The following is a 230,686-nucleotide window of genomic DNA, read 5'->3' as shown; positions in this document are numbered from 1 at the left end:
GATCACGAAGGAATTGCGATTTACAAAAAAACAGATTCTACAGGATATCTTTTAGTATCAAATCAGCAAGCAAATTCTTTTATGGTTTATCCGAGAGAAGGTGCAAAAGGAAATCCGAACAATCATCCATTATTAGCTGAAGTTCCAACTTCTACAATTGAATGTGACGGTGCTGATGTTACAAGTGTCAACTTAGGTCCAAAATATAAAAACGGGCTATTTGTAGCGATGAGCAACGGAATGACGTTTCACTATTATGCTTGGGATTTAATCCAAAAACGTATAGACGAAGCTAAAAAATAAAGTTTCAAGGTTTTCAGTCGCAGTTCCGTGTTCAGTGTCTATTTTTTTTACTGCGATTGGAAACCAACTAAAAAAAGCTGTTCATTTCTGAACAGCTTTTTTATTTGAATTAAATAATTCCTTTTATTCTGTAATCGGTGCTCCTGCCAAGATTTCAGCATTTGCAAACTCTTCAAATTTGGCAAAATTAGCTTTGAATTTCTGAGCTAATTCTAACGCTTTTTTATCGTATAAATCTTTGTCTTCCCAAGTATTTCTAGGATTTAAAATTTCGCTTGGAACATTCGGACAAGATTGAGGTTTTGCAATTCCAAATACTTTGTGATCTACATACTCTACATTGTCTAGTTCTCCTTTTAAAGCAGCTGTAATCATTGCGCGAGTATATTTCAGTTTCATACGGCTTCCAATTCCGTAAGGTCCACCTGTCCAACCCGTGTTGATCAACCAAACTTTTACTCCCGCATCTTTCATTTTTTTGCTTAACATTTCTGCGTAGCGTGTTGGATGCAAAGGCATAAATGGCGCTCCAAAACATGCAGAGAAATTAGGCTGAGGCTCAGTCACACCAGCTTCTGTACCCGCAACTTTTGCCGTATATCCAGAAATAAAGTGGTAAGCAGCCTGACCTGGAGTTAATCTTGAGATTGGAGGTAAAATTCCGAAAGAATCAGCCGTTAAGAAAAATATATTTTTTGGATTGTGTCCAACCAAACCTGGCTGTACATTATCAATATGTGTAATTGGATAACTTACACGAGTGTTTTGAGTAATTGAAACATCATCAAAATCAACTTCGTTTGTTCCAGCCTTGAAAACCACATTTTCTAAAAGCGCTCCTTTTTTGATCGCTCTAAAAATGTCTGGTTCATTTTCTTCTGTTAAATTGATCACTTTTGCATAACAGCCTCCTTCGAAGTTGAAAACTGTATTTTCGTTTGTCCATCCGTGTTCATCGTCTCCGATTAATTTACGCTCTGGATCTGCTGATAAAGTTGTTTTTCCTGTTCCAGATAATCCGAAGAAAATTGCAGTATCTCCGTCTTCTCCAACATTTGCACTACAGTGCATTGGAAGTGTATTTTTGAAAACTGGAAGAATAAAATTCAAAGCAGAGAAAATTCCTTTTTTCATTTCTCCTGTATATCCAGTTCCTCCAATTAAAGCAATTTTTTTAGTAAAATCTAAAATAGCAAAATTAGACTGGCGCGTTCCATCTACAGCAGGATCTGCCATAAAACTTGGTGCACAAACAACTGTCCATTCTGGAGTAAAATTAGCTAGTTCCGACTCTTCAGGACGTAAGAACATATTATAGCAAAACAAATTAGACCAAGCCGTTTCTGTTACAACACGAACATTCAATCTATAATTTGAATCAGAACACACATAAGAATCACGAACAAAAACTTCTTTGTCTGATAAAAATGCTGTTACCTTTTTATAAAGCTTTTCAAAAGCCTGAGGTTCAAACGGAATATTCACATTTCCCCACCAAACTTGATCTTTAGTAATATCATCTTTTACGATAAAACGATCTTGTGGAGAACGACCTGTAAATTCACCTGTATTAATTGCTAACGCCCCAGTAGAATTCTCAACACCTTGCCCTGCTTGCAAAGTAATAGCATGTAGTTCATCTGCAGATAGTTGATAGCGAACTTTTGCATTTTCAATTCCTAATTCCTTTAACGAAATCGATTTCGAGAAAACTGTATTAGTGTCCATAAATTTTAAGTTGTGTGTGATATTTTATTACAGAAGCAAAATTACAGATTAATTTTTATTTCTTTTAAAATACTTAAATTTCACTTTGATTTATACGAAAAAAAGAGAAATTTCACTTTAAAAATTACAAAAAGAAAAAAATAATCGCTTCTATTTTGTTTTATTACAACCTTATGAGCGATTTTGTTATATTATTTTTGTTTAATAACAGAAAATACAAAAAAGTCACACAAATAAAGTTATATGTTATTTATGTGACAAAATTAAAGATTAATTCTTAGACAGAATTTTTTTTTCGGGATTTTATGATTTTCTCTTCAAAATCGCAAAGAATAATAGCGCCCAACCAATAATTAATAGAAAACCACCCACTGGAGTTGCGAATACGATAATTTTAGATTCAAACAAAGTGTAGTCTTTTGTTGCCAATACATAAATTGAACCACTGAAAAGAACAACACCTGCCACTACAAAATTATAGATCGTTTTTAAGGTCTTTTCGGCTATATCTTTTTGGGTAGATAAAAAGAGAAGAAATAAGGCATGATACATTTGGTAACGAACACCAACTTCAAAAGTATTTAATTGATCAACTGAAAGATATTTTTTCAATAAATGAGCACCAAAAGCACCCAAAATAATAGCTAACATACCTATAAAAGCTCCAGTTAGAACGAATCTTCTTTTCATAATATATCTCTTTTGAAATTTGACACAAAAATACTTCAAACGAACCGAAAAACCGCTTTAGTTTCAACATTATTTAGAACAAAATCAGATTATTTTTTATCCGATTCCAAAAAATAAATTCAATTTTATTTAATTTAGATTGTTATATTTATAACATTTAAATATATTTGTGTTAAATATTTGAAGCATGAGAAACGTTTTAATAATTGGAGCAGGTAGATCTGCATCTTCGCTTATTCGCTATTTATTATCAAAATCCAATGAGGAAAAGCTGCATTTAACCGTGGCCGATCTTTCATTGAATCTTGCGAAAGCAAAGACTCAGAATCATCCAAATGCGACTCCGTTTGCCTTAGATATTTTTAATGCCGACGAAAGAAGAAAGGCTATCGAAAATGCTGCTATAGTAATTTCGATGCTTCCAGCGCATTTGCATATCGAAATTGCAAAAGATTGTTTAGAATTCAAAAAACATCTTGTTACCGCTTCCTATATAAGTGATGCTATGCAAGCTTTAAACGAAGAAGCAATAAAAAACAATCTGATTTTCATGAACGAAATTGGTCTCGATCCTGGAATCGACCATATGAGCGCCATGAAAGTTATTGACGAAATAAGATCAAAAGGTGGTAAAATGCTTTTGTTTGAATCTTTCTGTGGCGGACTTGTAGCTCCTGAATCTGACAATAATTTATGGAATTACAAATTTACATGGGCTCCAAGAAACGTAGTTTTGGCAGGACAAGGTGGCGCTGCTAAATTTATTCAGGAAGGCACTTATAAATATATTCCGTACAGTGCTTTATTTAGAAGGACCGAATTTCTAGAAGTAGAAGGTTACGGAAAGTTTGAAGCTTATTCGAATCGGGATTCTCTTAAATACCGCTCTGTTTATGGTTTAGATGATATTCTGACTTTGTATAGAGGAACTATTCGAAGGGTTGGTTTTTCACGGGCTTGGAATATGTTTGTACAACTCGGAATGACTGATGATAGCTATATTATAGAAGATTCTGAAAACATGAGTTATCGTCAGTTTATCAATTCTTTTCTTCCGTATCATCCAACAGATTCTGCTGAAATTAAAACCCGATTGATCTTAAAAATCGATCAGGACGATATTATGTGGGATAAACTTTTGGAACTGGATTTATTTAACCCTAACAAAAAAGTAAATCTGCCAAATGCAACTCCTGCACAAATCTTAGAAAAAATCTTAACCGATAGCTGGGCTCTTGAACCAGATGACAAAGACATGATTGTGATGTATCACAAATTTGGTTATGAATTGAATGGAGAAAAGAAACAAATCGATTCTAAAATGGTTTGTATTGGCGAAGACCAAACTTACACCGCAATGGCAAAAACAGTTGGACTTCCGGTCGCGATTGCAACATTGTTGATATTAAACGGAAAAATTACAACTCCAGGCGTACAACTTCCAATTAAAAAAGAAGTTTATGAGCCTATTTTGAAAGAGTTAGAAGAATATGGGGTTATTTTTAATGAGCAAAAAGTGCCTTATTTTGGTTATAATCCAGACTTGTTTTAGTCTGGATCTGCATGTTTATTTTTAGAATTTTTTTTAAATTAGTTTTTAATTTTATCCGCTTCTCTAAACAGAAGCGGATTTTTTTTGAAAGATACAAAGTTGCAAAGGTTCAGAGGAACAAAGATTTTTTTAAGACTAAAAAAACTAACTCTGAACCTTTGCAACTTTGAACCTAAAAAAAACTTATTTAGCCGCCTGAACTTTGATTGGCAGACTATACATTACACGAACTGGTTTTCCCTGATCATAAGCCGGAGTCCATTTTGGAGAAAGTTTCAAAACACGAACAGCCTCTTCTCCCGAGCCATAACCCAATTTGTCTCTTAACACTTTAATACCTGTTAAAGAACCATCTGTCTCAATCATAAATTGAACATAGACTTTTCCATTTAGTTTTTGTTTAATAACCTCTTCAGGCATTTTATAATTTTGACCTACGAATTTATAAAACTCAACTATTCCTCCAGGAAAAGAAGGCTGTACGCCTACATCTGTCACGTTCTTAAAATCTTTTTCTTTGGCCACTTCTTGTGCTACAGTCTCAGTACTGAAAGCAAACAATAATACGATACAAACTGCAAAAACAGCCAAAACTTTAAATGCAGATTTTATAGTAGATTCTTTTTTAGTCATCATAATTAAACGCTTTTTAGTTATTAAATAATTAATATTACTTGCCAATGCAACAGTATTTTTCTGTGAAACGAAATCCAGCAATAAATTCTGGTAATTTTTTATTTCTCCAAATTGTTTATTTACTGCTTCATCAGCCAAAAATTCGTGATTGAGTTTGATTGCTTTTTCAAACAAAACAAATAAAGGATTGAACCAAAACACAATTTGCAAAACCTCAACAAAAAGAATATCCAAAGTATGTTTTTGATTTAAATGTGCTTTTTCGTGAGCAATTAATTCTGATGGGATTTTTCCGTTTTTAAAGTCTTTTTCATTAATAAAAATAGCGTTCCAAAAAGAATGTGGCAGAATCGATTCTTTCATCAAAACAACTCTTTCGCCTTTTATAAACTCAATTTTATTCTTCTTCATTTTTCTATAAAAAGAAGAGACATTAATAGCAAATCGAACAAACAAAATCAAAACAATAACACCATAAACAACGCTTAATAAAAACGTTAGAATTCCACTTAATGAGATTTCATTTAGCATTGTTTTATTGGTTACAATCATAATTTCATCCAATTGAACTGCTTTGATTTTCGTTGAGAAAAGCGGTTCAATAGAAAACAATTGCAACGGAATAATCAAACTAAAAATCAAACTCGCAAGAAGATAGACACGATTAAAGCGAAACATTTTTTCGTTTTCCAACAGTAATTTATACACCGCAAAAAACACAATAAGCAGTAAACCTGATTTTAAAAGATATGTTATCATTTTTTATTTTTTTGATATTTCGGAATCGATTATTTACGTTTTTAAGAATGTTTTATTCTCAAGGATTTTGTGGTCTTCTAAACATTGTAGTATCAAACTTCATATCTTGATAACCATAAGATTTTCTTCGTTCTTTTGCTCTTTCTTCACTTTCACTAATTATAGTACTAACCTCAGAACCAGATTCTTGTTTAATGCTTAAAGTTTCATTCTCTTTTAAATCCTGCGTTTTTTTTGAAGCAACTGCTGGCTGAGGCAAAACTTTGGTTTTCTTCTCGTCTATTGACTTAGTAGATTTTTCCTTTACAACCACGTCTTGTTTTTTATCTTTTGAAATAACTGTTTTCTCATCAAAAGAGTTTTTAGTTGTGCTGTTTTTCACTTCGTTTTTCACTTCTTGAGCAACTGTTTTTATACATAACAGCAACATTAAAATCGTGACTAGAGGCACTACAGCAATTTTCTTCAAAAACGCTGTAGTTTTTGATGTTCTTTTTTTCATCATTTTTAATCGTTTTTTTGTTACTAAATAATTCAAATTACTGGCCAAGTAAATCGTTTGGTTCTCGCTTCCTTTTGTTAAAAGTAAATTTTGGTAAAACGGAACATTATTATAAGTTTTCACAATTTCCTGATCGGCAAGAAATTCGTGGTTGAGCTGTATTGCTTTTTTATAAAACAAAAAAATCGGGTTAAACCAAAAAACAACTTTTAAAAGCTCTATAAAAAGAATATCCAAAGTATGCTTTTGATGCACATGAACCAATTCGTGCGTGTACAATTCGGCTTCAATATTTTGGTTTTTATAATCTTCTAAATTGATAAAAATGTAATGCAAAAAGGTATGTGGCAATATTTTTTCTTTTAACAAAACCAATTTTGAATTCTTAAATTCTACATTTGGAGAATTGCCAATTCTGGAATAAATTTTCCAAATGTTTCTTCCAAATCTTACTGCCATCAACAGCGTTACGATTGCATATAGAGTCCATAAAAGAATGAATTTATAATCTACTTTTTCTGCTGTTTGATGAATCGACGTATTTAGTTCATGCTGACTAATAGCAATTTGCCTTGAAAAATCTACAGGAATTTCTTTGATAATTTCAAATGAGATAAACGAAATTGCGACGGAAATCAAAATTGAAAAAAGCAAAAAGAATCTATTAAATTGATGCATTTTTTCTCGTTCTAATATCAAATGATAAAAAGCTAGAAAAACACATAAAGCGACTGCTGATTTTACAATAAAAGCTATCATTTTTTCTTTTTTTGAATTTCTGAATCGATTATTTTTTTAAGATCTTCCAATTCCGAAGCCGACAAATTGGTTTCGGTAGTAAAAAACGAAGCAAATTGTGATGCCGAATTATTAAAGAAATTGCTAATAAGCCCTTTAACGTGTTTCGAGAAATAATCTGTTTTTTTCACCAAAGGATAATATTCTCTAGAATTTCCAAACTCATTATAAGCTACGAATTTCTTGTCGATCATTCGTTTTAAAAGCGTTGCAACAGTAGTTGTCGCGGGTTTTGGTTCTGGATAAGCTTCAAGCAAATCCTTCATGAAAGCTTTTTCAAGATTCCATAAATACTCCATTAACTGTTCTTCTGCGTTTGATAATTGTGTCATTGTTTTATATTTTCGAGTTTTTCCATTTCTGGTAATTCTTTTTTATAAGCCTCCAAATCCCATTTAATATTCAGTTTAGCCGCATATTCCGCGATCGTACCAAGTCCAACCTCCGCACGCCTTTTATCTACATTATCTGGATCTATCATTGGCGATATGTACATTTTACCAGTCTTTTTATTCTTTGCAGCCTGACTGCCATAAATTTGCTTTCTTCCTTCTCTCAAAGCTACCCTATCTTCCAAGTACGCCAAATTTCCTGGATCTGCATTTCCATTTTTAGCCGCTTCTCTCATCATAGGTAAATACTTTTGCTGGTATTCTAAATCAGCATGCTGAATAACCAAAAACAAAGTCTTATTTCCTTGACCACCAACAACATTTTTTCCTAACCAACCTCTTTCATCCAGTATTTTCATAACCTTAATTAGGTTAATACTGTCTTTTACACCCATAATTTTACCAATGCTGTCCATTTTCTTCTTATCAGGATTGGGAGCCTTATAAATATTCATAAATTCGCCACGAATTTCCTGATCATCTGCATAAATCTGTGCAAGTTCTTTTTCTAGCACCTTATCGTAATTTGCTCCAATAATATCCAGTTTCTTTTGTAATTTATTAATTGTCTTTTTCCATTGTTTTTCTGAATGAAGAGATTTCAAATCACCATCAATTTGAATATGTGCAATGTTTTCGTAACCATTATCAATTGCGAGATTCAACCACTTAAATGCTTTTTTGTTTTCTTTTGCCAAAGACGCAGAACAACCCGCATTGTATAAATCACCATAATCTTTCTGTTCTATTTTAAAAGCTTTTTCATAATTGGCAACAGACAACTTATAATTTTGTGCATTGTAGCAAGAATCGGCTTTTTGAACCCATTCTTTATACGTTTGTGCTTGCGCTAAAGTAAAGTTGATTACAATAAAAAAGAAAGCAAGTAATTTTTTCATGGATTTAATAGTTATGGTTTATTGTATTTTTTGTTCTGAGATTAATTCTCCATTTTCGTAGTTTTTGATGCTTTTTAGCTTTCCGTTATCTGAATAGAATTTCCATTCTCCAAAATAAAACCAATGTGTTTCAACCGAATTCATTTCTAATTTTGTTTTTCCTTTCGATTCTAATTTTCCGTTTTCGTAATAGCTTTTTACGACACAAATTCCGTTTTTATATTTTTCTGTTTTGTAGATTTTACCATTAATGTAAGTTTTCCACTTTTTTACAGGAAGATCGTTTTTATAATGCTCATACGATTTATAATTTGTACCATCCTGCGTATAGTCGTCGATCCAAACGCCTTCTTTTTTCCTGTCAATTTTCTGATTGATCGGTTTGCTTTTACAACCAAACAGCATTAATCCGCAAAACAATAGTAAAATAAGGTTTCTCAAATTCATTTGCTCTACAATTATAGATTCGTTTCTACAAATGTAGAGTTAAATTTTAAATATGCAAGAAAAAGAAGTCTTTTTTTAGATACAAAGGTTTAGAGAGACAAAGTGACAAAGGTTTTTCTGCTCTGAACCTCAACAAAAAAGTACTAAAACAAAAAAAATCCGCTCGTTTCTGAACGGATTTATATTTTAAAAATACTGTTGGAAAATTTAAACGCAAAGAACGCAAGGTTTTTATTTAAGGTTACGTTTATAAACGCAAAGTTCGCAAAGCTATATGATTAAGCTTTGCGAACTTTTATAAATCTTATTCAAAAAATCTTAGCGAACTTTGCGTAAACCTTTGCGTTCTTTGCGGTTAAAAAACTACTTAGAAAGCTCCACAAAATATTTATAAAACAACGGAATAGTCTCAATACCTTTCAAGTAATTAAAGATTCCGAAATGTTCATTTGGCGAGTGAATAGCATCGCTATCCAAACCAAATCCCATTAAGATGGTTTTGCTTTTTAATTCTTTTTCAAACAAAGCCACAATCGGAATACTTCCGCCAGAACGAACCGGAATTGCAGGAACTCCAAACGTTTCTGTATACGCTTTATTTGCTGCCTGATAACCAATGCTGTCAATTGGCGTAACATAACCTTGACCACCGTGGTGAGGTGTAACTTTTACTGTAACTCCAGCTGGCGCAATGCTTGTAAAATGTTTCGTGAAAAGTTCTGTAATCTCCTCCCATTCCTGATTTGGAACCAAACGCATCGAGATTTTAGCGAATGCTTTACTCGCAATAACCGTTTTAGCACCTTCGCCAGTATAACCGCCCCAGATTCCGTTTACGTCTAAAGTCGGACGGATTGAGTTTCTTTCGTTCGTTACGTAACCTTTTTCACCATAAACATCAGCAATGTTTAAAGCATTTTTATATTTTTCTAAGCTGAAAGGCGCTTTTGCCATTTCGGCTCTTTCTTCTGCAGATAATTCCTGAACTTTATCGTAGAAACCTGGAATTGTAATATGATTGTTTTCGTCGTGAAGCGAAGCAATCATTTTTGCCAAAATATTAATTGGATTCGCCACAGCTCCACCGTATAAACCTGAATGCAAATCGCGGTTTGGACCTGTAACTTCTACCTCAACATAACTCAAACCTCTTAAACCTGTCGTGATCGATGGCTGTTGGTTTGAGATCATTCCTGTATCTGAAATCAAGATTACGTCGTTTTTCAGTTTTTCTTGATTGCGTTCTACGAACCAAGCCAAACTTGCAGAACCTACTTCTTCTTCACCTTCGATCATGAATTTTACGTTACAAGGCAAAGTATTGCTTTGTACCATTAATTCAAGCGCTTTTACGTGCATGTACATCTGACCTTTGTCGTCACACGCTCCACGCGCGAAGATTGCGCCTTCTGGGTGAATATCTGTAGTTTTAATAACCGGTTCAAAAGGTGGTGAAGTCCATAATTCTAATGGATCTGGCGGTTGTACGTCGTAGTGGCCGTAAACTAAAACCGTTGGAAGATTTGGATCTATAATTTTCTCTCCGTAGATAATTGGGTAACCTGGAGTGTCGCAAGTTTCGACATAATCGCACCCTGCTTTTGATAAACTTTCTTTTACAGCCTCTGCTGTGTCAATAACATCTTGAGAATATGCAGTGTCGGCACTAACCGACGGAATCTTTAATAATTCGATCAATTCATTGATAAACCGATCTTTATGTTGTTGAACGTAGGACTTAATATTTTCCATTTAAATTATTTTTATAGAAACCCAAATGTACAAAAAAGAGAATTAAAAAAAATTTTCAAAAAAGTCTTTGATAATTCAAAAGTATGCCTATCTTTGCACCCACAATTACCGCGGATATGGCGAAATTGGTAGACGTGCCAGACTTAGGATCTGGTGCCGCAAGGCGTGTAGGTTCGAGTCCTATTATCCGCACTTTTAAGAAGCTTCTGAAAATTTTCAGAAGCTTTTTTGTTTTTAGTGCATTTGATTTTCAACTCGATAACAAAATTTTCAAAACCTCGCTATGAAAAAATTCTTACTCCTTTTTTTTATTCTATTTCAATTTATTTCTAATGCTCAAGAAATTAAAATAATTACAGTTAAAGAATATTTTCACAATAATCAAAAACAGTTTATTTTATCATGCGAATTAAAAAACAATTCAAAAAAAGATAAAATAATACTACCAATGCCAATCGAAACAATTGAAGGCAATAATGTAAATTATTATAATTACTTTTTTGAAATTGAAACAAATCCAAAAAATGGAAAAGTACTAGAAGAGGCGCCTCCTGCACAAATGACCCAAACAACTAAATTAACTTTCAAAAACATCATTGTTTGCGAACCAAACTCTGCAATAAAGTTCAACATAGACAGTAAAAATTTTATGGATTCTGATAGATACTTTGATCTCAAAGTTTTAATCAAACAAATATCATTAGTATACAAACCATTTGAAATTAACGAATACGATAAGAAAACAGAAATTAGCCAGGAATTATCAAATGTTACGTTTTATTCAAAAACTATAAAATCGAAGCCATTTAAGATATAATAGCAAATATATTTCAAATATAGCCCGAGGTTTCAACCTCGGAGACAAAGATTGGCGACAATGAATGCGTTTCAATGGTTGAAACCATTTGCTATGTTTTATAATTGAAAGCGTCCCTAGTTTTGTCATTCCGAGGAACGAGAAATCACACGCGTATATCAACAAAGATTGGCGATTTTCTTTGCAGAGTTTCTAGTGTGATTTCTCGTTCCTCGAAATGACAAACTACGCGGTAACTCATCTTTATCAATCCATCTTGACGAAAGGAGCTTTTCAGCATAACCAACAGGTTGTACACTATGAAAAAAATTGCGGAAATCACTCTGGAATTTTTTGTCGGTTTTGCTTTTTATTTCTCCTTTCGTCAAAATGAACTTTTATAGTTTTCTCACTTACTCCACTTCCAAATACGGATCTAAAACCTCTGCTAATTCATTTACCCAATAAAAGAAATTTTCAAGGTTTATTTTTCCCATTGCATCTCTTTCTCTTATTACGCTTAACGTTAATAGATAATTCGTTGTTCGTAATGCTTTCGCCATGTCTTTTGGATCGATGACATCAGTAAAAAAAACTTTTAGTCTAGCTTCAACTTCTTCTGAAAAATGATTTGTACTCATAATTTTAGATTTAAAATATTGCAAAAATCATTAGAAATTTATTTCATTTGAACCCATATATGCGTTCAACTCTATTTTATTTTTTCGTATGCCAAACGGTCGCTCTAAAAACAAAAATCTTTTCCACTTTCACGCAACCAATCTGATATTCAAACATCTAAATACAAAAAGATCGTTATGAAAAAATTGATTTGCTTTTTGATTCTTACTTCAGGAATTCTTGCTTGTTCTTCGGCTGAAGAAAAGGCTTCTAAAAATTATGAATTTACTAAAGAATACACCGTTCAAATAACTGTAGGAGGTTTTATTGGCGTAATTGACCGAACTTTTAAGGTTGGAGAAACTTTTAAAGGAAAAGACAACGGAGAATCCATCGAAATCAGAATAGCCGAACATACTAAACGAAATGAAAATTGTCCAAACAGCTGGTGTTATCAGGAATTATTAAGTGTTCCTAAAGAATATTTGAAGTTGAAAGAATGAAAAACCTCCAGCTAAAGCAGGAGGCAATTCATCCAGTTTTGTCATTTCGAGGAACGAGACCCAAGCGATAGCGAACTGGCGAAGCAAATCTCACGCGAGATTCACGCGCTGTTGCGAAAGTTTCTAGTGTGATTTCTCGTTCCTCGAAATGACAAACTTTGTGGTTATAATACGGGAAAACTTTGCGGAGTTACTTACGAAGATTTCTCCTTTCATCGAAATGACAAAATGTGAGAAAATTAAAATCAGAAACAATTCAGAAATTTCTTTAATTATTTTACATTTTAGTCTTCAAATATTCTTATTTTTAAAACACCAAAAACCTAATTCTCAAAATTTTGCTTGTTTTTAAATCTCAAAAAACATTTAGAACACATGAGAAAATACAGATTATTAGTTATCCTTTTAGCAATTATTGCTATTTTTTATTTTGCGAGAACAGTTCGAAGCTTTACCGTTCAACACGAAACCCGAACTCTTAAATCGGAGCATTTTATTGTTTCCTATAACGGAATTTATAAAAGCGAGGCCGAAAAAGTCAGCAAACATCTGGAGGAAAATTATTCTCGAATAAGAGAAAATCTAAAAGATATAGAACACGACCCGATAAAGGTTTTTGTCTACGGTTCGCAATTCAAGTTTAATGAAGCGACAGGTTTAGCAGAGAATACAAAAGGCACAAGTCGCGGTCCAAACGAATTTCATTTTGTATGGACGAATTGGTTTAATTCTATTTTTCCAGACGATCCGCTAAAAACGGCTCTGCATGAATTTACGCATTGCGTTCAGCTAAACATATTAATATACAAAGCAAAAGATACAATCATCACCCAAGACCGACTGACTTTTGATAAGGAATTTGATAAAAAGTTTAAAGCCGAATATCCGCGCTGGCTTTGGGAATCGATTAGTATTTTTGAAGCAAAAGAAGTAAATAAGTTAAGCGTGAAATACGCCAAAAGCAAAAACCTGACTTTAGAAGATCTTAATCACAGCAATCAGATTTATAATATTGGCTACACGATAATCGAATACATGGCCAAAAAATGGGGAAAAGACATTCTTCCCAAACTGATTGCATCTTTCGGCAACATTGAAAAAACATTGAACGTTACGCAAGAGGAATTTGAAAAAGGCTGGATGGCTTTTTTGGAGGAGAATTATTAGGTTTACAATTTCAAACATCTAGTTTGTCATTCTGAGGAACGAAGAATCTCACGCGGGACTCGACACAGATTAGAAATTCTCTTTACGGAATTTCTAGTGTGATTGCTTCGCCAGTTCGCTATCGCTCGTGTCTTCGTTCCTCAGAATGACAATTACTTTGTGGTAACTAAATTACACTAAAAAAACCTTTGTCAAAGTTTAAAACTTTGACAAAGGTCTCGTATCACTTGGAATTTGGGATTTAAAAAATTGGAATTTATCTACCCAATATCTCAAGGATTTTATCCACATTCACCTCACTATAATCATTGATATAAAAATCACATGGCGGAAGTTGTTCTTTAGTATGCGTACTCAAAACGCCAACGACCTTCATTCCTGCATTTAATCCTGCTGTAATACCCGAAAAAGAATCTTCGAAAACCACACAATCAGAAGGAGAAACTCCAACTCTTTCTGCCGATTTTAGATATACTTCTGGATTTGGTTTGTGAAATTTAACGTCTTCGCTTGACATCATCGAATCCATTTTTTCGCCGAGTTTTAGGAAGTTGGCAATTAAATCCAAGTTTGCACGAGGTGCTGATGTGGCAACTGCCGTTTTAAAACCACGAGATTTTAATTCGTTTAAAAAATCCATATAATGCGGAATCGTTTCGACTTTGTCTTTGTAAATCTCACGAAACATTCCTTCTTTTTCGTCTTCAAGCTTAATCAATTCTTCTCCCGTAATTGGACGTTTGAAGAAATGCGTCATGATATAACTGTTGTGTTTTCCGTACATATGCTCTTCAAACTCTTCCTGAGTGTACGGAATATTATATTTATCGAAAAACTTTTCAAAAGCGATTACATGATGCGGATTTGTGTGTGAAATCACGCCGTCCATATCAAAAATTACACATTGCTGGCTCATAATTTTATTTGTTGTTTTTAACGGTTGCAAGATACTCAATTCCGCAATCCCGATAGCTATCGGGATCGCTAAGATTTTTTTTGAATCTCGCGTGAGATTCCTCGTTCCTCGGAATGACAAACTACACGGAATAACTTTGAACTTGAAACTTTAAACCTGAAACAAAACTATCCGATCCAAATTTTACTTTTTACCAAAGTCATCGTCTGTCTCAAATGCTGATTGCAGGCAATTAGAATAATCAAAACCACTAAACCGTAACCTACAATAGTATAAATTTCCATATCGGCCAATAAAGTCGATTGCTTGGAAATGGTGCTGAAAACCTTTTTCATAGCTAAAACATTTGCATTATCTGCCGAATATCCTTTGGCAATAAAACTTTGTGTTGCGCTTGCAATTGTTTGCTGTGCTTCGGGATTTTCTCCAGTTACAAATTGGCTTAGTTTCAAGAAGTGCTTTTTATTTAAGAAAACCATTGCATTCTGCATAACGCAAAAGCCAATTGTACTTCCCCAGAAACGTCCTGAGACCCCAACAATTCCTGAGGAAACCGCCATATTTGCTGGAACCGATGATGTGGTAAATAAGATGAGCGGAACAAATAAAAACCCAACACCGATTCCTTGCAAAATATAGGGAATGATAATATCGCTCAATGCAATATCTGGCACAAAAAGAAACGTAAACCAGAAATGGAAAATAGCAATAAGCGTAAAACCAATCATAAAAATGATTTTAGTCGAAACAGATTTCATCAAGAAAAAAGCAGCTAGAACAAGTCCGATTACATTTCCTAATCCGTTTATATACTGAACGCCCGCAACACGAGAAGGATCCCAATTCCAGATTGAAAACATTGCCGAATGACATAAACTCAGTGTTGCTCTGCTGATATAGAAAAGGAAAAACAATAAAAATCCTATTCGCAGATTGGCGTATTTTATGACTTCAAAATCGAAACTTGGCCTTTTTACCAGACGTTCTTTAAAGATGAATAATCCGCCTGTAATGAGCGAAATCATCAATATTAAAACCATTTCTGAAGACTGCAACCAATATTTTTTCTCAGCATAAACAAAAAAGTAGGCACCGCAAAGAATCGAAATTAAAACCAAAAAATAACTCATCCAGTCGATTTGATACAACGGAATCTTCTTTGTAATTCGGTGCCCCCTGAAAGTAACTAAGATTAAAAAAACGTTTAAGACCTGTAGTCCGCCCGAAACATACAACATATATTTCCAGTCGTAATGATCAAGAAACCACACGGCGATATTCATGATAAAAGGCGTAGACAACAACAGCGCGCCGTAGTAAAATGAAAACCCAATAATAATGGCATTTTTTGTATTGAACTGCTCAATAAGCAATTGTCTGATCGTAATTACTGGAAGCGCCATCAAGATTCCTTCAGCAATTCTCATCACTAAAAAGACCGAAAAATTGGTAATATAAGCCGATGAAACAATCGTAATCCCGATTAAGGAATAAACTGCCATCAGGTAATTTTTTGCAGGGAAAAAACTCGAAAATCGGCTTTCTATTAAAATGGTTGCCAGCAGAGTTCCATACGTAACGCACATTGCAAACTGCAAATCTTCAGGCTCAATGTCCAGAAAACTTGCCGCATACGTGACGTTTGACGTATAAACTCCCAATAAAATCATAGAATGCAGCAAACAAACGAACAAAATAATAATGATCGCCCATTTTGGAACCCATGATTTAAATATACTTTTATCTTCCATTTTATTTGTGCGCAGCAACAACCGTAATGTTCATTCCTGCTCTTAAAAAATCGGTTTGTTTGTCTTGTTCTTGTAATTGAATTCTAACCGGAATTCTCTGTTCTATTTTTACGAAGTTTCCAGTCGCATTATCTGGAGGAAGCAATGAAAATCTTGCACCACTCGCAGGCGATAACGAAGCAATTGTTCCCACAAAAACTTTGTCATTTATAGCATCTGCTTTAATTTCAACTTCTTGCCCAACAGTTAAATATTGTAATTGCGTTTCTTTAAAATTGGCTGTAATCCATTTTTCTTTACTTACGATAGAAAGCAAAGACTGCCCTTCTTTTACCATTTGTCCGGGCTGTAAAGTTCTTTTTCCAACCCAACCGTCATAAGGCGCTGTGATTATAGTGTACGAAAGAAATAATGCTGCATTATCTGCAACAGCTTGTTTTGAAGCGATATTAGTCTGCGTTGTCGGAACATTCGCCTCAGCAACAGAAGTGCTTAAAGTAGCCGAATGGATTCTATTTTTCATTTCCTGAAAATGTGCTTGCGCCAACTCGTAATCTGCTTTTACTTTTTCTAATTGCTGAGAAGTCGCTGCTTCTTCGCTTACCAAAGCTTTATATCTTTCGTATTCTAATTTTGTTTTCCAAAGATTTGATTTGGCAGCTTCTAATTGCGATTCATTAATTGCCGTTGCACTTGCTGTATTAATGGCGTTTTTTTGAGCCACAACACTATTTTGCTGTGCATTTTGAACATCGGCAAGAGCCACATTCAATTTCGATTTATACTCTCTATTATCAATCACCACCAAAGTATCACCTTTATGTACAAACTGGTTTTCTTCAAAACGAACTTCCTGCACATAACCCGTAATTCTCGACATAATTGGCGTTACGTATTGTTCGACCTGTGCGTCATTGGTTTCTTCGTGATTTCTATTAAACACATAAAACCAAATTCCCAAAATAACCCCGCTTACAACCAGAGTACACGCAATAATTGTTATTAGTATATGAAACGTTTTATTTCTTTTAGTTTCATTTTTTATCTTAACCATCTTTTATCTCTTTATCTTAGTTTTTTTAAGTCTTTTCTCTTGCTTCTTTTTTCTATTAAGTCTAACATTTAACTTCCCGCATTAGGCATAATTCCAGCCGTGTGCATCATTTGGTAATGCTTCAATACAGCATCCAATCGGGTAGAGATTTTATTGTATTTCGCCTGAAGCAAAGCATTATCGGCATCGACCATTTCGGTAATTAAAACCAATTGGTTTAAGTATTTCAGCTTTACAATTCGGTAGTTTTCTTCAGCTAAATCTAAAGCCTTATCAACCACGACAAATTTTTCAAGGATTTCCTGATACTGTGTATGCTCTTTGTATAACTGATCTTGAATTTCATCTTTTAAAATTTCAGTCTGCATTTTCTGCATATCGATTTTAGTACTCGCTTTTGCCAATTTCGTTTTGTTTTTATACAAAGCCGAAAGATCAAAACGTGCCTCGATTCCCACTTGACCTAAAGTGTACAAATACGGATTTGGCGGAAAGAATTTGTAATTTGGATAATAAAAACCATAATTCCCGAAGAAATCTACAGTTGGCAGATAGTTCCCTTTTACCAATTTCAATTCGTTTTTACTAATGTCTAATTCCTGACTTGCCATTCGCATTTCTTCGTTCTGCATTGCTTTATTCAGATAAAAATCATACGGATCTAAACCGTTCATTTCATCCAAACTTGCAGTTGTGTCGATTGCAATTTCTTCGTTTTCCGGAATCTGAATTAAAGTCTTCAGATCGTGAAGCGCTATTTGAATGTTTTTGGAGTTTGTAAGCGCGTTCAACTCACGATCTGAGAGCTGTAATTCGGCACGTATAACCTCATTTTTGGTTACCGTTCCGTGTTTTTGAAGCGATTGCACTTCTTTTAATCGGCTTTTTTCTTCTTTGATGTTTTCCTCAAATATTTTTTGAAGTTCCATCATTTTATAAATCGCCAGATAGTTTGCTACAACTTCCAGTTCAATATCATTTTCTGTTTTTTCCGATTTTATTTTCGCAATTTCGTTTTCCTGATTCGCAATTTTAATCGCGTTATTAATCTTGTTTCCAACGTAAATTGGCATTTTAAAAGTTGAATTTACCTCGTAGATTTCAGGAATTGCTTTCGTAACTTCTTTTCCGTTTAAGAAACCATCTCCTTTAAATTCTGTAATGTTGGTAATTCTGGAGTACATTCCGTTTAGTTGTACATCCGGTAATCTAAGTTCTTTTCTTTCTTTGATGTTTTGCTCAGCGAGCGTAATCTCCAATTGAGATTTAAGGACTTTTTTGTTGTTTTCCTTCGCCAGTTTCATCGCTTCTTGTAAAGAAACCGTATGAACTTCCTGAGCTTGTAAACTATTGAATACTAATACAATTAGTAAAATCAATAAGCTTCTGGGAAAACAATCTTCTTTAGAGTTTGTTTTTTTAAGGAACATGAATATTTGAATATTTTATGCTGCAAAGTTCCTTCATTTTTTCCTTGGCGGAAGATTATAAAAAGTCAATAACATATTCATTTCGGACAAATGTTAAAATTCCATTTTCCGAAAACGTTATATTAAAATATTGAAAAACAATTTGTTACAAAATATATTTGAATTGTTACATTTTACGCAGATTTGAAAGGATTTAGGCAGATAAGCGCAGATTTCTATTTTTTGTTCTCGCGCATTTGGCAGATTGTGAAGATTTTAAAGCATTTAAAAAATCTCTCAAATCTGCGGAATCTGCGAGAGATTTTTTTTTAACGCATGAAACAAAAAGAATCTCCAAAATCAGCTAAAATCTATTAAAATCTGCGTGAAACAAAATTTTACTTTCGTCCTAAAATCTCTTCTCTGTTTAAGTAATCAGAAGGTCTTTGTCCCAAAATCTTAAAAAAAGTGTTACTGAAAGTCGGGACACTATTATACCCAACTTCTAGAGCTACCTCTTTCACCGAAAGTTTTCTTTCTAATAAAAGTTCGATTGCTTTAAGAATTCTTCGAATGGTATAATATTGAATAAAAGACATTTTGAGATCTTTTTGAAATAAACGATACAGAGAGCGTTCGCTAAAACCAAATTCATGCGCCACATCAGCAAAGAGAATCGTTTCTCCAAGATTATTTTCAATATGTCGAAGTATTTTTCCTAGCCGCTTATCTTTGGGCTGAGGAAGTTCTAAAGGTAAATTGGTGTGACATATTTGCGGAAGAATCGCTTTTATGGCTTTTGCAATGACAAAACTCGGACTTCCCTTTTTCAAATCACCGTTCCACTTATTGGTAAACATCATCATTTGAAGCAGTAAATTGTTTACCGGATAAATGCCTTCGCTTTTATAGAAATCATCTTCATCTTTTTCAACCGGAAAATACAAATTTCGCATCATCACATGTTCCGACTTGGGTTCGATACTATGTTCTACTCCCGCGGGAATCCATATAAAATGTCTTGCAGGCAAAAAGTATGATTTCGTTTCAGTTGTCACAAAAACTACGTCGCCTTCTGCGTATAGCATTTGCGCTTTATTGTGCTTGTGTGTTGGAACAAGCAATTCCCCCATTATATTATGATGACAGTAAATGCTTTTTTTATCGGCATCTACTTTATGGAGATAATATTTATCGACTTTGAATGTTTCTTGTTCCATAATATAAAGATAGGAAAGAAATAAATTCCAAATTTTATTTATCACACAGTTTGTCATTCCGAGGAACGAGGAATCTCACTAGAAATTCCGCAACGTAATTCTCCAATCTGTGTCGAACCCCGCGTGAGATTCCTCGTTCCTCGGAATGACAAAACAAACCGAGTAAACTTTGCGTAAATCTTTGCGCTCTTTGCGGTTAAATTTCATATACGTATAAAAACAAAAAAGCTTCTCTTAATGAGAAGCTTTTTTCAAACTTAGGCGGTCTGGACGGGACTCGAACCCGCGACCCCATGCGTGACAGGCATGTATTCTAACCAACTGAACTACCAAACCCTGCGTTATTGTGGGTGCAAAAATACAACAGAATTTCATTTCTGCAAGCGTTTTTTCAAATAAAATTTGAGAAATTTTTAATTGACTAAATTCCAATATTTTAAAAATTGACTTTGAAATCAAAAAAGAAGAAGTTTCTTTCTTTTTCTTAAACGAGAAGTTTTTTTTACATAGAAATATTTATCATTCTGCTAAACATACCCCGTGGTTTCAACCACGGGATACGTATTTATATACATTGTGTTCCCATGGTTGAAACCACGCGCTATGTTTTAATATATAAATAGAAAATCTTTGTAGAGTTACTCGCGGAGATTTCTCCTTCGTCGAAATGACAAACTGTTACATTAGTTGGGATTAAGCAAAAAATCGCAAAGATTTCTCAATTATAAGCTTTGCGAACTTTGCATTCTTTAGAAAATATCTTTGTGAACTTTGCGTAAACCTTTGCGCTCTTTGCGTTAAAATTTTCATCGTCTTTAAACAAAAACAAAAGTGTTATAAATCAAAAAAGCCATCCACAAAAGTGGAAAGCTTTTCATTGGTCTAACTACTAAACCAGCTACGAGTTACAAAGTCGTAGCAAAACAACACAACTAATCTTAGATACCGTTTTTGGGCAAAAAAGCCTTTCTATAAAGAAAGGCTTTTCCCAATATTGCGGTCTGGACGGGACTCGAACCCGCGACCCCATGCGTGACAGGCATGTATTCTAACCAACTGAACTACCAAACCTCTGCGTTATTGCGGTTGCAAAGATATAACAGAATTTCGTTTCTGCAAGTGTTTTTGTAAAAAAAATGAAATAAATTTTCAAATACTTATCCAAAGTTTTGTTTTTCAACCAAATATGTAGTCAATATTTTTTCAAAATTATCGCCCACATTTACCGAAACGTACTTAATTTGGTTCTTCGCACAGGTTAAAGCCAAGTTTTTAAAGTAAGCTTCTACCCTTTTTTCATATTCTTCTTTTACATTGTCAGCAAAAATCGAAACTTCTTCACCCGATTCTAAGTCAATGAATTTTCTTGGTGCATTATCAAAATCGAACTTTAATTCAGTTTGATTATCAACCACATGAAACAAAACCACTTTATGTTTATTATGCTTCAAATGCTGTAATGCGTTGAATAATTTCTCGTTATCTTGCGTCTGGAACATATCTGTAAACAAAATAATCATCGAACGACGGTGCATTTTCTCTGCAATTTGGTGCAAATAGGTAATCGTATCTGTGGTTTTCTTTGCTTTTGGCTGTTCTAACAATTGTTCCAATTTATTCAAAAGCATTCTATGATGGCGATCACTTCCTTTTTCTGGAGCATAATATTCGTAATGATCCGAGAAAACACTTAAACCAACGGCATCGCGCTGTTTCTTTAGAATATTCATCAAAACTGCCGAAGCCAAAACTGCAAAACCAATCTTCTTTTCATAAAAAGGCTGATTCGATTTCAGTTCTGGATAATGCATTGACGACGAATTATCGATAATCAAATGGCAGCGCAAATTCGTTTCTTCCTCAAAACGTTTCGTGTACAAACGATCGGTTTTGGCAAATAATTTCCAGTCGATATGTTTAGTGCTTTCGCCTGCATTATAAACTTTATGTTCGGCAAATTCGGCCGAAAATCCATGAAACGGACTCTTGTGCATTCCAGATATAAAGCCTTCCACAACCTGATTTGCCAGCATTTCTAGATGCTGAAAACTCGAGACTTTCTCTATTTCCGATTCAATTTTCATTCGGTTTCTTTTTTAATATTTTGTGCTTTAAAAAGCAAATCTGTCGCCTGAAACAATTTACGCTTCAAGATCGGACTAAAATTAGGGTTTTCTTTTAAGAATCGCTGCACTTCATCAAAAGCATATTTCGACGAATACTTCCCAACGGTATTATCGAGCCAATCTTTCGGAAAGAAAATATCTCCCGTGCGCTGGATTTCATCTACCAAATCTAATGAAAATCTAATATACTTTTGCGCACTTTCCTGACGAAGCGGATGATTTACATTAGACAGAGCCACAGAAACCCAAGATTCTTTTTCACGATTCGCATCATCTTTTAATGATTCTATAAAAGCATTTCGAACTGATTCGTCTTTAGATAAAGATGGAAGCAAAAATTCAAATCGCTTCTTTTTGTCTGGATTTGAAATTGAATTTATAGTTGTTTCCAAAATTTCATCAGCTTTTTGATGTTTGAAAATCGCCAAATTCATTGCCATATTCGTGTAATCGTCTTCATTTAATTTCAAACCTGCAATTGAGATTTCTCTATTCCAAACCTTGTACAAACTTGCTTTTCCTGACTCAGAATAAGCAACTGAAGTAAATAAGCCAAACAATGTCTTTTTGATATTCGAAGATAAATTAGCCTGTAAACGTTCGTACAAAATACCTACAAGCTGCTTTTGAACTTTATTTTGCTGTTTTTCGGTGAAAAATCTCCAATAAATTGTGTTCAAATTATTAGAAACAATTCGCAAAACCAATTCATTTTCTTCTGTTTGAATTCCCTTTAAAAAACATTCATAAGCTTGATTTAGAGAAACGTTTCCAACTAAAGTATTTTCATAAAGATTGCTGTACGCCGAAGCTCTTGCAACCTCATCTTTTAGGGCTGCAATATAATTTAAATTATTTCCGTCAAGCGGAAAAACACCGTATCCAAAACCATTATAATTGTAAATGATCGCGAGCGGTTTTTCAAGTCCGATAGCTTCTTTTAGAATCAAACTTTTATCTGTGATATTTGCCGTCAGTACTTTTATATCATTTGAATAAATTAAACCAATCTGAAAAACCTGAGGCCAAACATTCCCTGATTTATCTTCAGCTTGCTGTGTAATTTCAAGCTTCTTAATTTTGTTTTGCGCATCGTATTCTAGTTTATCTGAAAAAATTGCTCTTCCAGATTTGTTTACCCAAACTTCGCTCCATTTCTTCATATCCAAAGGCGTTTCTGCATCTAGAATTTCTACAAGATTATTCCAGTCGGCATTGTCGTTGGCATATTTCTGAATGTATTTTTGAATTCCTTTCTGGAAAGCTTCTTTTCCCATCGAAGCTTCTAACTGACGCATCATAATCGGCGCTTTATTATAAATCATCGCACCATAAAGCGAACCTGCATCTTTTAAATTAGCCAAATGCTGTCTTATTGGATGCGTTCCCAGAGATCGATCTTCCGCGTAAGCGCTAGCATAATGCGCCGTGAAAAACTGCAGATTATGATTGACTTTCGGGAAAATCGGATTCATGATTTTATCTGCCATGAAGTTGGCGAAAACCTCTTTCATCCAAACGTCGTCGAACCATTTCATTGTTACCAAATCGCCAAACCACATGTGTGAAGTTTCGTGTGCAATCAATTTTGCCCGATTTAATTTCTCGCTATCCGTTGCGCTATTGTCCAAAAACAAAGTCGATTCTCTGTACTGAATTGCGCCAACATGTTCCATTCCGCCATACTGAAAAACGGGAATTGAAGCAAAATCCAGTTTTTGAAACGGAAATTTATAATTGGTATATTTTTCTAAAAAGTCTAAAGATTGCTGATGTAAATTGAAAATTGTATCGACACTTGCTTTTATTTTATCAGCGCCATTTTCACGATAAAGCATTGTCATTTCCATATTTCCTGGCTTTTGCGTCACTTCGTTGAATTTTCCCGCTACAAACGAAAACAAATAGGTGCTCATTTTGTCCGATTCTCCGAAAGTGTACAACGTAAAATCTCCTTTTTCAATTTTCTCTTTCACATTGGCTCCAGCCAAAACTTTCCAATCTTTTGGAACAGAAAGACTCAGTTTATAAGTTGCTTTTAAATCAGGCTGGTCGAAACACGGAAATAAAGTACTCGCACGATCTGGAACTAATAAAGTGTATAGAAAATCATCATTTCTATTTAAAGATAAATTTCCTGCGATAAACGAAATCTTAATTGTATTTTTCCCTGAAATCAAATTTCCAATAGGAATTACAATATGCCCTTTTTCGTGAACAATTGCAATCATTTTCCCGTTTGCTTCAACTGTTTTAATATTTTGAGATTTCTCTTTAAAATCCAAATACAAAGGCTCGCTCACATCTGACAAAGTCGCTTCTAAAGCCAATTTTGAAACAATATCTTCACTTTTCTGCTGCGGAATTTCAAATGAAAGTTCGTAAGTGATATTGGAAATTTGATGCTTTCTAAATTGAGCCAATTGCTCTGAAACACCATTTTCTAAAACAAGATTTCCTTTTGTTTTTGATTGGGAAAATCCAATCATAATTGTCATAAAAAAAGCAAAAAGGCTGTAGAAAATTTTCATTTTTAAGGGATATAAGATTTGCTAAAATTAGCAAAAGCATTGATTTTTTACAAACAATTACTGCAACAATATTGCATTTAAAAATAAGATTTCTATATTTGCAACACTATTGCATTAAATAACATAAAAACTCATCTAGAAGTTAATCTTCACGAATGAAAAAGAAACTTAAATTTATAAATCTCTTGATGCCTTTGATCGTATTGTTCGCAATACTTTTTCCGGCTGTCCATTCTTATGAGCATATTTTGGACACGCATTCGCAGAAAGAGAAAATAGAATTTTCAGTTTCAGAAAAACCACAATTTAAGGCAAAACTGCATTCGTTTCATAAATGTTCGATTTGCGATTTTAAATTCAGCGCGGTTGGTACGTTTGAATTTAGTGTTTTTCAGTTTTTCAAGAATAATCCTGTTGTAAAACACCTTACTTTTTACAACAAACCGCATTTTGCATTTTTTAAAGGCTCCTTATTTTCCCTTCGAGCCCCGCCTTTTACATTTTAGTATTTTTTTGTGCACCCGATTTGCTTTCGCAGTTCGGCTATTGAGCTGTTTTTAATGATTTATAATCTTAAAAACTTCCAATAGTTATTTCATTCATTTTAAGCAGTTAATATATCATATTGATAATTTTTATCTGCTTTTTACGCACAAGAAAACCTCACTTTTTATCGATTAACACATTCAAACTAAATCCTAATTCAGGTTTTAGTTACCGCTGTGCCTTTTAAACATTTGTTTGTTCTCGCAAAGTCGCGAAGACGCAAAGTTTAAAGCAATTTTCTTTGCGTCTTCGCGACTTTGCGAGAGCTAAATCAAAGAAAACCTTAAAGAAAAAATCTTAACCTAATGTCTTTAGCCATAAAAGCTTAAAGCATTTACAACCTCTTTTGTAACCCAAATACCCTTTATAAAATGATCAAAATCAAATCAGAAAAAATGAAAACAACAAAACTCATTCTGGCTTCGCTTTTTGCCGCAATTGCTTTTACAAGCTGTAGCAACGACGATTCAGAACCAGCCATTCCGTCGATTGACAAAATCGAACTAGGTCTTAACAACAGCGAAACAGCAACTATTGGTGCAGATTTCCATTTTAACGCTGAAGTTACTGCTGCAGACAAAATCAAAAATGTACAAGTGAAAATTGTGCAAAAAAGCACTGAAACGTATTCTAAAACTTGGTCTCACGAAATTACTTGGACGCAATATGCGGACTCAAAAAACGCAACAGTTCACAAGCATTTTGACATTCCTGAAGATGCTGCAGAAGGGAAATATGATTTCATCATTATCGTAAACGATCAAAATGGAAGTAAACTAGAAGTGACAAGAAACCTAACGATTGTAAATTAAAAAATATGAAAAGTTTAAAATTCTTATTAGGCATTTTTGCTCTTGCCTTTATTTCTTCCTGCTCAAGCGATAACGCAGAAATCGACACTGAATATCCTGCAATTGACATTTCAGCAACAGATGCTTTTCCTATTCAATGCAGCACAATCGAACGCGGAAAGACCTTCACTTTCAAAGCAACTTTCAATGACAATGTCGAATTGGGTTCTTATAGCTTAGATATTCATCACAATTTTGATCATCATACACACAGTACAGAAGTAACAACTTGCGAAACTGATGCTGTGAAAACTCCAGTAAAACCAATGCTTTTCATAAACAATTACACTATTCCAAATGGTGTAAAAAGTTACGAAGCAACGGCGCAAATCTCAATTCCTGCAGATGTTGATCCTGGAGATTATCATTTTATGATTCGCTTGACAGACAAGGAAGGCTGGCAGACGCTGAAAGGATTAAGTATTAAAATTTTATAAGATCAGATTAATGAAGAATGCCCTGTCCATGTATTGGAAATATTGTTTTTTACTTATCAGTTTATCGATTTCAACCGAAGCTTTTTCGCAAAATCAGTCTTCCGAAAAGAAACCAGAAATCAAAGAGCTTGACGAGGTTTTAATTAACGGAAATTCTATCGGAAAAAGGAAAAAAGAAGAATCGCTGAATGTTGAAACCGTCAGTAGCAGCTTTATTCAGCGTAATCTTGGCGGAAGTTTGATGCAGTCTTTACAGAAATTGCCTGGCGTTAAAACTATTTCGATTGGTTCTGGAGGTTCAAAACCGCTTATTCGAGGTCTGAGTTTTAATCAGGTAATTGTGGTTGAAAACGGTTTGAAACATGAAGGCCAACAATGGGGCGCCGATCATGGTTTGGAAATCGATCAATATGCGGTAAACCGAGTAGAAATTATAAAAGGACCTTCTTCATTTATCTATGGATCTGATGCTGTGGGCGGTGCGGTGAATATTAAACCTTTGCCTCTTCCATTACAAAACACTTTTGGCGGAAGCGTAGATCTTACTGGAAAAAGCAACAATGCGTTATTTGGAAGTTCTATTAATTTATTCGGAAGAAACAAAAACTGGTTTTTCGATTCGCGTTTAACCACAATGGATTACGGAGATTATCGCGTTCCAACCGATGTGGTTCATGTGTATAGTTACGCTGTTCCGTTGTACAAAAATCATTTGCGAAATACGGCTGGGCGAGAACTTGATTTCCATTTGAGTACAGGTTATTCTGGAGAACATTTTAAATCGGTTTTCTATTTCAGTAATGTGCATACCAAAAGCGGATTTTTCGCGAATGCGCACGGACTCGAACCTCGAAATGTAGATCTGGAATTACACGACAAATCGAACCGAGATATTTTGATGCCGTATCAGCAAGTCAATCATTTGAAAGTTAGCAATACGACTTCTTTTCAATTGGGAAATCATGCCTTTGAGACGCAGATTGGTTTTCAAAACAACTTTAGAAGAGAATATAGCCATTATGTCAATCACGGCTATATGCCACCAATTTATCCTGAAGACATGTATGCTCCAAAAGATTTGGAACGCCAATATGATAAAGATGTTTGGTCTTTTTCTGCGAAAGATGAATTCCGATTGAATCGCCATCAGATTACTGTCGGAACCAATATTGTTGGACAAGAAAATGCTATTGGCGGATGGAGTTTTTTGATTCCGGCTTTCACGCAATTTAATGCAGGTTTGTTTGCTTATGACAAAATGGAACTGAACGAAAAATGGTTTCTGCACGGCGCCGTTCGTTACGATTATGGAAAAATCAAAATGAAATCGTATTACGATTGGTTTCAAAGTGAGATTTCAGAAAACAATCAAACTGAATTGGAATATTTACAGCGTTCTGAAGATTTGACTAAAACGTTCAACAGTTTTACATGGTCGGTTGGGGTAAATTATAATCCTGGAAATTTGACTTTGAAAGCTAATTTGGGTTCGAGTTTTAGAATGCCGATTGCGAAAGAATTGGCGTCAAACGGCGTAAATTATCATTATTTCCGATTTGAAAAAGGAAATCCGAATTTGAATGCTGAGCGTTCATATCAATTGGATTTAGGAATGGAATGGAATCAGCAAAACTGGTCTTTTCAGCTGACTCCGTTTGTGAACTATTTTCCGAATTTCATTTATTTGAATCCGACTTCGGCTCACGATATTTATTATGGAGCAGGAAATCAAGTTTTTGAATATGAACAAAGTAAAGTCTTTCGGTATGGCGCCGAATTGCAAACACGTTATTATTTCCTGAAATCTTTAAGTGCAGAAATCGCAGCAGAATATCTTTATTCAGAACAAAAATCGGGCAGTAAAAAAGGCTATACGCTTCCGTTTTCTCCGCCGCCTTCTATTTTGTTCGGATTGAATTATGAACCTCAAATTCATTTTTTAAAAGAACCTTATTTCGCTGTTGATTATCGTTTTACAGCAGAACAAAATAATATTGTTCCGCCTGAGAAAAAAACGGCTGAAAGTCATGTGTTTAATGTGGCTTTAGGCTCAAAAATAAAAATAGGAAAACAGGATATCAGCATCAATATTCAGATTCAGAATTTATTCAATACAAGATATTTAAATCACACCAGCTTTTACCGACTTATCGAGCTTCCTGAAGCGGGAAGAAATATTATTGTTTCTATGAAAATTCCGTTTTCGTTTTCGCGATAAGCAAACCATTCAAAAATCAATTATTTACAAATTTTAAATCCTTTATTACAATGAAAAACAAGTTTTACAAACTACTATTTTTATTTGCTTTATCGCTTTTTGCATTTTCGTGCAGCAACGACGATGATAACCACGACGATCACGATCACGAGCATGATTCTGAAGAACATACATTTGTTCGAATTTTACTTTCTGACGAAAAAACAACAGAAATAACGCTTTTTGATCCGTCAGAAGATAAAATCAGTTCTTTTACGGCAAAATTTGCGAAATCGTCTTTGTACACTACTGAATCGGGACGTTTTGCTGGAATTGTACACCGAGACAATAATTTCGTAGAAACTTTCGACAGCGGACTAGAAATGCATGGCGATCATGTTGATGTTGATGATGTTGCAAAATTTGGAGTTTTGGCAACAAGCGCATTAAAACCAACACATTTTAAAAGTAAAATTGGAGAAATCCTGACTTTCAATGACGGAGACGGAACACTTTCTGTTGGTAAAGAAACAGATGTAAATACAGCTGGAGCAACATTCAAAACTATAAATGCAGGTTTATTGGCACATCACGGTGCAATGGCAACTTTTGCGAACGGAACTTATGCCATTACAGAAAAAGATAATTCAGTAACAGGAACGCTTCCTGAAAAAGTAAAAATCATTGACAACACTGGAAAAACGCTTTTTGATGCTAAAATTCAAACAAAAGGAATTCACGGAAATGCGTCAGATGGTGTTTATGCTGTTTTTGGTTCTTCTAGCGGAATTTTAGTTGTAGAAAGTAACGGAGACCAAAAACTAATCGCTCATCCAGAAGATTTTGGAACGGCTTGGTTTGGAAGTATTTTAGAAACGGCTTCTGCTGGAAAATTCATTGGTTATACTGCTGCAAAAGGTGCTTATTTAATTGATGTTGTAAATAGCACAGTGAAACCAATTATTCAAAATACAACGATTATGCAATGCAAAGTAAGTTACGATCATACAAAACTGGCTGTTTTATTGCATTCAGGAGATTTTAAACTTTATGATATCAGCAGTTTGCAAGTTTCAAAAGAAGTTAAAGCAACTTCAGAAACAGCTACAGATGCAACATTAAAACCTCAAATGGCGGTTACAGATCGTTTTGCTTACGTCACTTCGCCAACAACTGGAGAATTATTGCAAGTAAACCTTTCTACATTAGCAATCAAAAAGACTAAGGTTTCTAGCACACCTTATATGATTACGATTTTAGGTTATGAAAACAGTGAAACTCATAGTCACTAATTGATTATTTAAAAAAACGAAAAAGGTTTGACAATCGTCAAACCTTTTCCTTTACTAATTCAAAGCTATCCAAAATAAGAATTATTCAGTTTGTTGAAAATCAAAGCTTAAATCTCCTGCGTTGTAATTTGCCGAAACATTTGTTGGGAAAATTTGTGCAGTTCCAGAAACCCATCTGTATTCGTTGAATGTGATGTTTCCAGCAACAATTGGATACGTAACGTTCGAATTGTCGGCTTTGTTCTTTTTATACCAATCGTTAGAATTCATGGTAATCATGTATTTTTTGTCTTTTTCTAAAGCCAATTCGCTGATTTCTTTAGAAACTTGTACGTCTGCCGTTTCAACATTTAAAGTCTCAGAACGCAAAACAGTTTTTGCTGTAAAGTCCCAAATCGTTACCCGCACAGACGGGTTCGTCGACGGGAGCTTGAGCGTAATGGCTTTGATTTTTCCTTTGACAGTTGGCGTAAATACCAATCCGAATTCATAATCTCCAGAATTAATGAAGTTCGATACTGTACTAAAACCTGTTGCAGTATAATAAGCATCAAGCGGATTCTCTTTTTCAAATTTTGGTGTATTGTCATTGTCGTCGCCACTACAAGAAATGGCCAAAGCGGCAGTTAGTAAAATGGTAAAAATGGTTTTGAATGCTCTCATAATAATCTAGTCTTAAAAAAATGGTTAAATGGTTCTTATTTAATTCAATAACATTATTTTTGTAAAACTCAAAAGTTCGTTTTTTCAGTTTCCTAATGATTTACAGGACAAATTTGAATCAATAAAACCATTGGAAAAACCACCAATAGACGAACAGCATTTTAAATAGACAGACAACATAAATCTAGGTTCGAATAATGAAAAAATACAGCTGTATTATTGTTGATGATGACGAAATTGATAGGTTAACTGTATTGTCATTTGCCAAAAAGTTTCCTGTTCTGGATATTTTGGGTGTTTTTGAATCTGCCGAAGAAGCGCTTCCATTTATAGAAAAAGAAAAAATAGAAATCTTGTTTTTAGATATTGATATGCCTAGCTTAAGCGGAATTGAATTTAGAAAACAAGCGCTCGAAGTTCCTGTTTGCGTTTTTATAACGGCTCATCCTGAACATGCTGTAGAAAGTTTCCAGATCGAAACTCTTGATTTTATTGTAAAACCTTTAAAACTAGATCGCTTTACTCAAACCATAAATCGTATTGAGGAATTTATGGAAATCAAACTGAAAGCTTCTCTCTTTGAAGCGAGTATTGGTGGCGATACTATTTATATTAAAGAAGGACATGAGCAAACCAAAGTAAAACTTCACGAAATTTTATATCTCGAAGCGCTAAAAGATTATACTTTGGTAGTTACAGACCGAAAGAGGCATTGCGTGCTTTCGAGTATTGGAAATTTACTGAAAGAAGATCATTTTCAGTCTTTTGTCCGAATTCATAGAAGTTATGCCGTGCAGAAACAATATGTTCAAAAAATAAATTCGAATGAAATTGTTTTGAATAATAATGCCATTATCCCAATTGGAAGAAGTTATAAGGAAAACTTAAATCTAATGGCATGAAAAACTTAAAGTTCCTGCTTTTATTTTTTATAAGTTTTAATGCTTTTGCTCAGCGGGAACCTAATTTGGCACGTTATAAAACTATTGACGAAAAACTTAAAGTATGGCTGAAATACTCCACATCGCTTTTAGATGCCGAAGATTATTCGAGACTTATCCCTACCGCAGATAAAGGAATATTGCTTTCTAAAAATAACAATGCTTATTTAAGCCGTTTTTATCTTCAGAAAGGCCTTGCTTACGAATTCACTAACAATCAATATCAAAAAGCATTAATAAATTATGAGCAGGCTTGGAAATATGCTCATAAAGTCAAGCATCTAAAAAATGAAACGACTATTTTGATGCGTCTTAATTACGTTTATTATTCGGTTCAGGATACCGTAAAAAGTAAATCTTTGGCAACTTATATTGAACAAGTTTTAGATACTACAAAAAGCAATTATACCAAAGCCATTTTAAACGGAAGTTTAGCCGAATATTATCAGAATAATGCGCAATATGAAACTTTTATTGGTTATCAGTTAAAAGCGATTTCATACAAAAAACTGCTTAAAAAAGACAAAGTCAACGAAGAGAATATTGGAATATCTTATCTTCAAATTGGGAGTGCTTACACTAAAATGAAGCAGTATAATAAGGCGATAGAATATTTGAATGAAGCAAAGCCGTATGTAAAAAATTCTCCCTATGTAAGTGCTTTTTTATGCAATTATTACTTGCAGAGTTTTGTTCCTTTAAAAAACATTGACAGTATTACAAAGTATTACAAACTCATACACATTTACCCTTCTAAAAAAGATTCTCTATTTCTTAATTTAAGCTTTGCAAACCGCAGTATGTCTGAATATTATGCAAACGAACGCAAGCCTGACATCGCTTATTTTTATGCAGAAAAAGCCATTCGATTTGGGCAAAAATCCAATGACGGAGATATGATAATGGAGGCTAATACAATAATGGGAAGGGTTTTATATGAAAAAGGAGAATACAAAAAAGCGATCGAAACACTGAAAAAAGCTTCAAAAAATGCACTGCATTATGATAAAGAATCTTTTGTCATGATCAATAAAAAACTATCTCAAAGTTATGCCGCGCTCGGACAATGGAAAGAAGCTTATTATTATAACGAAATCTACAGTAAAAACAATGATGAAATGATGGCACAGTCTGCTAAACAAAGCATTGCAACTGCTGAAGCTCGCTATCAAAATCAGACCAAACAGCAAAAAATCAAGAATCTTTCGACAGAAAATGATATTAAAAACATTCAAATTAAAGAAGTAAAACAACAGCGTATATTTCTAATTTCGGGAATTGCTTTGGTTTGTATAATTGGGTTATTGTTAATGAAACAAAGTCAAAATCGAAAAAAAACCAATTTGAAACTTCAGGCTTTAAATCAGGAATTGGACGAAGCTAATAAGATTAAAACCAGATTCTTTAGTATTCTAAATCATGATTTACGAAGCCCGATTTCGAATCTGATTCATTTTCTTCATCTTCAAAAAGAAAATCCTGAATTGATTGATGAAGAAACAGCATCGAGAATGCAGCATAAAATTACAACTGGAGCCGAAAATTTATTGTCATCGATGGAAGATATTCTACTTTGGAGTAAAGGACAAATGGAAAATTTCAAACCTCAGCCTAAAAAAACTACTGTTAACGATCTATTCGATGAAACCGAAAAACATTTTTCGAATATAGAAAACATTGAAATCTTGTTTGAAAACCCTGAAAACATAATTTTAGAAACCGACGAAAATTACCTAAAAACCATTATCCGAAATCTTACAGGAAACGCCATAAAAGCTTTAGACAAAACTCCGAATGCAAAAATTGTTTGGAAAGCTTGGAACGAAAATCAAAAAAACTATCTTTCTATTACAGATAATGGTCCAGGCGGAACTCAAGAAAAATTCAAGGCTTTGTACAACGATTCAGAAGTAATTGGAATCAAATCGGGTTTAGGATTGCACTTAATTCGGGACTTGGCTGCAGCCATAAATTGCAAAATCGAAGTTTGCTCGAAGCCAAATGCAGGAGCAACTTTTACCATTATTTTTAACGCATAAAGTTATTTTTTTAACACATAGAAACATAGAATTTTCTGAGTGTTAAAAGGCGTTTCACTTATTTAAATTCACAAGCTATTTGTCGAAACTAGTTCTCTTTAATCTTCTTATAAGTTAAAAACAAAATCTATGTTTCTATGTGTTAGAAAAAACTCACTTCAATCCAATAAAAAAGATCCAACTTTCGTCGGACCTTTTTTATATTAATCGTAATCTGAGATTACAATAAAGCGTCTAAACTATCTGCGTAGGCTTGTTTCGGAGCTACTCCTACTTGTTTTCCTACTACTTCACCATTTTGAAACACCAAAACGGTTGGTATGTTACGCACACCATATTTTGCAGCGAATTCTTGGTTAGCATCTACATCTACTTTACCAACAACTACTTTACCAGCGTACTCTTCGCTTAATTGGTCAATGATTGGACCAACCATTCTACAAGGACCACACCATGCTGCCCAAAAATCTACCATTACTGGTTTATCTGATTTTAAAACTACTTCATCAAAAGTAGCATCTGTTATTGCTAATGCCATAATATATTAAGATTAAAATTAGGTCTGAAATATTAACTTTCAAACTACAGTACAAATTTAAAAATTTAAAATAAATCAAACACCATTACTAAATTAGTTTTCATTATAAATGTATTGTCATTAATTATGAACTGCATAAAACTAAATTTACAATTTATTTACCTGAAAATCAAACTAATAAAAAGTTAAAGTTTTTTGTAGTATCTTTAATACATCCTAAAATTTGATTAACATGAAAGAAACTTTACTTAAAATAAAATCCTTTCTGCAATCTCATTCTTTTAAAAAGTATGCCAAACGATTTGGCTATTTTGTACTTGGTTTAATCGTAATTCTTTTACTTGCTTGTGGAGGTTTGTCAATTTATTTCAATCGGCATAAGACTGAAATAATTGCAAAAGTTAATACCAAAATCAACGAAAATATAAATGGTAAATTTCATATTACCGATTTCCATTATAAGTTTCTAACGGGTTTTCCTTACTTCACATTGGCTTTAAATGATGTCGAAATAAAAGACAATAAATGGCCAACTCACAAACATACTCTACTGAGAGCGAAAGAAATCGAAGCTCGATTAAATATTTGGAGCTTATTGCATCATGAAATCAACATTCATAAGATCTTGATCAATGACGCTGATATTTACATTTACAAAGCCGAAGATGGTTATTCTAATGCTAATATTTTTAAGCCAAAAAAGAAAAAACCTAAAACCGATAAAGAAAAACCTGAAACTACAATTGATCAGGTTAGCTTGAGCGAAGTTCATGTAATTATCGACAATCATTTAGGGCATAAATTATTTGATTTTGATGTGGCGAGTTTGGAGTCTAAAGTAAATTATGATGACAACAGCTGGCAGACTAATCTGTATTTGAAAACAAAAATCAACAGTCTGGCTTTCAATACTGTTCACGGAAGTTTTGCCAAAGAAAAAGTACTAGAAGGCAATTTTGATATTTCATATGCTGAAGCCACTCAAAAAATAGATATCAAAACACAGAAACTCAAAATTGGATCTGATGCTTTTGATATTGTGGCTTTCTTTAATATTGGGAAAAACAACTCGCTGTTCGGAATCAATATTGGAACCGATATTTTATGGGCTAATGCTTCTAATTTATTGTCTGGAAATATTAGTTCGAAGCTGAATAAATTCGATATAAAAAAAACAATTAAAGTAAACTGCGACATCAAAGGCGATTTGAATGTAGAAGGCGATCCGAAAATTGTTGTTCAAGCAGACGTTAGAGACAACGAATTGAGCATTCCGGATGGTTTGTTTACCAATTGTTCTTTCAAAGGAATTTTCACCAACACTTTTAAACCCGAAAAGGAACCCAGCGATCCGAATTCAGCTATTATTTTGACCAATTTTAAAGCTGAATATGAAAGTATTCCATTAAAAATTGCGCAAGCAGTTATCAATGATTTAGAAAAACCAATTGCAACTGGAGTTGTAAATTCTGATTTTGATATTTCAAAATTGAACGGAATGACGAACGAAAAAATCCTTCATTTTGAAAGCGGTCATGCCAAAGCCAATTTGAAATTTCAGTTTGATATTGTCGATCTGTACATCAATAAACCCAAATTTACCGGCGATGTAGATATTGCTGATGCCACATTTGATTATCTTCCGAAAAACATTCACGCCGAAAAAACGGCAGTGCAATTATCCTTTACGCAAGAGGCACTTTATATTAAAAAAATTGCCTACAAACACAAAAAGAACATTATTCGCATTGACGGAAAAATCGATAATTTCTTAAATCTCTATTACGATGCGCCCGAAAAAATGGTCGTAAATTGGAATATTTACTGCCCAAATATTGATGTGAAACAGTTTTTAGGCGTTTTAAAAAATTCTCCAAAAAAGAAAGTAGCAGAGAAAAAACCAGTTAAAAACAATGTGAATTTTACAAATCAATTAAGATCGGTTATCGAAAAATGTACAGCTGTAATTAATCTAAAGGCCGATAAAATCACATATGGCGCGCTTACTGCAACCAATACGCAAGCTACGTTACAAATGCTCAATTCTAAAGTTCTGCTCAAAAACGGAAAACTACAAACCTCTGGCGGAAGTATTAATTTTAGCGGTTCTGTCCAGCCAAGCGGAAACCATTATGTTTTTACCTCAAACGCGCAGGTAAACCGAGTTGATATTGCGAGTTTTTTAAGGTCTTTCAACAATTTCGGAATCAAATCTTTTAGTCCAAAAAACATTCGTGGCCGATTAACCAGCAATGCCAATGTTGCAGGTTTAATGAGCAGCACAGGCGATTTGATTATGAATTCTATGAAAGGAAAACTCGATTTTAATGTCAACCAAGGCGCCTTAATCAATTTTGAACCAATTATGAAAGTGGGCAAATTTGCGTTTCCGTTTCGCGATGTAGAAAATATTACTTTCAGCGATTTATCGGGTTCGCTTAATCTTCGTGGCGAGCAAATCGATATCCATAAATTGACCATAAGTTCCAGCGTTCTCAACCTTGACGCAGAAGGCGTTTATTCTTTCGGACGAGGCACCAATCTTGCGCTTACAGTTCCGCTAAGAAATTCTAAAAACGACGCCAAACTCGCCACCAAAGAAGAACGAAAAGCCGTTCGCGAAAAGGGTATTGTCCTGCATTTGATCGCTTATGATAATGAAGGGAAAATGAAGGTTAAGTGGGGGAAGAAGGATAAGGGGTGATGAAAATCTATTTCCAAAAATATCAAATCTCATAGTTGATATTAAGTTGAAAACTAAATAATTTTGAGGCCAATTGTACGCGGGTCAATTGTACGCACAAAACTACTTTTATAAACTATGAATATCAAAGAAAAATTCGGATTCAAAGTAAAAGAACTTCGAGAACAAAAAGGATACTCAATCGAGTATTTAGCCAATATTTCCAACGTTGATAGAAATTATATTTCAGACATTGAAAAAGGTCAACGAAATGTTTCCATAGAAATAATAGAAAAAATAATAACAGCTCTCGATACTGATTTTGGAGCTTTTTTTAATGATAAGGGTTTTAAAAAATGAAGAAAGTAAAAAAATATTCAGAAATCAGGCAAAAACTTCAAATTGATGTTGACAAAAAAACAGATAATGGTTTAGCTAAATTTACTCATTATCTACAAAATCATAAAAATGGTGTTTCGGAATATTTCAAAAATGATGCAGAAAAATATCTTACAACGATACATGAAAAATTAAATATTTTAGAAGAACCAAACTTCCAATATTATTTACCTATAAAATGGGATATCCCTTTTCCTTCGCCGGAAGAACCTAAATTTAAATTTATAGATTTATTTGCTGGTATTGGAGGAATAAGACTTGCTTATCAAAATCTGGGAGGTAAGTGTGTATTTACAAGTGAATGGGACACTTATTCAAAAAAAACTTATGAGGCAAATTTTGGCAAAGTACCATTTGGAGATATAACTCAAATTAATGAAACGGAAATTCCTGATCATGATGTTTTACTTGCAGGATTTCCATGCCAACCTTTTTCTATCGCTGGTGTTTCAAAAAAGAATGCATTAGGTAGAAATCATGGTTTTTTAGACGAAACTCAAGGAACGTTGTTTTTTGATATTGCTAGAATTCTTAAACATAAAAGGCCGAAAACTTTTATGTTAGAAAATGTTAAAAATTTAGTATCTCACGATAAAGGAAACACTTTTAAAGTCATTAAAAAAACCTTGGAGGAATTAAATTACACCATTTACTATAAAGTTTTAGATGGGAAATATTTTGTTCCTCAACACAGGGAAAGAATTATTATTGTTGGTTTTGATAACGAATATTTTGAAGGAAAAGAGAATTTCAAATTTCCTGAGATGACCGAAGCAAAATTTGCATTAAAAGATATTCTTTTACCTAATGTAGACCCTAAATACACATTGTCAGACAAGCTTTGGAATTATCTTCAAGAATATGCAAAAAAGCACAAAGCTAAAGGAAATGGATTTGGATTCGGTTTAGCTGATTTAAATGGAATTTCTAGAACTATGAGCGCTAGATATTACAAAGATGGAGCAGAAATATTAATACCCCAGAAAGGCAAAAACCCAAGAAGATTAGTCCCTCGCGAATGTGCAAGACTTCAAGGATTTCCTGATAATTTTATTATTCCCGTATCTGACAACCAAGCTTACAAGCAATTTGGAAATTCAGTAGTCTCTCCTTTAATGCAGGCAGTTGGAAAAAACATATTACAAGAATTAATTCGAATCAATGAATTTAAACAATCTTAAGTCGATCTTTTCAGCGAATGGATGTAATAAGATTTATATAAAAAATCTAGCACCCAACGATAACTCTAAAAATCAAGTATATTTTGGAGGAAACTTTGAGGTATTAAATATTTTGCCTATTTCTGAAATTACTACTGAAGCGGCTGGAGAATGGAAAAAAGAACGATTTAAGGCTAAAATAAATTTTTCATGGATTCTGGAAGATGGCACCTTAACCTTGGCTCCAAAGTCACAACTTATTTTATATCCAAAATATCCTGAAGTGAGATTTTCAGGATTTTTAATTGGAAGTAAAAATGCTCCTTCTCATTTAATGACGCAACGACTCCAAAACAGGTTGCTTTTTTTAGGAGTTTCTGACCTTGGTCAAATTTTAGGATATGTAGCTGCTCCTGATTCTGAAATTGCTAGTGAACTGAATAATTTACCTTCATTAAATAATTATGGAATATTCAAAATAATAGAGCTTCCAATTTTTCAAAACAATAAACAAAAACTAATTACAGAATTATTACGTATCCATAATCTTGGCTGGATTAAATCTAAGCGTTTGGATGCTTTGGGAAATATTTTACCTTGTGAGTCGTCTAATTGCGGAGGTTACACACTAGAAGCAGAATTAGGAATAACTCCAAATGGATATTCCGAGCCTGATTATCTTGGATGGGAAGTAAAACAATTTGGAGTTGCAAATTTTGCAAGAATTAATTCAAGAGTAATAACATTAATGACACCTGAACCCACCGATGGTTTTTACAAATTAGCTGGCGCAGAAGCTTTTTTAAGAAAATATGGTTATCCTGATGTTAGCGGAAAGCCAGATAGATTAAACTTTGGAGGAGTACATAAATCTGATTTACTTCATCCTCGCACAAACCTTACATTAAAATTAATAGGATATGATCAAACCGAGGGAAAAATCAGAAATGCTAATGGTCGAATTGCTTTAATCGATGTTAACAACAACGAAACAGCCTCATGGAGTTTTTCGTCAATGCTTTTACATTGGAATAGAAAACATAATCAGGCTTGCTATGTTCCTTCCTTATCAGAAACGGGCACAGGTAGAAATTATAAATATGGCAATAAAATAATTCTAGGAACTGGTACAGATTTTTTAATGTTTTTGAAAGAAATGGCAAATGGGAATATCTATTACGATCCGGGAATTAAAATAGAAAATATGTCTTCTAAGCCTTCAATAAAAAAAAGAAGCCAATTTCGAATTAAGTCTGGATATTTATCCAACTTATATAAAGAAAATGAAATTATAGATATTACCATTTAAATAATTCAATAACTAATAGCATTCATTTGATGATAGAATATTCTATTTTACCTATTCCAACTTCATTAATTCCACCAATCATACTTAATGATATTATTTACAATTGTCCCGTTTGTGATAATGAAATTGAAATAGATATGCTTGTAGATAATGATAGCTTTGTAAAATGCAATTTATGCGAACACATAATTAAATTTGAAATCAAACAAGTTTAAAAAAATCTAAATATAAAAAGCCACTCTACCAAGTGGCTTTTTCTCATTTCTTACTCAATCCCCAAATAAGGATCAAGAATTTCTGCTAATTCATTTAACCAAAAGAAACCATCTTCAATATTTACGGTTTCAGTTTTCATAAATCCATCTTCTCGTATTGCATTTAAAGCAATTAGGAAATTTACTTGCCTAATGGTTTTTGCCATACTTTTAGAATCAATTGAATTGTTGAAGAATTCTGTTAACCTCAATTCGGTTTCTTTGGAAAAGGTGTTTGTACTCATTTTTTTTGCATTTAGGAATTATAAAACCCGCATAACTTAGGTGTCCTACGCTGCAAAGAGCGTTGCGGTTGTTTCCAATACCGCCACCATATCATACGGGCAAGAAGTTTTTTTGTGTTCATATATTTTTGCATTTAGGAACTTCAAATATATGAAAAACAAAAACAAATTGTAAGTTTTTTCCTTAATCAAAAATTAAAGTACTGTAAGTATATTTTCTCCAAATCGAAATTACAAAATTGAAAAACAAATCATTTTAAAATTTCATAATATTTCCTTAACCAACTTGTCTTTTATCTTTAAAATCGATAAGTTTGAGAATGAATCATTAAATTTTATTTGTTATGAAAGTACAAATCAACACCGACAAAAACATTGAAGGAAGTGCAAGATTAGAAAGTTATTTTTCTGGAGAAGTAGAAAAAAGCTTAGACCGTTTTCAAGATAAAATTACTCGCGTAGAAATTCATTTTGGAGATGAAAATGGAGAAAAATTCAGCTTGCATGACAAAAAGTGTGTGATTGAAGTTCGTCCCGTAAAACTACAGCCAATTACAGTTACAGAACACGCCGAAAGTCTTGAAAAAGCTTTTAGCGGTGCATTGGCAAAAGCTAAAAAAACATTGACGAGCACTTTCGAAAAAATAAAAGAACATTAATTTTTTTAAACCATATAAGTGAAATAAGTTCATTTTAGAATTTACCTCACAAAGCAACGAAGCCGTAAAGAATACTTTACTGCTTCGTTTTTTTATGGATTAGATCAAGTGAAAATCTTAAATTCCCTTAAATCATTTATATATTTTTATTTCCTTACGATTTTGGCAATGGTGCGCCAACAGCAATATCACAACGGTGACCTGGTTTTCCGTGTGGCGGATTCATTCCGTCTGCTACTTTCACTTCATTACCTTCTGTGCTTAACAAAGCAGGAACTGGGTTTGATGCTGGCGGAGTAACAGTAAAGTTTTGCGTAACTGTTCCGCTTTGAGCTGTGTTTGAAGCTGTTGTTGTCGCTGTCGCTTTAGGTGAATTTAAAGGAGCTCCAACAGGAATATCACATCTGTGTCCTGGCTGTCCGTGTGGAGGATTCATTCCTTTTGCCACTTTAACTGGCGCCGTTGTTGTCGTAGTCACTACTTGAGGCTGGCTTACCTGCACTGTTTGTCCAGCTTGCGCAGTAACTTGTCCTTGCTGTGGTGGTGCCGAATTTAACGGAGCTCCAACAGCAATATCGCAACGGTGTCCTGGCTGACCATGAGCAGGATTAATTCCTTTTGTGTCACTTAAAACAGTATTTGGGTTTGCTGCAGGATTTTGCACCACTGGAGCAGCTTTTGTAGTATCTTTTGCTAGTCCTAACCTTACTAATTCAGAGGTTGCTGTGGTTTCTTGCGGTTCTAATTCCTTTTTGCAGGAAATAAAAAGTAAAGAAGTAACAGCTAGTGAGCTTAGAAGTATTTTTGCATTCATGACTGGGGTATTTTTATTGAAAATCAAATATAGTGGTTTTTGAGATATTACACCATATAAGTAATGTAAGATAATTTAGTAAAGAATAAAGAAACAAAGTTGCAAAGTTACAGAGTCATTAGAAAATCTTAAAACAAACTTTGCATTCTTTCTATCGACGATTATCTATATTGTAAGAAATTTTCCTTGTTTTTTTCTTATGTAATTTTATATGGTTCAAAAAAATTAATATCTTTAAACTCAAATAATAGTACTCATGAAAAAAACACTTTTACTTATTTTATTCATTGCTTCTTTTGCAAATGCTCAAGCTGACAAAAACAAAATCAACCAGACTCTTGATGCGTGGCATAAAGCTGCGGGTGAAGTAAAATATGACGCTTACTTTAATGTATTGGCAGACGATGCGATTTACATCGGAACTGATGCTACAGAAAATTGGACCAAAAAAGAATTTTCAGTTTGGGCAAAACCTTATTTCGATAAAGGAACAACGTGGAATTTTAAAGCTTTAGAACGTCATATCTTTTTTGATAAAAGCGGAAAGATTGCTTGGTTTGATGAATTGTTAGACACACAAATGAAAATCTGCCGCGGTTCTGGAGTTTTGGTAAAAGTAGGTAACGAATGGAAAATTCAGCATTATGTTCTATCTATGACTGTTCCAAATGATGAGGTTGATGCCGTAACCAAAATAAAAGCTCCAATTGAAGACGCTTTGATTGCAAAACTTCAAAAAAAATAAAACATTTTACATATTTCTTATTATAAACGTAACTTTTCTAGCACTTTAGAAGCGCTGTTGCTAAATTAATTTTAATAAATTCGTTAAAAACAGCGCTTTTTTGTAACTTTAGAATAAGATACTGTCAAAAAAACGACCTGTATTTTACAAAATCAATCAAAATAAAACCTACACCTCTATTTTAACAGCCTTTAAAACAAGAATATTTATTTTTTTCTAACTTTGACCCCAAAAAAAATAGGGTTAAACAAAGTATTTTAAAAATGAAAATAGAAAAACGCTGGATTATCTCCTTTATCATGATAAGCGTCGTATGTACGATAGGGGCATTTTGGCCAACAGTTACAGAAAATAATTATGTTTTATCAGAATTTGGAACTACAGATCATATCGTTCCTGCCGATGTTGCTTGGATGCTTACTTCTAGCTGTCTGGTTTTAATCATGACGCCAGGATTGTCTTTCTTTTATGGCGGAATGGTAGGAAAGAAAAACGTTATTTCGACCATGCTTCAAAGTTTTATCTGTTTAGGAGTTGTAACGCTTTTATGGGTAGTGGTTGCTTTTAGTTTGGCATTTGGAGAACCCGTTGGATTTGGTTCTGGAGATCATTTTTACAGCTTTTTCGGTAATCCGACTACTTTTGCTTTTATGGATTATGTAGGCGTTCTGCCTCATAAACAATTGGCAAGCACGATTCCGTTTATGCTTTTTGCTTTGTTTCAGATGAAATTTGCCATCATTTGTCCTGCAATTATTACGGGTTCGTTTGCAGAGCGCGTTCGTTTTATCTCTTATTTAGTTTTCATTAGTTTATTTACCATTTTTATATATGCTCCTTTATGTCACGCCGTTTGGTATCCAACTGGAGTTTTAGGAAGTTATTTTGGCGTTAAAGATTTTGCAGGAGGAACTGTGGTACACATGAGTTCTGGTTTTGCAGCTTTGGCTGGAGTTATTGTTTTAGGAAAAAGAAAAAACAGCCAACATATTCCAACCAATATTCCGTTTGTATTATTAGGAACAGGAATGCTTTGGTTTGGCTGGTTCGGATTCAACGCTGGATCTGCTCTTGCTGCCAACGGAACTGCGGCTATGGCTTTTGCTACAACCACAACTTCATCGGCTGCAGCCATGTTAACTTGGATTTTCTTTGACAGAATGAACGGAAGAAAAGTTTCTGCTTTAGGTGCTTGTATTGGTGCTGTTGTAGGTTTAGTTGCTATTACACCTGCCGCAGGATTTGTTTCCGTTCCAGAAAGTATGTTCTTCGGATTCGTTACTGCCTTGGTTTCTAACACAGCTGTAAATTGTAAATATTCTAAAAAATTCGACGATACTCTTGACGTTTTTGCTTGTCACGGTGTTGGTGGAATTATGGGAATGATTTTGACTGCTATTTTCGCTCACGGCGAAGATGCAAGTTTACTTCACGGCGGATGGAACGTTTTTGGACACCACATGATGGCGTTGGTTTTAGTGTCAATTTTTACTTTCTTCGGAGCTTATTTCTTATTTAAAGTAACCAATTTCATTATTCCGCTAAGAGTTTCAGAAGAATCAGAACACATAGGATTGGATTTATCTCAGCATGATGAAACATTAGATCCGAAATCAAAACCAATTACAGAACCACATTACGGTTAAAAATATTTTTTTCAGCCACGAATTCACGAATTATTTTAAAAATAAAATTAGTGAATTCGTGGCTGAAAACTTTTTAAACCTAATTACGCTATTTTCATTCGTTTATATTCCTTAATTTTGCCGAAAATTTTTGTAAAAGTGGGAAGTAAAAATAAACTAAAAAGATTCAGAGAAAACGAAACATTTCAAAACGTTTTTCAGCCAACCAGAGAAGAAGTTGTAGGCGATTTAATGCCTTTAAAAGGAAAATGGAATTCTGATTTCTTTAAAAATGATAATCCATTAGTTTTAGAATTAGGATGTGGAAAGGGAGAATATTCTGTTGGATTAGCAGAGAAATACCCAAACAAAAATTTTATCGGAATTGACATTAAAGGCGCTCGTTTCTGGCGTGGTGCTAAAACTGCTGTAGAAAACGGTCTTCATAATGTTGCTTTTGTTCGTACACAAATTGAATTGATCAATCATATTTTTGCTGAAGGCGAAGTTGACGAAATCTGGATTACTTTCCCAGATCCACAGATCAAATACAAAAGAACGAAACACAGAATGACCAATTCTGAGTTCTTGAAATTGTACAAAAAAATCCTGAAAAAAGACGGTGTTGTAAATCTTAAGACCGATAGTGAATTTATGCACGGTTATACTCTTGGATTGCTTCACGGTGAAGGTCACGAAGTTTTGTATGCAAATCATAATGTTTACAAAAACGAAGGAAGTCCTGAAGTTGTAACTTCTATTCAAACTTTCTACGAAAAACAATATTTAGAAATTAATAAGGCAATTACGTATATTCGTTTCAAAATTAAAGACTAACTTTAATTTTGAAACCTTTATCTAACCGATTTAATAACTAAATGACCTACCTTACTCCATTAATTTCAGGTTTTATTGCCGCTGCCATTGGAACTATTCCGCCCGGATTGCTCAATATGACGGCTGCCAAAATAAAAATGAAAGAAGGAAAAAAGAATGCGTTATCGTTTGTGATCGGTGCTGTTTTGGTTATTTTCTTTCAGGCTTATGTAGCAGTGCTATTTGCACGTGTTATAGACAATAGACCAGATGTTGTAACCTTATTGCGTGAAGTTGGTTTTGTTATTTTTTCAATCTTAACTATTTACTTTTTATTTTTTGCGAAAAATCCATTAGCAAAGAAAAAAACGAAAATAAAGAAGAGCAGCAAAAAAAGCAGTTTCTTTCTCGGAATGCTGCTTTCTGGATTGAATTTCTTTCCAATTCCGTATTATGTTGTCGTAAGTGTTACACTGGCTTCATACAATCTTTTTACTTTTCAAAACCCGATTATACTAACATTTGTATTAGGTTCTGTTCTTGGGGCGTTTGGAGTTTTATACAGCTATATTGCTTTCTTCGGAAGAATAGAAAAGAAAACCGATTACTTCATGCGAAACATGAATACCATCATCGGAACAATTACCGGATTAGTGGCTCTTGCAACACTTTTTAATATTCTGAATTACTACTTCGGATAAATAAAACTAACCATTAAGAGATTAAGAAAAATTAAGTTTTTATCTTTATTAACTTCATATCTTAATGGTAAAAATATTTTAAAATGGCAGAAGAGAATTTTTTCGAAAGAGTATATGTAATCGCCAGACAAATTCCGTTTGGAAAAGTTACTTCTTACGGAGCTATTGCAAAAGCATTAGGCACAGCTCGTTCTGCAAGAATGGTCGGCTGGGCAATGAATGCCTGTCATAATATGGACGATGTTCCTGCGCATAGAGTCGTAAACCAAAAAGGACTTCTAACAGGAAAACATCACTTTGATGGAACTAATTTAATGCAGCAGCTTTTAGAAAATGAAGGCATAAAAGTAGTCAACAATCAGATTGTAGATTTTGAGAAACATTTCTGGAAACCGGAAGTTGAGATTTAAAAAACAGTCATACCTCATCTGTCAGGCTGAGCGGAGTCGAAGCCCACTCATGTAATAAGCCCTCCGACTTCGCTCAGGATGACAAAGGTAGTTTCACATCAGTATTTTCAGATCAAGCAAATCACAAAACTCGTTTGATCTTCATCGGTTTGATAGCTTAGATAACCTCCGTGCGCTTCTATAATATTTTTAGAAAGCGTCAAACCAATTCCAGCTCCATCTTTTCTGGTGGTGAAAAACGGAAGAAAAACTTTATCTCTAATTTCTGCGTCTACTCCTTTTCCGTTGTCTGAAATCACAATAAAAAAGCGATTATTTTCAGTATAACTGGAAATTATTAATTTCTTTTCTGATTTCTCTTTTAAAGCATGAATACTATTGGTAATCAAATTGATAATCACTTGTTCCATCTGATTTTTATCAATCATAATAGAACGGGAACTATGAATGTCATTAATCAATTCGATTCCTTCGTCTTTCAAAATCGGACTCATAATTCGTAAACAATCTTCAAACAAAGCATTAATGGGCGTCATTTGTTTATTCGGCGTTGGAAGCATTGCCAGTTTACGATAATTCTCAACAAAAAACTGTAAATGATCACTCCTATTTATAATTGTCGAAATACTGCTTTTGATATCTTCAAAATCATCTTCTTCCAACTCTTCCTGATCTACAATATGTAGCAGATTCTGCGAAAGCGCACGAATTGGCGTTAGTGAATTCATTAATTCATGCGAAATAATCTTCATCAAATTAATCCATGCTTCTTTTTCTTTTTTCTCAATGACGCGTTGAATACTGTCTAACAAAATAATGAAATACTCTTTATTATACGTTTGTGTATGCGAAGTCTGAAGCATAAAAGTCTGCAGATCATGATCTTCAATTTTTATGGAAATGGCTGTTTTGAGTTCACTAAAACCAACATTTTCAATTTCGTTACAAAGCGCTGGAAGATAATTTTTAAGATACTTCCAATGGCTTACTTTTGGCACTTTGAAGAGATTAGAAAAACAATCGTTCATTATAAAAATAGACCAATCTTCATCTTCTTTTTCTAAGATTAAAGCTGCAGTATCAATACTGTTCAAAATCGAACGATAGATTAACTCTTTGGAAATCTGCTCTTGTTTCTGAACCTTTAAAGTGTCATACAAAAGATACAGACTATTAAAATTGCCTTTTTTATGCTCTTCTGGAAAATGGGCAGAAAAGTCGTCGTGTAGAATTGAGTTTATCGTTTTATCATAAAACAGCAGCTGGTTTTTGACAAAAAAATACATTTCGAATAAGAAAATCAAAACGAAAACACCAACCAATAAAGCGTTGTATTGAAATCCTTTATAGAATAATAATGCACTGGCAAGGAAGAGCGCCATTACAAATAGAACTCTCACGAACAATGCATTATAAAATTTCCAGTTCTTCATTTATTATTTTTTTTTGCCTCTGATTGTTTTTTTTCTAGCCACAGATTAAAAAGATTAAAGGGATTTTTTATCTGCTAAATTTGCAAAATCTGCGTGAAACTAAAATTTAAGACAAAGCAAAAATCTTGATTCTTGACTCTTGCTTCTTTCTCTTTAATTTTTTAAATCGTATTTTTCTATTCTTCTATACAAAGCGGCACGCGATAAACCCAATTCTTCGGCAGTTTTACTTATATTTCCGTTGTGTTTGAATAATGCTTTTTCGATTGCGCCTTTTTCCATTTCCGATAGCGGATTTTCATCATTTTCCTGAATTTCTTCAAAATCTAAAATATCTAGATCCATTACAGAAATGGTATTGTTTTCAGCCAAAATCAAAGCGCGTTCGATTTTGTTTTCCATTTCGCGAACATTTCCTTTCCACGGATATTTTTCTAGATATAAGGCAACATTATCTTCAAAATGCCATCCCGAAGCTTCGTGACCATGATTGTACTTTTCAGCAATCTGTTCCAAAATAAAGTTCGCCATTGGCACAATATCATCTTTTCTTTCTCGCAAAGAAGGCAGATTAATTTCCATCGTATTAATTCTGTACAGCAAATCTTCACGGAACGTTTTATTTTTTACTTCTGTTTTAATATCGCTGTTTGTTGCCGCAATAACACGAACATTTAAAGGACGAGGTTTGCTTTCGCCCAAACGTGTTACGGTTTTGGTTTGCAAAACATGAAGCAGTTTTGCTTGAAGATGAAGCGGAATATTTCCAATTTCATCTAAGAAAATAGTTCCGTTCGATGCATTTTCAAAACGTCCTGGCGTATCGATTTTGGCATCGGTAAAAGCACCTTTGGCGTAACCAAAAAGTTCACTTTCGAACAGATTATCGCTTAGTGAACCCAAATCTACATGTACAAACGGCTGGTTTTTTCTTTCAGAATGCTGATGGATATATTCGGCAAAAACATATTTTCCTGTTCCGTTTTCACCTAAAATCAAAACATTGGCATCTGTTCTAGCGACTTTTTCTGCAATAGAATAAGCTTGTTTGATTTTGGCCGAAGTGCCAACAAAATATCTCTTTTCGTTTTTTTCTTCTTTTTCTGCAGAGGCTTTTTTACTGTTTTTTCTGCTTTCAGCAACAGCTTTATCAATAACTTCTAATAGTTTTTCGTTGTTCCACGGTTTTAGAACATAATCAAAAGCACCAATTTTAATGCCTTCTACAGCAGTTTCAATTTTACCAAAAGCAGTCATTAAAATCACAATAGTTTGCGGAGAAAGCGTTTTAACTTCTTTCAGCCAATGAATTCCTTCTCGCCCATCTTCAAAACCAATTCGGTAATTCATATCTAACAAAACCACATTTATTTCATTTTCGCTTAAGATCGAAATGATTTTTTTGGGACTATTGGTTGTGAAAATGGTCTCGAAATGTTTTTTAAGAATCATTTTTGCAGAAAAAAGAATTTCTTCCTGATCGTCAACAACTAATATTTGGGCAAGTTTTTTTCTCATGTGGTCTTTTTTCTGTCCGCTTCTGAACGGTCAACTGTTCATTATCGGACACTGCTTTTTTGACGTGTTTTTTAAAGCCTCTTTAAAATCAATGCTTTACAGATAATAAATTTTATGGCACAGTATTTACCTATTGATTATCAGTAAAATAAATTAAAAAATGGACACGATAATTCCTCGTAAAAATAAAAAATTTAGATATCTCGCAATAGCAATTGCTGTTTTTTTAGTTTTGCTAGCCATTACGATTTTTGCTTTTAATACCAAAAGGACTTTAAATGTAAAAGCAGACGAATTGGTAGTTCAAAAAGCAGAAAAAGCTTTTTTTGAAGATTTCGTAGTTTTTCAGGCAAAAGTAGAACCTTTGAATATGATGCTGGTAAACGTTACAGAAGGCGGTTCTGTAAAAGAAATTTTTGTAGAAAATGGTGCAATGGTTACCAAAGGGCAATCACTGGCTCGTTTGTACAATCCGAATACAGAATTGAATTATCTTACTCAGGAAACAGCTATTATTGAGCAAATCAACAATTTAAATACAGGAAAATTAAATATCCGAAATCAGGAATTGAACTTGACCAAAGATTTAGTTTTAATAGAACACGATTACAATGATGCTAAAAGATTGTATGAAATGAATGCTAAACTTTATGAGAAAGACGTAATTTCTAGAAATGACTGGAATACTTTTAAGGAAAGTCTTCGTTTTCAGGAAGAACGCAAAAAAACAATCCAGCAGAGCATTCAAAAAGAAAAACAAAGCAATCAGGTTCAGATTTCTCAAATAAATCGTTCTATCCAAACCATGGAAAAGAGTTTGGATATTCTTAGAAACAATAAAAAGAACTTTTTGATCACAGCGCCAGAAACAGGACGATTGACTTCTTTTGAACCTGTTTTAGGAAAAACTTTTCAGGCTGGGGCGAGCATCGGAAAAATTGATTCTAATAAGGGCTATAAACTTACAGCTGAAGTAGATGAGTTTTACTTAGAAAAAATTAGAGAAGGTTTAAAAGGCCAAGTAGAATTTAAAGGAAAAAATCTTGAAGTTCTGGTTACTAAAGTAATTCCCGAAGTAAAAGGCGGTCGATTTACAGTTGAGTTAGCTTTTGTTTCAAAAGAAAACATCGTTTTACAAGACGGACTTAGTTTTGGTGTGAAATTGATTCTTTCTGAAAGAAACAAAATATTAGTAATTCCGAGAGGAACTTTTAATCAGGAAGCGGCTGGCAAATGGATTTTTGTAATAAAAGGAAACAAAGCCGAAAGAAGAAACATCAAATTAGGACGCGAAAATCCTTCTTATTATGAAGTCTTAGAAGGTTTAAAAGAAGGCGAATCTGTCATTACTTCTTCTTACACTGATTATAAAGATATTGAAGAGCTTTCGCTTGAAAATTAATTTTTGTTTCAAGTTTCAAGTTTCAGGTTTCATGTTAACGCTGCAACCAACTTGAAAGCTGAAACTTGAAACAAAAAAACAAATAAAAACAATCATCGTTTCAATCATCAATCAAAAAACGCATTTAATAACATTTCAAAACCTTAAAAAATTATGATTACAATTCAGAATTTAACCAAAGTTTTCAGAACAGAAGAAATAGAAACTGCTGCTTTAAGCGGTATCAACTTAGAAATAAAAAAAGGAGATTTTTTAACCATTATGGGACCTTCGGGCTGTGGAAAATCGACTTTATTGAACATTATTGGACTTTTGGATAGTGCAAATGATGGAAGCTATAAATTATTGGATCAAGAAATGATCAGCCTAAAAGAAAAAGGAAGATCAAAAGTTAGAAAAGAAAATATTGGTTTTATTTTCCAAAACTTCAACTTAATCGATGAGCTTTCTGTTTACGATAATATCGAATTGCCTTTGCTTTACAATAATGTAAAAGCTTCTGAAAGAAAACAGAAAATTGAAGCTATTGCAGAGAAATTAAATATTTCTCATCGTTTAAAACATTTTCCGCAACAGCTTTCTGGAGGACAGCAGCAGAGAGTTGCCGTTGCAAGAGCTTTGGTAAACGATCCCAAAATTATTCTTGCCGATGAGCCTACAGGAAACTTAGACAGTAAAAATGGTAATGAGGTAATGGAACTTTTAACCGATTTACATGCTAAGGGCGCCACCATTTTGATGGTTACCCACTCTGATTATGATGCTTCTTTTTCGCAAAGAACCATTCACATGAAAGACGGAGTTATATTTTCTGAAAAGTTAAATCAACGTAATGTTGATGTTTTTATGGACGCTAAATAATAAAGTGATGATTAAAATTATTGTTACTGCACTTGTGGTTCTGGTAGAATTAGTGTGCAAAATATTTACTATGATTTAAAACCGAAAGGTTTACCAAAAACAACCATATCAACTATAAAAAATATACATCAAAATGATTTTTAACTGGTTTAAAATATTTATCTATCATTTAAGACAAAGCAAACTGTTTTCGTTTTTAAATGTTTTAGGATTAAGCATCGGGATTGCTGCGGTGATTTTTGCTATTCTTTATTGGAACAATGAACATTCTTACGACCAATGGAATCCTGAAAAAGAAAGCTCTTATTTGGTTCTTAATAAAATTGGCTCGGGAGATATTTGGGCTTCCAATTCGATTCCGTTTGGAGAAACTTGCAAAGCTAGCATTCCAGAAATTGAGAAAGTTTGCTTTATGAACAATTGGTATGACGAGGAAATTATCAAATATAAAGATCAAAAACTATTGACTAAAAATATCATGGTTTCTGATGAAAATTTCTTTGACTTTTTCCCTTTCGAAATTATCCAAGGTGCTAAACAGAATATTCTAAAAGAAAAAAACAGCGTTGCTATTTCGACAGAACAAGCTCAATTGCTTTTTAAGAATGAAGATCCTATCGGAAAATCTATTTCATACAAAAACATCAATTACACTGTCAAGTCGGTTTATAGATTAATTAAACCTTCATCTATTGAACCAACTTACGTTTTCAGCGGTGTAAAAAGAGAAGGAGATTTAAACAGCTGGGGGAATTTTAATTATGGCTTAATGGTCAAAATTAAAGATGGAGTAGATCCTGCTCTTGTTTTAAAGAAAATGCAGAATGTTGTCTTTGTAAATAGAACTGTAAAAGATGCCAAAGAAAGCGGACAAACTGTTGAACAGTATATTAAAGAGAATGGCGAAGTAAAAGTGATTATAGATCAGCTCAAAACCTCTCGTTTACATGGAACAAAAAGTTCTGGGGGAAGAAACTTCCCTGAGGGTTATGGTAATTTAAAATTACTTTATATCATGGTGGGTTTATCTATTTTGATTTTAGTTTTATCATTGGTAAATTATATCAATTTAGCAACTGCATCGGCAATAAAACGTGCAAAAGAAGTTGGAGTTCGTAAGATTGTAGGCGCTTCAAAAAACCAGATTATTACTCAGTTTATTTTTGAAACCGCTATAATTGTAACGCTTGCCATTTTATTTGCTTTGGCAATTGTTGAACTTGCCTTACCATATTATAATAATTTCCTAAACAAAACGCTGACTATGAATGGCAGCGAATTTTACCTGCAGCTTGTTTTAATATTTGGATTAGTAATCATTTTTGCTGGTATTTTCCCTGCCATTTATATCTCAAATTTTGAAACTCTAAAAGTTTTGAAAGGGAATTTTTCAAGGAGCAAAAGCGGAATCTGGATTCGGAATTCGATGCTTATTTTTCAATTCGGAATTGCGGCATTCTTTATAATTGGCGCATTGATTGTGAATTCTCAAGTCAATTATATGATGGATAAAGATTTAGGTTTCAGCGGAGATCAAGTAATTTCAATTCCATTTAACACTCTTGATAGATTTAAACGAACAGACGATTATTTAACTGCCAAACAGGAAATTAAAAAAATCCCTGGAGTTTTAGATGTTTCTACTTTTGCAGGATCTTTTGGAGGAAGCACCAATTCTAGTTCTGGTTTTAAACACAACGGTATTTTTGTACAGCCAAGAAATGTCGAAATGGATTTTGGTTTCTTGAATATGATGAAAATCAAGATCGTAAAAGGACGTGATTTATCCCCTCAATACGCTTCAGATACTATAAGTAGTATGCTTATGAATGAAACTTTGGTAAAAACTCTTAATATTAAAGATCCAATAAACACAATTATAACATCTGGATGGGGAAATGAAAAAGGCAGTTTGAAATTTAAAATTGTAGGAGTTGTAAAAGACTTCAACATCACCGGCCTTCAGGATAAAGTTCCGCCAATGGTTTTTATTAACTTGCAAACTTTAAAATGGAATAACTTTAATAACGTGCTTGTGAAAGTTTCTCCAAACAATTTAACAGAAACGTTAGAAAAATTGAAATTATACTGGGAGAAAAATGTAAATCCAGACTATCCTTTTGACTACCAATTTGTTGATAAAGGATTTGCAAAAACTTATGCAGAGCAAGTAAAGCAAAAAGACCTGTTTTTTATTCTAAATTTGGTTGTAATTATAATTGCTGTGTTCGGATTATTTGCTTTGGCATCATTTTCGATGGAGAGAAGATTGAAAGAAATCGCCATTCGAAAAACATTAGGAGCAGAAACAGATATTCTCCTAAAAGAATTATCGAAACAATATATTGTTTTCTGTTTAATAGGATTTGGAATAGGGATTGTTCCTGCTTATATATTATTACAGAAATGGCTTGAAGATTTCGCTTTTAGAATTGGAATTTCATCCGTTCCTTTTATAATTGCACTGATTTCTCTTTTGATTTTAACTTTAATAATTGTTTTAACAAAAGCGTTTCAGGTAACCAAGATAGATGTTTTAAAATATCTAAAATACGAATAAGCTTGTAGACCATTTTTTTTAAAGAAGCCCGACAGATTTTTTTAAATCCGCCGGGCTTCTATTTTAGTCTTTCATTGTTATCGCATCATTATAAATCAGCTTGTCCAAACTTTGGTCTCGATCGTAAACATCTGGAAAAAAATTGACTTCGCCATTATCCTGAACCCAGCAAGTAAAATAACCTATATAAACTGGAATTTTACGTTTGAGCATACAGGTTGTTTCTTTTTCGCCGCTCATAGCGCTTTCAATTTTATCTACTGGCCAATCAGGATCGTCTTTCAAAATATGCAATGCAAGCTGTTTGGCTTCTTTTACATTTATGCAACCGTGGCTAAAAGTACGTTTTTCAAATTCAAATAAGCTTTTTGCAGGCGTATCATGCATATAAATATCATTCGGATTCGGGAACATAAATTTTACTAATCCCAGAGAATTCTTTGGTCCTGGTTTTTGTCGTACTTTCCCACCATTCCATTCCATATTATGATCTGCCAAATAATTTTTATCATTTGCGATCTGGAGTTTTAATTCATTTTGAATAATACTTGTTGGCACGTACCAATACGGACTAAACACAATCCGATCCATATTTCCGCTAAAAATTACTGTTTCGCTAAGCCTATTACCCACAAAAATATCCGAAACCAGATCATACTTTCCGTTCTTGACATAAAACAATCTAAACGAAGGGATATTGACCATAACATACTCATCTGCTTTTGCCAATTTGGTCGGAATCCATCTACATCTTTCCATATTTAGCATAATCGTTCTGATTCTTTTACCAATTGGCTCGTTCATCTGATTGATAACATCTCTGGTTAGGGCATAATTTATCTTTAAATTATATCTTTTTTTATAATTTAAAACTCCCGCCATCAATTCTTCATCATAAATATCACTTCCTGAATCTTGTTTTAAATCTCCAACTACAAAAAGACGGTTTCTAATTTGCTTTATGGCAATAGCTGTATCGTCTGGTCTTAAATCTTTGAAAGCAGCACTGTCAATTGTAATTTTCTGCCATAGATTATCGGTTTCAATTTTACGGTATTTTTTAAGCGCTTCTTTCAATCTGTAATATTGGCTGAATAAAAGATTATCATCTTCATTTAATCGGTCTGAATCTACCATCAATGAATCTAGAATGTGAGTATACGAAATGGATTTTGCAGGCAGGTACCAACCTATTTTTTTCAATGTCGCAGGATCAACTCCAGAATACACATTGCTGGCATAAAAGACATACATGCTTGTTAGCAATAATTCAGTATCAAGCTGTGTTGGTTTGTTTGAAGAACTTTCATTAAAAGCCTCATCGATTTCTTCTTTGTAAGGCATTTTTTCTTCAATTCCCTGATCTTTCAGAACATTTACTTTCTGGTATAATAACGATCCAAATTCAGTGATACTTTTATCATCATACCAAATAGATTTATAGTCTTTGGCTTTATAAATACCCTCAACATCTTTCTGATATTTTTTAAGCTTAGGATATTTTTTAAAAAAAGCATTAATTGAAGCAGCATCGATAGTAATAATCGAAACCGCTTTTCGATTTGTTAAATCAGCCTTGTTTTTGGCATTGTTGGACAGTGAATTAAATGAAAATGCAAAAAAACTGACTGTAACAATAATTAAAGAAAAAGTAAAATTTCGCATATTTTTAAAGTTTTAAATTAGTAGAAACAACTTTAAAAAAATACCGAAAACCCTTTAAACAGTTCTAAAAAAATAAGTTCTCAGATACTTTTTAACAAATTGATAATCATCGGTTTGGGGTACTCAAATATAACGAAGTTTTGTGAGAACTAGCTCTTAAAAAGCAGAAAATTTATACAAAAAGACATCTTGTTTAGATTGCTAATTAATTTGTTGTAAGCCAAAACAATAATTTATTTTAAAATCTTTATTCAAAATCAAGTTCAAAAAGTAATCGAGAATAATTTTGAATAATCTCTCTATCAATAATTACAATTCAAAAAAAGCTTAATTCCGAACTTAATCTGTTATCTTTGCACCCTGAAATCAGTTTAAATAAATATAATCTTATAAGACTGCTTTCTAAGAATAAAAAATAGCCCATTTACAATGAAACTAGATAGAAAAGAAATTCTAAAAGCCTTAGAGACAATCACTATTGCTGGAGAAGGAAAAAATATGGTTGAAAGCGGCGCTGTAACCAATGTTATTACTTTTGGTGATGAAGCTGTTGTAGACTTAGTATTGCATACACCTGCTATGCATATCAAGAAAAGAGCAGAAGATGATATTAAAAAAACAATTCATGATTTAATATCGCCTGATGCTAAAGTTAAAGTAAATATTAAAGTAGAAACTCTAGAGAAACCTGAAATTAAAGGTCGCGCTATTCCTGGAATCAAAAATATTATTGCAGTTGCTTCTGGAAAAGGAGGAGTAGGAAAATCTACTGTTACTGCAAATTTAGCTGTTACATTAGCTAAAATGGGTTTTAAGGTTGGAGTTTTGGATGCCGATATTTACGGACCATCTATGCCAATTATGTTTGATGTTGAAAATGCAAAACCAGTTTCTGTAACAGTTGATGGAAAATCAAAAATGAAACCAATTGAAAGTTATGAAATCAAAATGCTTTCAATCGGATTCTTTACTGCACCAAGTCAGGCTGTAATTTGGAGAGGGCCAATGGCGGCAAAAGCATTAAACCAAATGATTTTTGACGCAGATTGGGGAGAATTAGATTTCATGCTTCTTGACTTACCTCCTGGAACTGGAGACATTCACTTATCTATTATGCAATCGCTTCCTATTACTGGAGCTGTTGTAGTAAGTACTCCACAAGCAGTAGCACTTGCAGATGCTAAAAAAGGAGTTGCAATGTTTATGCAAGATAACATCAATGTTCCTGTTTTAGGAATTATTGAAAATATGGCGTACTTTACACCAGAAGAATTGCCCGAAAACAAATACTATATCTTTGGACAAGAAGGTGCAAAAAACCTTGCTGAAGATTTAGGCGTGCCATTTTTAGGTGAAGTTCCAATTGTACAATCTATTCGTGAAGCAGGAGATTACGGTCGTCCAGCAGCATTGCAGACAGCTTCTCCAATAGAAAAAGTTTTTGAAGAAATCACTAGAAATGTGGTACAAGAAACAGTAAACAGAAACGAAAGTTTACCAGCAACAGAAGCCATCAAAATTACAACAATGGCAGGTTGCTCTGCAGTGAAAAAATAATTAGATAATTGAGATAATGAGATAATGAGATAATTTTAAAGAATTTTCTAATTGACACATTTTCTAATTGACACATTAATATTATGACAACAGAAGAATTAACAAATAATGTTTTATTGGCCTTAGACGAAATTAGGCCTTTCCTAAAATCAGACGGAGGAGACATTTCATTAATTTCCATTGAAGATGATAAACATGTAAAAGTTCGTTTAGAAGGCGCATGTATAAGCTGCAGTGTAAATCAAATGACGCTGAAAGCTGGAGTTGAAACAACAATAAAAAAATACGCCCCACAAATTGAAACAGTGGTAAATATAATGTAACAAACTCTGTATTGTTTTTTGAAAGTATTTTACTAGACTTTAACAAGAATAATAAGCCTTATTATGATTTGTTTAAATAAATCGTAAAAATATCTTCAAAAAACGATCATTTTTGCGACATTCATAAAAAACTGCTCAAAGTTTTAAGAGTTTTGGTTACATAATTATTACATTTTTAACTTAAATTTGTAAACGTAACCCTAAATCTTAAACTTATGAGAAACTTTTACGCTCTTTTTTTATTATTCTTTATAAGCGCTGTAAATGCACAACAGGGCCAAACACTTTTTGCTGACAAAGCTTGGGTAAATGAATCTGAAGAATGGTCAGATTTTCAATATTCGGGACAGATTATTTTTTCTACGAATGGGAAAACTGAAGAAGGCGCTTTAAGAATTGGCAATTATGATTTTTTATATGACCTTTGCGACGGAAAAGCAAAGTTCACAAATAAAGCAACTTATAGTTCTGCCGATTTCTCGCACCCACGAAAAGTAAGTGCCCAAACAGACAAACAAGGAATCTTAAATTCGACTTACGAAGGAACTTTAATTTTCCAGTCTGATAAAGATTATTACTCTGTTATCTCTCTTGTGACTATATTAGAAAAAGGAGGTAATATTATTGGTGTAAAAATGCGCCTTAAAGATGGTAATCCAAAAGAATATGCTTTTAGCTTAAAAGAAAAAAGTTAAAATTAATAAAGAGTTTGAACACGTTTTCAAATTCTCCAATAAAATTCCAATAATCAAAAATGGATGTATTAATAAAGATTAAAGATCGAGAAGGAGTTATACACGAATTACAGGCTCCAACTGATATGGCAATGAATATAATGGAGTTATGCAAAGCATACGAACTTCCTGTTGAAGGAACCTGCGGAGGAATGGCAATGTGCGCTTCTTGCCAGTGTTATGTTCTAAATGATGTTGCATTACCAGAAATGGGTGACGATGAAGAAGCCATGCTTTCGGAAGCATTTTATGTAAAATCTAATAGTCGTTTAGGCTGCCAGATTCCAATTACTGAAGACTTAGAAGGCTTGGAATTAGAATTGGCTCCAGAATACTAAATAATAGAAAAGCGAGAATTTTTTGGTTCTCGCTTTTTTTGTTTATGAATATTCTTTAATCAAATTATCCAAAGAAAACTCTTTTAATAATTTATCTAAATATTTACCTCTACTGCTTGTTTCACGTTGATAGGGCGCAAACAAACTTGTTGATTTGTTGAATTCTTCATTAAGCTCTTGTAATTCTATTTTTTCATCGTTTGTTAAAAAATTAGATTTCTTTTCTATGAAATTTAAAATTCTTTTTATTGCTATTTCTTTATCGATAATTGCTTCTTCATTATTATTTAAAGTACATATTCCGTAAACGCCTTTCAAAAAATAATTCCATTCTTCTTCTAATGCATTTTCTATTTTTTCATTGTCGATGTTATCATTTCCATCAAAAACATTTCCGTATGCAAAGGCTTTGTAAGCATGATTTTTCAGATTTGACAGTAAATTTTCTATAAATTCAGATTTGAATTTTTCAGGATTTATATTCTTGGCATTATTTTCAATAAGCTGTAAAACACTTGGGTGAAAATACCTCCTTTCAATACTAACTTTATGAGTATCACTTAAGGAAGAACTGATTGTAATATCTGAATTTATAACATAAGAAGGCTCGGGAACAAGTTTATTTTCAATTAATTCATTCAGCTTGTCTGAAGAGATATTTGCCATTTTAGTTACTTCTTCAAACACTATATAATTTTCTACGATGTATTTTAGATTTTGATCCATTTTTAATTTTTTGTTTGATGAAATTAGGGTTTTATTTCCATTTCCAATCTAACTCTGATATAAAATCAATTTTCAAGTTTTCAGCAATTGATTTTAGTTTATTTCGCAATTTTTCAGCATCTTCTATTTTATCTTTTGGAATCATTAAACTTTCACCCGTTTTAAAAGCAATGAAAAAATAATCTTTGATTTCGCTTATATTTTTGAAATTAGAAAAGTTAACGCTTGAAATTCCTACTCCCCCTGTTAATATATCCAAAACTTCTTCATTAAATAATACTTTTATATTAATACCTATTCTATTTTTAAAATTTTCGTTTACATATTTCTTTAAAAAAAATTGATGCCTTTTTTTAAAATATAATGGGAAAAAGAAAAAAAATACAACACTAGCACTTCCAAAGCAATACCCTTCAAATTTATTTTTATTAATATAAAGCCCTAATCCTATCATAAACAATGATAAAATTATAAGTAGTTTAGTTTTCTTCCTTTGTTTCTTGACGAATTCACTTTTTGAAGCAAGATATAATTGTTGCTGTAAATAATCGTTTTCTGTTAGGCTGTATATTAATTCCATGAATTTAATTTAAATTGTGCTAAAATTTCTATTATCCTTTATACTTAAAATATACAACAGCATTCTTCTGTTCATCTGAGGTTATTTTAATTTCATACTTTTTATCTCCAGCTTTTATTTTCATAAGTGATGTATTTGGCGGAATATCTCCTAAATTTTCTGCGACTAGGATTACTTCATGAAAATTGTTATAATCATCCATTTCTAGATTTATAAGTAAAGGCTTCTTTGTAAGCTCTTCTTTCACAAGGACTGGCTCTTTATCTACATAAACTGAAACAATATCGTGATCAATCTGTCCATAATCGTAAATGCTTATTTCAACTTGTTTGCTATTTACTTTGATAGTTTTAAGTGTCTCGTTTTTTCTTGTTTTTATGTCAATTGGAACTGCTTTACTATCTGATATAAAAATGGGTCTTAATGAAGCAATTCCAGATTTTTCAAAATTCAAAAAAAACGGAGCAGATGCACTTGAAACTTGTGAAAGTGAATTTTTGTTTATAAAAAAAGATTGTGAAGGAGTAAGAGTCTCACTTTCTCTTGTTAATCTTATAGACATAATATTTTCATAACCATCATTGCAACCGTTGCTCGTTGTATCGAAGTCATCCATTTTTCCTTTAAATATAATTCCTGAAATACTTTCTTTTTTATTGTGATATGGCGTATTATAATAAAGCACATAACGAACTGGTAGGCATACTTTTTCCCTATCTAGTATCGTACAGGAAATTTGTTTACAATCTGCAATTTTTATAGCTCCGCTAATATCATTGTAACCTATTCTAAACTTTTTTTCCAGTGAATTAAATTCCTGATCCGAAATATCGAAACTATTACATTCAGAAGATGCTATACTTTTTTTTGTCAATTCTGATCCATAATCGCATCCTGTAGCGAACAAGCTGTAAGTTACTAAAGCCTTTATCGATAAATCCGTTTGAATAATCTGCATCTCAAACTGATTTGTTATAAGTTTTCGCTCAACTGTATGCTCATTAATAGTACCTTTCCAGACACCTGTTAAATTCTGTGCATTGCTACTGATACACAATAATACCATAAGAATAAGTGTGTGAAAAAAATTCATAATTATAACATTTCTAGTTCTTCAAAAAATAATTTACTTTACAATCAAGAATACACTTTCTTAATCCACATACTTAAATATAAATACTGCTTTTTTCTTTATTCTTTCAGAAGTTAAGTCGATCTTTTCATTTAACTTCCCAGCTTTTATATCCATTTCTGCTGTATTAGGTAGAACGGTACCAAGATTTTCCGTTACAAAAATTACCTCACAATTAACCGTTTTATCCATTTCTAATACAATTTCAAATGGATCATCCAAAAGTTCTTTATTAAGAAAGACAGGTTTTCTATCAACATAAATTGAAACTCTATCACGATCTACCCTACTGTAATCAGAAAAATTTAATTTTACTTCCTTCGTATTAACAATTACTTTTTTCACCATTTCATAGTCTTCATCTAGTAAAGTATTAATAATCAATTTTTCTACTTCTTTTTTTCTTTTTTTTATACCTGTTGCAGTAATTCTTGCCTTTATTAAAGAAGATTCAGAAGGAATAATTTTATCAACTTTCTCTAATTTTATATATGCATCAGTATATTTATTTTGATAATCATAATAATTACTGAAATTTTTACGAAAAGTCCTGCCTAATAAATACTGTTTACCTTTATTTTTATACCATTTCAGACTGCATCCAAAACCGTTTTCTGAAAATTGTATTCGGCTTAAATGTTCGCTATTATCTTTTGATTCTGGTATTAAATCACAATCACAATTTACACCATCAATAAAATCATCAAAATCTTGTAATGCTATTATTTTTTCTTTTAAACCTCCTTGATAATCAAAATTCAAAGCCGCTCCAATAGCAGAATCATTTTGAATAATTTGCATTTCGAAAAAGTTTGTTAAAGATCTGCCACGTGAATCTTTTATAGTTCCTCTCCAAACACCAGTGAGGTTTTGCGCCGATATAATATTGAAGAAAAAAATACAGACTGAAATAGATAAAAGCCTCATAATAAATTGAATAATTTTCAAAATTAAATTGAAAAAGAAACTCAAGTAGCCCTTATAAGTTTTAAAAACAACATATTAAGTTATTTCATAAATCTAATACTCGTTCAATTATTATTCTTTATACTTAAAATTAATCACAGCATTCTTCTGTTCATCTGAGGTTATTTTAATTTCATACTTTTCTCCAGCTTTTATTTTCATAAGTGCTGTATTTGGCGGAATATCTCCTAAATTTTCTGCGACTAGGATTACTTCATGAAAATTGTTATAATCATCCATTTCTAGATTTATAAGTAAAGGCTTCTTTGTAAGCTCTTCTTTTACAAGGACTGGCTCTTTATCTACATAAACCGAAATAATATCGTGATCTATCTGACCATAATCGTAAATACTTATTTCAACTTGTTTACTATTGACTTTAATAGTTTTTAATTTTTCATTTTTTCTGGTTTTAATAACAACCGGAATTTCTTTTTTATCTTGGAGATATACATTTCGCAATGCCAAATCTGATCTTTCATATTTTACAATTTGTGGCTTAGCTACTATAGATGGAATCTTCTGTAATGTGTTTCTCTTTATAAAAAAACTTTGAGAGGAATTAATTGCACCTATTTTTTTAAGTTTAACAATACCTTCAATTCTTTGATAATTAGTAATTGGAAAAAACTTACCTGTTAGAAATTCGTCATTTCCTTTTTTCGACCATTTAAGATTATAATTTATGTAGTTGCAATACTTATGGTTCTCTGACATATTACACCATATATGTTTGTTTTCTGTAAATCGTATATCTTTTGAAGAATACTTTATATTTTCGAAAATCGTACCTGGCATAATAACACATCCACAATCAGAATTATGTGCAAAATTATCGCTTTGAACGGCTATTCTTTTGGCTGTCTTTATTACTCCATCACTTTTATACTTATATACAACCAAAGCGTTTAAAGATGATTTTGTTTGCAAAATTTGCATTTCAAAATCATCAATCCATACATTGCCTCTAGAATCAGATAATTCGCCTTTCCAAACTCCACTCAAATTTTGCGAATTGGTTAAGTTGAAAAACATAACAAAAATTGAAATATAAAACTTCATATCAAAGATTTTGAATAATGCATCAAAACTAATTCAACATAAAAATTCAAATAGCCATTATAAGACTTAAAACTATCACATTAAGTCAATTTTAAAAATGTCTTATCATGATATTCTAATATCTTTTAGAGAGCATTAAATAAAAGTCCTAAAATTAATTTTGTCTAATAAATTTTGAATTAAAATGAATAAGACAAAATACTGCTTTAGTTTACTATTTTTATTTACAATATTCGCTTGTGGAAATAAAGACAACACAGTCTATGATAAAGAAACTCAATCAAAAATTGCGAAACCTACCAAATCTGAAAATCAAGTTACAGACAACGAAAGTGTTCCTACAGAAGATTTATGGGAAAACTGGAATCCAAAAATCGAAGCTTATTTCATGAAAAATTTGAAAAACAGTTTAACGCAAAAAGGAATTAAAGACGAAGATGCTTTAAAATTTGCAGAATGTTCAATTTCAAAAATGAAAGAACAAAATCTAAAACCTAAAGCTGTTCGAGATTCTAAAAATGCTGGAAAATTATTATCAATATCGGTTAGCTGTTCACAAAAAATCGAGAAAAAATAGTTTTAAAACCTCTAATAAAAATCTTATCGTATTAGTAATTTGACTTTTACTGGTAATTTAAAAAAAGACTTCAAAATACATTTGCAAAAAAATTAAAAGCCCGGATTTCTAATTTCAAATCTAGGAAAATTAATAAAATTATAAAAAATGAACAAATTTTTAAATTACATCACTATTGCATTAATTGCCGTTTCATTATTTTCATGTAAAAAGAAAAATGAATGGACACCAGAATTTGAAAAAGAGTACAAAGAGGGTTTAAAAGAAGGGATGATGAGACAAGGAAAAGGAATATTATCAGACGAACAGGTAGATTATATTTCAGAATGCACTGTTGAAAAAATGAAAACAAAAGGAATTAATCCTTTAGATTCTAAAAAGCCTGGAATTGTCATAATGATAAAACAACTTGGTAAAGAATGTAGCATAGAATGGATGTCAAAAAATAATTCAAGTTCTGCAACTCGAAAAAGAGAAACTTCTTGGAACCCAAAAAATGAAGAAACGTATAAAGTAATCCTAAAACAATTTTTTATAAAAAATGGAGTAAAAAGCGATGCTGCTACTTATATCGCAGATTGTGCTATTACAAAATTTAAGGAAAAAAATATTAGTCCTGCCGATCTTGAAAAACCTGAAAATGGAGATTTAGTTCAAAAAATTGGAACTATTTGTGGACAAGAATGGACAAAAAAGAAATAATTTTCTTCTTCTAAAATCAAAAAAACCGTAATTACATTCCTGTAATTACGGTTTTCTCTTTATAACAATTTTAATTAATCTCTCAATTATACCAAACCTGCTTTAATTAAGTATTCAGCGATTTGGATTGTGTTTGTTGCCGCTCCTTTTCTTAAGTTATCAGCAACAATCCACATGTTTAATGTATTTGGCTGGCTTTCGTCACGACGAATTCTTCCTACAAAAACATCATTTTTACCTTCTGCATACAATGGCATTGGGTAAGTAAATGTATCTAAATTATCTTGTACCACTACTCCATCAGTATTATGTAAGATTTCACGAACTTCATTTACATTAAAATCATTTGTAAACTCAACATTTACTGCTTCACTGTGTCCGCCTACAACTGGTACACGAACAGCAGTAGCTGTAACTCTAATAGTATTATCGCCTAAGATTTTTTGAGTTTCGCGAACTAATTTCATTTCTTCTTTAGTGTACCCGTTTTCTTCAAAACTATCACAATGTGGAATTGCATTTCTATGAATTGGATATTTGTAAGCCATATCACCTTGAATTCCTGCGTATTCGTTTTCTAATTGTTTTACCGCTTTAACACCAGTTCCTGTGATAGATTGGTAAGTAGAAACAATGATTCTTTTAATGTTATATTTTTTATGCAAAGGAGCCAAAGTCATTACCATTTGAATAGTAGAACAGTTTGGGTTTGCAATAATTTTATCTTCTTTAGTCAAAACATCAGCATTGATTTCTGGAACTACCAATTTTTTAGTAGGATCCATTCTCCATGCAGAAGAGTTGTCGATAACAGTTGTTCCAGCAGCAGCAAATTTTGGCGCCCATTCTAATGAAGTATCTCCTCCAGCAGAGAAAACAGCGATATCTGCTTTCATATCAACAGCTGTTTGCAATCCTACTACTTTATATTTCGTTCCTTTATATTCGATTTCTTTTCCAACTGATCTTTCTGATGCAACAGGAATTAATTCTGTAACAGGAAAATTTCTTTCTGCTAATACTTTAAGCATTACTTCGCCTACCATTCCGGTAGCGCCTACAACTGCAATTCTCATTTTTATATTTTTAAATAATCAATTAATCTAATTTGTAACGCAAAAGTAAGTATAATAAAAGTCTCTGCAAGGTGATTCACAAAAAATAACAAAATGTTATAAAACAAACATTTTGTAAAAAAACCGCCTCTTCAAAAGGCGGTTAAGTTAGACTTAGTGTAGCGGTATTATATTTTATTGTTTGTTTTTCAACAAATCTCTAATTTGAGTAAGCAATTCTTCCTGAGTTGGTACTGCCGGTTGATTTGGCGCGGGCTCTTCTTTCTTTTTTAAACTGTTTATTCCTTTAATAATCAAGAACAAAACAAAAGCAACAATTATAAAGTTTAAAACAGCCGACAAAAACAATCCATATTTAACTCCACCAAAAGCTGTCAATTCTTCAATAGTAGATAAATGTGCAGCGTCTAAAGCAGGTTTCAATAACAATGGTGTAATTACATTTTCGATAAATGAGCTTACAATTTTACCAAAAGCAGCTCCAATGATCACACCGACAGCCAAATCGACTACGTTGCCTTTCATTGCAAATTCCTTAAATTCTGAAAAAAATCCCATATTTGATCTGTTTAGTTGAATAATAAATGAATATCGAAAATAAGCAATTTTATTGGAATTTCTTAAAATTATCTGAAAAATACCCTCTTGACGCGCTGCGAAATACTCGTCATTATCTCATACGGAATCGTTTTTAGTGCCTCAGCCATTTCAATAACAGTTGGGCTTTCGCCAAAAATAATTACAGAATCGCCTTCTTTGCAATCTATATCGGTTACATTGACCATCAGCATATCCATGCAGACGCTTCCAACGATTTTGGCTTTTTGATTTTTGATGGTAACAAAACCAACTTCATTTCCCCATAATCTCGCAATTCCATCAGCATAACCAATCGGAATTGTGGCAATTTTAGTTGCTGCATCTGCCATAAAACGGCGTCCGTAACCAACGCTATCGCCTGAAGGAATTGTTCTAACTTGAGAAATAATGGATTTTAAAGTCCCTACGTTTTCCAGATATTTTTGTTCCAAAGGATCATTTGAAACTCCGTATAAACCAATTCCTAAACGCACCATATTATATTGCGCATTTGGAAAATTGCTAATTCCAGAAGTATTCAAAATATGTCGAATTGGATTGATATTTAATTCACTGATTAATCTTGAAGATAATTTCTCAAACAATGCAATCTGCTGACTCACAAAACCGTAATGTTTTGGATCATCGCTTGTCGCTAAATGCGAAAGAATACTTTGAACGCGAACAGTTGCATTTCCTCTTAACGTTTCGATCAATTCTTCGAGTGTATTTTCTTCAAAGCCTAAACGATGCATTCCAGTATCGATTTTGATATGAATCGGGAAATCTTTTAGATTCTTTTCACGTGCAATTTTCAAAAAGGCATTTAAGCCTTTTATACTATAAATTTCAGGTTCTAACTGATATTGAATAATGGATGGAAAACTTGTCGATTCAGGATTTAAAACCATAATTGGAAGTTTTATTCCGCCGTTTTTCAGCGCAATTCCTTCATCGGCGAAAGCCACACCCAAATAATCAACTTTATGATGTTCTAATAATTTAGCGATTTCTAAACCTCCATTTCCGTAACCAAATGCTTTTACCATTACCATCATTTTGACATTAGGAGCCAATTTGGATTTGAAGTAATTAAAGTTGTGGCTAATGGCATCAAGATTGATTTCTAGAACCGTTTCATGTGTTTTTTCTTCAAGAAGCGAAACAATTTCTTCAAACTTAAATGACCTTGCTCCTTTTATTAAAATGGTTTCGTTATTGAAATTCAGATTATCGATTTCTGCAATAAAATCAGCTGTGTTTTGAAACATTATGCTGTTTGGAAATTTAGTACCAAAAGATGAAATCGTTGAACCAATGCCAATTATTCGGTTTATTTTATTATCTGAAATTAATTGAGCTACTTTAGAATACAATTCTTCATTTGCGAATCCGCTCTGGAAGATATCAGATAAAATAACGGTTTTTGATGCACCTTTTTTCTTTTGGCTTTCTAAAAAATCCAAAGCAATTTTAAGCGACTGAAAATCGGAACTATAACTATCATCAATAATACTGCAATTATTGATTCCGTTTTTTACTTCCAAACGCATTCGAACAGGATAAAGCATCTCAATTCGATTCTGAATCGTTTCTTGATCGTAATCAAAATGCAATAAAACCAATAAACAAGAAATCGCATTTTCTATAGAAGCCGAATCATTAAATGGAATTTCTAAATTGAATTTTTCGTTTTTGTATTGATATTGAATAAAGGTATGATCGTTTCTATGTTCTCTTTTTTCAATAAAAACATCAGCAGTTTTATCTGTAAAACTCCAAGAAAAAAGTTTTCTCGGATGATGCATATATTCGGCAACAAATTGAGACAAACAAGAATCTACCACTTCATTTTTTTGATAAATAATGATTGGACAGTCTTTAAACAAAAGCAGTTTTTCATCAATTTTCTGCACTAAATTTAAAAAACCTTCATCGTGTGCAGAACCAATGCTGGTTAAAACTCCAATATTTGGTTTGATGATTTTCTCCAGTTTAACCATTTCGTTAACTGTTGAAATTCCAGCTTCGAAAATTCCTAAATTATGTTTTCCATTAATCGCAATTACCGAAAGCGGAACCCCAACTTGAGAATTGTAACTTTTTGGGCTTCTAATAATATTATAATCAGGGCTTAATAAGAAATTAAGCCATTCTTTTACGATCGTTTTACCGTTGCTTCCCGTTAATCCGATAACTGGAAAATGAAACAGATTTCTGTAATAAGCCGCAAATTCCTGAAGCGCCTGACGTGTGTTTTCAACAACCAAAAAATTAGCTTTATCTGCATAACCTTCTGGTATATGATGAACTACAAAATTATGCACGCCATTTTCGATTAAATCGGGAATAAATAAATGGGCATTGTTGTTAACGCCGGCCAGAGCAAAAAATAAAGTCTGTGATCCGTTTTGAAGAGAACGGCTGTCAATTGAGATATGATCGATTAAAACATCAGCATCTGAGCCAATCCATTTGGCATTTAGAACTGAAACCAGGCTTTTTAAATTTAGGCTCATTTAGAAATTTCTTTTTTTCAAAATTAAAACATTAAAGATAGAAAAGAGTTGTGATTTTCTTAAAAAATGAAGCCTCTGCACTTCATTATCTATATTTCTGTATATTTGTTTTTATACCACAAATTTGAGCATTTTGAAAAAGTTACTTCCTGTTTTCTCTTATATATTACATCCCATTTTTATATCGGTGTACGCCACTTTATTTTATCTTTTTTATAAAGAAGATGTGTTTAGTGTAAATGAGAAATATTATGTTTTAATTCAGATTTTGGTAATCAATGTGATTGTTCCAGTCTTGTTTTATTTATTGCTGAAATCGACTGGGCATGTAAAATCGATTATGTTGAGCCAAACTACAGAACGTACAATTCCGCTAATTCTACAGTGCTTTTTGTATATTTTGTTGGTTAAAAGAAGCATTGTAATTACTCGTTATCCTGAGCTTCATTTCTTTTTTCTTGGAGCATTATTTAGCTCGATTTTGGCTTTGGTATGCGTATTGTTTAAAACCAAAGCCAGCTTGCATATGGTTGCCATAAGCGGCTTTACCATTTTTGTAATTGGCTTAAATATTCATCTCCAACTGCATAATCCATATTGGCCTGCGCTACTGATTTTATTGTCAGGAATTGTAGCTTCATCTCGCTTAGAAATGAACGCGCATACTTCGAGAGAAATATTAATTGGATTGTTTGTTGGAATAATGCCGCAGCTTTTATTTTTATATCTGTGGTTATAAAATATAAAAGATCAATCCCGCATTTAAGGTTTTCATATTGATTTTTTCACCAGACAAAGTTGTAGCCGAGTTAAACAACGGACTTAAACCATAATATATATAAACATTCCATGTATTATAACCTGCCGAAAGATAAGGACCATACTGAAATTTATTGATATCCTTATTATTATTGATTTTGTATGTGTTTTCGCCATCATCTAAAAGTGATGTGCTTGAAAAGATATAACTAAATTTTACCCCGCCATAAATACGCCAAAATTTGGTGCTTTCGTAAGTCGAATTTCGCCATCTAAATTCTATTGGAAGATCTATAGAATATTGTCTATAGCGATTAGATACATACTCACTGGAATTATTTACACCATATATAATCTCTCCCCCTCCATCTTGGGAAATCGTTAAGTTTTGATTGTAATTTTGATAACTTAAGCCTAAACCTGTAGCAATTGCAATTGTTCTAGTTTTATTAATCGGCATATCGCGCAAGAAACCTCCCGAAAGTCCAAGAGAAAATTTATTCTGTTTGAAATCGATTGGAATATCGGTAAACATGTTATAGGTAACCGAAAAATAAAACTGATCTTCGCGATACAAAGAATCTATTTTTATAACTGGTTTTATCTCAGGCTTAACATCTTCTTGTGCAAAAGAGTTAAAGAAAGTGAGTAAAAATAAGCAGCTAAAAATAATTCGCATATCGTCGTTTTGGTTTTAAAGAGATGATTTTAAACAAACGCTTTTCTTCGCTTATTTATTTCACATACAAATATAATATAATGGTTTCTGTAGTTGCGACAAGAAGTCGAAATATTCTCTTTTTGATCGCGAATAAAATTAATTGCTGCATTTTCTTTAATAAATCGATTTGAAGAAGTAAAAAATCAACGAATTTTCTTTTATCTTTTATACCTTTGCAAATCATGAAAAGAAAGCAGCTCATATTAAGTTTATCTTTTGCTGTAACAATATTGTTCTCGATATTGTTTCAGTCGATACACAGCTATGAGCATATTGTAAAACAGCTTTCAGAAAAACAATGTCATCATAATTACAATGATCCGAGTGGCGAAATAACACACCAACATCATGATTATGACGTTTGTTTCGTTTGCCATTTTGCTTTTGAATCTTTTATTGTTCCTCAAAATTTCTCTTTTGAATTTCATTCATTTGATAGAGAAACACCTTATTTCTTCCCATTTTCAGAGAAGATTTTTTCAGTTTCAAAAACTTCGTATTACTTACGAGGTCCTCCTGGTGTTATAGTTTCTTAAGTTTCGATTATTCGAAAAAACATCACATTTCTTTTAATTTAAAATTCAAAAAACATTGAGTTTCCTAATCCTATTTTTATTAATCAGGATCAGAATGCTTTACTGTTAGTTTTTGATTTTCATTCGAAGAAAAAATCAATTTAACTATAGCATCATTTTCAAATGAAAAAATTTATAATTGCCCTTATTTTAGGGTTTTCGGGCATGCTTTCTGCTCAAAATTCGGTTTCAGGAACCGTAACCGATAATCAGAATAATCCATTGCCAGGAGTTTCTGTTTACGCTCCAGAATTACACAAAGGAACAACAACAGATGCAAACGGAAAATACGAATTGAACAATCTTCCAAACGGAAGCCTTCGTGTTGCATTTACTTATGTTGGTTATGCCAATCAGAATAAAACGATTGCAAAATTACTAAAGCAAAATACGTTAGACATTACACTTGAAGAATCTATTTTGGAAATGGATGAAGTTGTTGTTTCTACGCCTTTCAATAAACTGCAATCGCAAAACGTAATGAAAATTGAGCACGAAAGCATCAAGACCTTACAGCAAAAAGGAACTTCTACTTTAATTGAAGGTTTAGCGACAATTCCTGGAGTATCTCAGATTTCTACGGGAACTTCTATCGGGAAACCTGTAATTCGCGGACTTAGCGGAAACCGTGTTTTGGTTTATTCTCAAGGCGTTCGTATCGAAAACCAACAGTTTGGAGACGAACATGGTTTAGGTTTAAATGATGCCGGAATAGAAAGTGTCGAAGTTATTAAAGGCCCAGCTTCTTTATTGTATGGTTCTGATGCTTTAGGAGGAGTTTTATATTTCAATCCTGAAAAATTTGCTGATGCAGGAACTTTTAAAGCTAATTTTAGCCAAAAATATTTCACTAATACAGAAGGAAGCAATTCTTCTATCGGATTAAAAACTTCTACTGATAATTGGAAATTCTTGGCTCGTGGAAGCTACAACACACATTCTGACTACAAAATTTCAGGTGGAGACCGTGTAACCAATTCACGTTATAACGAAACAGATTTTAAAACTGGAATTGGATACAGCAATTCAAGTTTTTCAAGTGTTTTAAGATACAACTACAATAAACTGGATATTGGAATTCCAGAAGACGGAATCGCAGAACAATCCTCTAGCAAAGACACACAGTTTCCAAGACAAGGAATTTTCAATCATTTATTGAGTTTAAACAATGTTATTTTCTTTGAAAACTCAAAACTAGATGTTGATTTAGGATATATTGCCAATGACAGAAGCGAGTTTGAAGACAGCAATGAAGCTTCTTTACACATGAAATTAAACACTTTCAATTACAATGCAAAATATCATTTCCCGAAATTCGGAAAAATTGAAACTATTTTAGGAGTTCAAGGAATGCATCAAACCAACAAAAATTCTGGTGAAGAATATTTAATTCCAGATGCAACTACAAATGATTTTGGAGTTTTTGGAACTGCAAATTATGAATGGGACAACAGCGTTATTCAAGCCGGATTACGTTTTGACAACAGAAATATTACTTCAATTGCACACGGAACTGAAGGTGAAGAAGAATATTTCTTGCCACTTGATAGATCTTTTGACAGTTTTAATGCTTCATTGGGTTATAAAACGAAATTGGCTGAACCATTTACGCTTCGTTTAAATGTTGCAACTGGATTTAGAGCTCCAAACTTGGCCGAATTAACTTCAAATGGCGTTCACGAAGGAACAAATCGTTACGAAATTGGAAATGCAAATTTGAAAACAGAACAAAACATTCAGACAGATTTGAATTTAGAATACAAAAACACGCATTTTGAATTTTTCGTAAACGGATTCTACAATCATGTAAACAACTATATCTACACTTCGCCAACTGGAGAAGTTAGAGACGATAATGATGTTTTTGCTTATGTTCAGGACAATGCACAATTGTACGGTGGAGAAGTTGGTTTGCACTTTCACCCACATCCATTAGATTGGTTGCATTTTGAAACTAGCTTTGAGACGGTTACAGGCAAAAAAGAAAACAAAGATTATCTGCCTTTGATTCCTGCAAACAACTGGAACAACACACTTAGAACTGAATTTAATATCAAAGACTGGTTAAGTGAAGGTTTTGCTTCTTTGAATGTTTCTTCGACTTTCAGCCAAGATAATGTAAGCGGTTTCGAAACGGCTTCTAAAGGTTATACTTTGGTAAATTTAGGTTTTGGAGGAACTTTCAAACTAGGAAAAACAGCTTTCGATATTAATTTAAACGGAAACAATTTATTTGATAAAAAATACATTGCGCACCTTTCTAGATTAAAAACAGATGGTATTCCGAACATTGGAAGAAATATCGTTTTGGGAGTTAATTTCAACTTATAAAATTTATTTAACCGCAAAGACGCTAAGATGAGCGCAAAGTTCGCAAAGCAAATAAAAAACTTTGCGCCCTTTGCGCTTTTTTCCTTGCGTACTTTGCGGTTAAACATTTATTAATTCTCACAAAAAGTGCTATTTTTGTTACAACAGATAAAACTAACTATGAAAAAAACATTTTTATTAATGGCAATTACAACCGCAGGAATTTCGTTTGGGCAAGGCAAAATACAATATCCACAAACCAAAAAAGGAGCAACTGTCGATGTATATTTTGATACAAAAGTGAGCGATCCTTATCGTTGGCTTGAAGATGATAAATCTGATGAAACAGGAGCTTGGGTAAAAGCTGAAAATGAAGTTACTTATGCTTATTTAGATAAAATTCCGTTTCGTGACGAACTTAAAAAGCGAATGGAAACACTTTGGAATTACGAAAAAATCGGCGCTCCATCTAAAGAAGGGAAATTTACTTATTATTCTAAAAATAATGGACTTCAAAATCAATCTGTTGTTTACAGAAAAGATCAAAACGGAAAAGATGAAATTTTCTTAGATCCGAATACTTTTTCTAAAGATGGAACAACTTCGCTTGGCGGTTTAGACTTTTCTAAAGACGGAAACAAAGCGGCTTACGCAATTTCTGAAGGAGGAAGCGACTGGAGAAAAGTAATTATCATTGATGCTATTTCTAAGAAAGTTCTTGAAGATACGTTGGTTGATGTAAAATTCAGCGGTATTTCTTGGTACAAAAACGAAGGTTTCTACTACTCTAGTTATGAAAAGCCAAAAGGAAGCGAATTGTCTGCAAAAACAGATCAGCATAAATTATATTTTCACAAATTAGGAACTTCTCAAAAAGACGATAAAGTTATTTTTGGAGGAGATTTAAAAAGAAGATATGTTGGCGGTTATGTCACTGAAGACGATCATTTCTTAATAATTACAGCTGCTAATTCGACTTACGGAAATGAGCTATATATTAAAGATTTGACTAAACCAAATAGTCCAATCGTTACAATTGTAGATAATTTTAATTCTGATAATTCAATTATTGAAAATGAAGGAACAAAATTATTCATTCATACTGATTATAATGCACCAAACGGCCGCGTTGTTGCTGTAGATGCAGCTAATCCAAAAGTAGAAAATTGGAAAGATTTTATTAAAGAAACTGAAAACGTATTAAATCCTTCAACTGGCGCTGGATATTTCTTTGCTAATTATACAAAAGATGCCGTTTCGTTTGTACAACAATATGATTACAACGGAAAATTAGTTCGTGAAATCAAACTTCCTGCTGTTGGAACTGCCGGAGGATTTGCTGGAAAAAAAGACGAAAAGATTCTTTATTACAGTTTTACAAATTACACAACTCCAGGAAGCATTTATTCTTTTGAGCCAAAATCTGGAAAATCAGAAATCTATCAAAAGCCAAAAGTAGATTTCAAAAGTGAAGATTACGAGTCTAAACAAGTTTTCTATACTTCAAAAGATGGCACAAAAATCCCGATGATTATTACCTATAAAAAAGGAACAAAATTAGACGGTAAAAACCCGACAATCCTTTACGGTTACGGCGGATTCAATGTTAGTTTAACGCCAAGTTTCAGTATTGCAAATGCTGTTTGGATGGAAAACGGAGGTGTTTATGCTGTTGCTAACTTAAGAGGTGGTGGTGAATACGGAAAAAAATGGCATGATGCAGGAACTAAAATGCAGAAACAAAATGTCTTTGATGATTTTATCGCCGCTGCAGAATACCTAATCGCTCAAAAATATACTTCCTCAGATTATTTAGCTATTCGCGGGGGATCTAACGGAGGATTATTGGTTGGTGCTACAATGACTCAGCGACCAGATTTAATGAAAGTGGCTTTACCAGCAGTTGGAGTTATGGATATGCTTCGTTACAATGCATTTACTGCAGGTGCAGGATGGGCCTTTGATTACGGAACTGCTCAAGATAACAAGGAAATGTTCGAATATCTAAAAGGATATTCTCCTGTTCACAACGTTAAAAAAGGAACTCATTATCCAGCAACAATGGTTACAACTGGAGATCATGACGATCGTGTAGTTCCGGCACACAGTTTTAAATTTGCTTCTGAATTACAGGAAAAACAAACAGGAGAAAATCCAGTTTTAATTAGAATTGATGTAAAAGCAGGACACGGAGCAGGAAAATCTGTTGCTGCGTCTATTCAAGAAAATGTAGATATTCAAGCATTTACGCTTTATAATATGGGCTTTACGGCTTTACCTAAAAAGTAAGACTTTAAGCTAGATTTTTTAGCCACGAATTCACGAATTAATTTTCTGAATATCGTGGCTTTTTATTTTATGCCACATATTAAAAGGATTTGATGGATTAAAAAATCTGTGAAAATCTTTTAATCTGTGCCTTTTATTTTTTTTTCACGCTGATTCTGCAGATTTAGCAGATCTAAATCGATTTAATTTAAAATCTGCATGTATTTGCTTAAATCATTTTAAATCTGCGTGAAATAAATTCGTGGAAATTAGTGCAATTCGTGGCAAACCTTTTTTAAATTTGAGAAACTAAAAACTTAATCAATGGAAATTATAAAATGGGGAATTATTGGCTGTGGAAATGTAACCGAAGTAAAAAGCGGGCCCGCTTTTCAGAAAGCTCCAAATTCGGCTTTAGTAGCAGTTATGCGAAGAGATGCAGCACTTGCTGAAGATTACGCTAAACGCCACAATGTTCCAAAATGGTATTCTAATGCTGAAGATTTAATTAATGATCCAGAAGTTGATGCCGTTTATATTGCTACTCCTCCATCTTCTCATAAAGAATATACCATTTTATGCGCAAAAGCAAAAAAGCCAGTTTATGTTGAAAAACCAATGGCTTTAACTTTTGAGGAATGTAACGAAATGATCAGCGCTTGTAAAGAACACAATGTCCCTTTATTTGTAGCTTATTATAGAAGAGCTTTACCTCGTTTTTTAAAAATAAAAGAAATAATCGATCAGGGAAAATTAGGAAACATCAGACATGTTAATTGTGTTTTATATCATCCTTTTGAAGAGCGCTATGATGATGAAATCAATCTTCCGTGGACTGTTTTACCACATATTTCTGGAGGAGGAATCTTTGTTGATTTAGCTTGCCATACTTTAGATTTCCTAGATTTTGTTTTAGGTCCAATAAAGTCTGTTCGCGGACATGCAACTTCTCAACTACTTGCTTATCCAGCTGAAGACGCTGTTTCGATGTCTTTTTTATTCGAAAACGGAATTCATGGATCAGGAATTTGGAATTTTGCAAGTTTCGAACGTTATGACAATACTGAAATTGTAGGCGATAAAGGTAAAATCTCTTTTTCTACTTTTGGAAATGATCCTCTACATATTCAATATGCAAATGGAGAAAAAGAAACCATTACAATTGAAAATCCGCTTCATATTCAACAGCCGTTTATAGAAACTGTTATTACCGAATTATTAGGTAAAGAAGGTGCTTCTCCATCTAAAGGAACTTCTGGTGCAAGAACAACTTGGGTTATTGATCAAGTTTTGAAGGAATTTAGAGAGAATTCGAAATAGTTCGCACTGTTTGTCATTTCGAGGAACGAGAAATCACACTAGAAATTCTACAAAGTATATAATTAATCTTTGCCGACTCCCGAGTGTGATTTCTCGTTCCTCGAAATGACAAAAAATGAGCATAAAAAAGAGGATATTCTTTCGAATATCCTCTTTTTGTAAACTATAAACTATAAAAAAATGTGGAAATTTATAGGCTATATTTAAGACCTAAAGTTAATCCTAAACCAGAAATTCCAACATAAGAACTTAATTCGTCCATTTTATCATTTGGTCTAGTTGTATCTGTTAAATCTGTAGTAGTAGCTGTATTTGGATTAAACAAAGCATTATTAGAATTTACATCCAATTTCTTGTGATAGTTTGTATATCTCTGTGATGTAGTTCTAGTTGCTAATGCATCTTGCCCATTTACAGTATATTCTGTAGTTTCTTTAGTCTTACCATGAACAGTAAAGTTACGGTATTCTAACTCTGCAAAAGCAGAAATGTGTTTTCCTAATTTATAAGATGTTCCTAATGCCGCCATAAATCCAATTGTTGGATTTGGTTTCACAACATCTTTAGAATAGATATCATTTTTAGCTACTTGATTAGCACCTACATAAGTCAAAAGCTCTCTATCTGTTTTAATATCTAATGTACCGTGAATTGGCACAATAACTCCAACTTTAGTATATGGCTCAAAACCATGAGCATCACCTAAAAACATTACAATAGAAGGCGCTAAATCAAATGCTTTGATTTGTCCTTCAGCTGTAAAACTAATGTATGTAGCTGCAGTAGTAGCTGCATCGTATCCATAAAGTCTATCTGTTGTTTGTGCCATTGTCTTACTATTACTGATATAATAGTTTGCAGACATCTCAACTCCTAAACGAGTAGAAAAACGGTAACCAGCAGTAATACCACTTCTGAAACCTTGTCCAAAAGAACCTGTTATACTTTCTCTTGAAACTAATTTATTGTTAGTTAAAGTACCTGAATAAATATCTCTATTTGGTGCTTGACCTCCCACTTCTGGAAACTCAGTTGAAGCAGTTTGGTTGAAATACGATCCTCCTAATTTGAAATACCAACTTTCTGGTTTCTCAGCTTTTTCTGTCTGCGCCACTGTAGCCATTGAGCAAACTAATAATCCTAATAAAAATAGGTTCTTTTTCATAATTTTGATTTATTGATTAGTACAAACTTAGAATATTTTAACATATTCTTATGGTTTGTAAAGTTAGACTTGGAACGAAAACGTTGTAATTTGGCGCAATATTACTAAAAAACTATTATGCACGCATATTTTTAACATAAAAAATTAACATATGTTTAAATTTTAACTGTTAAATTTTTAGTTCAGTTTAAAATTAATCTGCATTTTCTCCAATTCCTGCAATAACTCAGCTGATATTTTGACCTTCAGACGACGGCTAGGCATGGTCAGTTTGGTAACTACTTTTATCTCTTCTACTTCGTTTACCTCTTGTATTTTTGTATCTTCAAGTGCGGCATCTTCATTTTCATTTTCACCTTCAAAAACAGCATCATCAGAATCTTCAAAATCTGTCGGGGTTTCTACCTCAACCAGTTTTTTTATTTTTTCCAATTCCATGATTTCAAAAGTCACAGAATTCTCCCCCTTATTTTCATTAAATAAATGACTCAGCTTATGTATAAATTCAGGTTGAAGATCTTTTATATTCAATAGAACGATTAGCTTTTTAGCGAAAGCTTCTAAAATATCCTGCAATTGGCGAATCTCAACAAACTGCATTCTTGGATCTGATTTTTTTCCTGTATCATGATTGACCCAACCATCTTTTATCATAATTTTCAAAAAGGCAAAGTTGTTTTGAATTAAGAAATGGCGGAATTTTAAATATTCCTCTCCAAAAATCTTAAACTCGTAACTTTCATCGTAACCTTCTAAATTGAAAGCTGCCCAGCCTTTTCCATTTTTAGCTACACGGTGTTGTACGTTATTAATAATTCCGGCAAAATGTAAATTCTTTCCAACATATTCATTCATGCTCTTCAAGGCTTCTAAACGAGCGTTGCAGAAGTATTTCATCTCAAACCTAAAATCATCAAGCGGATGCCCAGAAATATAGATTCCGACAACCTCTTTTTCTTTGGCCAGTTTTTCCATTGTACTCCAGTCTTCGCAAGGCGGAACAACCGGTTCTGCGATTTGCACTTCGCTGGTTTCTCCAAATAAACTTACTTGAGAAGAATTTTCATTTTCTTGAAACTTCGATCCGTAGCGCATTGCTTTTTCGTAGAAAGTAATTCCGTCTCCATCATCATGAAAATATTGAGCTCTGGTTGTTCCTTCAAATGAATCGAAACCTCCGGCAAGTGCTAAATTCTCGATTGCTTTTTTGTTGGCTGCGCGCAAATCAATTCGCTTCGCTAAATCAAAAATCGATTTATATCTTCCGTCTTTTCTGTTTTCTACAATCGTTTCAACAGCTCCAGAACCTACTCCTTTAATCGCTCCCATTCCGAAACGAACTGCGTAATCATCGTTTACAGTAAATTTATAGTATGATTCGTTTACGTCTGGACCCAAAACCTGCAACCCCATACGTTTACATTCTTCCATGAAAAACGAAACTTGTTTGATATCGTTCATGTTATTCGAAAGCACCGCCGCCATATATTCTGCAGGATAATGCGCTTTCAAATAAGCGGTTTGGTATGCAATCCACGCATAACAAGTCGAGTGTGATTTGTTGAAGGCGTAACTCGCAAAGGCTTCCCAGTCTTTCCAGATTTTCTCTAGAATTTTGGCGTCATGACCTTTTGCTGCAGCTTGTTCAACAAACTTCGGTTTCATTTTATCTAGTACGTCTTTTTGTTTCTTACCCATCGCTTTACGCAAAACGTCGGCCTCACCCTTTGTAAATCCTGCCAAAGACTGAGACAAAAGCATTACCTGCTCTTGGTAAACCGTAATTCCGTAGGTTTCAGAAAGATATTCCGCACAGGCATCTAAATCGTATTTGATTTCTTCGTCACCATTTTTTCTTCGAACAAAAGAAGGGATATATTCCAAAGGTCCCGGACGATAAAGCGCATTCATGGCAATTAAATCTCCAAAAACCGTTGGTTTCAGATCCTTCATGTATTTCTGCATCCCAGGCGACTCGTATTGGAAGATTCCGACCGTTTCACCTCTTTGGAAAAGTGCATAGGTTTCTTCATCATCGATTGGAAAAGTATCTGGATTCAGCTCAATTCCCGTTCTGTATTTTACCAGTTTTACAGTATCTTTTATCAGCGTAAGGGTCTTCAGACCCAAGAAGTCCATTTTCAGCAATCCGGCACTTTCAGCAACTGAGTTGTCGAACTGTGTTACATATAAATCGGAATCTTTTGCAGTCGTTACAGGAACATAATTCGTAATATCCGATGGCGTAATGATTACCCCGCAGGCGTGAATACCCGTATTACGCATCGATCCCTCCAGAATTTTTGCCTGTTGAATAGTTTCTCCTGCCAAATCGTCTTCATTGGCAATGGCGATTAATTCTTTGACATTATCAAATTCGTCAGAACGAAGGGCTTTTTTAACTTCTTCTTCACTCTCCGAAATAAAACGCGCCAAATTCCATTTTGACGGCATCATTCCCGGAATCAGTTTTGCAATTCTGTCGGCCTCAAATAATGGCAAATCTAGTACACGCGCCGTATCACGAATCGCCGATTTGGTCGCCATTTTACCATAAGTGATAATCTGCGCTACCTGTTTTTGACCGTATTTGTTAATTACATATTCCATTACACGTCCACGACCCTCGTCATCAAAGTCGATATCAATATCGGGCATCGATACACGGTCAGGATTTAGGAAACGCTCAAAAAGCAAATCGTATTTAATTGGGTCAATATTAGTAATTCCGAGACAGTATGCAACGGCAGAACCCGCTGCAGAACCACGCCCAGGACCTACCGATACGTCCATTTTTCTTGCCTCGGCAATGAAATCCTGTACAATCAAAAAGTAACCTGGATATCCCGAATTTGAAATTGTCATTAACTCAAAGTCCAAACGCTCTTGAATTGATTCTGTGATTTCACCATATCTTCTTTTGGCACCTTCCATAGTAAGGTGTCGCAAATAAGCATTTTCACCTCGAACACCATTGTCTTTTTCATCTTCAGGATCAACAAATTCGTCTGGAATTTCGAATTTCGGAAGCAATACATCACGATAAAGCGAATATCCTTCAACTTTATCAATAATTTCCTGAATATTGATAATGGCTTCTGGCAAATCGGCAAAAAGCTTTTTCATCTCGTCTTGCGACTTGAAATAATATTCCTGATTTGGAAGTCCGTAACGGTATCCGCGTCCACGTCCTATTGGTGTTGCCTGCTTTTCACCGTCTTTTACACACAATAAAATGTCGTGTGCATTGGCATCTTCTTTATTTAAATAATAAGTATTGTTGGTCGCAATTAACTTTACATCGTGTTTTTTTGAAAACTCAATCAGGGTTTTGTTGACACGATTTTCATCTTCCTGATTGTGGCGCATTACTTCCAGATAGAAATCTTCGCCAAATTGTTCCTTCCACCAAATTAAAGCTTCTTCGGCTTGGTTTTCACCGATGTTCAGAATTTTACTCGGAATCTCTCCGTATAAATTCCCAGACAAAACCATGATATCGCCTTTGTATTGTTCTACAATTTTGCGGTCAATCCTTGGAACATAATAAAATCCATCAGTATAAGCAATCGAAGCCATTTTAGCCAAGTTGTGATATCCGGCTTTATTTTTAGCCATTAAAACAACCTGATAACCGTTGTCTTTTTTGCTTTTATCTAAGTGATTTTCGCAGATATTAAATTCACAGCCAACAATTGGTTTTACTTCGGTTTCTGTTGGCTCTTCTCCAGCTTCAACCAAAGCTTTGTTTTTTCCAGAAGCCGCTTTATTGTGATTCATAACAGCGCTCACAAAATGGAAAGCTCCCATCATGTTTCCAGTATCGGTCATGGCAACAGCTGGCATTCCGTTTTTAGCTGCAGCCGCAACAATATTTCCAACTCCAATAGTTGATTGAAGTACCGAAAACTGTGTATGATTGTGTAAATGCGCAAATTTTGCTGCTTTGAAATCAGCTTTATCTTCTTCTGAAACAACAGTCTGCTGACCTTCTCCGGCCAAAGCTTTAAGCTGTTCTCTGATTTTATCAGAAGCCGCTTTTAAATTGATGTGTTTTAAACCAATCAGTTTAAATGGCTCTGGGTTTCTTTCCTGAAAATCTTTGAAGTATTCTTTAGGAACGTCAAGCTCTTCTTTCGTAAAAACCTCTCTTCGAACCAATTCTAAGAAACAACGCGTAGTTGCCTCAACATCGGCAGTTGCGTTGTGCGCTTCCGCGAAAGGAACATTGAATAAATATTCATGCAATTCGGTCAAAGTTGGAAGCTTGAATTTTCCTCCACGCCCTCCTGGAAGCTGTAATAATGAAGCGGTAACTTCGGTACAGGTATCCAGAACAGGCATTGAAGCCATTTGAGACTCCACTCCCATTCTATGGAATTCAGCTCCCATAATATTCACGTCGAAACCTAAATTCTGTCCAACGATATATTTGGTTTTGCTTAAAGCAATATTGAATTTCTCTAAAACTTCGGCCAAAGTGATTCCATCGGCTTCAGCCAATTCAGTAGAGATTCCGTGAATACGTTCAGCATCATACGGAATGTTAAATCCTTCTGGTTTTACCAAATAATCCTGATGCTCGATAAGCTGTCCCATTTCGTCATGCAATTGCCAAGCGATTTGTATACAGCGAGGCCAGTTATCAGAATCTGTTATTGGGGCATCCCAGCGTTTTGGTAATCCGGTTGTTTCGGTATCGAATATTAAATACATAGAGTTGTAAAAAGTCAAATTTTAAAGCTCCAAATTCCAAATCACTCACATTGCAAAACATTGACAACATGAAACATAACAAAATGTGAAATGAAAAATCGGAGGAATTCAAATTTACGCTTTTTTTACAGAAATAAAGAAGTGAAAGTTGTTAACAAAAGCATTTTTAACATGATTATGAAAGAGCGACAAAAACCTTAAAAAATCATTTATTTTCTCTTAAAAACTTCAATTATCCATTTTGGATACTCATTGCACCAAAATGAACACTTTTAAACTGCAGTGTATCCTGAACTTTGCTTCATCAAATTATAACAATTAAAAATAATAATCATGAAAACAATTTTTATCACAGGCGCATCATCAGGTTTAGGAAAAGCAACAGCAAAATTATTCCACGAAAAAGGATGGAACGTAATCGCAACCATGAGAAATCCGGAGAAAGAAACTGAACTTTCTCAATTAAAAAACGTAACGCTTTTGCCTTTAGACGTTACCGATTATGATCAAATTCAAAACACAGTTAAAAAAGCACTTGAAATTAGCGACATTGACATCGTTTTTAACAATGCTGGCTATGGATTAATTGGTCCTTTGGAAAGTTTAACAGATGATCAAATCACAAAACAATTAAATACTAATTTATTGGGAGTAATCAGAGTTACGAATGCATTTATTCCTTACTTCAGAGAAAGAAAAGGCGGTTTGTTTATCTCTACAACATCTATCGGCGGATTGATTGCTTTTCCTTTAGGATCAATTTATCATGCTACAAAATGGGGATTAGAAGGCTGGAGCGAAAGTATGGCTTACGAATTAAATCCGTTTGGAATAAACATTAAAACCGTTTCTCCAGGAGCAATCAGAACAGAATTTTTGCATGGCTCACTTGACACAAGCACCCTTCCAGAATACGAAACAATGACCAATAAAATGTTTGGAAGCGTTGACGTTATGTTTGAAATGGCTTCAACTCCGGAACAAATTGCCGATGTTGTTTATGAAGCTGCAACAGATGGAAAAAACCAATTAAGATACGTTGCCGGTGAAGACGCAAAAGCGCTTTACAAACAAAGACTTGAAGTAGGAGACGAAGTTTTTCGTTCTGAATTTGGCAAACAATTTTTTGGAGAATAATTTAAGCTCCAGCGGAGCAAAATATTTATAGAAATTCAACAATCCAGATACAAAAAAGCTCCAGCGGAGCGAAATATTTGTCGCAATGAATATGTCGCTCCGCTGGAGCTCTACTCTCAATAATAACTGCAATTTCTATACATATTTCGCTTCTCCGAAGCTTTTTTTAGTCTCTCAAATTTTCTTACTTTTATATCATGGAAAAGAAAAACAATAATCCGGCAAAAATCTCTTCTATATCGCAGTTTCATGATTTACTTCGATTGCCAAAACCACTTCATCCGATGGTGAGTTTAGTAGACAATACGCAGTTGGTCATCAATGAAGATTTAGCGAATCATGCCTTTTTGCTTGATTTTTATAAGATTTCTTATAAGTTTTCTACCAAAGGAAAAATGGGCTACGGTCAAGGCTATTATGATTTCAACGAAGGCGGACTTATGTTTGCTTCTCCAACTCAGTTAATTTTTACTGAAAATGAAGAAGGCGTTGAATATGGAGGTTATACACTTTTATTTCATCCTGATTTTATTCGAAATTATCCTTTGGGAAAAAGCATCAAAAAATACGGTTTCTTTTCTTATGACACCAATGAAGCACTGCATCTTTCTGACAGTGAAAAAACAACCATTATCGGATTATTACAAAGCATCGACAACGAACTCAATACCGCAATAGACGAAATGAGTCAGGATGTGATTGTTTCTTATATTGATGTTTTACTGAACTACAGCAATCGTTTTTACAAACGTCAATTCATTACCAGAAAAACGATCAGTCACGATTTATTATTGAAAGTTGAAGAAACTCTGGAAAACTACATAAGTAATGCCGAAACCTTAAAAAAAGGATTACCGACAGTAGAGTTTCTGGCTTCTCAGATTAATGTTTCAAGTCACTATTTAAGCGATATGCTTCGTAATTTAACTGGGTTAAATGCACAACAGCACATTCATTCAAAATTAATAGAAAAATCAAAAGATTTCTTGATTACGACTAATCTTTCTGTAGCAGAAATCGCTTATCAATTAGGTTTTGAATATCCTCAATCATTCAGCAAATTATTCAAAAAGAAAACCAATCTTACTCCATTAGAATTTAAAAATTCTCTGAATTAACCTTCAAAAATACTGCCTACAAAAAATCAGTTTTTGCTTCAAAAAAACACAAAATTTCATAAAAATACACTTCTTGGATGTCGTAGTATTTTGATGTTTTATTGAATCTAAATAATGTCCAAAAAATGCCTTTCAAAGCTTTAAAAAACTCAAAAAACGCTCTTTTAGCAAAGATTTCAAAACTAACAATTATTACTATTTTTATGCATTTTGTTAGATTTTTTCAATCAAATCCTTATATTTTATATTGATTTTGAGATAAATTTGCAAACTATTAAAACAAAAAACAAACAGGCAAAATTAAAGCCGAAAAAGAAAAAGCAAATCTATTTCTTAATCATTTTTCTTTCAAATTTTAGTCTGCAAAAGCCATTTGGCAATTTGTAAATTAGTTTGGGTATCGTATATAATGAAATATCGAAATTGACGCTTTTTTATCTTTTTTTACTTTTGTTTTGCTATTATAATGAACAGGAAATTGCTGTGGTTATAGAAATTACAATTTAAAAAAATAAAAAATGAGTAAGACATTATTTGACAAAGTATGGGATTCACATGTTGTGCGTAAAATTGAAGATGGGCCAGATGTGTTTTTTATTGACCGCCATTTCATTCATGAAGTTACGAGTCCTGTTGCTTTTTTAGGATTAAAATCAAGAGGCGTTAATGTATTATATCCAGAACGTACTTTTGCAACTGCCGACCACAATACACCAACCATAAACCAACATTTACCAGTTCAGGATCCGCTTTCTGCAAACCAGCTTAAAGCTCTTGAAGACAATGCTAACGAATACGGAATTTCGCACTGGGGATTAGGCCACCAAAAAAATGGTATTGTACACGTAGTTGGTCCTGAAAACGGAATTACTTTGCCAGGTGCTACTATTGTTTGTGGAGATTCGCATACGTCTACTCACGGTGCTTTTGGAGCTATCGCTTTTGGTATCGGAACATCTGAGGTTGAAATGGTGCTTTCTACACAATGTATTATGCAGCCTAAACCAAAGAAAATGCGTATCAACGTAAACGGTAAATTGAGCAAAGGTGTTGGACCAAAAGACGTTGCGCTTTATATTATTGCTCAGTTAACTACTTCAGGAGGAACAGGATATTTTGTTGAATATGCTGGTGATGTTTTCGAAAACATGACTATGGAAGGCCGTATGACAGTTTGTAATTTAAGTATCGAAATGGGTGCTCGTGGAGGTATGATTGCTCCTGACCAAACTACTTTCGATTTCCTTGAAGGAAGACTTTACGCTCCTAAAGGTGAAGCTTGGACAAAAGCTGTTGAATATTGGAAAACTTTAAAAACTGATGCTGATGCTGTATTTGATGCTGAATTGAACATCAAAGCTGAAGATATCGAACCAATGATTACTTACGGTACAAACCCAGGAATGGGAATTGGTATCACAAAACATATCCCGAATGCTAAAGAAGTTGAAGGGGGTGAGGAAACTTACAAAAAATCTTTAGCTTACATGGGCTTCAACGAAGATGATGTAATGATCGGAAAACAAATCGATTATGTTTTCTTAGGAAGCTGTACAAACGGACGTATTGAAGATTTTAGAGCTTTTGCTGAAATTGTAAAAGGAAGAAAAAAAGCAGATAATGTTACGGCTTGGTTAGTTCCGGGTTCTCACGTTGTTGAAGCTCAGATTAAAGAAGAAGGAATTTTAGATATTTTGACTGAAGCTGGTTTCGTATTACGTCAGCCGGGTTGTTCTGCTTGTTTAGCAATGAACGATGATAAAGTTCCTGCTGGAAAATATGCAGTAAGTACTTCAAACAGAAACTTTGAAGGTCGTCAAGGTCCTGGTTCAAGAACGCTTTTAGCTTCTCCAATTATGGCGGCAGCGGCGGCAGTTACTGGAAAACTAACAGATCCGAGAGAGCTTTTTTAAAGATTTAAGAATGAAGATTAACGATTTCTAACCCGAGCGAAAGCGAACTGGCGAAGCATTTCAGATTTCGATAAACTTCATTAAAAAATCTTCTAAAATTTCAATTTACATTTTACAAAAAAACATTAACGATTACAATTTTAAGATACAACAACAAATCTAAAATCAGAAATCGTTAATCTAAAATCAAAAATCAAAATGGCATACGATAAATTTAATATACTTACTAGCAGCGGAGTTCCGTTGCCAATTGAGAACGTAGATACAGATCAAATCATTCCAGCTCGTTTCTTAAAAGCTACAAAACGTGAAGGTTTTGGAGACAATCTTTTTAGAGACTGGAGATATAATGGAGACGATACTCCAAAAGCAGATTTCGTTTTAAACAACCCAACTTACAGCGGAAAAATCCTTGTTGGAGGAAAAAACTTCGGTTCTGGATCTTCTAGAGAGCACGCTGCATGGGCAGTTTACGATTACGGATTCCGTGCTGTAGTTTCTAGTTTCTTTGCTGATATCTTCAAAGGAAACTGTTTAAATATTGGTGTATTGCCAGTACAAATCAGCCCAGAATTTTTAGCAAACATTTTCAAAGCTATCGAAGCTGATCCAAATACAGAATTAGAAATCAATCTTCCAAACCAAACGATTACTTTATTGTCAACTGGAGAGCAAGAATCTTTTGCTATTAATGGTTACAAAAAGAACAATTTAATCAATGGTTTTGATGACATTGATTATTTACAAGATATGAAGGAAGATATTAAGGCTTTTGCTGATAAACTTCCTTACTAATAGAAATATCATTCAGTCTATTAGACCCGACAGGCTTCAAAACCTCTCGGGTCTTTCTAAATTAATAATACAAACCCGCTATCATTTCGAATTTAAAGAAATATAGAATATCAATATGGAAAAAAGAAAAATTGAAATAATGGATACGACACTTCGTGATGGCGAACAAACCTCAGGAGTTTCATTTTCTGCCGCAGAAAAACTAACCATTGCGCAATTGTTGTTGGAGGAATTAAATATTGATAGAATCGAAATTGCTTCTGCACGTGTGAGCGAAGGAGAATTTCAAGCCGTAAAAGGCATCACTTCTTGGGCTGAAGAAAAAGGATACATTAACAGAATTGAAGTTCTTACGTTTGTTGACGGAGGCGTTTCAATTGATTGGATGAAAAAAGCGGGTGCCAAAGTGCAAAATTTATTGACCAAGGGTTCAATGAATCACTTAACACATCAATTAAAGAAAACTCCGGAACAGCATTTTTCTGAAATCGCTGAAATTATTGCTTTAGCAAAAGAAAACAATATTGAAACCAATGTTTACTTAGAAGACTGGAGCAACGGAATGAGAAATTCTCCAGATTATGTTTTTCAATTCTTGGATTTCTTAGCAACACAGCCAATTAAAAGAGTTTTACTTCCTGATACTTTAGGTGTTTTAATTCCGTCTCTAACTTTTGAATTTATTTCGAAAATTAGAACAAAATATCCAAGCATTCATTTTGATTTCCATGCACATAACGACTACGATTTAAGTGTTGCTAACGTTATGGAAGCTATAAAAGCGGGAATCAACGGACTTCACGTTACGGTAAACGGAATGGGAGAACGTGCTGGAAATGCACCGCTTGAAAGTACTGTTGCTGTTATCAATGATTATATGCCAGAAGTAAATATCGGCATTAAAGAAACTTCGTTGTATTCTGTAAGCAAATTGGTTGAAACGTTTACAGGTTATAGAATTCCTGCCAACAAACCAATTGTAGGTGACAATGTTTTTACGCAAACAGCTGGAATTCACGCTGACGGAGATAATAAGAATAACTTATATTTTAACGATTTACTTCCCGAACGTTTTGGAAGAAAACGAAAATACGCCCTCGGAAAAACTTCTGGAAAAGCCAATATCGAGAAGAATCTTCAGGAGTTAGGTCTAAAACTTAACAACGAAGATTTGAAATTGGTTACCCAAAGAATTATTGAACTGGGCGACAAAAAAGAAACTGTAACCAAGGAAGATCTGCCATACATTATTTCTGATGTTTTGGACAGCCACACTTACGAAGAAAAAATTACGATAAATTCTTATATGCTGGTTCATTCTAAAGGAATGCGCCCATCTACGACTTTATCTTTAAATTTAAACGGAGAAATAATCGAAGAAAATGCACAAGGAGACGGTCAGTTTGATGCTTTCATGAATGCTTTATCCAAAATTTACAAAAGCAAAAAACTTACGCTTCCAAAATTAATCGATTATGCCGTGAGAATCCCGCCAGGAAGTAGTTCTGATGCGTTGTGCGAAACCATTATCACATGGGTTAACAACGGAAAAGAATTCAAAACCCGCGGATTAGATTCGGATCAAACTGTTGCAGCGATTATTGCGACACAGAAAATGTTGAATATAGTTACTTAATATAAGGAACAAAGATTCAAAGTTGCAAAGGCACAGAGGTTTTTACCTGCTTTCAAAACTTTGAACCTTTGTTCCTCTGAACCTTTGAACCTTAATAACACATATAGAATGAAATTAAACATAGCCCTTTTAGCGGGAGACGGAATCGGACCAGAAGTAATTGAGCAAGCAGTAAAAGTATCAGATGCTATTGCACAAAAATTTGGACATGAAATTACTTGGAAACCAGCTTTGACAGGTGCTGCTGCAATTGACGCAGTAGGCGAACCTTACCCAGATGCAACACACGAAATTTGTAAAAATGCTGATGCCGTTCTTTTTGGAGCGATTGGACACCCTAAATATGATAACGATCCTTCTGCACCTGTAAGACCAGAGCAAGGTTTATTAAAAATGCGTAAAGCATTAGGTCTGTTTGCAAACGTAAGACCAACTTTTACATTCCCATCATTATTAGATAAATCTCCTTTAAAAAGAGAAAGAATCGAAGGAACAGATTTAGTTTTCTTAAGAGAATTAACTGGCGGAATTTACTTTGGTGAAAAAGGAAGAAAGGATAACGGAGATACTGCTTACGACAACTGCGTTTATACAAGAGCAGAAGTTCAGCGTTTAGCTAAAAAAGGTTTCGAATTAGCAATGACGCGTTCTAAAAAATTATGCTGTGTTGATAAAGCAAACGTTTTGGAAACTTCACGTTTGTGGAGAGAAACAGTTCAAGCAATGGAAAAAGACTATCCAGAGGTTGAAGTGAGCTACGAATTTGTTGACGCTGTTGCAATGCGTTTGGTTCAATGGCCAAACTCTTATGATGTATTAATTACTGAAAACTTATTTGGAGATATCTTAACAGATGAAGCTTCTGTAATTTCTGGCTCAATGGGATTAATGCCTTCTGCGTCTATGGGAGCTGAAGTATCTTTATTCGAACCTATTCACGGTTCATATCCACAAGCTACAGGATTAAACATTGCAAACCCAATGGCAACAGTTTTATCTGCTGCTATGATGTTCGAAAACTTCGGATTAATGGAAGAAGGAAAAGCAATGAGAGATGCTGTAAATAAAGCTTTAGAAGCAGGAGTAGTTACTGAAGATTTAGCAAATGGAGGCAAAGCATACGGTACCAAAGAAGTGGGCGACTGGTTAGCTGCGAATGTATAATAGTTTATTTTGTTTCATGCTTCAAGTTTCAAGTTATCCGCAACTTGAAACTTGAAACAAATAAAAACCTGAAACAAGATTTTACAAACAAAAAAAGGGATCAACTTTCGTTGATCCCTTTTATATTTTAGAAAAAAAATACTAATATTCTCTTCTGTTTCCGCGATCTCCTCCGCCACGGTTGTTTCCAAAACCTCCGCGATTGTTTCCTCCGCGGTTGTTGTTGTTAAAGCTTCTTCTTTCGCCTTCTGGTTTTGGTTCAGATTTATTTACAACAATTGTACGTCCCGAAACAACAGCTCCGTTTAATTCATCAATTGCTTTTTGAGCCTCTGCATCATTTGGCATTTCAACAAAACCAAATCCTTTACTTCTTCCTGTAAATTTATCAGTAATAATCTTAACAGAGTCAACTGTTCCATAAGCCTCAAAAGACTCTCTTAAATCTGCTTCCTCAATACTGAATGGAAGGCTTCCCACGAAAATATTCATAAATTATTTTTTATAATAGGAACAAATGTAACCTTATTTATCTCTAAACTACTATAATATTAATTTATTTAAGTTTTTATTTGGATTTGGCAAAGACATATTTAAGACAAAGATCCTAATCAATAGTAAAATTATTTCCCGGTGTTACTGGGATTTTATAGAAAACACCTTCTGTAAAATGCAATGTTTGCTTTTCGGCCTCAGAATCAACATTAACAGCTGTAAATTTAAACGTTCCTGAAATAGTATTATCAGTTGTATTGTATTCTGTAACAACAATTTCCCCGTTTCCTTTATCTGTTCCTGTACTAAATTCTTCTTCTTGTCCTTTATAAGTATTTTTATAAGTGGCTTTTGTAACATCATTATCGCCTAATATATAGGTTTTCACAGCTGGCTCAGGAATCTGAAAACTTATTTGTTCATATCCTAAAGAACCTTCAACGACAAAAAAACCATTTGTCTGTATTCCAGAATTATAAGCTCGAGCCCTCCAAAAAATATTATCTTTTAAGGTTTGAAAAGCTGGATTATTAAATCTAACATCCTCTGTACAAGATGCAACTAAAAGTAAAAGTGATAAAAAGTAAAAGTATTTTTTCATATTTTAAAATGAATTTGGTGCAAAAGTATCGCATTAAGAGCTAAATACTTAAATTAAAAAGTCAAAAAAATGCTAAAAAAACAATCCAAATATATTTAATCTTTTTTAAAACGTGTTTTTCATAAAAAAATTATATCTTTGCGCCCTTAATTAACGGAGGTCGAGTACCTCAAAATTTAATCAATAAGATTATGTCAGTAAAAATTAGATTACAAAGACACGGTAAAAAAGGAAAACCTTTTTACTGGGTAGTAGCTGCAGATGCACGCTCAAAAAGAGATGGTAGATACTTAGAGAAAATCGGTACTTACAATCCAAACACTAACCCAGCAACTGTTGATTTAAACCTTGACAGCGCAGTTAAATGGTTACACAATGGTGCTCAACCAACTGATACTGCAAGAGCTATCCTTTCTTACAAAGGTGCTTTATTGAAACACCACCTTGACGGAGGAGTTCGTAAAGGAGCTTTAACTCAAGAGCAAGCAGATGCAAAATTAACTGCTTGGTTAGAAGCAAAAGCTGGAAAAGTTGATGCTAAAAAAGATGGTTTATCTAAAGCAAAAGCTGATGCTAAAGCAAAAGCTTTAAAAGCTGAGCAAGAAGTTAACGCTAAACGTGTTGCTGATGCTGCTGCTGCACAAGCTGAAGCTGCTGCCGCTGCTACAAAAGAGGCTGCTGAAGAAGTTGCTGAAGCAACTGAAGAAGCTCCTGCTGCTGAAGAGAATAACGAAACAACTGAGGCATAATTTTACTTAGCGATAATGCGTAAAGAAGATTGTTTTTATTTAGGTAAAATCGCTAAAAAATTTAGTTTCAAAGGTGAAGTCTTGGTCTATTTAGACACAGATGAGCCTGAGTTATACGAAAATCTGGAATCAGTGTTTGTTGAAAACAACAAACACTTGGTTCCTTTTTTTATTGAAACAAGTTCATTGCACAAAAACGACTTTTTAAGAGTACGTTTTGAAGATGTAAATACCGAAGAAGATGCAGATGCTCTTGTTGGTAGTCCTATTTATCTTCCTTTAACTATGTTACCTAAACTTACTGGTAACAAATTCTACTTCCATGAAGTTATTGGTTTTGAAATTGAAGACAAACGTTTAGGTGTTTTCGGAAAAATAACTTCTATTAATGATTCAACTGCACAGCCTCTTTTTGAAGTTTTAAATGGTGAAGTTGAAATCTTAGTTCCAATGATTGATCAGTTTCTTGTAAAAATCGATCGCGAAAACAAAAAAGTAATCATGGATCTTCCTGAAGGTCTTATTGAGATGTATCTATAATTTAGTAATCAGTCTAAGTCACAGTCTTCAGTCATTACTTTCCGTAAATTTTTATTTTTTAATTTTTAGAAATGTCAACATTCAGTTTCAAACAATTTTCTATAAAACAAGATAAAACAGCTATGAAAGTTGGTACCGATGGTGTTTTATTAGGTTCTTGGGCTCCTGTTCATCATAACCCTTTTAGTGTTTTAGATATTGGTGCTGGAACTGGAATTATTGCTTTAATGTTGGCACAAAGATGCAGCGCTGAACAAATTGATGCACTTGAAATTGATGAAGAGGCGCACGAGCAAGCTGTAGAAAATTTTGAAGCTTCTCCTTGGGGCGACCGATTATTTTGTTTTCATGCTGGTTTAGATGAATTTATTGATGAACCAGAAGATGAATATGACTTAATTGTTTCGAATCCGCCTTTTTATGCTGAAGATTATAAAACAGAAAACGAACAACGTGATTTAGCTCGTTTTCAAGATGCAATGCCTTTTGAAGAATTAGTCGAAGCCGCCGATTTATTACTTTCAGAAAACGGAATATTTGCCTTAATTATTCCTTATAAAGAAGAAGAAAAATTCATTGCTTTAGCAAAAGAAGCAGAATTGTTCCCATTAAAGATTACTCATGTAAAAGGAACTCCAAAATCAGAAATTAAACGCAGTTTATTGGCTTTTAGCCGAAATGAAGTTCCTGAAATTGAAATCGATGAACTTATTATCGAAATCCACAGACACGTCTATACTCCTGAATATATTGAATTGACTAAAGATTTTTATTTGAAGATGTAAAGACATCTTTGTCAAAGCTTTAAACTTTGACAAAGACTCTTATTTAGACTTTTTTATTTCCCTTTTTTAGCAAAAAGAACAGCTCTTTCCAAAACCTCATCTCTTCCTTGCTGAATTCCTAAAATCGTTGGTTTCACTTCAATATTAGGAACAATTCCGATTCGTTGAGTTTCTTTTTTATTTGGATAAAAAACACCATAACAAGTAAATGACGAACCAAATCCTTTGATGATTTGAAATCTGTAATTTGCGCCATCAGCTCCGCCAGTTTGACTTCCGATAACTACACAATTAGGAACTGTTTGCAAACTCATTACAGTAAACTCAGCATGACTTACAGCTTTTTCATTTGTTATAACAATTACTTTTCCTTTGTAATGATCCGGATTACTTTTTCCGCACTTCTGAATTCCTTCTCTCCAACAATAACGTCCAGGATAATTTACATCTGGATCAAGAAATCTAGCAAATTCTTTCTCTTCAGGATTAAGCCAATCTACAATTGGATACATAACCTCGTGTGGTCGATTTCTATTGTCAAAAATTATTGCATTTGTATTGTTTAATGCCGAAATTAAAGATGGAACATCTGCTGGATCAAGTTCATCAAAATCAACGTAACCAATATTACCCTCTAAAATTTTCCATTTTTCTTTATTTGGAAACTGAATTTTTAAATCTTCATACACATATCTATTAATAGACTTTACTGCAGTTTTTCCATCTCGAATAAACTCGATTTCAAATGAAGGTGTTTTTCCGTTAAAAATTGCCCAATATGCATTCTTTAAAACAGATGGTTCGTTAGATCCTTCTACATATTTTCGGTTTTCTTTCAAAATTTCTGCAATAGTCTTCCCTTCTACTTTTGTAATTACATCTCCAATTTTAATATCACTAACTTTTGCCAGAGAATCATTTTTCAATGCAACAACAATTGCTTTTTCATCAATGATATTAACATCTACAGGAATAAATTTATCACCAAAATAGTCAAACAATTGAGCCATACTAGTCGCTGCGTGAGTATCATTTAGCTTTACCGAAATCTCGCGCATCGCCAAATTAAAGTCTTTTTCCGATTCTGGGGCATAAAATCTTGGCAACATTTCATCTAGTACTTTATCCCAATTTTCATCCATTTGATATTTATATGGAAAGAAATATTCGATGTAATTCCAATATCTGCAAAGAGTTAAAATACGTAAGTTTTTATCTGTCCATTTAAAATCCGCATATTTTACCTCGTTATTAAACTTAAGAGGCACATCTCCAGTATGAAGTTCAAAATTGACATAGTATTGTTTACCCTTAATTCTGTTTTCCTCAATAAACTTTAATTTTTTGGAAAGAGATTTCGAAAACAATTCATTTTTATTAAGCCACGACAAATCGAAATTTTTATCAAAATATTCTTTTTTTGACTTTACCACTTCTGCTTTTTTAATTTCACCTAAAGAAAGAATCCAATTTTCTATTACTAGAGAAAATGCTTCAGAAGTCTTTGCTTCCTCAACTTTTGGTAAAATTTGAAATAGCTGTTCATCCCAGTTTTTACTGCCATCTGCAACATTTGGATGATAATATTTTAAAAATCCCCAAACTTTACAAGTTGCTGCCAGTTTTTGAGTTTCTGTTATTGGTTTGGAAAAAGAGAATTGAAATAAAAATAGTAAAGCAATAAGTAGTGTTTTTTTCATTTAAGATTTATGGTTAGGTTAAATAATAGATTAAACTTGTTCAAAAATATTTTTAAACTGATAGAGAATTCTTTCGATTAAACGCAGATCTTCGGTTACAATTTCTGCACTTCCTTTCATTTCCTGTTGAAAGTTAATCTGTTTGTTATAAGAGGTTTTCAGTCCGTTAGGAAGCGCAACGTCGAGAAGTAAGTTTCCATCTTTATCTGGCACTAATGAAATATTTTTGATTTCACCTTTTAAAACGCCAAATTCCCTGTCAGGATAATTTGCTAAACGAATATTGACCCGCTGCCCCACTTTTATCTTTCCTGAATTTAAAGCCGGAGCTTTTACTTTTCCAATAAAAGTATTTTTAGCATCTGGAATTATAGAAAAAACATTATCGCCTACATTAATGGTCTGATTTTCATTCCAAACCTGAAGAAAAGTAACCACACCACTTACAGAAGATTTAAGCGTATAGGCCAGCTCCCAGTCTTTTATCACTTTTTTCAGCTGATAAAAGGATTGTGCCACATTACGCCCTAAGTTAACTTCTTCTTTTGTGCTATTTATCTGTGAATTCTGGCTCGATTTTGTATTATCAATCAAAGAGGACCTTAATTGAGAAATCGACGAAAGCAGGCTTCTATAGCTCTTTTGTGCCTGAAGATAGCCAAGCTTTTTAGCTTCCATTTCTTGCGCAGAAATAATCCCTTTGTTAAATAACACTTCAAAACGGGCAATTTCGTTTTTCTGAAGCTCTAATTCGCTTTCGTTCAGCAATTTTTGCTGTTGCAGAATATCCAATCTTTCCTTTATCTGAATTTTCTCTGAACTTTGCGCCCTACTTTCAATTTCAAAAGGATGAAGATTTTCGTTCAGCTGTTGTGCCTGATAATCTTTCTGAAAAACCGCAAAAGCGCTTTCAATTTCGCCCAACTGCGTATTCTTTAATGATGCAAAAGGAAAAGCTTTTTCAGGATTATTAATATCATAAGCATCCACAATCTTTTTCAGCAGAAAAACATCTTTGTAATTAGCCGTATTTTCAATAATTGCCAGTGTGCTATTTTTAGCAATCTGTGTTTTATCTTTTACTAAAATCGCTTCGATACGTCCCGAAGATTTCGCTACTATTTTCTCTGGCGGAATATTAGTTGTAATAACAATTTCAGTACTTACAACGTCGGGATATTTTACAAACCAAGAAACAAAAAACAGCATTATGATAATAGCAAATATCAAAACAGTTCCCCATCGTATCATCCAATGCGGTACTTTGGTTAGGATATCCTGAACCTCTTCGCTTCTTAATTCAAATGAATCTTCTGTCATAATTAATTCCCTAATTGCAACTGATTTCTTACCAGTTCAAAATAATTTCCTTTCTGTTCCACTAATGCCGAATGGCTTCCGATTTCGATAATTTTTCCTTTATCTAAAACAACAATCTGGTCAGCGTTCATTACAGTGCTTAATCGGTGTGCAATAACTACAACCGTTTTATCTTTAAAAAAGATATCCAGTTTCTTCATAATCTCCTTTTCATTATTAGCATCTAAAGCCGAAGTGGCTTCATCAAAAAATAAAATCTCAGGATTTTTGTAAACTGCTCTTGCAATCAGCAGACGCTGTTTCTGCCCAGTGCTCATTCCTATTCCCTCTGCTCCTATTTTGGTATTAAAACCCAAGGGAAGTCCACTGATGTATTCTTTAATATTACCAACATCTGCAGCATACATTAATCTCTCTTTATCAATATGGTCAACTCCAAAAGCAATATTATTGGCAATTGTATCGCTAAAAATAAAACCTTCCTGCATTACAGCCCCAATATTGGATCTCCATGCTTTCTGAGAAATATTTTTAAGCTGAGCATTTCCTATTAAAACCTCTCCTTTTTCGGGTTCATAAAATTTCAGAAGCAGCTTCATCAAAGTTGTTTTTCCGCTTCCGCTAACACCAACTATTGCGGTAACTTTATTGGCTGGAATTATGAGACTTAAATCATCTAAAACTGGAACATCCGAACCTAAGTATCTAAAAGAAAGACTTTTAATTTCTATATCGACATTTTGAGGCACTTCATTCGTCTGATGAATTTCTTGCTGCACTTCATCATCTTTCTGATGAATTTCAGACAGTCTGGCGAGAGATATTTTGGCGTCCTGCAGTTCTCTCACAAATTCTATTAATTGTGTAACAGGACCGTTTAAACTTCCGACAATCGCACTTATTGCCAGCATCATCCCAAGTGTAATAGAACCGTCAATAACCAGTTTTGCCGAAAGCAGAATGATGAAAATATTTTTGAGCTCGTTGATTACCGAAGAGCCTATTGTTTGTGTCTGTTCTAAAACCAAGCCTTTTATTGAAACCCTGAAAAGTCTTGCCTGAACATATTCCCAGCCCCAGCGTTTTTGCTTTTCGGCATTATGGAGTTTTATTTCCTGCATTCCGTTTATCAGTTCCATCACTTTGCTCTGTTCGTTGGACACTTCAGCAAAACGTTTATAATCTAAAGCTTCTCTTCTTTTCAGAAACAAAACTATCCAAACAAAATAAAGTATACTTCCTACGAAAAAGACCAAAAATATCTGGAGATTGAAATAGGCTAAAACCGCACCCATTACAAACATATTGATCACAGAGAAAAGCACATTCAAAGAAGATGTAGTCAGAATTTTTTCGATTCGGCGGTGATCATTAATTCGCTGCATGATATCTCCTGTCATTCTCACATCAAAAAAGGAAATCGGCAGATTCATTAATTTGATGAAGAAATCTGATATGAGCGAAATATTGATTCTAGTGGATAAATGAAGCAGAATCCAGCTCCTTATCAGTTCCAATCCAGTTCTTCCTGCAAAGATGAAAAGCATGGCAAAGAGAATCAGATAGATAAAATGAATATTCTGATTCTGAATCCCTACATCGACTATACTTTGTGTTAAAAACGGAAAGATTAAATTGAGTAAACTGCTTGCCAAAAGTCCAATAGAAAGCTGGATAAGAAATGATTTGTATTGGAATAAATATTTAGAAAGAAAACCGAGTCCTAAACCTGAGTTTTCTTCTTTCTCGAAATCAGACTCAAAGAATTTTGGCGTAGCTTCAATTAAAAGTGCAATTCCTTCTTTTGTCTGGTCATCGGCATTATTTCCGATCCAAAATTTTACAAACTCTTCTTTATTGTACTCCAAAAGCCCAAAAGCAGGATCTGAAACATAATATTTACCTTTTTTTATTTTATAAAGTACAACGTAATGGTCTTTATTCCAATGAAGAATACATGGCAAGGGAGCTTCTTCAATTCTTGTTACAGACAATTTTACCCCTAAAGTCCTAAATCCGATTTTTTCGGCGGCATCACTCAGAAAAAGCAAATTACTTCCTTCACGAGTTGTTTCGCTAAAATCTCTCAACTCCTGAATATTGATTGTCTTGCCGTAATATTTAGCAATAATTTTTAAACATGTTGGCCCGCAATCTTTATTATCTGCTTGTCTATAATGAGTGAATTTTTTCAATTTATTTTGATTTATTCAAGACCAAATTAAGAAAAAAATTTCTTGTTAATGCATAAAAAAACAGAGAAGACCTAAATCTTCTCTGTTTCAGTATTTATAAACAAATTTCTAGCAACACAATTTCTTTAGGACATGGCCGCGGTTTACCCTAACCAAATAAAATTAACGCGGCGGCCAACTCCTAAGAATCTCAGTACCAATCATCAATACTGAGAATATGCTCAATGTTCCACGATCGAGCGCCTATACATTCAAAAAAAACATGACTAAATTCTAAATAAGGCTATATCGTATTACTTTTAAAAAAAGTTAAAAATCAACAACAAAGACGACTTGTATCACAAATACCAGATGATGTATTTAGGGGACAAGTTTCGCCTGGTGGTATTAAAAAGCATCCCGCTTCTAATGCATAAACCCAACATTCTGGAATTCCGCCCTTCATGTCTTTCTGCTCACTCTTGCTAATACTGTGAGCACCATTTAGATTTAGAATTTTCTTTAGCATAATTAATACCATTTTATATATAGTAACAGAGGTTTTTAATCTCTGTTACTATTTATATATTCAAATTAGCAAGCATAATATTTTTCGACCGTAACATCATCACAATTTAGTTCAGCTGAATATTCACCAATTAAAATGTTTTTCTGCTCTTTTTTAGTCAGTTTCTTAGTTTCTTTGCTTTTTAAAATTTTTTCTAACATAACTGGTTATTTACGTTTTCGGGTTTGAGCCTCAAATCTGTAAAAAACTCGCTGCTCAAAAATCTAATCTTAACAGCTTCCGACATAGTTGCTTGGTATGCAGTTCCAATAAGCTGGTACTGTTCCAAATTCCGTACATCTTTTAGCTTTAAATCCGTCATCACAAATAGGAGTGCTAGCTCCATTTATTGTTTTTTGCTCATTAGCAGTTAATTCTACTGCACCTTTCAATTTCAAAATATTCTTTAACATAACTGCAGGTATTAGTGGGGTTAATATTATTCTTATTTTTCAAAGTAGAACTTTTGTCCTTACTAAGCGATTTTTTCTAATACTTGAACTTCGTCTACAAAATCATTTAAGAAATATTTCAACTCATTCAATTCATATTCGTTCGGAAACAGCCTTTCATTTACAATTTTAACTGGTGTATAATTAAAATTATTCATTGAACACCAATCGTATTGTTTCTGAATTTCTTGGCTTATCATCATACTTACAGAATCAACATTCCATTTTTTAAGCCATTTCTTGTGTATCATTCTTTTGATGTACCAATCTGAAATCGCTTCAACAGTTTTTCCAGGAGTCGTTCTGTTTATCGTTAAAAGTCTTTCAACAACCGCCTTGTAAGGATTATCGTTGTTTTCTGGATTAATATTAAAAAGAACGTTTAAATAAATTTTATCTGGAAACTTCATTACCAATTCAAATGCCTCTTGAAAAGTCTTATAACAATGCCCACAACTTGGGCTTAAAATCACAGAAAGTCTTACAGATGCACTTTTGTTTCCAAAAGTTAAACCTCTCAAATCTTCAAATCCTTTTGTATATTTTACTTTTTTAGATAAGAAATTTAATAGTGAGTAATTTCTCTTAAATTTCTTAAGCTCTTTTAATGAGTTTTCATTGTCTAGCATATTCTTAATCATCACTTTTACTGCAGCCCAGATCGGGATTAAAAGCAAAAGAGAAAATACATAAGGAAAAACAGTATTTAAGCTAAAACTTAATGTAAAAAGATCTGATGAAAACCAAGCAATACTCTGAATTAAGATAATGAATGACACTGCTAAACACATCACACACCATTTTTGAATTTCAAATTTTTGTATCCAAATAGAACAAACTACTAATGGAATTGCCAAAAGACTTAAAAATCCAACAAATACAGCAGAGCTTGCTGGCGATACTAAGATGGCAATGATACTCGAACTAAAGAATAATAATGGTAAATCTGAAAAGCTCAACCATTTATTAGCTATATCATCATTGAAACTTATAACTGAATGACAAGAAGAGTTAGAACTTAAATTACAGAATTTAGAAATCACCGTATTTTTGACTCCCCATTTTTGTTGCACAATAAAAATGCTTACAATTAGACCTATTACAGAAGTCACTAAAAAAACTGAACTTAATAAATTGTAACCATTATAGAAAAATGATAAACCTGTTAAAAGTAAAAGCGGTAAAAAATATTTTATCCAATTATATTCTACTTTAAAATTTTCTCTTGCAACAACATTATTTGGTTCGATCGCTACAATAACTCCATTCCAATCTAAAAGGAAATTGTCATAAGATAATTTCTGACTTCCTTTTTTTGATGTTGTAATACGAACACCATTTTTAATCTTTTCTACAAGAATTAATTCATCTTTAAAATACGCCAAAAAGTTAGGTGGTAAATCTACTATTTGTTCTTTCGAAACTCTCACCGCTGCGTTCTCTACCGAAAGCAAATCGAACGAGTCTGTAATGGCAAACAAACTCGGATAGTTTGGATGAGACAAAAACAGATCCTTGAACTCATTTTTTATGTCTGAGTATCGATTGATTTGTAGAAATTTTTGGACCAGTTTTAGCATCGTTTTTGATCGTTTTTAAATCATAATTACACTGCAAATATTGGTGTTTTTATTGATAAAAATCGCATAAACACATACATTTTATTAATTATACCACATACAATTTATAAATTATACCAAGTATAGTACCTATCACAAACTGTTATATAACAAATGATTACGTTTATTTTTTCCCTCTAAAAAGCTCACAGAGCCCATTTTCGATTAACGGTTTCGGTTTTTCTCTAGTTTTGGATAAGTAATAATCTAAACATCGAAAAACATGAAAATAAGGACAAGAAAATCTTATGATTTTGAAGAACAAAAATCATAAAAAAGAGGTTTAAAAAACGGCTTCAAATCGTCAAAAAAAACCTCAAATCAGAAGAAAAAAACTCCCCCTATAAAGCAAAAAGCAGGCCGTGATTTGAAAGTTTTACCTCACAAATAAAATTCGATTTTTTACTGCTTTTGACCAAAATAAAACCCAAAAAACTTTTAGCATAAACCAATTTTCAGCGCTCTTTTTGTCGCATTTGAGAAAGCTGTAAAAAAATATTTATGAAAGATTAATAGTACAAAAATTTAAACTAAAAAAAATTAAAACATGAAAAATACAACATTAACATTAGGAGATTTTAAAGTAGAGACATTAAGCAAAGAAGCTCAAAAAACAATTAAAGGCGGAGGAAATGACACAAATAATCCTGTAAAAGGAAGTGGAAATGGAAGTGGTGTGATTAACCCTTAATTAATCAAATAAAAAAAACATATAAAATAGAATATAAAAGCAATCCAAAAAAAGAAAGACATGAAAACTAATTCACTAAAAATCGCAGATTTCGAAATAGAAAAATTGAATAAAGAAGCCCAAAAAACGGTAATGGGCGGGGGAGATGAACCTACAGATCCTAACAGTCCTGCAAAAGGAAGCGGAAATGGAAGTGGTGTGGTTAAACCTTAATTAATCAAATAAAAAAAGATAAACATAGAATATAAAAAGCAATCCAAAAAAGAGAGATATGAAAACTAATTCATTAAAAATCACAGATTTCGAAATAGAAAAATTAAATAAAGAAGCTCAAAAAGCTGTACGAGGAGGTGATGACGAACCTATTGATCCAAAAAACAATCCTGTAAAAGGAAGCGGAAATGGAAGCGGTGTGACTGGTGGTTAATTCTTATTAATCAAAACATAAAAAATAGAATATAAAAGCAATCCAAAAAAAGAAAGATATGAAAACTAATTTATTAAAAATCACAGATTTTGAAATTGAAAAATTAAATAAAGAAGCTCAAAAAGTTATTCGAGGAGGTGATGGAGAGCCTGTTGATCCAACAAACAATCCTGTAAAAGGAAGCGGAAATGGAAGCGGCGTGACTGGTGGTTAATTCTTATTAATCAAAATATAAAAAATAGAATATAAAAGCAATCCAAAAAAAGAAAGATATGAAAACTAATTTATTAAAAATCACAGATTTTGAAATTGAAAAATTAAATAAAGAAGCTCAAAAAGCTGTACGAGGAGGTGATGACGAGCCTGTTGATCCAAAAAACAATCCTGCAAAAGGAAGCGGAAATGGAAGCGGTGTGATTGGTGGCTAATTCTTATTAATCAAATGAAAATATAAAAATTTAAATTTTGAAGCAATCCAAAAAAAGAGAGACATGAAAACTAAAATATCAAATATAAAAGACTTCGAAATAGAGAAATTAAATAAAGAAGCTCAGAAAGTTATAAGAGGTGGAGATGGCGATCCTGTTGATCCAACAAACAATCCCGCAAAAGGTAGTGGAAATGGAAGTGGTTAATATCAGCTTTAAATATTGTTCGCAAATTGAGCTGGAGACACTCCAGTTCTTTTGCGAAACGATTTTGCAAATGAAACTGCATTTTTAAAACCTACACTTTCTGCAATTGCTTGAGTCGAATATTTACGATATAAATGATTGGTAATCATTTGATTAATAACATAATTTATCTTCAACTCATTTGAATACTCTCCAAAAGATTTACCAAATCTTTTATTCACAACATAAGATAAATAGGTTGTATTGGTTTTGATTTTTTTGGCGACATACGAAAGCGTAAAATCTGCATTTAAGTATTCTAGTTTATCTTCTAATGCCAATAGTTTTTCTACAATTTTATTTTCTTTTGCCTCGTCAATACTAAGATTCGCATTTTCCTTTTTAAAGAGAGCTTCTTCCAATTCTGGAACTTCCTCTACATATACTGTATTCTCAATTGCCGCTTTTTCGATTTCAGCTTTTTCAATTTCTTTTTTCTCCAAATTAGCTTTAAATTCTTCAATTAAAGCATTCATTTTCTTCTGTGCTTTATTTTTATCTCGAATATTCTTAATTAGAAAAAACACAATTCCTATTACTAAAATAACATAGAAAACTTTTAGCGCTTTATTCCATAAAACCTCATACTTATACTTTTCCTGGATACTAATCATCTCATCACTTAGATTAGCTGTTCCTAATTTGTAATTAACTTCTAAAGCTTCTTCTCTTAAATCTCCTTCAAATTGTTCATAAGAATCCAGATATAATTTAGAGTGTTTGAATGCTAATTCAGGTTCATTTTTTGCATTATAAATTTTAGCCTGCAGGTAATTAGATTGAAAAGAAATTCTATCTATCTTTTTTCCTTTAACAGAAATAGAATCCACTTTTTTCAAAAAAACCAAAGCCTTGTCGTACTTTTTTTGAGAATAATAAAGATCTCCTAAATTGTAATTTGCAATTCTATAATAACCTTCATCATTATTTTGTTTTGCATACATCGCAATATCAAAGTAAGTTCGCTCTGCATTTTTAAAATCTTTCTTGTACAAATAAATATTTCCTAAACTAAGCGTAGAGGCAATTTTATTGTTTAAATAATTTTGAGAATAAGTTATTGCTCTTTTATAAAAGTACTCGGCGGAATCTAATAAAATTGTTTTACCGCGTTCCTTCATGAAATATCCTTCATAGACATTTCCTAAATTGGTATAAATATTACTTTTATTATTTTGAAATTGGTCTTTTTCATATAGGCTTTCATTCTTATCTACAAAGTCACTATTCTGCCTAAGATTCTTAATAGCAAGTTCGTAGTTACCTACTTCTTCATTAACTAAAGCAATATTACTTTTAAATTTTACGATCTGTATAACATCAGATGTTTTAGTCGAAAGTTTAATTCCTTCCTGATAATTACTTAAAGCATTACTGAAATTCTTTCTTTTCCATTCCGTTAATCCTCTATAATTATATAGGTAAGCCCTTAGATTTATTTTTTCAACAGATTCTGGAAGTTTATCATAATAAGTCAATGCTTTTCTATACCATTCATCGCATTTAACTCTATTATTTTTTAATTCATATATATATGATCCTGCACCATAAGCAAAAGCTACGTGCTCTTCGTTTTTAGATTTCTGTAATTCAGCCGCATACTCTAGACCTTGGTCAAAGTTACCATTCATGCTGAAACGAATTTTATCCTGTAATTCTAGATACTCTTGCTCAGTAAACTCCTTTTTTGTTTGAGCCATACCGGTATTAAGTATCAAGAAAAATAAAAAAGAGATGATCAGCCTCATTTAATTTTGTTTTTGGAATTCAAAAATAGTCTATAAATTATCAATAAACTACAATTTATTTGCCAAATTCCTATTAATTTTATTTTTGCAATAAAAAAATATAACAATTTTACTTGTATTTGTTATATTTTTATTGTGTAAATTTGCTTTGCTAAAATTAATAAAAAATGAAACCAGACCTATTTCAAGCTCCAGATTATTTCAACTTAGACGATTTGCTAACAGACGAACACAAATTGGTTCGTGAATCAGCTCGTGCATGGGTTAAAAGAGAAGTATCTCCTATTATAGAAGAATATGCTCAAAAAGCAGAATTCCCTAAACAAATTATTAAAGGTCTTGGCGAAATTGGTGGTTTCGGACCTTATATTCCTGTTGAATATGGAGGTGCTGGATTAGACCAAATTTCTTACGGACTAATTATGCAGGAAATTGAACGAGGTGATTCTGGTGTAAGATCTACTTCATCTGTTCAGTCTTCTTTGGTAATGTATCCGATTTGGAAATATGGAAACGAAGAACAAAGAATGAAATACTTGCCTAAACTGGCAACAGGTGAATTCATTGGCTGTTTTGGTTTAACCGAGCCAGATCACGGTTCAGATCCAGGAAGTATGATCACCAATTTTAAAGATATGGGAGATCATTATCTTTTAAATGGTGCTAAAATGTGGATTTCAAATGCTCCGTTTGCAGATATTGCCATTGTTTGGGCTAAAAATGAGGAAGGCCGAATTCATGGTTTAATCGTAGAACGCGGAATGGAGGGTTTTACAACTCCAGAAACACACAATAAATGGTCGCTTCGTGCATCTGCAACTGGAGAATTGATTTTTGATAATGTAAAAGTGCCTAAAGAAAACCTTTTGCCAAATAAATCTGGTCTTGGTGCTCCACTTGGCTGTTTAGATTCTGCTCGTTACGGAATTGCGTGGGGTGCAATTGGCGCTGCAATGGATTGTTATGATACTGCTTTAAGATATTCAAAAGAAAGAATACAGTTCGGAAAACCAATTGGAGGTACGCAATTACAGCAGAAAAAACTGGCAGAAATGATTACCGAAATTACAAAAGCGCAATTATTAACTTGGCGTTTAGGTGTTCTAAGAAATGAAGGCAAAGCAACAACTGCACAAATTTCGATGGCAAAACGCAACAACGTAAACATGGCAGTTACCATTGCGCGAGAAGCAAGACAAATGCTTGGAGGTATGGGAATCACTGGCGAATACTCTATTATGCGCCACATGATGAACCTTGAAAGTGTCATTACATACGAAGGAACTCATGATATTCATTTACTAATAACAGGAATGGATGTAACAGGAATTCCGGCATTTAAATAATTGATATTTATTAAAATATATACAAAATCAATCTAAAAAAAGCTTCTTTAATAAAGAAGCTTTTTATCTTTGCATCAAAATTTTCTAAAATGAATATCGAAGCGATAAACAAAAGTATCCAACCGCAAAAAGATCAACTATTAAACCACTCATTATATAATAAGATTCAAAACATAGACGACTTACACAGCTTTCTAGAAACTCACGTTTTTGCTGTTTGGGATTTTATGTCACTTTTAAAAGCATTACAAGCCAAACTTACATGTACAACAACGCCTTGGTTTGCTACTAAAAACCCAGAAACTCGTTACTTAATTAATGAAATTGTTCTTGCCGAAGAAACAGATTTAACAATCGACGGAAGAAGACAAAGTCATTACGAAATGTATTTAGAAGCAATGGAAGCTTGTGGAGCTGATACAGCTGGAATTTTAAATTTTTTATCAGAAGTACATTCCCTTCATAATATATTTGTTGCCATCAAACAAAGTTCATTGCACCCAAATGTAAAATCGTTTTTGGACTTTACTTTTAGAGTAATCGAAGAAGGAAAACCACACGAAATTGCTGCTGCATTTACCTTTGGAAGAGAAGATTTGATTCCGAGTATGTTTACTCAGATTTTGAAAAATTTTCAAAAAAACCTTCCAGAAACAGATTTAGCAAAATTGCTTTATTATTTTGAAAGACATATCGAATTGGATGCCGATGAACACGGACCAATGGCAATGCAAATGATTACAGAATTATGTGAAGAAGATGCACAAAAATGGAAAGAAGTTGAAGAAGTTTCAATTCTTGCCCTTGAAAAACGCATCGGACTTTGGAATGCGATCGAAGAAGAAATCATGATGAAAACCGAAATGGTTTAAAATCCAAAACCACATATTTAACGTAACTATTTGTTTAAAGCAACTAGAATCTAATTTAAACAAATTATGAAACCACATTTTAAACAAATAGTTACCGTTATACTTTCAGTATTTCTTTTGAGCTGCAGTTCAGATGAATCTGATTCTAAGCCTACAACCACTACTCCACCCGTTGTAAACCCTCCAACAACGCCTCAACCGCCAATTCCAAGTTCCGTAAATTATTTAGCCTTAGGCGATAGTTATACCATTGGCCAAAGTGTATGCGCTACATGCCGTTTTCCAGAGCAATTAAAGACAAGTTTAACTGCAATGTACTCTAGTAGCATTTCGCTTAAAATAATTGCTACAACAGGCTGGACGACATCCAATTTAATTTCGGCAATTAATTCTCAAAATCCAGAATCCAATTATGATTTAGTAACACTTTTAATTGGAGTCAACAATCAATATCAACACAGAAATTTTTCGGTTTACGAACAAGAATTCCCAGAATTAGTCAATAAAGCCATAATGCTTGCCAAAAGCGACAAAAAAAATGTTGTAGTTATTTCCATTCCAGACTATGCCTATACTCCATACGGACAAGCTCTTGCAGGAAATCAAAGCAGTACAATTTCAACAGAAATAGACCAATACAACACCTTTGCAGAAAAATATTGCAACAACAATCAAATCGCTTTTGTATCTATTACAGATATTACACGTCAAGGTCTAAACAATCCAAGTTTGGTTGCTTCAGATGGTCTTCATCCTTCAGAAATTGCATATAAAATGTTTGTAGATAAAATGATGCCGAAAGTAAAAACAGCTTTGCAGAATTAAGTTTTTTTTCAGAAGCAGAAAGACTCATTTTCAAAAACACGTTTAGTCCCGCTATTCGCTTTATCTTTTGTGTTGAACTCCAACACAAAAGGATGCCGCTTCTATCGGGGCTAAATTAGACGTTTTTGTTTTCAAAAGAACTAATAAAACCAAAACTCATCGTTTAGTTTTCCAAATAAAACCATCCAATAAATAATGCGTAAACTGAGGAACAGTTAGTAATGGCACTAACAAAATCTGCCAGCTCGAAAAATCAAAATTTGTGACGCTAATATTCTCATTCCAAACAAAAAACTCCCAGAGAAATTCTTCCGAAAAGGCAATTAAAAGCAAAATTCCAATGTAAATTAAAAGTCCTTTATATTGTTTTAAGAAAGACAAACGCCCCAATTCTGATTCTGTTTTTCCGTCAATTTCTTTAAAATAAACCAAAGCCATGTACGGAATTCCGTGCGATACGACATTCAATAAAGTAAAAATCAAATCGTCATTAAAATAAACAATTCCGAAATACCAGGACAAAGCAGTTCCCAGAATAATGCTGTTTTTTGGAATATTAAAAAATCGATTCTGAATTGATTTTATCGCAGTGTAAACCACATACAAAACTAGAATTCCAATGTAAACCCAAAACAGGATTTCAAGAATGCTTTGATTTTCAAACCTAAAAAATTCATTTTCTACAAACCAGTTGAACTTTCGCTTTGACGAAAAAAACCAATATAGCATTGGATATCCCGTTGAAGCATAGATCGTGAGATTATCAATCCAAACCAAGATTTTGGTCTTCGTTTCTTTTCTCGCATACAATCTCATAAAGCCATATTGCTGTCTGATGAAATGAAAAACAGCCACATAAGCCAGAAACGACCAAAAAACTAAACTCCCGAAAGAGAAAAGTACAATTCCGGTTACGAAACAAAAAAGAGGCAATAGAATCAATCTTCTTTTTTGTTTCTGAAATTCATCAGCAACAAAATAAGTTTTGAATAATGTTGCATAAACGTGCGCCACATCTATAAAAACAATCAGAAAAAGCCAAGTGTAAAAAGAATAATTCTCTTCAATTTGAGCAATATAGTCCTGAAAAATGAAAATGATCGCCAAGACAAAAAATGACGGGCCAATTATAAAAGCTAAATCGGTTTTGGCTTTATGAATCCAAGGTTGTTCCATCTACAATTTCATTTACAACATTAATTCCTTGATGAAAAGCTTCTTCAAAAATCGAAATTCCAGATAAATCGCTGTGCGCGAAATAGATCTTCTTTTCAATATTCTGTTTAGCCTGTCTTTTTGATTCTCCGAAAATAAAACCTGGCGAAGGCGAAATCATTCCATGACCTAATAAAAACACTTCGATGTCTTCTGTATATTCTTCAATATCTGGATGCGCTACTTTTAAGTCATTCAAAACAAACTGTTTCCAATAATCTTTATTTTTTTTATAAAGCTCTTTTCTCGTTTTCTTTAAATCGGCAGACGAAAAACTATAATAATACGTAATCACTTTTTTGTCCTGAACCTGATTCACAGTCTGATGCTGATCGTAAACATATCCTAAACCTTTCGCATCATAAATTACATTATCCCAAGAAAGCGGAAAACTAAAATTATCCGTTAAATCATTAACGACTAAAGTTGCCAAAAGCCAAGGCGTATAATGAAAATCTTTAGTAAACGCTTTTCTGTCTTCAATCAAATATTGATTTACAAACTGCGGAGAACTCATGATGACTTTATCGGCAATAATTTCAACCGAAGTTTTGTTTACATCATCAAAAGCTTTTGCAATTACTTTATTCTTTTCGATTTTAACTTCGTAAACCAAATAATTTTTCAGCGTTTTATCTGTAGTATATTTTTTTAAATGATTGGCTAAACGCGAATTTCCTTCTGGCCACGTTAAAACGCTGTCGTGTTTTTCGGGTGTCGAATCTTGTTTTCTTCCAGCAAAATAATGAATTCCTGCCCAAGCCGAAACATAGTCAATTCCTAAACCGAAATCGTCTTTACAGCAATAATCGATATAATTAAACAAAGGTTCAGAAGAAAATTGATTGTTTTTGAACCACTGTTTCATCGTGATTTTATCTAAAGCTCTAGTTTCTGCATCTGATGAAGAAAGGTAAAGCGGAATATCAAATAAATATTTCTGGTCTTCTCCTTTGGCAGTTCTAAACGCATCCATTTTTTTGAAGAATTTATCAAATTCTAAATCGTCTGAAATCAAATTTCCTTCTTTTGGAACTACGCCTTCCTGCCAATTATTCTTGTAGAATAAACGCTCATCTGGCGCAAAAGTCAATTGTAATTCATCAAAAACAGGAAATCCTTTTTCGTCATAACTCAGAATTATCTTTTCTTCTTCCAGAAAATGAAGCAGTTCTTTATCCTGAAAATTCGGCAATGGCAAATAATGAGCGCCCAAAGGATATTTGGAGTATTTATTTTCTCCGTTGGAAGAATTTCCACCCAAATGATTTTCTAATTCCACTATCAAAAAATCTGAAATTCCTTTTTTATGAAACTGGCGTGCCGCACTTAAACCAGAAATTCCTCCGCCAACAATTAAATACGGAATCTGGATTTGTTTCGTCGGTTTAGGGAAATCTTTAATCCATAAACGATGTCCAAGCAAGTGTTTAGTGCCCGATAAACGAATCATCAGTACCGCAATTTTATCAGAACAAAACTGCAGAAACGGAACTGCAATTAAAGCCGCGCCAACTACTTTTAAAAAACTCCTTCTGGATTTATTGCAGTTTTCCCCACTCTTCATCAAAATAGCGTACTAAAATCTGGTTGTCTAAACGATTGATTTCGATTTCATTGGAAATCATATCGTTTGTAAAATAATTGAATCGATCGAATTGATAATTGTAAAATTTCAATCCGTCTGCTTTTCGGTTTACGGTATTAAAAGTAGTTCCGAAACCGTTTATGGCAATCGTATAACCCCATTCTCCAAACGACGGAACATAAGCATGATACGCATCAACTTGCGGAAAAACCTGCATGACCGTTTTATTAATACACCAAAAAGATTTAGGCGCAAAATATGGCGATGTAGTTTGTATAACCACCGCAGCATCTGGCTGTAAAATGGTTTTTATGGTTTGATAAAAATTTAGCGAATACAATTTCCCTAAACTATAATTGGACGGATCGGGAAAATCGATTATTGCCACATCGTATTTTTCTTTGTTATTTTTCGCCCAAATATAAGCGTCGGTATTGATTACGGTAACTTTAGGGTTATTCAAAGAATTCTGATTGAAATTCGTCAATACCGAATTGGTTTTAAAAAGCTTTGTCATTCCTTCATCCAAATCTACCAAAGTCACTTTCTGAACGTCTTTGTATTTCAGGATTTCACGAACCGCTAGACCATCTCCGCCACCCAAAACCAAAACGTTTTTTACACTCTTAGCCATCGACATTGCGGGATGCACAAGAGCCTCGTGATAACGATATTCGTCTGCAGAACTGAATTGTAGGTTGTTATTCAAATAAAGCCTGTAATCGCTCTTATTATGCGTTAAAACGATACGCTGGTAAGGTGTTGAATTGGTATAAATGATATTTTCCCCATACAATTTCCCTTCCGAATAAGCGAGAATATCATTCGAAAAAATAAAAACAACCAATAATAATACAAAAGAGAAAACGGCTTTTGCTCTTAATAAAGAAGGTTTCTTTAATTCTCTTTTCAATAAAAAGCACAATGCAATAGCAATGCTTACATTAATCATTCCGAAGAAAAGAGAGGTACCCATGATTCCTAATTTCGGAACTAAAACCAACGGAAAAAGTATCGAAGCTAAAAGCGCTCCGATATAATCGAAAGTAAAAACATTCGAAACCAGATCTTTAAATTCGACTCTATCTTTTAAAATATTCATTAAAAGCGGAATCTCCAATCCGACCAAAAATCCGGTTACGAAAACAAATAAATATAAAATGAATTGAAAAGAACCTACATTTTCAAAAAGCAGAAACAAAACTACTGAGCTCAAACCTCCGATAAGTCCGACCAGAATTTCAATTTCTACAAATGTGTTAAGCAGATTCTTATTGAAAAACTTTGAAAAAAATGAGCCTATACCCATCGAAAACAGGTATACGCCGATAATAAATGAAAATTGTTTTACCGAATCGCCTAATAAATAACTCGCCAAAGTTCCTGCAACCAACTCATAAATAAGTCCGCAAGTGGCAATTATAAATACGGCAAAAAGTAAAAGAAATTCAAACCTAAGAAACTTTTTACCCATGAATTGCGGCACTAATAATCATGGAAATCCCGATGATAAATGCTGCCAAAACAATGGCAACAGCAACATTATTTTTTTCTACAACTTCTTTCCAAGTATTTTCTGGAGTCAGTTTTTCGATAATATAATAACCGATTAATAAGATTACAATTCCTAAAAAAGAATAAAGAATTGAGTTTACTATTGGCTGTGCGTGAAATAATTCCATATTTGATAGTTTTTATTTGTGGTAAAAATGATTGTATGATGAACGGCTTCCGCTCGTTGTTGATCGGTAGCTTTCTGTAGTTTCGCAATCGCAGATTCTATTTCCTGCAAGAGTAAAATACATATAAACGCCAAAGCAAAAAACTCCAATTATGAAAGGAGCTAAATTTTGCAGTATAAAATCAGATATTTTCTTCATGTTAATTTTCAGGATAAGGAGAATAAGAGCTGTCTGCCCATCGGTTTTTTTCAGATTGATACTTAAAGAAATAGATCACCGCAAATATACCTGCCATAAAAAGAATTACAAACCAAGCATTACGGCTAGAGGGCTGATTCCAGACTGCTGTAACCTGCATTTCAGTATTGGTCAAATCTTCTGGTGCTTTAAGAGGTGTGATCAAAAGATGATATTTACCAGATTTTACACCGCAAATATTAAATTTTTCAACAGAACTTCCTTCTGTCCAAGATTCGCCATCAGAATAGCCGTGGTAATATTCGATGTCTTTATTGGCATAAATTTCGTCATTTGTTTCTTCGTTGATCAAAGCCACATTTACATTTGCCCAGGAATTATCAACACCTGTAGAAACTTTTATTGTCATAGGCGACGAGCCTCCATTAAGCACAAAACTTTCGCTTGTAATTTCTTTATTGTCAAACTCGGTAAATTTCATAGTTTTCGAGAAAACCTGCTGTTCTACCTGATCTCTGTAAATAAACCAATTCGTAATAAGAATCAACAGAGCAATGAGACAGAAAATAATAGCTGTATTTTTTATATGAAATGGAAAAGGCTGAATCATATTTGTCCCTGTCTGATACGGAAGCACAGCCTGTGGAAATGCTTTTTTGATCTCGCTTTTATTAACATACTCTCCATAATAGGCTATTTCGACGCCATTCATTCTTTCTACAGAAATGATGTTTGGAGGATTGATATATTCAACTAAATGAATTAATTTGTTTTGAGGAAGTTCAAAATCAAAAAATCCTTTTGCATTTATAATTTCAGCATCAGAATATTCAAATATATCAAAATACACTCCTTCGTGGTCTAATACTTTGGGATGATCATGAACGACAAAAGTTTCCTCCATTTCTCTTAACATCATCCAGTGTCCATTAGAAACCGAAAGATAGATAAACTCTTTAGCGTCGTTTTGAAGTATAAATTCAATCCAATCAAAATCGGGATGAATATTCTTTCTTAGAATTCCAGTAACTTTATATTCGCTTCCTCTAAAATTTCCAACTTCGCCAATTACAAGCGGACATGCAAAATAAATATTTTTATATTGAGATCTTTGGCGAAATTGCCCATCTTTATCAGTAGCATATAAAGTCTGACAATGCGGACAGACAAAATTGACTACTTCAAAATCAACATCTAATTCGGTTTCGATATCACAGATATAACAAGGAATCTTCATATCTTATCGGTTAATTTCAAAATCTTTAATAATTTCTGCTTTAAAATAGGCAACATAATCGGCCATAACGGCACGCACTTTATGCGAGTTATCCTGAAGATAATTGCACAAATAAACATCCAAAGTCAACTGATTGTATTCTGGCCAAGTGTGTATACAAATATGCGATTCTTTCAAGCAGTACGAAATCGTAAAACTTTCATTCTCGAAGTCATGCACCACAACGCCAACTTTCTCAAGATCATATTTTTCTAAAATGGAATCGGTAACTGCAACAAAGCCTTTGCTGTTGGTAAGCTTAGAAATTTCGTCGACATGTAGCGTAACCAGTTTATGCAATCCTGGCGAATAAGGAAGTAAATCCATTAAGTTATTTATATTACACAGGAGCCAAATATATAATATTTCTAGAATAAAATAATGTGGGAAACCGTATTTTGAAAATAACTTTTTAGGACTATGTGTTTGTGATTTTTTCTTTTTTTAGATTTTTAGCAAAATCTGATAAATCAAGATGTTTTGATTATAATTATCAAATTCTTTTGCTCTAAATCATCGTCTTTAAAACTGATTCTGTTTTTAATTGAATAATCTTTCTAAAAATAGAGACGCAATTAATCTCTCTAAAAAAATCGAGACGCGATGAATCGCGTCTCTACCGTTATTTCGGATTGTTTTGGTTTAATTTTCCATAAAATTTGTCTTTATTCCAATTCAACGGATTGTTTTCTATATAATTTTGTATGATTTCAAAAGATTTTTCATTTCTAATGATATGATCATGAAAACGCGATTGCCAACCAAAATCAGCATGTATTTTTTTCATCTCAAAAGAACATCTTCCTTTATACCATCTTATAATTCTCGAAATATTATCGTGCAGCATGGGGTTTTTATTCCCGGCAAAACCACCTGTTTTATATATTGTTTCGGGTAGATACGCGATTAATCGCGTATCTGCGGAAACCGATGCGTTTTTATCGATAATCAAAATCCCATGAACGTGATTTGGCATAATCACAAAATTACCCAATTCGACATACGGAAAATGTTTTGGAATATCTAACCAATATTTTTCTGCCAATATTCCTAATTCCGATGCCTCCAATTTAGAATCAATAATATCTCCAAAATAACATTCCCTATTTTGAGTGCAAATAGTTATAAAATAAGCACCATTTGCACCATAATCCCAATTTTGCAATCGCGAAGATGGAATTCGATATTTATTTTTAAATTTTTGAGACATTGTTCGAAAGGTGTTCGTAATATATAATCCTGAAATTAATTGCCGCTGATTTTCCCATTCAAATATTATAAAATCGAAATTGCCCAAAGTTTTTGTTCAATAAGTTTTTTGGACGTGTGGTATTGTAATTTATAATTTGGCAATAGAGACAATTAATAAAAAAACCTCGAAATATACATTTCGAGGTTTGGTATTATTTTAATTGAAAATTTGCAGAGAAGAAGGGATTCGAACCCTCGATACAGTTACCCATATACTAGCTTTCCAGGCTAGCTCCTTAAACCACTCGGACACCTCTCTATTTTGGTCTGCAAATAACACAAAAAAATCTGACTTTACAAAAGTAAAACTTCAGTTACTTTAAATGCTCTTTTTAAATTCTTCGATAAACAATTTTACAGCCTTTTTTTGGTAACCTCCCATTGTTAGCATATAAGAATCTCTTTTTGTGGGAACTCCAGTAATTTGAATGGCTTTTATAGTGTCCCAGTCTTTTAATGCTTTCTCAGCAACAATAGTAGCCCAATCGCTGTTTTCTACCATTTGCAATAAAGCGTGAATAGAATGGAGTTCGATCGAAATTTTAGGCTTCAAATTAAACTTCTGAAATAATTCTTCAACAAATTCTCTTGAATTAGACCCTTTTCCTGGCAATACTAACGGAATTTTTTCTATTTTCTTAAAAGCAATTTTATCCAAATGAGCCAAAGAATGCTTTTTAGAAACCGCCACAACCATATTGGAAGTAAACAATGGCACTTTCTGTATTCCGCTTTCAATCTCGTGAGATGGAATTACCAAAACTACATCTACATCGTTATTAAGAAGTTTTTGTTCCAGTGATTCTGTTGTGCCATAGTCTACAATAATCTTTAAGTTTTGATATCTATGGGCAAATGTATTTACAATTGGCAAAATTAACAGCCCAAAAATATACGTAACACCTATTCTCAATTCGCCGCCAATCATTTGGTTTAAATCTTCAATTGCCTGTTTCCCGTTTTGGACATTTTCGAGAACTCTTTTCGCATGAATCAAGAAAACCGAACCTGCTTCTGTAAGCTGCACTTTTTTTCCAATTCTGATAAATAAAGGCATTCCAAGTTCTTCTTCTAGTTTTTTAATTTGCTGCGAAAGCCCCGATTGCGTCACAAAACACAATTCTGCTGCTTTGGTAAAGTGCAAAACCTCAGCAGTTTTCACAAAATACTCTAGTTGATAAATCTCCATATTGATAAGTTTTAATACTTATTATCAGTAAAATTATTAATTTTTCTAATGCTATCATAATCCCGACCTTTGTATTAAATATTTAGGATTATGTTTAAAGCGTTAAAATCAAAAAATTTCAAGTTATTTTTCTACGGTCAATCCGTATCTGTTATAGGAACATGGATGCAAAAAACAGCTGTAAGCTGGATGGTTTACAGCATAACGGGATCTGTATTTTTATTGGGATTAGCGACATTTTTAAGTATGATTCCGTCTTTATTTCTAGCGCCTTTAGCAGGAAGTATTATTGGCCGTTACGACAGACACAAAACAATGATGTTCTTGCAATCTCTTGCTATGCTTCAAGCGGGAACTTTAGCTTTGCTTATCTATTTTAAAATTTATAACATTAACTTCATTTTGGCTTTAAGCCTTATTCAGGGAATTATTAATGCTTTTGATATGACTTGTCGTCAAACAATGATGATTGATATTGTGGACAATAAAGAAGATCTTCCGAATGCTGTTGCATTGAATTCAACTTTGAACAATTTTGCACGTATTGCAGGTCCGGCGCTTGCGGGAATTATTCTGCATGAATATGGAGAAGATATTTGTTTTATTGGGAATTTCATAAGTTATGTGCCTGTTTTGATTTCTTTAATGATGATGAAAATTACACCGCACATTAAAGCTGAAAACAAATTGAATATGCTGGACGATCTTATCGAAGGCTTGGATTATGTAAAAAAAGAAACTGAAATGGCAAGAATGCTGATGATGCTTACTTGCAGCAGTTTGTTTGTAATTTCTTTTAATACTTTAATGCCCGTTTTCGCAAAAGATATCTTTAGCGGAAACGCCGAAACTTTCAGCTGGTTTGAAAGTGCAGCTGGAATTGGTTCTGTTTTATCTGCAATTTATCTAGCTAATCTAAAATCTGCTGAAAATATGAGCAAACTAATGATTGGTGCAAGTTTACTTCTTGGTTTCAGCGTAATTATTTTAGCTGTTTCAAACAGCATAACGATTGCTTTAATCTGTATGACATTAAGCGGAATCGGAATGATGGGACAAACTTCTTCTATTAACATTTACATTCAGACTCATAGTTCTGTAAATATGCGTTCAAGAAGCATAAGCTACTATATGATGGCATATCAAGGAATGATTCCTGTTGGAAGTTTGATTATTGGATATGTTTCTCACTTTGTAGGTGTAAGAGCTACTGTTGCACTTCAAGGAGTTATCTGTATTCTTTCTGTGATAGTGTACTTGTATTACAAGAAACACAAAGCTTCTGATGAATTGGAGACTTGTCCGGTTGAGTATCGAAATTCCAAGTTCTAAAAAAATTCCAAATTCCAATTATCCGTAATCTTGTCATTTCGAGGAACGAGAAATCACACTAGTAACTCAGTTCTTAATGACGCCAATCTTTGTCGAGTTTCTTGTGTGATCCTTCCTCCGTCAGGATGACAAACTGCGTGGTTAAGCAAAAAATTCAATAAAAAAAATCCCAAATTCCAACTTTACATTTTGGAATTTGGGATTTTTTTTATTGTAATTTAAATTTAAGATATTTCCCCACGAAGCGCAGTCTCAAAAATATCTTTAAATTCATTTTGTGGAATATTGTGCCCCAGCAAATACATCAATTTAGTAATTGCTGCTTCTGTCGTAATGTCTTTTCCTGAGATTACTCCCAAAGATTTTAGAGCTGTACTGGTTTCGTATTGTCCCATATTCACACTTCCGCCTGAACATTGGGTTACGTTTACTATATGCATTCCAGATTTAATTGCTTTTTCGATTAAACTTAAAAACCAATCTTCGGTTGGTGCATTTCCAGAACCGTATGTTTCTAGAACAATTCCACGTAAACCAGACGTTGCCAAGATTGAAGCCAAAACAATTTCGCTCATTCCTGGGAACATTTTTATAATCGCCACATGATTGTCCAGATTTTTATGAACGATCAATTTCGCCTCTTTATTTATTGGAAGAAATAAATGTCTGTTTAACGTTAAATGCACACCAGATTCTACTAATTCTGGATAATTTGGCGCTGTAAAAGCTTTAAAATGTTCTGCATTTACTTTAGAAGTTCTGTTTCCTCGGTACAATTTGTATTCAAAATACAAACAAACTTCTGTAATAACAGGTTTTCCGTTTTCTTGAAGAGAAGCAATCTGAATCGCTGTAATCAAGTTTTCTTTTGCATCGGTACGCAAATCTCCAATTGGCAATTGCGAACCTGTAAATACAACTGGTTTTGCTAAATTCTCCAGCATAAAACTCAATGCTGAAGCCGAATACGACATCGTATCTGATCCGTGCAACACCACAAATCCATCAAACGCATCGTAATTTTCCTCAATCATAGTGGCAATTTTCGTCCACATTTGAGGATTCATATTAGAAGAATCTATTGGATGTTCAAATGAAATCGATTCGATTTCGCAATCCAATTGCTTAATTTCTGGAATTTTCTGAATTAATTTACCAAAATTGAAGGCTTTAAGCGCTCCAGTTTCAAAATCTTTGCTCATACCGATGGTTCCACCAGTATAAATCAATAATATTTTTGCTTTAGATGACATCTTGGTATTTTAATTTGTTGACAACAGGATTCGCATACATTGCTAAAAATCCTTGTCTTGTCACAGGATTATCGCCTCCAATTCTCATTTCTAAACGACGCTCAAACAATGATTTCTCACTTTCTTTATACTTGTGAGCAAATTTGTCTGTTTCGTTTAAAATATCGTAAGCAATAAAATTTGTTGGCCATAATTGGTAGTTTTTCAAAATAACATCGTCAATTGTTTGTGCCAAAGCTTGAACTTGTTTGTTCACATTATCATTTTCGGCCACAATTTGATCGATTTCTGTATCTAAAACATCACCAACAGAAATGTGTATTCTTTTTTTAGTTCCCATGATACCGCTAAGGATATTCATGAAATCTTCGTTTTTATCTTTTACGTAAACTTCGTTTTTTGCTTCTGCCATTAATTGTGGCATTTTCAAAACATCCGTCGGATCATATTCGTAAGAAATGGAAACTGGAACGATTTTCAATTTCTTAAAATAATCCATTAAGTTTTCTTCGTCAGAACCCATTCCTATCATTTTTAAAACTCCTGGATTGGTCTCGTCGTTTCCGTCTTTTGTTCTTCCTTCTCTTTGGGCAATCCAAACCGAACGGTTTTCGCGAAGCAATAATTGCCCCATATATTCAGACAATAATTTCGAGCTTTGAAGCATTTCTCTAGGTGACAAACCTCTCAAAACCAGGAAGTTTCTGTTTAGTTTTGCTAAAGTTGCCAAGAAAGCTTTCTTTACTAAATTGTCTCCAATTGCCGAAGCAGTCATTACCAAACCGTGTTCGAATAAACAAACGTTCAATAATGTAGTATCTAAAAGAATATCTCTATGATTTGAGATAAACAAATAAGAAGTATTTGGTTCCAGTTTCTCAAAACCTGAAGTCGTCAAACCTTCAGAGCTTTTTTCAAGAACTTTCTGGATTGTGTTATAAATAAAATTGCATTGAAAATCACGAATCGAGTGTGTTTTCTTTAATTGCTCCTTCCAAACCTCATCTTCTACATCCGGAAACGTAAAGTTCATCATGGTTTTCATCATAGGATGATTGACCACGGCATGAAGGGCTTCATTTATTTCGGAATCATAAAACGGTCGAATGGCATCAAATCTCTGCATTATTTATTTGGGTTTAAGTGGGCAAAAGAACAAAAAAAAAATTAAAGTTTTGTAAGGTCTGGGTTAAATCCCAAAAACGTCTTTTGAATTCTGAGTTGTAATTGTGGCAATTTCTTCAACCGAAATTCCATAAATGTCGCTCAATTTCGCAATAACATTGACCAAATAACTGCTTTCATTTCGTTTTCCTCGGTACGGAATTGGCGCTAAATATGGAGAATCTGTCTCCAAAACAATGTGTTTTAAATCGATCCGATTCAAAAACTGATCGATTTTTCCGTTTTTAAACGTTACAACACCTCCAATTCCTAATTTCATTTTGTAAGAAATCGCGCGTTCTGCTTGTTCTAAAGTTCCGGAAAAACAATGAAAAATCCCAAACAAATCTTCAGATTTTTCTTCTTCTAAGACTTCGAAGATCTCATCAAAAGCTTCTCTACAATGAATTACAATTGGCAATTTGTATTGTTTTGCCAGCTGAATTTGTCTTTTAAAAGCAATTTGCTGTTGTTTCAAATGCGTTTTATCCCAATACAAATCGATCCCGATTTCGCCGACAGCATAGAACTTACGTTTTGATAATTCCGTTTCTACATGTGCCAATTCGTCTAGATAATTATCTTTCACGTAAGTGGGATGCAAACCCATCATTAAGAATACATTCTCTGGATAATTTTTCTCTAAATCGTACATAGACTGCGTTGCAGCAGCGTCGATTGCGGGAATAAAAAAACGAGTAACTCCAGCATCAATGGCGCGCTGAATCATTTCGTTGCGATCCTGATCAAATTCTTCAGAATATAAGTGTGTGTGGGTATCGGTAATAATTGGTGTTGAATTCAAGGCTGTAATTTTAAAGTGCCAAAATTACGACAATATTAAAAGAATAGCAATTTCGTAAAAAAAGTACGCGGATTTAGCTGATTCACTTCTTGAAAACACGGATGAAAACAGATTTTTTTATTGAATAAAAAAAGAAAAACCTTTGACAAAGTTTAAAACTGTGACAAAGGTTGACAAATTAAAGACTAGTTTTTGTCATGCTGACGAACGAAGAATCTCACAAGAAGTTTCGCCAAGAAAACCCCCAAATTTTTCTGTGGATCAACTAGTGTGACTCTTCGTTCCTCAAGACGACAAATTTAGTCTTATTTTCCATTTTCAATAAACAGCAAAGCTCGTTCCAAAACCTCATCTTTTCCTTCCTGAATTCCTTTTATGGTTGGTTTTATTTCGATGTCTGGCACAATTCCGATTCTTTGGGTTTCCCTTCCGTCTGGGTAGTAAACGCCAATACCAGAGAAATTAGTATGATAGCCACTAAAATCAAATTCAAAAACATTTCCGTCTGCTCCTGCCGTCTGACTTCCAATAATTGTGGTATTTCCAGCTGTTTGAAAACACATCGCCGTCCATTCTGACTGGCTTATAGAATCTTCATTAAGTAACACAACGACTTTTCCTTTGTAATTGTCTTTATTTTCAAATCCTGCATTTCTTCCTTCTTCCCAAAAATATTTCCCTGGATAATTTAAATAAGGGTATGTATAGATGGCAAATTTCTTTTCTTCAGAATTCAAAAAATTAGCTATTTCTCCAAAAGTTCCGTTTGGATAATTTCTCATATCAAAAACTATAGCTTTTGCCGATTTGAGAGCTTCAATCATATCAGGAATATTTTTTGGTTTAATAACCCCCATGTTTACATAACCAATGTTATTGCCCAGAAGTTTAAATTTATCTTTCTTTATCTGAGCTCCTTTTTTATATTCATTTCGATGCGAATCGTGATAGTTAAACCAAGTCATTGACTTAGTTTCGTATTTTCCATTGTTCAGGAATTCTACTTTTACCTTTTCAGATTCGCTCACTAAAATTGTGCGCAGAACTTTATCCAGAAAAGCAGCTTCGTTTGAAGCAGAAACTATATCTCTTTTCTCTTCAATAATTTCTTTAATGCTCTTGTCATTTATTTTAGTAATTACGGTTCCAATTTTAATATTGTCGGCCTCTGCCAAACTATCTCCTAAAATCTCGGTAATTACTAATTTTTCATCAATTACTTTACCAGTTGCTGGAAAATAATAATAACTCTTTTTTACTGTTGCAGAAGACGGGTAAATATGAAACTCGACATGAGTATCATTAAGTTTTGCAGCAGCTTTTCTCAATATTTTATAAAAATCTTCTGGAGTTTTGGACTCAACAACAGAAGGTAATAACTCAGTTAAAGTTTTATCCCATTTTTGATCCATTATGTATTTGTATGGATAGTAATATTCTACCACATTCCAATACGCATAAAGCATTAAAAGCTTTGAATTTTTATTAGTGTAATCAAGATTAAAATAGTTTTTTAAGTTTTTAAAACCGTCAAAACTTGGCCCAAATTCTTCATTACTTTGAAATCTATTTTCTTCAATAAATTTTAATTTTTTTGAAAGTTTTTTAGAAAACAATTTATCATTGAACCAGCTTAAATCGAAATTTTTATCAAAAAGTTTAACCTCTTTTGGAGTAACAATTGGAGCAATTTCTTTTACTGGACCAAGATCATCAATCCAATTTTCTAGAATTAATGAAAACTCTTCTTTCGTTTGAGCCTTATCTATTAATGGTAATTTTTCTAAAAGCTGAGTATCCCAGTTCAATTGTCCTGTGGCAACCTCTGGATGATAGTATTTTAAGAATCCCCAAACTTTACAAGTTGCGGCAAGTTTTTCTGTCTCAGTAATTTTGGACGAACTGAAAACAGTTTGAGAAAACACAAAAAGAAAAACTAATAAAGCTTTTTTCATTTACATTCTTGGTTAAGTTAATTTTTGAATTTGGGTAAATTCTTATAAAAATAAAATCGAATTTAGGGCTTTAATTCTAAATTCGATTGAGGTTTCCCGTAAATTGGTAATATTTTTTTTAATAATTTGAAATCTATTCCAAATCTTCGCGCAGACGTTCTACATCATCGTAGTCTTCATAATCTTGCGAAATAGTCTCTAGAATCGTTTTACATTCCTTGTATTTCCCTTGTTTTAGTTTAGATAAAGCCATATTCCACTTGGCTTTTTCCTTATAAACAGAATTTCCGTCTTCTAATTCTTTAAAAATCTTTTCGGCTTTTGGATATTTGTTTACCTGCAATAATGAAACAGCATAAAAATATTTTATTTCGTCTGAATTATTTTCTTTCAAAATCATTTCAAAAATCGGAATAGCCGTTTCATATCTTTTTCCGTTAAAATTATTCTCTGCTTGCTTTAAAATGGCTTCAGAAACTCCTCTTTCTGTAAAATAAGCACTTTCTGGATGATTATAATCTTCAAAAGATGGATTGTGTTTATAATCAAAGAAAAATAGACCAAACATAACAATTATAGAGATCACCGCAGCAAAATACCAAGGCTTGAGCGAAGCAACTTTATGTTTCTTTTTATTGAAATATTTATCTGAAATTCGGATCAGATTTTCTTCAAAAGCAACTCTATTCTCCACTACTTCCAATTTATTTTCATGGCCATAACGCTTTTGTTCTTTTTCGAATTCTTCTGCTTGAGCAATCAATTTGTGAGCAGATTCGTTGACAGATACCACATTCTCATAAATTGTCACCTCTTTATGGACAGAATTTTTCAATTCGTTCAACCAACGTCTTTTACATAACAAGAAAAAATAAGCATCAAAAGGACACGTTAAATGAAGTTTTCCAGCTTTCGCCTGTTTAAAAAGCAAAATCATGATTTCATGAACCACATTCTGCGCTTGATCTTTGTCTCCAGAATTATTGGTTATAAACTGAACCACTTTAGGCGCAAACTTCTTATATATCATTTCAATTACTACTGAATCATTTGCAGCAAGTCCGTCAATATATTTTTGATCAGGATGAATTTTATTTAGATCCATAAAAAGACATTTTATAGCTAATTTAAAAAAAGAATATCAAAAATTATGTATAATTATATCATATTCAATATTATAACGGTTAAAAAACAGCAGATTTGTCGCTTTTCTATTCCATATATATTAAATAGAAAATCTTTTGCCTAGTTAGCTTTTTGGCTACAATTACCTTATTTTTGGTTTTCAATCGCTACATAAATGGAAAATCTTCACGAAATTCTCAAAATAGAGAAGTACAAAAAAATAAAGTTCAAAATAACTAAAACACAACATTTGCAGATTAAAGCTAAAATTAATGGCATTTCTGGCAATTTTATTTTAGATACTGGTGCATCTAACACTTGTGTGGGTTTTGAGTCTATTGAACGTTTTGAACTTTCTGCAAAAAATTCTAAAACAAAAGCTTCTGGAGCTGGAGGGACTGGAATGACAACACAAATTTCATCTAAAAACAAATTGCAATTGGGAAGTTGGAAAAACAAAGATTTCAATATCGTAATTTTTGATCTTTCGCATGTAAATGAAGCTTTGGAATCTTTTAAAGCAAAAGCTGTTCATGGTATTATTGGCGCTGATGTTTTATTGGAAGGAAAAGCAATAATTGATTATTATAATCATTATTTGTATTTAAAATAGAACTTTTTAGAATTTAATTTTTTTACGGGAAACCGTAATTTTAACAATATTTATATTATAATATTTAGAGACTAGGTTTTTTAATTATATTTGTTGAGCCATTTTAACAAATCTAATACTATGAAAAAAACTCTACTTTGTTTTCTTTTATTATTTACTATTTCAATTTATTCTCAAAGCGGCGTTGCTTGCGCTGGGGAAACTTTTGACCTTCCGACAATAGCAACTGGTGCTATTGGGAATCTAAATCCAAATAATGCACCGGTAAGTTATCATTACAGTTTATCAGATGTGATGAGTAACTCAAATCCAATTGCTAATCCTTCCAATTATAAAGCATCGTATGCATTAGAGACTATTTACGTAAGAATTGAAGGCGTTGAAACATCTCCTACTTTGTCTTTAACTCAAATTCCTGTTTTAGATGTTAGTGCTACAAATAAACCTATTTTATGTAAAGGCGAATCTGCATCATTATCAATAAATGTCTCTGGAGGAAGTGGCTCGTATTCGTATTCGTTAAATGGTGGAGCATTTACAACTCAAGATTATTATCCTACTATTTCAGCTGGTGTATATAATATCACTGTTTTGGACAATGCTAATGGTTGTAAAACTTCAATTAGTTATACCATTACAGAGCCTTCTGCAGTTGCGGCAACTTCTGCAGTTGTGAATCAAAATATTATAATTGTCTCAGCCACTGGAGGAACTGGTGCTTATCAATATTCATTAGATGGCATAAATTATCAGTCCAATAATTATTTCACAATTGCAAATCCCGGAAATTATAACGTAAGAGTAAGGGATGCTGAAGGATGTGAAACAACAGTAAATACAGTAATTGCTCCTTTTTTAAACTTAACTGCTTTTGTTACCAAAGATTTAGATTGTTCAAGTAACGGCAATAATGGAATAGTTACTGCAAATGCGACAGGTGGTCAAGCACCTTACACTTATTCAATTAATGGATTTGTTTATCAAACCTCTAATGTTTTTAGCAATCTAGCTGCGGGTACATATACTATAACGGTTAAAGATGCTTTAAATTCGGTTTCAAGTCCATTTGCAGTAACAATCGCACCGCTCGTTAATGTTACGGGTGTAGCATTGGTTACTAATGCTACGAGTTGCAGTAATGCATCAATTATTGTTCATGCTACTTCTGGTTTAGCTCCATATATTTATTCTATTGATAATGGTCAAACTTTTACTAATAACAATGTTTTTACCAATTTAGCTCCTGGTAATTACGCTTTCCTTATTAAAGACAGTAAAGGTTGCGTTTCAGCTTTTTTATCTAATACTGTACAAGCTCCAACGCCTCCGTTAACGATAGCAGTTGCCAATTCGCCAATATTATGCTGGGGTGAAAAAACTTCGCTGACAGCTACAGCTACGGGCGGGCAAGCACCTTATCAATATTCAATAAATAATGGTGTTATGACAAGCAATAATATATTTAGCAATCTTAAAGCAGGGAATTATATCATTAAGGTTATCGATGCAGCGGGCTGTGAAAATACACTTCCATACACAATTGCTGAACCAGCAATTGTAGACGCAGAAATGGTAATTGATGGAAATACTATATCAATTATAGATGTAAAAGGAGGAACTGGATCTTATTTTTATGCAATCGATAACGGTAATTTTCAAACTAATAATGTTTTTACCAATGTTGCTCCTGGATTACATAGAGTTAGAGTAAAGGATTCTAATAATTGCGAACCAGGCAGTTTTTCGGCTGAAATCGCAAGTCCAATTACAGCTGTAGCCGTAATTTCCAAAGAGATAGATTGTATGAGTGATGCAGAAATAGTTGTTACTGCATCTGGAGGAATAGCTCCATATACTTATTCTAAAAATGGAGTAGCTTTTCAGACATCTAATGTTTTTAGCAATATAGTCGCAGGAACTTATTCGTTAATTGTAAAAGATGCAAATGGAACTTTATCTACTGCAAACAATTTAGTGATTTCCCCTCCTAGTTATCCAATAATAGTTCTTACAAAAACTAATGTGAGTTGTTTTCAAGCCAATGACGGAATTATAACAGCAAGTGTAAGTGGCGGAAAAGCTCCATACGTTTATTCAATTGGCAACAATTATGGTCCAGCTAATAGCTTTACAGGTTTAGTGGCTGGCTTTTATAATGTAACTGTAAAAGATGCAAACGGATGTCTTAGTTCTTCGTCCGTAAATATAGATCAGCCGAATGTTATAGTTCCAACTGTAAGTACAACAAATTCAACCTCGATTGCAGATAATGATGGTACAATAACAGTTAATGCGACGGGAGGAGTTTCTCCTTATACCTATGCATTGACAGATGAAGGCGGACTACCTGCTGTTTTTTTTCAAACTTCAAATATTTTTAATGGTTTAAAATCTGGATTATATGGCGTTCAGGTAAAAGATTCTAATGGATGTTTTACTACACAAAATAATATTTCGATTCTTAATAAAACCAACACACTTTCGGCGGCAGCTACCGTTACTAGTCAACCGACATGTAACAATCCTTATGGAACAATTACCGTCAATGCTTCTGGAGGAACTGCACCATATACTTATTCTATTGACAATGGAGCCACTTATAATATTTCTAATACTTTTCAAGAATTACCTGGTAATTATTTGATTAAGGTTAAAGATGCTGAAAATTCTGAAACGTCTTTGACAATTACTTTAATTGCTCCTGCACCTTTAGTAACAACAGCAGTACTTACAAAAACAATAGATTGTCTTAGCAATGGAATAATAACAGTTTTTGCAACAGGAGGACAAGCTCCATATTTATATTCTTTCGATAATGGAAGTACTTACATCAGCAGTAATACTTTTTCTAATGCTCTGGCAGGAGTTTATTCAATAATAGTAAAAGACAGCAATAATTGTATTTCAACTTCAAATAGTTTGGTAGTTGAACCCCTTGTTAACTTAAGTGCAACTGCTACAAATACGCCTATATTATGCAGATTTGAAACTGGTTCGATAACCATTACTGCATCTGGAGGGAAAGCTCCTTATCAATATTCGCTAAACAATGATGTTTATACAAATAACAACAAATTCGAAGAGGTTTTGCCTGGGACTTACAATATAAAAGTAAAAGACACCAACGATTGTATTTTCACTTTGCCTTATACAATAACAGAACCAACAAAAATCAAAGGATATGTTACTTTCGAAGGAACAACTGCAACTGTTGTTAATCTAAGTGGCGGAAGTGGTACTTATCTTTATTCTCTTAACGATGGTGAATTACAGTCTAGCAATGTTTTTACGAATCTTCATGGATCAAATAATATTATATCCGTTTATGATTCTTTTGGTTGTTTTGGATTTGCGGTTAGTTTTTCTATTCCAGATCCAAATGCTTTAACAGCTCAAATTACTATTACTAAGGCAATAGATTGCTCAACTAATACTGGAACAATTTCCATTGCTGCTTCTGGAGGTCAGGCTCCATACGAATATTCTATTAATCGAGGAGCAACTTATCAAACAAGCAATGTTTTCAGCAATCTATCTGCTGGACTTTATACAGTTTGGGTAAAAGATGCAGCAGGAACTATAGATTACGACAATAGTGTGACTTTAACAACACCGTCTTCTGTAGTTGTAGATTTTACTACAACCTCAACAAATTGTTTCAATGATAATAGCGGATCAATAACTGTAACAGCTACCGGAGGAAAAGCTCCGTATATTTATTCGATAAACAATAGTATATATAGTTCAAATAACGTTTTTACTGCTTTGTCTGCTGGACAATATAATATTAATGTAAAAGACGCTCTTGGATGCATTATTTCATCGGCAGCGCTAGTAACACAGCCAGATCTTTTAGTTATAAATAATACTATTTCAAATAACACCAATGTTAATAGTAACGATGGAAAAATAATAATTACTCCCTCTGGCGGGACTGCTCCTTATTTATATTCATTGAAAAATGGAAATGGTTCGATATTAATCGCTCCTCAGACTTCTAATATTTTTACAGATTTGTCGGTTGGACAATATACTATTGAAGTGAAGGATGCAAATGGATGTATCACAAGTAAATCTGGAATAACAATTACGTCACAAACGCTTTTTGGCACTCTTATGATTACCCCTATTACTTGTACAACCTTAGGAACTATTATTATAAATGCTGCAGGAGGTAAATATCCTCATCAATATTCTTTTGATGGTGGAATTACTTACGGCACTTCGAATATAGCTTCAAATTTAAGTGCGGGAACTTATACAATTAAAGTTAAAGATGCTTCAGATGCTACAATTACTCTTTCTGCTTCTTTGGCACCTGTAAATCCAGTGACAGCTACAGCTTTTATTACTTCTCCAGTATATTGCAAAGGAGGTAATAATGCTGCAATACAAGTAATGTCTTCTGGAGGAAAAGCTCCTTACATCTATTCATTAAACGGAAGCGCTTATCAATCTAACAATAGTTTTTTTAATCTTTCCGCTGGTAACTATGTTGTAACAGTAAAAGATAGCAACGACTGCTCTTCTACTGTGGTGATTACCATAACTGAACCTAATGCATTAGCAGTCACAACGACAGTACAAAACCAGAATATTACTGTAAATGCCACAGGTGGAAACGGAGGTTATAGATATGCCATTTCGCCAAATTTGAATCAGTTTTCATCAAATAATACTTTCTCAAATTTATCACCAGGTTCATATAGTATTATAACTTCGGATTTATATGGCTGCGTTGTAATGATGAATGTTGTGGTTGATCCAATCGCTCCAACAATAAACGGACAAAGTAATCTAACTGTAGAATTTAAAGAAGGTCAAACTCTAGCAGATTTAATTGTTGAGGGGGAAGATATTAAATGGTACAGTAATCCAAATACTTCTACAGGAAAAACAAGCAAAACCAATGAAACTCCTTTACCATTAACAACTGTTTTGGTCAACGGAACTACATATTATGCTTCACAGACTATTAATGGAATCGAAAGTAAAGAACGTCTCGCTGTAACGGCTAAGGTAAACGGTTCTCTTTCTACTCCTGATTTTAATATGGCTTCTTTCCAATTCTATCCTAATCCGGTGAAAGATATTTTAACCATTAAAAATGATTCAATAATCAATGATATTGAAATTATATCAATTTCTGGAACATCTGTTTTATACAGAACAATAAACGATACGCATTCTGAAATTGACTTGTCAAATCTTTCGAGCGGTCTTTACCTTTTAAAGGTAAAATCTGAAAATTATCAAAAGACAATAAAATTGATTAAAAGATAATTTTTCAAAAGCAATAAAAAAGCCTTCATCTAAACAATGAAGGCTTTTTATTATTCTATTTCTTGCCGATTAATTTCCGTTTTCGGAACTGCATGCTTTTTCAACGAAAAATAAGCCACTACTGTACTCAATAACATTAAAAATCCTCCCAAAATAAAAGGTGCTCCAGCAAATTTAAATGGTGCATCGTTATGAGTAAAAAAGTAAAATGTATTGGCCATCATTGGCGGGCCAATAATTGAAGAAGCGCTCATTAAACTAGTTAAAGTCCCTTGGATTTCTCCTTGCTCACTTGGCGCTACTTTACTTGCAACAACTGACTGCAAAGCCGGTCCAGCGATTCCGCCAAGGCAATATGGAATTAAAAACACAAACATCATCCAGCTTTCTGTAGCAAAAGCAAACAATAGCATTCCAATTGTATACAAAGCTAAACCAATGTAAATGCTTTTCTCATTTCCTATTTTTGGATTGATGTAACGTACTAATCCGCCTTGTACCACTCCAACCAATAAACCAATAATTCCTAATGAAATACCAATCATTCTTTCGTCCCAATTAAATTGGTAAATCGTGAAGAAACTCCAGTTACTTTGCACCGCATGTGAACCAACATATAAGAAAAATATAGCTGCAATTAAACCAATTAATGTCGGATGTTTTTTTAATCCCAAAATAGCTCCAATTGGGTTAGCACGTTTCCAGTCAAATGGTCTGCGGTTTTCTTTTTTAAGTGATTCTGGTAAAATGAAAAATCCATAAAGGAAATTTACCATACATAAAATCGCTGCGGCATAAAAAGGAACTCGAGACCCGTATTGGCCTAAAAGTCCTCCAATAACTGGTCCGATGATAAATCCTAATCCGAAAGCTGCTCCAACTAATCCGAAGTTTTTAGCTCTGTTTTCGGCAGTACTAACATCAGCAATATATGCAGAAGCTGTTGTAATACTTGCACCGGTAACTCCCGCAATAATCCTTCCGATGAAAAGCCAAATAATAGTTGGTGAAAATGCCAATAAAAGATAATCTAACGAAAATCCGAAAAGGGAAATTAAAATGATTGGTCTTCTTCCGAATTTATCACTTAAATTTCCAATTACAGGCGCAAATACAAACTGGGTTATCGCATACGCGAAAGTTAACCAGCCACCGATTTTTGCAGCTTCGCTGATATCTCCGTGAATCAATTCTTCGATCAATTTTGGAATCACAGGAATGATAATTCCCCATCCTGTAATGTCAATTAACATGGTTATGAAAATGAAACCAATTGCGGCAGATTTATCTTTTTGTAGCATAATAATTTTTGTAAGGTGATGCAAATAAACAGATTTTTCAATTAACAATAAAAAAATCCCAAATTCCAATTTGAAGGAACTTGGGATTTTTCATTTTGAAATTCCAATTTCGGACTTTGGAATTTCTATCAAAAATTAAAACTTTTAATGAGTGTGTTTAGGATTAAAACCATCTTCGCTTAATTCAGCGTGCTCATAATCGGCATGCATTTCAGCTTCGTAATCGATTTTTTCTCCTTTAGAGAACTTACGAATAATTTTCTCCATAATATCATAGATTACCGGAACTACAATCAACGTAAGGAATAATGAAGAAATCAAACCTCCAATGATTACCCATGCTAATCCGTTTTTCCATTCAGCTCCAGCTCCAGATGCTAATGCAATTGGGAACATACCAAACACCATCGCAATTGTCGTCATCAAGATCGGACGTAAACGAGCGTGGTTTGCTTGAATTAACGCTTTTCTGATTGTTTCTCCTGCTGCTCTACGCTGATTCGTATAATCGACAAGCATGATCGCGTTCTTACACACCAGACCAATTAACATGATTACCCCTAAGATGGTAAAGATATTCAAGGTATTGTTTGTTAAAGCCAATGCGAATAAAACCCCAATGAACGAAAGCGGAATAGCAAATAATACTACAAACGGGTGAACAAAACTGTCATACAATCCAACCATTACAAGGTAAACCAAAATAATAGCTGCTAATAATGCGATTCCTAAAGTACCAAATCCTTCTGATTGGTTTTCTTGGTCACCACCCCAGATGTAATTAACTCCTGTAGGTTTTTGCAGTTTGTCCAGTTTCGCTTGCCATTGCTGAACAATTGTTCCTGCTGGCACCCCAACGTTCTGACCTTGTACGGTTACAGAAGCTGTTTTATCTCTACGCTCTAATTTACTTGGTCCAGAACCTTCTGTAATTGTTGCAAATTGGTTTAATTTAATCTGCTGACCAGCATTGTTGATGAAAATCAAGTTACTAACGTCTGTGATATTTTTTCTATCAAATTCGTTGTATTTAATGTTGATGTCATATTCGTATTCACCAGCTCTAAATTTACCATCTGTATTACCACTGTAAGCAGTTTGCATGGTTAAACCAACTGTTTGAAGCGTTAAGCCTAATGCAGCCATTTTATCTCTGTCAACCTGAACGTTAATCTCTGGGTTTCCGTCTTCAACTGTCAATTTAATCTCAGTTGTTCCAGGAATTGTGCGTAATTCAGCTTCGGCAAGTTTAGCAAATTTCATTGCACTTTCCACGTTTGGACCTGTTACGATCAAACCTAAAGTTGCATCCTCAGCAGTACCTAAGATACCTACAGGAACTGTTTTTACTTTTGCTCCAACTAAAACTTTTTCAAGTTTACGTTTTACTTTTGCAGCATATACGTTGGCGTCATCTGTACGATCTTTTTGCTCAATCATTTTAACGTCAATCTCTGCTTTGTAAGCAGTTGCCTGAGCTGCTCCCAAACCTTCACTGGTTTGTCCTACTGTTGTAATTTGGCTGAAAACATATTTCTCTCCTTTTAAGAAAGCTTCTGCTTTTTGCGTCATAAAGTTAGTTTGCTCCAAAGAAGCATCTTTTGGCATCTCGATTTGAACTAAGAACTCACCACTATCAGATGATGCGAAGAATTCTCCTCCAATATATCCACCTCCCATTAACCAGAAGATCGTTCCAAAGAACATAACTAGGATAATCCCCATAGTTTTGATATAATGATCTAAACACCAGTTTAGCAAGTTTGAAATCCATTCAGTAAAACGAGTCAAATAGCTTTCAAAACCAAGGATAATTTTTCCGAAAAGATTTTTACCTTCAATATGCTCTAATTTTCCAAAACGTGAAGACAGCCAAGGAATAATAGTAAACGAAGCTAATAATGAGAACATTGTTGATATAATTACTGTAACACAGAATTGTGTAATAATGTTCGATACCAATCCGCTACTCATTGCAATTGGTAAGAACACTACCACAATTACTAATGTAATCGAAGTTACCGTACCACCAATCTCTGCAGTTCCATCGTAAGCCGCACGAATTCGGCTTTTACCCATCTCCATGTGTCGGTAAATATTCTCCAATACCACAATCGCGTCATCTACAAGAATACCAACAACAAGAGATAAACCAAGTAAAGACATTAAGTTAAGTGTGTAACCTAATAAATAAATACCAATAAATGTTGCAATCAAAGATGCAGGAATAGATACCATTACGATTAATGAGTTTCTAATACTATGCAAGAAGAACAACATTACGAAAGCTACTAGAATAACTGCAATCAATAAATCGTGTACAACAGAATCTGCTGCTTCAAGAGTAAAGACTGTACTGTCTTTTGCTACTTCTAATTTTAATTGAGCCGATTTGTAATCGTTCTCTAAAGTTTTAATTGTTTTAATCAACTGCTCACTTACCGCAACGGCATTAGCATCTGATTGTTTTACAATTTGAAGTACAATTGCACTTTTTTGATCTACACGCGCAATTTTCTCTGCGATTTTTTGTGTATCCTGAACATCTGCAATTTCTCCTAAACGAATTTGAATTCCGTTTTGAGAAGAAACTACTAAGTTTCTTAATTCGTCTACATTTTTATATTTACCCGCTAAACGGATCAAGATTTTCTGGTTACGAGTTTGAATGTTACCCGTTGGAAAATCTAAGTTTGAACTCAAAATTGTCTGCTGTACTTGAGGAACTGAAAGTCCGTAACCTTGCATTTTTACTGCGTCAAGGTTTACCTGAATCTCACGCTCTTGACCACCAATAATATTTACCTGAGCAACCCCTTGTACACGAGATAAAACTGGAGCAATCTTTTTATCGATCAAATCGTAAAACGCTGCTTCGTCCATTTTTCCATTCGCACCAAGCGTCATAATTGGTAAATCACTCAAAGAGAATTTAGTCAATGACGGCGGATCTGCATCGTCTGGCAAGTCACTCAAAATCGCGTTGATTTTACGCTGTGCATCGTTCATCGAAATATCAACATTCGCATTTGAAGTCAATGTGATCGATACAATCGAAAGAGATTCATAAGATTTCGAGTCGATTTTCTTGATATTTTCCAGAGACGCAATCGCATCTTCAATTTTCTTTGTCACTGTATTTTCAACCTCACTTGGAGAAGCTCCAGGATATACAGTTGAAACCGTAATAACGTTTGTTTCAAATTTTGGGATCAGCTCGTAGCCTAACTGGCTGTAACTGAACAATCCACCTAATGTCAGAATTGTAAACAATACAATTACTAACGACGGACGTTTAATGGATATTTCGGCTAATTTCATATATTTTTTCTTTATGCTTTAAGCTGTAGGCAGTAGGCTTTAAGCTTTTAAATTGCTTATAGCCTATAGCTTAATGCTTATAGCCAAATAATTATTTAATAATTTCTACTGTATTTCCGTCTTGTAAGTTGATTTGACCTGTAACAATAACAGTTTCTCCGTCATTTAAACCGTTGATAATTTCAACTTTATCTCCTAAAATTCTTCCAGCAACTACTTTTCTTAATTTAGCAACACCGTTTTCTACAACAAAAATTTCATTACTGCTCACACTTCCAACAAATGCATTTCTAGGAACAACTTTCAAGTTTTGTTTTTGGTTTTTAGCACCAAAGTTTGCAGTTCCGTACATACCTGCTTTTAAGTCGTTGTTAGCATTGTTTGTAATTTCGATTTCAACAGGGAAATTTAAAGAAGCATCTGCTTTTGCAGCAATGAAAGTAATTTTTCCGCTAAATGATTTATCAGGATAAACACTTGCTGTAATGTCCACAGTTTGTCCTAATTTTAAACTAGCAACTTGCGTTTCGTTTACAGTTGCAGTCAATTTTAATTTAGAAACATTTACAATATCAAATAAAGCTGTTGCAGGCATTCCAGCTAAAATAGATCCTGGCTCGATATATTTTTTATTGATGTATCCGTTAATTGGAGCTTTTACTCTTGTATCTCCAACATTAATTTTAGCTTGAGTATAGTTAGATTGAGCATTAGTTAAAGCTAATTTTGCTTGATCTAATTGCTGTTTTGTAACACCGCCAGTTTTAAAAGCATTTTCATATCTAGCATAATCAGATTTTGCGTTTTGATATGCTGCTTCAGCTGCTTGAGCGTTTACATTGATAACATCACCTCTTACTGTTAAAAGAGTTTGTCCTACTCTTACATAGTCACCTTCTTTTACTAAAACACTAATTACTTTTCCAGATTTTTCAGCAGAGAAAGTCAATTCCTGAATTGGTGCGAAGTTTCCGTTTGCAGTAAAACCTAAGTTAACATCTTCTGTTTTTACTGTAGCCACTTTTACAGAAACTGCTGCGTTTTTTTCTGCTACAATTGCAGTTTTCGCTTCGTTTTCTGCTTTGTTCTTATTTAAAATGTAGCTAACTCCAAAAAAAGCTACAATTATGATTACGACTGTTATAATTATTTTCTTCATTGTAATAATTTGTTATTTAGTAAGAGATTTAAGTTCGCCTTTCGATTTGATTAGAGATATTTCGGCAATTTTATAATTTAAAACTGCTCTTGTAAAGTTATTTTGAGCTTCAAGTGATGCATTTTCTGCGTCTAACAAATCGGTTAAAGATGCCAAACCTTGAAGGTAATTGTTTTTGGTATTGCTTAGAATTTCTAGCGCCAAACGCATGTTTTCTCTCTGGTTTTCAATAGTTACAAGATTATTATTAATCTGTGCCATTGCATTTCTATAATCTAAATCAAGAGAAAGTTTAGTGTCTTTAATATCTTCTTGAAGTTCTCTGATTTGAATATCAGCCTGTCTTACTTTTGCACGAGTTCCAAAACCTGTAAAGATTGGCACGTGCAAGTTTAAAGCAACAGCCGAGAAATCTGACCAATACACTCCTTTTTCTGGTTTTGCAAACCAAGGCATTTCAGGTCCTTGTCCGATATAATTGTAACCCGCAGATAATGAAAGTGTAGGATAATAACCCGCTTCAACCGCTTTTTTATTGAATACTAAAAGTTCTTCTTGTTTTCTCAAAAGCAAATATTCTGTTCTGTTTTCAATATTTGGCTCTTGTGTTAAAGCAGCTGGTACAACTTCAAATTCTTCTTTTGGCATAACGATTTGAGCTTCAATAGGCATACCCATATAAAACTTTAATGCATTTTCCTGCAACTCTATCTGATTCTTAACTTGCTGACGATCAGTATCAATGTTAGACATTTTTACGATAATACGGTCTAAATCAATTTTTTTAGCTAAACCGTTATCAAACTGACCTTGAACAATATCACGAACTTTTTGTGTATTTACGTAGTTGCTGTCTAATAAAATAAGTCTTTCTTTTTGTACATAAACTGAATAATAATTATTTGCAACTCTTTCGATAACTTGTTCTTCAGTTAATTGATCGTTGATTTGATAGAACTCGCGTGTTGTTTTTGCGGCTCTTAAACCTGTAAAAACTGATTGATCAAACAAAGCTTGAGTCAAAGAAACTCCCGCAGTTGATGTCCATTTTTGACCAAAAGCCGCTTGAATTGTAGTTCCTGGCGCACCAAAAGCGGCTCCATCAATAACTGTTGTTTGAATAACTGGATTATAAGTTAGATTTCCGTTTGCACTAATTTGTGGCAAAGCTCTCGAACGTATTTCTTGAATTTGGTACTCACTATTTTCAACCTGAAGTTTTGCTTTTTTTGCATCAGCTTTATTTTGAAGCGCGTAATTGACTGCGTCTTTCAGAGTTAAAGTAGTGGTTTGTGCGCCGGCAGACAAGCCTATTGTACACAAAACTATAAGAAAGATTCTTTTCATAAGTAGTTAAATATTTATTTTAAGTTGAGATAGCATCGCCATTTTATCCTTTACAACTCTCTCAGAAAAATGACGACAATTTGGATTGATGATTAATTATTAATTCTCTGTAATTGCTTTTCTAATTCCCCTACTCCTTCTTGGGTTGCCATTGCACGAGTATGATACTCCAAGGCTTCCAATTCTATTCTTTGCGCTTCGCTTTCAGAAACTGTATTTTCATTAATATGAAAAACAAGAGTGTAGTAAAATTTAACGTAAACCTCTACATTCAAATCACTTCTATAAAGACCTTCGCGAATTCCTTTTTCGATATTATCTCTAAAAAGCTGTGTACACTGATCAATTTCATAAGACAAGATATTCTGGTAAATCTCTGGATAGTGTTTTTTTAATTGATAAATAGGCGAAGTATCAATGTTATTTTTAAACATATCCCGAAACATTTCTCTAATCTCAAAATTCTCATGAATCGCATTGTAATTCTTTGCAATAATTGTATCCATGATTTCGTGAACTTGTCTATGAACCATAGAAGTACTTTCCTCTATCAAAACTTCTTTATTGCAGAAATATTTGTAAATCGTTTTTTTTGAAATACACATTTCTCCCGCAATATCGTCCATTGTAACACTCTTAAAACCAAGCTTTAAAAATAATTCACTTGCTTTTGATATTATCTTCTCTTTCATTTTAAATTTTCAAATTGCATTACAAATATAGTTTGGAAACTAAAATCAAAAAAATAGTTTCCTTGTTATTTGTAATAATTTTACATTAATTTATTCGTTTAGTAAGATTTATATGCTAAATTCTAAATTTGCGATAAGCTTAATGTCTTTGCCTAATGCAGCACCCGAAGTATGATTAAAAGAGCTGAAATCTAAACCAAAGTCTTCACGTTTGATATTTCCTTTTATTTCAAAAGCTACTTTCTTTTCTCCGTTATAAATATTTTCTCCTAAGAATTCTGCGTCTAATTCAACTACTCGTGTAATATCTTTTATAGTTAAAGCTCCTTTAAAAAAATTGATGTTCTGATTTACTTTTTGAAATGAAGTCGATTTGAAACTAATAATTGGATGTTCGTCTTCTTCAAAAAAGTCCTGAAGCTGCAAATAAGCATCTATTGACTGGAAACTCTCATTTTTATTATTAATATCCAATGAGAATTCAACCGAAGCATCTTCGATCTCATTATCTTCAATGTTTACGTAACCATCAAATTTATTTGTACTTCCACCCATATAAGCAGTTCTCGATCTTCTCATTTCTAATAAAACATCTGACTGACTAGAATCTAAGGTCCATTTTGTTTTCATAAATACCTGATTTAATAGATTTTACAAATCTTTAAAACTCTATTTGGAAACTTTTACAGTGTTTTGAGTTTCCATTCAACGCTGCAAATATAGACAGGAAACTCTAAATACCAAAAAAGTTTCCGAGTTTTTTCAAAATAATTTTAACATATTCGAAATGAGAAGGGTTAAGGGTCCCTCTCAATACTTAATAAGCTTTTAATCGTTTCAGTAATTGAAATTCATAATTGAATTGTATCTTTGGGGCTCGAAATCAGAATTCATTATGCACGATATAAGTCAGTACCAGGATTTTTTTATCAATTATCTACAAAGTCAAAACATACATAAAGAACCTATAAATCTTTACGAACCAATAGAATACATTTTAGGTCTTGGCGGAAAACGCATTCGTCCAGTTTTAACTTTAATGGCTGCCGAAGTTTTTGATACTGATTATACTACTGCGCTTCCTGCGGCAATGGCGGTTGAAGTCTTTCATAACTTTTCATTGGTTCATGATGATATTATGGACGACGCTCCTTTACGAAGAGGCCAAGTTACTGTACATGAAAAATGGAATCTAAATACTGGTATCCTGTCTGGAGATGCCATGCTTATTTTGGCTTACCAATATTTTGAGCAATATGAACCAATTGTTTTTAGAGATCTAGCTAAATTATTTAGCAAAACAGCTCTTGAAGTTTGTGAAGGACAGCAATGGGATGTTGACTTTGAGACTCGTAAAGATGTTACGATTCCTCAATATCTAAAAATGATCGAATACAAAACTGCTGTTTTGGTTGCAGCAGCCATGAAAATGGGCGCTATAGTTGCTAAAACTTCTGAAAAAGAAGCCGACTTAATTTATGATTTCGGACTTAATTTAGGTTTAGCTTTCCAGCTTCAAGATGATTATCTGGACGCTTTTGGAGATCCTGAAACTTTCGGAAAACAAGTTGGAGGCGATATTATTGAGAACAAAAAAACGTATTTATATCTAAAAGCCTTGGAGTTTTCTTCTAAAGAAAAAGCTTCAGAATTAGAACAATTATTTACTTTACAATTAGAAGATAATTCAGAAAAAATCGAAACTGCTAAGGCTATTTTTAATGAATCTGGAGCATCAAAAGCTACTCAAGAAGCAATCGAAATGTATACTTTTAAAGCTTTTGATACGTTAGAAAAAATGGAAATCAGCAATGAAAAGAAAGACGTTTTGAGAACTTTCGGAGAAAATTTAATGGGACGTAAAGTTTAGTTTTCAGTATCAGTATTCAGAAAAAAATCTACAATCATAAATCAGCAATCTAAAATCTAAAATAATATGTTTGTAGCACCAGTAAATACAGAATCTTTGTTGGCTCAGGCGCAAGCAGAGACATTATATTTGAATCTTATTGAGCAAATTAATAAGGATTTTAATTTGGCTAATGAAGGAATCGATTTTCCGTTAAGCATTTCTCCAGATGAATTAAAGATTCAGCTTCACGAAAAAGTCTACAGAATGATTCAGTACAAATTTGCTGAATATTTAAATCTCCTTTATATAATTGACGTTCCAGAAAACGAAATCAAACAACTAGATGGTTCAGATTTAGTTATTCTTGCTGAACAAGTTGCTTTTTTAATTTTAAAAAGAGAATGGCAGAAGGTTTGGTTTCGAAATTATTACAAATAAGACTCTAAGTTGCTAAGATGCTGAGATACTAAGTTTTTTGAATATTTATATTTCATTCCATACATACAACTTTTCATTTTCTGCAACAGCCAGTCCTTCATTTTTATCTAATGGAATATATTTATCATCTTTCAAGATAAAAACCTGGTGATTATTTAAAATTTCATTTAATTGCTTTGTCAGCTCTTTCAGCTCTTCATTTTGTTTATTTCCCCCTGATGCCCCTACATGAAAATGCCAATCACATTCCTTTTTATGATTTTCAAAACCTATAGTTATTTCTAAATTGTAAGTCGCTATCCATAAAAACCTATTTCCACTTTTACTTCTAACAGAACAATCAAAAGATTGATCTTCTTTAAAATCAATACTCTCTAAAAATTCAGGATGATTTTGGGTTAAATATTTTAAAGTTATATCAGAATATAAAGTTTGGTTCATTTAAAGATTTTTCGAAATTAAAAACTTAGAATCTTAGCTTCTCAGTCCCGATAGCTATCGGGATAGCAACTTAGAAATAAACCCTCACAAAAGGCATAAATCCAGAACCGTAAAGACTTTTATTAGGATCGTACAAAACATCATAACGAGCTCCTATGGTTACACTTCCTGTTCTGTAACCTGCCCCTAAATATAAGGCTGTGTTCCAATAAGAATCGGAAAAACCTGGGCCGTAATATTGTTCATAATCAGTGTCAACCTTAACTTGTTCCAACTCTGCGGATAATTGCAGTTGCGGAATTGGGTTTACAAGCGTAATAAAACTTCCACCATAAACAAACGATTCGTAATAATCTCTTTGGTACAAATAACCAAATTGCAATCCAACACCGACTGCAACAATTTCGTTAATATTGTAAATAGCGCTTGGCATTACAGATACATTGGTGTATCCTGAACCAAACCCGAGGCCTAAACCGCCTCCAAATTGAACTTTTTCCCAAAAATGGTTACTGTTGTCAATTACATATTTTTGTTGCGCATTACTATAACTTGAAAACAAGACAGCCAAAATCACAAAAAAATATCTGCAATCGATTGAAAATTGAATTTTATTCATAGTTAACGTTTATTTTAACAAATTTTTACGTAAAAGTACGTAAAAAAAAGATTTAAATAAATGTGATTGTTGTACTTTTGCCTTTCTATATAACAAAAAAGTATATTCACTCATATTATGGATAGGTTTTCATTTTTAAACGCAGCGCATACTGAGTTTTTTGCACAATTATACGATCAATATTTAGTAAACCCAGACAGCGTTGAGCCTAGCTGGAGAAGTTTCTTTCAAGGTTTTGACTTTGGACAAACTGTTTATAATGACGAAAATCCGGTGCAAACAATCGTTGAGTACGTGACTAGCGATAACACAGATTACAGTCAGATTTCTGAAAAACTAAAGAAAGAATTTAACGTTCTTAAATTAATTGACGGATACCGTACGCGCGGGCATTTATTCACGAAAACAAATCCTGTTCGTGACCGTAGAACTTCATCTCCAACTTTGGATATTGAAAACTTCGGATTAACTACAGCTGATCTTTCAACTGTTTTTGATGCTGCACAGACAATCGGAATGGCTCCTTCTTCTTTACAAGATATTGTAAACCGTTTAAAAGCTATTTACTGCCAGCATATTGGTATTGAATATATGTACATTAGAAATCCTGGCGTTGTAAAATGGATTCAGGATAAATTGGCTGTCAATGTTAATCAGCCAACTTTCTCTACAGAAGAAAAGAAAACAATCTTAAATAAATTAAACGAAGCTGTCTCTTTTGAGAATTTCCTTCATACTAAATATGTTGGACAAAAACGTTTCTCATTAGAAGGTGGAGAATCTATCATCCCTGCTTTAGATGCTTTAATCGAGCAAGCTGCAGAAAAAGGTGTTGAACAATTCGTAATGGGAATGGCTCACCGTGGTCGTTTGAACGTTTTGGCAAACATCTTCGGAAAATCTACTCAGGATATCTTTGGTGAATTTGACGGAAAAGATTACGATCAAGAATATTTTGATGGTGACGTAAAATACCACTTAGGTCTTACTGCCGACAGAAAAACAAGATCTGGAAAAAGCATCAACATCAATTTAGCACCAAACCCTTCTCACTTAGAAACGGTTGGAGCTGTAATTGAAGGTATCACAAGAGCAAAACAAGACAAATATTTTGCTGACGATTTCTCTAAAGTTTTACCAATCGCTGTTCACGGTGATGCCGCAATTGCTGGTCAAGGTATTCTTTATGAAATCATTCAAATGGCACAATTAGATGGTTACAAAACTGGAGGAACAATCCATATTGTAATCAACAACCAAGTTGGATTTACGACTAACTATTTAGATGCTCGTTCTTCTACTTATTGTACAGACGTTGCCAAAGTAACTTTATCTCCAGTATTACACGTAAATGCTGACGATGCTGAAGCTGTTGTACATGCTGTATCTTTTGCATTAGACTATAGAATGCAATTTGGACGTGACGTATTTATCGATTTATTAGGATATAGAAAATACGGTCATAATGAAGGTGATGAGCCTCGTTTCACGCAGCCAGTTCTTTATAAAATTATTGCTAAACATAAAAACCCAAGAGACATTTATGCAGAGAAATTATTATCTGACGGCGTAATCGATGCTTCTTATGTAAATGGTTTAGAAAAACAATACAAATCTCAATTAGAAGAAAACTTAGAAGCTTCTCGTAAAAAAGATTTAACTATCATTACTCCATTCATGAAAAACGAATGGGAAGGATTTGTTCAGGTAACTGATACACAAATGCTTCAAAAAGTTGATACTACTTTTGCTAAAGAAGGTTTAGATTCTATCATCAACACGATCTCAACTTTACCAGAAGACAAAAAGTTCATCAACAAGATAACTAAAATTGTTACGGACAGAAAAGTTGGATACGATAATAATACACTTGATTGGGGAACTGCAGAAGCATTAGCTTACGGATCTCTTTTAACAGAAGGATTTGACGTTCGTATTTCTGGTCAGGATGTTGAGCGTGGTACTTTCTCTCACCGTCATGCTGTAGTTAAAGTTGAAGATTCTGAAGAAGAAGTAATTTTATTAAACGGAATTGAAAACAAAAAAGGAAACTTTGGAGTATTCAACTCTCTTTTATCTGAATATGGTGTTCTAGGTTTTGATTACGGATATGCATTAGCAAACCCGAAAGCCTTAACAATCTGGGAAGCACAATTTGGAGATTTCTCTAACGGTGCTCAAATCATGATTGACCAATATATTTCTTGTGGAGAAGATAAATGGAACAACCAAAACGGTATTGTTTTATTATTACCTCACGGATATGAAGGACAAGGAGCTGAACACTCTTCTGCAAGAATGGAACGTTATTTACAGCTTTGTGCAAGACATAATATGTATGTTGCAGATTGTACAACTCCTGCTAACTTCTTCCACTTGTTGAGAAGACAAATGAAAACGAATTTCCGTAAACCATTGGTAGTTTTCTCTCCAAAAAGTTTACTACGTGACCCAAGATGCGTATCGACAGTTGATGAATTAGCAAACGGAAGTTTCCAAGAAACAATAGATGACAATACAGTAGATAAAAAAGGAGTAAAAACTTTAGTATTCTGTACAGGTAAATTCTACTATGATATTGTGGCTGAAAGAGAAAACAACGGAAGAAATGATGTCGCAGTTGTTCGTATCGAGCAATTATTCCCTTTCCCAGTTGAGCAGATTAAAGAAATCATTGCAAAATATCCAAACGCTGATGATTATGTTTGGGCTCAAGAAGAACCTAAAAACATGGGAGCTTACAGCTTTATGTTAATGAACTTTGATCTTGTAAAATGGAGATTAGCTTCATTAAAAGCATATTCTGCTCCTGCATCAGGAAGTTACACACGTGCAAAACGTCGTCACGCAGATGCAATTAGAATGGTATTCGATAAAAACTTATTTAGATAAAAAAATGTTCCAAGTTTCAAGTTTCAGGTTTCAAGTTTTACAGCCTGAAACCTAAAACTTGAAACCATAAAACCTTAAACAAAACAAAGATGATTTTAGAAATGAAAGTCCCATCACCAGGGGAATCAATAAAAGAAGTTGAAATTGCAACTTGGTTAGTAAAAGACGGAGATTATGTAGAGAAAGATCAGGCTATTGCTGAAGTTGATTCAGATAAAGCTACTCTTGAATTACCTGCTGAAATGAGCGGTGTAATTACACTAAAAGCTGAAGAAGGTGATACAGTTGCAGTAGGTGCTGTAGTTTGTTTAATTGATACAGATGCTGCTAAACCAGCAGGAAGCGCACCGGCAGCTCCAGCGGCTGAAGCTCCAAAAGCAGAGGCTCCTAAGGCAGAGGTAAAAGCTGAAGCTCCAAAAGCAGAGCCAGTTCAAGCTCCAGCAGCTACAAGTTATGCAGCAGGAACTCCATCTCCAGCAGCAAGAAAAATATTAGACGAAAAAAATATTGCTCCAGCTTCTGTAACAGGAACTGGTAAAGGTGGAAGAATCACTAAAGACGATGCTGTAAATGCAGTGCCTTCTATGGGAACTCCAACTGGTGGAAGCCGTGGAACTGAGCGTACAAAATTATCTATGTTACGTCGTAAAGTAGCAGAAAGATTAGTTTCAGCTAAAAATGAAACTGCTATGCTTACTACTTTCAACGAAGTAAACATGACTCCAATCAACCAAATTCGTAATGAATACAAAGATGCTTTCAAGGCAAAACATGGTGGTTTAGGTTTAGGATTCATGTCATTCTTTACAAAAGCTGTAACAAGAGCATTACAATTATATCCAGATGTTAACTCTATGATGGATGGTGATTACAAAATCGCTTACGATTTTGCTGATATCTCTATCGCAGTTTCTGGACCAAAAGGTTTAATGGTTCCCGTTGTTCGTAATGCTGAATTACTAACTTTCCGTGGAATTGAGGCTGAAATCAAAAGATTAGCTTTAAGAGCTCGTGATGGTCAAATTACAGTTGACGATATGACTGGAGGAACTTTTACAATCACAAATGGTGGAGTTTTCGGAAGTATGTTATCTACTCCAATCATCAACCCTCCTCAATCAGGAATCTTAGGAATGCACAACATCATCGAGCGTCCAATTGCTGTAAACGGAAAAGTTGAAATTCACCCAATGATGTATGTGGCTCTTTCTTACGATCACAGAATCATTGACGGACGTGAGTCTGTTGGTTTCTTAGTTGCTGTAAAAGAAGCTTTAGAAAATCCAGTAGAATTATTAATGAATGGCGATGCTAAACGTGCTTTAGAATTGTAATCATTATAATTTTCAATTATATATTAAACCTGTTCATTTATTTGAACAGGTTTTTTTATTTAAAATCTATGCTTTAACACAACTTCAAACTTATATTTAAGAAATTAATTTAGAATAAATAAGAATAACTTGCATTGTTTCATTTGATAACTTAGATTTGCACAATCAAAAAACATTTTTAAACTTCTCTAATCTATAAAAGAACATGATAACAATTGCTAGTCTTGTCGTTTTTTTAGCTTTTTACACTCTTTACTATACCTCAAAAAGAGCTGTTTTATCATATGATTTAGGTTTTGAAAAATGGATGCAGAAAAATCCCAAACAAACCAAAATTATTGGATTGGGTCTTTTATTATCTGCTTATATAATGTGGCTCTTTACACAATCATTGGGTTGTGGTACTTTGATGTTTTTTATACAGCTAATGACAATTGGAAGTTTAATCATCATTCTTACTCCATTAAAAAAAGTAAACAGTAAAGCCCTTCTAGCGTTGCTTATATTCATAGCATTATTGGAATTTTATTATAATTAACACCACTTTTCAAATTATTATATGCCAGCAAATTCAAAATATTTAAATCCTGCTTTTTGGCCACGTTTTTCTAAAATTACAGCTGCAATTTTAGGAGGATACTTTGTTTCTGTTACTTTTCATTTGGCTTTAGCTTCTTGGTTTAGTCGCGCAGATGTACTTATAACAATGGCTTTCAGCGGTTTTATTCTTTGGGTCGCTCTAATGGTAATCGCATTTTTAGCCAAAAGTGGCTGGAAAATTTGGGGAATTTACATTCTCCTAACTTTACTCTTTTGTCTTTTTATCTATCTAGGTCAAACCTATAACACGGCGAAATAACTTCTATGAACAACCGTCATTATAATATCTATTTTCATACACATACTGTCAGCGGTATTGTTATCAGTGTAGTTCTTTTTGTAATTTTCTTTGCTGGATCTTTTTCTTTTTTTAGAGATGAAATTATCAATTGGGAAAGAAATGAATCTGCAGCAATCACAAGAGAAATTCAATTAAACTATGATAAAGCGCTGAAACATCTTGATCAGAAATATGTTTTGCACGGTAGAAACATTACTATTTCTAAACCTTCGACAGAAGAAAGAGTTGGCGTTTATATGGAAGGAACTAAAGATACTTTGGCTCCAGCTAAACAAAAAGAAGGACAGTTTTTCTATTTAAACCCTAAAAACTTCAAATCTTTTACTTATGAAGAATCATACTCTTTGGGCGAACTTTTATATCGTCTGCACTTTCTAGCGCAAATTCCATACCCTTACGGATATTATTTAGCTGGTTTTACAGCTTTATTTTTCTTGTTTGCAATTGTAACAGGAGTTTTGCTTCATTGGAATAAAATTGTGTCTAACTTTTATATGTTCCGTCCGAAAGAAAAACTAAAAACACTTTGGACAGATGCACATACAGCATTAGGGATGATTGGTTTGCCTTTTCAATTTGTTTACGCAGTTACAGGTGCTTTCTTCATGATTAAACTTGTTATTGTTGCGCCAGCCGTAATGGCTTTATACAATGGAGATGAAAATAAATTATATAAAGAACTAGAATATACTGATCCAGATTATAAATTTGAAAACAAAAAGCTGGCAAATCCGTTTAATATTGACGAGCTGGTTGCAAAAACTAAAAAAAACTGGTCTGATTTTGAAATCACTCGAGTTTTCATTCAAAATTATGGCGATGCAAATATGCACGTTTTGGTTGAAGGTGAACTTTTAAGCCACAAAAAATTTACTGGAATTGGAAAAATTGTTTACCGAATTGCCGACGGAAAAATAATTGCCAAAAAAGATCCAATTTCTCAAACTAGCTATTTAGATGTTGTAAAAAATGTTCTCTACAGAATCCACTTTGGTGATTACGGCGGATATGCTTTAAAAATCGTAAGCTTCCTTTTAGGAATTATAACTTGTTTTGTAATTATTTCTGGAGTTATGATTTGGCTAGTTGCCAGACAGAAAAACAATATGCCAGAAAAGAAAAGACGTTTCAACGCCGCTGTTGTTCGTATATATTTGGCTATTTGCTTGAGCATGTATCCGATTACGGCGCTGGCTTTTATTGGAAGTAAAATCTTCTATCCTTTAAGTCAATCTAATTTATTTGTACTTTATTTTGGCGGATGGTTAATACTTACGGTCTTCTTTATTCTTAAAAAGAATGATTCGTTTACAAACAAATTCTGCTTGATTTCTGGAAGTATATTAGGTTTCTTGATTCCGATTACAAACGGAATTGTTTCAGGCAATTGGTTTTGGACTTCTTTTATGCAAAACAGAATTCAGATTTTCTTTATTGATGTTTTCTGGATTTTCTTGGCTTCAATATCTTTATATGTTGCTTATCATTTAAAACCTAAAAAAGCGGTTGCTAGTTAAGTTTTTTTTCCACGAAGGGACTATTTTTTAATCTCGCAAAGTCGCAAAGTTTTATTTTAAATAGTTCTTTGTGACTTGGCGACTTGGCGAGATTAATTCTTTTTAAGAACATGCTTTCAAACAAAATAGTTTAGAATTATTTGTGCCATATAGATTTTGAGCATATTTTTACGCTTTTAATCAAAAAATGGGATTCAAAACGAAAATACGTTTTCTGCATAAATGGCTCGGATTAATTTCTGGGCTTATTGTTTTTATTATAAGTATTACTGGCTGTATTTTCTGTTTTCATGACGAAATAAAAGACATTACAAGAAAAGAATGGCGTTTGGTTGAACCTCAAAATATACCCTTTCTTTTACCTTCTGTTTTAGAAGAAAAAGCAAAAGAAATTGTCCCTAAGAATAAAGTGAGTATGATTTCTTATTATGGAAAAAACCGCTCTGCAATTGCTTATACTTATTCTGATACCGAAAATCAATATTTATATTTTAATCCGTACACGGGTAAATATTTAAAAACCGAAAATCCTAAAACCGATTTTTTCATTATTATTGAATACATTCATTTGTATTTGCTTCTTCCCGATTATATTGGAAAACATATTATTGGTGGCGCAACGATTATTTTTATTCTTTTATTAATTTCTGGAATTATACAATGGTGGCCAAAAAAGAGAAACGATTTAAAAAGAAGTTTAACGATAAAATGGTCTGCAAAATGGCGTCGTCTCAACTACGATTGGCATAATACTACAGGGTTTTACATTTCTCTCATCGCGTTAATTTTAGCCATAACTGGACTTACTTTCACTTACGAATGGGTTGACGACGGAATTTACAAGTCATTCAATTTTGGAGGAGACAAAACTTTAGAAACCAAACTTCCTGTAATTGATACTACACAACTCAAAACCAATTCAACAAAAGCAATTGATCGCGCTTTTATCCAAACTACAAAATTACAACCCAATGCCGAAATGCTTTTTGTTCTTATTCCGCAGCAAAAAGGAGATATTATAAGCACTGGCGCATATCCTCATACGCTCCGTTACGATCATCAAAGCAATTATTATTTTCATCCAAAAGATGGAAAGCTAATACAGAAACAGCCTTTTGAAAATAAAAGCCTAGGTCTGAAAGTTGTAGAAATGAACTACGGAATTCACACAGGACAAATTCTAGATTTGCCTGGAAAAATCATCGCTTTCATTGTCAGTCTATTTGCAGCAGCTCTTCCTGTAACAGGATTTATAATTTGGTACGGAAGAAATCATAAAAACAAAAAATCCAAAGCATAAAAAAACCGCCCCAAAAGAGCGGTTTAAATAATTATCTAGAAATTGTAATTAATTAATTTCTGTTAGCTACAGCGTTTTTTTGCATATTCTTAACTGAACTTACTTTACTGTCAACATAGGCTACTTCAGTAAGATTTTTTTCATTGAAAAACATCCATTTTCCAGTTTTTAAACCTTCTGTATATTCGCCTTCTACAGTTTTATTTCCTCTTTCATCATAAGATACCCAAACACCGTCTAATTTTCCATCCTTAAAGAAGCCTTCCTGCTGTATTCTTCCGTTGTCATAATAATAAGTGGCTTTTACTTTATTTCCAACAACTTCCAATTCAGGTTTACCTTCCTGTGCTGTTAAAATTCCTGAGAATAACACAGCCGCTAAAATCACACACTTTTTCATATCTTTAGGTATTAAATGTTATCAAATCGTTATCAAATGTAATCAATAATTTACATTAAAAAAACTTTTACTTAACAATTTGGTAACATTGAATAAAAACTTAACATTGGAAAAGTATCTAAAACAAAAAAACCAGCGCTGAAGCACTGGTTTTGCTGGTATTTTTAAAAAAATGTGTTTTTACGATAACGTTATAATTTTATAAACTTTTTAGTTCAATAATGAATTAAGTTGCTTATCTAGTTCAGGATCAGATGGTCTTGGCGCATCCGATTTTACAACATTCCCTTTTGGATCAATCAAAATAAATCTCGGAATACCTGTTACGCCATAATTAACAACAAATTCAGATTCCCAATCTTTATCAGCAAAAAGCTGTGTTCCTCCAAGTTGTTTATCTGTTACAAATTTTTTCCACTTTTCATTATCTTTTAGCTTATCTATAGAAATACTCACAAATTCGATGTTTTTTCCGTGATATTTCTCTTCAATTTTTTGCAAATAAGGAATTTCAGCTCTACAAGGCGCGCACCAAGTTGCCCAAAGATCAATGTAAACATATTTACCTTTTAAATCAGAAAGCTTTGTTTTTCCTCCTTTATAATTTTCATAGTCAAAATCTGGAGACGCTTTTCCAACCATTTTATTTGCTTTTGCAGCTCTTTCGTATTCTTCGGCTGCATATTGATGAAAGCTTTCAAAACTACTTTTCAAGGCAGTTTTAAATTCAGGAGCAAAATCTCCTTTTTCAAGACTTTCTGTATCTGCTTTTAATTTACCATCAAGTAAAGCAGTGAATTCGGCCGATTCTTTTGCAAAAGCATCTTTCTGAAAATTTTCATCTTTTAAAGCTTGCTGTGCTAAAAAGTTACTTTCGTTTACTCCTTTACCTTTATATACAATCGTTTCATCAAATTCTTTGGCATTCATTGTCAAATTGATTTCAGAATTTGGTTTTAAATATAAATTAGAAGATTCTGTTCCGTCAGAAAACATATAAAAACCTTGTGGCGCTTCAAAAGTTGCTGCAAAAACTTCCTTTTTATCAATTGGAATAACTTGTCTGAAATTATTTTTTCCTTTAATCACTAAAGTATCGCTATTTCTGTTGGCGATTTTAGCACTGAATTTAATTGAATTCTTGCCTTGACCAATAACATTCAAAGCATTAAAAATTACTAAACCTGCAACAAGAAGTTTCTTCATGGGTATTAAAATTAGTTTTTTAGAGAATCAAAACTAAAAAATTAATGCTTCGAAATTTCACAATTAACAATTTATTTGAAATTATTCTGAATCAACTTATCACTTTACTATATTATCTTGAATTTTGTATTTACTTTTGCAGTCTAAAATTTTGATTATGTATAGAAGTCATAATTGTGGCGAATTAAACGCTTCAAATATTAATACCGAAGTTACACTTGCGGGCTGGGTTCAAAAATCACGTGATAAAGGATTTATGAATTGGGTCGATCTACGCGATCGTTATGGAATTACACAACTTATTTTCGACGAAAGTCGTACAGATAAAACGGTTTTTGAATTAGCTAAAACTCTTGGAAGAGAATTCGTAATTCAGGTAAAAGGAACTGTTATTGAGCGTGAAGCTAAAAACAAAAACATTCCAACTGGTGAAATTGAAATTTTAGTTTCAGAATTGACGATTTTAAATTCTGCTTTAACTCCTCCTTTTACAATTGAAGATGAAACTGACGGTGGAGAAGATATCAGAATGAAGTATCGTTACTTGGATATCAGAAGAAATCCAGTAAAAAACAGTTTGTTATTCCGTCACAAAGTGGCAATGGAAGTTCGTAAATATCTTTCTGATTTAGATTTCTGCGAAGTTGAAACACCTTATCTAATCAAATCAACTCCAGAAGGAGCAAGAGATTTCGTTGTACCAAGCCGTATGAACGAAGGACAATTTTATGCTTTACCGCAATCTCCACAAACTTTCAAACAACTTTTGATGGTTGGGGGAATGGACAAATATTTCCAAATTGTGAAATGTTTCCGTGACGAAGATTTACGTGCAGACCGTCAGCCTGAGTTTACACAAATTGACTGCGAAATGGCATTTGTGGAACAAGAAGATATTTTGAATGTTTTCGAAGGATTGACAAGACATTTATTAAAAGAAATTAAAGGTATTGAAGTAGATAAATTCCCAAGAATTACTTACGACTATGCCATGAAAACATACGGAAACGATAAACCGGACATTCGTTTTGGAATGAAGTTTGGAGAATTAAATGAATTTGCACAACACAAAGAATTCCCTGTTTTCAATTCAGCTGAATTAGTTGTCGGAATCGCTGTTCCAGGAGCCGGAAATTACACTCGTAAAGAAATCGACGGATTAATTGACTGGGTAAAACGTCCACAAGTTGGAGCATCTGGAATGGTTTACGTAAAATGCAACGAAGACGGAACATATAAATCATCTGTAGATAAATTCTACGATAATGATGATCTAGCAAACTGGGCAAAAGCAACAGAAGCAAATCCTGGAGATATGATTTTTGTACTTTCTGGTCCTGCAAACAAAACAAGAGCCCAGCTTTCTGCTTTACGAATGGAATTGGCAACCCGTTTGGGATTGCGTAATCCTGAAGAATTTGCACCATTATGGGTTGTTGATTTCCCATTATTAGAGTTAGACGAAGAAAGCGGACGTTACCATGCAATGCACCACCCATTTACTTCTCCAAAACCAGAAGATATGGCTTTGCTAGAAACAGAACCTGGAAAAGTTCGTGCAAACGCTTATGATATGGTTTTAAATGGAAACGAAATTGGAGGTGGATCTATTCGTATTCACGATAAAGCAACTCAACAATTAATGTTCAAATATTTAGGATTTACAGAAGAAGAAGCAAAAGCACAATTCGGATTCTTAATGGATGCTTTCCAATTTGGAGCACCACCCCACGGAGGTTTGGCTTTCGGTTTAGACCGTTTGGTGGCTATTTTAGGTGGTCAGGAAACAATTAGAGATTTTATTGCTTTCCCTAAAAACAATTCTGGACGTGATGTAATGATTGATGCTCCTGCTGCAATTGACGATGCACAATTAAAAGAATTACGCATTAAAGTAGATATTGCTTAATTTGAAGTAATTTTTCTAATAAAAAAATATAAAAGCCGTTGAAAATTCAACGGCTTTTATATTTTAACAAAATGTTAGGAAAAATCTTAAATGCGTATTTTTTTAAATTATCAAATTCCTACAATTCAATTATTTTTGTATTCCTACAATTAATGATTCTCAAATTATGGTATTTTATAAACAAATTGATGCAATAAACCACGTAAAAACACTGTAAATCAATAATTTTTACAAAAAATTAACACGTACATGTCTTTTGTATGAATTTATATGTTACATTTGTTTCATTATAAATTATTATTACAATTACAATGCGTACAGGTACAGTAAAATTTTTCAATGAATCTAAAGGTTATGGATTCATTACAGACGAAGAAACAGGAAAGGACATCTTCGTTCACGCTTCAGGAATTAACGCGGAAGAATTACGCGAAGGTGACCGTGTAAGCTATGAAGAAGAAGAAGGAAGAAAAGGGAAAGTTGCTGCTAAAGTAGCAGTAATCTAAGAAAAATATAGCAATTTATTTTTTTTGCCTCTGAATGGTCTAAGAAGACGTCCCGAAGTATCGGGACGTTTTTTTTTACTAAAATCTTAAAAAAATATTAAAATAACACCGTGTTATTTATAATGAATAAAAATTACGCATAAACGTGGTTTTGCACCTCACTTAAATCCTTTTTTAGCTTGTGTTTTACAGAGTTCCAAGTTATCTTTGTGGCTCATTTTTTAAGTATAAAATCGAAGTTTATGCAATCTGATCAATACAGTTACATTCCTATTTTAATGCAGTTTATTTTAGCTGTTGGTTTTGTGGTAGGAACAATCATTATTTCTGGAAAATTAGGCCCTAGAAGAACCTCTGAAGTTAAAGATAAAAACTTCGAGTGTGGTATCGAATCTGTTGGTAATGCCCGTATTCCTTTTTCTGTAAAATATTTCTTGGTAGCCATTTTGTTCGTATTGTTCGACGTAGAGGTAATTTTCCTTTACCCTTGGGCAGTAAACTTCAAAGACTTAGGAATTGAGGGAATGTTAAAAATGTTAGTTTTCATGTCTTTGCTTTTAGTTGGTTTCTTTTACATCATCAAAAAGAAAGCATTAGAGTGGGAATAATTTAGAGATTTTAGATTTTAGATTTCTGATTTTAGATTTAGCCCATTTAGAATTAAAATTTAAGATTTAATCCTCAAAAAAAACTGATTTAAAAAATTGACTTTATTTTTTATGATTTCTAAAATCTAAAATCTAAAATCAGAAATCTAAAATAAAATGAGCGATTCAAAAGTAAATATGGTTGCGCCGCCAGAAGGAGTTACTGGTGAAGGTTTCTTCGCTACAAAACTTAGTGATGTTGTTGGTTTAGCAAGAGCTAACTCATTATGGCCGCTTCCTTTCGCGACTTCATGCTGTGGTATCGAATTCATGGCAACAATGGCATCTCACTATGACTTAGCTCGATTTGGTTCTGAGCGTGTGAGTTTCTCGCCTAGACAAGCCGATATGTTATTAGTAATGGGAACTATTTCTAAAAAAATGGCTCCAATTTTAAGACAAGTATACGAGCAAATGGCTGAGCCTCGCTGGGTAATTGCTGTTGGAGCATGTGCTTCTTCAGGAGGAGTATTTGACACTTATTCTGTTCTTCAAGGAATTGACAAAGTAATTCCAGTTGACGTTTATGTACCAGGATGCCCGCCAAGACCAGAACAAATTGTTGACGGAGTTATGAGATTACAAGACTTAGTTAAAAGCGAATCTGTGAGACGAAGAAGCTCTCCAGAATACCAAGAATTATTAGCTTCATATAATATCTCATAAGATGGCCTTAGAAAATACCCAAATTCAAGACAAACTTGTAGAAACATTCAGTAACGATGTTTTTAACTTTCAACAAGAAAGAGATATTTTTTCTTTAGAAGCTTCTGCTGATAAAATTACAGCATTGATTCTATTCCTAAAAAACGATCCAGAATTAAAATTTCATTTCCTAACTGACTTATGTGGAATTCATTATCCAGATAACGAAACAGAACGTCAGTTTGCAGTTGTTTACCATTTACACAACTGGTACGAAAACAAAAGATTAAAAATCAAAGTTTTCTTAAATGGTGAAAAACCAGAAATCAAAACGATTTCAAATATTTTCTTGTCTTCAAACTGGATGGAAAGAGAAACTTTCGATTTCTATGGGATTGACTTTAAAGGACATCCTCAGTTGAAACGTATTTTAAATATGGACGAAATGGTGTCTCATCCGATGCGAAAAGAATTCCCAATGGAAGACAGCGGAAGAACCGACAAAGACGATAGATTCTTTGGAAGAACAACAACAAATTGCTAAAAAATAATTCAACATTATAAAATGTCAGAACTATTATTACCACCAGAGCATCGCTATGCTAAAATAATTAAGGAGAGACTAAACGAAGACGGAAGCGAACTTTCTGTACTAAATTTAGGTCCGACTCACCCTGCTACACACGGTATTTTCCAAAATATTTTGTTGATGGATGGTGAAAAAATTCTTGAGGCTGAGCCAACTATTGGTTACATCCACAGAGCATTCGAAAAAATTGCCGAAAATCGTCCTTTTTATCAAATTACACCTCTTACAGACCGTATGAACTATTGTTCCTCTCCTATTAATAATATGGGATGGTGGATGACGGTAGAAAAACTATTAGGTATTGAAGTTCCAAAAAGAGCGCAGTATTTAAGAGTTATCGTTATGGAGCTGGCTCGTATTACAGACCACATTATCTGTAACGGGATTTTGGGTGTAGATACTGGTGCGTATACTGGTTTCTTATACGTATTTCAATTTAGAGAAAAAATCTACGAAATCTACGAAGAAATTTGTGGAGCTCGTTTGACTACAAATATGGGAAGAATTGGTGGTTTTGAAAGAGACTGGTCTCCAGAAGTCTTCAAAAAACTAGACAAATTCCTAGAAGAATTCCCACCAGTTTGGCAAGAATTCCAAAACTTATTCGAGAGAAATAGAATTTTCCTTGATAGAACTGTAAACGTAGGTGGTATCACTGCTGAAAAAGCAATGGCTTACGGTTTTACAGGTCCAAATTTACGTGCTGCTGGAGTTGATTATGACGTTCGTGTAGCACAACCTTATTCATCATACGAAGATTTCGATTTTATTGTACCTGTTGGAAAATCAGGAGATACTTACGATCGTTTCTGTGTTCGTAATGCTGAAGTTTGGGAAAGTTTAAGCATTATCCGTCAGGCTTTAGAAAAAATGCCTCCAGGAAATGAATATCACGCTGAAGTTCCAGATTACTACCTTCCTCCAAAAGAAGATGTTTACACTTCTATGGAATCTTTAATTTATCATTTTAAGATCGTAATGGGAGAAGTTCCTGTACCAGTTGCAGAAATCTATCACCCAGTAGAAGGAGGAAATGGAGAACTTGGTTTTTATTTAGTAACAGACGGAAGTAGAACTCCATATAGATTACATTTCAGAAGACCATGCTTTATTTATTATCAAGCATTCCCAGAAATGATTAAAGGTGCCATGCTTTCTGATGCAATTATCATTCTTTCAAGTTTGAACGTAATTGCAGGAGAATTAGACGCCTAACAGATTATAGATTTTAGATTATAGATTTTAGATTGCTGAATGAGGATGCAGATTTTAGAATTTAGATTTAAAATTATAATTACGAATTGAAAAATTCAGATTGAAGAATCTAAAACTTAAACAATGATTGAAGAATCATAGATTATAGATAAAGATTGAAAAATCTAAAATCTAAAATCAGAAATCTAAAATTAAAATGGAACGTAAACATTACAAACAAGAAATAAATATGACCGAGGCATTGATGAACCGCATCAATGAATTAATCAGTCATTATCCTGAGGGCAAACAAAAATCGGCTTTATTGCCTGTTTTGCACGAAGTTCAGGATGCACATAACAACTGGCTTAGTATTGAATTGCAAGATAAAGTTGCTGAGATTCTTCAAATCAAACCAATCGAGGTTTATGAAGTAGTTACTTTTTATACGATGTTCAACCAAAAGCCAATTGGTAAGTATATGTTTGAGTTCTGCCAAACTTCTTGTTGTTGCTTACGTGGTGCCGAAGATTTGATGGATTATACTTCTGAAAAATTAGGCATTAAAATGGGTGAAACAACTCCAGACGGAATGTTTACCATTGCTGGCGTAGAATGTTTAGGTGCTTGCGGATACGCTCCGATGATGCAATTGGGAGATTTCTACAAAGAGAAATTGACAGAAGAGAAAATCGATCAGATTATTGCTGATTGTAGAGATGATAAAATAATATTACACGATAAATAAGATGTCACAAAAAATATTATTAGATAAAATCAATATTCCTGGAATTAAAACCTACGAAGTTTATCGCCAAAATGGTGGTTATGCTTCTGTAGAAAAAGCTTTAAAAACACTTACTCCAGACGAAGTTACTGAAGAAGTAAAAAAATCAGGATTACGTGGTCGTGGTGGTGCAGGTTTCCCTGCTGGAATGAAATGGAGTTTTATTGACAAAAAATCAGGAAGACCAAGACACTTAGTTTGTAACGCTGACGAATCTGAGCCAGGAACATTCAAAGATAGATTTTTGATGGAATATATTCCTCACTTATTGATCGAAGGAATGATTACTTCTAGCTACGCTTTAGGCGCTAACCTATCTTATATCTACATCCGTGGAGAATATATGTGGGTTTTCAAAATCTTAGAAAGAGCAATCGCCGAAGCAAAAGCTGCCGGATGGTTAGGAAAAAATATATTAGGAACAGGTTATGATCTTGAACTTCACGTACACTGTGGAGCTGGAGCTTATATCTGTGGAGAAGAAACAGCATTAATCGAATCATTGGAAGGTAAAAGAGGAAATCCTCGTATCAAACCACCTTTCCCAGCGGTTTCTGGTCTTTGGGCAAATCCAACTGTAGTTAACAATGTTGAAACAATTGCGACTGTGCCTTGGATTGTAAACAATTCTGGTGATGATTATGCTAAAATTGGAATTGGACGTTCTACTGGAACTAAATTAATTTCTGCTTCAGGACACATTAAAAATCCTGGTGTTTACGAAATTGAATTAGGTTTAAGTGTAGACGAATTCATGAATTCTGATGAATATTTAGGAGGAATGTCTTCAAGCCGTCCATTAAAGGCATTTGTACCAGGAGGTTCTTCTGTGCCAATTTTACCAGCTGAATTGATTTTCAAAACAGCAAATGGCGAAGACCGTTTAATGACTTACGAATCTTTAAGTGATGGTGGTTTTGCTACTGGATCTATGTTAGGTTCTGGAGGATTTATTGTTTACAACGATACTGCTTGTGTCGTAAGAAACACTTGGAACTTTGCTCGTTTCTACCACCACGAATCTTGCGGACAATGTACTCCTTGCCGTGAAGGAACTGGATGGTTAGAAAAAATCTTATGGAGAATTGAAAACGGTCAAGGCCGTGAAGAAGATATTGAATTATTGTGGAGCATTCAAAGTAAAATTGAGGGTAACACAATCTGTCCACTTGGTGACGCCGCTTCTTGGCCAGTAGCTGCAGCAATTCGTCACTTTAGAGATGAATTCGAATATCACGTTCGTTTCCCTGAAAAAATTAAAAATAGAGATCACTTTGTTGCTGAACCTTTTTCACAAGTGAAGCATTTAGTAGGCGGTAAAGTAATCGTATAAAAATAAAAAGAAGAAAGTTATAAAGTTCATAATGTTAAAAAGGACAGCAATTCTTTTCAATATTCCGACTTTCAACAAAAAAGTTTAAAATAGTTTCAAGTTTCAAGTTTTTTTAGTTTCAAGTGAAAACCTGAAACGTGAAACCTGAAACTAAAAAAACAAAATATAGAGATGAAAGTAACCATAGACGGTCAAAGTATAGACGTAGAGCCAGGAACAACAATCCTGCAGGCTGCACGTATGATTGGTGGAGATTTGGTGCCGCCAGCCATGTGCTATTACTCAAAATTAAAAGGCAGCGGCGGAAAATGTCGTTGTTGTTTAGTTGAAGTTTCTAAAGGTAGTGAAGCTGATCCAAGACCAATGCCAAAATTAATGGCATCTTGCGTAACAGGATGTATGGACGGAATGGAAGTAAACAGTAAATCTTCTGCCAGAGTTACCGAAGCGCGTAAATCTGTAACAGAATTTTTATTAATTAACCACCCATTAGACTGTCCAATTTGTGATCAGGCGGGAGAATGTGATCTTCAAAATTTAAGTTTTGAGCACGGAAACCCAAAATCACGCTATATTGAAGAGAAAAGAACATTTGAACCAGAAGATATCGGTCCAAATATTCAACTTCACATGAACCGTTGTATTTTATGCCAAAGATGTGTACAAGTTGCAGATCAATTGACAGACAACAGAGTTCACGGAGTATTAGATCGTGGTGATCACGCTAATATTTCAACTGGAATTTCTAAAGCTATCGACAATGAATTCTCTGGAAACATGATAGACGTTTGTCCAGTTGGAGCTTTAACAGATAAAACTTTCCGTTTTAAATCAAGGGTTTGGTTTAATAAACCTTATAACGCACACAGAGAATGTACAACTCCAGGATGTTGCGGTAAAACTACAGTTTGGATGTTTGGTGGAGAAATTCAGCGTGTAACTGGTCGTAAAGACGAATACCATGAAGTAGAAGAATTCATCTGCAACAGCTGTCGTTTTGATCATAAAGATGTGAATGACTGGGTTATTGAAGGACCAAGAGAATTTGAAAAAGATTCTGTAATCAACCAAAATAACTACACTCAAAAATTAGAGAAAGTTACAATCGATACAGAAAAGAATATCCTTTTAGGTAGAGATATTGACCGTAAAAAGATTAGTATGGCTGCAATTCCATTAACTGATAAAGATCAAAAATAGTAAGAAATGGAAAGTGCATTTATTATAGAAAAAAGTGTTGTTATTGTTGTCGTTTTTGCGGTAACAATGATCATGGCGATGTATTCTACTTGGGCAGAACGTAAAGTTGCTGCTTTCTTGCAGGATCGTGTTGGACCAAACCGTGCTGGATGGGGAGGTTTATTACAACCACTTGCAGATGGTATGAAATTATTCTCCAAAGAAGAGTTTTTCCCAAACACACCAAATAGATTTTTATTCGTAGTTGGACCTGCAATTGCAATGAGTACTGCTTTAATGACTAGTGCTGTAATTCCGTGGGGAGATCGTTTACACCTTTTTGGACGAGACATTATTCTTCAGGCTACAGATGTAAACATTGCTTTATTATACATTTTCGGCGTTCTTTCTGTTGGAGTTTACGGTATCATGATTGGTGGATGGGCTTCTAACAACAAATTCTCTTTAATGGGAGCTATTCGTGCAGCTTCTCAAATGGTTTCTTACGAGGTTGCAATGGGATTATCAATAATCGCTTTATTGATGATGACTGGAACAATGAGTTTAAAAGAAATCTCATTACAGCAACAAGGAATGAACTGGAATGTTTTCTATCAGCCGTTATCGTTCTTAATTTTCTTAATCTGTTCATTTGCAGAAACAAACAGAACTCCTTTCGATTTAGCAGAATGTGAAAACGAATTAATTGGAGGTTACCATACAGAATATTCATCTATGAAAATGGGATTCTATTTATTTGCTGAATATGCAAGTATGTTTATCTCTTCTACTATTATTTCTGTTTTATTCTTTGGAGGTTACAACTATCCAGGAATGCAATGGATGGTAGAAAATGTAGGTGTAAATACAGCTAACTTATTAGGAATTGGAGCATTATTTATAAAAATATGTTTCTTCATTTTCTTCTATATGTGGGTACGTTGGACAATTCCAAGATTTAGATATGACCAATTAATGCACTTAGGCTGGAGAATTTTAATTCCGCTTTCGATCGTTAATATCATGCTTACAGGTATTGTAATATTAAGACACGAAATTGCAGCAGCTTTAGGATTCTAAGAACCACAAAAAGCTTCAAATAAAAAAACAAAATAGATTTTGAATTTGATTGATTTCAAATTGTAAATCATAAACTATAATAGTAAAAATGTCAATAGAAACTATATCATTATCGGGTAGAAAAAAGGTGGTGTCAAATAAGGACATGTCTTTTGTTGAACGATTGTATCTTGTGGCGATTGTAAAAGGTCTGATTATTACAGTAAAACACCTTTTTAGAAAAAAAGTTACCATTCATTACCCTGAGCAAGTTCGTGAAATGAGTCCAGTTTACCGTGGCCAGCACATGTTGAAACGCGATGAGCAAGGCCGTGAAAACTGTACTGCTTGCGGATTGTGTGCATTATCATGCCCTGCTGAAGCGATCACTATGAAAGCTGCAGAACGTAAGCCTGATGAAAAACACTTATATAGAGAAGAGAAATATGCAGAAATCTACGAAATCAATATGCTTCGTTGTATTTTCTGTGGTTTATGTGAAGAAGCTTGTCCAAAAGACGCTATTTACTTAACAGAATCTAAAGTATTGGTTCCTGCTAATTACAATAGAGAAGATTTCATTTTCGGGAAAGATAAATTAGTAATGCCTTTAGAAATGGCTTTGAAAAACGCTCAACTTAAAAACGCTAACTAAATGATACATATTCCTGATTTTGCACACGCAACAACTGTTCAAGTTATCTTTTGCTTTTTAGCGTTTATTACCGTTATTACTGCTTTCTTGACTATTTTCAGCAGAAACCCGATTCATAGTGCCATCTACTTGGTAATTTGTTTCTTTTCAATCGCTGGTCATTATTTACTATTAAATTCTCAGTTCTTAGCTGTTGTACATATAATAGTCTACTCTGGAGCTATTATGATTCTGTTCCTGTTTACCATCATGTTGATGAACCTAAACGAACAGCGAGAAGTTCACCGTCCTAGAATTACACGTTTAGGCGCTATTGTGTCTTTCTGTTTAATATTGATTGTTTTAATTGCAATCTTTATTAATTCGAAACCAATTGTTGGTGAATACGATTCTACTGGAGAAGATTTCCAATCAATTAAAGTTTTAGGTAAAATCTTATTGGACGAGTATATGGTTCCTTTTGAATTTGCTTCAATCTTACTTTTGGTTGCTATGATTGGAACAGTTCTATTGTCTAAAAAAGAAAAATTAAATAAATAATGGGTAATATATTAAATCAAATAGGTATTGAAAACTACATCTTTTTGAGTGTTGTACTTTTCTGTATTGGTATTTTTGGTGTATTGTACAGACGAAATGCTATTATCGTTTTCATGTCTATCGAAATTATGTTGAATGCGGTAAACCTTTTATTTGTTGCTTTTTCAACTTATCATCAAGATGCACAAGGACAAGTTTTTGTGTTCTTCTCGATGGCGGTTGCTGCAGCCGAAGTTGCGGTAGGATTGGCCATTTTAGTTTCTATCTTTAGAAATATCGGATCAATCAGTATCGATAATTTAAAAAATTTAAAAGGATAATCAGAAATGGATACCAATTTAGCTTTAATTTTAGTTTTAACTCCTTTACTAGGTTTTCTAGTAAATGTCTTTTTTGGAAAAAGCTTAGGAAAAACAGTTTCTGGTGCAATCGGAACTATTGCCGTAGCGATTTCTTTTGTTGTTTCTCTTTTACTTTTTAATCAAATAACTTCAACTGGAAAAGGAATTGAAGTTACTTTATTTGATTGGATTCAAATTAGCAACTTAAAAATCAACCTTGGATTTTTATTAGATCAATTATCTGTTCTTTGGTTACTTTTCGTAACGGGAATTGGTTCTTTGATTCACTTATACTCTATCAGTTACATGCACGATGATGAAAATATGCATAAGTTTTTTGCCTATTTAAATCTATTCGTATTCTTCATGATTACACTTGTAATTGGAAGCAACTTATTAGTTCTTTTCATCGGATGGGAAGGTGTTGGACTTTGTTCTTACCTATTAATTGGATTCTGGCATAAAAACCAAGATTACAATGATGCTGCAAAAAAAGCTTTCATTATGAACAGAATTGGAGATTTAGGTTTATTAATCGGAATGTTCATCATCGGGACGATGTTCTCTACATTAGATTATGCAACTCTAAAAACAGCAATTGCTGGAGCTACTAACTTAAATTTACAATTACTTTCTTTAGCTGCCTTATGCTTGTTTATTGGAGCTTGTGGTAAATCTGCTCAAATTCCGTTATACACTTGGTTACCTGATGCGATGGCTGGACCAACTCCAGTTTCTGCATTAATCCACGCAGCTACGATGGTTACTGCTGGTATCTTTATGGTAACAAGATTAAACTTTGTTTTTGATCTTGCAACAGATGTTCAATCTGTAATCGCAATTATTGGAGCAATCACTTCATTAGTTGCTGCTACAATTGGATTAGTTCAAAACGATATCAAAAAAGTATTGGCCTACTCTACAGTTTCACAATTAGGTTTAATGTTCTTAGCATTAGGATTTGGAGCTTATGAAGTAGCAGTTTTCCACGTAATCACTCACGCTTTCTTTAAAGCTTGTTTATTCTTAGGATCTGGATCTGTAATTCACGGATTACACGGAGAACAAGATATGCGTAATATGGGCGGATTGCGTAAAGCAATGCCAATCACTTTCTGGACCATGTTGATTTCTTCATTGGCAATTTCAGGGTTTCCTTTACTTTCAGGTTTCTTCTCTAAAGACGAAATTTTAATGACTGCTTTCCACCACAGTATTCCTTTATATGTTGTTGGATCAGTTGCTTCAATTATGACAGCTTTCTATATGTTCCGTTTAATGTTCTTAACTTTCTTCAAAGAATTTAGAGGAACTGAAGAGCAAAAACACCATTTACACGAAAGTGGTTCATTAATTACTATTCCGCTTATCATCTTAGCTATTTTAGCAACTTTTGGCGGATTAATTAGTTTACCTGGAAACAGCTGGTTAAATGGTTACCTTGCTCCTCTTTTCACAAAAGTGGCAGGCGAAGAACATCATTTAGGCACAACAGAATACACTTTAATGGGAGTTGCAGTATTAGGATGTTTACTAGGAATTTTAATTGCTTACGTAAAATACTTTAAACAAGATAATGTTCCAGAGGCTGATGAAAATATTACTGGTTTCGCCAAAGTATTATACAACAAATATTATGTAGACGAAGTTTACGATGCAGTATTTGTACAACCAATTAACAGTTTATCTAAATTCTTTAGAGATTATATCGAAACTGGATTATCTGCTCTTGTTTTTGGATTAGGTAAAATAGCAAACGAAATTGCTTTTCAAGGAAAAAAATTACAAACCGGAAGTATAGGATTATATCTATTTGTTTTTGTTTTAGGACTTTGCGCAATTGTTTCCTATATATTTTTAGCTCAATAATATTATTACTATGAACGTTTCTACTATATTAATTATACTTTTAATTGGTGCATTTGCCACTTATTTTTCTGGTGACAAACTAGCTTCAAAAGTTGCTTTATTATTTAGTTTAGCAGCTTTAGGATGTTCAATTGTATTATTGAATAATTACAATGCTGGCGAAAATATCAGCGTAATCAACAGCTGGATCAATCAGCCAAAAATTTCTTTCACTTTAAATGGTGACGGGCTTGGGCTTGCAATGGTTTTATTAACCGTAGCTTTAACTCCGATTATTATATTTTCTTCTTTTGGAAATGAATATAAAAATGCAAAAGGCTTTTATGGATTAATCTTGTTTATGGCTTTTGCTATGGCGGGAACTTTCTTAGCAGCTGACGGTCTTTTATACTACATTTTCTGGGAGTTAGCACTTATTCCAATCTACTTTATTGCTTTGATTTGGGGTAATGGCGATGCTGAAGAACGCAGAAAAGCAGTGGTTAAATTCTTTATTTATACACTTGCAGGTTCGTTATTCATGTTGACTGCTTTTATTTACTTATACACAAAAGCTGGTTCTTTCTTAATCGAAGATTTGTACAAAGTAAACTTATCTGCTTGCGAGCAATTCTGGATTTTCTTGGCTTTCTTCTTAGCTTATGCTATCAAAATTCCAATTATTCCTTTCCACACTTGGCAAGCAAATGTATACCAAAAAGCACCAACTGTTGGAACAATGCTTTTATCTGGTATCATGCTAAAAATGGGATTGTACAGCGTACTTCGTTGGCAATTGCCACTTGCTCCAATCGCAGCTAAAGAATACATGCATATTTTTATTGCTTTAGGAATTGCAGGTGTAATCTATGGTTCAATTGTAGCGTTGAGACAAAAAGACTTGAAAAAACTATTAGCTTATTCTTCTCTTGCTCACGTTGGATTAATTGCTGCTGGATCTTACACTTTGACTCTTGATGGTTTTAGAGGTTCAGTTATGCAAATGATCGCTCACGGTTTTGTTGTAGTGGGATTGTTCTTTGCTGCTGAAGTAATTTTCAGAAGATACGAAACTAGAGAAATTGGCGAAATGGGCGGAATCCGTGCTCAATCTCCAAAATTCACATCGATGTTTTTAATCTTAGTATTAGCTTCTGTTGCATTACCAAGCACATTTAATTTTGTTGGAGAGTTTACAGTATTATACAGTTTATCTCAAATCAATATCTGGTTTGCTATTCTTGGCGGTACTACTATTATTCTAGGTGCTTACTATATGTTAAGAATGTTCCAGCATGTAATGTTAGGAGAAACTAATTCTAAAGCTTTTGCAGATGTTACGCTAAACGAAGGAATTTCATTTGCTGTAATCATTGCAGTTTTATTATTCTTTGGTTTCTATCCAAAACCAATCACAGATTTGATTACACCAAGCTTGGAAAACATTTTACAAGTTATCAATAAGAACTAATATTTTAAACAAAAAATAAATTAGGATTTAAGCTTAAAATTGAAATCCTAAATCAAAAAGATAAAAATGAATACATTAATAGCTATAACAGGATTGGGTATTTTCTGCCTATTGTTTGAAATTCTTAATTTAAGAAAGGCGATCGTTCCTATTACCATTTTGGGTTTATTAGGCGTATTGGCACTTAATTACTGTGAATTTGGAGCAGAACAAAGTTATTACAACAACATGATAGCAGTGAGTAAGTTTTCTACAGCTTTTTCATCATTGTTTATCGTTTTGACTATTTTCCTTGTAGCATTAAGTCATAATTTTTACCAAAATCATCCAACTAAGATTTCTGATTATGTTGCTATTAAAGTTTTCTTACTAGCTGGAGCTGTAGCGATGGTTTCTTTTGGAAACTTAGCCATGTTCTTCTTAGGAATCGAAATCTTGTCTATTGCATTATATGTTTTAGCTGCTAGCGACCGTTTGAATATAAAGAGTAACGAAGCAGGTATGAAATATTTCTTAATGGGATCTTTTGCTTCTGGAATTATCTTATTCGGAATCTGTTTGATTTACGGAGCAATGGGAACTTTTGATATCAGTGAAATTCACGAAAGCGCTTTATCTGCAGAATTACCAATCTGGTTTCCTATTGGATTAATTTTAATGATTATCGGAATGTTATTTAAAGTTGCGGCTGTTCCTTTCCACTTCTGGGCTCCAGACGTGTACGAAGGTTCTCCAGCTCTAACAACAGCTTTAATGAGTACTTTAGCAAAAGTAGTAGCTATTGCAACTTTATTTAAGTTGATTTCTGGAATGAACGTGATTTCTTCTTTAGAAAACCAAGATCTTTTACATACGTTTGAAGTTATTGTAGTTATTATCTCTATCGCTTCAATGTCTGTAGGTAATATTATGGCATTAAGACAAGTAAACGTAAAACGTATGCTTGCTTTCTCAGGAATCTCTCATGCAGGTTTCATGTTAATGACATTATTGACTGTTTCTGCTTCTGCTGGAGTTCTATTATATTATACTGCTGCTTATGCATTGGCAGGGATCGCAGCTTTTAGTGTAATCTTATATGTTTGCAGAGATCAAGATAATGAAGATATTACAAACTTCCACGGTTTAGGAAAAACAAATCCGCTATTGGCTGCAGTTCTTACAGCTTCATTATTATCAATGGCAGGTATTCCTATTTTCTCTGGATTCTTTGCTAAATTATTCTTGTTCAATCAAACTATTCAAGCAGGATACATTGGTTTAGTAATCGTTGCTGTAATCAACTCTATTATTAGTGTTGGATATTATTTCAAACTGATCATCGCAATGTATTCTAAAGAGCCTAATCAAGAAAGAACAGGAAAACCATTCCTTATTTATGCTACGGCTGTGGTATCAATTATTTTAAACATTGCATTAGGTTTATTTCCATCATTAGTTTTAGACTTATTGAAATAAGATCATTTCAATAATTAAAATATTCGAAAATCCATTAAAATTTATTTAATGGATTTTTTTTATACCCTAAATAAAGAACAGAAATTCATGTTAAAAATTTCTTTCCTAAGATTGCACTTCAAAAAATCTCCATATATTTGAATTCAATTAAATGTATTAAAATATGAACTTTAATTCAAAAAATCCATTTTTAAACAGTAAGCGTTTTTCATCAAATGCTGAACCAAGAACTGAAGTACACCAAGCTCAGATTATTGATTACAATCAAGAAATGACGGTGTCTGGAACAATCAACAAAACAGCAATCTTATTTCTTATTTTATGTGGTGCTGCTATGGTAACATGGTGGATGACTTTTAACGGAATAAACCCTATGCTGCCTACAATTGGAGGAGCGATTATTGGTTTTATTTTAGTTTTAGTTTCTTCATTTAAGCCACAGTTATCTCCTTACCTAGCGCCAGGATATGCTTTATTCGAAGGATTGTTCATAGGTGGTATTTCTGCAATATTTGAATTAAAATTTCCAGGAATTGTAATCAATGCAGTTGGCGCAACTCTTGTTACTTTCTTGGTTTGTCTTGGTTTATACAAATTTAGAATTGTAAAAGTTACAGAACAATTCAAATCTGTTGTGGTTGCGGCAACATTAGCAATTGCTACATATTATTTAATTTCTTGGGTTGTATCAATGTTTTCAAGCTGGACACCTGTTCATTATGGAAATTCTATGATGAGTATTGGTATCAGCGTTTTTGTTATCATCATTGCTGCTCTTAACCTTTTCTTGGATTTTGATTTAATTGAAAAAGGAGCAAGAGAAAAAATGCCAAAGTTTATGGAATGGTACGGAGCAATGGGATTAATGATTACATTGGTTTGGTTGTATATCGAATTCTTAAGACTTTTATCAAAACTTTCTAGCAAAGACTAACAATTCTATTTTAAATAATCCAAAAGCCTTTTTGAGTAAAATCAGAAAGGCTTTTTTATTTCAACCAATTTATTTTTTTGATTATAAATATCAAAACTTCTAAGAATAATCTGTTATTCAAAACACGAAAAGAATCCATTTCCTACAAAATTTAAAATGTAATTTATTGCAATAAAAAAAATTGTAGACTCTCAATCTCCATTTTGTTTAAACTTTTCGAATTGTTAAAAGCGAGAAAAATACGGCTTTCCACAATCAATTGACTATATGTAATAAATTACAATCAATGCAATTTATTACATTTTTAACATTTTAAAAGCTAAATAATTTAAGTATCCTCTTTTTTTTAGTAAAAAAATTATACTATTAAAAATTAATATATAATTTTGTGTAATCGATTACAATTAAACCACTTGGAATCGTAAGTAAAAACCACTTACTTATTTTATTAACTATCTTAAACAAACCTTATGAAAAAAAACCTACTTTTCGTGGCTGTCTTTTTTATGACAGTTCAATTATGGGCCCAAACCATTCAAATTAATGAAGCTTCTGGCTGGCTAGAATCTGCTTTTGTAAAATGGCAGCCAGTCAGTGGTGCCCAAACCTACAATGTGTATTATACAGGAAACGGATTTACAGATCAAAAAATAGATGACCAGCTTATTAGAAGTTATGGTTCTTATTTTCGTGCTGATATTCCAGGTCTTAAAGCTGGAACTTACACCGTTAAAGTAAAACCTGTTGTAAATGGCACCGAAGGATCTGGAGCAACAACTGGAAGTTTAACAGTAACCGCGCACGACAGAAACGGATTTGCTTTTGAAGGCGGACGTGTTCCTGGAGGATACAAAGCTGACGGAACTCCTAAAGACAATGCCGTAATCCTTTACATTACACAAAATACCAAAAACACAATTTCGATGAATATTACTGGAGCTAGCGCAAATCCCTGCATTGGTCTTCAAAATATTCTTTACGCCATTAAAAAAGGAAAAGATACGCGTCCATTTATCATTCGTTTAATTGGAAATATCACTGATATGACGGTTATGGAAGGTGGCGACGTAGTTATTGAAAATGCAAACAATGCTTCTAGCTATGTAACAATTGAAGGTATTGGTGACGACGCTGTAGCGAACGGATGGGGAGTTAGATTAAAATCGGCTTCAAATATAGAAGTAAGTAACCTTGGATTTATGAACTGTAATAGTACTGCAGGAGATAATGTAGGAATGCAGCAGGACAATGATCACGTATGGGTTCACAACTGTGATTTATTTTACGGAAATGCAGGAAGCGATGCCGACCAGATAAAAGGTGACGGAGCATTAGACAATAAAACTTCAACTTATATCACATTATCTTACAACCACTTTTGGGATAATGGAAAAGCAAGCCTTTTAGGCTTAAGCGAAGGAACAACTTCAGGATTGTACATCACGTACCACCATAACTGGTTTGATCACTCCGATTCTCGTCACCCTCGTGTGCGCTATTATTCAGCACATATTTACAACAACTATTATGACGGAGTTTCTAAATATGGAGCAGGTTCAACTATGGGCTCTTCTCTTTTCGTTGAAGGAAATTATTACAGAAATAGCAAACATCCAATGTTAACTTCTCTTCAAGGTTCTGATATTTGGGATGAAGCCAACCAAGTTAACAATGCTGGAACAATGGGAACATTTTCTGGAGAAGCTGGAGGAAGTATAAAAGCTTATAACAATACATTTGACGCTTCTAATGGAACAAATAATATGCGTTTCGTAGCTTATAACGATCCTAATCCGTTATACAATATATCAGGAAAAATAAGCTCTACAACAGATTTTGATGCTTATGTAGCTACAACAAGAGGAGAAGTGGTAAGCAGTACTGTAAAATCTAAATCGGGTGCAAATACCTACAACAACTTTGATACAGATGCTAATTTGTATGTAAAAAATCTAACTATCGATACTCCTGCTGCTGCGAAAACAAAAACAACTCAATATGCAGGACGTGTATCTGGTGGAGATCTAAAATGGACATTTAACAATGCTACAGATGATACTTCTTCTTTAGTTATTACAGCTTTGAAAACAGCTCTTACAAACTATTCAGGAACTTTAGTTGCTGTACAAGGTGAAGGAAACCCGCCTGCTGGAACGCAGACTTTAACTTTGACTTCTTCTGCAAACAATAATCAAACTGTTGCAAGCGGTACTGCAATTTCTTCTATCGTATTTACGTGGGGTGGAGATGCAACTGATGCAACCGTAACTGGATTGCCAGCTTCTGGATTGACTTTTGTAAAAAATACTACAGCTAAAACGATAACTATTTCTGGTACGCCAACTGCAACAGTTTCGTACTCAATTGCAACTTCTGGAACTAGTGGTTCCCCAGCCACTGGTTCAGGAACTGTAACAGTTACTGCTGCTGGAAACCAAACTTTAACTTCAACAGGAAATAATAGCCAAACTGTTTCTTCTGGAACTGCTATCGCTTCAATCGTCTTTACTTGGGGCGGAAACGCAACAGACGCATCTGTAACAGGATTACCTGCTTCTGGGTTGTCTTTTGTAAAAAATACGACAGCAAAAACTATCACGATTACAGGAACTCCAACTGCAAACGTGTCTTATTCTGTAACAACTTCAGGAAGTGCAGGAACTCCTGTAACGGCATCAGGAACAATAACGGTGACAACAGGCTCAACTGGCGGATCTGAACTACATAATTTTACAACATCTGGCAAAACAAGTACATTCTACTCTATTACAGGAAACATGAATTCAACTCCTGGATCTGTAACTTACAACGGATTAACATTAACAGAGCGCTTAAAAATAGAATCAAGCACATCTATAACGTATACAACAACAAGTGCGTCTACTTTAACTTTGGTTTTCGATTCAAGTTTTACGGGAACCATTAAAGTAGATAATGTTTCTTACACGGCATCAGCAGGTATCGTAACTGCTTCAATTGCTGCAGGTTCTCACACTATAACAAAAGGTTCTGTTGCCAACTTATTTTACATTAGCACTGTTTATAGCGGAAGTACTTTAAGAATGGCTGTTGGAGCTGAAACTACTGCAAAAGAAAGTACAGAATCATCAAAAATAGTTTTATATCCAAATCCAGTTTCAAGCACTTTATTCTTATCAGATCCAGAACAAAAAGTTCAGAGTGTGCTTATATACAACATTTCTGGAAACTTGGTAATTAATTCTGGAAACTCTGAGAGTATTGATACAAGCAGTTTAATTCCTGGTACTTATTTAGCCAAAATTATTACTGTTGATGGATCAATAAACCAAACACTAATTAAAAAATAAAAACCAAACTTAACTTAAAAAGGCTTCCAAAATTGGAAGCCTTTTTTTCAGTTTTATACTTTTACAAATCAAATTTAATTCCCTGTGCTAGAGGAAGATTTGTAGTATAATTAATTGTATTCGTTTGACGTCTCATGTAAATTTTCCAAGCATCAGAACCAGACTCTCGCCCTCCTCCAGTTTCTTTCTCACCACCAAAAGCTCCGCCAATTTCTGCACCAGAAGTTCCTATATTTACGTTTGCGATTCCACAGTCAGAACCTGTTGCAGATAAAAATCTTTCTGCTTCACGTAAATTATTTGTCATAATTGCAGAAGACAATCCTTGAGCAACACCGTTTTGAATTTCGATTGCATTTTCTACTTCTCCTGAATATTTAATTAAATATAAAACTGGTGCAAATGTTTCATGCTGTACAATTTCAAATGAATTTTCAGCTTCGGCAATCGCAGGTTTAACATAACAGCCACTTTCATAACCTTGACCAGAAAGCACTCCACCTTCTACAAGAATCTTTCCGCCTTCAGCTACAACTTTATTTAAAGCTGCTGCATACATTTCAACAGCGTGAGTGTCAATTAGCGGTCCAACGTGAATATTTTCGTCAAGCGGATTTCCAATTCTTAACTGTTTGTACGCTGCCACCAATGCATCTTTTACTTTATCATAAATACTTTCGTGAATAATCAATCGACGAGTTGAAGTACAACGCTGTCCAGCCGTTCCAACAGCTCCGAAAACAGCACCAATAACCGTCATTTTAATATCGGCATCTGGAGTAACAATAATAGCATTGTTTCCACCTAATTCTAATAATGACTTACCCAATCTTCCAGCCACAGTCTGCGCAACAATTTTCCCCATTCTGGTTGAACCTGTTGCAGAAATAAGCGGAATACGAGTATCTGCAGTCAATAATTCTCCTATTTTATAATCTCCGTTTATTAAACATGAAATTCCCTCTGGAAGATTGTTTTCTTTAATAACCTGAGCTATGATGTTCTGACAAGCAATACCGCAAAGAGGTGTTTTTTCAGAAGGTTTCCAAACACAAACATCTCCAGAAATCCATGCCAATGCAGTGTTCCAAGACCAAACTGCAACTGGGAAATTAAATGCCGAAATAATTCCAACAATTCCTAAAGGATGATATTGTTCGTACATACGGTGCCCAGGTCTTTCTGAATGCATTGTTAATCCATGAAGCTGGCGTGATAAACCAACTGCAAAATCGCAGATATCTATCATTTCCTGAACTTCTCCAAAACCTTCCTGCAATGATTTTCCCATTTCGTAAGAAACCAGCTTTCCAAGTGCTTCTTTATTTTGTCTCAATTTTTCTCCAAACTGACGTACAATTTCACCACGCTGTGGCGCTGGAATCAATCTAAAAGTTTTAAATGCTTCTGCCGCTGTCTGAATTGCTTTTTCGTAATCTTCTGCAGTTGACATTTTAACCGAAGCAATTAATTTTCCGTCAACTGGCGAATAACTATCTAGAATTTCTCCCGAAGAAAAATTATTAATTCCTGTTGATGTTCCTTCATTTATGGTCTTGATGCCCAATTTTTCAAGAGCTTCCTTCATTCCAAATTGCGATGCTATTGTTGTCATTGTAACTTTTTTAGTTAAAATTGTTATATTTTTATGTAAAGATATTGTTTTAGAATTAATTTTCAATTGAAGTTAATTCATAAATGAAAGTAAATTTAAGCTTATTTTATAGTATTAACAGAAACGAAACCTCATTATTGAATTTATTTAATGAAATTTGTGCACTTAAAATTAAAAACATGACTCTTTTTAATAGGCTTTTGCTTTGTTTTCTTTTAGTTACTACCAATATATTTTCCCAAAAAGAAAAACCCTCTTTTTCTATAGTTCCATTAGGCGTAATGGGCGGTATTGATGAAAAAAATCTTTCTGCTTATTTAATAGCTCCATCAAATACAACTGATTATATCTGTCTTGACGCTGGAACTTTAAACGCAGGAATCGAAAAAGCTATTGAAAAGAAAACTTTCAAAGTTTCGACAAGCGAAGTTTTACGAAAATACATCAAAGGATATTTGATTTCTCACGCGCATTTAGATCATGTATCTGGTTTGATTATCAATTCTCCAGCCGATTCTTCAAAAACGGTTTATGCTACTAATAAATGTATGGAAATGATGGAAAACCATTATTTCAATGATCAGACTTGGGCAAATTTTGGAGATGCAGGTCCAGGTTTTCCTTTAAAAAAATACCATTTTCAAACCCTGAATCTAGGGGAAGAAACTTCTTTAACGAATACCAAAATGACGGTTAAAGCATTTTCTTTAAGCCATGTTAATCCATTTGAAAGCACTGCTTTCTTAATTAAAAATGAGAATGACTATGTCTTATATTTAGGAGATACAGGACCAGATGAAGTAGAAAAAAGCAATAATCTTCGCGATTTATGGACAGCCATTGCGCAATTGGTTAAAGAAAAACAATTAAAGGGAATTTTCATCGAAGTTTCTTTTCCGAACGAACAACCAGATAAGTTTTTGTTTGGTCATTTAACACCAAATTATTTAATGAAAGAGCTTCATGTTCTAGAAGATTTGGCGGGAAAAGGTTCTCTTAAAAACTTTAAAATTATCATCACACATTTGAAACCTCCAGCAAAGAATATTGTTAAAATAAAAGAGCAGTTAAAAGCTCAAAACGATTTAGGATTGAAGATTATTTATCCTGAGCAGGGGAAAAAGTTTAAGTTGTAATTTTATTTTACCACAGATTTTTAAGATTAAAAGGATTTCTTCATAAATCTTAAACGATAAACATAATTAAACCCGACAGGTTTCAAAAACCTATCGGGTTTCTTATTTCTATTAAAATAAAATATTATTTCTTCGCAACAAATCTCGGATCAGTTTCCATAACAGTTCCGCAATTATCGCAGGTTCTTAATTCTTCTGAATTGTAAAAATGCTCAAAATGAGGAAGAAAGTCTTTCTCTATATTATGAAGTTCAAAATACACTTCATACAATTTATGATTGCAGTTATCGCAATGCCAAAGCAGACCATCTGTAAAACCTTGTCCTGCACGTTTTCTTTCTATAACAAGTCCAATTGAACCTTCTGAACGAACAGGAGAATGTGGCACTTTCGCTGGATGTAGATACATGTCTCCCGCATTTAATTCCATTTCTTTACGCTGACCATCTTCCTGAATTATAACCTTAATACTTCCTTCTAACTGATAAAAAAGCTCTTCAGTTTCGTTATAATGATAATCTTTTCGAGCATTTGGTCCCGCTACAATCATTACAATATAATCTCCAGAATCTACATATAAGTTTTTATTTCCAACAGGCGGTTTAAGTAAATGACGGTTTTCATCAATCCATTGAGTCAGGTTAAAAGGTTTTGCTATAGCCATTTTTTAAATACTAAATTTATGAGTAGCTAAGGTAGTGAAAAGTATTCAGTCTCAGTCGCAGTTTTCAGATTCACTGCGACTGTAAACTCACCTAAACTCTTTTATCAAATAAACATAAACTGGAAAATGGTCACTAAACCCAGCTTCCAAAATTGTATTGCGTAAAGGATAGCCTTTATATTGCCCTGTATTTTGAATAAGATAAGGTTTATTGAAAATACCTGCTTTCCAGAAATTAAAAGTCGAAAAATCAGCTTTAATTAAAGATTCTGTCATGATAATTTGATCAAAAATATTCCATGAATCTCTAAAAGCAATTGTTCCCATTCCTTTATTAGAAAGTTCTTCAAAAGGATTAAAAACTCCAAATTCAGGAATTTCTGCTTTTACTCCACAAGCCCCTAAACCTATTTTTATACTTTTATTAAAAGGTCCGTCATTGAAATCTCCCATTGTCAATACTTTTGCTCTTGGATTAATCTGTTGCAATGAATCAATAATTTTTCGATTTAATTTTCCTGCAGCTTCCCGAAATGCAGTTGTTGCTTTTTCTCCGCCAGATCTAGAAGGCCAGTGATTGACAATAATATGTATTTCTTCGTCTTCCAAAAATCCCGAAATCAAAAGCTGATCTCTTGTAAAAACTCGATTATTATTTTCCTTTTTAACTTCAATTTCATCATCCAGAACTTCCTCTTCTTTTGGAGAAATTTCTTTTTTATAAATGATTAAAGGAATATTCGAATAAGAAGTTGGTCTGAAATATTTTTTCTGATACAATAAAGCCACATCGATTCCTCGTTTATCTGGCGAATCAAAATGAATGATTCCTAAATCTAGTGGCAATAGCTTTGGTTCTTTTATTAAATCTTCTAAAACGCCACGATTTTCTATTTCAGCTCCTCCAATTAAAGTTGGTGCATTTGAATTTTCAGGCATTCCAATTTCAGAAATAACTTTTGCTAGATTTTTTAATTTCTGCTGATATTTTCCTGTTGTCCAACGTTGTGCTCCGTTTGGAGTCCATTCATCATCATTTGTAAATTGATCATTTACAGTGTCGTAAAGATTTTCAAAATTGTAAAAAGCTACAGTGTGTATTTTGTATCTTTTTGATTGGCCAAACAGGACTGTCAGCGAAAAAAGAAAAATCAAACAAAATTTATATTTTAATGGCATAGAAAAGATTTTTAAAAAGACAAATTTAATTTTTTTGTAAGATTTTTTACCTAAATAAAATTTAAAAATATTACGTTTGTTTCTAATAAAAGTCTTGTATATTGCTGAAAAAATCTGACAATTTATAACATGAAAAAAATATTGTTTTTCGCTTTATTCATGAGCTTTACAAATCCATTTTACGGACAAAAAAATAGTTCCAGAGCAGAAGAAATCAGAAAACAATATAAAATTCCAGAATTAGCTTATGCAGTTGTTTCTTCAGATTCTATTCTTGAAATTAACGTTTTAGGATTTCAACGTTACAAGTCTTCTCATAAAGCAAAAATTAATGATAAATTTCGTTTAGGATCAATCACAAAAACGATCACAAGTTATATCGCAGCGACTTTAGTAAATGAAGGAAAAATAAACTGGAATACTAAATTTTTTGATTTATATCCTGAATTAAAAGCAGAAAGTAATCCAGGAATTTATAATGTAACCTTGCAGGATTTCTTGACCTTTCGAGCGCCAATCCCAACTTGGTCTTATGGAAATGAAACTCCAAATCAACAAGAAATTAAAGGAAATAATCAAGAACAGCGTTATGAGTTTATAAGCTGGTTTTTTAAGCAAAAACAAATTGTTACTGAAAAACAGGAATGGTACGGTTCCAATCCAAGTTTTGTTGCTGCAGGTTTAATGCTGGAAAAAGCAACCGGAAAAAGTTATGAAACTTTAGTGCAAGAATTGGGTAAAAAGCTAAATATTAACTTTGGTTTTGGACAGCCAAACGTAACTGATATAAACCAGCCGTGGGGACATGATGAAAATTTGAAGCCTGAAAAGCCATTTGTAAATTATAAATTAAATTGGCTTTCATCAGCAGGAAATATCAATGTAAATCTTCCTGATTTTTGCAAATTTACACAGATGCAATTACAAGGTTTGTTAGGAAAATCAAAAGTATTGTCTGAAGAAGAATTTAATAAAATGCATTTTGGTTTTCCTGAATTTTCTTTTGGATGGTATTCTGAAATAAATGAAAAATCAGGCTTGAAATATTCATTTCATTATGGAAATCCAGGAACATTTTTAACCAAAGTGTATATTTGCAAAAACATCGATAAAGCTTTTATCTTATTTGCCAATGTGCAATCTGAAGAAGCAGACAAAGGTTTAATGTTGCTTTTGACCGAACTGCAAGAAAAATACGGAGGCTAAATCTACCAAACCTTAAAAATTAATTTTATAAATTTAAGCAAAAGAAAAAAATGAATAAAAATCGAATTGACTATATAAAAAGACGTTTTGCCTTTTGTAAACTCGCATTTCTTATTTTTGCTTTACAATCATTCAACTGTCAATCTCAACAAAACATGATAACACCACCTTATTTACAAAAAGGAGATACTGTAGCGCTTTTGGCAACAGCTAGAAAAAACATCGATGACAATTTAAAACCAACCATAGATTTATTGCATAGTTGGGGTTTAGAAGCCGTAATTGGATCTACAATTGGATTGGATTATCATCAATTGGCTGGAACAGATGAACAAAGAGCTGCCGATTTTCAAAAGCAATTAGACAATCCAAATATTAAAGCGATCTGGTGCGTTCGTGGCGGATATGGCACTGTTAGAATGTTAGATTTATTAGATTTCACCAAATTCAAACAGCATCCAAAATGGGTTATCGGTTTTAGCGACGTAACGGTTCTTCATAATCATTTGAATACTATGGGTTACAAATCGATTCATGGGATTATGCCTGTAACGGTTCCTAGAGCAACTCCAGATGCTGTGAGCTCGTTAAAAGCTGCTTTGTTTAACGAACCTATTTCCTACTCAATTAGTCCAACTCCTATGAATCGTTTAGGAAGTGCAACTGGAGAATTAGTTGGAGGGAATTTATCTATTTTATATAGTTTATTAGGATCTCCATCGGCAATTGACTGCAAGGATAAAATTTTATTTATCGAAGATTTAGACGAATATCTTTATCATATTGACCGTATGATGATGAATCTAAGACGTAACGGCTGTATCGAAAATCTAAAAGGAATTATCATTGGCGGAATGACAAGCATGAAAGATAATGAAGTGCCTTGGGGGAAAAACGCTTTGGAAATTATAGATGATGTAACTAAAAAATACAATATTCCAGTAATTTTCAATTTCCCAGCCGGCCATATTAGAGACAACAGAGCTTTAATTATGGGAAATACCATTTCTATGGAAGTTACAGCTTCTGGAAGTACGGTTGCTTTCAAAAAATAATACCACACAATCCTTTTTAAGGAAACTCAAAAAATACCACATAAAAATCTCGCAAAAACGCAAAGTCGCAAAGTTTTAAATGCTTTGTGATTTTGCGTTTTTCGTGCAATAATTTCATTTAGTAAAAATAATTTCTAAGATTCACACTGAAAACTGTGACTGAGACAGAATATTACAACAATGGCAGAACATAACGATTTAGGAAAATTAGGCGAAGATCTCGCAGCGGTTCATTTGGAAGAAAATGGATATTCTATTTTAGAGCGAAACTTTGTAATCCAAAAAGCAGAAATAGATATAATTGCACAAAAAGATTCTGTCTTGGCAATTGTTGAAGTTAAAACTCGTTCGAGTTTAGATTTTGGTTCTCCGCAAGATTTTGTGAAGCAAAAAAAGATTCAATTACTTATTAAAGCAGTAAATGCCTACATAAACGATAGGGAAAAGGATTTTGCGGAAGATTTAGAAATCCGTTTTGATATCGTTGCGGTCCACAAAAACGGGGAAACATTTGCAATTGAACATCTTACAGATGCTTTTTATCACTTTTAACATATTTTTTTATTGTTATAATTGTAACAATTTGTTTTTTTATTTATATTTGCAGAGAATTATAACATCGCAATGTTAAATTAACAACCAACTGTTACCAAAAAAAAAAAAAGAATTATGAAAACTGTTTCTTCTATTGTAGAAAACTACATTAAAACAAAACCATTTTTATTGAATGCCCTCTCGCTCGGAATTATTAACCTAACTTCACTTTCGCGAAATATTATGACCGAATTGGAAAGTGAGTTTGGAAAAGAAGTAAAACAAGGAGCTGTTGTAATGTCTTTAAAACGACTGACGGAAGAACTAGACTTTAAACTTAACCACAAAATCAATAAAGTAATTAAGAATATTGGTGAAATTACTGTTCGCTCTGAGCTTACAGATTACACTTTTGCTGCTTCAGAAACTGTTTTGAACAAACAAGCAGATTTAATCTCTGATATTAATGCTTTATCTGATATTTTTTATACTTCATCTCGTGGTGTAAACGAAACTAATATTGTTGTCAGCAGTAGTGTAAATCACTTAGTTGAGAAGCACTTTATGAGAGAAAAATTAATCCAGAAATTAGATAATTTAGCTTCAATTACTGTAAAATTACCAAAAGAAAACATTGTTGTTCCTGGTATTTACTATTTCATTTTCCAACGTTTGGCTTGGGAAGGAATTATCATCAATGAAGTAATTTCGACTTCAAATGAGTTTACTATTTTAGTTGGAGAAGATCAAGTTGATGTAGCTTTTAAAGTTATCAAAGATTTGAAAAACTAATTCCAAAAAGAAGATTTAAGAATCGTTTTTGATTCTTCTTTATATCAAAAATCCTTTTGTCTTTTTAAAGATAAAAGGATTTTTTCTTTAAATATCATTCATCTTCGAATCTGATTTCATATTTCACAGATAAGAATATTCTCAAAAGTGATATTCTCAATTAAAATTTATTTCGCAAAAGCGTCATTAAGACACTTACTTGTATAAAAGCGACCTGCAAGTGCTTTTTGTATCTTTCCTTTAAAAATTAACTCAAAAATCCGAATTAAGTTTTTTTATATATAATTTGTTGCGAATAATATTTTTATATATTTGTGATGAAGTCAGATACAAGACTTCTTATTTTGATAGTTTAATACCATTAAAATTAAATAAAGCCAATTAAATTGTTAGAAGCTGCCAACCATAGTGAAAAATTATTGGTAAGTGAACTCAAAAATGGAAACGAAAAAGCTTTTCGCCAACTTTTTGATTTATACCATCAGGATATTTATGGTTACAGTATTAGTCTTTTAAAATCAAAAGAGGCAGCGGAAGAGAATGTGCAGGATGTTTTTATGAAGGTTTGGCTCAACCGCGAAAGTTTAGATATAGAACAATCATTTAAGGCCTATATTTTTACAATTGCACGAAATCAGGCTTTTAATGTTTTGAACAAAGCAGCAAATGAAGTTGTTTTAAAAGAAGCTGTTTTTTATGAAAGCCAAAAATCACATGAATACGGAGATTATGCCATTCGGGAGGCCGACTGCAAAAAACTCCAAAAGCAAGCTATAAAACAGCTTCCTCCTAAACGAAGGCAGATTTTTAAAATGTCACGGAAAAAAGGAATGAGCTACGAAGAAATAAGTCAGGAACTCGGAATTTCAATAAATACAGTCCGAAACCAAATGAGTAAAGCGCTCGAATCGATGCGCGGTTTTTTTCAACTTCACGATGAAATTATCTAACCAAAACCACAAATATTGCCCTAAAAATCACTCTTCGGAGTGATTTTTTTTTGATTGCTTTTTTGCCAAGGATTTCCACAGATTAGATTTTTTAGTCTGAATTAGGAAAATCCTTTCGCTTTCAAAATCGCAAAAAAGGCCCTCTTCTTTTATTTTTTTTATGTTTTTAAACAACTAATAATCAGTGCGATAAATAATTAAAAATGTTAAAATTTAAAAATTTATAACGTTTGAGTAGTACTCCACTCCACTTCATCTGTATTATAGAAACACAGAACCTAAAAACATTCTTAATGAATTCAAATTCTGAAATAAAAACGCTTTTAGAAAAGTTTATTTTAAATCAATGTATTGCCGAAGAAACAGAGCAGATCATTGCTTATTGCCGAGAAAATAATCTTACTGAGGATTTTCCAACGGTTGAAGAGGTGAAAAATCTATTGAGCGAAATGCCAAAAATGGATGAGCAAAAAGCAGATTCCATTTTCAATACTATTTTATCTGCTTCAAAAGAACAAGAAACAGTAATCGAATTACAGCCTAGAAAATCAAATTATAGAAAATACATTTCTATTGCGGCTTCTGTAGTTGTTTTATTGGGAATTGGTTTTTTCTATAAGCAAAATATGGCCGACAAGGCTGTCGAACAAAAATTCGATTTTAAAAGCTCAGATATTGTTTTACAATTAGAAAATGGAGAAACTCAGATTATTTCTGAAAACAATTCATCTAACGTAAAAGATTCAAAAGGAAATATCGTAGGAAATCAAAATGGAGATAAACTAGTTTATGGAAATAATTCAGATTCTGAAAAACTGGTTTATAACACTATCAAAATTCCGTACGGAAAAAAATTCCGTCTTCAATTATCTGACGGAACATTTGTTCACTTAAACTCTGGAACAACTTTAAAATATCCTGTAAAATTTATCGCTGGCGAAAACAGACAAGTTTTTCTTGAAGGAGAAGCATTTTTTGATGTTGCTAAAGATAAAAAACATCCGTTTATAGTAAATGCTGACGAATTGAATGTTCGTGTTTTAGGAACGCATTTCAACGTTTCAAATTATCCTGAAGACGCTGCAACCGATGTTGTTTTGGTTGAAGGTTCTGTTGGAATGTATCAATCTAACGAAGAATTTGATGCTTCTAAAAACATCATTTTGAAACCTGGTTTTAAAGGAAGTTTCAACAGAGAAAATGCTAAAATTTCGACCAAAGTAGTTATCACAGACATATACACTTCTTGGATAGACGGCGGATTGACCTTTAGAAATATGACTTTCAAAAACATTATTACGAAACTGGAAAGACGCTACAATGTTACAATCATTAACAAAAATGAAAAATTGGCTAACGAGAAATTCAATGCCAGCTTTAAAGAAGAATCAATTGAAAATGTCATGAGTTATTTTAACGATATCCATGGCATTAATTACACGATAAAAAACAATCAAATACTAATTAAATAACCACTAAAACCAATAAAAAATATGAAGAAATAACATTGCGGGAATAAAAAAATCGGAAAGAGCTGCGAACAATTTCCGATTAACTAAGTGATTGAATATAACGAATTAACTACAATCAATTAACAAAATTATGAAAAAAAAATCTAAGAATAATGGGTTTCTATACTCATTGTTCCAAAAAGACCTAAAATTGAAACTAACTACTCTACTTATTTTGGTCGCCATGTTTAATATTAAAGCGAGTACTTATGCCCAAAAAACAAAGGTTACTCTCGAATTAAACAATTCAACAATCGAAAAGGTTATTGAGACCATTGAACAAAAAACTGATTTCAGATTTATTTACAAATTGAACGACATCGACTTAGATCGAACGGTTTCGATTTCTGTAAAAGATCAGTCTATATATGTTGTTTTAGATAAAATTTTTAAAGGAACTCCTACCGAATTTAAAATTCGTGATACTCAAATTATCCTTAAAAAACCAGAACTTAAAACGCAGGTAATAGAATTTCAAAAGCAAACTGTTTCGGGTGTAATTACAGACGAAAACGGAATGCCTTTGCCTGGAGCTTCTGTTATTGAAGAAGGAACAAAAAACGGAATGGTTACCGATTTTGATGGAAAATACAAACTTACTGTAGAAAGTAGTCAATCTGTAATTGTTGTTTCTTTTGTTGGATATAAAGAGAAAAAAGTAACTGCAAATCAAGCTGTAATAAACATTCAGCTTCTTCCAGATGCAACTGACTTACAAGAAATTGTAGTAGTTGGTTACGGTACTGCAACAAAAAGAGATGTTACTGGAGCCGTTTCTTCTATTGGTGCAAAAGATATGAATCAAGGAGCAATTGTGAATCCGTTGCAATTGATTTCGGGAAAAGCTGCTGGTGTTAATATTACGCAATTAGGTAGTGAGCCAGGTCAAGGACCAAGCGTTCGTATTCGTGGAATTTCGTCTTTAATTGGAGGAAGTGATCCTTTAGTAGTTGTTGACGGAATTCAAGGAAATATGGATTTGCTAAACCAAGTTCCGCCTAGTGAAATCGAAAGTTTTGATATTTTAAAAGATGCTTCTGCAACTGCAATTTATGGCTCTCGTGGTGCACCGGGTGTAATTATTATTACTACGAAAAAGAATAAAGCGGGTAAAACTACAATGGAATATATTGGTTCTACTTCTTTAGATTTTATTCCGAAGAAATTAGATATGCTAAATGCTGATGAATGGTGGGCTGCGGCACAAAGTGTTGGTGTTCCTGCATCAGCAAATCATGGTTCAAATACAGATTGGTACGGAATTTTAACGCAAACTGGAATTACACAAACTCATACTTTGTCTTTTGGCGGAGGAACAGATAAATTCAGTTATAGAGCTTCCTTATCAGCAATTTTACAAGATGGAGTTGTTATTAATTCAAGCAACAAAAAATACATCGGCCGTATTCAGGCAACTCAATTAGCTTTGGATGACAAATTAAAATTGACTTTCAATCTAAATACCGGAATTAACAATACAACTAGTATTATTCAAAGTGTTGGAACTGCGGCTTATACTTCAAATTTAATTACAAATGCTTATTTAGTTAGACCAACAGATCCTGTTTTCAATACTGATGGAACTTACTTTACAGATTCAAATGTATTTCAATATTTAAACCCTTACGCAGCAGCGCAAACTACGACAAATGAAGCTCAAAATGACAACTTATTTGGAAGCTTAAAAGCCGATTTGGACTTGGCTAAAGGCTTAACATTAAACTGGTTTGGAAGCTGGAGAAAAACAAATGTAACATACGGTTATTTCCAACCTATAGAATCAACTGTAGCTTATGCGATTGATCAAAATGGTTTTGCCAATATTAATAATCAAAGACAAAATGAAAAGTTAACCAACTTAAGTCTTAATTACAAAAAAACATTTGGCGTACATACTATTAATGCTTTAGGTTTATACGAATGGCAAAATCAGATGTATCAAGGAAATTATGCGCAAGCGAGAGGTTTTATGAATGATAAAACAACTTACAATGCGTTACAATTGGGAGATTTGTCAAAAGTTCGTCCAGGAGATATAACATCATATAAAAATGATAGAACATTAGTTTCATTTTTAGCAAGAGTAAACTATTCTTTATTAGATCGTTATTTGGTTACTGCAAGTATCCGTCGTGATGGTTCGTCTGTATTTGGAGCTAACAACAAATGGGGAAATTTCCCTTCAGCATCTGTTGCTTGGCAAATTGACAAAGAGCCTTTCATGCAAAAACAAAATGTATTTGATGAATTGAAAATTCGTGCGGGTTACGGAGCAACTGGAAATCAGCAAGGTCTTCTTCCGCAGCAGTCTCTTTCATTGGTTGGAAACTCAGGAATCACTTATTTTGGAGGTCAGCCTATTACAAATTACAGCATTTATCAAAACTCAAATGCCGACTTGAAATGGGAAACTAAAAAACAAACCAATTTAGGTCTTGATTTTGCTCTTTTCAACAATCGATTAAGAGGAACTGTAGATGTTTATACTTCTAAAACAGAAGATTTATTATTTGATTATACAGTACCTCAACCTCCATATCCTTATCCAACTATTAAAGCAAATGTGGGAAGTATTTCAAACAAAGGTATTGAGTTCTCACTTGCTTACGATGTTATTAAATCGCAAAACAGTACACTTACTTTGGCCGGAAACGTGGCATTCATGAAAAATGAAGTACTTAATTTAAATGGAAGCATTAATGGAGTTCCTTTAAATACTGATTATGTTGGCTGGGGAGCGGCAAACTCTTATTTAGTTAAAGGAAAACCAATTGGAGCGTTTTATATTTTAGAGCATACAGGTAAAAACGAAAACAATGTTGAAACTGTTTTGGATCGCGATGGAAACGGTACAATTGATCAAGGTGCTAAAAGTCCTGATCGTTATTATGCAGGTTCAGCTTTACCAACTTATACTTTTGCATTTAATCCTTCTTACCGATATAAAAACTTCGACGCTTCTATGTTAGTTAGAGGTTCTGGAGGAAATAAAATCTACAACGGATTACGTTCAAACTTAAGCAGATTGGAAAATATTGGTAAATCGAATGTTTTAGCTAGTGCAGTAGATACAGGAATTTACACTTCTCCTTACGGTTCCGATTTATGGTTAGAAGATGGTTCTTTCGTTCGTTTAGAAAATCTTACAGCGGGATATAGTTTTCGTTTTACAGATAAATATATTGATACTATTAGACTTTCACTTACAGGAAACAATTTATTCCTAATTACAGATTATTCAGGTATTGATCCGGAATTGAACGTAAGCGGAAGTGGCAGACAAGAAGATAATTTTGGAGGTGACAGAGGAATTTATCCTCGTACAAGAAGCGTGGCGTTTGGTTTGACTGTAAAATTTAAATAGTAAAAGACATGAAAATTAAAAATATATTGATAACAGGAAGCTTGTGTTTCCTGACACTTTTTAGTTGTACAGACATAGAAGAAAATGTGTATGATAAATATCCAGCAGAAGATTTTTATGGAACTCCCGAAGGCGCTGATATTGCATTAGCAAGTGTATATGCCCAAATTCCAGGAGAATTCGTAAGAGACGGAGCGAGCGGTGTTGGTTATGCAGGAGCAGATAACGGATGGTACGATATGAACTGTATGTCTTCTGACGAACAAGTTATTCCGCACAGAAATACAGGTGACTGGCAGATGGATTTTGCTCGTCTTCACAAACACGAATGGCTTCCAACAGATTTTATTATTGGCAATACTTGGAATTGGCTTTATAAATCTATTTTCAATGCCAATCTAGCAGTAGATTTATTGCAAAAAGCGAATGCTGACGCTTCAAAAATTGCCGAAGCAAAAACATTAAGAGCTTTCTTTTATTATTTATTGATTGATGATTTTGGTGATGTTCCTTTCTACACAGACAATAACATTACTGTAGATAAAATTCCGCAGTCAAGCCGTAAAGAGGTTTATGATTTTATCGTAAAAGAATTGACCGAAAACGTTGATTTATTATCAGGAACAAGAGGCGGAAATTATTATGGAAGATTCAATAAATGGGCAGGTTATACTTTGTTAGCAAAAGTATATTTGAACGCAGAAGTTTATACAGGAACTCCTAAATGGAACGAAGCTTTAGCAGCGTGTAACAAAGTTGCCGATGGTGGATTTACACTTCACTCTGGAGCTACAGACGCTTCAAATCCGTTGGGAAGTAAATACTACGAATTATTTGGAGATGTGCTTCCAGAAGATGAAACGATCTTGCCAATTTATGCTACTCTAGATATTGTTTCTCGTAACGTTTATGCGGTTCGTAGTTTATATGGCGCTCATGCACAAGCTTTATTCGGTTTCAGCGGTTGGAATGGCACAATTGTTCCTAAAGATTTCTTCTTGAAATATGATGCAAATGATCTTCGTAGAAAACAGTTCTTGTTTGGAGAACAGCCAGGCGGTTTCAATTATACGCTTGATGTTGCGTCATTGGACAATCCAGGAGCAGATCCTCAAGCAGGTGTTCGTAATGTGAAATTTTATCCTGTAGCACCAAGAACTGGTGGAGGTGCTTCTAACGACTTCCCTATTTTCAGATATGCAGATGTTATTTTAATGATGGCAGAGTGTAATGCTCGTTTAGGAAACACTGCGGCTGCGAAACCATTTATTGATCAAATAAGACAACGCGCAGGGTTAAACGCTTTAGACCACAATCCTACTCTGGATGATATTTATAACGAAAGAGGATTTGAATTAAACTGGGAAGGCCATAGAAGACAAGATATGATTCGTTTCAATAAATTTTTATTGGCTAACGAATTCAGACCTGAATCTCCTGCTTTCAGAAAATTGTTCCCAATTCCAACCTCAGCTTTAGATGCCAATCGTGGATTAAAACAAAACCCTGGTTACTAAAAACAAAACTATCATGAAAAAATATATCAATAAATTATTCATATTAGGCAGTTTGCTGTTCTTGGGTTCATCCTGCGACACTGACGCCCCATTAACAACATTAAAATCTGTTAGTTTCCCTTCAGAAATAAGTGTTTCAACAAGTACAATAGTTTTAACAGAAGATACCGCTACCGATCAGGTTTTACTGGTTTCGTGGCCAGAAGTCACTTTTCCTATTGAAGCTCCAGTAACATACGCTATTCAATTTGATTTAGTTGGAGATACGAGCGGCGCAAACGCTTGGATGAAAGCAAAACGAATTGAAGTAGGTACAGATGTTTTAAGCAGAGCTTTTATCGGAGAAGAATTAAATAAAATTGCTGTAGATCTAGGTCTTCCTATTAATGTTGAAGGAAAACTAGTCGTTCGTGTAGAAGCTGCGATGGATCGTAAAGTATATTCAAATCCTGTTACTCTAACAGTTACTCCTTACGAAAAAAGCGTTGTATTTGGCGAAATTTATATGCCAGGAAGCTATCAAGGTTGGGCTATTGAAACTGCTGCGGCTTTAACAGCAATTCAAAAAGGAGTTTATCAAGGTTACATGACTGTTGCTGAAGGCGCAGGACCAGGATTTAAGTTAAATACAGAAAGAAACTGGGCTCAATTCTATGGTGCTGGTGATACAAATAGTGATCTTAAAAACATGAGTGATACAGATTTTGTACTTCCTGGTGCTGGTTCATACCAAATCAAAGTGAATTTGAACACTTTAAAATGGACTGCAACACCTTATTCTTGGGGAATTGTTGGTGATGCGACTTCTGGAAGCTGGGATAACAGCACACCGATGAGCTACGATCATCAGACAAAAACTTGGAAAGTTACTGCAGTTTTAGTTCCTGGAAATGTTAAATTCAGATTAAATAATAGCTGGACAATCAATTATGGGCCTAAAAACACAACGGACGGAATTGTATATCTAGACGATCAAGGTTCTCATTATGTTGGCGAAGGCGGAACTTACGAAATCACATTGCAAATAAATGATGTCGATCCTGCAAGTACTGGATATCCTCCAACAGCAACTTATACGATTACAAAAAAATAAAAAATTAAGTTTAGTTTGGTTTGAGTTTACCTGTCTTTTTACTTCGAAAGGCAGGTTACTTCTCAACCACTTAAAATGTAAAAATTATGAAATTTAATATAAAAATCATTTACGGATTATTGCTTGCATTAGCCTTTGTTTCGTGCAGTTCTTCTGATGATGACAACAAAACCCCAGCATCTCCGTATACACAATATGGCGCACCTTTTGAAAAAATGCCAAAGAAAGAAGATGCCGTTATTTATCAGGTAAATATTCGTGCTTTTAGTCAAGCTGGAACGCTTAAAGGTGTTCAAGACAGACTTTCTCAAATTCAGGAGTTAGGAGCCAATGTTATTTATTTAATGCCTATTTATCCTGTTGGAAAAGAAAGAGCAACTGGCGAATTAGGATCTCCTTACGCAGTAAAAGATTATAAAGCAGTTAATCCTGATTTTGGAACTTTACAAGATCTTCAAACCTTAGTTGAAGAAGCACACAAGAAAAACATGGCTGTTGTTTTGGACTGGGTTGCCAATCATACAGCTTGGGATAATGCTTGGATTACACAGCATAAAGATTGGTATCTGCAAGATGCAAGCGGAAATATTATCATTCCTCCAGGTACAAATTACAATGATGTTGCACAGCTTAATTTCAATAATACTGAAATGAAAGACGCTATGATCGATGCGATGTCGTATTGGGTTTACAACGCGAATATCGACGGTTTCAGATGTGATTATGCCGATTTTGTTCCGAACAATTTCTGGTCAGATGCAATATCAAAACTTAGAAAAATTAAAAAGAACCAAACGATTTTAATGCTGGCCGAAGGTTCAAAATACAATCACTTTGCCTCAGGTTTTGACTATACTTTTGGATTTAATTTCTTTTACACTATTGAACAGCTTTTCAAAGAAAATAAACCTGCAACAACTATTCAGGATTCTAATGCAACTGAATATGCAAACGTTTATGATCCAACAAACAAAGTAGTTAGATACACAAGCAATCATGACGTCAATCTTTCTGATGGAACTCCACTAGAACTTTTTGGAGGTAAAAAAGGATCTATGGCAACATTTGTTGTCGCAGCTTATTTAAAATCAGTTCCAATGATTTATAACGGACAGGAAATTGGCTACGATAAGAGATTAAATTATTTTGCCAAAACACCAATTGACTGGTCAACTGCCGACAATGAAATGCTAGCTGAATACAAAAAAATCATTGCTTTCAGAAACACAAGCAACGCTCTTAAAACAGGAGAATTTACAGGTTACAGCAGTAATTCTGTCAGCGCTTTTACAATGATAAAAGACACAGAAAAAGTATTCGTACTTTCTAATTTAACAAGTTCAACTGTAAAACATCTAATTCCTTCAACATTAAAAGGAACTTGGAAAGATGCTTTCAGCGGAGCTTCAGTAACAGTTGGTTCAGATGTAACACTTCAGCCTTTTCAATATTTAGTATTGAAAAATTAATCCTAATGCATTTTTAAATAAAATTAAATTTGCAAAAAACCAAATAACATGAATTTTCAATCCCAAGAATCATTGCTTCAAATGCGTTTGAGCAAAAAAACAGCGCTTTTATTTTTTATCCTTACCTCTTTTTGGCTTCAGGCACAAGAAATAACTTCGCCAGACAAAAATCTTACTCTAAAATTTGAATTAAAAGAAGGCGGAATCCCATCTTACCAATTATCATACAAACAGAAATCAGTTATTAAACCAAGTTCATTAGGTTTAGAGTTACAGAACAGAGCGTCGTTTATGGATGGTTTTACTGTTACAAACACGGCTCAATCTAGTTTTGATGAAAATTGGAATCCAGTTTTAGGAGAAGAAAAAACAATTCGCAATCATTACAACGAATTGGTTGTCACTTTAGCTCAGGCAAAAAACAACAATAGATTTATCCGCATTCGTTTCCGTTTATTCAATGATGGATTGGGATTTAGATATGAATTTCCGAAACAAAATGAGCTGAGTTATTTTGTAATTAAAGAAGAACGCACCGAATTTCAATTGGCTGGAAATCATAAAATTTTCTGGATTCCAGGAGATTATGATACCAACGAATATGCATATACGACTTCAAAGATTTCTGAAATTCCTTCTTTGATGAAAAAAGCGACTATTGAAATTAATGCACAACAACCAATAAAAGAATTGTCTATACAAACACCATCAATGATGAAATCTGATGACGGTTTATACATCAACATTCACGAAGCAGGATTAATCAATTATCCAGCCATGTATCTTGAAGTTGATGCTAAAACCAACAAAATGACAAGTCATTTGGCTCCAGATGCTGTCGGGGCAAAAGGTTATATGCAGACCGATGCGCAAACACCTTGGAGAACGATTGTAGTAAGCGATAAAGCAACCGATATTTTAGCCTCAAAATTGATTTTAAATCTTAACGAACCTACAAGTTACAAAGATGTTTCGTGGATTAAACCAGTAAAATATATCGGAATTTGGTGGGAATATTTCGTAGCAGGAAGAAGCACATGGGCTTTTGGAAAAGAAAACAACGTAAAAATGACGGATGATTTCACCAAACTTACTCCAAACGGAAAACACGGAGCCACAACAGAACGTGCAAAAGAATACATTGATTTTGCTGCGAAAAATGGTTTCGATGCTATTCTTATCGAAGGCTGGAATATTGGCTGGGAAGACTGGATTGGCAACTGGAAAGAAGACGTTTTTGATTTTGTAACCGCTTATCCTGATTTTGATGTAAAAGCCGTTCATGCTTATGCGGCTTCAAAAGGTGTAAAAATTATCATGCACCACGAAACTTCTGGTTCGGCAACCAATTATGAGCGTCGTCTGGATCGTGCTTTTCAATTTATGAATGACAACGGTTATGATGCCGTAAAAACAGGTTATGTAGGACAGATTATTCCTCGCGGAGAACATCACGACGGACAATGGATGGTGAATCATTACATCAACGTTGCCAAACGTGCTGCCGATTATAAAATTATGATTAACAGCCACGAAGCGGTTCGTCCGACGGGATTAAACAGAACTTTTCCAAACTGGATTGCTCAGGAATCAGCGCGCGGTACTGAGTTTGAATCTATGGGAGGATTAGCACCAGATCACACTACAATTTTACCATTTACCCGTTTAATGGGAGGTCCAATGGATTATACGCCTGGAATTTTCCAAACCGATCTTTCGTATTACGGAACAGGAAGTTCACAACGAGTAAACACAACCTTAGTAAAGCAATTAGCTTATTATGTAACCATGTACAGTCCATTGCAAATGGCTGCTGATATTCCTGGAAATTATGAGCGTTTTCCAGATGCATTTCAGTTCATTAAAGACGTAGCAGTAGACTGGGACAACAGTTATATTCTGGAAGCTGAACCTGGAGATTATATTACAATTGCACGTAAAGCAAAAGGCAAAAATGAATGGTTTATTGGTGGAATTACAGATGAAAATACAAGAACAGCCAATATTTCATTTGATTATTTACCTGCAGGAAAAAATTTCGTTGCCACTATTTATGCCGATGCTAAAGACGCCAATTGGAATCAGAATCCACAAAAATATACCGTTACTAAAGTTATCGTAAACTCAAAAAGCAAGTTGAAGCAATATTTAGCTCCGGGCGGTGGTGTTGCCATCAGCATCAAAGAAGGAACTGCTTCAGATTTAAAAGGATTGAAAAAATTATAATTTAAGGTACTCAGATTCTGAGATACTCAGTTTCTTAGTTTTTTTGCCACGAATTTTCAGAATTGAGATTTTCTAGATAAATCCTTATTCGAGAATTCGTGACAGAAAACCTATGCTCATTTTTGAGCGAAAAATTAAAACTTACTATTTGAAAACTATTAACCACAAAATGTTTGTCGAATTTAAAAGCAATGCAAGTGAGAATGAATATTAGTTAGAAATGCCGACAAGCATGCAAAAACTATTATTATGAAAATCAAAATTACCACTAGATTATTTCATATTACCAAAGCATTGGTTTGCTTTCTATTATTATTTGCAGGTTCAGTTTATGCGCAAGATCCTGCCCAATACGGGACACCTTTCGCTGGTGTTCCTGATACGAGAGATATCAACATGTACCAGGTGCATATTCGTCCGTTTAGTGCCAACGGAGATTTAGCCGGAGTAACCGCCCGATTAGACAATATAAAAGCACTTGGCACCAATGTTATTTATTTAATGCCGATTTTTCCCCACGGCACAGATTCCCGAAGTTCGGCTTCGCCCTATTGCATCAAAGATTTTAAAGCTGTCGGTTCCGAATATGGTTCGCTTGCCGATTTAAGAACTTTGGTTGATGGCGCTCACAGCCGCGGAATGGCGGTAATTTTAGATATCGCCATCAACGGAACTTCATGGGATCACGGATGGACCGTTTCTCATCCTGAATATTACAAACGAACTGGAACAACCATTCAGCAATTAGGAAACTTCTCTGATATTGCTGCGCTTGATCTTAATAGTTCAGCTACACGAGCAGCTATAAAAGACGCTATGCGCTACTGGGTTTTCGCAGCCAATATTGATGGTTACCGTTGCGATTATGCTAATAATCCTCCTTTAGATTTTTGGTCAGAAGTGAATTCAAATCTTCGAAGCATAACTTCTCACAACTTATTAATGCTAGCCGAAGGTGACAGACAAGAAAACTTTCAGGTTGGTTTTGACATGAATTATGGAGATAGATGGTTTCATAGCGGTTTATATGATATTGCTAATGGAGGACCCGTTTCTCAAAGACTTCAAGATCAAAGTACTTACGAATATGCTAAAGCGACAGGAAATCAGCAAATTGTTCGATACACTGGAAACCATGATACTTACACCAATGATGACGGTGTAAGAAGACCATTCGTAGCATTTAAAAATCATAACGGAATTGTTGCTAATTTCTTAGTTTCAGCTTATATGAAAGGTGTTCCTTTTTTAATGAGCGGACAGGAAATCGACTACGAACCAAAAACTGACTGGCCTTGGACTGGCTTTAAATTCAACTGGTCACAAAATCCAACTGCCGCTGCTGATTTCGCCAAAATCTTAAATTTCAGAACTTCAAGCGCAGCTATCAGACGTGGAGATTTAACGACTTATGCGAATGATGATATTAGCATTTTTACCAAAACATTAGGTTCAGAAAAAGTAATCGTAATGTCGAATTTGAGAAATGCTTCTAAATCATATGTAATTCCGGCTGCTTTAGCGGGAACTTATGTAAATCCGTATAACAACAATGCTTCGGTAACTTTAACTACTGGCGCTACACGGAATTTTGCTGCTTTCGAATATTTGGTTTTAACCAATACAAATGCGCCTGTTGTAGCGGTTACAGGCGTTTCGGTTAGTCCAACAACAGCAACTGCTGGTTTAGGAACTACTCAGCAATTAAATGCAACTATTGCTCCCGCAAATGCAACCAATCAAAACGTAACTTGGACATCGAGCAATACAGCAGTTGCAACGGTAAATGCTTCTGGATTGGTTACAGCAGTTGCAGCAGGTACAGCAACTATAACCGTAAAAACCGTTGACGGAAATAAAACAGCTACTTCTGCAATAACTGTTGCTACAATTCCTGTTTCTTCTGTAGCCGTTTCTCCAGCTTCTGCAAGTCTATATGCTGGAAACACACAACAGCTTTCTGCGACAATTTCGCCAGCGAATGCCACAAATAAAACAGTTACATGGTCATCAAGTAATACGGCAATTGCAACAGTAAATTCAAGCGGACTTGTAACAGCGGTCTCTGCCGGAACAGCAACGATTACAGCCACTACGCAAGACGGAAATAAAACAGCAACGGCAACTATTACAGTAAATCCGAATACTAATTTTACGGTATATTTCTATAAACCATCAAACTGGGGAACTGGAATTAAAATCTATTATTGGAATACTCTTCCAACTGGAGTTTTAGCAACTGTAAACTGGCCTGGAGTAAATATGACCGATGCTGGAAATGGCTGGTACAGTTATACGTTTACAAACGTAACTTCAACCAATTTAATCTTCAACGACGGAACCAATCAAACTGCCGATTTAAGCAGAGATAAAGATGGCTGGTATATGAGCAATGCTTGGTACGATTCGAACCCAGGAACGGGTGTTGCGGTTACAAGTGTAAGTTTGAGTCCATCAACAGCTTCGTTAAATGTTGGCGGAACGCAACAACTTACTCCTACTATTCTTCCTGCTAATGCAACAAACAAATCGGTGACTTTCAGCTCAAATAATACTGCTGTTGCCACTGTAAATACTTCTGGTTTAGTTACCGCTGTAGCGAATGGAACAGCGACAATTACCGTTACAACTGTTGATGGAAGTAAAACTAGTACTTGTTTAGTATCGGTTACAACAGCTTCTGGAGGAGGAAATTATTACACGATCAAAAACAGATGGACTGGTGCTTATTTATCTGATGCAGGAACAAATGTTGGTTACGGAACAACCGTTTCAGGCAACAATTATAAATGGCAAAAAATTGCAATTGACGCAACTTATTTTGTTTTGAAAAATGTGGCAACTGGCGAATTAATGAATATCGAAGGCCAAACAGGAAATGTACAGTGTAATATCACCGATACTACTTTCTGGAGTGCGCAGTGGTCAAGCGATTATATCGACGGAACTTGGACTCGTTTAAGAAACAAATGGCAGACAGGAAATATTATTCATATCGAAAACCAAACTGGTTCTGCTCAATACGGAAATTCACAAGATGGCTGGTACAGTGCACAATGGCAATTAGAACCAACAACTGTTGGAACTTCAAAAGCAGCATTAAATATTGAAGAAGCTTCTACAGCTGAACCTGTAATTGGTATTTATCCGAATCCAGCAACAAACAATGAATTTCATATTTTAATGCCTGAATTAACAAACGGAGATGCTGAAATTTTCGTTTCTGATTTAAACGGAAGAACTGTTTTAAATCAAAGACTTTCTTCTTCAGGACAAGTTAATCATCATTTATCTTCAGGAATTTATATTGTAAATATTGTTTCCAAAAATTTTAATGTGACAAAAAAACTGATTGTTAAATAATTTTTTTTGCCACGAATTCAAAAATTAATTCCAAGTAAATTCGTGAGTTCGTGGCAATTTTTTTCTTAAAAAGTATAATTTAGAGCAAATCCGAAATTATTCTCTGAGCTTATTTCATTTTTATTTAATGATGGTTTAAAAGCTAGTTTTTCGCTTACATTAAACTGTGACAATGCTGCATCAATATTAGCATCAATAATATTTAAAACATAAAAACCTACCATAAACAAAGCAGATAAATCTCTGTTTCTTTGAAACTGTTTTTGTGCAGAAATCAATTGGCTTTCGCTTAATCCAGCAAGAAATTGCGAATCACTTTCTATGCCTTCTAGTCTGCTTTTGTATTCATCTCTGTAAATATTATATTTTTTTTGATTGTCGATATACAAATAAGTACTTGTACCAATTGCACCATAAACTAAAGGAAGTTTCCAGTATTTCTTATTGTAAATTTGCCCTAAACCTGGCAAGACCGCAGAATAAAATGCTGCTTTTGCCGGACGTAATGGATCAATTGTTTCAGATTTTAAAGAATCTTTAAAAACAATTTTATCTTGTGCCTGAGCAAAGATTGAAGTTAATCCTAAAAATAAAAATAGAAGAATAAATTGATTTTGCATGTAAAGTTGTCTTTGAAAATTTTGCTTCAAAGAAAACTTTTTAGTTCTAAGATTTTTCTTAAATAAAAGATAAAGAAAGCTTAATTTTTTTTATCAAATTTCGAGCAACGATGAAAAATTTTCACCCTTTCCTATTTCATCACTTTTTATTCATAATATTGATACGTTTTGGTACTTGTTGATGAAGGTGTAGATGAACTTCCCTGATAAGCAGAATGAATAATATTAATTGGAAAATCATCCTTATTATAAGTTATCTCCTTTATCACAAAACTCGTAGAACTTTTTATTGAAACAATATTGTTAGGTGACATAGCAATTATTGAATTGGTATTACTAAACATCCAATAATAAAGACTCTCATTATAATATTTATAACTTAAATATTCAGGGTTCTTTTTGTTGTCGTATTCATAATCAATAATTAAATCAGGATCTTGATTTGTATTTCCACTATTTATAACCTGTACAATATTACCCTTACTATCATATTTAAACTCCTTAATTAAATACTCATCAAAATTAGAAGGAGGTATTTGAACCGTTTTAATTATTCTTCCTTTATTATCAGTATATACTTCAGAAAGTAAATCTTTAGTTTTATTAGATGTTGTTTCAATATGATTTTTTACAATAATTTTATCCAAAAAATATTCTAATACTGAATAATCAGCCGTACCCTCTTTAATTACTTTAATTAATCTATCCTTGGCATCATAAGAATAAGAACTTTTCAGTTTTTCATTTGCTATTAAAGCTGTTGAAGCTATAAGTTTCCCTTTATTATTATACGCATAACGATATTCCGTTATCATCATTCCTGGTATGTTAGGAATTACTTTAATTAAATATCCATTTTCATATTCATATTCTTCTTTACCATCCTTTCCAGAATCTACAGATTTTAATAATCCTTTGTTTAAATTTGGATCATTCTCTGTTGAATTATCAGAACTACAACTGCAAACAATAATTAAAATCAAACAATAAAATATTCTAATTTTTTTACTCATATAATAAAACTGATTTAACACAGAATAATTAACTTAAATATTACTCTTCAAACAACTCCATCAATTCCAGCGCACGTTTTATAGACTTCACATTTTCAAAAGTCAACAATAAACGTAATCCGTTTACGGTTTGTTTTTCTTTCATTTTGCAGAGCGTGCTTTGCTTTTGGACAAAGTTTAAAACTTTTCTGAATTTTGCAGACTGGTAATAATCAGATTGTTGGTCTGAAACGAAATATCCAATCATTTTACCTTGTTTCAAGACTAATTTCTCAATTCCGACTTTCGTTGCAATCCATTTAATTCTAATACTGTTTAGTAACGCAACAGCTGGTTTTGGCAATGGTCCGAAACGGTCTATTAGTTTTTTCTCAAATTCCTGTAAACCAGCTTCGTCTTTTATAGCGCCTAATTCGTTGTATAAAACCAAACGTTCCGAAACGTTATTGATATATTCATCTGGAAATAAAAGCTCAAAATCGGCATCAATCTGAATGTCTTTTACGTATTCTTTTGTATCGATGTCATTTTCTTCAGGATATAAATCTTTGAATTCGTTTTCCTTCAATTCTTCAATCGCTTCATTCATGATTTTTTGGTAAGTATCAAAACCAATTTCATTAATGAAACCACTTTGTTCACCACCTAATAAATCTCCTGCTCCACGAATTTCAAGATCTTTCATGGCAATATTGAAACCGCTTCCCAATTCACTGAATTGTTCCAATGCCTGAATACGTTTTCTCGCATCTTCAGTCATTGATGAATATGGCGGACAAATGAAATAACAGAACGCTTTTTTATTGCTACGCCCTACTCGTCCACGCATTTGATGCAAATCTGACAATCCGAAATTGTTGGCATTGTTGATGAAAATCGTGTTGGCATTTGGAACGTCCAATCCGCTTTCGATGATTGTGGTTGCGACCAAAACATCAAAATCTCCGTTCATGAAACCTAACATCAATTCTTCCAGTTTGGCTCCGTCCATTTGTCCGTGGCCAATTCCGACTCTTGCATTTGGAACCAAACGCTGAATCATTCCTGCCACTTCTTTTATATTTTCGATTCGGTTATTGATGAAGAAAACCTGTCCGTTTCTTTGAATTTCATACGAAATCGCATCACGAATTATCTCTTCATTAAAACCAACAACATTTGTTTCTATCGGATAACGATTTGGCGGAGGCGTTGTAATTACCGATAAATCTCGCGCTGCCATTAACGAAAATTGAAGCGTTCTCGGAATTGGCGTTGCCGTCAAAGTTAACGTATCAACATTTGCTGCGATGGTTTTCAATTTATCTTTTACGTTTACACCAAACTTTTGTTCCTCATCCACAATTAATAAACCAAGGTCTTTAAAAACTACATTTTTATTAACTAATTGATGTGTTCCAATTACGATATCGAGTTTTCCTTCAGCTAAATCTTTTAAGGTTTGCGTTTTTTGTTTTGCCGTTCTAAATCGGTTTAAGTAACCAATTGAAACCGGCATATCTTTTAAACGTTCTGAGAAAGTTCTATAATGCTGATAAGCCAAAATCGTTGTTGGAACCAAAACTGCCACTTGTTTGCTATTATCAACAGCTTTAAAAGCAGCACGAATCGCAACCTCAGTTTTTCCGAAACCAACATCACCACAAACCAAACGATCCATTGGACGATCGCTTTCCATATCGGCTTTTACTTCCGCCGTTGATTTCATTTGGTCTGGCGTATCTTCGTAAATAAACGAACTTTCTAATTCGTTTTGAAGATAACTGTCTGGCGCAAACTGAAAACCTTTTTCTAAACGGCGTTTTGCATACAACTGAATCAAATTGAAGGCAATATGTTTGACACGCGCTTTGGTTTTTTGTTTTAAAACCTTCCAAGCGTTCGATCCTAATTTGTAAATTTTCGGAGGTGTCCCGTCTTTTCCGTTGTATTTTGAGATTTTATGAAGCGAGTGAATGCTCACATACACAATATCATTATCGGCATAAACCAATTTTATGGCTTCCTGCGTTTTGCCTTCAACCTGAATTTTTTGCAAACCGCCAAACTTCCCGATTCCGTGATCTATGTGTGTTACATAATCTCCAACAGAAAGTGCGGTTAATTCTTTAAGTGTAATATTTTGTTTTTTCGAATAACCATTTTTGATATTGAATTTATGATAACGCTCAAAAATCTGGTGATCGGTATAAGCCGTTATCTGATTTTCCTCATCAATAAAACCTTGGTACAAAGGCAATACGATTGTATTATATTGCTTTCTGATGTTTTCTGAATTGGCTTCGTCTAAACTTTCAAAAATATCATGAAAACGTTTTGCCTGCGTATCATTCGAACAGAATAAATAATTTATGTATCCGTTAAAATGATTATCGCTCAGATTATTCAGCAATAAATCAAATTGTTTATTGAATGAAGGTTGAGGCTGAATATGAAATTCGAATTTCTTAGTTGTTTTATAAACTGGTCTTGAAGCCAATTCTACAATTGAAAAATCTAAAGATCTTTTTATAAATGACGCCTGATTTAAAAACAATTGTTCTGGCGTAGCATGTTTTATTTCTTTCGAAAGTTTCTCAAAAGCTTCTTCTGCTCTTGCAAATTGTTTGTCTAACTGACTAAACAATCCGTCTGTATTTTGAATAAAAAGAACCGTTTTTTCGGCAATATAATCTAAAAAGCTCTCTCGATTTTCCTGAAAAAGTTTGTTCTCTACATTCGGGATAATCGTGATTTTTTTGTGTGTTTCAACAGACAATTGCGTCTCGACATCAAAAGTTCGGATACTGTCTACTTCATTTCCAAAAAACTCAATTCTGTAAGGATGATCATTTGAAAAAGAAAAAACGTCTACAATTCCTCCACGAACTGAAAATTCGCCAGGTTCTGTAATGAAATCTACTCTTTTGAATTCGTATTCGAACAAAACTTCGTTGATAAAATCAATGGAAATTTTATCATTCAAAGCAACTTTCAGTGTGTTTTTATCGAGTTCTCTTCTCGTAACCACTTTCTCAAAAAGCGCTTCTGGATAGGTAACAATTACGGCTGTTTTTTTTCTTGAATTGATTCTATTTAAAACCTCAGCACGAAGCAAAACATTCGCATTATCGGTTTCATCAATCTGATACGGACGACGAAAAGATGCTGGATAAAACAAAACATCTTGCTCTCCAATCATTTGCTCCAAATCATTTAAATAATAAGCCGCTTCTTCTTTATTATCTAAAACAATTAAAAATGGAAGTTCCGTTTTTCTGAAAACAGATCGTATTATGAACGAAACTGCAGATCCCAACAAACCGCTAAGGTTCATTTTTATCTGATTCCCTTCCAGTAAACTTGTTGCAATCTGCTGCGCTTTCGGCAGATTATCGTAGGTTGTATATAAGGCGTTCTTACTCAATTCTTGGTTTATTTGGATCTAATGGTGGCGCAGAACTCGGAATTGCACGTGTTGTGTCTAACATTCTAAGGAAATCTGCTTCTCCTTCTTCTTTTGGTATTTTAGCTTTTTCAACAATTTTGTCCATTTGCCTTTCTAACGAAATCAGCTCTTTATTGATTTCTTGAATTAAAAAAACCACTTTATCATCTGGAATTTTACTTAAGTGAATAAATAAATCCAGCATTTTGATTTTGGTAATTAAAATAGAAATACGGCTTTTTATCTGTGGCTGATTAAATTGCGCTGGAATATTATCATTCAACGCCATTGCTTTTTTAGAAATCGCAGCCGACTTTTTCTGAAATGCGCCAATTGTTTTTCTTGGCTTCTCGCCAATCTCTTTCATAAATTCACGCCACTCTGTCCACGAGTTTAATTGTGATTCTGAAATTTCGTTAATTGGCTCGTCTAGAAAAGTCCATCCTTTATTTATATTATTAAAAATAGCTTCTTTCTTTTTTGCTTCTTTTGCGTTTTCTGCAAGTCGTTTTTCATTTTCATTTTGGCAAGAAAATAACACAGTTGTCAAAAGCAGAAAAAGAGATATTTTATATTTCATTTATTAAAATGTTAGGCTGCAAAGTTACGAAGTAAATTTACAATTATGAATTCTGTTTTTTGCTAAAGATTCTATAAATCAAGGTTATTTTTTTTGTTGCCAATCAAGCCAAATTCGACGTTTTTTTTCATTTTAATTCCATTAAAAATGACTTTTAATACCAAAAATAAAAAGGCACAAAGACACACCCCTTGTAAAAGCGAATAATCCAACAAAAAAACTTTTTATTTACTGAATTAATAATTTATGATTCTAAAAAGCAGATGTAATTGCGAAAACGTTATATTTGTCTCGCTAAAAATCCTGGAAAAAATGAATCCAAAAATATTGATCATTGGCGCTTGCGGTCAGATTGGAACAGAGCTGACTCAAAAATTGCGCAAAATATACGGAACAGAAAACGTAATCGCTTCTGATATCCGAAAATTAAATACTGATGTTGTAAATTCAGGACCTTTTGAAGTGGTCAATGCTTTAGATTTTAATCAGATCGAACATTTGGTTGAAGTGCATAAAATCACAGATGTTTATTTGATGGCTGCACTTTTATCTGCAACTGCCGAAAAAAATCCAGCTTTTGCTTGGGATTTGAATATGAATTCGCTTTTTCATGTTTTAAATTTAGCTAAAGCTAAAAAGATTCAGAAAATTTTCTGGCCTTCAAGCATTGCTGTTTTTGGACCAACAACTCCAAAAGAAAATACTCCGCAATATACTGTAATGGAACCTTCAACAGTTTACGGAATTAGTAAACAAGCAGGCGAAAGATGGTGCGAATATTATCATAACATTTATGGTGTTGATGTTCGCAGTATTCGTTATCCAGGCTTAATTAGCTGGTCGACTCCTCCAGGCGGCGGAACTACTGATTATGCTGTTGATATTTTCTATAAAGCTATTGCCGATAAAAAATACGAATGCTTCTTATCATCTGAAACCAAAATGCCAATGATGTATATGGATGATGCAATTGATGCAACAATCAATATCATGAAAGCACCAGCTGAAGAAATCAAAATTCATTCTTCGTACAATTTAGCTGCAATGAGTTTTACTCCAACTGAAATTGCTGCTGAAATCAAGAAACATATTCCTGATTTTGAGATTACCTACAATCCTGATTTCCGTCAGAAAATTGCAGACAGCTGGCCTGCAAGTATTGACGATTCTTCAGCAAGAGAAGATTGGGGATGGAATCATAAATTTGATTTGGAAACGATGACAAAAGATATGATTGAGCATTTGAGTTAAATTTCAATTATCATAAAAAACAAAAATCCCGCTTAGAAATTCTAAACGGGATTTTTTATATTCTTATTTGAAGATTATTTTACTTCAAAAACATTATTTGTCTGCTTCACATCAGCCATTAATCCGCTTGGATCGATAGTGATTTTTTTGATTGCGGTTTTGTTTTTATCAATTGTAAAAATATAGTTTTGCTGTGCCCAAGCCCAGTCTTCTAAAACTGTTCTTTTTTCGTTCGGGTTTGGATTTGGTTTAATAAAATTCATCATTCTCAACGGAATGTAGAATGTTTCAGATGTTCCGTCAGTATAATCTACTTTTAAATCGATTGGCATTGGCATTCTTCCAATTCTTTCTAAAGAAACTGTAGTTTTTCCTGCATTATCAGCAACATCTTTGATTCCGTAATCGATCGTATTTGTTGTTTCTGTCCAATCTGTAAGGTACCAATCTAACTCAGCTCCAGAAACTCTTTCTGCTGTTCTTTTAATATCATTTGGAGTTGGATGCTTGAATTTGAAATCGTTGAAATATCTTTTTAAAGTTGCGTCAACATTCTCTTTACCTATTACATATTCTAACTGAGAAAGGAAAATACTTCCTTTTACATAAGATGAAATGCTGTAAGGACGGTTTTCATCGTAACGATCTCCGTGTGTGCCTTGTGGCTGTTCTTTACCAGAATTTACTAAACTGTAATACGCTTTGTAATTTCCTGTGAAAGGATTTACCTCTTTTTTATCTCCTTTTAATTCATTCAAAGCACTGTCTTCGATATACGTTGTAAATCCTTCGTCCATCCACGGGTGTTTTGATTCGTTTGAAGCCAAAATATGCTGGAACCAAGAGTGTCCCAATTCGTGAGTTGCAGTTCCTAGAATTCCTTCAAGAGTTCCGTTACCTAACATTAAAGTACACATTGCGTACTCCATTCCGCCATCTCCACCTTGAATAAATGAATATTGTTTGTATGGATAAGCTCCAACTCTTTGGTTGTAATATTCCATTACTTTAACCATTAAAGGCTCTAGCTGTTTCCAGTTTGCAGTTGTTTTTTCGTTGTTTTTGTAAAAGAAATGTAAATCTACACCGTTTGGTCCTTTTACAATATCATGATTGTATTCTTTATCTGCGGCCCATGTAAAATCGTGAACATTTGGCGCGATAAAATGCCAAGTTAACGTTTTTGCTTTTTTAGGATAAGTAACCGTTACACCGGCATCTTCGTAACCGTGTCCAATTGAATTTTTGTCTTGCAAATATCCAGAACCTCCAATTGTGTAATCTTTATCGATTGTAATTTTTACATCGAAGTTCCCCCAAACTCCATGAAATTCTCTTGCAATGTATGGATCTGCATGCCATCCTTCGAAATCAAACTCGGCTAATTTTGGGTACCATTGTGACATTGAAAGTTCTACTCCTTCAGAATTATTTCTTCCAGAACGACGAATTTGTACTGGAACTTGTCCATCAAAATCTAATGTAAAAGTAGTTTTAGAATTTGGTAAAATTGGTTTAGCCAAAGTTACTTCCAAGATTGTTCCAGAAACTCTTGTTTGAGCAACAGCACCATCTTGTTTGAAGTTTGTAATTTTTAAATAACCAATTTCATTTGGTTTTAAAGTTTCTATGCGACTTTGTTTTACTTCTTTTCCATCAGCGCCTTTTACTTTATTTACCATTCTTCCGTCTGGATCTTTAATAAAATGAAGACGTGCATCCATTTCACTTCCTGGCTGAAAAGCATTTGGAAATAAATGATAGAATACTTTTTTTAAAGTGTCAGGAGAATTATTGGTGTAAACCAACTCTTGTTTTCCTTTGTACTGATAGTTTTTTACATCCATCGAAACTTCCATTTTATAGTCAGCGTGCTGCTGCCAATATGGTGCGCTTTGTGCAAACGCTGAGTTTAAACATAAGCTTAGGAAAGAAAGTAAAAGAATTTTTCGCATTTTTATTTGTAATAGAAAATGGAAGAGCTACCGCTCTTCCATTGGATTAATAGTGTTTTTATGTTTATTTTTTAGACATCTTCTCCGCCATTAATAAAGCATTGTAAGCATTTACCATTTTTGCAGTTTTCGATGATTCCTCAGAAGAAACTGCTGGTGGTCTTTCTCCAGGATTTTCACTAGTGCCTAAAACAACTTTTGAAGGAAGCGCTACTCCAGAATCCATTAAAATCTTTTTAACCTGAGCTGCTTTCAATTTTGGATAGTAAGAACGAATCAATGCTGCTACACCGGCTGCGTTTGGAGATGCCATTGAAGTTCCTTGTAAATATTTGTATTTATTGTTTGGAACTGTTGCATATATTTCTTCACCTGGAGCAAAAACGTCAACGTTTATTTTTCCAAAGTTTGAGAACGGTGCAATAACGTTTTCTCCATAAGATTTGTTAATTGCTCCAATTGTAATTACATTATCTGTAAACTCTTTTACATTGTCTTTAGAATCATTTGGATAGTTGATGTTCTTTGTTTCATCAATATTATAACCATCGTTACCAGCAGCGTGAACAATTAAAACATCTTTTTTTGCTGCATAAGCAAGGGCATCATACACCCATTGTTTTTGCGGAGAAAAGCTTTTTCCAAAACTTCCATTGATTACTTTTGCTCCATTATCTACTGCATAACGAATTGCCAAAGCGATATCTTTATCGTACTCATCTCCATCTGGAACTGCTCTTACGGTCAAAATTTCAACGTTTGTTGCTACTCCGTCTCCTCCTAAATTATTTCCTCTAATTTGAGCAATAATTCCGGCAACGTGAGTTCCGTGAAGTGCTTTTTCTTTATCTGGTCCAAAAACGATGTTATTCCCGTAATGATTGTCTTTAATATCGTTTGGATTATCGCCAACAATTTTTCTTCCGTCAAAATCTTTGTTCAAGTTATAATCTATTTGATCATATACTTGATCTTTATATTCTCCAAAATCAGCTTCTGGATCAAAAGTTGGTCCTGCATTTGTGAAAATTTGAGTCATAATCGCTTTACTTCTCAAAACATTTGGGTCTGCTGAAGTAATCGAACTTAAATCTTCAATTTTGTATGTAGTTTTATTAAGCTCTTTTTTAATTGTATTATGAACATCAAGTAAAAAATCTACTTGCTGTTTATCTTTTAAAGCTTCTTCATATTTCTCTGTATATTGCGCTAAAGCTTCTTTGTATTGGGCTGAACCATCATCTCCCTTTTTAACAACACGAGTCATTTCTAGATTTTCGTGAACCGCATTTCCAAGAAAATTCCATCCGTGAACGTCATCGATAAATCCGTTTTTATCGTCATCGATTCCATTTCCTGGAATTTCTTTAGGATTTGTCCAGATCATTCCCTGAAGATCTTCGTGCTCAATATCGACACCGGAATCTACAATTCCAACAATCACTTTCTGCCCTTTTTTACCTTGCAGTAACTCGGCGTAAGCTCTGTCAACACTCATTCCCGGAATAGAATCTTTTATCAAATCAAGGTGACTCCATCTTTTTAATTCATTTTCACTAACTGGAGCTTTTTTTACGACTGCCAGAGGAGCTTTTATAAACTCTTTAGGAGCCGAAGCCTGTGCTTGCATCGTAGCATTACAACCTGCTAAAACAAGGAATGCAAAAGCAGATAATTTAAGAGGTTTTATATGATTCATGTATCTATAAATATAAGTAAAGTTAAAAGATGGGTCTAAATTATGCTTTTTTGTTACAAAAAACTAACCGTTAACAATGTGTTATGAAATTTTAAATGAAATTATGCAAAATCAGAGCATTATCAAATGATTAAAAATCAAACAATTAAATATAATTTGTTTTCAAAAAATATACTTTGGATTTACTATTTATTTTATAAATGTAAAAAAAACAACAAATAATACAGTCTTTACGGCTTCACGTAAGGTTTCTCGGATTTAATTGGGTAGAATTGTGCAACCGAATTCTAAATTTTTTCTATGAAAACAAAACTACTCTTGTTGCTGTTTCTGGCAAATTTTTCTATTTACGCGCAAACCAATTTAGTTCCTAATCCTGGATTTGAAACTTGGGTCGCAGGCGTACCCGAAAATTGGACAATTGCAAATACTGTCAATTCCAGCTATAACTCTGCTGAAGGCGCAATTAGCGCTATGTTGTCTTACACAACTCAGTCTCCTAAAATTACAACTGAAATTGCACTAAAAGGAGGTGTCACTTATACCATTAAATTTAAGTATAGGTATCTTACAAACAATTTTGATGGAACTCATCCTATTTCGTTGAATATTTCAAAAAATGGCAGTTCTGCTTCCTTATCAAGCAGTACGTTTGCTACAAATAACTCTTGGACTGAAAAAGAAGCTTCTTTTACTCCAGATGTAGATCTTTCTTATGATTTATCAATATCGACTTTTAGTTTTGATGCTGCGTCCTTTAATGTTTTAATTGATGATGTTCAGGTATATGTTCAGGGAACAGAACAATATACCTCGATTCCTGATGAAAATTTTGAAAAAAAATTAATCGAACTAGGATTTGATTCTGATACACCTGATGGAAGGGTACAAACTGCAAAAATTGCAAAAGTTACCTATCTGAATATTAATAATAGTTCTATTTCTGATTTAACAGGAATTGAAGATTTCAAAGCTTTAGAATCTTTATTTGCTGGTAATAATAAATTAACTTCAATTAATGTTTCTAATAATCTTACGCTGAAAAATTTAGACATCTCATTTAATCAAATTTCAAGTCTAGACATCTCAAAAAATACGAATCTTGTATTCTTAAACTGTAATTACAATGCTTTGCCAACTATTGATGTTTCGGCCAATGTTAATTTAAAAGACATAAATGTTTATTCCAATAAATTAACAGCGATTGATATTTCAAAAAATATAGCTGTGGAACAATTTAGCTGTGGTTCTAATAAAATTGAAAGCCTAGATCTTTCCAATAATATTAATTTGCAAAATTTATCTTGTAACAATAACAGCTTAACAGCATTAAATATTTCGAAAAATACTGCCTTAACTAAATTAAGTATTGAAACCAATAAAATAGCATCATTGGATGTTGATCAAAACTTAGAATTATCGAAAGTAAGCGCATCATATAATAAATTAACGCAATTGAATGTTTCTAAAAACATAAAATTGACTGATCTGGAAGTTTTCGAAAATGAAATAACAAGTCTTGACGTTTCGAATAATGCACTTCTTACAAAATTAAATTGCCGTTATAATTATATCGAAGCTTTGGATTTATCTAAAAATACCGCATTAGTTTATTTTGACTGCAGCGCGAACAAAGCTTTAAAGACTTTAAATCTGCAGAACGGAAAAAACGATTTGCTCTCAAGTTCTTATTTAAATTTTAGATCAAATATAAATTTATACTGCATTCTTGTTGATGATGTTGATTATGCAAATACAAACTGGAAAAACAAAGATGCTTCAGTAGATTATACTTCAACTTGTACAACTCCAAAGTATACTTTAATTCCGGATGTTGAGTTCGAAAAAAATCTAATTAAAAATGCAATAGATTATGAATTAGATGGTAAAGTATTAACTCAAAAAATTGCAACTGTTGAATCTCTTAACCTTAGTTACGAACAGGTAACAGATCTTACAGGATTAGAAGATTTTACAGCCTTAAAAACATTTTATTGTTCAAAAGTGAATGTTCAAAATTTTGATTTTTCGCACAATACTCAATTAACCGGCTTATTTTTAGACAACAATAATTTAGATGCAATCGATGTTTCTAAACTGTCAAAACTTCAAACTTTATCAGTAGCGAACAATAATTTAACAACTATTGATATTTCTAATAATCCTTCACTTTCAAGTCTTACTATAAAAGAAAATAAACTTAAGGATTTAAATGTTTCTAATAACGCTGAGTTAACGTATTTAGATTGCACTTCTAATCGTTTAAGCACTCTAGATGTTTCTAATAATCAAAAATTAGCAACTCTATATGTTAGCAGCAATGCGTTAACTGAAATTGATTTAAGTAAAAATATTGCTTTAAAAGAATTTGCAGCAAGTGCAAATAAATTAACAAACCTGAATGTTACTAAAAATACCAATTTAACTAAGATCGGCATTTATTTAAATCAAATATCAAACCTGAACCTTTCTAAAAATACTGCTTTAACATCTTTAGATTGTGCCTACAATGCATTAACTGCTCTTGATATTTCTAACAACAAACTGCTACAATCATTAAACGGAAATACTAATCAAATTACAAGTTTAGATATTTCTCAAAACCCTGATTTAACTTATATAAGCGTTGGAGCCAATAAATTTAAAACGGTTAATTTAAAAAATGGGAATAATGTTAAAATTACCTATTTAAATCTTTACAACAATCCAAACTTAAGTTGTATTCAGGTTGATGATGTTGAATATGCAACTGCAAATTGGAGCTCTGAAAAAGATGCTTCGGCTAGTTTCAACTCTGATTGTGCTTTCTATACTTCAATTCCTGACACTGCCTTTGAGCAGAAATTAATTGATCTTGGTTTAGATACTGACGGAAAAAACGGCAAAGTACTTACGGCAAACATTTCTAGCTTACAGTCATTAGATGTTTCTGATAGCCAAATTAATGATTTGACAGGAATACAGGATTTCATTAGCTTGGAATCTCTTAATGCTGATAAAAATAATTTAACTCGTGTTGATCTTTCAAAAAACCAAAATTTAGTACGTTTAAATATTGCTCAAAATCAATTAACAAATCTAAATTTGATTAATAATGTTTTACTCCAAGGGATTTATTGCAATAACAATGTACTTAAAACACTTGATTTATCTAAAAACTCAAATTTAACTGAAATTTACTGTCCTGATAACAAGCTGGTTTCTCTGAATCTAAAAAATGGAAACAATGCTTCTGCTGTTGAGCCAAACATCAAAAATTTTACTAATAATCCTGATTTAACCTGTATTCAAGTTGACGATGCAGATTATTCCAACACAAACTGGAAAAATTTTAAAGATGCTACAGCAAATTACAATTCAAACTGTGATTATTTTACCGCTATTCCTGACTCAAAATTCGAAGCCAAGCTAATTGCTTTAGGAATTGATAAAGATGGTGAAAATGGAAAAGTAGCCACTTCGAGCATCATGTATGTAACAGAATTAGATTTATCTTCAAGTTCAATTACAAACTTAGATGGTATCCAAGATTTTATTTCTTTAAACAAATTAAATGCTAAATCAAACCAGTTAACCACATTAGACTTGAGCAAAAACACTGCTCTTACCACACTAAATGTAGATTTCAATACTTTAACAACTTTAAACGTGAGCAGTAATCAATATCTAACGAATTTATCTGTTTATTACAATAAAATTTCGACTTTAGATATTTCTAACAATACGGCTTTAACTTCTTTAGATTTAAGCTACAATCAACTTAACAGTTTAGACGTTTCAAAGCTTAAAGGACTAACTTATCTAAGAGTCAACAATAATCAGTTAGTAAATCTAAACTTAAAGAATGGTAAAAATGAGTTATTAACAAATAGTAATTTTTCTTGTTTAGGAAATTCAAACCTAACTTGTATTCTTGTCGATGACGTTGATTACGCCAACACAAACTGGTCAAATAAAAAAGATGCTATTGCAACTTATAATACGGAATGTACTGGAGAATTGGTTTTACCAGTAGATAACTTTACTGTTGAAACTAAAGGAGAATCTTGTCTTGGAGAAAACAATGGAGAGATCAACATTGCCGGAAAAGCTTCATTTGGATACTCTGCAACAATAAATGACAAGTCGTATACTTTTACAAACAACGCTTTACAAGTTACGAGTTTAACTCCAGGCATTTACAGCATCAAAATCACTATTCCTGATATGATCTTTGAGCAAAACTTTAATGTAACTATTGCAAAAGGAGCAACTATTACTGGAAAATCTAATGTAACTTCTAAAAAAGTAGATGTTGAAATCACAGAAGGAACTGCTCCTTTTACTGTCTTTATTGATGGTACAGAGCAATTTCAAACTACTGACACAAACTTTAGTGTTGATGTGAACAAAGCAGGATTAATTGAAGTTACAACTGCAAAAGCTTGCGAAGGCGTATTTGCTAAAAAAGTTACTTCTGCCGAATTAGGAACAATACCTTTAGCTTATCCAAATCCAACTTATGGAATTATAGAAATTGAAATTCCGGGTGCTAAAACTGAAACTGCGATAGAATTATACAACTTCGGAGGTCAGCTGGTTTCTAAAAGAACATACAACACTGAAAGCGGAAGGGCTCTTTTAAATCTTGAAAATTTACCTGCAGGTATTTATGCTGCAAAGATTTACTTGGAAACTCCTGAATACATTAAAATCATAAAAAAATAAAAAATGAAGAATTCTATATATTTATCAATTGTTTGTTTACTATTTGCTGCCTGTGGCGGAGGTGGCGGAGACGATCCAGAAGTTACTCCGCCTGCTGCTAATACTGCACCTACAGTTCCTGTATTAGCTGCACCAGCTGACAATAAACTATGTTTAGACAACAATGTTTCTTTTCAATGGAATGCCTCTACAGATGCGCAGAAAGATGTTATTGTCTATCAGATTCAAATTGCAAAAGACAACGGATTTGCGCAAATTGTAAGCACACTTGAAAATTCATCGCTTTCAACAAGCAGTTTAGCTTTAGATAAAAACACAGCATATTATTGGAGAGTAAAAGCTACGGATAGTAAAGGTTTATCAAGCGCTTATTCTTCAACTTTCAAATTTTACACTGCTGGAACTGCGGTCGTAAATCATTTGCCATTTGCTCCGACTTTAACTGAGCCTGCAATAAATAGTAGATTAACGACTACTTCTGCAACTTTAGGCTGGATAGGATCTGATGTTGATACTGCAGATCAGTTAACGTATGATGTTTTCCTTGATATTGTAAATCCGCCAGTCAAAAAAGTTGGTGACAATATTAAGCCAAATACATTAAATGTAACTTTAGAATCGACTAAACAATACTACTGGAGAGTTGTTGTAAAAGACAATCAAGGCGGTGAAACTGTTGGTCAAATCTGGAAGTTTCAAACCAATTAAAAATTAGAAATAGTTAAAAATCCCATTTTCATTCAGTTGAAAATGGGATTTTTTTATTTGAATATTTCTAATTGTCATTCTTTTATCTTTTTTAAAATTTCTTTTGCGTTACGTCTTTCCGTAAAAAATAATAAAATGGATATTGTATCATTGCAAATCCAAAAACTGCATTTAGCCTATGAAAACAAAATTACTCTTACTGCTATTATTAGCTAATTTTTCTATTTACGCCCAATATACCAATATTCCTGACCTCAATTTTGAAAAGGAATTAATTAGACTTGGTGTTGATTCTGGAACTCCAGATGGTAAAATACTTACTTCTAAAGCTTCAGCATTAAAAGAATTATATCTTGGCGCTGCATCTATAGCTTCTCTCGAAGGAATTCAAGATTTTACCTCTTTGGTTTCTTTACAATGTGATGGTAATGATTTAACAACTTTAGATGTATCTCATAATAAGGCTTTAACATATCTATCTACTGGAGAAAATAAACTAACCAGTTTAGATGTATCGCAAAATATTGCTTTAGAAGATTTATATTTTTATAAAAACCAAATATCAGATATAGACTTGTCTAGGAATGTTAATCTAAAGATGCTGAATTTTACCCAAAACTTAATGTCAAAATTGGATCTTAATTACAATAAGTCTCTAACACAATTGTTCTGCGACAATAATTTATTACCACACTTAGACCTTTCGCAAAATACGATGTTGACAGATTTAATATGCGGATATAATCAATTAACAACTTTAGATGTTACTAATAACCCTTTATTAAATGGTTTATATTGCAATAATAATCTAATTACAAGTCTTGATCTTTCTCAAAATCCAGATTTGATAAGAATAGAATGTGCAAACAATCTTTTAACCAGTTTGAATATTTCAAAAAACCCTGTAACTATTATAAATTGTGAAAACAACAAATTAACTACTCTTGACATTTCGCAAAACCCATTGATAACAACTATAAATTGTGGTTCAAACGAATTAACGGGCCTAAACTTAAAAAATGGTGCAAATAATATTCTACAAACTCAAACTTTAAATTTCAAAAACAATCCAAATTTGACTTGTATTCAAGTTGATAATGTGACTTATTCAAATGCAAATTGGGCTAGTAAAATAGATGCAACTGCAAATTTTAATAATGAATGTGCTAATTTATACACCTTAATACCTGACGCTAATTTTGAGCAAAAACTAATTAATTTAGGGATTGACACTGATGGATTAAATGGAAAAGTTCTTACTTCTAATATTAGCACTGTAAAGTTCTTAGACCTTACCAAAAGTAATATTTCAGATTTAACAGGAATACAAGATTTTGTATCATTAACTGATTTGTATTGTGGTCAAAATTCATTAACAACATTAAATATAAGTAAAAATACCGCTCTAACTACTCTAGATTGTAATAACAATAAAATAACCTCTTTAGACGTAAGTAATAATATTGCTTTGCTTAATTTGAGCTGCTATTCGAATCAATTAACATCTTTAGATGTTAAAGCAAATACAGCACTAACAAAATTAGATTCGGGTTCAAACCAATATACTTCTTTAGATGTAAGCTCAAATACTGCTTTAACATTTTTAGGCTGTAATACAAGTCAATTAACTACTTTAGATGTAAGTAATAATACAGCTTTAAAGCTGCTGGATTGCCGCGAAAATAAATTAACCTCATTGGATGTTTCTAAAATCACTACTCTAACAGAACTATATTGTCAATCTAATCAATTAACAATTTTGGATGTAAGCAAAAATAAAGTTTTAGAATATGTAAACTGTTCAAAAAACCAACTAACCACTTTAGATCTTAGCGTAAATACTTCCATGGTTGGTTTATATGCTATTTCTAATCAATTAACGAGTCTAAATTTGAAGAATGGAAATAATAAAAATTTCCTTCTAAACAATTATACAAAATTTACTAACAATCCAAATTTGACTTGTATTCAAGTTGATGACGCTGTTTATTCAAACGCAAATTGGGCTACTCTTAAAGATGCAAATGCAACTTATAATACCACATGTGAGGCAACAACTGTGGTGCTTTCAGATACTAATTTCGAACAAAAATTAATTGATTTAGGAATTGATACTGATGGTTTAAACGGAAAAATAACAGTTGAAAACGTAAGTTCTGTTACAAGTCTGGATCTTTCAAACAGCAACATCAAAGATTTAACTGGAATCGAATATTTTACTTCATTGACAACCTTAGACGTAAGTAATAACCAACTTACTTCTCTTGATGTTAGTAACAATTTACTTCTTGAAACACTAGATGCTTCTTCAAATCAGCTTACAACATTAGATTTATCTAAAAATACTAAGCTTACAATTGTATATGTGGTTCATAATCCTTTGGTTTCTCTAAATCTTAGAAACGGAAACAATGCTAACTTTATTCTGCCATCAAATACTGGTAAAAAATCAGCTTCTGGATACACTTCTTTCTTAGGACTTACAGCTCTTAGCTGCATCCAAGTTGATGATGAAAATTATTCAAATGCAAATTGGTCAAACATAAAAGAATCGACTACTGTTTATGCTAATACTTGTAAAAATCTAGGTGTTGATGAATCTACTCGTACTCAAGCTGTGATTTATCCAAATCCGACTAAAGGTGAGTTAAACATTAAAAACCAAAACTTAGAAAAAGCAAACGTTTATAATACGCTTGGCCAGCTTGTAAAATCATTTACTCTAAATTCTAGCAATACAGATAATAGCATCAATTTATCTGGACTACCAAAAGGAGTTTATTATATATACTTAATTAGCGGAGATGCTGCTTCAGCGAAAAAAGTGATAGTAGAATAGATTTCAATGCTTAAAATAAAAAATCCCATTTTCAGTAATATTGAAAATGGGATTTTTTATGTTTAATTTATTCGTTTAAAGAATCTCTTCGCAAGTAAAAATTTTTTTTAATCGAACGCCTTTTTCTGTATGTTCAACCGTTATAATTTGATTATGTGCATCATGCTCCAAAAACAAATAATGATTATGATCTGCTGCTGCGTTTAAAAACTTAGATTTTTCAGGCATTGTCAGCAAAGGTCTTGTATCGTATCCCATTACATACGGAAGCGGAATATGTCCGGCTGTAGCCAATAAATCGGCACAAAAAACAATCATTTTGTCATTATATTTAATGTACGGAATCATTTGTTTTTCGGTATGACCGTCAACGTAATAAATTTCAAAACCTAATTCTTTTGAAAAACCAAAATCAGATTCAGGTCTTTCAATAAAGTTCAATTGTCCGCTTTCTTGCATTGGAAGAATATTTTCAGACAAGAAAGAAGCTTTTTCTCTTGCGTTTGGTTTTGTAGCCCATTCCCAATGATTTTCATTCGTCCAAAATTTTGCATTTTTAAACGCTGGTTCATAACCTGTTTTATCAGAATTCCATTGAACGCTTCCCCCACAATGATCAAAATGAAGATGCGTCATAAAAACATCTGTAATATCATCTCGGTTAAAACCATATTTTGCTAAAGATTTATCTAAAGAATGCGATCCCCAAAGCGAATAATATCCAAAAAATTTTTCTGATTGTTTATCGCCCATTCCGGTATCAATTAATATAAGGCGATTTCCGTCTTCGATCAATAAACAGCGAGCTGCAATGTCAATTAAATTATTGGCATCGGCAGGATTGGTTTTATTCCAAATAGTTTTAGGAACAACGCCAAACATCGCGCCGCCATCCAACTTAAAATTTCCAGATTCTATAGGGTAAAGTTTCATGAGAATGATTTTCTAAAAGAACAAAGCTAGAAAATTCAAACTCCTTTTGCTAGGATTTAATGCTAAAAACTTCGATTATTCTAATGTAACCGAAGTACTTCCCATGATTTCTTGCCTATCAAAATAGTTCACAAAATAAGTTCCTTTCTTAAACTGATCTGCATTTAAAATACCATAAGCGTTTACAGACTTTCCTTGAAAATCTGTACTAACAATAAAGCTATAAACCAGCGCTTTGTCGTTTCCAAACTCAATTAGTTTATTATCACCTAAAACCGTGTTTTTTTGATCTAATACCTGAATGTAATAAACTCTTTTTCCTGTTTTTGCAACAGCATTTCCATTAACAGTAAAACTAATTTTAAGCTTTTTAGTATTCTTCGCCTTAGTCGTTTCTAATTCTGTTCCAGAACTTTTTTCGCGAAGTGCTACTGCTTTAAAATTGCTCAAATAAAGTTTTGAAGCATCTTTAAGAGTAGATTCCAATTTCTTTTGCTTTAAAAGCAAAGTATCATTTTCTGCTTTTTGCTGATACATGACAACATTCTGACTTTCAATCTCAGTCAATAAATTTTTATTCTGAGATTTCAACTTTTTAATTTCCTGGACTCTGCTTTCCAAAGCAGAATTCAAATCTGATAGCTGATTTCGATAAATTTTAATTTGTTCAGCCGATGGATTATTAGAAACTTTAATAATTGCCATTAGATTTTCGACATTCTTACGCTCTAATTCTAATTCTTTTGACAAAGCTGTTTTTTCTAAAATAGCCTCATCATAAGCTGTTTTTAATGTATTTAAAGAATCTAAAATATTCTTTTGTTCACTTGCTTCCTTACTCTCAGACGAGATTATATTTACAATATTATCTTCTTTAGCTTTAGCTTCATTTTCATTATTATCAGTCTCATTACTAAAAACGAGAACCGCAGCGCCCGCTCCTAAAACAAAAATTATTGCAAATAAGGGTTTAAACCACTTAATTTCATTTTGTTTTTTCATAATTACTCACAATTTCCTGCAAAAATATTGAATAAAAAATGACTATAATCAGTATAAATACTTGTTTTTTAACATTTAGGAGCGATCTTTGCTGCTTAATTTTAAAAAAAAAGTTTTTTGAAATTGTCGAAACTGTTTTTAAGATCGATTTTACCAAAATAAGTAATATCTATTTTCTCATTTGTTATAATAATGTGAACCGTTATGGAAAAAGGTTTTTAAGTCGTATCTTTGCAGACAATTTCTATTTAACATTGAAAATTAGCGTTTTAAATCTGTACTAAATTCATTACAGATCAAAAATGTTCATTAAAAACAAACATCTAAGAACAATGATAAAAGTTTCTGATACTGCCAAAAAGAAAATCATCGATTTGATGACTGATGATGGTTTTGACGCCGCACACGACTACGTAAGAGTAGGTGTAAAGAGCGGTGGATGCTCTGGTTTGTCTTACGATTTAAAATTTGACAAAACCAAAGGAGAAGACGACAAAATATTCGTTGACAACGACATACAAATTGCTGTTGAAAAAAAATCATTCCTTTATTTAGCTGGAACTATTTTAGAATTTTCTGGCGGATTAAACGGAAAAGGTTTCGTTTTCAATAATCCGAATGCAAGCAGAACTTGCGGATGCGGAGAATCATTTTCTTTATAGTTAAAAGCCGAAAGCCATAAAATCTTCAAAGACTTTAACTGGCTTTCAAACTTTGGACTTTAAAAACTTTAAGACAACATTAAAAAATATAATGAGCAAATACACAGAAGACGATTTAAAAATCGAACTGGAAACTAAAGAATATGAGTACGGATTTTATACCAATATAGAATCTGAGACTTTCCCTATTGGCTTAAACGAAGAAATTGTAAGAGCTATTTCGCTTAAAAAAGAAGAACCTGAATGGATGACCGAATGGCGCATCGAGGCTTTCCGTGCCTGGAAAGAAATGATTGAGCCAGAATGGGCAAACGTAAGTTACGAGAAACCAGATTTTCAGGCTATTTCATACTATTCAGCTCCAAAACAAGTAGATCCTAATAAAACTTTGGATGATGTTGATCCGGAATTATTAGAAATGTACAAAAAACTTGGAATTTCTCTTGACGAACAGAAAAAAATGAACAATATCGCTATGGATATTGTAGTCGATTCTGTTTCTGTTGCTACGACTTTCAAGAAAACTTTAGCAGAAAAAGGAATTATTTTCTGTCCAATTTCTGAAGCTATAAAAGAACATCCAGAATTAGTAAAAAAATATTTAGGTACTGTTGTTCCTCAGAAAGATAACTTTTATGCTGCGTTAAACTCAGCAGTTTTCTCTGACGGAAGTTTCTGTTATATTCCAAAAGGCGTTAAATGCCCAATGGAACTTTCAACGTATTTCAGAATCAATCAAGCAGGAACTGGGCAATTCGAAAGAACTCTAGTTATTGCTGACGAAGGAAGCTACGTTTCTTACCTTGAAGGATGTACAGCGCCAAGCCGTGACGAAAATCAATTGCACGCTGCTGTAGTTGAATTGATCGCTTTGGATGATGCTGAAATTAAATATTCAACCGTTCAAAACTGGTTCCCTGGAAATAAAGAAGGAAAAGGTGGAGTTTACAACTTTGTAACTAAAAGAGGTTTATGCGAAACAAACGCTAAAATTTCTTGGACACAAGTTGAAACAGGTTCTGCTGTAACTTGGAAATATCCTTCTTGTGTGTTAAAAGGAGATAATTCGGTAGGAGAATTTTATTCAATTGCTGTAACAAATAATTTCCAACAAGCTGATACTGGAACAAAAATGATCCATTTAGGAAAAAACACTAAATCGACTATTATCTCTAAAGGTATTTCGGCTGGAAAATCACAAAACAGCTATCGTGGTTTAGTGCAGATTTCTCCAAGAGCAGAAAATGCAAGAAACTTTTCTCAATGTGACTCGTTATTAATGGGTAACAATTGTGGTGCGCATACTTTCCCATATATCGAAAGTAAAAATCCATCTGCAAAAATTGAGCACGAAGCAACTACAAGTAAAATTGGAGAAGATCAAGTTTTCTATTGCAACCAAAGAGGTATTCCGACTGAAAAAGCCATTGCCTTAATTGTAAACGGTTTCAGTAAAGATGTCTTGAATAAACTTCCAATGGAATTTGCTGTTGAAGCTCAAAAATTATTAGAGATTTCTTTAGAAGGATCTGTAGGTTAAAAAAGTTTCAAGTTTTAGGTTTCAAGTTTTTGATCCGAAACTTACTTTTGCAATCATTAAAAAAGAATTTTATATCATATTAAAATAAAAGATTTTTCAAAGTTTCGCTTTTCAGCACAACTGAGAACTTGAAACTTGAAACTTTAAACAAAAAAAAAGATGTTATCAATAAAAAACCTTCACGCCGCGATTGGTGATAAAGAAATCCTTAAGGGAATTAATATAGAAGTTAAAGCTGGAGAAGTTCACGCTATTATGGGACCTAACGGTTCTGGAAAAAGTACACTTTCTGCTGTTATTGCAGGAAACGAAAATTATGAGGTTACAGACGGAGAAGTTATTCTTGACGGAGAAGATCTTGCTGATTTAGCTCCTGAAGAAAGAGCGCATAAAGGTGTTTTCCTTTCTTTTCAATATCCTGTAGAAATTCCTGGAGTTAGCGTAACTAACTTTATGAAAACAGCGATCAACGAAACTCGTAAAGCAAACGGACAAGAAGAAATGCCAGCTAACGAAATGTTGAAAGTAATTCGTGAGAAATCTGAATTATTAGAAATCGATCGTAAATTTCTTTCTCGTTCTCTTAACGAAGGTTTTTCTGGAGGAGAGAAAAAAAGAAACGAAATTTTCCAAATGGCAATGTTAGAGCCAAAATTAGCTATCCTTGACGAAACCGATTCTGGTCTTGATATCGATGCTTTAAGAATCGTTGCAAATGGTGTAAACAAATTAAAAAGCGAGAAAAACGCTATTATCGTAATTACACACTACCAACGTTTGTTAGATTATATCGTTCCTGATTTCGTTCATGTTCTTTACAACGGAAGAATCGTAAAATCTGGTGGAAAAGAATTAGCTTACGAATTAGAAGAAAAAGGATACGACTGGATCAAAGCAGAAAACTAGTTTACAGTTACAGTTTACAGTTTGCAAAAACTCATAACTCATAACTCATAACTTACAACTAAAGAAATGGATTTAAAAGAAAAATTAGTATCGTCTTTTATGGCTTTTGAAGAGCGTGTCGATGTACATTCAGATTTACATGACATACGCACAAATGCTTTAAAAAACTTCGAAAATAAAGGTTTCCCAACCAAAAAAGAAGAAGCTTGGAAATATACATCGCTAAATGCCATCTTAAAAAATGACTTTACGGTTTTTCCAAAGCAGGAAAATGCAATCGAATTCAATCAGGTAAAAAAATACTTTTTACACGAAATTGATACGTACAAATTAGTATTTATCGATGGCGTTTTCAGTTCGCATTTGTCTTCTACAACGCATGACGGAATCGATGTTTGCTTGATGTCATCTGCATTGACCAAACCAAAATATAAAATGGTTATTGATACATACTTTAATCAGATTGCAAGTAAAGATGACAGCTTGACTTCATTGAATACTGCTTTTGCAATTGAAGGTGCTTTTATCAATATTCCGAAGAAAAAAGTAGCTGATAAACCAATTGAGATTATGTATTTCTCAACTGGAAATGAGTCTGCTTTAATGGTTCAGCCAAGAAATTTGGTTATTGTAGGCGAAAACTCACATGTTCAGATTATCGAGCGTCACCAAAGTTTGAATGAAAATCCGGTTTTAACAAACTCTGTTACAGAGATTTTTGCTCAAAAACGTGCGATTGTTGATTATTACAAAATTCAGAACGATAATAGTGAAGCCAATTTAATTGACAACACTTATGTTTCTCAACAACAAGAAAGTCATGCTTACGTTCATACTTTCTCATTTGGTGGAAATTTAACTCGTAACAACTTGAACTTTTATCACTTTGGAGAAAGATTGACAAGTACGCTTAACGGAATTTCTATTTTGAATGATAAACAACACGTTGACCATTATACTTTGGTAAACCACGCACAGCCAAACTGCGAGAGTTTCCAAGATTATAAAGGAATTTTCTCTGATCGTTCAACAGGAGTTTTCAACGGAAAAGTTTTGGTAGAAAAAGAAGCTCAAAAAACAAATGCTTTCCAAAAAAGCAACAATATTTTATTGAGCGACAAAGCTACAATCAATGCAAAACCGCAATTGGAAATTTTTGCAGATGACGTAAAATGTTCTCATGGATGTACTGTTGGACAGCTTGATGAAACAGCAATGTTCTACATGCAGTCACGCGGAATCCCGAAAAAAGAAGCTAAAGCTTTATTAATGTACGCATTCTCAAATGCCGTTATCGAAAGCATCAAAATACCAGAATTAAAACAAAGAATTACTAAAATCATTGCTATGAAATTAGGCGTGAATTTAGGATTTGATTTGTAATTATTCTTAACCGCAAAGAGCGCTAAGGTTTACGCAAGGTTCGCAAAGTTTTTTATTAAGCTTTGCGAACTTTGCGCTTTTATACCTTGCGTTCTTTGCGGTTAAATATTATTCCCTAATTTTTATTACTGACAATATAATCCCTAAGAAAAACAATCCCAATCCAAGTAATAAACAAATTGTATTAAATGGATGACCAATACTAGTAGACCATGCAAATGCATTTAAAACAAAACCGATTATTAATAGAACAATTGGATGTAATAATTTCTTCATAAGTACTCATTATATTTTAAAAAATCTCTGCACTTCCAACTAAATTAGGACCTTCATGAATCCACCAAACTTGTCCTTTATTAAGATATTTTTCAATTGGTTGATTAACTAAAAATCTAACGGTAACTATTTTTTCTTCTCCTGGTTCAATAGTCGATTGATTTTCAAAAATAATATCACCCATAAAAGTTTGATTTATTTTCCCATCATTTGTATACTCAAAAACATGATTAGGTCTGTAACCGCTAGCGATTCCGGTTTGCCTTCCTCCTTCTATCGTATCTTTTAATCTAATTTTAGCTTTAATGTATAATAATTCATTTGAATTTTCATACTGAAAATCTTTATAACTCATCAACGTATATTTGTCATAAGCCATGACATCAAATATTTTGGAATTTCCAGTACTTAACCAACGTTTATAAATGAGAACTCCATTCATATATAAATAAAGCTCATCATTTTCTATTCTTTTTAAAATTGCCATTTATTATTTCTTCACACTCTCAATAATTCCCTTCAAAAACCCATTAAAATCAAATCCTGGTTCTTCTTCTCTCACTCCCATTCTCACTATTACCATATCTTTTGATGGAATAATCGCCACCATTTGACCTTGATATCCACTGCAATAAAACATATCTCTTGGAACATCAGAGAATTTACCTCCAGCATTTAGCCAGAATTGTGCGCCATATTTACCTTCCGAAGTATTCGTTGGAGTTGCAGTATATTTTACCCAACTTTCATCAAGGATTTGCTCTCCGTTCCAATTTCCTTTTCTGAGGTATAATAATCCGAATTTTGACCAATCTCTTGGCGTTGCCCATCCGTAAGATGAACCTACGAAAGTTCCAGACATATCTTGTTCAACAATCATGGAGTTCATTCCGATTTTGTCGATTACGGCACTGTACCAAAAATCTAGATATTCTTGCTGTGTTTTAAAATGTCTTCTTAAAATCAGTGACAATAAATTGGTTGTTCCTGAAGAATAATTCCAATGAGTATTTGGTTTGAACTGAGCCGGTTTTTCCAATTGCACTTTTCCCATATCTTCGGCTTGAAAAAGCATTTTTGTTGCATCGCAAATCGTACTGTAATTTTCTTCCCATTCTAAACCAGAATTCATGTGAAGCAAATCGTTGAGCGTAATGTTTTTTCGTTCATCATTTTGCCATTCTGCAACTGGTGCAGGTTTATAAATATCAATTTTTCCTTGTTTAGCCAAAACTCCAAAAGCCGAACTTGTTATACTTTTGGTCATCGACCAACCCAAAATTTTACTGTCTTTATTGAAACCTGTATCGTATTTTTCGGCGATTAAATGATCTTTGTATAAAACCACAACTGCACGAGTTCTTTTAATTCTTCCTCCCGTTTTATCAAACGCATTATCAACCGCTTTTTTCAATTTGGAATAATCAATATTCGCAAAAACAGAATCTTTTGGTTCATTATTTCCGTATGGAAAAGGAAGATTATTTTCTAATTTTGTTCTTTTTGGAAGCAGATATGGTTTTGTAATATCAAAATCATCGTTAATCAAAGTTGCCCCAAGACCTTCTCGATAAATGGCTTTTCTTTCTTTCAATCCGTAAACAGAAGAAATAGCAAATTTTCCAGCATCATCGATTGAGTTTTTAGCCAAATCAACCAAATTGATATCATTGTCGGTTTTCTGAATTAAATCCAACGAACGATTGTCAATAAAATGCCCTGACGCAACACTTTTGGCCGAGAAACCAGAAATCAAATCAAGCTTCGGATAGGTCGTAAATCCGAAATACAAAAAGGCAAGAACCACTACAAGCAAAAGTACTTTGAGAAATTTTTTCATGATGAGTTAGATATTTTTAATGCAATATAAATAATTTATGTTCACGATTTTAGAACTCAAATTATAAATCCAATTCGGATAATGCAGAAAACCGAAAGTATTTTTACGGAATCAGCATTTACAACATCCGACAATCGTATCATAAAAGGAAATTATAGAATTCCTGTATAAACAAATTTAGTTTTAGTACTTTTGTAAATAGATTTTTTCTAAATAAGACATGCTAGATATTCAAAAAATAAGAGCTGATTTCCCGATACTTTCGCAAACTGTAAACGGAAAGCCATTAGTATATTTCGACAACGGAGCTACTTCGCAAAAACCACAAGTTGTAATTGATGCTGAAGTAAAATATTATAACGAAATCAATGCCAACATTCACCGTGGCGTTCACACTTTGAGCCAGTTAGCAACTGACGCTTATGAGGTTGCTCGCGGAAAAGTAAAAGATCACATCAACGCAAAACATGCCTATGAAGTGCTTTTTACTTCAGGAACAACTCATGGTATTAATTTAGTTGCAAACGGATTTGCTTCTATTTTAAAACCTGGCGATGAAGTTGTGGTTTCTTCATTAGAACATCATAGTAACATTGTGCCTTGGCAAATGTTATGCGAAAAAACAGGGGCTGTTTTAAAAGTTATTCCAATCGATGACAATGGAGAATTAATCATTGAGGAATTTGATAAATTACTATCGGATAAAACGAAAATCGTCACTGTAAATCATATTTCAAATGCATTGGGTGTAATCAATCCAATCAAATATATTATTGATAAAGCACATGCTGTAGGTTCTGCAGTTTTAATTGATGGCGCGCAGGCTGTTCCGCATTTAAAACCAGATGTTCAGGAATTAGATTGTGATTTTTATGCTTTTTCAGGACATAAAATGTGTGGTCCAACAGGAACTGGAATTCTTTATGGAAAAGAAGAATGGCTGAACAAACTTCCTCCTTATCAAGGTGGTGGCGAAATGATCAAAGAAGTGACTTTCGAAAAAACAACTTACGCTGATCTTCCTCATAAATTTGAGGCAGGAACCCCAAATATCGCTGGCGGAATTGTTTTAGGGACTGCAATTGATTATTTAAACGAGATCGGTTTTGATAAAATTCATGAATATGAAAATGAATTGTTGGAGCACGCAACAAAACGTCTTAACGAAATTGAAGGCATTAGAATTTACGGAAACACAAAAAACAAAGCTTCTGTAGTTTCGTTTAATATTGATGGAATTCACCCGTATGATGTTGGTTCTATTATAGATAAACTTGGAATTGCTGTTAGAACCGGACATCATTGCGCACAGCCAATTATGAATTTCTTCTGTATTCCAGGAACGATTCGCGCTTCGTTTTCTTTCTATAATACTAAAGAAGAAATCGATCAAATGGTTGATGCTGTTAAGAAAGCACAAACTATGTTAAGCTAAAAAACAAATTATATGCGAATAGTATCATTATTGCTCCTGACACTTTTTATTGCTACGGGATGCTGCAGTCAAAAAAAAGCAGACATGAAATCGACTCAAATTGAATATTCTGCAATGTCGAGAGGCTATTACAAAAGTATTGTAGTACAAAACAAATCGGTTTCTGTTGTTAAAGAACGTAACGGAGAAACTGTTCAAAGCAAGATTAATGATGCAAAATGGAATGAGATTGTTGATGCCTATTCAAAAGTAAATTTAGAAAGCCTTTCTTCCTTAAAAGCACCAACTGACAAACGTACTTATGACGGCGCCGCGATAGGAAATTTAAAAATAACTGAAGATGGAAAAACATACGAAACAGCAGGTTTCGACAATGGTTTTCCTCCAAAAGAAATCGAAAAACTAGTAAATTTATTAGTAGATTTTGTGAAAGAATAATTATGACAATAAAAGAAATACAAGACGAAATAATAGACGAATTTTCAATGTTCGACGACTGGATGCAGCGTTATGAATACATCATCGAACTAGGAAAAAGTCTTCCGTTAATCAAAGAAGAATACAAAACCGACGATAATTTAATCAAAGGTTGCCAATCTAAGGTTTGGTTACAAGGTGAGCAAAATGATGATAAAATTGTTTTCACTGCGGATAGTGACGCAATTTTGACCAAAGGAATTATTGCAATTTTAATTCGTGCTTTCTCTAATCAAAAAGCAAAAGATATTCTAGAAGCCGATACTGATTTTATAGACGAAATTGGCCTAAAAGAACATTTATCAGCAACTCGTGCCAACGGTTTGGTTTCGATGATAAAAAACATCAAAATGTACGCTTTGGCTTTTGATGCTAAAAACAAAAATTAAAAAATTTTAAACCATATAAGTGATGTAAGAAAATTTAAGTTTTGGAGCTTAGATTATTTATATAGTGAAATATAAGCAAAACATTTAAATAAACTTACATTTCTCAATATGGTGAAAAAAGAAATAAGATAAGTTTTATCCTTCTTTTTTATTTCTTATTATTACTAAAAAAGTAATAATTACAAAGAAATATTTGACCGATTTAATTTATCAGGTTAATGGAGCCGCAATTGAAGTTCATAAAAGTATTGGAGCAGGGCTTTTAGAAAGTATTTATCATCAATGCATGATCAAAGAATTATCATTGAGAGGAATCAATTTTAAATCTGAATTGGTTATTCCTGTCGAATATAAAGGTTTAGAATTAGAATCAAATCTGAGATGTGATCTATTCATCGAAAATTGTTTAGTTCTTGAATTGAAATCAGTCGATCAAATTATACCAATTCATGTTGCAAAACTGATGTCTTATATGAAACTTTTAAATTCACCAATTGGTTTAATGATAAACTTTAATGTAACAAACATTTACCATGAAGGCCAAAAAACATATGTCAACGAGCTATATCGCTGGCTAGAAGATTAAACATAAAAACAAACATCATCATTAATTATTAAGTTTAATTTTAAATGAACTTATATAACTTATATGGTAAAACAAAAATAAAAAATGGAACAAGAAATAGACACAAACGAATTAGGAGAATCAATCGTAAGAGTTTTAAAAGGTATTTACGATCCTGAGATTCCTGTAGATATTTACGAATTAGGATTAATTTATGACGTAATGGTAAACACAGATTACGAAGTAAAAATCCTTATGACACTTACTTCTCCAAACTGCCCTGTTGCAGAAAGTCTTCCAAGAGAAGTTGAAGAAAAAGTAAAAACAATCGAAAACATCAAAGATGTTGACGTAGAAATTACTTTTGATCCGCCTTGGAGCAAAGATTTAATGAGCGAAGAAGCTAAATTAGAATTAGGAATGCTTTAATATTGTTTCAGGTTTAAAGTTTCATGTTTCAGGTTACGCAACTTGAAACATGAAACTTTAAACTTGAAACTAACTTTTCACATGGAAGAAATTATCAATAAAGTTGCCAATAGTGCTTTAGAAGTTTTTGATTTAGAGGATTATTATCCAAAAGGAATCCGCACGCAAATTGACATTTCGCAATGGCTTTTGGAAGGATTTTTATTGAAGGAAAAAGACTTTAGAGAACATCTAAAAAACCACGATTGGTCACAATACCAAGATCAATACGTAGCTGTACATTGCAGTACAGATGCTATAATCCCCGCTTGGGCATTAATTCTGGTTAGCGTTCATTTAGCACCTTTTGCAAAAAAAGTAGTCAACGGCACTATTGAAGATCTTGACGCAAGCCTTTACGAAGAAATTTTAAGCAAAATCGATTACTCCGTTTACCAAAACAAACCTGTAATTGTAAAAGGTTGTTCTAGAAAACCAGTTCCGATGCGCGCTTATATTTTAGCAACAAATAATCTTCAACCTTTTGCCCGAAGCATTATGTACGGCGAAGCGTGTTCTGCAGTGCCATTATACAAAGAATCTAAGAAATAACCTTCAATAACATATAGTATCCATTAACTTTTCATTGGTTTTTAGTATATTTGATAATACACTCTAAACTAAAAACCATGAGAAAGATACTATTATTACTCTTCGTTTTAGCAAATATTACTTTTGTACAAGCCCAAAATACAGAAAAAGAACTAGCACAAAATACCGAAAAAGCTGTAAAAAAAATCAATGATACAATTGAAGAAGAAGGCTGGAAAGCAAAAGGAACCGTATCTCTTTTATTAAACCAATCAAGCTTTAACAATTGGATTGCTGGAGGTGAAGACAGTTTCTCAGGAACGCTTGGAATCAATTATGATTTCAACTACAAAAAAGATGACTTAACCTGGGATAACAAAGTTCTTGCCTATTACGGTTTACTTCAAACTAAAAATGCTGATTTTGAAAAGAAAACAGATGACCGTTTAGAATTCAATTCAATCGTCGGAAAAAGAGCATTCGGAGAATGGTATTACTCTTATTTCCTAAACTTCAGAACTCAATTTACAACTGGTTATATCTACGGTCAAGATGAAAACGGAAAGGAAATTAGAACTGAAAACACCAAATTCATGTCTCCGGGTTATCTAACCACTGGTCCTGGTATTTATTGGTCAAAAGATGAAAATCTTAAAATAAATTTCGCTCCGTTAACTTCAAAATTCACTTTTGTAGACAAAGCTTACACCACAGCCATTGATCCTGTGACAGGCTTACCTTTTCCTGACGGATATTATTTTGGCGTCGATGCTAATAAAAGTATGCGTTACGAACTCGGATTCTATGCTTCTGTATATTACAAACTCGCCATTATGACTAATGTCACTGCCGAAAACACTCTGAATTTATATTCAAATTATTTAGAAGATCCACAAAATGTCGATATTAATTATTCATTAAACATTGTTATGAAAGTAAATAAATTTCTATCGGCAAACTTTTCTTTCCAAACAATCTACGATGATAATGCTTTTAGAGGTTTCCAAACTCGAGAAGTCTTTGGTTTAGGAATCAATTTTGGGTTTTAAATATTGCATTGGCTAGATTTCAGCAAATAAATTTAAAAACTTATTAATACCACAGATTAAAGGATTATTCAGATTAAATCCTTTTTAAATTTTTTAGTAGCAAACAAAAAACGGCTTTTGATTTCTCAAAAGCCGTTTCTATTTTATTCTTCATCTTCTTTTTCAACTGCATCCTTATAATCAGGATACAAGAAATTATTATATGGAAAACGCGTAATATGAATCTGGCGAACCGCTTCATAAACTCTTTCTCTAAACTCTTCAAAGTTTTCTTTGTTTCTTGCAGAAATAAATAGCGCTTTATCTTCTCCAACATTACTCATCCAAGTCTGTTTCCATTCTCCAAGCGTATAGTGTTTACGGGTTCTTTCGGTAATCAAATCATCTTCATCGATAGTAAGATGCTTATAAGTATCGATTTTGTTAAAAACCATTATAGTTGGCTTATCGTTACTTTTTATTTCCTGTAAAATCTTGTTTACTGATTCAATATGATCCTCAAAATCTGGATGTGAAATATCTACAACATGCAAAAGTAAATCTGCCTCACGAACCTCATCAAGCGTGCTTTTAAAAGAATCTACCAATTGTGTTGGCAATTTTCTAATAAATCCAACCGTATCCGAAAGCAAAAAAGGAAGGTTTTTAATAACCACTTTTCTAACCGTTGTATCTAAGGTTGCAAACAATTTATTCTCAACAAAAACATCACTTTTACCAATTGCGTTCATCAGAGTCGACTTTCCAACATTTGTATATCCAACCAAAGCGACACGAACCATTGCGCCACGGTTGCTTCGCTGAACTCCCATTTGTTTGTCAATCGTTTTGATTTTTTCTTTCAATAACGAAATTCTGTCACGAACGATACGTCTATCTGTTTCGATCTCCGTTTCCCCAGGTCCACGCATACCGATACCTCCTTTTTGACGCTCAAGGTGTGTCCATAATCCAGAAAGTCTCGGCAATAAATATTGGCATTGCGCCAATTCAACCTGAGTTCTTGCGTATGAAGTTTCGGCTCTTTGCGCAAAAATATCCAGAATCAAATTCGTTCTATCTAGAATTTTACAATCAATAATTCTTGAAATATTTTTCTGCTGTGATGGCGTTAATTCATCATCGAAAATTACAGTCGATATTTTATTTTCAACCACAAAAAGATTGATTTCATCAATTTTTCCCGTTCCTACAAAAGTCTTCGGATTAGGGCGCTCCATTTTCTGCGAAAAGCGTTTAATAACCTCACCACCAGCGGTAAAAGTCAAAAACTCCAATTCGTCTAAATATTCATTTAGTTTTTCTTCACTTTGACTTTGAGTAACAATCCCAACGATTACTGTTCGCTCAAAGTTTATAACTTCTTTTTCTAACATAGTCTTGAATAAGTTGCAAATTTAATGATTTGTCGGCTACAATCAATTATACAATTTCGTTTTTACATTTATATCCAAATCTTCTAATGGAAATAAACTTGCATAAAAAAATGGAACTAGTTAAGATAAACTCAACAAAGTTCCATTTCCGAATTGAATGGTCTATTTTTAAAACTTTTATTCGTAAATAAACGTTTTTTCTGTTTTTACAATTCCATTTTCTTCTATCTGAGAGCAAGAAATTGGATAGTTTAATTTATTGTATTTGTATTTTCTGCTTATTGCTACTAAAGCTGTTGATGATGGACTGAAATTCACTTCATTATTATATGAAATAGATTCAAACTCAAATTCATCTTCATGATAAGAAATCATTGGAACGATTACTTTGTAATTATCTCCAAAAAGACTCTGAACGATTAATTGATCGACTGATTTTTTATCATCATAAGTGTATGATTTAGAGATTTTATCTCCAACCAATCCTTTATGTCTTGACACATTATCGTTTACATAAACATATTCTAATTTCCCAATAATTGCCTTGTTTCTATCTCGTGAAGTACGTCTTACAATAATCCCGTTTTCAACAAGATATTCAATATCATCCACTAAATTCTGATGATTGGTGCTCTTTTTTGTAGTTACTTTTACTCTCGCTCCTTCATATAAAAATGAAACTACTTTTGTAATATAATTAGGCCCTTCCTGGTATTTTTTTACAAATTTTGTAATGTTGTTATCAGCATCATAAGTATAATTTACCACTTCTTTCCAGTCACTCCCAATTTTATCCTTAACTGTCATATCAAGCAACCCATTTTTGTTGTAATAGAAATGCTGTACAACATCTGAAGTAGTTATTGTTTGAAGTTTACCATCTTTAAAAGCCATTGTTTTGTTAACAATTTCGCCGTCTTTAGAGTTTTGGTAATTTGTTTTTACAATGTTAATCTGCTTTAGTTTAACGTTGTCTTGACTGTGCGTCAAGAAAGGAAACACCATCATTAAGATGGCAATAAAGTAGGTTTTCATGTGGTATTTGTATTGATTTGGGATGACCAAAGTACAAAATTCAATTAGATTTTAACGATTTGAAATACAAAAACTACAAACTTTTCAATAATACTTTAAAAATCAGCAAATTATTTTCATTATTCTAACTCAGTTCTTATTTCTCTCCAAAAATCTTCACGTCATCTACCATAAAAGCACCGTTTAAAGTTTTATCTTTTCCCGATCCCACATATCGAAATGCAATATTTATTTTCCCAGAATACTCCGAAAGGTCAATTCCGCCAGAACTAATAAATTGTCGAGCAGGTGTAGACAGCGTTGGAACTTTTGCTTCTAGTTTTGTCCATTTTGCTTTCTTAATGTTAGAACCGTCAAAATTGTCTGAAACGTAAATTTCCAAAGTATTTAATGGTGAATCAACCTTCAAATCATGCTGTGCACTTCTAAAAGAAAGAACAGAATTTTTATATCCTTCTAAATTAATTTTAGGCGAAACAAGCCATGCAATATTCTCGGCAGCTGTTGTACTTGTTGTATTAAACTCTGCGTAACCATTTCCAGAATAAACCATGCTCTTCCATAATTTGGCCGCTTTTTCTACAATATTGCTCCAGCCTGGCAATGCAAAATTCACATTGTTTTTAACTGACTGGAAATCTTCTGAGAAAAATGGAGTGCTTCTTTTTCCATTCATAACAACATCATTTTCAGAACGAACCATAAACTGATAATCGGAACCAAATTTTGTTAAAATTCCTCTCGCTGTCCCGCTTCCTTCAGGCACAAAATGATCTGCAAACTTTGCATAACCGCTAGTTCTAAAAATAATTTGATTTCCTGTTTTATCTCTTAAATTCCAATTGGTCGAGCCCCCAATATTATTAGATTCTTCAAAATAATGTCGTCCTAATGCTGCTTCTGTAAATTCAACATCATTTAGTTCAATTAGAGTATTTAATCTAGAATCCGAAAGTGCTTCTTCTATAGAAAGTGATGCCACCAATTGATTTTCATTAATCATTGTACAGGATGCATTCAGTACATTTTTATATTCGTTTTGAGAAATTCTACCAATTGTAGGATCTCCAGCATTACTTACATAAAGACTTCCAACTCTTAAACCACCATAATATATATCCGTAAATTGATTTTTAAGTTTTACATATACTTTATTTCCCACACGATAATCAATGTAAGTATTTGAGGCATCTACAGGAACACTCAAACCAATAGATGGAGTTACTGCAGTTGGTAAAGTCTGCAATGAAATTGATTTGAAAAAATTACCCCCTTCATCACTCGACACTACATAGGCTTCAATAATATCATCATACACATATTGTTTCGCGGTTGTACCCGAAAGCTCGTATATGTTTTCAACCGTTTTGTTTGCAGTAAAATCGGGCTGTGTGCAAGCTAATTTTGGAGATTCAACTTCAGCATTACATCCAGATAGTAATAGGGAGATAAAAAATAAAACTAGTTTTTTCATAAGAAATAGATTTTCAATTTATAAACCGATAGTAAGATTTAAAAAATAAGTTCGTCCGTAGCCGTAATAATATTTTGGTCCAAAAGAAGGAGTGCCACTAGAAACATCTTGATTTAAGGCTCTAAAATTTGCATTTCTTGCCTGCTCAAAGCCACCTGTCTTATAGACCAAATCAAGTACATTATTTACGCTTGCAAAAAGTCCTATGTATTTTTTACGGATACGCCAAGATTTGCCACCGCTAAGATTCAGCAATGTAATTGGATTAAATTTTTCTTGTTTTAATAATTCATTTCCTCTTTCTGAAGTTGCTTCGGGAAAAGGAAATCCGTTTGCTGGGTTAATATAAAACTGAGATGTTCTAGAAATTGGAGATACATCAATATAGCTTTCTGCCAAATAATTAATATTAGCGCCAAGCCACCAAAAT

At 33.4% G+C, this 230,686-nt stretch carries 193 protein-coding genes, 4 tRNA genes and 1 pseudogene (2 of these 198 cut by a window edge); 111 read left to right on the top strand and 87 right to left on the bottom strand.

What is annotated here, in order from left to right; genetic code table 11:
• Window positions 1-303, top strand: partial view of a phytase gene (locus OD917_RS13650; protein WP_263524016.1) — the final stretch only. It extends 756 nt beyond the left edge of the window; the window shows 303 of its 1,059 coding nt (coding positions 757-1,059); its start codon lies off the left edge, out of view; it ends in the stop codon at window positions 301-303.
• A gap of 123 nt (window positions 304-426) precedes the next feature.
• Here OD917_RS13650 and pckA read toward each other — a convergent pair whose 3' ends face one another.
• Both pckA and OD917_RS13640 read right to left on the bottom strand, forming a co-directional pair.
• Window positions 427-2,031: a phosphoenolpyruvate carboxykinase (ATP) gene (gene pckA / locus OD917_RS13645; RefSeq protein ID WP_263524015.1), complete on the bottom strand. Its 1,605-nt coding sequence runs from the start codon at window positions 2,029-2,031 to the stop codon at window positions 427-429.
• 303 nt (window positions 2,032-2,334) lie between these two features.
• Window positions 2,335-2,721: a DUF423 domain-containing protein gene (locus tag OD917_RS13640; RefSeq protein ID WP_263524014.1), complete on the bottom strand. Its 387-nt coding sequence runs from the start codon at window positions 2,719-2,721 to the stop codon at window positions 2,335-2,337.
• 187 nt (window positions 2,722-2,908) lie between these two features.
• Between OD917_RS13640 and OD917_RS13635 the strand changes: the two genes are divergently transcribed.
• On the top strand, window positions 2,909-4,273 hold the full coding sequence (locus OD917_RS13635) for a saccharopine dehydrogenase family protein (RefSeq protein WP_263524013.1): 1,365 nt from the start codon (window positions 2,909-2,911) through the stop codon (window positions 4,271-4,273).
• Between the two features lie 183 nt (window positions 4,274-4,456).
• Here OD917_RS13635 and OD917_RS13630 read toward each other — a convergent pair whose 3' ends face one another.
• From OD917_RS13630 to OD917_RS13605, 6 genes are all read right to left on the bottom strand, one after another.
• Window positions 4,457-5,668 carry a M56 family metallopeptidase gene (locus OD917_RS13630; protein WP_263524012.1) on the bottom strand — a complete coding sequence of 404 codons (1,212 nt, stop codon included), beginning with the start codon at window positions 5,666-5,668 and terminating at the stop codon, window positions 4,457-4,459.
• A gap of 58 nt (window positions 5,669-5,726) precedes the next feature.
• The gene (locus OD917_RS13625) at window positions 5,727-6,929 is read right to left on the bottom strand and encodes a M56 family metallopeptidase (protein WP_263524011.1); all 1,203 of its coding nucleotides are present in this window, start codon (window positions 6,927-6,929) and stop codon (window positions 5,727-5,729) included.
• Window positions 6,926-7,300, bottom strand: a complete 375-nt coding sequence (locus OD917_RS13620) for a BlaI/MecI/CopY family transcriptional regulator (RefSeq protein WP_263524010.1) — start codon at window positions 7,298-7,300, stop codon at window positions 6,926-6,928. Before OD917_RS13620 ends, OD917_RS13625 begins: the two co-directional genes overlap by 4 nt.
• On the bottom strand, window positions 7,297-8,259 hold the full coding sequence (locus OD917_RS13615; protein WP_263524009.1) for a DUF6624 domain-containing protein: 963 nt from the start codon (window positions 8,257-8,259) through the stop codon (window positions 7,297-7,299). Before OD917_RS13615 ends, OD917_RS13620 begins: the two co-directional genes overlap by 4 nt.
• A gap of 18 nt (window positions 8,260-8,277) precedes the next feature.
• Window positions 8,278-8,706, bottom strand: a complete 429-nt coding sequence (locus tag OD917_RS13610; RefSeq protein WP_263524008.1) for a hypothetical protein — start codon at window positions 8,704-8,706, stop codon at window positions 8,278-8,280.
• 363 nt (window positions 8,707-9,069) lie between these two features.
• Entirely contained in the window at window positions 9,070-10,458 is a 1,389-nt protein-coding gene (locus OD917_RS13605) for a dipeptidase (RefSeq protein ID WP_111288491.1), read from the bottom strand.
• Window positions 10,459-10,568: 110 nt separating this feature from the next.
• On the opposite strand from OD917_RS13605, the gene OD917_RS13600 reads away from it, so the two are divergent.
• Window positions 10,569-10,650: transfer RNA gene (locus OD917_RS13600), tRNA-Leu, on the top strand.
• A gap of 91 nt (window positions 10,651-10,741) precedes the next feature.
• A complete protein-coding gene (locus OD917_RS13595) occupies window positions 10,742-11,275 on the top strand; it encodes a hypothetical protein (RefSeq protein WP_263524007.1) in 534 nt (177 codons plus the stop codon).
• Between the two features lie 392 nt (window positions 11,276-11,667).
• On the opposite strand, the gene OD917_RS13590 is transcribed toward OD917_RS13595, so the two are convergent.
• Window positions 11,668-11,895 (bottom strand): hypothetical protein, encoded by a 228-nt coding sequence (locus tag OD917_RS13590; protein WP_263524006.1) that lies wholly within the window; start codon window positions 11,893-11,895, stop codon window positions 11,668-11,670.
• A 177-nt stretch (window positions 11,896-12,072) separates the two neighbouring features.
• Here OD917_RS13590 and OD917_RS13585 point away from each other — a divergent pair, with 177 nt between their 5' ends.
• Both OD917_RS13585 and OD917_RS13580 read left to right on the top strand, forming a co-directional pair.
• A complete protein-coding gene (locus tag OD917_RS13585; RefSeq protein WP_263524005.1) occupies window positions 12,073-12,378 on the top strand; it encodes a hypothetical protein in 306 nt (101 codons plus the stop codon).
• Between the two features lie 375 nt (window positions 12,379-12,753).
• Window positions 12,754-13,545: a hypothetical protein gene (locus OD917_RS13580; protein ID WP_263524004.1), complete on the top strand. Its 792-nt coding sequence runs from the start codon at window positions 12,754-12,756 to the stop codon at window positions 13,543-13,545.
• 388 nt (window positions 13,546-13,933) lie between these two features.
• Here the strand turns inward: OD917_RS13580 and OD917_RS13575 are convergent.
• The 9 genes and pseudogenes from OD917_RS13575 to OD917_RS13535 form a co-directional block, all read right to left on the bottom strand.
• A pseudogene (locus OD917_RS13575) lies at window positions 13,934-14,461 on the bottom strand (HAD family hydrolase); the annotation flags it as partial.
• 167 nt (window positions 14,462-14,628) lie between these two features.
• On the bottom strand, window positions 14,629-16,212 hold the full coding sequence (locus tag OD917_RS13570) for an MFS transporter (RefSeq protein WP_263524002.1): 1,584 nt from the start codon (window positions 16,210-16,212) through the stop codon (window positions 14,629-14,631).
• 1 nt (window position 16,213) lies between these two features.
• A complete protein-coding gene (locus tag OD917_RS13565; RefSeq protein WP_263524001.1) occupies window positions 16,214-17,266 on the bottom strand; it encodes an HlyD family secretion protein in 1,053 nt (350 codons plus the stop codon).
• Window positions 17,267-17,334: 68 nt separating this feature from the next.
• Window positions 17,335-18,696 (bottom strand): TolC family protein, encoded by a 1,362-nt coding sequence (locus tag OD917_RS13560; protein ID WP_263524000.1) that lies wholly within the window; start codon window positions 18,694-18,696, stop codon window positions 17,335-17,337.
• A 377-nt stretch (window positions 18,697-19,073) separates the two neighbouring features.
• Window positions 19,074-19,895, bottom strand: a complete 822-nt coding sequence (locus tag OD917_RS13555) for an AraC family transcriptional regulator (RefSeq protein ID WP_263523999.1) — start codon at window positions 19,893-19,895, stop codon at window positions 19,074-19,076.
• A 262-nt stretch (window positions 19,896-20,157) separates the two neighbouring features.
• Window positions 20,158-20,231, bottom strand: a tRNA-Asp gene (locus OD917_RS13550).
• Between the two features lie 661 nt (window positions 20,232-20,892).
• Window positions 20,893-20,966: transfer RNA gene (locus OD917_RS13545), tRNA-Asp, on the bottom strand.
• 86 nt (window positions 20,967-21,052) lie between these two features.
• A complete protein-coding gene (locus tag OD917_RS13540; RefSeq protein WP_263523998.1) occupies window positions 21,053-21,979 on the bottom strand; it encodes a DUF58 domain-containing protein in 927 nt (308 codons plus the stop codon).
• Window positions 21,976-24,552, bottom strand: a complete 2,577-nt coding sequence (locus OD917_RS13535; RefSeq protein WP_263523997.1) for a M1 family metallopeptidase — start codon at window positions 24,550-24,552, stop codon at window positions 21,976-21,978. Before OD917_RS13535 ends, OD917_RS13540 begins: the two co-directional genes overlap by 4 nt.
• 941 nt (window positions 24,553-25,493) lie before the next feature.
• Here OD917_RS13535 and OD917_RS13530 point away from each other — a divergent pair.
• From OD917_RS13530 to OD917_RS13515, 4 genes are read left to right on the top strand one after another with little or no spacing between them, the layout of a single operon-like run.
• Window positions 25,494-25,910, top strand: a complete 417-nt coding sequence (locus OD917_RS13530) for a DUF4625 domain-containing protein (protein WP_263523996.1) — start codon at window positions 25,494-25,496, stop codon at window positions 25,908-25,910.
• 5 nt (window positions 25,911-25,915) lie between these two features.
• Window positions 25,916-26,386: a DUF4625 domain-containing protein gene (locus OD917_RS13525; protein WP_263523995.1), complete on the top strand. Its 471-nt coding sequence runs from the start codon at window positions 25,916-25,918 to the stop codon at window positions 26,384-26,386.
• A 10-nt stretch (window positions 26,387-26,396) separates the two neighbouring features.
• The gene (locus OD917_RS13520; RefSeq protein WP_263523994.1) at window positions 26,397-28,604 is read left to right on the top strand and encodes a TonB-dependent receptor; all 2,208 of its coding nucleotides are present in this window, start codon (window positions 26,397-26,399) and stop codon (window positions 28,602-28,604) included.
• 50 nt (window positions 28,605-28,654) lie between these two features.
• Complete coding sequence (locus OD917_RS13515; RefSeq protein ID WP_263523993.1) at window positions 28,655-29,875, top strand: hypothetical protein; 1,221 nt, start codon at window positions 28,655-28,657, stop codon at window positions 29,873-29,875.
• Window positions 29,876-29,956: 81 nt separating this feature from the next.
• Here the strand turns inward: OD917_RS13515 and OD917_RS13510 are convergent, their stop codons facing one another.
• Window positions 29,957-30,538, bottom strand: a complete 582-nt coding sequence (locus tag OD917_RS13510) for a DUF4082 domain-containing protein (protein ID WP_263523992.1) — start codon at window positions 30,536-30,538, stop codon at window positions 29,957-29,959.
• Window positions 30,539-30,735: 197 nt separating this feature from the next.
• Between OD917_RS13510 and OD917_RS13505 the strand changes: the two genes are divergently transcribed.
• Together OD917_RS13505 and OD917_RS13500 are read left to right on the top strand one after the other, a co-directional pair.
• The gene (locus tag OD917_RS13505) at window positions 30,736-31,440 is read left to right on the top strand and encodes a LytR/AlgR family response regulator transcription factor (RefSeq protein WP_263523991.1); all 705 of its coding nucleotides are present in this window, start codon (window positions 30,736-30,738) and stop codon (window positions 31,438-31,440) included.
• Window positions 31,437-33,518: an ATP-binding protein gene (locus OD917_RS13500; RefSeq protein WP_263523990.1), complete on the top strand. Its 2,082-nt coding sequence runs from the start codon at window positions 31,437-31,439 to the stop codon at window positions 33,516-33,518. Before OD917_RS13505 ends, OD917_RS13500 begins: the two co-directional genes overlap by 4 nt.
• 220 nt (window positions 33,519-33,738) lie before the next feature.
• Here the strand turns inward: OD917_RS13500 and trxA are convergent, their stop codons facing one another.
• Entirely contained in the window at window positions 33,739-34,056 is a 318-nt protein-coding gene (gene trxA, locus OD917_RS13495; RefSeq protein WP_008466289.1) for a thioredoxin, read from the bottom strand.
• Window positions 34,057-34,288: 232 nt separating this feature from the next.
• Here trxA and OD917_RS13490 point away from each other — a divergent pair, with 232 nt between their 5' ends.
• The 4 genes from OD917_RS13490 to OD917_RS13475 all read left to right on the top strand — a co-directional run bounded on the left by OD917_RS13490 (window position 34,289) and on the right by OD917_RS13475 (window position 39,607).
• Window positions 34,289-36,760: an AsmA-like C-terminal region-containing protein gene (locus OD917_RS13490; RefSeq protein ID WP_263523989.1), complete on the top strand. Its 2,472-nt coding sequence runs from the start codon at window positions 34,289-34,291 to the stop codon at window positions 36,758-36,760.
• A 117-nt stretch (window positions 36,761-36,877) separates the two neighbouring features.
• Complete coding sequence (locus OD917_RS13485; protein ID WP_263523988.1) at window positions 36,878-37,099, top strand: helix-turn-helix domain-containing protein; 222 nt, start codon at window positions 36,878-36,880, stop codon at window positions 37,097-37,099.
• Window positions 37,096-38,319 carry a DNA (cytosine-5-)-methyltransferase gene (dcm, locus tag OD917_RS13480; protein WP_263523987.1) on the top strand — a complete coding sequence of 408 codons (1,224 nt, stop codon included), beginning with the start codon at window positions 37,096-37,098 and terminating at the stop codon, window positions 38,317-38,319. The genes OD917_RS13485 and dcm overlap by 4 nt, the downstream gene beginning before the upstream one ends.
• On the top strand, window positions 38,300-39,607 hold the full coding sequence (locus tag OD917_RS13475; protein ID WP_263523986.1) for an MvaI/BcnI restriction endonuclease family protein: 1,308 nt from the start codon (window positions 38,300-38,302) through the stop codon (window positions 39,605-39,607). The genes dcm and OD917_RS13475 overlap by 20 nt, the downstream gene beginning before the upstream one ends.
• A 265-nt stretch (window positions 39,608-39,872) precedes the next feature.
• On the opposite strand, the gene OD917_RS13470 is transcribed toward OD917_RS13475, so the two are convergent.
• Window positions 39,873-40,106 carry a hypothetical protein gene (locus OD917_RS13470; protein ID WP_091128591.1) on the bottom strand — a complete coding sequence of 78 codons (234 nt, stop codon included), beginning with the start codon at window positions 40,104-40,106 and terminating at the stop codon, window positions 39,873-39,875.
• Between the two features lie 344 nt (window positions 40,107-40,450).
• On the opposite strand from OD917_RS13470, the gene OD917_RS13465 reads away from it, so the two are divergent.
• Window positions 40,451-40,765 carry an HPF/RaiA family ribosome-associated protein gene (locus tag OD917_RS13465; protein ID WP_095929746.1) on the top strand — a complete coding sequence of 105 codons (315 nt, stop codon included), beginning with the start codon at window positions 40,451-40,453 and terminating at the stop codon, window positions 40,763-40,765.
• A gap of 154 nt (window positions 40,766-40,919) precedes the next feature.
• Here the strand turns inward: OD917_RS13465 and OD917_RS13460 are convergent, their stop codons facing one another.
• On the bottom strand, window positions 40,920-41,579 hold the full coding sequence (locus OD917_RS13460) for a hypothetical protein (protein ID WP_263523985.1): 660 nt from the start codon (window positions 41,577-41,579) through the stop codon (window positions 40,920-40,922).
• 256 nt (window positions 41,580-41,835) lie between these two features.
• Here OD917_RS13460 and OD917_RS13455 point away from each other — a divergent pair, with 256 nt between their 5' ends.
• The 5 genes from OD917_RS13455 to OD917_RS13435 all read left to right on the top strand — a co-directional run bounded on the left by OD917_RS13455 (window position 41,836) and on the right by OD917_RS13435 (window position 45,876).
• Window positions 41,836-42,324: a nuclear transport factor 2 family protein gene (locus tag OD917_RS13455; RefSeq protein WP_263523984.1), complete on the top strand. Its 489-nt coding sequence runs from the start codon at window positions 41,836-41,838 to the stop codon at window positions 42,322-42,324.
• Window positions 42,325-42,587: 263 nt separating this feature from the next.
• Window positions 42,588-43,970, top strand: coding sequence for an ammonium transporter (locus tag OD917_RS13450; protein ID WP_263523983.1), 1,383 nt, complete (start codon window positions 42,588-42,590; stop codon window positions 43,968-43,970).
• A 138-nt stretch (window positions 43,971-44,108) separates the two neighbouring features.
• On the top strand, window positions 44,109-44,786 hold the full coding sequence (gene trmB / locus OD917_RS13445) for a tRNA (guanosine(46)-N7)-methyltransferase TrmB (protein WP_073408106.1): 678 nt from the start codon (window positions 44,109-44,111) through the stop codon (window positions 44,784-44,786).
• Window positions 44,787-44,827: 41 nt separating this feature from the next.
• Window positions 44,828-45,466, top strand: coding sequence for a LysE family transporter (locus tag OD917_RS13440; protein WP_263523982.1), 639 nt, complete (start codon window positions 44,828-44,830; stop codon window positions 45,464-45,466).
• A gap of 83 nt (window positions 45,467-45,549) precedes the next feature.
• Window positions 45,550-45,876, top strand: a complete 327-nt coding sequence (locus OD917_RS13435; protein ID WP_263523981.1) for an MGMT family protein — start codon at window positions 45,550-45,552, stop codon at window positions 45,874-45,876.
• A gap of 107 nt (window positions 45,877-45,983) precedes the next feature.
• On the opposite strand, the gene OD917_RS13430 is transcribed toward OD917_RS13435, so the two are convergent.
• Window positions 45,984-47,309, bottom strand: a complete 1,326-nt coding sequence (locus tag OD917_RS13430; RefSeq protein WP_263523980.1) for a sensor histidine kinase — start codon at window positions 47,307-47,309, stop codon at window positions 45,984-45,986.
• A gap of 153 nt (window positions 47,310-47,462) precedes the next feature.
• Window positions 47,463-48,827, bottom strand: coding sequence for a sigma-54-dependent transcriptional regulator (locus tag OD917_RS13425; RefSeq protein ID WP_263523979.1), 1,365 nt, complete (start codon window positions 48,825-48,827; stop codon window positions 47,463-47,465).
• Window positions 48,828-48,987: 160 nt separating this feature from the next.
• Between OD917_RS13425 and OD917_RS13420 the strand changes: the two genes are divergently transcribed.
• The 3 genes from OD917_RS13420 (at window position 48,988) to OD917_RS13410 (ending at window position 53,650) form a co-directional block, all read left to right on the top strand.
• Window positions 48,988-50,229, top strand: a complete 1,242-nt coding sequence (locus OD917_RS13420; RefSeq protein WP_263523978.1) for an efflux RND transporter periplasmic adaptor subunit — start codon at window positions 48,988-48,990, stop codon at window positions 50,227-50,229.
• Window positions 50,230-50,382: 153 nt separating this feature from the next.
• On the top strand, window positions 50,383-51,090 hold the full coding sequence (locus tag OD917_RS13415) for an ABC transporter ATP-binding protein (protein WP_263523977.1): 708 nt from the start codon (window positions 50,383-50,385) through the stop codon (window positions 51,088-51,090).
• A 133-nt stretch (window positions 51,091-51,223) separates the two neighbouring features.
• The gene (locus OD917_RS13410; RefSeq protein ID WP_263523976.1) at window positions 51,224-53,650 is read left to right on the top strand and encodes an ABC transporter permease; all 2,427 of its coding nucleotides are present in this window, start codon (window positions 51,224-51,226) and stop codon (window positions 53,648-53,650) included.
• 63 nt (window positions 53,651-53,713) lie between these two features.
• Here the strand turns inward: OD917_RS13410 and OD917_RS13405 are convergent, their stop codons facing one another.
• Window positions 53,714-55,315 (bottom strand): murein L,D-transpeptidase, encoded by a 1,602-nt coding sequence (locus OD917_RS13405; protein WP_263523975.1) that lies wholly within the window; start codon window positions 55,313-55,315, stop codon window positions 53,714-53,716.
• A gap of 429 nt (window positions 55,316-55,744) precedes the next feature.
• Between OD917_RS13405 and OD917_RS13400 the strand changes: the two genes are divergently transcribed.
• The 4 genes from OD917_RS13400 to OD917_RS13385 all read left to right on the top strand — a co-directional run bounded on the left by OD917_RS13400 (window position 55,745) and on the right by OD917_RS13385 (window position 58,267).
• Window positions 55,745-56,872, top strand: coding sequence for an Mrp/NBP35 family ATP-binding protein (locus OD917_RS13400; RefSeq protein WP_263523974.1), 1,128 nt, complete (start codon window positions 55,745-55,747; stop codon window positions 56,870-56,872).
• A gap of 83 nt (window positions 56,873-56,955) precedes the next feature.
• Window positions 56,956-57,195 carry a NifU family protein gene (locus tag OD917_RS13395; RefSeq protein ID WP_057116000.1) on the top strand — a complete coding sequence of 80 codons (240 nt, stop codon included), beginning with the start codon at window positions 56,956-56,958 and terminating at the stop codon, window positions 57,193-57,195.
• Between the two features lie 215 nt (window positions 57,196-57,410).
• Entirely contained in the window at window positions 57,411-57,890 is a 480-nt protein-coding gene (locus OD917_RS13390; protein WP_263523973.1) for a hypothetical protein, read from the top strand.
• A gap of 59 nt (window positions 57,891-57,949) precedes the next feature.
• A complete protein-coding gene (locus OD917_RS13385) occupies window positions 57,950-58,267 on the top strand; it encodes a 2Fe-2S iron-sulfur cluster-binding protein (RefSeq protein ID WP_091490641.1) in 318 nt (105 codons plus the stop codon).
• 42 nt (window positions 58,268-58,309) lie between these two features.
• On the opposite strand, the gene OD917_RS13380 is transcribed toward OD917_RS13385, so the two are convergent.
• The 5 genes from OD917_RS13380 to OD917_RS13360 all read right to left on the bottom strand — a co-directional run bounded on the left by OD917_RS13380 (window position 58,310) and on the right by OD917_RS13360 (window position 62,733).
• Window positions 58,310-58,993, bottom strand: a complete 684-nt coding sequence (locus OD917_RS13380) for a DUF6058 family natural product biosynthesis protein (protein ID WP_263523972.1) — start codon at window positions 58,991-58,993, stop codon at window positions 58,310-58,312.
• A gap of 31 nt (window positions 58,994-59,024) precedes the next feature.
• Window positions 59,025-59,573: a YcxB family protein gene (locus tag OD917_RS13375; RefSeq protein ID WP_263523971.1), complete on the bottom strand. Its 549-nt coding sequence runs from the start codon at window positions 59,571-59,573 to the stop codon at window positions 59,025-59,027.
• Between the two features lie 31 nt (window positions 59,574-59,604).
• Window positions 59,605-60,666 carry a hypothetical protein gene (locus OD917_RS13370; RefSeq protein WP_263523970.1) on the bottom strand — a complete coding sequence of 354 codons (1,062 nt, stop codon included), beginning with the start codon at window positions 60,664-60,666 and terminating at the stop codon, window positions 59,605-59,607.
• A gap of 60 nt (window positions 60,667-60,726) precedes the next feature.
• Entirely contained in the window at window positions 60,727-61,632 is a 906-nt protein-coding gene (locus tag OD917_RS13365; RefSeq protein ID WP_129746023.1) for a hypothetical protein, read from the bottom strand.
• Window positions 61,633-61,743: 111 nt separating this feature from the next.
• Complete coding sequence (locus OD917_RS13360; protein ID WP_263523969.1) at window positions 61,744-62,733, bottom strand: hypothetical protein; 990 nt, start codon at window positions 62,731-62,733, stop codon at window positions 61,744-61,746.
• A 184-nt stretch (window positions 62,734-62,917) separates the two neighbouring features.
• Between OD917_RS13360 and OD917_RS13355 the strand changes: the two genes are divergently transcribed.
• A complete protein-coding gene (locus tag OD917_RS13355; protein WP_129746021.1) occupies window positions 62,918-63,310 on the top strand; it encodes a hypothetical protein in 393 nt (130 codons plus the stop codon).
• A 147-nt stretch (window positions 63,311-63,457) separates the two neighbouring features.
• On the top strand, window positions 63,458-64,012 hold the full coding sequence (locus OD917_RS13350; RefSeq protein WP_129746020.1) for a hypothetical protein: 555 nt from the start codon (window positions 63,458-63,460) through the stop codon (window positions 64,010-64,012).
• Between the two features lie 86 nt (window positions 64,013-64,098).
• Here the strand turns inward: OD917_RS13350 and OD917_RS13345 are convergent, their stop codons facing one another.
• From OD917_RS13345 to OD917_RS13335, 3 genes are all read right to left on the bottom strand, one after another.
• Window positions 64,099-65,088, bottom strand: coding sequence for an aspartate-semialdehyde dehydrogenase (locus OD917_RS13345; protein ID WP_263523968.1), 990 nt, complete (start codon window positions 65,086-65,088; stop codon window positions 64,099-64,101).
• 174 nt (window positions 65,089-65,262) lie between these two features.
• Window positions 65,263-65,646, bottom strand: coding sequence for a large conductance mechanosensitive channel protein MscL (mscL, locus tag OD917_RS13340; protein ID WP_263523967.1), 384 nt, complete (start codon window positions 65,644-65,646; stop codon window positions 65,263-65,265).
• A 68-nt stretch (window positions 65,647-65,714) separates the two neighbouring features.
• The gene (locus OD917_RS13335) at window positions 65,715-68,186 is read right to left on the bottom strand and encodes a bifunctional UDP-N-acetylmuramoyl-tripeptide:D-alanyl-D-alanine ligase/alanine racemase (protein ID WP_263523966.1); all 2,472 of its coding nucleotides are present in this window, start codon (window positions 68,184-68,186) and stop codon (window positions 65,715-65,717) included.
• A 133-nt stretch (window positions 68,187-68,319) separates the two neighbouring features.
• Here OD917_RS13335 and OD917_RS13330 point away from each other — a divergent pair, with 133 nt between their 5' ends.
• A complete protein-coding gene (locus tag OD917_RS13330) occupies window positions 68,320-68,925 on the top strand; it encodes a hypothetical protein (RefSeq protein ID WP_239455651.1) in 606 nt (201 codons plus the stop codon).
• Here the strand turns inward: OD917_RS13330 and OD917_RS13325 are convergent.
• Window positions 68,920-69,624: a porin family protein gene (locus OD917_RS13325; protein WP_263523965.1), complete on the bottom strand. Its 705-nt coding sequence runs from the start codon at window positions 69,622-69,624 to the stop codon at window positions 68,920-68,922. The genes OD917_RS13330 and OD917_RS13325 overlap by 6 nt on opposite strands.
• Window positions 69,625-69,848: 224 nt before the next feature.
• On the opposite strand from OD917_RS13325, the gene OD917_RS13320 reads away from it, so the two are divergent.
• The 4 genes from OD917_RS13320 (at window position 69,849) to OD917_RS13305 (ending at window position 76,139) form a co-directional block, all read left to right on the top strand.
• The gene (locus OD917_RS13320) at window positions 69,849-70,202 is read left to right on the top strand and encodes a hypothetical protein (RefSeq protein WP_263523964.1); all 354 of its coding nucleotides are present in this window, start codon (window positions 69,849-69,851) and stop codon (window positions 70,200-70,202) included.
• Window positions 70,203-70,364: 162 nt separating this feature from the next.
• Window positions 70,365-72,572, top strand: a complete 2,208-nt coding sequence (locus OD917_RS13315; RefSeq protein WP_263523963.1) for a TonB-dependent receptor — start codon at window positions 70,365-70,367, stop codon at window positions 72,570-72,572.
• Between the two features lie 159 nt (window positions 72,573-72,731).
• Window positions 72,732-74,840 (top strand): prolyl oligopeptidase family serine peptidase, encoded by a 2,109-nt coding sequence (locus OD917_RS13310; RefSeq protein ID WP_263523962.1) that lies wholly within the window; start codon window positions 72,732-72,734, stop codon window positions 74,838-74,840.
• 303 nt (window positions 74,841-75,143) lie between these two features.
• Window positions 75,144-76,139, top strand: a complete 996-nt coding sequence (locus OD917_RS13305; protein WP_263523961.1) for a Gfo/Idh/MocA family protein — start codon at window positions 75,144-75,146, stop codon at window positions 76,137-76,139.
• A gap of 190 nt (window positions 76,140-76,329) precedes the next feature.
• On the opposite strand, the gene OD917_RS13300 is transcribed toward OD917_RS13305, so the two are convergent.
• Both OD917_RS13300 and dnaE read right to left on the bottom strand, forming a co-directional pair.
• A complete protein-coding gene (locus OD917_RS13300) occupies window positions 76,330-77,304 on the bottom strand; it encodes an outer membrane beta-barrel protein (protein WP_263523960.1) in 975 nt (324 codons plus the stop codon).
• 177 nt (window positions 77,305-77,481) lie between these two features.
• Window positions 77,482-82,020 carry a DNA polymerase III subunit alpha gene (gene dnaE, locus OD917_RS13295; protein WP_263523959.1) on the bottom strand — a complete coding sequence of 1,513 codons (4,539 nt, stop codon included), beginning with the start codon at window positions 82,018-82,020 and terminating at the stop codon, window positions 77,482-77,484.
• A gap of 333 nt (window positions 82,021-82,353) precedes the next feature.
• On the opposite strand from dnaE, the gene OD917_RS13290 reads away from it, so the two are divergent.
• The 6 genes from OD917_RS13290 (at window position 82,354) to leuB (ending at window position 89,783) form a co-directional block, all read left to right on the top strand.
• Window positions 82,354-83,157 carry an SDR family oxidoreductase gene (locus tag OD917_RS13290; protein ID WP_263523958.1) on the top strand — a complete coding sequence of 268 codons (804 nt, stop codon included), beginning with the start codon at window positions 82,354-82,356 and terminating at the stop codon, window positions 83,155-83,157.
• 197 nt (window positions 83,158-83,354) lie between these two features.
• A complete protein-coding gene (locus OD917_RS13285; RefSeq protein WP_263523957.1) occupies window positions 83,355-84,275 on the top strand; it encodes a helix-turn-helix domain-containing protein in 921 nt (306 codons plus the stop codon).
• 518 nt (window positions 84,276-84,793) lie between these two features.
• Window positions 84,794-86,188, top strand: coding sequence for a 3-isopropylmalate dehydratase large subunit (gene leuC, locus OD917_RS13280; RefSeq protein WP_109191462.1), 1,395 nt, complete (start codon window positions 84,794-84,796; stop codon window positions 86,186-86,188).
• 198 nt (window positions 86,189-86,386) lie between these two features.
• Window positions 86,387-86,983, top strand: coding sequence for a 3-isopropylmalate dehydratase small subunit (gene leuD / locus OD917_RS13275; protein ID WP_026727052.1), 597 nt, complete (start codon window positions 86,387-86,389; stop codon window positions 86,981-86,983).
• A 115-nt stretch (window positions 86,984-87,098) separates the two neighbouring features.
• Window positions 87,099-88,619, top strand: a complete 1,521-nt coding sequence (locus OD917_RS13270; protein WP_263523956.1) for an alpha-isopropylmalate synthase regulatory domain-containing protein — start codon at window positions 87,099-87,101, stop codon at window positions 88,617-88,619.
• A 108-nt stretch (window positions 88,620-88,727) separates the two neighbouring features.
• Window positions 88,728-89,783, top strand: a complete 1,056-nt coding sequence (leuB, locus tag OD917_RS13265) for a 3-isopropylmalate dehydrogenase (protein WP_263523955.1) — start codon at window positions 88,728-88,730, stop codon at window positions 89,781-89,783.
• A gap of 141 nt (window positions 89,784-89,924) precedes the next feature.
• On the opposite strand, the gene OD917_RS13260 is transcribed toward leuB, so the two are convergent.
• The gene (locus tag OD917_RS13260; RefSeq protein ID WP_263523954.1) at window positions 89,925-90,275 is read right to left on the bottom strand and encodes an RNA recognition motif domain-containing protein; all 351 of its coding nucleotides are present in this window, start codon (window positions 90,273-90,275) and stop codon (window positions 89,925-89,927) included.
• A 115-nt stretch (window positions 90,276-90,390) separates the two neighbouring features.
• On the bottom strand, window positions 90,391-90,879 hold the full coding sequence (locus OD917_RS13255) for a DUF6252 family protein (protein WP_263523953.1): 489 nt from the start codon (window positions 90,877-90,879) through the stop codon (window positions 90,391-90,393).
• 191 nt (window positions 90,880-91,070) lie between these two features.
• Between OD917_RS13255 and OD917_RS13250 the strand changes: the two genes are divergently transcribed.
• From OD917_RS13250 to OD917_RS13240, 3 genes are all read left to right on the top strand, one after another.
• On the top strand, window positions 91,071-91,628 hold the full coding sequence (locus tag OD917_RS13250; RefSeq protein ID WP_263523952.1) for a 30S ribosomal protein S16: 558 nt from the start codon (window positions 91,071-91,073) through the stop codon (window positions 91,626-91,628).
• 15 nt (window positions 91,629-91,643) lie between these two features.
• Window positions 91,644-92,168, top strand: a complete 525-nt coding sequence (gene rimM / locus OD917_RS13245) for a ribosome maturation factor RimM (protein ID WP_263523951.1) — start codon at window positions 91,644-91,646, stop codon at window positions 92,166-92,168.
• Between the two features lie 71 nt (window positions 92,169-92,239).
• Window positions 92,240-92,953 carry a tRNA1(Val) (adenine(37)-N6)-methyltransferase gene (locus tag OD917_RS13240; protein ID WP_263523950.1) on the top strand — a complete coding sequence of 238 codons (714 nt, stop codon included), beginning with the start codon at window positions 92,240-92,242 and terminating at the stop codon, window positions 92,951-92,953.
• 53 nt (window positions 92,954-93,006) lie between these two features.
• On the opposite strand, the gene OD917_RS13235 is transcribed toward OD917_RS13240, so the two are convergent.
• The 6 genes from OD917_RS13235 to OD917_RS13210 form a co-directional block, all read right to left on the bottom strand.
• On the bottom strand, window positions 93,007-94,653 hold the full coding sequence (locus tag OD917_RS13235) for a S41 family peptidase (protein ID WP_263523949.1): 1,647 nt from the start codon (window positions 94,651-94,653) through the stop codon (window positions 93,007-93,009).
• Between the two features lie 30 nt (window positions 94,654-94,683).
• Complete coding sequence (locus OD917_RS13230; protein WP_263523948.1) at window positions 94,684-95,973, bottom strand: HlyD family secretion protein; 1,290 nt, start codon at window positions 95,971-95,973, stop codon at window positions 94,684-94,686.
• 2 nt (window positions 95,974-95,975) lie between these two features.
• Window positions 95,976-98,168: a peptidase domain-containing ABC transporter gene (locus OD917_RS13225; RefSeq protein WP_263523947.1), complete on the bottom strand. Its 2,193-nt coding sequence runs from the start codon at window positions 98,166-98,168 to the stop codon at window positions 95,976-95,978.
• 573 nt (window positions 98,169-98,741) lie between these two features.
• Window positions 98,742-98,876 carry a hypothetical protein gene (locus tag OD917_RS13220; protein WP_263523946.1) on the bottom strand — a complete coding sequence of 45 codons (135 nt, stop codon included), beginning with the start codon at window positions 98,874-98,876 and terminating at the stop codon, window positions 98,742-98,744.
• A gap of 69 nt (window positions 98,877-98,945) precedes the next feature.
• Window positions 98,946-99,107, bottom strand: coding sequence for a hypothetical protein (locus OD917_RS13215; protein WP_263523945.1), 162 nt, complete (start codon window positions 99,105-99,107; stop codon window positions 98,946-98,948).
• Window positions 99,108-99,190: 83 nt separating this feature from the next.
• Window positions 99,191-100,672 (bottom strand): vitamin K epoxide reductase family protein, encoded by a 1,482-nt coding sequence (locus OD917_RS13210; RefSeq protein ID WP_263523944.1) that lies wholly within the window; start codon window positions 100,670-100,672, stop codon window positions 99,191-99,193.
• Window positions 100,673-101,333: 661 nt separating this feature from the next.
• Between OD917_RS13210 and OD917_RS13205 the strand changes: the two genes are divergently transcribed.
• The 6 genes from OD917_RS13205 (at window position 101,334) to OD917_RS13180 (ending at window position 102,539) form a co-directional block, all read left to right on the top strand.
• The gene (locus tag OD917_RS13205; RefSeq protein WP_263523943.1) at window positions 101,334-101,477 is read left to right on the top strand and encodes an rSAM-modified peptide; all 144 of its coding nucleotides are present in this window, start codon (window positions 101,334-101,336) and stop codon (window positions 101,475-101,477) included.
• Between the two features lie 60 nt (window positions 101,478-101,537).
• The gene (locus OD917_RS13200; RefSeq protein WP_263523942.1) at window positions 101,538-101,690 is read left to right on the top strand and encodes an rSAM-modified peptide; all 153 of its coding nucleotides are present in this window, start codon (window positions 101,538-101,540) and stop codon (window positions 101,688-101,690) included.
• A 58-nt stretch (window positions 101,691-101,748) separates the two neighbouring features.
• On the top strand, window positions 101,749-101,904 hold the full coding sequence (locus tag OD917_RS13195) for an rSAM-modified peptide (protein WP_263523941.1): 156 nt from the start codon (window positions 101,749-101,751) through the stop codon (window positions 101,902-101,904).
• 58 nt (window positions 101,905-101,962) lie between these two features.
• Window positions 101,963-102,118 (top strand): hypothetical protein, encoded by a 156-nt coding sequence (locus tag OD917_RS13190; RefSeq protein WP_263523940.1) that lies wholly within the window; start codon window positions 101,963-101,965, stop codon window positions 102,116-102,118.
• A 58-nt stretch (window positions 102,119-102,176) separates the two neighbouring features.
• On the top strand, window positions 102,177-102,332 hold the full coding sequence (locus OD917_RS13185) for an rSAM-modified peptide (RefSeq protein ID WP_263523939.1): 156 nt from the start codon (window positions 102,177-102,179) through the stop codon (window positions 102,330-102,332).
• Window positions 102,333-102,395: 63 nt separating this feature from the next.
• Window positions 102,396-102,539, top strand: coding sequence for a hypothetical protein (locus OD917_RS13180; RefSeq protein ID WP_263523938.1), 144 nt, complete (start codon window positions 102,396-102,398; stop codon window positions 102,537-102,539).
• A gap of 8 nt (window positions 102,540-102,547) precedes the next feature.
• Here the strand turns inward: OD917_RS13180 and OD917_RS22610 are convergent, their stop codons facing one another.
• Window positions 102,548-102,859 carry a helix-turn-helix domain-containing protein gene (locus OD917_RS22610; protein ID WP_411970387.1) on the bottom strand — a complete coding sequence of 104 codons (312 nt, stop codon included), beginning with the start codon at window positions 102,857-102,859 and terminating at the stop codon, window positions 102,548-102,550.
• 1,634 nt (window positions 102,860-104,493) lie between these two features.
• Between OD917_RS22610 and OD917_RS13170 the strand changes: the two genes are divergently transcribed.
• The 3 genes from OD917_RS13170 to OD917_RS13160 all read left to right on the top strand — a co-directional run bounded on the left by OD917_RS13170 (window position 104,494) and on the right by OD917_RS13160 (window position 107,369).
• The gene (locus OD917_RS13170) at window positions 104,494-105,672 is read left to right on the top strand and encodes an acyl-CoA dehydrogenase family protein (RefSeq protein WP_263523936.1); all 1,179 of its coding nucleotides are present in this window, start codon (window positions 104,494-104,496) and stop codon (window positions 105,670-105,672) included.
• An 89-nt stretch (window positions 105,673-105,761) separates the two neighbouring features.
• Window positions 105,762-106,544: a DUF3050 domain-containing protein gene (locus OD917_RS13165; RefSeq protein ID WP_263523935.1), complete on the top strand. Its 783-nt coding sequence runs from the start codon at window positions 105,762-105,764 to the stop codon at window positions 106,542-106,544.
• A 66-nt stretch (window positions 106,545-106,610) separates the two neighbouring features.
• A complete protein-coding gene (locus OD917_RS13160; protein WP_263523934.1) occupies window positions 106,611-107,369 on the top strand; it encodes an SGNH/GDSL hydrolase family protein in 759 nt (252 codons plus the stop codon).
• Window positions 107,370-107,525: 156 nt separating this feature from the next.
• Here OD917_RS13160 and OD917_RS13155 read toward each other — a convergent pair whose 3' ends face one another.
• The 10 genes from OD917_RS13155 to OD917_RS13110 all read right to left on the bottom strand — a co-directional run bounded on the left by OD917_RS13155 (window position 107,526) and on the right by OD917_RS13110 (window position 115,768).
• Window positions 107,526-108,545 (bottom strand): hypothetical protein, encoded by a 1,020-nt coding sequence (locus OD917_RS13155; RefSeq protein ID WP_263523933.1) that lies wholly within the window; start codon window positions 108,543-108,545, stop codon window positions 107,526-107,528.
• Complete coding sequence (locus OD917_RS13150) at window positions 108,523-110,151, bottom strand: NAD(P)/FAD-dependent oxidoreductase (protein WP_263523932.1); 1,629 nt, start codon at window positions 110,149-110,151, stop codon at window positions 108,523-108,525. The genes OD917_RS13155 and OD917_RS13150 overlap by 23 nt, the downstream gene beginning before the upstream one ends.
• Window positions 110,126-111,646: a polyamine aminopropyltransferase gene (locus OD917_RS13145; RefSeq protein ID WP_263523931.1), complete on the bottom strand. Its 1,521-nt coding sequence runs from the start codon at window positions 111,644-111,646 to the stop codon at window positions 110,126-110,128. The genes OD917_RS13150 and OD917_RS13145 overlap by 26 nt, the downstream gene beginning before the upstream one ends.
• Window positions 111,639-111,854: a DUF350 domain-containing protein gene (locus tag OD917_RS13140; RefSeq protein ID WP_008466189.1), complete on the bottom strand. Its 216-nt coding sequence runs from the start codon at window positions 111,852-111,854 to the stop codon at window positions 111,639-111,641. The genes OD917_RS13145 and OD917_RS13140 overlap by 8 nt, the downstream gene beginning before the upstream one ends.
• 12 nt (window positions 111,855-111,866) lie before the next feature.
• Window positions 111,867-112,052 carry a hypothetical protein gene (locus tag OD917_RS13135; protein ID WP_129745986.1) on the bottom strand — a complete coding sequence of 62 codons (186 nt, stop codon included), beginning with the start codon at window positions 112,050-112,052 and terminating at the stop codon, window positions 111,867-111,869.
• Window position 112,053: 1 nt separating this feature from the next.
• Entirely contained in the window at window positions 112,054-113,289 is a 1,236-nt protein-coding gene (locus OD917_RS13130; protein WP_129745985.1) for a DUF4178 domain-containing protein, read from the bottom strand.
• Between the two features lie 3 nt (window positions 113,290-113,292).
• Window positions 113,293-113,655 (bottom strand): S-adenosylmethionine decarboxylase family protein, encoded by a 363-nt coding sequence (locus tag OD917_RS13125; protein ID WP_263523930.1) that lies wholly within the window; start codon window positions 113,653-113,655, stop codon window positions 113,293-113,295.
• A 295-nt stretch (window positions 113,656-113,950) separates the two neighbouring features.
• A complete protein-coding gene (locus tag OD917_RS13120; protein WP_263523929.1) occupies window positions 113,951-114,538 on the bottom strand; it encodes a transposase in 588 nt (195 codons plus the stop codon).
• A gap of 213 nt (window positions 114,539-114,751) precedes the next feature.
• Window positions 114,752-114,838 (bottom strand) — tRNA-Ser (locus OD917_RS13115).
• A gap of 60 nt (window positions 114,839-114,898) precedes the next feature.
• Window positions 114,899-115,768: a LysR family transcriptional regulator gene (locus OD917_RS13110; RefSeq protein ID WP_263523928.1), complete on the bottom strand. Its 870-nt coding sequence runs from the start codon at window positions 115,766-115,768 to the stop codon at window positions 114,899-114,901.
• A 90-nt stretch (window positions 115,769-115,858) separates the two neighbouring features.
• On the opposite strand from OD917_RS13110, the gene OD917_RS13105 reads away from it, so the two are divergent.
• On the top strand, window positions 115,859-117,100 hold the full coding sequence (locus OD917_RS13105) for an MFS transporter (RefSeq protein WP_263523927.1): 1,242 nt from the start codon (window positions 115,859-115,861) through the stop codon (window positions 117,098-117,100).
• 224 nt (window positions 117,101-117,324) lie between these two features.
• Here OD917_RS13105 and OD917_RS13100 read toward each other — a convergent pair whose 3' ends face one another.
• The 5 genes from OD917_RS13100 to OD917_RS13080 all read right to left on the bottom strand — a co-directional run bounded on the left by OD917_RS13100 (window position 117,325) and on the right by OD917_RS13080 (window position 123,382).
• Window positions 117,325-118,353, bottom strand: a complete 1,029-nt coding sequence (locus OD917_RS13100; RefSeq protein ID WP_263523926.1) for an asparaginase — start codon at window positions 118,351-118,353, stop codon at window positions 117,325-117,327.
• The gene (locus OD917_RS13095) at window positions 118,343-119,479 is read right to left on the bottom strand and encodes a 1-acyl-sn-glycerol-3-phosphate acyltransferase (protein WP_111286204.1); all 1,137 of its coding nucleotides are present in this window, start codon (window positions 119,477-119,479) and stop codon (window positions 118,343-118,345) included. The genes OD917_RS13100 and OD917_RS13095 overlap by 11 nt, the downstream gene beginning before the upstream one ends.
• 63 nt (window positions 119,480-119,542) lie before the next feature.
• On the bottom strand, window positions 119,543-120,322 hold the full coding sequence (locus OD917_RS13090; protein ID WP_263523925.1) for a TatD family hydrolase: 780 nt from the start codon (window positions 120,320-120,322) through the stop codon (window positions 119,543-119,545).
• A gap of 305 nt (window positions 120,323-120,627) precedes the next feature.
• The gene (locus OD917_RS13085) at window positions 120,628-122,277 is read right to left on the bottom strand and encodes a S41 family peptidase (protein WP_263523924.1); all 1,650 of its coding nucleotides are present in this window, start codon (window positions 122,275-122,277) and stop codon (window positions 120,628-120,630) included.
• A gap of 133 nt (window positions 122,278-122,410) precedes the next feature.
• Window positions 122,411-123,382 carry a tetratricopeptide repeat protein gene (locus OD917_RS13080; protein WP_263523923.1) on the bottom strand — a complete coding sequence of 324 codons (972 nt, stop codon included), beginning with the start codon at window positions 123,380-123,382 and terminating at the stop codon, window positions 122,411-122,413.
• A gap of 195 nt (window positions 123,383-123,577) precedes the next feature.
• On the opposite strand from OD917_RS13080, the gene OD917_RS13075 reads away from it, so the two are divergent.
• Both OD917_RS13075 and OD917_RS13070 read left to right on the top strand, forming a co-directional pair.
• A complete protein-coding gene (locus OD917_RS13075; RefSeq protein WP_263523922.1) occupies window positions 123,578-124,015 on the top strand; it encodes a retropepsin-like aspartic protease in 438 nt (145 codons plus the stop codon).
• Window positions 124,016-124,135: 120 nt separating this feature from the next.
• Complete coding sequence (locus tag OD917_RS13070) at window positions 124,136-129,298, top strand: beta strand repeat-containing protein (protein WP_263523921.1); 5,163 nt, start codon at window positions 124,136-124,138, stop codon at window positions 129,296-129,298.
• A 50-nt stretch (window positions 129,299-129,348) separates the two neighbouring features.
• On the opposite strand, the gene OD917_RS13065 is transcribed toward OD917_RS13070, so the two are convergent.
• From OD917_RS13065 to OD917_RS13040, 6 genes are all read right to left on the bottom strand, one after another.
• The gene (locus tag OD917_RS13065; protein WP_263523920.1) at window positions 129,349-130,599 is read right to left on the bottom strand and encodes a TCR/Tet family MFS transporter; all 1,251 of its coding nucleotides are present in this window, start codon (window positions 130,597-130,599) and stop codon (window positions 129,349-129,351) included.
• 144 nt (window positions 130,600-130,743) lie between these two features.
• Window positions 130,744-133,920, bottom strand: coding sequence for an efflux RND transporter permease subunit (locus OD917_RS13060; RefSeq protein ID WP_263523919.1), 3,177 nt, complete (start codon window positions 133,918-133,920; stop codon window positions 130,744-130,746).
• Between the two features lie 91 nt (window positions 133,921-134,011).
• A complete protein-coding gene (locus OD917_RS13055) occupies window positions 134,012-135,079 on the bottom strand; it encodes an efflux RND transporter periplasmic adaptor subunit (protein ID WP_263523918.1) in 1,068 nt (355 codons plus the stop codon).
• A gap of 12 nt (window positions 135,080-135,091) precedes the next feature.
• A complete protein-coding gene (locus OD917_RS13050; protein ID WP_263523917.1) occupies window positions 135,092-136,426 on the bottom strand; it encodes a TolC family protein in 1,335 nt (444 codons plus the stop codon).
• Window positions 136,427-136,518: 92 nt separating this feature from the next.
• Complete coding sequence (locus OD917_RS13045) at window positions 136,519-137,118, bottom strand: TetR/AcrR family transcriptional regulator (RefSeq protein WP_263523916.1); 600 nt, start codon at window positions 137,116-137,118, stop codon at window positions 136,519-136,521.
• A 108-nt stretch (window positions 137,119-137,226) separates the two neighbouring features.
• On the bottom strand, window positions 137,227-137,748 hold the full coding sequence (locus tag OD917_RS13040; RefSeq protein ID WP_263523915.1) for a YceI family protein: 522 nt from the start codon (window positions 137,746-137,748) through the stop codon (window positions 137,227-137,229).
• A 265-nt stretch (window positions 137,749-138,013) separates the two neighbouring features.
• On the opposite strand from OD917_RS13040, the gene OD917_RS13035 reads away from it, so the two are divergent.
• Together OD917_RS13035 and OD917_RS13030 are read left to right on the top strand one after the other, a co-directional pair.
• Entirely contained in the window at window positions 138,014-138,988 is a 975-nt protein-coding gene (locus tag OD917_RS13035; protein WP_263524578.1) for a polyprenyl synthetase family protein, read from the top strand.
• A gap of 66 nt (window positions 138,989-139,054) precedes the next feature.
• Complete coding sequence (locus tag OD917_RS13030) at window positions 139,055-139,408, top strand: hypothetical protein (RefSeq protein WP_111286231.1); 354 nt, start codon at window positions 139,055-139,057, stop codon at window positions 139,406-139,408.
• A 45-nt stretch (window positions 139,409-139,453) separates the two neighbouring features.
• Here the strand turns inward: OD917_RS13030 and OD917_RS13025 are convergent, their stop codons facing one another.
• Together OD917_RS13025 and OD917_RS13020 are read right to left on the bottom strand one after the other, a co-directional pair.
• The gene (locus OD917_RS13025) at window positions 139,454-139,849 is read right to left on the bottom strand and encodes a hypothetical protein (protein WP_263523914.1); all 396 of its coding nucleotides are present in this window, start codon (window positions 139,847-139,849) and stop codon (window positions 139,454-139,456) included.
• A 70-nt stretch (window positions 139,850-139,919) separates the two neighbouring features.
• Entirely contained in the window at window positions 139,920-140,468 is a 549-nt protein-coding gene (locus OD917_RS13020) for a hypothetical protein (protein WP_263523913.1), read from the bottom strand.
• 117 nt (window positions 140,469-140,585) lie between these two features.
• Here OD917_RS13020 and OD917_RS13015 point away from each other — a divergent pair, with 117 nt between their 5' ends.
• The 6 genes from OD917_RS13015 (at window position 140,586) to OD917_RS12990 (ending at window position 148,412) form a co-directional block, all read left to right on the top strand.
• Complete coding sequence (locus OD917_RS13015) at window positions 140,586-143,360, top strand: 2-oxoglutarate dehydrogenase E1 component (RefSeq protein WP_263523912.1); 2,775 nt, start codon at window positions 140,586-140,588, stop codon at window positions 143,358-143,360.
• A gap of 89 nt (window positions 143,361-143,449) precedes the next feature.
• Window positions 143,450-144,694 carry a 2-oxoglutarate dehydrogenase complex dihydrolipoyllysine-residue succinyltransferase gene (gene odhB / locus OD917_RS13010; RefSeq protein WP_263523911.1) on the top strand — a complete coding sequence of 415 codons (1,245 nt, stop codon included), beginning with the start codon at window positions 143,450-143,452 and terminating at the stop codon, window positions 144,692-144,694.
• Window positions 144,695-144,899: 205 nt separating this feature from the next.
• On the top strand, window positions 144,900-145,232 hold the full coding sequence (locus tag OD917_RS13005) for a hypothetical protein (protein WP_263523910.1): 333 nt from the start codon (window positions 144,900-144,902) through the stop codon (window positions 145,230-145,232).
• 21 nt (window positions 145,233-145,253) lie between these two features.
• Window positions 145,254-145,553, top strand: coding sequence for a hypothetical protein (locus OD917_RS13000; protein WP_263523909.1), 300 nt, complete (start codon window positions 145,254-145,256; stop codon window positions 145,551-145,553).
• Between the two features lie 5 nt (window positions 145,554-145,558).
• Window positions 145,559-147,112, top strand: a complete 1,554-nt coding sequence (locus OD917_RS12995) for a PepSY-associated TM helix domain-containing protein (protein ID WP_263523908.1) — start codon at window positions 145,559-145,561, stop codon at window positions 147,110-147,112.
• Between the two features lie 187 nt (window positions 147,113-147,299).
• Window positions 147,300-148,412: a PepSY-associated TM helix domain-containing protein gene (locus OD917_RS12990; protein WP_263523907.1), complete on the top strand. Its 1,113-nt coding sequence runs from the start codon at window positions 147,300-147,302 to the stop codon at window positions 148,410-148,412.
• 52 nt (window positions 148,413-148,464) lie between these two features.
• On the opposite strand, the gene OD917_RS12985 is transcribed toward OD917_RS12990, so the two are convergent.
• Both OD917_RS12985 and OD917_RS12980 read right to left on the bottom strand, forming a co-directional pair.
• Entirely contained in the window at window positions 148,465-148,812 is a 348-nt protein-coding gene (locus OD917_RS12985) for a toxin-antitoxin system YwqK family antitoxin (RefSeq protein ID WP_263523906.1), read from the bottom strand.
• Window positions 148,813-149,022: 210 nt separating this feature from the next.
• A complete protein-coding gene (locus OD917_RS12980) occupies window positions 149,023-150,018 on the bottom strand; it encodes a TlpA family protein disulfide reductase (RefSeq protein WP_263523905.1) in 996 nt (331 codons plus the stop codon).
• A gap of 157 nt (window positions 150,019-150,175) precedes the next feature.
• Between OD917_RS12980 and aspS the strand changes: the two genes are divergently transcribed.
• From aspS to OD917_RS12890, 18 genes are all read left to right on the top strand, one after another.
• Complete coding sequence (aspS, locus tag OD917_RS12975; protein ID WP_263523904.1) at window positions 150,176-151,927, top strand: aspartate--tRNA ligase; 1,752 nt, start codon at window positions 150,176-150,178, stop codon at window positions 151,925-151,927.
• 311 nt (window positions 151,928-152,238) lie between these two features.
• Window positions 152,239-152,433: a cold-shock protein gene (locus tag OD917_RS12970; protein ID WP_007137066.1), complete on the top strand. Its 195-nt coding sequence runs from the start codon at window positions 152,239-152,241 to the stop codon at window positions 152,431-152,433.
• Between the two features lie 242 nt (window positions 152,434-152,675).
• Entirely contained in the window at window positions 152,676-153,041 is a 366-nt protein-coding gene (locus tag OD917_RS12965) for an NADH-quinone oxidoreductase subunit A (protein ID WP_095929654.1), read from the top strand.
• Between the two features lie 156 nt (window positions 153,042-153,197).
• Window positions 153,198-153,746, top strand: a complete 549-nt coding sequence (locus OD917_RS12960; RefSeq protein ID WP_095929653.1) for an NADH-quinone oxidoreductase subunit B — start codon at window positions 153,198-153,200, stop codon at window positions 153,744-153,746.
• 1 nt (window position 153,747) lies between these two features.
• The gene (locus OD917_RS12955) at window positions 153,748-154,269 is read left to right on the top strand and encodes an NADH-quinone oxidoreductase subunit C (protein WP_263523903.1); all 522 of its coding nucleotides are present in this window, start codon (window positions 153,748-153,750) and stop codon (window positions 154,267-154,269) included.
• A 21-nt stretch (window positions 154,270-154,290) separates the two neighbouring features.
• Window positions 154,291-155,529, top strand: coding sequence for an NADH-quinone oxidoreductase subunit D (locus tag OD917_RS12950; RefSeq protein WP_095929651.1), 1,239 nt, complete (start codon window positions 154,291-154,293; stop codon window positions 155,527-155,529).
• 196 nt (window positions 155,530-155,725) lie between these two features.
• Window positions 155,726-156,256, top strand: coding sequence for a complex I 24 kDa subunit family protein (locus OD917_RS12945; protein WP_057115709.1), 531 nt, complete (start codon window positions 155,726-155,728; stop codon window positions 156,254-156,256).
• A gap of 1 nt (window position 156,257) precedes the next feature.
• Entirely contained in the window at window positions 156,258-157,628 is a 1,371-nt protein-coding gene (gene nuoF, locus OD917_RS12940) for an NADH-quinone oxidoreductase subunit NuoF (RefSeq protein WP_179003261.1), read from the top strand.
• A gap of 171 nt (window positions 157,629-157,799) precedes the next feature.
• Complete coding sequence (locus OD917_RS12935; protein ID WP_091490522.1) at window positions 157,800-158,828, top strand: 2Fe-2S iron-sulfur cluster-binding protein; 1,029 nt, start codon at window positions 157,800-157,802, stop codon at window positions 158,826-158,828.
• A 6-nt stretch (window positions 158,829-158,834) separates the two neighbouring features.
• Window positions 158,835-159,887, top strand: a complete 1,053-nt coding sequence (gene nuoH / locus OD917_RS12930) for an NADH-quinone oxidoreductase subunit NuoH (protein ID WP_263523902.1) — start codon at window positions 158,835-158,837, stop codon at window positions 159,885-159,887.
• Between the two features lie 88 nt (window positions 159,888-159,975).
• Window positions 159,976-160,521, top strand: coding sequence for a NuoI/complex I 23 kDa subunit family protein (locus OD917_RS12925; protein WP_263523901.1), 546 nt, complete (start codon window positions 159,976-159,978; stop codon window positions 160,519-160,521).
• Window positions 160,522-161,061 (top strand): NADH-quinone oxidoreductase subunit J, encoded by a 540-nt coding sequence (locus tag OD917_RS12920; protein WP_263523900.1) that lies wholly within the window; start codon window positions 160,522-160,524, stop codon window positions 161,059-161,061.
• Complete coding sequence (gene nuoK, locus OD917_RS12915) at window positions 161,061-161,381, top strand: NADH-quinone oxidoreductase subunit NuoK (RefSeq protein WP_008466103.1); 321 nt, start codon at window positions 161,061-161,063, stop codon at window positions 161,379-161,381. Before OD917_RS12920 ends, nuoK begins: the two co-directional genes overlap by 1 nt.
• 6 nt (window positions 161,382-161,387) lie before the next feature.
• Window positions 161,388-163,271: an NADH-quinone oxidoreductase subunit L gene (gene nuoL / locus OD917_RS12910; protein WP_263523899.1), complete on the top strand. Its 1,884-nt coding sequence runs from the start codon at window positions 161,388-161,390 to the stop codon at window positions 163,269-163,271.
• Window positions 163,272-163,281: 10 nt separating this feature from the next.
• On the top strand, window positions 163,282-164,721 hold the full coding sequence (locus OD917_RS12905; protein WP_263523898.1) for a NuoM family protein: 1,440 nt from the start codon (window positions 163,282-163,284) through the stop codon (window positions 164,719-164,721).
• A 66-nt stretch (window positions 164,722-164,787) separates the two neighbouring features.
• Entirely contained in the window at window positions 164,788-166,179 is a 1,392-nt protein-coding gene (locus tag OD917_RS12900) for an NADH-quinone oxidoreductase subunit N (RefSeq protein WP_263523897.1), read from the top strand.
• Window positions 166,180-166,342: 163 nt separating this feature from the next.
• On the top strand, window positions 166,343-167,113 hold the full coding sequence (locus OD917_RS12895; protein ID WP_263523896.1) for a Bax inhibitor-1/YccA family protein: 771 nt from the start codon (window positions 166,343-166,345) through the stop codon (window positions 167,111-167,113).
• Window positions 167,114-167,583: 470 nt separating this feature from the next.
• Window positions 167,584-170,442 carry a T9SS type A sorting domain-containing protein gene (locus OD917_RS12890; protein ID WP_263523895.1) on the top strand — a complete coding sequence of 953 codons (2,859 nt, stop codon included), beginning with the start codon at window positions 167,584-167,586 and terminating at the stop codon, window positions 170,440-170,442.
• A gap of 61 nt (window positions 170,443-170,503) precedes the next feature.
• On the opposite strand, the gene OD917_RS12885 is transcribed toward OD917_RS12890, so the two are convergent.
• Window positions 170,504-172,057, bottom strand: a complete 1,554-nt coding sequence (locus tag OD917_RS12885) for an aldehyde dehydrogenase family protein (RefSeq protein WP_263523894.1) — start codon at window positions 172,055-172,057, stop codon at window positions 170,504-170,506.
• A gap of 179 nt (window positions 172,058-172,236) precedes the next feature.
• Between OD917_RS12885 and OD917_RS12880 the strand changes: the two genes are divergently transcribed.
• A complete protein-coding gene (locus OD917_RS12880) occupies window positions 172,237-173,193 on the top strand; it encodes an MBL fold metallo-hydrolase (protein ID WP_263523893.1) in 957 nt (318 codons plus the stop codon).
• Window positions 173,194-173,317: 124 nt separating this feature from the next.
• Here the strand turns inward: OD917_RS12880 and OD917_RS12875 are convergent, their stop codons facing one another.
• Complete coding sequence (locus tag OD917_RS12875) at window positions 173,318-173,857, bottom strand: 3-hydroxyanthranilate 3,4-dioxygenase (RefSeq protein WP_111286287.1); 540 nt, start codon at window positions 173,855-173,857, stop codon at window positions 173,318-173,320.
• An 87-nt stretch (window positions 173,858-173,944) separates the two neighbouring features.
• The gene (locus OD917_RS12870; protein ID WP_263523892.1) at window positions 173,945-175,036 is read right to left on the bottom strand and encodes an endonuclease/exonuclease/phosphatase family protein; all 1,092 of its coding nucleotides are present in this window, start codon (window positions 175,034-175,036) and stop codon (window positions 173,945-173,947) included.
• Window positions 175,037-175,165: 129 nt separating this feature from the next.
• On the opposite strand from OD917_RS12870, the gene OD917_RS12865 reads away from it, so the two are divergent.
• The 12 genes from OD917_RS12865 to OD917_RS12810 all read left to right on the top strand — a co-directional run bounded on the left by OD917_RS12865 (window position 175,166) and on the right by OD917_RS12810 (window position 194,116).
• Entirely contained in the window at window positions 175,166-176,242 is a 1,077-nt protein-coding gene (locus OD917_RS12865) for a serine hydrolase domain-containing protein (RefSeq protein WP_263523891.1), read from the top strand.
• 155 nt (window positions 176,243-176,397) lie between these two features.
• Window positions 176,398-177,297: an LD-carboxypeptidase gene (locus OD917_RS12860; protein ID WP_263523890.1), complete on the top strand. Its 900-nt coding sequence runs from the start codon at window positions 176,398-176,400 to the stop codon at window positions 177,295-177,297.
• Window positions 177,298-177,477: 180 nt separating this feature from the next.
• On the top strand, window positions 177,478-177,849 hold the full coding sequence (locus tag OD917_RS12855; RefSeq protein WP_263523889.1) for a YraN family protein: 372 nt from the start codon (window positions 177,478-177,480) through the stop codon (window positions 177,847-177,849).
• Between the two features lie 117 nt (window positions 177,850-177,966).
• Window positions 177,967-178,623: a hypothetical protein gene (locus OD917_RS12850; protein ID WP_008466087.1), complete on the top strand. Its 657-nt coding sequence runs from the start codon at window positions 177,967-177,969 to the stop codon at window positions 178,621-178,623.
• 386 nt (window positions 178,624-179,009) lie between these two features.
• Window positions 179,010-179,573 carry an RNA polymerase sigma factor gene (locus OD917_RS12845; protein ID WP_263523888.1) on the top strand — a complete coding sequence of 188 codons (564 nt, stop codon included), beginning with the start codon at window positions 179,010-179,012 and terminating at the stop codon, window positions 179,571-179,573.
• A 293-nt stretch (window positions 179,574-179,866) separates the two neighbouring features.
• Window positions 179,867-181,045 (top strand): FecR family protein, encoded by a 1,179-nt coding sequence (locus tag OD917_RS12840; protein ID WP_263523887.1) that lies wholly within the window; start codon window positions 179,867-179,869, stop codon window positions 181,043-181,045.
• Between the two features lie 190 nt (window positions 181,046-181,235).
• Window positions 181,236-184,448 carry a TonB-dependent receptor gene (locus tag OD917_RS12835; RefSeq protein ID WP_263523886.1) on the top strand — a complete coding sequence of 1,071 codons (3,213 nt, stop codon included), beginning with the start codon at window positions 181,236-181,238 and terminating at the stop codon, window positions 184,446-184,448.
• 8 nt (window positions 184,449-184,456) lie between these two features.
• Entirely contained in the window at window positions 184,457-185,965 is a 1,509-nt protein-coding gene (locus tag OD917_RS12830; protein ID WP_263523885.1) for a RagB/SusD family nutrient uptake outer membrane protein, read from the top strand.
• A 13-nt stretch (window positions 185,966-185,978) separates the two neighbouring features.
• A complete protein-coding gene (locus tag OD917_RS12825) occupies window positions 185,979-187,058 on the top strand; it encodes a SusE domain-containing protein (RefSeq protein ID WP_263523884.1) in 1,080 nt (359 codons plus the stop codon).
• An 86-nt stretch (window positions 187,059-187,144) separates the two neighbouring features.
• Entirely contained in the window at window positions 187,145-188,527 is a 1,383-nt protein-coding gene (locus OD917_RS12820; protein WP_263523883.1) for an alpha-amylase family glycosyl hydrolase, read from the top strand.
• 81 nt (window positions 188,528-188,608) lie between these two features.
• Entirely contained in the window at window positions 188,609-190,753 is a 2,145-nt protein-coding gene (locus OD917_RS12815; protein ID WP_263524577.1) for a glycoside hydrolase family 97 protein, read from the top strand.
• Between the two features lie 249 nt (window positions 190,754-191,002).
• Window positions 191,003-194,116 carry an Ig-like domain-containing protein gene (locus tag OD917_RS12810; RefSeq protein ID WP_263523882.1) on the top strand — a complete coding sequence of 1,038 codons (3,114 nt, stop codon included), beginning with the start codon at window positions 191,003-191,005 and terminating at the stop codon, window positions 194,114-194,116.
• A gap of 65 nt (window positions 194,117-194,181) precedes the next feature.
• On the opposite strand, the gene OD917_RS12805 is transcribed toward OD917_RS12810, so the two are convergent.
• The 4 genes from OD917_RS12805 to OD917_RS12790 form a co-directional block, all read right to left on the bottom strand.
• Window positions 194,182-194,736 (bottom strand): DUF5683 domain-containing protein, encoded by a 555-nt coding sequence (locus tag OD917_RS12805; protein ID WP_263523881.1) that lies wholly within the window; start codon window positions 194,734-194,736, stop codon window positions 194,182-194,184.
• A 146-nt stretch (window positions 194,737-194,882) separates the two neighbouring features.
• Window positions 194,883-195,749, bottom strand: a complete 867-nt coding sequence (locus OD917_RS12800; protein ID WP_263523880.1) for a hypothetical protein — start codon at window positions 195,747-195,749, stop codon at window positions 194,883-194,885.
• Between the two features lie 40 nt (window positions 195,750-195,789).
• Entirely contained in the window at window positions 195,790-199,155 is a 3,366-nt protein-coding gene (gene mfd, locus OD917_RS12795; RefSeq protein ID WP_263523879.1) for a transcription-repair coupling factor, read from the bottom strand.
• Window positions 199,148-199,756 carry a hypothetical protein gene (locus OD917_RS12790; RefSeq protein WP_263523878.1) on the bottom strand — a complete coding sequence of 203 codons (609 nt, stop codon included), beginning with the start codon at window positions 199,754-199,756 and terminating at the stop codon, window positions 199,148-199,150. Before OD917_RS12790 ends, mfd begins: the two co-directional genes overlap by 8 nt.
• Window positions 199,757-200,068: 312 nt before the next feature.
• On the opposite strand from OD917_RS12790, the gene OD917_RS12785 reads away from it, so the two are divergent.
• Complete coding sequence (locus tag OD917_RS12785) at window positions 200,069-201,007, top strand: L-threonine 3-dehydrogenase (RefSeq protein ID WP_263523877.1); 939 nt, start codon at window positions 200,069-200,071, stop codon at window positions 201,005-201,007.
• 74 nt (window positions 201,008-201,081) lie between these two features.
• Here the strand turns inward: OD917_RS12785 and OD917_RS12780 are convergent, their stop codons facing one another.
• Both OD917_RS12780 and OD917_RS12775 read right to left on the bottom strand, forming a co-directional pair.
• Window positions 201,082-202,962, bottom strand: coding sequence for a M1 family metallopeptidase (locus OD917_RS12780; protein ID WP_263523876.1), 1,881 nt, complete (start codon window positions 202,960-202,962; stop codon window positions 201,082-201,084).
• Between the two features lie 64 nt (window positions 202,963-203,026).
• Entirely contained in the window at window positions 203,027-204,661 is a 1,635-nt protein-coding gene (locus OD917_RS12775; RefSeq protein WP_263523875.1) for a S8 family peptidase, read from the bottom strand.
• 300 nt (window positions 204,662-204,961) lie between these two features.
• Between OD917_RS12775 and OD917_RS12770 the strand changes: the two genes are divergently transcribed.
• From OD917_RS12770 to OD917_RS12760, 3 genes are all read left to right on the top strand, one after another.
• A complete protein-coding gene (locus tag OD917_RS12770) occupies window positions 204,962-209,368 on the top strand; it encodes a T9SS type A sorting domain-containing protein (protein WP_263523874.1) in 4,407 nt (1,468 codons plus the stop codon).
• Window positions 209,369-209,371: 3 nt separating this feature from the next.
• Window positions 209,372-210,076 (top strand): hypothetical protein, encoded by a 705-nt coding sequence (locus tag OD917_RS12765; protein WP_129745927.1) that lies wholly within the window; start codon window positions 209,372-209,374, stop codon window positions 210,074-210,076.
• 178 nt (window positions 210,077-210,254) lie between these two features.
• On the top strand, window positions 210,255-212,915 hold the full coding sequence (locus OD917_RS12760; protein ID WP_263523873.1) for a leucine-rich repeat domain-containing protein: 2,661 nt from the start codon (window positions 210,255-210,257) through the stop codon (window positions 212,913-212,915).
• Between the two features lie 75 nt (window positions 212,916-212,990).
• Here the strand turns inward: OD917_RS12760 and OD917_RS12755 are convergent, their stop codons facing one another.
• Complete coding sequence (locus OD917_RS12755) at window positions 212,991-213,848, bottom strand: MBL fold metallo-hydrolase (protein ID WP_263523872.1); 858 nt, start codon at window positions 213,846-213,848, stop codon at window positions 212,991-212,993.
• 75 nt (window positions 213,849-213,923) lie between these two features.
• Entirely contained in the window at window positions 213,924-214,850 is a 927-nt protein-coding gene (locus OD917_RS12750; RefSeq protein WP_263523871.1) for a hypothetical protein, read from the bottom strand.
• Window positions 214,851-215,182: 332 nt separating this feature from the next.
• On the opposite strand from OD917_RS12750, the gene OD917_RS12745 reads away from it, so the two are divergent.
• The 4 genes from OD917_RS12745 to sufD all read left to right on the top strand — a co-directional run bounded on the left by OD917_RS12745 (window position 215,183) and on the right by sufD (window position 219,341).
• Window positions 215,183-215,512 carry a HesB/IscA family protein gene (locus OD917_RS12745; protein WP_111286450.1) on the top strand — a complete coding sequence of 110 codons (330 nt, stop codon included), beginning with the start codon at window positions 215,183-215,185 and terminating at the stop codon, window positions 215,510-215,512.
• 91 nt (window positions 215,513-215,603) lie between these two features.
• The gene (sufB, locus tag OD917_RS12740) at window positions 215,604-217,052 is read left to right on the top strand and encodes a Fe-S cluster assembly protein SufB (protein WP_263523870.1); all 1,449 of its coding nucleotides are present in this window, start codon (window positions 215,604-215,606) and stop codon (window positions 217,050-217,052) included.
• A gap of 159 nt (window positions 217,053-217,211) precedes the next feature.
• The gene (gene sufC / locus OD917_RS12735; RefSeq protein ID WP_057121683.1) at window positions 217,212-217,958 is read left to right on the top strand and encodes a Fe-S cluster assembly ATPase SufC; all 747 of its coding nucleotides are present in this window, start codon (window positions 217,212-217,214) and stop codon (window positions 217,956-217,958) included.
• A gap of 66 nt (window positions 217,959-218,024) precedes the next feature.
• Entirely contained in the window at window positions 218,025-219,341 is a 1,317-nt protein-coding gene (sufD, locus tag OD917_RS12730) for a Fe-S cluster assembly protein SufD (RefSeq protein WP_073413408.1), read from the top strand.
• 292 nt (window positions 219,342-219,633) lie between these two features.
• On the opposite strand, the gene OD917_RS12725 is transcribed toward sufD, so the two are convergent.
• Both OD917_RS12725 and OD917_RS12720 read right to left on the bottom strand, forming a co-directional pair.
• Window positions 219,634-220,104, bottom strand: a complete 471-nt coding sequence (locus OD917_RS12725) for a hypothetical protein (RefSeq protein WP_263523869.1) — start codon at window positions 220,102-220,104, stop codon at window positions 219,634-219,636.
• A 3-nt stretch (window positions 220,105-220,107) separates the two neighbouring features.
• A complete protein-coding gene (locus tag OD917_RS12720; RefSeq protein ID WP_263523868.1) occupies window positions 220,108-221,457 on the bottom strand; it encodes a serine hydrolase domain-containing protein in 1,350 nt (449 codons plus the stop codon).
• Window positions 221,458-221,677: 220 nt separating this feature from the next.
• On the opposite strand from OD917_RS12720, the gene OD917_RS12715 reads away from it, so the two are divergent.
• The 7 genes from OD917_RS12715 (at window position 221,678) to OD917_RS12685 (ending at window position 226,371) form a co-directional block, all read left to right on the top strand.
• Window positions 221,678-222,892, top strand: a complete 1,215-nt coding sequence (locus OD917_RS12715) for an aminotransferase class V-fold PLP-dependent enzyme (RefSeq protein ID WP_263523867.1) — start codon at window positions 221,678-221,680, stop codon at window positions 222,890-222,892.
• 12 nt (window positions 222,893-222,904) lie between these two features.
• Entirely contained in the window at window positions 222,905-223,330 is a 426-nt protein-coding gene (locus tag OD917_RS12710; RefSeq protein ID WP_263523866.1) for a hypothetical protein, read from the top strand.
• Between the two features lie 2 nt (window positions 223,331-223,332).
• The gene (locus tag OD917_RS12705; protein ID WP_012023259.1) at window positions 223,333-223,758 is read left to right on the top strand and encodes a SufE family protein; all 426 of its coding nucleotides are present in this window, start codon (window positions 223,333-223,335) and stop codon (window positions 223,756-223,758) included.
• Window positions 223,759-223,951: 193 nt separating this feature from the next.
• Window positions 223,952-224,344: a GxxExxY protein gene (locus OD917_RS12700; RefSeq protein WP_263523865.1), complete on the top strand. Its 393-nt coding sequence runs from the start codon at window positions 223,952-223,954 to the stop codon at window positions 224,342-224,344.
• An 84-nt stretch (window positions 224,345-224,428) separates the two neighbouring features.
• On the top strand, window positions 224,429-224,752 hold the full coding sequence (locus OD917_RS12695; RefSeq protein ID WP_012023258.1) for an SUF system Fe-S cluster assembly protein: 324 nt from the start codon (window positions 224,429-224,431) through the stop codon (window positions 224,750-224,752).
• Window positions 224,753-224,833: 81 nt separating this feature from the next.
• Entirely contained in the window at window positions 224,834-225,343 is a 510-nt protein-coding gene (locus OD917_RS12690) for a DUF2480 family protein (RefSeq protein WP_263523864.1), read from the top strand.
• Window positions 225,344-225,420: 77 nt separating this feature from the next.
• Window positions 225,421-226,371 carry a DUF3078 domain-containing protein gene (locus tag OD917_RS12685; protein WP_263523863.1) on the top strand — a complete coding sequence of 317 codons (951 nt, stop codon included), beginning with the start codon at window positions 225,421-225,423 and terminating at the stop codon, window positions 226,369-226,371.
• A gap of 143 nt (window positions 226,372-226,514) precedes the next feature.
• Here OD917_RS12685 and hflX read toward each other — a convergent pair whose 3' ends face one another.
• From hflX to OD917_RS22590, 4 genes are all read right to left on the bottom strand, one after another.
• A complete protein-coding gene (gene hflX, locus OD917_RS12680; protein ID WP_111286356.1) occupies window positions 226,515-227,747 on the bottom strand; it encodes a GTPase HflX in 1,233 nt (410 codons plus the stop codon).
• A 177-nt stretch (window positions 227,748-227,924) separates the two neighbouring features.
• A complete protein-coding gene (locus OD917_RS12675) occupies window positions 227,925-228,782 on the bottom strand; it encodes a hypothetical protein (protein WP_263523862.1) in 858 nt (285 codons plus the stop codon).
• A gap of 136 nt (window positions 228,783-228,918) precedes the next feature.
• Window positions 228,919-230,256, bottom strand: coding sequence for a DUF5689 domain-containing protein (locus OD917_RS12670; protein ID WP_263523861.1), 1,338 nt, complete (start codon window positions 230,254-230,256; stop codon window positions 228,919-228,921).
• A gap of 18 nt (window positions 230,257-230,274) precedes the next feature.
• Window positions 230,275-230,686, bottom strand: the end of a protein-coding gene (locus OD917_RS22590) for a hypothetical protein (RefSeq protein ID WP_318013895.1). The gene runs 920 nt beyond the window's last position; only the last 412 of its 1,332 coding nucleotides appear in the window; its start codon lies beyond the right edge, outside the window — the gene reads right to left on this strand; the stop codon is at window positions 230,275-230,277.

The organism is Flavobacterium sp. SH_e, assembly GCF_025717045.1.
In the GTDB taxonomy this organism is placed as follows: domain Bacteria; phylum Bacteroidota; class Bacteroidia; order Flavobacteriales; family Flavobacteriaceae; genus Flavobacterium.
The sequence above is the reverse complement of the archived record's forward strand: the minus strand, read 5'-3'. Positions and strand labels throughout refer to the sequence as shown.

What these genes read in the sequence shown, in the direction of transcription:
- pckA (WP_263524015.1), bottom strand. Translation starts at nt 2,031, where the DNA reads ATGGACACTAATACAGTTTTCTCGAAATCGATTTCGTTAAAGGAATTA.
- OD917_RS13640 (WP_263524014.1), bottom strand. Translation starts at nt 2,721, where the DNA reads ATGAAAAGAAGATTCGTTCTAACTGGAGCTTTTATAGGTATGTTAGCT.
- OD917_RS13635 (WP_263524013.1), top strand. Translation starts at nt 2,909, where the DNA reads ATGAGAAACGTTTTAATAATTGGAGCAGGTAGATCTGCATCTTCGCTT.
- OD917_RS13630 (WP_263524012.1), bottom strand. Translation starts at nt 5,668, where the DNA reads ATGATAACATATCTTTTAAAATCAGGTTTACTGCTTATTGTGTTTTTT.
- OD917_RS13625 (WP_263524011.1), bottom strand. Translation starts at nt 6,929, where the DNA reads ATGATAGCTTTTATTGTAAAATCAGCAGTCGCTTTATGTGTTTTTCTA.
- OD917_RS13620 (WP_263524010.1), bottom strand. Translation starts at nt 7,300, where the DNA reads ATGACACAATTATCAAACGCAGAAGAACAGTTAATGGAGTATTTATGG.
- OD917_RS13615 (WP_263524009.1), bottom strand. Translation starts at nt 8,259, where the DNA reads ATGAAAAAATTACTTGCTTTCTTTTTTATTGTAATCAACTTTACTTTA.
- OD917_RS13610 (WP_263524008.1), bottom strand. Translation starts at nt 8,706, where the DNA reads ATGAATTTGAGAAACCTTATTTTACTATTGTTTTGCGGATTAATGCTG.
- OD917_RS13605 (WP_111288491.1), bottom strand. Translation starts at nt 10,458, where the DNA reads ATGGAAAATATTAAGTCCTACGTTCAACAACATAAAGATCGGTTTATC.
- OD917_RS13595 (WP_263524007.1), top strand. Translation starts at nt 10,742, where the DNA reads ATGAAAAAATTCTTACTCCTTTTTTTTATTCTATTTCAATTTATTTCT.
- OD917_RS13590 (WP_263524006.1), bottom strand. Translation starts at nt 11,895, where the DNA reads ATGAGTACAAATCATTTTTCAGAAGAAGTTGAAGCTAGACTAAAAGTT.
- OD917_RS13585 (WP_263524005.1), top strand. Translation starts at nt 12,073, where the DNA reads ATGAAAAAATTGATTTGCTTTTTGATTCTTACTTCAGGAATTCTTGCT.
- OD917_RS13580 (WP_263524004.1), top strand. Translation starts at nt 12,754, where the DNA reads ATGAGAAAATACAGATTATTAGTTATCCTTTTAGCAATTATTGCTATT.
- OD917_RS13570 (WP_263524002.1), bottom strand. Translation starts at nt 16,212, where the DNA reads ATGGAAGATAAAAGTATATTTAAATCATGGGTTCCAAAATGGGCGATC.
- OD917_RS13565 (WP_263524001.1), bottom strand. Translation starts at nt 17,266, where the DNA reads ATGGTTAAGATAAAAAATGAAACTAAAAGAAATAAAACGTTTCATATA.
- OD917_RS13560 (WP_263524000.1), bottom strand. Translation starts at nt 18,696, where the DNA reads ATGTTCCTTAAAAAAACAAACTCTAAAGAAGATTGTTTTCCCAGAAGC.
- OD917_RS13555 (WP_263523999.1), bottom strand. Translation starts at nt 19,895, where the DNA reads ATGGAACAAGAAACATTCAAAGTCGATAAATATTATCTCCATAAAGTA.
- OD917_RS13540 (WP_263523998.1), bottom strand. Translation starts at nt 21,979, where the DNA reads ATGAAAATTGAATCGGAAATAGAGAAAGTCTCGAGTTTTCAGCATCTA.
- OD917_RS13535 (WP_263523997.1), bottom strand. Translation starts at nt 24,552, where the DNA reads ATGAAAATTTTCTACAGCCTTTTTGCTTTTTTTATGACAATTATGATT.
- OD917_RS13530 (WP_263523996.1), top strand. Translation starts at nt 25,494, where the DNA reads ATGAAAACAACAAAACTCATTCTGGCTTCGCTTTTTGCCGCAATTGCT.
- OD917_RS13525 (WP_263523995.1), top strand. Translation starts at nt 25,916, where the DNA reads ATGAAAAGTTTAAAATTCTTATTAGGCATTTTTGCTCTTGCCTTTATT.
- OD917_RS13520 (WP_263523994.1), top strand. Translation starts at nt 26,397, where the DNA reads ATGAAGAATGCCCTGTCCATGTATTGGAAATATTGTTTTTTACTTATC.
- OD917_RS13515 (WP_263523993.1), top strand. Translation starts at nt 28,655, where the DNA reads ATGAAAAACAAGTTTTACAAACTACTATTTTTATTTGCTTTATCGCTT.
- OD917_RS13510 (WP_263523992.1), bottom strand. Translation starts at nt 30,538, where the DNA reads ATGAGAGCATTCAAAACCATTTTTACCATTTTACTAACTGCCGCTTTG.
- OD917_RS13505 (WP_263523991.1), top strand. Translation starts at nt 30,736, where the DNA reads ATGAAAAAATACAGCTGTATTATTGTTGATGATGACGAAATTGATAGG.
- OD917_RS13500 (WP_263523990.1), top strand. Translation starts at nt 31,437, where the DNA reads ATGAAAAACTTAAAGTTCCTGCTTTTATTTTTTATAAGTTTTAATGCT.
- trxA (WP_008466289.1), bottom strand. Translation starts at nt 34,056, where the DNA reads ATGGCATTAGCAATAACAGATGCTACTTTTGATGAAGTAGTTTTAAAA.
- OD917_RS13490 (WP_263523989.1), top strand. Translation starts at nt 34,289, where the DNA reads ATGAAAGAAACTTTACTTAAAATAAAATCCTTTCTGCAATCTCATTCT.
- OD917_RS13485 (WP_263523988.1), top strand. Translation starts at nt 36,878, where the DNA reads ATGAATATCAAAGAAAAATTCGGATTCAAAGTAAAAGAACTTCGAGAA.
- dcm (WP_263523987.1), top strand. Translation starts at nt 37,096, where the DNA reads ATGAAGAAAGTAAAAAAATATTCAGAAATCAGGCAAAAACTTCAAATT.
- OD917_RS13475 (WP_263523986.1), top strand. Translation starts at nt 38,300, where the DNA reads ATGAATTTAAACAATCTTAAGTCGATCTTTTCAGCGAATGGATGTAAT.
- OD917_RS13470 (WP_091128591.1), bottom strand. Translation starts at nt 40,106, where the DNA reads ATGAGTACAAACACCTTTTCCAAAGAAACCGAATTGAGGTTAACAGAA.
- OD917_RS13465 (WP_095929746.1), top strand. Translation starts at nt 40,451, where the DNA reads ATGAAAGTACAAATCAACACCGACAAAAACATTGAAGGAAGTGCAAGA.
- OD917_RS13460 (WP_263523985.1), bottom strand. Translation starts at nt 41,579, where the DNA reads ATGAATGCAAAAATACTTCTAAGCTCACTAGCTGTTACTTCTTTACTT.
- OD917_RS13455 (WP_263523984.1), top strand. Translation starts at nt 41,836, where the DNA reads ATGAAAAAAACACTTTTACTTATTTTATTCATTGCTTCTTTTGCAAAT.
- OD917_RS13450 (WP_263523983.1), top strand. Translation starts at nt 42,588, where the DNA reads ATGAAAATAGAAAAACGCTGGATTATCTCCTTTATCATGATAAGCGTC.
- OD917_RS13440 (WP_263523982.1), top strand. Translation starts at nt 44,828, where the DNA reads ATGACCTACCTTACTCCATTAATTTCAGGTTTTATTGCCGCTGCCATT.
- OD917_RS13435 (WP_263523981.1), top strand. Translation starts at nt 45,550, where the DNA reads ATGGCAGAAGAGAATTTTTTCGAAAGAGTATATGTAATCGCCAGACAA.
- OD917_RS13430 (WP_263523980.1), bottom strand. Translation starts at nt 47,309, where the DNA reads ATGAAGAACTGGAAATTTTATAATGCATTGTTCGTGAGAGTTCTATTT.
- OD917_RS13425 (WP_263523979.1), bottom strand. Translation starts at nt 48,827, where the DNA reads ATGAGAAAAAAACTTGCCCAAATATTAGTTGTTGACGATCAGGAAGAA.
- OD917_RS13420 (WP_263523978.1), top strand. Translation starts at nt 48,988, where the DNA reads ATGGACACGATAATTCCTCGTAAAAATAAAAAATTTAGATATCTCGCA.
- OD917_RS13415 (WP_263523977.1), top strand. Translation starts at nt 50,383, where the DNA reads ATGATTACAATTCAGAATTTAACCAAAGTTTTCAGAACAGAAGAAATA.
- OD917_RS13410 (WP_263523976.1), top strand. Translation starts at nt 51,224, where the DNA reads ATGATTTTTAACTGGTTTAAAATATTTATCTATCATTTAAGACAAAGC.
- OD917_RS13405 (WP_263523975.1), bottom strand. Translation starts at nt 55,315, where the DNA reads ATGCGAAATTTTACTTTTTCTTTAATTATTGTTACAGTCAGTTTTTTT.
- OD917_RS13400 (WP_263523974.1), top strand. Translation starts at nt 55,745, where the DNA reads ATGAAACTAGATAGAAAAGAAATTCTAAAAGCCTTAGAGACAATCACT.
- OD917_RS13395 (WP_057116000.1), top strand. Translation starts at nt 56,956, where the DNA reads ATGACAACAGAAGAATTAACAAATAATGTTTTATTGGCCTTAGACGAA.
- OD917_RS13390 (WP_263523973.1), top strand. Translation starts at nt 57,411, where the DNA reads ATGAGAAACTTTTACGCTCTTTTTTTATTATTCTTTATAAGCGCTGTA.
- OD917_RS13385 (WP_091490641.1), top strand. Translation starts at nt 57,950, where the DNA reads ATGGATGTATTAATAAAGATTAAAGATCGAGAAGGAGTTATACACGAA.
- OD917_RS13380 (WP_263523972.1), bottom strand. Translation starts at nt 58,993, where the DNA reads ATGGATCAAAATCTAAAATACATCGTAGAAAATTATATAGTGTTTGAA.
- OD917_RS13375 (WP_263523971.1), bottom strand. Translation starts at nt 59,573, where the DNA reads ATGGAATTAATATACAGCCTAACAGAAAACGATTATTTACAGCAACAA.
- OD917_RS13370 (WP_263523970.1), bottom strand. Translation starts at nt 60,666, where the DNA reads ATGAATTTTTTTCACACACTTATTCTTATGGTATTATTGTGTATCAGT.
- OD917_RS13365 (WP_129746023.1), bottom strand. Translation starts at nt 61,632, where the DNA reads ATGAGGCTTTTATCTATTTCAGTCTGTATTTTTTTCTTCAATATTATA.
- OD917_RS13360 (WP_263523969.1), bottom strand. Translation starts at nt 62,733, where the DNA reads ATGAAGTTTTATATTTCAATTTTTGTTATGTTTTTCAACTTAACCAAT.
- OD917_RS13355 (WP_129746021.1), top strand. Translation starts at nt 62,918, where the DNA reads ATGAATAAGACAAAATACTGCTTTAGTTTACTATTTTTATTTACAATA.
- OD917_RS13350 (WP_129746020.1), top strand. Translation starts at nt 63,458, where the DNA reads ATGAACAAATTTTTAAATTACATCACTATTGCATTAATTGCCGTTTCA.
- OD917_RS13345 (WP_263523968.1), bottom strand. Translation starts at nt 65,088, where the DNA reads ATGAGAATTGCAGTTGTAGGCGCTACCGGAATGGTAGGCGAAGTAATG.
- mscL (WP_263523967.1), bottom strand. Translation starts at nt 65,646, where the DNA reads ATGGGATTTTTTTCAGAATTTAAGGAATTTGCAATGAAAGGCAACGTA.
- OD917_RS13335 (WP_263523966.1), bottom strand. Translation starts at nt 68,186, where the DNA reads ATGAGCCTAAATTTAAAAAGCCTGGTTTCAGTTCTAAATGCCAAATGG.
- OD917_RS13325 (WP_263523965.1), bottom strand. Translation starts at nt 69,624, where the DNA reads ATGCGAATTATTTTTAGCTGCTTATTTTTACTCACTTTCTTTAACTCT.
- OD917_RS13320 (WP_263523964.1), top strand. Translation starts at nt 69,849, where the DNA reads ATGAAAAGAAAGCAGCTCATATTAAGTTTATCTTTTGCTGTAACAATA.
- OD917_RS13315 (WP_263523963.1), top strand. Translation starts at nt 70,365, where the DNA reads ATGAAAAAATTTATAATTGCCCTTATTTTAGGGTTTTCGGGCATGCTT.
- OD917_RS13310 (WP_263523962.1), top strand. Translation starts at nt 72,732, where the DNA reads ATGAAAAAAACATTTTTATTAATGGCAATTACAACCGCAGGAATTTCG.
- OD917_RS13305 (WP_263523961.1), top strand. Translation starts at nt 75,144, where the DNA reads ATGGAAATTATAAAATGGGGAATTATTGGCTGTGGAAATGTAACCGAA.
- OD917_RS13300 (WP_263523960.1), bottom strand. Translation starts at nt 77,304, where the DNA reads ATGAAAAAGAACCTATTTTTATTAGGATTATTAGTTTGCTCAATGGCT.
- dnaE (WP_263523959.1), bottom strand. Translation starts at nt 82,020, where the DNA reads ATGTATTTAATATTCGATACCGAAACAACCGGATTACCAAAACGCTGG.
- OD917_RS13290 (WP_263523958.1), top strand. Translation starts at nt 82,354, where the DNA reads ATGAAAACAATTTTTATCACAGGCGCATCATCAGGTTTAGGAAAAGCA.
- OD917_RS13285 (WP_263523957.1), top strand. Translation starts at nt 83,355, where the DNA reads ATGGAAAAGAAAAACAATAATCCGGCAAAAATCTCTTCTATATCGCAG.
- leuC (WP_109191462.1), top strand. Translation starts at nt 84,794, where the DNA reads ATGAGTAAGACATTATTTGACAAAGTATGGGATTCACATGTTGTGCGT.
- leuD (WP_026727052.1), top strand. Translation starts at nt 86,387, where the DNA reads ATGGCATACGATAAATTTAATATACTTACTAGCAGCGGAGTTCCGTTG.
- OD917_RS13270 (WP_263523956.1), top strand. Translation starts at nt 87,099, where the DNA reads ATGGAAAAAAGAAAAATTGAAATAATGGATACGACACTTCGTGATGGC.
- leuB (WP_263523955.1), top strand. Translation starts at nt 88,728, where the DNA reads ATGAAATTAAACATAGCCCTTTTAGCGGGAGACGGAATCGGACCAGAA.
- OD917_RS13260 (WP_263523954.1), bottom strand. Translation starts at nt 90,275, where the DNA reads ATGAATATTTTCGTGGGAAGCCTTCCATTCAGTATTGAGGAAGCAGAT.
- OD917_RS13255 (WP_263523953.1), bottom strand. Translation starts at nt 90,879, where the DNA reads ATGAAAAAATACTTTTACTTTTTATCACTTTTACTTTTAGTTGCATCT.
- OD917_RS13250 (WP_263523952.1), top strand. Translation starts at nt 91,071, where the DNA reads ATGTCAGTAAAAATTAGATTACAAAGACACGGTAAAAAAGGAAAACCT.
- rimM (WP_263523951.1), top strand. Translation starts at nt 91,644, where the DNA reads ATGCGTAAAGAAGATTGTTTTTATTTAGGTAAAATCGCTAAAAAATTT.
- OD917_RS13240 (WP_263523950.1), top strand. Translation starts at nt 92,240, where the DNA reads ATGTCAACATTCAGTTTCAAACAATTTTCTATAAAACAAGATAAAACA.
- OD917_RS13235 (WP_263523949.1), bottom strand. Translation starts at nt 94,653, where the DNA reads ATGAAAAAAACACTACTTATTGCTTTACTATTTTTATTTCAATTCTCT.
- OD917_RS13230 (WP_263523948.1), bottom strand. Translation starts at nt 95,973, where the DNA reads ATGACAGAAGATTCATTTGAATTAAGAAGCGAAGAGGTTCAGGATATC.
- OD917_RS13220 (WP_263523946.1), bottom strand. Translation starts at nt 98,876, where the DNA reads ATGTTAGAAAAAATTTTAAAAAGCAAAGAAACTAAGAAACTGACTAAA.
- OD917_RS13205 (WP_263523943.1), top strand. Translation starts at nt 101,334, where the DNA reads ATGAAAAATACAACATTAACATTAGGAGATTTTAAAGTAGAGACATTA.
- OD917_RS13200 (WP_263523942.1), top strand. Translation starts at nt 101,538, where the DNA reads ATGAAAACTAATTCACTAAAAATCGCAGATTTCGAAATAGAAAAATTG.
- OD917_RS13195 (WP_263523941.1), top strand. Translation starts at nt 101,749, where the DNA reads ATGAAAACTAATTCATTAAAAATCACAGATTTCGAAATAGAAAAATTA.
- OD917_RS13190 (WP_263523940.1), top strand. Translation starts at nt 101,963, where the DNA reads ATGAAAACTAATTTATTAAAAATCACAGATTTTGAAATTGAAAAATTA.
- OD917_RS13185 (WP_263523939.1), top strand. Translation starts at nt 102,177, where the DNA reads ATGAAAACTAATTTATTAAAAATCACAGATTTTGAAATTGAAAAATTA.
- OD917_RS13180 (WP_263523938.1), top strand. Translation starts at nt 102,396, where the DNA reads ATGAAAACTAAAATATCAAATATAAAAGACTTCGAAATAGAGAAATTA.
- OD917_RS13170 (WP_263523936.1), top strand. Translation starts at nt 104,494, where the DNA reads ATGAAACCAGACCTATTTCAAGCTCCAGATTATTTCAACTTAGACGAT.
- OD917_RS13165 (WP_263523935.1), top strand. Translation starts at nt 105,762, where the DNA reads ATGAATATCGAAGCGATAAACAAAAGTATCCAACCGCAAAAAGATCAA.
- OD917_RS13160 (WP_263523934.1), top strand. Translation starts at nt 106,611, where the DNA reads ATGAAACCACATTTTAAACAAATAGTTACCGTTATACTTTCAGTATTT.
- OD917_RS13155 (WP_263523933.1), bottom strand. Translation starts at nt 108,545, where the DNA reads ATGGAACAACCTTGGATTCATAAAGCCAAAACCGATTTAGCTTTTATA.
- OD917_RS13150 (WP_263523932.1), bottom strand. Translation starts at nt 110,151, where the DNA reads ATGAAGAGTGGGGAAAACTGCAATAAATCCAGAAGGAGTTTTTTAAAA.
- OD917_RS13145 (WP_263523931.1), bottom strand. Translation starts at nt 111,646, where the DNA reads ATGGGTAAAAAGTTTCTTAGGTTTGAATTTCTTTTACTTTTTGCCGTA.
- OD917_RS13140 (WP_008466189.1), bottom strand. Translation starts at nt 111,854, where the DNA reads ATGGAATTATTTCACGCACAGCCAATAGTAAACTCAATTCTTTATTCT.
- OD917_RS13135 (WP_129745986.1), bottom strand. Translation starts at nt 112,052, where the DNA reads ATGAAGAAAATATCTGATTTTATACTGCAAAATTTAGCTCCTTTCATA.
- OD917_RS13130 (WP_129745985.1), bottom strand. Translation starts at nt 113,289, where the DNA reads ATGAAGATTCCTTGTTATATCTGTGATATCGAAACCGAATTAGATGTT.
- OD917_RS13125 (WP_263523930.1), bottom strand. Translation starts at nt 113,655, where the DNA reads ATGGATTTACTTCCTTATTCGCCAGGATTGCATAAACTGGTTACGCTA.
- OD917_RS13120 (WP_263523929.1), bottom strand. Translation starts at nt 114,538, where the DNA reads ATGTCTCAAAAATTTAAAAATAAATATCGAATTCCATCTTCGCGATTG.
- OD917_RS13110 (WP_263523928.1), bottom strand. Translation starts at nt 115,768, where the DNA reads ATGGAGATTTATCAACTAGAGTATTTTGTGAAAACTGCTGAGGTTTTG.
- OD917_RS13105 (WP_263523927.1), top strand. Translation starts at nt 115,859, where the DNA reads ATGTTTAAAGCGTTAAAATCAAAAAATTTCAAGTTATTTTTCTACGGT.
- OD917_RS13100 (WP_263523926.1), bottom strand. Translation starts at nt 118,353, where the DNA reads ATGTCATCTAAAGCAAAAATATTATTGATTTATACTGGTGGAACCATC.
- OD917_RS13095 (WP_111286204.1), bottom strand. Translation starts at nt 119,479, where the DNA reads ATGCAGAGATTTGATGCCATTCGACCGTTTTATGATTCCGAAATAAAT.
- OD917_RS13085 (WP_263523924.1), bottom strand. Translation starts at nt 122,277, where the DNA reads ATGAAAAAAGCTTTATTAGTTTTTCTTTTTGTGTTTTCTCAAACTGTT.
- OD917_RS13080 (WP_263523923.1), bottom strand. Translation starts at nt 123,382, where the DNA reads ATGGATCTAAATAAAATTCATCCTGATCAAAAATATATTGACGGACTT.
- OD917_RS13075 (WP_263523922.1), top strand. Translation starts at nt 123,578, where the DNA reads ATGGAAAATCTTCACGAAATTCTCAAAATAGAGAAGTACAAAAAAATA.
- OD917_RS13070 (WP_263523921.1), top strand. Translation starts at nt 124,136, where the DNA reads ATGAAAAAAACTCTACTTTGTTTTCTTTTATTATTTACTATTTCAATT.
- OD917_RS13065 (WP_263523920.1), bottom strand. Translation starts at nt 130,599, where the DNA reads ATGCTACAAAAAGATAAATCTGCCGCAATTGGTTTCATTTTCATAACC.
- OD917_RS13060 (WP_263523919.1), bottom strand. Translation starts at nt 133,920, where the DNA reads ATGAAATTAGCCGAAATATCCATTAAACGTCCGTCGTTAGTAATTGTA.
- OD917_RS13055 (WP_263523918.1), bottom strand. Translation starts at nt 135,079, where the DNA reads ATGAAGAAAATAATTATAACAGTCGTAATCATAATTGTAGCTTTTTTT.
- OD917_RS13050 (WP_263523917.1), bottom strand. Translation starts at nt 136,426, where the DNA reads ATGAAAAGAATCTTTCTTATAGTTTTGTGTACAATAGGCTTGTCTGCC.
- OD917_RS13045 (WP_263523916.1), bottom strand. Translation starts at nt 137,118, where the DNA reads ATGAAAGAGAAGATAATATCAAAAGCAAGTGAATTATTTTTAAAGCTT.
- OD917_RS13040 (WP_263523915.1), bottom strand. Translation starts at nt 137,748, where the DNA reads ATGAAAACAAAATGGACCTTAGATTCTAGTCAGTCAGATGTTTTATTA.
- OD917_RS13035 (WP_263524578.1), top strand. Translation starts at nt 138,014, where the DNA reads ATGCACGATATAAGTCAGTACCAGGATTTTTTTATCAATTATCTACAA.
- OD917_RS13030 (WP_111286231.1), top strand. Translation starts at nt 139,055, where the DNA reads ATGTTTGTAGCACCAGTAAATACAGAATCTTTGTTGGCTCAGGCGCAA.
- OD917_RS13025 (WP_263523914.1), bottom strand. Translation starts at nt 139,849, where the DNA reads ATGAACCAAACTTTATATTCTGATATAACTTTAAAATATTTAACCCAA.
- OD917_RS13020 (WP_263523913.1), bottom strand. Translation starts at nt 140,468, where the DNA reads ATGAATAAAATTCAATTTTCAATCGATTGCAGATATTTTTTTGTGATT.
- OD917_RS13015 (WP_263523912.1), top strand. Translation starts at nt 140,586, where the DNA reads ATGGATAGGTTTTCATTTTTAAACGCAGCGCATACTGAGTTTTTTGCA.
- odhB (WP_263523911.1), top strand. Translation starts at nt 143,450, where the DNA reads ATGATTTTAGAAATGAAAGTCCCATCACCAGGGGAATCAATAAAAGAA.
- OD917_RS13005 (WP_263523910.1), top strand. Translation starts at nt 144,900, where the DNA reads ATGATAACAATTGCTAGTCTTGTCGTTTTTTTAGCTTTTTACACTCTT.
- OD917_RS13000 (WP_263523909.1), top strand. Translation starts at nt 145,254, where the DNA reads ATGCCAGCAAATTCAAAATATTTAAATCCTGCTTTTTGGCCACGTTTT.
- OD917_RS12995 (WP_263523908.1), top strand. Translation starts at nt 145,559, where the DNA reads ATGAACAACCGTCATTATAATATCTATTTTCATACACATACTGTCAGC.
- OD917_RS12990 (WP_263523907.1), top strand. Translation starts at nt 147,300, where the DNA reads ATGGGATTCAAAACGAAAATACGTTTTCTGCATAAATGGCTCGGATTA.
- OD917_RS12985 (WP_263523906.1), bottom strand. Translation starts at nt 148,812, where the DNA reads ATGAAAAAGTGTGTGATTTTAGCGGCTGTGTTATTCTCAGGAATTTTA.
- OD917_RS12980 (WP_263523905.1), bottom strand. Translation starts at nt 150,018, where the DNA reads ATGAAGAAACTTCTTGTTGCAGGTTTAGTAATTTTTAATGCTTTGAAT.
- aspS (WP_263523904.1), top strand. Translation starts at nt 150,176, where the DNA reads ATGTATAGAAGTCATAATTGTGGCGAATTAAACGCTTCAAATATTAAT.
- OD917_RS12970 (WP_007137066.1), top strand. Translation starts at nt 152,239, where the DNA reads ATGCGTACAGGTACAGTAAAATTTTTCAATGAATCTAAAGGTTATGGA.
- OD917_RS12965 (WP_095929654.1), top strand. Translation starts at nt 152,676, where the DNA reads ATGCAATCTGATCAATACAGTTACATTCCTATTTTAATGCAGTTTATT.
- OD917_RS12960 (WP_095929653.1), top strand. Translation starts at nt 153,198, where the DNA reads ATGAGCGATTCAAAAGTAAATATGGTTGCGCCGCCAGAAGGAGTTACT.
- OD917_RS12955 (WP_263523903.1), top strand. Translation starts at nt 153,748, where the DNA reads ATGGCCTTAGAAAATACCCAAATTCAAGACAAACTTGTAGAAACATTC.
- OD917_RS12950 (WP_095929651.1), top strand. Translation starts at nt 154,291, where the DNA reads ATGTCAGAACTATTATTACCACCAGAGCATCGCTATGCTAAAATAATT.
- OD917_RS12945 (WP_057115709.1), top strand. Translation starts at nt 155,726, where the DNA reads ATGGAACGTAAACATTACAAACAAGAAATAAATATGACCGAGGCATTG.
- nuoF (WP_179003261.1), top strand. Translation starts at nt 156,258, where the DNA reads ATGTCACAAAAAATATTATTAGATAAAATCAATATTCCTGGAATTAAA.
- OD917_RS12935 (WP_091490522.1), top strand. Translation starts at nt 157,800, where the DNA reads ATGAAAGTAACCATAGACGGTCAAAGTATAGACGTAGAGCCAGGAACA.
- nuoH (WP_263523902.1), top strand. Translation starts at nt 158,835, where the DNA reads ATGGAAAGTGCATTTATTATAGAAAAAAGTGTTGTTATTGTTGTCGTT.
- OD917_RS12925 (WP_263523901.1), top strand. Translation starts at nt 159,976, where the DNA reads ATGTCAATAGAAACTATATCATTATCGGGTAGAAAAAAGGTGGTGTCA.
- OD917_RS12920 (WP_263523900.1), top strand. Translation starts at nt 160,522, where the DNA reads ATGATACATATTCCTGATTTTGCACACGCAACAACTGTTCAAGTTATC.
- nuoK (WP_008466103.1), top strand. Translation starts at nt 161,061, where the DNA reads ATGGGTAATATATTAAATCAAATAGGTATTGAAAACTACATCTTTTTG.
- nuoL (WP_263523899.1), top strand. Translation starts at nt 161,388, where the DNA reads ATGGATACCAATTTAGCTTTAATTTTAGTTTTAACTCCTTTACTAGGT.
- OD917_RS12905 (WP_263523898.1), top strand. Translation starts at nt 163,282, where the DNA reads ATGAACGTTTCTACTATATTAATTATACTTTTAATTGGTGCATTTGCC.
- OD917_RS12900 (WP_263523897.1), top strand. Translation starts at nt 164,788, where the DNA reads ATGAATACATTAATAGCTATAACAGGATTGGGTATTTTCTGCCTATTG.
- OD917_RS12895 (WP_263523896.1), top strand. Translation starts at nt 166,343, where the DNA reads ATGAACTTTAATTCAAAAAATCCATTTTTAAACAGTAAGCGTTTTTCA.
- OD917_RS12890 (WP_263523895.1), top strand. Translation starts at nt 167,584, where the DNA reads ATGAAAAAAAACCTACTTTTCGTGGCTGTCTTTTTTATGACAGTTCAA.
- OD917_RS12885 (WP_263523894.1), bottom strand. Translation starts at nt 172,057, where the DNA reads ATGACAACAATAGCATCGCAATTTGGAATGAAGGAAGCTCTTGAAAAA.
- OD917_RS12880 (WP_263523893.1), top strand. Translation starts at nt 172,237, where the DNA reads ATGACTCTTTTTAATAGGCTTTTGCTTTGTTTTCTTTTAGTTACTACC.
- OD917_RS12875 (WP_111286287.1), bottom strand. Translation starts at nt 173,857, where the DNA reads ATGGCTATAGCAAAACCTTTTAACCTGACTCAATGGATTGATGAAAAC.
- OD917_RS12870 (WP_263523892.1), bottom strand. Translation starts at nt 175,036, where the DNA reads ATGCCATTAAAATATAAATTTTGTTTGATTTTTCTTTTTTCGCTGACA.
- OD917_RS12865 (WP_263523891.1), top strand. Translation starts at nt 175,166, where the DNA reads ATGAAAAAAATATTGTTTTTCGCTTTATTCATGAGCTTTACAAATCCA.
- OD917_RS12860 (WP_263523890.1), top strand. Translation starts at nt 176,398, where the DNA reads ATGATAACACCACCTTATTTACAAAAAGGAGATACTGTAGCGCTTTTG.
- OD917_RS12855 (WP_263523889.1), top strand. Translation starts at nt 177,478, where the DNA reads ATGGCAGAACATAACGATTTAGGAAAATTAGGCGAAGATCTCGCAGCG.
- OD917_RS12850 (WP_008466087.1), top strand. Translation starts at nt 177,967, where the DNA reads ATGAAAACTGTTTCTTCTATTGTAGAAAACTACATTAAAACAAAACCA.
- OD917_RS12840 (WP_263523887.1), top strand. Translation starts at nt 179,867, where the DNA reads ATGAATTCAAATTCTGAAATAAAAACGCTTTTAGAAAAGTTTATTTTA.
- OD917_RS12830 (WP_263523885.1), top strand. Translation starts at nt 184,457, where the DNA reads ATGAAAATTAAAAATATATTGATAACAGGAAGCTTGTGTTTCCTGACA.
- OD917_RS12825 (WP_263523884.1), top strand. Translation starts at nt 185,979, where the DNA reads ATGAAAAAATATATCAATAAATTATTCATATTAGGCAGTTTGCTGTTC.
- OD917_RS12820 (WP_263523883.1), top strand. Translation starts at nt 187,145, where the DNA reads ATGAAATTTAATATAAAAATCATTTACGGATTATTGCTTGCATTAGCC.
- OD917_RS12815 (WP_263524577.1), top strand. Translation starts at nt 188,609, where the DNA reads ATGCGTTTGAGCAAAAAAACAGCGCTTTTATTTTTTATCCTTACCTCT.
- OD917_RS12810 (WP_263523882.1), top strand. Translation starts at nt 191,003, where the DNA reads ATGAAAATCAAAATTACCACTAGATTATTTCATATTACCAAAGCATTG.
- OD917_RS12805 (WP_263523881.1), bottom strand. Translation starts at nt 194,736, where the DNA reads ATGCAAAATCAATTTATTCTTCTATTTTTATTTTTAGGATTAACTTCA.
- OD917_RS12800 (WP_263523880.1), bottom strand. Translation starts at nt 195,749, where the DNA reads ATGAGTAAAAAAATTAGAATATTTTATTGTTTGATTTTAATTATTGTT.
- OD917_RS12790 (WP_263523878.1), bottom strand. Translation starts at nt 199,756, where the DNA reads ATGAAATATAAAATATCTCTTTTTCTGCTTTTGACAACTGTGTTATTT.
- OD917_RS12785 (WP_263523877.1), top strand. Translation starts at nt 200,069, where the DNA reads ATGAATCCAAAAATATTGATCATTGGCGCTTGCGGTCAGATTGGAACA.
- OD917_RS12780 (WP_263523876.1), bottom strand. Translation starts at nt 202,962, where the DNA reads ATGCGAAAAATTCTTTTACTTTCTTTCCTAAGCTTATGTTTAAACTCA.
- OD917_RS12775 (WP_263523875.1), bottom strand. Translation starts at nt 204,661, where the DNA reads ATGAATCATATAAAACCTCTTAAATTATCTGCTTTTGCATTCCTTGTT.
- OD917_RS12770 (WP_263523874.1), top strand. Translation starts at nt 204,962, where the DNA reads ATGAAAACAAAACTACTCTTGTTGCTGTTTCTGGCAAATTTTTCTATT.
- OD917_RS12765 (WP_129745927.1), top strand. Translation starts at nt 209,372, where the DNA reads ATGAAGAATTCTATATATTTATCAATTGTTTGTTTACTATTTGCTGCC.
- OD917_RS12760 (WP_263523873.1), top strand. Translation starts at nt 210,255, where the DNA reads ATGAAAACAAAATTACTCTTACTGCTATTATTAGCTAATTTTTCTATT.
- OD917_RS12755 (WP_263523872.1), bottom strand. Translation starts at nt 213,848, where the DNA reads ATGAAACTTTACCCTATAGAATCTGGAAATTTTAAGTTGGATGGCGGC.
- OD917_RS12750 (WP_263523871.1), bottom strand. Translation starts at nt 214,850, where the DNA reads ATGAAAAAACAAAATGAAATTAAGTGGTTTAAACCCTTATTTGCAATA.
- OD917_RS12745 (WP_111286450.1), top strand. Translation starts at nt 215,183, where the DNA reads ATGATAAAAGTTTCTGATACTGCCAAAAAGAAAATCATCGATTTGATG.
- sufB (WP_263523870.1), top strand. Translation starts at nt 215,604, where the DNA reads ATGAGCAAATACACAGAAGACGATTTAAAAATCGAACTGGAAACTAAA.
- sufC (WP_057121683.1), top strand. Translation starts at nt 217,212, where the DNA reads ATGTTATCAATAAAAAACCTTCACGCCGCGATTGGTGATAAAGAAATC.
- sufD (WP_073413408.1), top strand. Translation starts at nt 218,025, where the DNA reads ATGGATTTAAAAGAAAAATTAGTATCGTCTTTTATGGCTTTTGAAGAG.
- OD917_RS12725 (WP_263523869.1), bottom strand. Translation starts at nt 220,104, where the DNA reads ATGGCAATTTTAAAAAGAATAGAAAATGATGAGCTTTATTTATATATG.
- OD917_RS12720 (WP_263523868.1), bottom strand. Translation starts at nt 221,457, where the DNA reads ATGAAAAAATTTCTCAAAGTACTTTTGCTTGTAGTGGTTCTTGCCTTT.
- OD917_RS12715 (WP_263523867.1), top strand. Translation starts at nt 221,678, where the DNA reads ATGCTAGATATTCAAAAAATAAGAGCTGATTTCCCGATACTTTCGCAA.
- OD917_RS12710 (WP_263523866.1), top strand. Translation starts at nt 222,905, where the DNA reads ATGCGAATAGTATCATTATTGCTCCTGACACTTTTTATTGCTACGGGA.
- OD917_RS12705 (WP_012023259.1), top strand. Translation starts at nt 223,333, where the DNA reads ATGACAATAAAAGAAATACAAGACGAAATAATAGACGAATTTTCAATG.
- OD917_RS12695 (WP_012023258.1), top strand. Translation starts at nt 224,429, where the DNA reads ATGGAACAAGAAATAGACACAAACGAATTAGGAGAATCAATCGTAAGA.
- OD917_RS12690 (WP_263523864.1), top strand. Translation starts at nt 224,834, where the DNA reads ATGGAAGAAATTATCAATAAAGTTGCCAATAGTGCTTTAGAAGTTTTT.
- OD917_RS12685 (WP_263523863.1), top strand. Translation starts at nt 225,421, where the DNA reads ATGAGAAAGATACTATTATTACTCTTCGTTTTAGCAAATATTACTTTT.
- hflX (WP_111286356.1), bottom strand. Translation starts at nt 227,747, where the DNA reads ATGTTAGAAAAAGAAGTTATAAACTTTGAGCGAACAGTAATCGTTGGG.
- OD917_RS12675 (WP_263523862.1), bottom strand. Translation starts at nt 228,782, where the DNA reads ATGAAAACCTACTTTATTGCCATCTTAATGATGGTGTTTCCTTTCTTG.
- OD917_RS12670 (WP_263523861.1), bottom strand. Translation starts at nt 230,256, where the DNA reads ATGAAAAAACTAGTTTTATTTTTTATCTCCCTATTACTATCTGGATGT.